The organism is Methanobacterium sp. CWC-01 (assembly GCF_030323845.1).
In the GTDB taxonomy this organism is placed as follows: domain Archaea; phylum Methanobacteriota; class Methanobacteria; order Methanobacteriales; family Methanobacteriaceae; genus Methanobacterium; species Methanobacterium aridiramus.
The window spans coordinates 515826-743551 of sequence record NZ_CP040735.1 but is presented as its reverse complement, the minus strand read 5'-3'; the positions used below and the strand labels follow the sequence as shown (position 1 = coordinate 743551).

Annotated in this window: 271 protein-coding genes and 3 tRNA genes (2 of these 274 cut by a window edge); 118 read left to right on the top strand and 156 right to left on the bottom strand. The window is 42.8% G+C overall.

Going from position 1 to position 227726, the window contains the following annotated elements; all coding sequences use genetic code 11:
• The 20 genes from rpoA2 to FGU46_RS03965 all read left to right on the top strand — a co-directional run.
• Positions 1–761, top strand: partial view of a DNA-directed RNA polymerase subunit A'' gene (rpoA2, locus tag FGU46_RS04055; protein ID WP_286476826.1) — the 3' portion only. The gene continues 427 nt to the left of window position 1, outside the view; the window shows 761 of its 1188 coding nt (coding positions 428–1188); its start codon lies off the left edge, out of view; it ends in the stop codon at positions 759–761.
• A 10-nt stretch (positions 762–771) separates the two neighbouring features.
• The gene (locus tag FGU46_RS04050) at positions 772–1068 is read left to right on the top strand and encodes a 50S ribosomal protein L30e (protein WP_286476822.1); all 297 of its coding nucleotides are present in this window, start codon (positions 772–774) and stop codon (positions 1066–1068) included.
• 5 nt (positions 1069–1073) lie between these two features.
• Entirely contained in the window at positions 1074–1505 is a 432-nt protein-coding gene (locus FGU46_RS04045; RefSeq protein WP_286476817.1) for a NusA-like transcription termination signal-binding factor, read from the top strand.
• A gap of 51 nt (positions 1506–1556) precedes the next feature.
• Entirely contained in the window at positions 1557–1982 is a 426-nt protein-coding gene (locus tag FGU46_RS04040) for a 30S ribosomal protein S12 (protein ID WP_286476816.1), read from the top strand.
• Between the two features lie 14 nt (positions 1983–1996).
• Positions 1997–2560, top strand: a complete 564-nt coding sequence (locus FGU46_RS04035; protein WP_286476808.1) for a 30S ribosomal protein S7 — start codon at positions 1997–1999, stop codon at positions 2558–2560.
• 23 nt (positions 2561–2583) lie between these two features.
• Entirely contained in the window at positions 2584–4776 is a 2193-nt protein-coding gene (locus tag FGU46_RS04030) for an elongation factor EF-2 (protein ID WP_286476805.1), read from the top strand.
• 82 nt (positions 4777–4858) lie between these two features.
• The gene (gene tuf / locus FGU46_RS04025; protein WP_286476795.1) at positions 4859–6100 is read left to right on the top strand and encodes a translation elongation factor EF-1 subunit alpha; all 1242 of its coding nucleotides are present in this window, start codon (positions 4859–4861) and stop codon (positions 6098–6100) included.
• 54 nt (positions 6101–6154) lie between these two features.
• Positions 6155–6463 (top strand): 30S ribosomal protein S10, encoded by a 309-nt coding sequence (gene rpsJ, locus FGU46_RS04020; RefSeq protein ID WP_286476792.1) that lies wholly within the window; start codon positions 6155–6157, stop codon positions 6461–6463.
• Positions 6464–6645: 182 nt separating this feature from the next.
• Positions 6646–6730, top strand: a tRNA-Ser gene (locus tag FGU46_RS04015).
• A 66-nt stretch (positions 6731–6796) separates the two neighbouring features.
• A complete protein-coding gene (locus FGU46_RS04010; protein WP_286476783.1) occupies positions 6797–7375 on the top strand; it encodes a carboxymuconolactone decarboxylase family protein in 579 nt (192 codons plus the stop codon).
• A 366-nt stretch (positions 7376–7741) separates the two neighbouring features.
• A complete protein-coding gene (locus tag FGU46_RS04005) occupies positions 7742–8155 on the top strand; it encodes a hypothetical protein (protein ID WP_286476780.1) in 414 nt (137 codons plus the stop codon).
• Between the two features lie 8 nt (positions 8156–8163).
• Positions 8164–8694 (top strand): hypothetical protein, encoded by a 531-nt coding sequence (locus FGU46_RS04000; protein ID WP_286476772.1) that lies wholly within the window; start codon positions 8164–8166, stop codon positions 8692–8694.
• 13 nt (positions 8695–8707) lie between these two features.
• Positions 8708–9289, top strand: a complete 582-nt coding sequence (locus FGU46_RS03995) for a hypothetical protein (RefSeq protein WP_286476769.1) — start codon at positions 8708–8710, stop codon at positions 9287–9289.
• Positions 9290–10162, top strand: a complete 873-nt coding sequence (locus FGU46_RS03990) for a hypothetical protein (RefSeq protein ID WP_286476765.1) — start codon at positions 9290–9292, stop codon at positions 10160–10162.
• Between the two features lie 51 nt (positions 10163–10213).
• Positions 10214–11680: a helicase HerA domain-containing protein gene (locus FGU46_RS03985; RefSeq protein ID WP_286476761.1), complete on the top strand. Its 1467-nt coding sequence runs from the start codon at positions 10214–10216 to the stop codon at positions 11678–11680.
• Between the two features lie 17 nt (positions 11681–11697).
• Positions 11698–14826 carry an Eco57I restriction-modification methylase domain-containing protein gene (locus tag FGU46_RS03980; RefSeq protein WP_286476756.1) on the top strand — a complete coding sequence of 1043 codons (3129 nt, stop codon included), beginning with the start codon at positions 11698–11700 and terminating at the stop codon, positions 14824–14826.
• 138 nt (positions 14827–14964) lie between these two features.
• Positions 14965–15414 (top strand): hypothetical protein, encoded by a 450-nt coding sequence (locus FGU46_RS03975; RefSeq protein ID WP_286476751.1) that lies wholly within the window; start codon positions 14965–14967, stop codon positions 15412–15414.
• Between the two features lie 79 nt (positions 15415–15493).
• Entirely contained in the window at positions 15494–15706 is a 213-nt protein-coding gene (locus tag FGU46_RS10875; RefSeq protein ID WP_353619896.1) for a zinc ribbon-containing protein, read from the top strand.
• 148 nt (positions 15707–15854) lie between these two features.
• Entirely contained in the window at positions 15855–16370 is a 516-nt protein-coding gene (locus tag FGU46_RS03970; RefSeq protein ID WP_286478530.1) for a Panacea domain-containing protein, read from the top strand.
• Positions 16363–16734, top strand: a complete 372-nt coding sequence (locus tag FGU46_RS03965) for a hypothetical protein (protein WP_286476745.1) — start codon at positions 16363–16365, stop codon at positions 16732–16734. Before FGU46_RS03970 ends, FGU46_RS03965 begins: the two co-directional genes overlap by 8 nt.
• A 284-nt stretch (positions 16735–17018) precedes the next feature.
• Here FGU46_RS03965 and FGU46_RS03960 read toward each other — a convergent pair whose 3' ends face one another.
• Positions 17019–17549: a PsbP-related protein gene (locus FGU46_RS03960; protein WP_286476738.1), complete on the bottom strand. Its 531-nt coding sequence runs from the start codon at positions 17547–17549 to the stop codon at positions 17019–17021.
• Between the two features lie 113 nt (positions 17550–17662).
• Between FGU46_RS03960 and FGU46_RS03955 the strand changes: the two genes are divergently transcribed.
• On the top strand, positions 17663–18481 hold the full coding sequence (locus FGU46_RS03955) for a DUF4013 domain-containing protein (RefSeq protein ID WP_286476733.1): 819 nt from the start codon (positions 17663–17665) through the stop codon (positions 18479–18481).
• Between the two features lie 87 nt (positions 18482–18568).
• Here the strand turns inward: FGU46_RS03955 and FGU46_RS03950 are convergent, their stop codons facing one another.
• From FGU46_RS03950 to FGU46_RS03925, 6 genes are all read right to left on the bottom strand, one after another.
• Complete coding sequence (locus FGU46_RS03950) at positions 18569–18910, bottom strand: hypothetical protein (RefSeq protein ID WP_286476730.1); 342 nt, start codon at positions 18908–18910, stop codon at positions 18569–18571.
• An 87-nt stretch (positions 18911–18997) separates the two neighbouring features.
• Positions 18998–19330, bottom strand: coding sequence for a hypothetical protein (locus FGU46_RS03945; RefSeq protein WP_286476725.1), 333 nt, complete (start codon positions 19328–19330; stop codon positions 18998–19000).
• 18 nt (positions 19331–19348) lie between these two features.
• Positions 19349–19630 carry an ArsR/SmtB family transcription factor gene (locus tag FGU46_RS03940; RefSeq protein ID WP_286476718.1) on the bottom strand — a complete coding sequence of 94 codons (282 nt, stop codon included), beginning with the start codon at positions 19628–19630 and terminating at the stop codon, positions 19349–19351.
• A 268-nt stretch (positions 19631–19898) separates the two neighbouring features.
• Complete coding sequence (locus tag FGU46_RS03935) at positions 19899–20204, bottom strand: hypothetical protein (protein WP_286476706.1); 306 nt, start codon at positions 20202–20204, stop codon at positions 19899–19901.
• Between the two features lie 124 nt (positions 20205–20328).
• Positions 20329–21213, bottom strand: coding sequence for a hypothetical protein (locus FGU46_RS03930; protein ID WP_286476699.1), 885 nt, complete (start codon positions 21211–21213; stop codon positions 20329–20331).
• A 122-nt stretch (positions 21214–21335) separates the two neighbouring features.
• Positions 21336–22163 (bottom strand): hypothetical protein, encoded by an 828-nt coding sequence (locus FGU46_RS03925; RefSeq protein WP_286476697.1) that lies wholly within the window; start codon positions 22161–22163, stop codon positions 21336–21338.
• Between the two features lie 303 nt (positions 22164–22466).
• On the opposite strand from FGU46_RS03925, the gene FGU46_RS03920 reads away from it, so the two are divergent.
• The 3 genes from FGU46_RS03920 to FGU46_RS03910 are packed head-to-tail and all read left to right on the top strand — an operon-like array spanning position 22467 to position 25186.
• The gene (locus FGU46_RS03920; protein ID WP_286476687.1) at positions 22467–23141 is read left to right on the top strand and encodes a TetR/AcrR family transcriptional regulator; all 675 of its coding nucleotides are present in this window, start codon (positions 22467–22469) and stop codon (positions 23139–23141) included.
• Between the two features lie 45 nt (positions 23142–23186).
• On the top strand, positions 23187–23681 hold the full coding sequence (locus FGU46_RS03915) for an L-2-amino-thiazoline-4-carboxylic acid hydrolase (protein ID WP_286476681.1): 495 nt from the start codon (positions 23187–23189) through the stop codon (positions 23679–23681).
• A gap of 41 nt (positions 23682–23722) precedes the next feature.
• Positions 23723–25186 (top strand): phytoene desaturase family protein, encoded by a 1464-nt coding sequence (locus FGU46_RS03910; protein ID WP_286476667.1) that lies wholly within the window; start codon positions 23723–23725, stop codon positions 25184–25186.
• A 76-nt stretch (positions 25187–25262) separates the two neighbouring features.
• On the opposite strand, the gene FGU46_RS03905 is transcribed toward FGU46_RS03910, so the two are convergent.
• The 4 genes from FGU46_RS03905 to mtrA form a co-directional block, all read right to left on the bottom strand.
• Positions 25263–26003, bottom strand: coding sequence for a class I SAM-dependent methyltransferase (locus tag FGU46_RS03905; protein WP_286476666.1), 741 nt, complete (start codon positions 26001–26003; stop codon positions 25263–25265).
• A gap of 9 nt (positions 26004–26012) precedes the next feature.
• On the bottom strand, positions 26013–26459 hold the full coding sequence (locus FGU46_RS03900) for an SRPBCC family protein (RefSeq protein ID WP_286476659.1): 447 nt from the start codon (positions 26457–26459) through the stop codon (positions 26013–26015).
• Between the two features lie 12 nt (positions 26460–26471).
• Positions 26472–27110: an NAD(P)H-dependent oxidoreductase gene (locus tag FGU46_RS03895; RefSeq protein WP_286476654.1), complete on the bottom strand. Its 639-nt coding sequence runs from the start codon at positions 27108–27110 to the stop codon at positions 26472–26474.
• A gap of 211 nt (positions 27111–27321) precedes the next feature.
• Positions 27322–27876: a tetrahydromethanopterin S-methyltransferase subunit A gene (mtrA, locus tag FGU46_RS03890; RefSeq protein ID WP_286478527.1), complete on the bottom strand. Its 555-nt coding sequence runs from the start codon at positions 27874–27876 to the stop codon at positions 27322–27324.
• A gap of 163 nt (positions 27877–28039) precedes the next feature.
• On the opposite strand from mtrA, the gene FGU46_RS03885 reads away from it, so the two are divergent.
• Positions 28040–28681: a TetR/AcrR family transcriptional regulator gene (locus FGU46_RS03885; RefSeq protein ID WP_286476653.1), complete on the top strand. Its 642-nt coding sequence runs from the start codon at positions 28040–28042 to the stop codon at positions 28679–28681.
• Between the two features lie 47 nt (positions 28682–28728).
• Here the strand turns inward: FGU46_RS03885 and FGU46_RS03880 are convergent, their stop codons facing one another.
• Entirely contained in the window at positions 28729–29151 is a 423-nt protein-coding gene (locus FGU46_RS03880; RefSeq protein WP_286476652.1) for a hypothetical protein, read from the bottom strand.
• A gap of 511 nt (positions 29152–29662) precedes the next feature.
• On the opposite strand from FGU46_RS03880, the gene FGU46_RS03875 reads away from it, so the two are divergent.
• The 5 genes from FGU46_RS03875 to FGU46_RS03855 all read left to right on the top strand — a co-directional run bounded on the left by FGU46_RS03875 (position 29663) and on the right by FGU46_RS03855 (position 32738).
• On the top strand, positions 29663–30508 hold the full coding sequence (locus tag FGU46_RS03875; protein WP_286476651.1) for a hypothetical protein: 846 nt from the start codon (positions 29663–29665) through the stop codon (positions 30506–30508).
• Complete coding sequence (locus FGU46_RS03870) at positions 30508–31008, top strand: MarR family winged helix-turn-helix transcriptional regulator (protein WP_286476650.1); 501 nt, start codon at positions 30508–30510, stop codon at positions 31006–31008. Before FGU46_RS03875 ends, FGU46_RS03870 begins: the two co-directional genes overlap by 1 nt.
• A 13-nt stretch (positions 31009–31021) precedes the next feature.
• A complete protein-coding gene (locus FGU46_RS03865; RefSeq protein ID WP_286476649.1) occupies positions 31022–31564 on the top strand; it encodes a flavodoxin domain-containing protein in 543 nt (180 codons plus the stop codon).
• Between the two features lie 97 nt (positions 31565–31661).
• Complete coding sequence (locus tag FGU46_RS03860) at positions 31662–32168, top strand: CDP-alcohol phosphatidyltransferase family protein (RefSeq protein WP_286476647.1); 507 nt, start codon at positions 31662–31664, stop codon at positions 32166–32168.
• A 102-nt stretch (positions 32169–32270) separates the two neighbouring features.
• The gene (locus tag FGU46_RS03855) at positions 32271–32738 is read left to right on the top strand and encodes a hypothetical protein (protein WP_286476646.1); all 468 of its coding nucleotides are present in this window, start codon (positions 32271–32273) and stop codon (positions 32736–32738) included.
• A gap of 15 nt (positions 32739–32753) precedes the next feature.
• Here FGU46_RS03855 and FGU46_RS03850 read toward each other — a convergent pair whose 3' ends face one another.
• Together FGU46_RS03850 and FGU46_RS03845 are read right to left on the bottom strand one after the other, a co-directional pair.
• Positions 32754–34694 (bottom strand): heavy metal translocating P-type ATPase, encoded by a 1941-nt coding sequence (locus FGU46_RS03850; RefSeq protein ID WP_286476645.1) that lies wholly within the window; start codon positions 34692–34694, stop codon positions 32754–32756.
• On the bottom strand, positions 34681–35034 hold the full coding sequence (locus FGU46_RS03845) for an ArsR/SmtB family transcription factor (protein ID WP_286476644.1): 354 nt from the start codon (positions 35032–35034) through the stop codon (positions 34681–34683). The genes FGU46_RS03850 and FGU46_RS03845 overlap by 14 nt, the downstream gene beginning before the upstream one ends.
• Before the next feature lie 98 nt (positions 35035–35132).
• On the opposite strand from FGU46_RS03845, the gene FGU46_RS03840 reads away from it, so the two are divergent.
• Positions 35133–35216: transfer RNA gene (locus FGU46_RS03840), tRNA-Ser, on the top strand.
• Positions 35217–35339: 123 nt separating this feature from the next.
• Positions 35340–35936: a hypothetical protein gene (locus FGU46_RS03835; protein ID WP_286476643.1), complete on the top strand. Its 597-nt coding sequence runs from the start codon at positions 35340–35342 to the stop codon at positions 35934–35936.
• A 78-nt stretch (positions 35937–36014) separates the two neighbouring features.
• Here FGU46_RS03835 and FGU46_RS03830 read toward each other — a convergent pair whose 3' ends face one another.
• The 4 genes from FGU46_RS03830 to FGU46_RS03815 form a co-directional block, all read right to left on the bottom strand.
• The gene (locus FGU46_RS03830; RefSeq protein WP_286476642.1) at positions 36015–36710 is read right to left on the bottom strand and encodes a methyltransferase family protein; all 696 of its coding nucleotides are present in this window, start codon (positions 36708–36710) and stop codon (positions 36015–36017) included.
• A gap of 155 nt (positions 36711–36865) precedes the next feature.
• Positions 36866–37798, bottom strand: coding sequence for a heterodisulfide reductase-related iron-sulfur binding cluster (locus FGU46_RS03825; RefSeq protein ID WP_286476641.1), 933 nt, complete (start codon positions 37796–37798; stop codon positions 36866–36868).
• A gap of 10 nt (positions 37799–37808) precedes the next feature.
• Positions 37809–38285 carry a GbsR/MarR family transcriptional regulator gene (locus FGU46_RS03820; RefSeq protein WP_286476640.1) on the bottom strand — a complete coding sequence of 159 codons (477 nt, stop codon included), beginning with the start codon at positions 38283–38285 and terminating at the stop codon, positions 37809–37811.
• Between the two features lie 17 nt (positions 38286–38302).
• Positions 38303–38881 carry a nitroreductase family protein gene (locus FGU46_RS03815; protein WP_286476639.1) on the bottom strand — a complete coding sequence of 193 codons (579 nt, stop codon included), beginning with the start codon at positions 38879–38881 and terminating at the stop codon, positions 38303–38305.
• 89 nt (positions 38882–38970) lie between these two features.
• Between FGU46_RS03815 and FGU46_RS03810 the strand changes: the two genes are divergently transcribed.
• A complete protein-coding gene (locus FGU46_RS03810) occupies positions 38971–39654 on the top strand; it encodes a class I SAM-dependent methyltransferase (RefSeq protein ID WP_286476638.1) in 684 nt (227 codons plus the stop codon).
• Here FGU46_RS03810 and FGU46_RS03805 read toward each other — a convergent pair.
• Complete coding sequence (locus tag FGU46_RS03805; protein ID WP_286476637.1) at positions 39623–41620, bottom strand: copper-translocating P-type ATPase; 1998 nt, start codon at positions 41618–41620, stop codon at positions 39623–39625. The two genes, FGU46_RS03810 and FGU46_RS03805, sit on opposite strands and share 32 nt — an antisense overlap.
• 225 nt (positions 41621–41845) lie before the next feature.
• Here FGU46_RS03805 and FGU46_RS03800 point away from each other — a divergent pair, with 225 nt between their 5' ends.
• The 7 genes from FGU46_RS03800 (at position 41846) to FGU46_RS03770 (ending at position 48088) form a co-directional block, all read left to right on the top strand.
• Positions 41846–42304 (top strand): GyrI-like domain-containing protein, encoded by a 459-nt coding sequence (locus FGU46_RS03800; RefSeq protein WP_286476636.1) that lies wholly within the window; start codon positions 41846–41848, stop codon positions 42302–42304.
• A 216-nt stretch (positions 42305–42520) separates the two neighbouring features.
• Positions 42521–43999, top strand: a complete 1479-nt coding sequence (locus FGU46_RS03795; protein ID WP_286476633.1) for a TrkH family potassium uptake protein — start codon at positions 42521–42523, stop codon at positions 43997–43999.
• Between the two features lie 43 nt (positions 44000–44042).
• Positions 44043–44501 (top strand): AraC family transcriptional regulator, encoded by a 459-nt coding sequence (locus tag FGU46_RS03790; RefSeq protein ID WP_286476632.1) that lies wholly within the window; start codon positions 44043–44045, stop codon positions 44499–44501.
• Positions 44502–44723: 222 nt separating this feature from the next.
• A complete protein-coding gene (locus FGU46_RS03785; protein ID WP_286476631.1) occupies positions 44724–45215 on the top strand; it encodes a TIGR00288 family NYN domain-containing protein in 492 nt (163 codons plus the stop codon).
• 87 nt (positions 45216–45302) lie between these two features.
• Positions 45303–45995 (top strand): methyltransferase, encoded by a 693-nt coding sequence (locus FGU46_RS03780; RefSeq protein WP_286476630.1) that lies wholly within the window; start codon positions 45303–45305, stop codon positions 45993–45995.
• 13 nt (positions 45996–46008) lie between these two features.
• Entirely contained in the window at positions 46009–47022 is a 1014-nt protein-coding gene (locus FGU46_RS03775; RefSeq protein ID WP_286476629.1) for an SDR family oxidoreductase, read from the top strand.
• 22 nt (positions 47023–47044) lie between these two features.
• Positions 47045–48088 (top strand): DNA-methyltransferase, encoded by a 1044-nt coding sequence (locus FGU46_RS03770; protein WP_286476628.1) that lies wholly within the window; start codon positions 47045–47047, stop codon positions 48086–48088.
• Here the strand turns inward: FGU46_RS03770 and FGU46_RS03765 are convergent.
• From FGU46_RS03765 to eif1A, 9 genes are all read right to left on the bottom strand, one after another.
• Positions 48082–48828 (bottom strand): radical SAM protein, encoded by a 747-nt coding sequence (locus tag FGU46_RS03765; RefSeq protein ID WP_286476627.1) that lies wholly within the window; start codon positions 48826–48828, stop codon positions 48082–48084. The genes FGU46_RS03770 and FGU46_RS03765 overlap by 7 nt on opposite strands.
• A 49-nt stretch (positions 48829–48877) precedes the next feature.
• A complete protein-coding gene (locus FGU46_RS03760; RefSeq protein WP_286476626.1) occupies positions 48878–49624 on the bottom strand; it encodes an MBL fold metallo-hydrolase in 747 nt (248 codons plus the stop codon).
• Between the two features lie 18 nt (positions 49625–49642).
• On the bottom strand, positions 49643–50782 hold the full coding sequence (pscS, locus tag FGU46_RS03755) for an O-phospho-L-seryl-tRNA:Cys-tRNA synthase (protein WP_286476625.1): 1140 nt from the start codon (positions 50780–50782) through the stop codon (positions 49643–49645).
• Between the two features lie 169 nt (positions 50783–50951).
• Positions 50952–51962 carry a phosphorylating glyceraldehyde-3-phosphate dehydrogenase gene (locus FGU46_RS03750; RefSeq protein WP_286476624.1) on the bottom strand — a complete coding sequence of 337 codons (1011 nt, stop codon included), beginning with the start codon at positions 51960–51962 and terminating at the stop codon, positions 50952–50954.
• A 262-nt stretch (positions 51963–52224) separates the two neighbouring features.
• On the bottom strand, positions 52225–53280 hold the full coding sequence (locus tag FGU46_RS03745; RefSeq protein ID WP_286476623.1) for a DNA topoisomerase IV subunit A: 1056 nt from the start codon (positions 53278–53280) through the stop codon (positions 52225–52227).
• A complete protein-coding gene (gene top6B / locus FGU46_RS03740) occupies positions 53273–54838 on the bottom strand; it encodes a DNA topoisomerase VI subunit B (RefSeq protein ID WP_286476622.1) in 1566 nt (521 codons plus the stop codon). The genes FGU46_RS03745 and top6B overlap by 8 nt, the downstream gene beginning before the upstream one ends.
• 70 nt (positions 54839–54908) lie before the next feature.
• On the bottom strand, positions 54909–55481 hold the full coding sequence (locus tag FGU46_RS03735) for a KH domain-containing protein (RefSeq protein ID WP_286476621.1): 573 nt from the start codon (positions 55479–55481) through the stop codon (positions 54909–54911).
• A gap of 50 nt (positions 55482–55531) precedes the next feature.
• Positions 55532–56308 carry a serine protein kinase RIO gene (locus FGU46_RS03730; RefSeq protein ID WP_286476620.1) on the bottom strand — a complete coding sequence of 259 codons (777 nt, stop codon included), beginning with the start codon at positions 56306–56308 and terminating at the stop codon, positions 55532–55534.
• 292 nt (positions 56309–56600) lie between these two features.
• Positions 56601–56933, bottom strand: coding sequence for a translation initiation factor eIF-1A (eif1A, locus tag FGU46_RS03725; RefSeq protein WP_286476619.1), 333 nt, complete (start codon positions 56931–56933; stop codon positions 56601–56603).
• A gap of 295 nt (positions 56934–57228) precedes the next feature.
• Here eif1A and FGU46_RS03720 point away from each other — a divergent pair, with 295 nt between their 5' ends.
• Together FGU46_RS03720 and FGU46_RS03715 are read left to right on the top strand one after the other, a co-directional pair.
• Entirely contained in the window at positions 57229–57390 is a 162-nt protein-coding gene (locus tag FGU46_RS03720) for a hypothetical protein (protein WP_286476618.1), read from the top strand.
• 177 nt (positions 57391–57567) lie between these two features.
• On the top strand, positions 57568–58800 hold the full coding sequence (locus FGU46_RS03715) for a molybdopterin-binding protein (protein WP_286476617.1): 1233 nt from the start codon (positions 57568–57570) through the stop codon (positions 58798–58800).
• A 76-nt stretch (positions 58801–58876) separates the two neighbouring features.
• Here FGU46_RS03715 and FGU46_RS03710 read toward each other — a convergent pair whose 3' ends face one another.
• The gene (locus tag FGU46_RS03710) at positions 58877–59623 is read right to left on the bottom strand and encodes a UPF0280 family protein (protein ID WP_286476616.1); all 747 of its coding nucleotides are present in this window, start codon (positions 59621–59623) and stop codon (positions 58877–58879) included.
• A gap of 221 nt (positions 59624–59844) precedes the next feature.
• Between FGU46_RS03710 and FGU46_RS03705 the strand changes: the two genes are divergently transcribed.
• The 5 genes from FGU46_RS03705 to cgi121 all read left to right on the top strand — a co-directional run bounded on the left by FGU46_RS03705 (position 59845) and on the right by cgi121 (position 64660).
• Entirely contained in the window at positions 59845–60300 is a 456-nt protein-coding gene (locus tag FGU46_RS03705) for a PH domain-containing protein (protein ID WP_286476614.1), read from the top strand.
• 84 nt (positions 60301–60384) lie between these two features.
• On the top strand, positions 60385–61554 hold the full coding sequence (locus tag FGU46_RS03700; protein WP_286476613.1) for a geranylgeranyl reductase family protein: 1170 nt from the start codon (positions 60385–60387) through the stop codon (positions 61552–61554).
• The gene (locus FGU46_RS03695) at positions 61545–62573 is read left to right on the top strand and encodes a TIGR01177 family methyltransferase (RefSeq protein WP_286476612.1); all 1029 of its coding nucleotides are present in this window, start codon (positions 61545–61547) and stop codon (positions 62571–62573) included. Before FGU46_RS03700 ends, FGU46_RS03695 begins: the two co-directional genes overlap by 10 nt.
• A 95-nt stretch (positions 62574–62668) precedes the next feature.
• Entirely contained in the window at positions 62669–64165 is a 1497-nt protein-coding gene (locus FGU46_RS03690; protein ID WP_286476611.1) for a 2-isopropylmalate synthase, read from the top strand.
• Complete coding sequence (gene cgi121, locus FGU46_RS03685) at positions 64166–64660, top strand: KEOPS complex subunit Cgi121 (protein ID WP_286476610.1); 495 nt, start codon at positions 64166–64168, stop codon at positions 64658–64660.
• Here the strand turns inward: cgi121 and FGU46_RS03680 are convergent, their stop codons facing one another.
• The 4 genes from FGU46_RS03680 to guaA all read right to left on the bottom strand — a co-directional run bounded on the left by FGU46_RS03680 (position 64661) and on the right by guaA (position 68425).
• Positions 64661–65671, bottom strand: coding sequence for a DegT/DnrJ/EryC1/StrS family aminotransferase (locus FGU46_RS03680; protein ID WP_286476609.1), 1011 nt, complete (start codon positions 65669–65671; stop codon positions 64661–64663).
• Between the two features lie 70 nt (positions 65672–65741).
• Positions 65742–66902, bottom strand: coding sequence for an Nre family DNA repair protein (locus tag FGU46_RS03675; protein WP_286476608.1), 1161 nt, complete (start codon positions 66900–66902; stop codon positions 65742–65744).
• Positions 66903–66995: 93 nt separating this feature from the next.
• Positions 66996–67454 carry a peptide-methionine (R)-S-oxide reductase MsrB gene (gene msrB / locus FGU46_RS03670; RefSeq protein ID WP_286476607.1) on the bottom strand — a complete coding sequence of 153 codons (459 nt, stop codon included), beginning with the start codon at positions 67452–67454 and terminating at the stop codon, positions 66996–66998.
• Between the two features lie 44 nt (positions 67455–67498).
• Complete coding sequence (gene guaA / locus FGU46_RS03665; RefSeq protein WP_286476606.1) at positions 67499–68425, bottom strand: glutamine-hydrolyzing GMP synthase; 927 nt, start codon at positions 68423–68425, stop codon at positions 67499–67501.
• 623 nt (positions 68426–69048) lie between these two features.
• Here guaA and FGU46_RS03660 point away from each other — a divergent pair.
• Positions 69049–70251, top strand: a complete 1203-nt coding sequence (locus FGU46_RS03660; protein WP_286476605.1) for a hypothetical protein — start codon at positions 69049–69051, stop codon at positions 70249–70251.
• Positions 70252–70256: 5 nt separating this feature from the next.
• On the opposite strand, the gene FGU46_RS03655 is transcribed toward FGU46_RS03660, so the two are convergent.
• Positions 70257–70826, bottom strand: coding sequence for a GMP synthase subunit A (locus FGU46_RS03655; RefSeq protein ID WP_286476604.1), 570 nt, complete (start codon positions 70824–70826; stop codon positions 70257–70259).
• Positions 70827–70919: 93 nt separating this feature from the next.
• Here FGU46_RS03655 and FGU46_RS03650 point away from each other — a divergent pair, with 93 nt between their 5' ends.
• Genes FGU46_RS03650 through FGU46_RS03640 form a run of 3 tightly spaced genes read left to right on the top strand, consistent with a single transcriptional unit; the run spans position 70920 to position 72201 of the window.
• Entirely contained in the window at positions 70920–71066 is a 147-nt protein-coding gene (locus FGU46_RS03650) for a hypothetical protein (RefSeq protein ID WP_286476603.1), read from the top strand.
• Between the two features lie 46 nt (positions 71067–71112).
• Positions 71113–71571 carry a DUF2124 family protein gene (locus tag FGU46_RS03645; protein WP_286476602.1) on the top strand — a complete coding sequence of 153 codons (459 nt, stop codon included), beginning with the start codon at positions 71113–71115 and terminating at the stop codon, positions 71569–71571.
• 9 nt (positions 71572–71580) lie between these two features.
• The gene (locus FGU46_RS03640; protein ID WP_286476601.1) at positions 71581–72201 is read left to right on the top strand and encodes a DUF447 domain-containing protein; all 621 of its coding nucleotides are present in this window, start codon (positions 71581–71583) and stop codon (positions 72199–72201) included.
• A gap of 1 nt (position 72202) precedes the next feature.
• Here the strand turns inward: FGU46_RS03640 and ade are convergent, their stop codons facing one another.
• The 4 genes from ade to FGU46_RS03620 form a co-directional block, all read right to left on the bottom strand.
• Positions 72203–73852, bottom strand: a complete 1650-nt coding sequence (gene ade, locus FGU46_RS03635) for an adenine deaminase (RefSeq protein WP_286476600.1) — start codon at positions 73850–73852, stop codon at positions 72203–72205.
• A gap of 60 nt (positions 73853–73912) precedes the next feature.
• Entirely contained in the window at positions 73913–75139 is a 1227-nt protein-coding gene (locus FGU46_RS03630) for an ornithine cyclodeaminase, nickel-pincer nucleotide-dependent (protein WP_286476599.1), read from the bottom strand.
• Between the two features lie 129 nt (positions 75140–75268).
• Positions 75269–76153: an agmatinase gene (speB, locus tag FGU46_RS03625; RefSeq protein ID WP_286476598.1), complete on the bottom strand. Its 885-nt coding sequence runs from the start codon at positions 76151–76153 to the stop codon at positions 75269–75271.
• Positions 76154–76194: 41 nt separating this feature from the next.
• Positions 76195–76584: a translation initiation factor IF-5A gene (locus FGU46_RS03620; protein ID WP_286476597.1), complete on the bottom strand. Its 390-nt coding sequence runs from the start codon at positions 76582–76584 to the stop codon at positions 76195–76197.
• A 202-nt stretch (positions 76585–76786) separates the two neighbouring features.
• On the opposite strand from FGU46_RS03620, the gene FGU46_RS03615 reads away from it, so the two are divergent.
• The 7 genes from FGU46_RS03615 to FGU46_RS03585 all read left to right on the top strand — a co-directional run bounded on the left by FGU46_RS03615 (position 76787) and on the right by FGU46_RS03585 (position 82876).
• On the top strand, positions 76787–77227 hold the full coding sequence (locus FGU46_RS03615) for a pyruvoyl-dependent arginine decarboxylase (RefSeq protein WP_286476596.1): 441 nt from the start codon (positions 76787–76789) through the stop codon (positions 77225–77227).
• 30 nt (positions 77228–77257) lie between these two features.
• The gene (locus tag FGU46_RS03610) at positions 77258–78097 is read left to right on the top strand and encodes a bifunctional fructose-bisphosphatase/inositol-phosphate phosphatase (RefSeq protein ID WP_286476594.1); all 840 of its coding nucleotides are present in this window, start codon (positions 77258–77260) and stop codon (positions 78095–78097) included.
• Entirely contained in the window at positions 78097–78933 is an 837-nt protein-coding gene (locus tag FGU46_RS03605; protein WP_286476593.1) for an NAD(+) kinase, read from the top strand. Before FGU46_RS03610 ends, FGU46_RS03605 begins: the two co-directional genes overlap by 1 nt.
• The gene (gene cfbE, locus FGU46_RS03600; RefSeq protein WP_286476592.1) at positions 78930–80285 is read left to right on the top strand and encodes a coenzyme F430 synthase; all 1356 of its coding nucleotides are present in this window, start codon (positions 78930–78932) and stop codon (positions 80283–80285) included. Before FGU46_RS03605 ends, cfbE begins: the two co-directional genes overlap by 4 nt.
• Before the next feature lie 157 nt (positions 80286–80442).
• Positions 80443–81315 carry a hydroxymethylbilane synthase gene (gene hemC / locus FGU46_RS03595; RefSeq protein WP_286476591.1) on the top strand — a complete coding sequence of 291 codons (873 nt, stop codon included), beginning with the start codon at positions 80443–80445 and terminating at the stop codon, positions 81313–81315.
• The gene (locus tag FGU46_RS03590) at positions 81312–82265 is read left to right on the top strand and encodes a Gfo/Idh/MocA family protein (protein WP_286476590.1); all 954 of its coding nucleotides are present in this window, start codon (positions 81312–81314) and stop codon (positions 82263–82265) included. The genes hemC and FGU46_RS03590 overlap by 4 nt, the downstream gene beginning before the upstream one ends.
• Before the next feature lie 14 nt (positions 82266–82279).
• On the top strand, positions 82280–82876 hold the full coding sequence (locus tag FGU46_RS03585) for an orotate phosphoribosyltransferase-like protein (protein ID WP_286476589.1): 597 nt from the start codon (positions 82280–82282) through the stop codon (positions 82874–82876).
• 126 nt (positions 82877–83002) lie between these two features.
• Here FGU46_RS03585 and prf1 read toward each other — a convergent pair whose 3' ends face one another.
• Positions 83003–84232, bottom strand: coding sequence for a peptide chain release factor aRF-1 (gene prf1 / locus FGU46_RS03580; protein ID WP_286476588.1), 1230 nt, complete (start codon positions 84230–84232; stop codon positions 83003–83005).
• 141 nt (positions 84233–84373) lie between these two features.
• Here prf1 and pyrH point away from each other — a divergent pair, with 141 nt between their 5' ends.
• Positions 84374–85051 (top strand): UMP kinase, encoded by a 678-nt coding sequence (pyrH, locus tag FGU46_RS03575; protein WP_286476587.1) that lies wholly within the window; start codon positions 84374–84376, stop codon positions 85049–85051.
• Positions 85052–85071: 20 nt separating this feature from the next.
• Positions 85072–85257, top strand: a complete 186-nt coding sequence (locus FGU46_RS03570) for a DUF2116 family Zn-ribbon domain-containing protein (RefSeq protein ID WP_286476586.1) — start codon at positions 85072–85074, stop codon at positions 85255–85257.
• 62 nt (positions 85258–85319) lie between these two features.
• On the opposite strand, the gene FGU46_RS03565 is transcribed toward FGU46_RS03570, so the two are convergent.
• A complete protein-coding gene (locus FGU46_RS03565) occupies positions 85320–85805 on the bottom strand; it encodes a DUF308 domain-containing protein (protein WP_286476585.1) in 486 nt (161 codons plus the stop codon).
• 139 nt (positions 85806–85944) lie between these two features.
• Here FGU46_RS03565 and FGU46_RS03560 point away from each other — a divergent pair, with 139 nt between their 5' ends.
• Together FGU46_RS03560 and FGU46_RS03555 are read left to right on the top strand one after the other, a co-directional pair.
• The gene (locus tag FGU46_RS03560; RefSeq protein WP_286476584.1) at positions 85945–86271 is read left to right on the top strand and encodes a heavy metal-binding domain-containing protein; all 327 of its coding nucleotides are present in this window, start codon (positions 85945–85947) and stop codon (positions 86269–86271) included.
• Positions 86272–86341: 70 nt separating this feature from the next.
• Positions 86342–87148 (top strand): YbjQ family protein, encoded by an 807-nt coding sequence (locus tag FGU46_RS03555; RefSeq protein ID WP_286476583.1) that lies wholly within the window; start codon positions 86342–86344, stop codon positions 87146–87148.
• Positions 87149–87218: 70 nt separating this feature from the next.
• On the opposite strand, the gene FGU46_RS03550 is transcribed toward FGU46_RS03555, so the two are convergent.
• The 6 genes from FGU46_RS03550 to FGU46_RS03525 all read right to left on the bottom strand — a co-directional run bounded on the left by FGU46_RS03550 (position 87219) and on the right by FGU46_RS03525 (position 92747).
• On the bottom strand, positions 87219–88052 hold the full coding sequence (locus FGU46_RS03550) for a potassium channel family protein (RefSeq protein WP_286476582.1): 834 nt from the start codon (positions 88050–88052) through the stop codon (positions 87219–87221).
• Between the two features lie 117 nt (positions 88053–88169).
• On the bottom strand, positions 88170–88649 hold the full coding sequence (locus FGU46_RS03545; protein WP_286476581.1) for a DUF308 domain-containing protein: 480 nt from the start codon (positions 88647–88649) through the stop codon (positions 88170–88172).
• Between the two features lie 119 nt (positions 88650–88768).
• Positions 88769–89980, bottom strand: coding sequence for a cation:proton antiporter (locus FGU46_RS03540; RefSeq protein ID WP_286476580.1), 1212 nt, complete (start codon positions 89978–89980; stop codon positions 88769–88771).
• A gap of 73 nt (positions 89981–90053) precedes the next feature.
• Positions 90054–91595, bottom strand: a complete 1542-nt coding sequence (locus FGU46_RS03535; RefSeq protein ID WP_286476578.1) for an MFS transporter — start codon at positions 91593–91595, stop codon at positions 90054–90056.
• Positions 91596–91667: 72 nt separating this feature from the next.
• Positions 91668–92177 carry a DUF308 domain-containing protein gene (locus FGU46_RS03530; protein ID WP_286476577.1) on the bottom strand — a complete coding sequence of 170 codons (510 nt, stop codon included), beginning with the start codon at positions 92175–92177 and terminating at the stop codon, positions 91668–91670.
• A gap of 51 nt (positions 92178–92228) precedes the next feature.
• On the bottom strand, positions 92229–92747 hold the full coding sequence (locus tag FGU46_RS03525; RefSeq protein WP_286476576.1) for a DUF308 domain-containing protein: 519 nt from the start codon (positions 92745–92747) through the stop codon (positions 92229–92231).
• A gap of 207 nt (positions 92748–92954) precedes the next feature.
• On the opposite strand from FGU46_RS03525, the gene FGU46_RS03520 reads away from it, so the two are divergent.
• Together FGU46_RS03520 and FGU46_RS03515 are read left to right on the top strand one after the other, a co-directional pair.
• Positions 92955–93647 carry an ABC transporter permease gene (locus FGU46_RS03520; RefSeq protein ID WP_286476575.1) on the top strand — a complete coding sequence of 231 codons (693 nt, stop codon included), beginning with the start codon at positions 92955–92957 and terminating at the stop codon, positions 93645–93647.
• Positions 93648–93669: 22 nt separating this feature from the next.
• A complete protein-coding gene (locus FGU46_RS03515; protein ID WP_286476574.1) occupies positions 93670–94290 on the top strand; it encodes an ATP-binding cassette domain-containing protein in 621 nt (206 codons plus the stop codon).
• A gap of 65 nt (positions 94291–94355) precedes the next feature.
• Here the strand turns inward: FGU46_RS03515 and FGU46_RS03510 are convergent, their stop codons facing one another.
• Positions 94356–95351 (bottom strand): AI-2E family transporter, encoded by a 996-nt coding sequence (locus FGU46_RS03510; RefSeq protein WP_286478524.1) that lies wholly within the window; start codon positions 95349–95351, stop codon positions 94356–94358.
• Between FGU46_RS03510 and FGU46_RS03505 the strand changes: the two genes are divergently transcribed.
• From FGU46_RS03505 to FGU46_RS03485, 5 genes are all read left to right on the top strand, one after another.
• On the top strand, positions 95287–95466 hold the full coding sequence (locus FGU46_RS03505; RefSeq protein ID WP_286478573.1) for a hypothetical protein: 180 nt from the start codon (positions 95287–95289) through the stop codon (positions 95464–95466). The genes FGU46_RS03510 and FGU46_RS03505 overlap by 65 nt on opposite strands.
• Positions 95467–95552: 86 nt before the next feature.
• Positions 95553–96257, top strand: a complete 705-nt coding sequence (locus FGU46_RS03500; protein WP_286476573.1) for a hypothetical protein — start codon at positions 95553–95555, stop codon at positions 96255–96257.
• A 21-nt stretch (positions 96258–96278) separates the two neighbouring features.
• The gene (locus tag FGU46_RS03495; protein WP_286476572.1) at positions 96279–96968 is read left to right on the top strand and encodes a GAP family protein; all 690 of its coding nucleotides are present in this window, start codon (positions 96279–96281) and stop codon (positions 96966–96968) included.
• Between the two features lie 127 nt (positions 96969–97095).
• Positions 97096–97959: a metallophosphoesterase gene (locus FGU46_RS03490; protein WP_286476571.1), complete on the top strand. Its 864-nt coding sequence runs from the start codon at positions 97096–97098 to the stop codon at positions 97957–97959.
• Entirely contained in the window at positions 97943–100060 is a 2118-nt protein-coding gene (locus tag FGU46_RS03485; RefSeq protein WP_286476570.1) for a phage holin family protein, read from the top strand. The genes FGU46_RS03490 and FGU46_RS03485 overlap by 17 nt, the downstream gene beginning before the upstream one ends.
• Positions 100061–100118: 58 nt before the next feature.
• On the opposite strand, the gene FGU46_RS03480 is transcribed toward FGU46_RS03485, so the two are convergent.
• The 5 genes from FGU46_RS03480 to FGU46_RS03460 form a co-directional block, all read right to left on the bottom strand.
• On the bottom strand, positions 100119–101054 hold the full coding sequence (locus FGU46_RS03480; protein WP_286478521.1) for a transcription initiation factor IIB: 936 nt from the start codon (positions 101052–101054) through the stop codon (positions 100119–100121).
• 56 nt (positions 101055–101110) lie between these two features.
• Complete coding sequence (locus tag FGU46_RS03475) at positions 101111–101395, bottom strand: H/ACA ribonucleoprotein complex subunit GAR1 (protein ID WP_286476569.1); 285 nt, start codon at positions 101393–101395, stop codon at positions 101111–101113.
• A 94-nt stretch (positions 101396–101489) separates the two neighbouring features.
• Positions 101490–102560 carry a UPF0104 family protein gene (locus FGU46_RS03470; RefSeq protein ID WP_286476568.1) on the bottom strand — a complete coding sequence of 357 codons (1071 nt, stop codon included), beginning with the start codon at positions 102558–102560 and terminating at the stop codon, positions 101490–101492.
• 14 nt (positions 102561–102574) lie between these two features.
• Entirely contained in the window at positions 102575–103240 is a 666-nt protein-coding gene (locus FGU46_RS03465; RefSeq protein ID WP_286476567.1) for an RraA family protein, read from the bottom strand.
• A 5-nt stretch (positions 103241–103245) separates the two neighbouring features.
• Positions 103246–103536, bottom strand: a complete 291-nt coding sequence (locus FGU46_RS03460; protein ID WP_286476566.1) for a DUF211 domain-containing protein — start codon at positions 103534–103536, stop codon at positions 103246–103248.
• Positions 103537–103785: 249 nt separating this feature from the next.
• Here FGU46_RS03460 and FGU46_RS03455 point away from each other — a divergent pair, with 249 nt between their 5' ends.
• Positions 103786–103923, top strand: coding sequence for a hypothetical protein (locus FGU46_RS03455; RefSeq protein ID WP_286476565.1), 138 nt, complete (start codon positions 103786–103788; stop codon positions 103921–103923).
• A gap of 74 nt (positions 103924–103997) precedes the next feature.
• On the top strand, positions 103998–104156 hold the full coding sequence (locus FGU46_RS03450) for a hypothetical protein (RefSeq protein WP_286476564.1): 159 nt from the start codon (positions 103998–104000) through the stop codon (positions 104154–104156).
• Between the two features lie 37 nt (positions 104157–104193).
• Here the strand turns inward: FGU46_RS03450 and FGU46_RS03445 are convergent, their stop codons facing one another.
• The 10 genes from FGU46_RS03445 to FGU46_RS03400 form a co-directional block, all read right to left on the bottom strand.
• Positions 104194–104733 (bottom strand): hypothetical protein, encoded by a 540-nt coding sequence (locus tag FGU46_RS03445; protein WP_286476563.1) that lies wholly within the window; start codon positions 104731–104733, stop codon positions 104194–104196.
• Positions 104734–104755: 22 nt separating this feature from the next.
• The gene (locus tag FGU46_RS03440; protein WP_286476562.1) at positions 104756–105115 is read right to left on the bottom strand and encodes a type II toxin-antitoxin system PemK/MazF family toxin; all 360 of its coding nucleotides are present in this window, start codon (positions 105113–105115) and stop codon (positions 104756–104758) included.
• Positions 105102–105416, bottom strand: a complete 315-nt coding sequence (locus tag FGU46_RS03435; protein ID WP_286476561.1) for a hypothetical protein — start codon at positions 105414–105416, stop codon at positions 105102–105104. Before FGU46_RS03435 ends, FGU46_RS03440 begins: the two co-directional genes overlap by 14 nt.
• A 635-nt stretch (positions 105417–106051) precedes the next feature.
• Positions 106052–106723, bottom strand: coding sequence for a cysteine peptidase family C39 domain-containing protein (locus FGU46_RS03430; RefSeq protein WP_286476560.1), 672 nt, complete (start codon positions 106721–106723; stop codon positions 106052–106054).
• A 404-nt stretch (positions 106724–107127) separates the two neighbouring features.
• The gene (locus FGU46_RS03425) at positions 107128–109092 is read right to left on the bottom strand and encodes a PKD domain-containing protein (RefSeq protein WP_286476559.1); all 1965 of its coding nucleotides are present in this window, start codon (positions 109090–109092) and stop codon (positions 107128–107130) included.
• 23 nt (positions 109093–109115) lie between these two features.
• Positions 109116–109472, bottom strand: a complete 357-nt coding sequence (locus tag FGU46_RS03420; RefSeq protein WP_286476558.1) for a hypothetical protein — start codon at positions 109470–109472, stop codon at positions 109116–109118.
• 86 nt (positions 109473–109558) lie between these two features.
• A complete protein-coding gene (locus FGU46_RS03415) occupies positions 109559–111454 on the bottom strand; it encodes a phage tail protein (protein WP_286476556.1) in 1896 nt (631 codons plus the stop codon).
• A gap of 4 nt (positions 111455–111458) precedes the next feature.
• Complete coding sequence (locus FGU46_RS03410) at positions 111459–113858, bottom strand: distal tail protein Dit (protein WP_286476555.1); 2400 nt, start codon at positions 113856–113858, stop codon at positions 111459–111461.
• Positions 113852–113986: a hypothetical protein gene (locus tag FGU46_RS03405; RefSeq protein WP_286476554.1), complete on the bottom strand. Its 135-nt coding sequence runs from the start codon at positions 113984–113986 to the stop codon at positions 113852–113854. The genes FGU46_RS03410 and FGU46_RS03405 overlap by 7 nt, the downstream gene beginning before the upstream one ends.
• A 58-nt stretch (positions 113987–114044) precedes the next feature.
• Positions 114045–116693, bottom strand: coding sequence for a phage tail tape measure protein (locus tag FGU46_RS03400; RefSeq protein WP_286476553.1), 2649 nt, complete (start codon positions 116691–116693; stop codon positions 114045–114047).
• 63 nt (positions 116694–116756) lie between these two features.
• Here FGU46_RS03400 and FGU46_RS03395 point away from each other — a divergent pair, with 63 nt between their 5' ends.
• The gene (locus tag FGU46_RS03395) at positions 116757–117026 is read left to right on the top strand and encodes a zinc ribbon domain-containing protein (protein ID WP_286476552.1); all 270 of its coding nucleotides are present in this window, start codon (positions 116757–116759) and stop codon (positions 117024–117026) included.
• On the opposite strand, the gene FGU46_RS03390 is transcribed toward FGU46_RS03395, so the two are convergent.
• The 21 genes from FGU46_RS03390 to FGU46_RS03290 form a co-directional block, all read right to left on the bottom strand.
• Positions 117023–117157 (bottom strand): hypothetical protein, encoded by a 135-nt coding sequence (locus FGU46_RS03390; protein WP_286476550.1) that lies wholly within the window; start codon positions 117155–117157, stop codon positions 117023–117025. The two genes, FGU46_RS03395 and FGU46_RS03390, sit on opposite strands and share 4 nt — an antisense overlap.
• Before the next feature lie 80 nt (positions 117158–117237).
• The gene (locus tag FGU46_RS03385; protein ID WP_286476549.1) at positions 117238–117828 is read right to left on the bottom strand and encodes a hypothetical protein; all 591 of its coding nucleotides are present in this window, start codon (positions 117826–117828) and stop codon (positions 117238–117240) included.
• A gap of 49 nt (positions 117829–117877) precedes the next feature.
• Positions 117878–118663 carry a hypothetical protein gene (locus tag FGU46_RS03380; protein WP_286476548.1) on the bottom strand — a complete coding sequence of 262 codons (786 nt, stop codon included), beginning with the start codon at positions 118661–118663 and terminating at the stop codon, positions 117878–117880.
• A gap of 3 nt (positions 118664–118666) precedes the next feature.
• Positions 118667–118855 carry a hypothetical protein gene (locus FGU46_RS03375; protein WP_286476547.1) on the bottom strand — a complete coding sequence of 63 codons (189 nt, stop codon included), beginning with the start codon at positions 118853–118855 and terminating at the stop codon, positions 118667–118669.
• Between the two features lie 85 nt (positions 118856–118940).
• Positions 118941–119435 carry a hypothetical protein gene (locus FGU46_RS03370; RefSeq protein ID WP_286476546.1) on the bottom strand — a complete coding sequence of 165 codons (495 nt, stop codon included), beginning with the start codon at positions 119433–119435 and terminating at the stop codon, positions 118941–118943.
• 6 nt (positions 119436–119441) lie between these two features.
• On the bottom strand, positions 119442–119867 hold the full coding sequence (locus tag FGU46_RS03365; protein WP_286476545.1) for a hypothetical protein: 426 nt from the start codon (positions 119865–119867) through the stop codon (positions 119442–119444).
• Positions 119868–119879: 12 nt separating this feature from the next.
• Entirely contained in the window at positions 119880–120269 is a 390-nt protein-coding gene (locus tag FGU46_RS03360; RefSeq protein WP_286476544.1) for a hypothetical protein, read from the bottom strand.
• Positions 120270–120313: 44 nt separating this feature from the next.
• Positions 120314–121093: a hypothetical protein gene (locus FGU46_RS03355; protein WP_286476543.1), complete on the bottom strand. Its 780-nt coding sequence runs from the start codon at positions 121091–121093 to the stop codon at positions 120314–120316.
• A gap of 15 nt (positions 121094–121108) precedes the next feature.
• The gene (locus FGU46_RS03350) at positions 121109–121333 is read right to left on the bottom strand and encodes a hypothetical protein (protein WP_286476542.1); all 225 of its coding nucleotides are present in this window, start codon (positions 121331–121333) and stop codon (positions 121109–121111) included.
• A 53-nt stretch (positions 121334–121386) separates the two neighbouring features.
• Complete coding sequence (locus FGU46_RS03345; protein ID WP_286476541.1) at positions 121387–122433, bottom strand: SU10 major capsid protein; 1047 nt, start codon at positions 122431–122433, stop codon at positions 121387–121389.
• 39 nt (positions 122434–122472) lie between these two features.
• Positions 122473–123879, bottom strand: coding sequence for a hypothetical protein (locus FGU46_RS03340; protein WP_286476540.1), 1407 nt, complete (start codon positions 123877–123879; stop codon positions 122473–122475).
• A gap of 54 nt (positions 123880–123933) precedes the next feature.
• Positions 123934–125349, bottom strand: a complete 1416-nt coding sequence (locus tag FGU46_RS03335) for a phage portal protein (RefSeq protein ID WP_286476539.1) — start codon at positions 125347–125349, stop codon at positions 123934–123936.
• On the bottom strand, positions 125346–126089 hold the full coding sequence (locus FGU46_RS03330; RefSeq protein ID WP_286476538.1) for a hypothetical protein: 744 nt from the start codon (positions 126087–126089) through the stop codon (positions 125346–125348). Before FGU46_RS03330 ends, FGU46_RS03335 begins: the two co-directional genes overlap by 4 nt.
• Positions 126076–126519, bottom strand: a complete 444-nt coding sequence (locus tag FGU46_RS03325; protein ID WP_286476537.1) for a hypothetical protein — start codon at positions 126517–126519, stop codon at positions 126076–126078. The genes FGU46_RS03330 and FGU46_RS03325 overlap by 14 nt, the downstream gene beginning before the upstream one ends.
• A gap of 9 nt (positions 126520–126528) precedes the next feature.
• The gene (locus tag FGU46_RS03320) at positions 126529–128070 is read right to left on the bottom strand and encodes a terminase large subunit domain-containing protein (RefSeq protein WP_286476536.1); all 1542 of its coding nucleotides are present in this window, start codon (positions 128068–128070) and stop codon (positions 126529–126531) included.
• Complete coding sequence (locus FGU46_RS03315; RefSeq protein ID WP_286476535.1) at positions 127964–128482, bottom strand: hypothetical protein; 519 nt, start codon at positions 128480–128482, stop codon at positions 127964–127966. Before FGU46_RS03315 ends, FGU46_RS03320 begins: the two co-directional genes overlap by 107 nt.
• Before the next feature lie 253 nt (positions 128483–128735).
• Entirely contained in the window at positions 128736–129290 is a 555-nt protein-coding gene (locus FGU46_RS03310; RefSeq protein WP_286476534.1) for a hypothetical protein, read from the bottom strand.
• Positions 129291–129292: 2 nt separating this feature from the next.
• Complete coding sequence (locus FGU46_RS03305; RefSeq protein ID WP_286476533.1) at positions 129293–130246, bottom strand: hypothetical protein; 954 nt, start codon at positions 130244–130246, stop codon at positions 129293–129295.
• Between the two features lie 144 nt (positions 130247–130390).
• Positions 130391–130780, bottom strand: coding sequence for a hypothetical protein (locus tag FGU46_RS03300; protein ID WP_286476532.1), 390 nt, complete (start codon positions 130778–130780; stop codon positions 130391–130393).
• A gap of 19 nt (positions 130781–130799) precedes the next feature.
• Positions 130800–131207 carry a hypothetical protein gene (locus FGU46_RS03295; RefSeq protein WP_286476531.1) on the bottom strand — a complete coding sequence of 136 codons (408 nt, stop codon included), beginning with the start codon at positions 131205–131207 and terminating at the stop codon, positions 130800–130802.
• A 228-nt stretch (positions 131208–131435) separates the two neighbouring features.
• Complete coding sequence (locus FGU46_RS03290; protein ID WP_286476530.1) at positions 131436–131723, bottom strand: hypothetical protein; 288 nt, start codon at positions 131721–131723, stop codon at positions 131436–131438.
• Here FGU46_RS03290 and FGU46_RS03285 point away from each other — a divergent pair.
• Positions 131703–131921 carry a hypothetical protein gene (locus tag FGU46_RS03285; protein WP_286476529.1) on the top strand — a complete coding sequence of 73 codons (219 nt, stop codon included), beginning with the start codon at positions 131703–131705 and terminating at the stop codon, positions 131919–131921. The two genes, FGU46_RS03290 and FGU46_RS03285, sit on opposite strands and share 21 nt — an antisense overlap.
• 60 nt (positions 131922–131981) lie before the next feature.
• On the opposite strand, the gene FGU46_RS03280 is transcribed toward FGU46_RS03285, so the two are convergent.
• From FGU46_RS03280 to FGU46_RS03270, 3 genes are all read right to left on the bottom strand, one after another.
• On the bottom strand, positions 131982–132707 hold the full coding sequence (locus tag FGU46_RS03280) for a hypothetical protein (protein WP_286476528.1): 726 nt from the start codon (positions 132705–132707) through the stop codon (positions 131982–131984).
• A 112-nt stretch (positions 132708–132819) separates the two neighbouring features.
• Positions 132820–133086 carry a hypothetical protein gene (locus FGU46_RS03275; RefSeq protein WP_286476527.1) on the bottom strand — a complete coding sequence of 89 codons (267 nt, stop codon included), beginning with the start codon at positions 133084–133086 and terminating at the stop codon, positions 132820–132822.
• A gap of 15 nt (positions 133087–133101) precedes the next feature.
• Positions 133102–136215 carry an Eco57I restriction-modification methylase domain-containing protein gene (locus FGU46_RS03270; protein ID WP_286478519.1) on the bottom strand — a complete coding sequence of 1038 codons (3114 nt, stop codon included), beginning with the start codon at positions 136213–136215 and terminating at the stop codon, positions 133102–133104.
• Between the two features lie 952 nt (positions 136216–137167).
• Between FGU46_RS03270 and FGU46_RS03265 the strand changes: the two genes are divergently transcribed.
• Positions 137168–137491: a hypothetical protein gene (locus FGU46_RS03265; protein WP_286476526.1), complete on the top strand. Its 324-nt coding sequence runs from the start codon at positions 137168–137170 to the stop codon at positions 137489–137491.
• Positions 137492–137551: 60 nt separating this feature from the next.
• On the opposite strand, the gene FGU46_RS03260 is transcribed toward FGU46_RS03265, so the two are convergent.
• The 21 genes from FGU46_RS03260 to FGU46_RS03160 all read right to left on the bottom strand — a co-directional run bounded on the left by FGU46_RS03260 (position 137552) and on the right by FGU46_RS03160 (position 143916).
• Positions 137552–137686 carry a hypothetical protein gene (locus FGU46_RS03260; protein WP_286476525.1) on the bottom strand — a complete coding sequence of 45 codons (135 nt, stop codon included), beginning with the start codon at positions 137684–137686 and terminating at the stop codon, positions 137552–137554.
• Positions 137679–137939, bottom strand: coding sequence for a hypothetical protein (locus FGU46_RS03255; protein WP_286476524.1), 261 nt, complete (start codon positions 137937–137939; stop codon positions 137679–137681). Before FGU46_RS03255 ends, FGU46_RS03260 begins: the two co-directional genes overlap by 8 nt.
• A complete protein-coding gene (locus tag FGU46_RS03250) occupies positions 137940–138248 on the bottom strand; it encodes a hypothetical protein (RefSeq protein WP_286476523.1) in 309 nt (102 codons plus the stop codon).
• Positions 138248–138544, bottom strand: coding sequence for a hypothetical protein (locus tag FGU46_RS03245; protein WP_286476522.1), 297 nt, complete (start codon positions 138542–138544; stop codon positions 138248–138250). Before FGU46_RS03245 ends, FGU46_RS03250 begins: the two co-directional genes overlap by 1 nt.
• Before the next feature lie 4 nt (positions 138545–138548).
• The gene (locus FGU46_RS03240; protein WP_286476520.1) at positions 138549–138782 is read right to left on the bottom strand and encodes a nicotinamide mononucleotide transporter; all 234 of its coding nucleotides are present in this window, start codon (positions 138780–138782) and stop codon (positions 138549–138551) included.
• Positions 138779–139090: a hypothetical protein gene (locus FGU46_RS03235; RefSeq protein WP_286476503.1), complete on the bottom strand. Its 312-nt coding sequence runs from the start codon at positions 139088–139090 to the stop codon at positions 138779–138781. The genes FGU46_RS03240 and FGU46_RS03235 overlap by 4 nt, the downstream gene beginning before the upstream one ends.
• A complete protein-coding gene (locus FGU46_RS03230) occupies positions 139087–139416 on the bottom strand; it encodes a hypothetical protein (RefSeq protein WP_286476497.1) in 330 nt (109 codons plus the stop codon). Before FGU46_RS03230 ends, FGU46_RS03235 begins: the two co-directional genes overlap by 4 nt.
• Entirely contained in the window at positions 139398–139655 is a 258-nt protein-coding gene (locus tag FGU46_RS03225; protein WP_286476495.1) for a hypothetical protein, read from the bottom strand. Before FGU46_RS03225 ends, FGU46_RS03230 begins: the two co-directional genes overlap by 19 nt.
• Complete coding sequence (locus FGU46_RS03220) at positions 139652–139924, bottom strand: hypothetical protein (RefSeq protein ID WP_286476489.1); 273 nt, start codon at positions 139922–139924, stop codon at positions 139652–139654. The genes FGU46_RS03225 and FGU46_RS03220 overlap by 4 nt, the downstream gene beginning before the upstream one ends.
• Positions 139921–140205 (bottom strand): hypothetical protein, encoded by a 285-nt coding sequence (locus tag FGU46_RS03215; protein ID WP_286476482.1) that lies wholly within the window; start codon positions 140203–140205, stop codon positions 139921–139923. Before FGU46_RS03215 ends, FGU46_RS03220 begins: the two co-directional genes overlap by 4 nt.
• The gene (locus FGU46_RS03210; RefSeq protein WP_286476480.1) at positions 140202–140468 is read right to left on the bottom strand and encodes a hypothetical protein; all 267 of its coding nucleotides are present in this window, start codon (positions 140466–140468) and stop codon (positions 140202–140204) included. The genes FGU46_RS03215 and FGU46_RS03210 overlap by 4 nt, the downstream gene beginning before the upstream one ends.
• Positions 140469–140473: 5 nt before the next feature.
• Complete coding sequence (locus tag FGU46_RS03205; RefSeq protein ID WP_286476477.1) at positions 140474–140785, bottom strand: hypothetical protein; 312 nt, start codon at positions 140783–140785, stop codon at positions 140474–140476.
• A gap of 1 nt (position 140786) precedes the next feature.
• Complete coding sequence (locus FGU46_RS03200; protein WP_286476473.1) at positions 140787–141359, bottom strand: hypothetical protein; 573 nt, start codon at positions 141357–141359, stop codon at positions 140787–140789.
• 31 nt (positions 141360–141390) lie between these two features.
• Positions 141391–141474, bottom strand: a tRNA-Ser gene (locus tag FGU46_RS03195).
• A gap of 17 nt (positions 141475–141491) precedes the next feature.
• Positions 141492–141938 carry a hypothetical protein gene (locus FGU46_RS03190; protein WP_286476468.1) on the bottom strand — a complete coding sequence of 149 codons (447 nt, stop codon included), beginning with the start codon at positions 141936–141938 and terminating at the stop codon, positions 141492–141494.
• A 275-nt stretch (positions 141939–142213) separates the two neighbouring features.
• The gene (locus tag FGU46_RS03185) at positions 142214–142375 is read right to left on the bottom strand and encodes a GcrA family cell cycle regulator (RefSeq protein WP_286476465.1); all 162 of its coding nucleotides are present in this window, start codon (positions 142373–142375) and stop codon (positions 142214–142216) included.
• 360 nt (positions 142376–142735) lie between these two features.
• A complete protein-coding gene (locus tag FGU46_RS03180; RefSeq protein ID WP_286476459.1) occupies positions 142736–142909 on the bottom strand; it encodes a hypothetical protein in 174 nt (57 codons plus the stop codon).
• 103 nt (positions 142910–143012) lie between these two features.
• Entirely contained in the window at positions 143013–143174 is a 162-nt protein-coding gene (locus FGU46_RS03175) for a hypothetical protein (protein WP_286476454.1), read from the bottom strand.
• Positions 143175–143185: 11 nt separating this feature from the next.
• Entirely contained in the window at positions 143186–143419 is a 234-nt protein-coding gene (locus tag FGU46_RS03170; RefSeq protein ID WP_286476452.1) for a hypothetical protein, read from the bottom strand.
• The gene (locus FGU46_RS03165; protein WP_286476447.1) at positions 143412–143762 is read right to left on the bottom strand and encodes a hypothetical protein; all 351 of its coding nucleotides are present in this window, start codon (positions 143760–143762) and stop codon (positions 143412–143414) included. Before FGU46_RS03165 ends, FGU46_RS03170 begins: the two co-directional genes overlap by 8 nt.
• A 1-nt stretch (position 143763) precedes the next feature.
• On the bottom strand, positions 143764–143916 hold the full coding sequence (locus FGU46_RS03160) for a hypothetical protein (RefSeq protein WP_286476441.1): 153 nt from the start codon (positions 143914–143916) through the stop codon (positions 143764–143766).
• 234 nt (positions 143917–144150) lie between these two features.
• Here FGU46_RS03160 and FGU46_RS03155 point away from each other — a divergent pair, with 234 nt between their 5' ends.
• From FGU46_RS03155 to FGU46_RS03130, 6 genes are all read left to right on the top strand, one after another.
• Positions 144151–144321, top strand: a complete 171-nt coding sequence (locus FGU46_RS03155; protein ID WP_286476439.1) for an AbrB/MazE/SpoVT family DNA-binding domain-containing protein — start codon at positions 144151–144153, stop codon at positions 144319–144321.
• A gap of 509 nt (positions 144322–144830) precedes the next feature.
• Positions 144831–145340: a hypothetical protein gene (locus FGU46_RS03150; RefSeq protein WP_286476437.1), complete on the top strand. Its 510-nt coding sequence runs from the start codon at positions 144831–144833 to the stop codon at positions 145338–145340.
• A 40-nt stretch (positions 145341–145380) separates the two neighbouring features.
• Positions 145381–145572, top strand: a complete 192-nt coding sequence (locus FGU46_RS03145) for a hypothetical protein (RefSeq protein ID WP_286476433.1) — start codon at positions 145381–145383, stop codon at positions 145570–145572.
• 382 nt (positions 145573–145954) lie between these two features.
• A complete protein-coding gene (locus FGU46_RS03140) occupies positions 145955–146737 on the top strand; it encodes a TIGR04255 family protein (RefSeq protein WP_286476429.1) in 783 nt (260 codons plus the stop codon).
• Complete coding sequence (locus FGU46_RS03135) at positions 146727–146897, top strand: hypothetical protein (RefSeq protein WP_286476425.1); 171 nt, start codon at positions 146727–146729, stop codon at positions 146895–146897. The genes FGU46_RS03140 and FGU46_RS03135 overlap by 11 nt, the downstream gene beginning before the upstream one ends.
• On the top strand, positions 146881–147459 hold the full coding sequence (locus tag FGU46_RS03130; protein WP_286476422.1) for a hypothetical protein: 579 nt from the start codon (positions 146881–146883) through the stop codon (positions 147457–147459). The genes FGU46_RS03135 and FGU46_RS03130 overlap by 17 nt, the downstream gene beginning before the upstream one ends.
• A gap of 86 nt (positions 147460–147545) precedes the next feature.
• Here FGU46_RS03130 and FGU46_RS03125 read toward each other — a convergent pair whose 3' ends face one another.
• A complete protein-coding gene (locus tag FGU46_RS03125) occupies positions 147546–148727 on the bottom strand; it encodes a tyrosine-type recombinase/integrase (protein WP_286476419.1) in 1182 nt (393 codons plus the stop codon).
• A 371-nt stretch (positions 148728–149098) separates the two neighbouring features.
• Between FGU46_RS03125 and FGU46_RS03120 the strand changes: the two genes are divergently transcribed.
• The 10 genes from FGU46_RS03120 (at position 149099) to FGU46_RS03075 (ending at position 158281) form a co-directional block, all read left to right on the top strand.
• Positions 149099–149500: a toprim domain-containing protein gene (locus FGU46_RS03120; RefSeq protein ID WP_286476416.1), complete on the top strand. Its 402-nt coding sequence runs from the start codon at positions 149099–149101 to the stop codon at positions 149498–149500.
• A 76-nt stretch (positions 149501–149576) separates the two neighbouring features.
• Positions 149577–150725 (top strand): DNA primase DnaG, encoded by a 1149-nt coding sequence (gene dnaG / locus FGU46_RS03115; RefSeq protein WP_286476414.1) that lies wholly within the window; start codon positions 149577–149579, stop codon positions 150723–150725.
• 42 nt (positions 150726–150767) lie between these two features.
• Positions 150768–152276: an ATP-binding protein gene (locus FGU46_RS03110; RefSeq protein WP_286476412.1), complete on the top strand. Its 1509-nt coding sequence runs from the start codon at positions 150768–150770 to the stop codon at positions 152274–152276.
• 30 nt (positions 152277–152306) lie between these two features.
• Positions 152307–153290, top strand: coding sequence for a site-specific tyrosine recombinase/integron integrase (xerA, locus tag FGU46_RS03105; RefSeq protein ID WP_286476409.1), 984 nt, complete (start codon positions 152307–152309; stop codon positions 153288–153290).
• A gap of 236 nt (positions 153291–153526) precedes the next feature.
• The gene (locus FGU46_RS03100; protein WP_286476407.1) at positions 153527–153829 is read left to right on the top strand and encodes a PadR family transcriptional regulator; all 303 of its coding nucleotides are present in this window, start codon (positions 153527–153529) and stop codon (positions 153827–153829) included.
• A gap of 62 nt (positions 153830–153891) precedes the next feature.
• A complete protein-coding gene (locus FGU46_RS03095) occupies positions 153892–154221 on the top strand; it encodes an MFS transporter (protein WP_286476406.1) in 330 nt (109 codons plus the stop codon).
• Positions 154206–155057: an MFS transporter gene (locus tag FGU46_RS03090; protein WP_286476404.1), complete on the top strand. Its 852-nt coding sequence runs from the start codon at positions 154206–154208 to the stop codon at positions 155055–155057. Before FGU46_RS03095 ends, FGU46_RS03090 begins: the two co-directional genes overlap by 16 nt.
• A gap of 101 nt (positions 155058–155158) precedes the next feature.
• The gene (locus tag FGU46_RS03085) at positions 155159–156109 is read left to right on the top strand and encodes a YbgA family protein (protein ID WP_286476402.1); all 951 of its coding nucleotides are present in this window, start codon (positions 155159–155161) and stop codon (positions 156107–156109) included.
• Positions 156110–156134: 25 nt separating this feature from the next.
• The gene (gene phrB / locus FGU46_RS03080; RefSeq protein WP_286476400.1) at positions 156135–157487 is read left to right on the top strand and encodes a deoxyribodipyrimidine photo-lyase; all 1353 of its coding nucleotides are present in this window, start codon (positions 156135–156137) and stop codon (positions 157485–157487) included.
• A gap of 179 nt (positions 157488–157666) precedes the next feature.
• Positions 157667–158281, top strand: a complete 615-nt coding sequence (locus FGU46_RS03075; protein WP_286476397.1) for a biotin transporter BioY — start codon at positions 157667–157669, stop codon at positions 158279–158281.
• A 139-nt stretch (positions 158282–158420) separates the two neighbouring features.
• Here FGU46_RS03075 and FGU46_RS03070 read toward each other — a convergent pair whose 3' ends face one another.
• The 12 genes from FGU46_RS03070 to FGU46_RS03015 all read right to left on the bottom strand — a co-directional run bounded on the left by FGU46_RS03070 (position 158421) and on the right by FGU46_RS03015 (position 169112).
• The gene (locus FGU46_RS03070) at positions 158421–159554 is read right to left on the bottom strand and encodes a tetratricopeptide repeat protein (RefSeq protein ID WP_286478517.1); all 1134 of its coding nucleotides are present in this window, start codon (positions 159552–159554) and stop codon (positions 158421–158423) included.
• Between the two features lie 22 nt (positions 159555–159576).
• Positions 159577–160272, bottom strand: coding sequence for an anaerobic ribonucleoside-triphosphate reductase activating protein (locus FGU46_RS03065; RefSeq protein WP_286476394.1), 696 nt, complete (start codon positions 160270–160272; stop codon positions 159577–159579).
• Positions 160273–160305: 33 nt separating this feature from the next.
• A complete protein-coding gene (gene hisC, locus FGU46_RS03060; protein ID WP_286476392.1) occupies positions 160306–161400 on the bottom strand; it encodes a histidinol-phosphate transaminase in 1095 nt (364 codons plus the stop codon).
• Complete coding sequence (locus FGU46_RS03055) at positions 161397–161882, bottom strand: gamma carbonic anhydrase family protein (protein WP_286476390.1); 486 nt, start codon at positions 161880–161882, stop codon at positions 161397–161399. Before FGU46_RS03055 ends, hisC begins: the two co-directional genes overlap by 4 nt.
• Positions 161883–161895: 13 nt before the next feature.
• A complete protein-coding gene (gene glmU, locus FGU46_RS03050) occupies positions 161896–163179 on the bottom strand; it encodes a bifunctional sugar-1-phosphate nucleotidylyltransferase/acetyltransferase (RefSeq protein ID WP_286476388.1) in 1284 nt (427 codons plus the stop codon).
• Positions 163176–164546 carry a phosphoglucosamine mutase gene (glmM, locus tag FGU46_RS03045; RefSeq protein WP_286476386.1) on the bottom strand — a complete coding sequence of 457 codons (1371 nt, stop codon included), beginning with the start codon at positions 164544–164546 and terminating at the stop codon, positions 163176–163178. Before glmM ends, glmU begins: the two co-directional genes overlap by 4 nt.
• 4 nt (positions 164547–164550) lie before the next feature.
• A complete protein-coding gene (locus FGU46_RS03040; RefSeq protein ID WP_286476385.1) occupies positions 164551–165777 on the bottom strand; it encodes a 2,3-bisphosphoglycerate-independent phosphoglycerate mutase in 1227 nt (408 codons plus the stop codon).
• A 1-nt stretch (position 165778) separates the two neighbouring features.
• Entirely contained in the window at positions 165779–166453 is a 675-nt protein-coding gene (locus FGU46_RS03035; RefSeq protein WP_286476383.1) for a TIGR00297 family protein, read from the bottom strand.
• A gap of 15 nt (positions 166454–166468) precedes the next feature.
• Positions 166469–167053, bottom strand: coding sequence for a 30S ribosomal protein S3ae (locus tag FGU46_RS03030; protein ID WP_286476381.1), 585 nt, complete (start codon positions 167051–167053; stop codon positions 166469–166471).
• Positions 167054–167425: 372 nt separating this feature from the next.
• The gene (locus FGU46_RS03025; protein ID WP_286476380.1) at positions 167426–167749 is read right to left on the bottom strand and encodes a NifB/NifX family molybdenum-iron cluster-binding protein; all 324 of its coding nucleotides are present in this window, start codon (positions 167747–167749) and stop codon (positions 167426–167428) included.
• 9 nt (positions 167750–167758) lie between these two features.
• A complete protein-coding gene (locus tag FGU46_RS03020) occupies positions 167759–168499 on the bottom strand; it encodes a class I SAM-dependent DNA methyltransferase (RefSeq protein ID WP_286476378.1) in 741 nt (246 codons plus the stop codon).
• Positions 168500–168542: 43 nt separating this feature from the next.
• Positions 168543–169112 carry a flavodoxin family protein gene (locus FGU46_RS03015; protein ID WP_286476376.1) on the bottom strand — a complete coding sequence of 190 codons (570 nt, stop codon included), beginning with the start codon at positions 169110–169112 and terminating at the stop codon, positions 168543–168545.
• 156 nt (positions 169113–169268) lie between these two features.
• Here FGU46_RS03015 and FGU46_RS03010 point away from each other — a divergent pair, with 156 nt between their 5' ends.
• The 3 genes from FGU46_RS03010 to FGU46_RS03000 all read left to right on the top strand — a co-directional run bounded on the left by FGU46_RS03010 (position 169269) and on the right by FGU46_RS03000 (position 170657).
• A complete protein-coding gene (locus tag FGU46_RS03010) occupies positions 169269–169613 on the top strand; it encodes a DUF2178 domain-containing protein (protein ID WP_286476374.1) in 345 nt (114 codons plus the stop codon).
• A 97-nt stretch (positions 169614–169710) separates the two neighbouring features.
• Positions 169711–169905: a helix-turn-helix transcriptional regulator gene (locus tag FGU46_RS03005; protein ID WP_286476372.1), complete on the top strand. Its 195-nt coding sequence runs from the start codon at positions 169711–169713 to the stop codon at positions 169903–169905.
• A 65-nt stretch (positions 169906–169970) separates the two neighbouring features.
• The gene (locus FGU46_RS03000) at positions 169971–170657 is read left to right on the top strand and encodes a CPBP family intramembrane glutamic endopeptidase (RefSeq protein WP_286476371.1); all 687 of its coding nucleotides are present in this window, start codon (positions 169971–169973) and stop codon (positions 170655–170657) included.
• Between the two features lie 29 nt (positions 170658–170686).
• Here the strand turns inward: FGU46_RS03000 and FGU46_RS02995 are convergent, their stop codons facing one another.
• The 3 genes from FGU46_RS02995 to FGU46_RS02985 all read right to left on the bottom strand — a co-directional run bounded on the left by FGU46_RS02995 (position 170687) and on the right by FGU46_RS02985 (position 172096).
• On the bottom strand, positions 170687–171382 hold the full coding sequence (locus FGU46_RS02995) for a DUF116 domain-containing protein (protein ID WP_286476370.1): 696 nt from the start codon (positions 171380–171382) through the stop codon (positions 170687–170689).
• Between the two features lie 88 nt (positions 171383–171470).
• Positions 171471–171935, bottom strand: a complete 465-nt coding sequence (locus FGU46_RS02990) for a hypothetical protein (RefSeq protein ID WP_286476369.1) — start codon at positions 171933–171935, stop codon at positions 171471–171473.
• 8 nt (positions 171936–171943) lie between these two features.
• Positions 171944–172096, bottom strand: a complete 153-nt coding sequence (locus FGU46_RS02985; RefSeq protein ID WP_286476368.1) for a hypothetical protein — start codon at positions 172094–172096, stop codon at positions 171944–171946.
• A gap of 172 nt (positions 172097–172268) precedes the next feature.
• On the opposite strand from FGU46_RS02985, the gene FGU46_RS02980 reads away from it, so the two are divergent.
• Positions 172269–174269 (top strand): VWA domain-containing protein, encoded by a 2001-nt coding sequence (locus tag FGU46_RS02980; protein WP_286476365.1) that lies wholly within the window; start codon positions 172269–172271, stop codon positions 174267–174269.
• A gap of 17 nt (positions 174270–174286) precedes the next feature.
• Positions 174287–174850 carry a flavin reductase family protein gene (locus tag FGU46_RS02975; RefSeq protein WP_286476364.1) on the top strand — a complete coding sequence of 188 codons (564 nt, stop codon included), beginning with the start codon at positions 174287–174289 and terminating at the stop codon, positions 174848–174850.
• A gap of 52 nt (positions 174851–174902) precedes the next feature.
• On the opposite strand, the gene FGU46_RS02970 is transcribed toward FGU46_RS02975, so the two are convergent.
• Positions 174903–175310 carry a response regulator gene (locus FGU46_RS02970; RefSeq protein WP_286476362.1) on the bottom strand — a complete coding sequence of 136 codons (408 nt, stop codon included), beginning with the start codon at positions 175308–175310 and terminating at the stop codon, positions 174903–174905.
• Positions 175311–175507: 197 nt separating this feature from the next.
• Here FGU46_RS02970 and FGU46_RS02965 point away from each other — a divergent pair, with 197 nt between their 5' ends.
• From FGU46_RS02965 to FGU46_RS02950, 4 genes are all read left to right on the top strand, one after another.
• Positions 175508–176017: a DUF367 family protein gene (locus FGU46_RS02965; protein ID WP_286476361.1), complete on the top strand. Its 510-nt coding sequence runs from the start codon at positions 175508–175510 to the stop codon at positions 176015–176017.
• Positions 176018–176020: 3 nt separating this feature from the next.
• Positions 176021–176167, top strand: coding sequence for a 50S ribosomal protein L40e (locus tag FGU46_RS02960; RefSeq protein WP_286476360.1), 147 nt, complete (start codon positions 176021–176023; stop codon positions 176165–176167).
• A 79-nt stretch (positions 176168–176246) separates the two neighbouring features.
• Positions 176247–176990, top strand: coding sequence for a phosphoglycerol geranylgeranyltransferase (locus FGU46_RS02955; protein ID WP_286476359.1), 744 nt, complete (start codon positions 176247–176249; stop codon positions 176988–176990).
• Positions 176991–177114: 124 nt separating this feature from the next.
• Positions 177115–177792, top strand: a complete 678-nt coding sequence (locus FGU46_RS02950) for a DUF169 domain-containing protein (protein WP_286476357.1) — start codon at positions 177115–177117, stop codon at positions 177790–177792.
• Positions 177793–177870: 78 nt separating this feature from the next.
• Here the strand turns inward: FGU46_RS02950 and FGU46_RS02945 are convergent, their stop codons facing one another.
• The 3 genes from FGU46_RS02945 to FGU46_RS02935 are packed head-to-tail and all read right to left on the bottom strand — an operon-like array spanning position 177871 to position 180982.
• Positions 177871–178542 (bottom strand): nucleotidyltransferase family protein, encoded by a 672-nt coding sequence (locus FGU46_RS02945; RefSeq protein WP_286476355.1) that lies wholly within the window; start codon positions 178540–178542, stop codon positions 177871–177873.
• Between the two features lie 12 nt (positions 178543–178554).
• On the bottom strand, positions 178555–179742 hold the full coding sequence (locus tag FGU46_RS02940) for a hypothetical protein (protein WP_286476351.1): 1188 nt from the start codon (positions 179740–179742) through the stop codon (positions 178555–178557).
• Between the two features lie 25 nt (positions 179743–179767).
• On the bottom strand, positions 179768–180982 hold the full coding sequence (locus FGU46_RS02935) for a Mur ligase family protein (protein WP_286476349.1): 1215 nt from the start codon (positions 180980–180982) through the stop codon (positions 179768–179770).
• Between the two features lie 426 nt (positions 180983–181408).
• Here FGU46_RS02935 and hypD point away from each other — a divergent pair, with 426 nt between their 5' ends.
• From hypD to FGU46_RS02910, 5 genes are read left to right on the top strand one after another with little or no spacing between them, the layout of a single operon-like run.
• Positions 181409–182458: a hydrogenase formation protein HypD gene (gene hypD, locus FGU46_RS02930; RefSeq protein ID WP_286478515.1), complete on the top strand. Its 1050-nt coding sequence runs from the start codon at positions 181409–181411 to the stop codon at positions 182456–182458.
• A complete protein-coding gene (locus tag FGU46_RS02925) occupies positions 182451–183140 on the top strand; it encodes a phosphoglycolate phosphatase (RefSeq protein WP_286476348.1) in 690 nt (229 codons plus the stop codon). Before hypD ends, FGU46_RS02925 begins: the two co-directional genes overlap by 8 nt.
• Complete coding sequence (locus FGU46_RS02920) at positions 183140–184441, top strand: TldD/PmbA family protein (protein ID WP_286478513.1); 1302 nt, start codon at positions 183140–183142, stop codon at positions 184439–184441. Before FGU46_RS02925 ends, FGU46_RS02920 begins: the two co-directional genes overlap by 1 nt.
• A 21-nt stretch (positions 184442–184462) precedes the next feature.
• Positions 184463–185467 carry a radical SAM protein gene (locus FGU46_RS02915; protein ID WP_286476345.1) on the top strand — a complete coding sequence of 335 codons (1005 nt, stop codon included), beginning with the start codon at positions 184463–184465 and terminating at the stop codon, positions 185465–185467.
• 30 nt (positions 185468–185497) lie between these two features.
• On the top strand, positions 185498–185914 hold the full coding sequence (locus FGU46_RS02910; protein ID WP_286476342.1) for a zinc ribbon domain-containing protein: 417 nt from the start codon (positions 185498–185500) through the stop codon (positions 185912–185914).
• Between the two features lie 54 nt (positions 185915–185968).
• Here the strand turns inward: FGU46_RS02910 and FGU46_RS02905 are convergent, their stop codons facing one another.
• From FGU46_RS02905 to FGU46_RS02860, 10 genes are all read right to left on the bottom strand, one after another.
• Complete coding sequence (locus FGU46_RS02905) at positions 185969–187222, bottom strand: methanogenesis marker 16 metalloprotein (protein ID WP_286476339.1); 1254 nt, start codon at positions 187220–187222, stop codon at positions 185969–185971.
• 264 nt (positions 187223–187486) lie between these two features.
• Positions 187487–190225 (bottom strand): alanine--tRNA ligase, encoded by a 2739-nt coding sequence (gene alaS, locus FGU46_RS02900; RefSeq protein WP_286476337.1) that lies wholly within the window; start codon positions 190223–190225, stop codon positions 187487–187489.
• Between the two features lie 146 nt (positions 190226–190371).
• The gene (gene rpl12p / locus FGU46_RS02895; RefSeq protein WP_286476335.1) at positions 190372–190677 is read right to left on the bottom strand and encodes a 50S ribosomal protein P1; all 306 of its coding nucleotides are present in this window, start codon (positions 190675–190677) and stop codon (positions 190372–190374) included.
• A 34-nt stretch (positions 190678–190711) separates the two neighbouring features.
• Complete coding sequence (locus FGU46_RS02890; protein ID WP_286476333.1) at positions 190712–191716, bottom strand: 50S ribosomal protein L10; 1005 nt, start codon at positions 191714–191716, stop codon at positions 190712–190714.
• Positions 191717–192355 (bottom strand): 50S ribosomal protein L1, encoded by a 639-nt coding sequence (locus tag FGU46_RS02885; protein WP_286476331.1) that lies wholly within the window; start codon positions 192353–192355, stop codon positions 191717–191719.
• Between the two features lie 99 nt (positions 192356–192454).
• Positions 192455–192943, bottom strand: a complete 489-nt coding sequence (locus FGU46_RS02880) for a 50S ribosomal protein L11 (protein ID WP_286476329.1) — start codon at positions 192941–192943, stop codon at positions 192455–192457.
• On the bottom strand, positions 192943–193386 hold the full coding sequence (locus FGU46_RS02875) for a transcription elongation factor Spt5 (RefSeq protein ID WP_286476326.1): 444 nt from the start codon (positions 193384–193386) through the stop codon (positions 192943–192945). The genes FGU46_RS02880 and FGU46_RS02875 overlap by 1 nt, the downstream gene beginning before the upstream one ends.
• 34 nt (positions 193387–193420) lie before the next feature.
• Positions 193421–193603, bottom strand: coding sequence for a protein translocase SEC61 complex subunit gamma (locus tag FGU46_RS02870; protein WP_286476324.1), 183 nt, complete (start codon positions 193601–193603; stop codon positions 193421–193423).
• 229 nt (positions 193604–193832) lie between these two features.
• On the bottom strand, positions 193833–194987 hold the full coding sequence (gene ftsZ, locus FGU46_RS02865) for a cell division protein FtsZ (RefSeq protein ID WP_415926580.1): 1155 nt from the start codon (positions 194985–194987) through the stop codon (positions 193833–193835).
• Positions 194988–195247: 260 nt separating this feature from the next.
• Positions 195248–195811 (bottom strand): pyruvate kinase alpha/beta domain-containing protein, encoded by a 564-nt coding sequence (locus FGU46_RS02860; protein WP_286476322.1) that lies wholly within the window; start codon positions 195809–195811, stop codon positions 195248–195250.
• A 156-nt stretch (positions 195812–195967) separates the two neighbouring features.
• On the opposite strand from FGU46_RS02860, the gene comA reads away from it, so the two are divergent.
• Together comA and FGU46_RS02850 are read left to right on the top strand one after the other, a co-directional pair.
• Entirely contained in the window at positions 195968–196741 is a 774-nt protein-coding gene (gene comA / locus FGU46_RS02855) for a phosphosulfolactate synthase (RefSeq protein ID WP_286476320.1), read from the top strand.
• Positions 196741–197511, top strand: coding sequence for an ATP-binding cassette domain-containing protein (locus tag FGU46_RS02850; protein WP_286476318.1), 771 nt, complete (start codon positions 196741–196743; stop codon positions 197509–197511). The genes comA and FGU46_RS02850 overlap by 1 nt, the downstream gene beginning before the upstream one ends.
• Positions 197512–197623: 112 nt before the next feature.
• Here the strand turns inward: FGU46_RS02850 and FGU46_RS02845 are convergent, their stop codons facing one another.
• Positions 197624–198103: a tetratricopeptide repeat protein gene (locus tag FGU46_RS02845; RefSeq protein WP_286476316.1), complete on the bottom strand. Its 480-nt coding sequence runs from the start codon at positions 198101–198103 to the stop codon at positions 197624–197626.
• Between the two features lie 165 nt (positions 198104–198268).
• Here FGU46_RS02845 and FGU46_RS02840 point away from each other — a divergent pair, with 165 nt between their 5' ends.
• The 7 genes from FGU46_RS02840 to larE all read left to right on the top strand — a co-directional run bounded on the left by FGU46_RS02840 (position 198269) and on the right by larE (position 203779).
• Positions 198269–198970: a GTP-binding protein gene (locus FGU46_RS02840; protein WP_286476314.1), complete on the top strand. Its 702-nt coding sequence runs from the start codon at positions 198269–198271 to the stop codon at positions 198968–198970.
• Between the two features lie 5 nt (positions 198971–198975).
• Complete coding sequence (locus tag FGU46_RS02835) at positions 198976–199659, top strand: (Fe-S)-binding protein (protein WP_286476312.1); 684 nt, start codon at positions 198976–198978, stop codon at positions 199657–199659.
• 29 nt (positions 199660–199688) lie between these two features.
• On the top strand, positions 199689–200546 hold the full coding sequence (locus FGU46_RS02830) for a coenzyme F420-0:L-glutamate ligase (protein WP_286476310.1): 858 nt from the start codon (positions 199689–199691) through the stop codon (positions 200544–200546).
• A gap of 316 nt (positions 200547–200862) precedes the next feature.
• A complete protein-coding gene (gene tfe, locus FGU46_RS02825; RefSeq protein ID WP_286476308.1) occupies positions 200863–201417 on the top strand; it encodes a transcription factor E in 555 nt (184 codons plus the stop codon).
• 45 nt (positions 201418–201462) lie between these two features.
• Positions 201463–201957: a TIGR00295 family protein gene (locus FGU46_RS02820; protein ID WP_286476305.1), complete on the top strand. Its 495-nt coding sequence runs from the start codon at positions 201463–201465 to the stop codon at positions 201955–201957.
• Positions 201958–202037: 80 nt separating this feature from the next.
• Entirely contained in the window at positions 202038–202694 is a 657-nt protein-coding gene (locus FGU46_RS02815) for a TfuA-related McrA-glycine thioamidation protein (protein ID WP_286476303.1), read from the top strand.
• 23 nt (positions 202695–202717) lie between these two features.
• Positions 202718–203779: an ATP-dependent sacrificial sulfur transferase LarE gene (gene larE, locus FGU46_RS02810; RefSeq protein WP_286476301.1), complete on the top strand. Its 1062-nt coding sequence runs from the start codon at positions 202718–202720 to the stop codon at positions 203777–203779.
• A 67-nt stretch (positions 203780–203846) separates the two neighbouring features.
• Here larE and FGU46_RS02805 read toward each other — a convergent pair whose 3' ends face one another.
• The 7 genes from FGU46_RS02805 to rimI form a co-directional block, all read right to left on the bottom strand.
• Positions 203847–204266, bottom strand: coding sequence for a hypothetical protein (locus FGU46_RS02805; RefSeq protein ID WP_286476299.1), 420 nt, complete (start codon positions 204264–204266; stop codon positions 203847–203849).
• Between the two features lies 1 nt (position 204267).
• Complete coding sequence (locus tag FGU46_RS02800; RefSeq protein ID WP_286476297.1) at positions 204268–205104, bottom strand: CBS domain-containing protein; 837 nt, start codon at positions 205102–205104, stop codon at positions 204268–204270.
• Between the two features lie 63 nt (positions 205105–205167).
• Entirely contained in the window at positions 205168–205599 is a 432-nt protein-coding gene (locus tag FGU46_RS02795) for a universal stress protein (RefSeq protein WP_286476295.1), read from the bottom strand.
• A 4-nt stretch (positions 205600–205603) separates the two neighbouring features.
• The gene (locus FGU46_RS02790; RefSeq protein ID WP_286476293.1) at positions 205604–206758 is read right to left on the bottom strand and encodes an amidohydrolase family protein; all 1155 of its coding nucleotides are present in this window, start codon (positions 206756–206758) and stop codon (positions 205604–205606) included.
• An 85-nt stretch (positions 206759–206843) separates the two neighbouring features.
• Complete coding sequence (gene carB, locus FGU46_RS02785) at positions 206844–210032, bottom strand: carbamoyl-phosphate synthase large subunit (protein WP_286476291.1); 3189 nt, start codon at positions 210030–210032, stop codon at positions 206844–206846.
• Positions 210033–210113: 81 nt separating this feature from the next.
• Positions 210114–211196 carry a glutamine-hydrolyzing carbamoyl-phosphate synthase small subunit gene (carA, locus tag FGU46_RS02780; protein ID WP_286476289.1) on the bottom strand — a complete coding sequence of 361 codons (1083 nt, stop codon included), beginning with the start codon at positions 211194–211196 and terminating at the stop codon, positions 210114–210116.
• A 96-nt stretch (positions 211197–211292) separates the two neighbouring features.
• Positions 211293–211745 (bottom strand): ribosomal protein S18-alanine N-acetyltransferase, encoded by a 453-nt coding sequence (gene rimI, locus FGU46_RS02775; protein WP_286476287.1) that lies wholly within the window; start codon positions 211743–211745, stop codon positions 211293–211295.
• Here rimI and FGU46_RS02770 point away from each other — a divergent pair.
• From FGU46_RS02770 to cobK, 3 genes are read left to right on the top strand one after another with little or no spacing between them, the layout of a single operon-like run.
• Complete coding sequence (locus FGU46_RS02770; protein ID WP_286476285.1) at positions 211744–212157, top strand: UPF0146 family protein; 414 nt, start codon at positions 211744–211746, stop codon at positions 212155–212157. The two genes, rimI and FGU46_RS02770, sit on opposite strands and share 2 nt — an antisense overlap.
• On the top strand, positions 212154–214679 hold the full coding sequence (locus tag FGU46_RS02765; protein WP_286476283.1) for a calcium-translocating P-type ATPase, PMCA-type: 2526 nt from the start codon (positions 212154–212156) through the stop codon (positions 214677–214679). The genes FGU46_RS02770 and FGU46_RS02765 overlap by 4 nt, the downstream gene beginning before the upstream one ends.
• The gene (gene cobK / locus FGU46_RS02760) at positions 214676–215467 is read left to right on the top strand and encodes a precorrin-6A reductase (protein WP_286476280.1); all 792 of its coding nucleotides are present in this window, start codon (positions 214676–214678) and stop codon (positions 215465–215467) included. Before FGU46_RS02765 ends, cobK begins: the two co-directional genes overlap by 4 nt.
• A 148-nt stretch (positions 215468–215615) precedes the next feature.
• Here the strand turns inward: cobK and FGU46_RS02755 are convergent, their stop codons facing one another.
• On the bottom strand, positions 215616–216848 hold the full coding sequence (locus FGU46_RS02755; RefSeq protein ID WP_286476278.1) for a proteasome-activating nucleotidase: 1233 nt from the start codon (positions 216846–216848) through the stop codon (positions 215616–215618).
• Between the two features lie 140 nt (positions 216849–216988).
• Here FGU46_RS02755 and FGU46_RS02750 point away from each other — a divergent pair, with 140 nt between their 5' ends.
• A complete protein-coding gene (locus FGU46_RS02750; protein WP_286476276.1) occupies positions 216989–217462 on the top strand; it encodes a multiprotein bridging factor aMBF1 in 474 nt (157 codons plus the stop codon).
• An 84-nt stretch (positions 217463–217546) separates the two neighbouring features.
• Here the strand turns inward: FGU46_RS02750 and FGU46_RS02745 are convergent, their stop codons facing one another.
• From FGU46_RS02745 to nikR, 10 genes are all read right to left on the bottom strand, one after another.
• Positions 217547–217900 (bottom strand): DUF356 domain-containing protein, encoded by a 354-nt coding sequence (locus FGU46_RS02745; RefSeq protein ID WP_286476274.1) that lies wholly within the window; start codon positions 217898–217900, stop codon positions 217547–217549.
• Positions 217901–217904: 4 nt separating this feature from the next.
• Positions 217905–219125 (bottom strand): hypothetical protein, encoded by a 1221-nt coding sequence (locus tag FGU46_RS02740; RefSeq protein ID WP_286478509.1) that lies wholly within the window; start codon positions 219123–219125, stop codon positions 217905–217907.
• A 44-nt stretch (positions 219126–219169) separates the two neighbouring features.
• Positions 219170–219598, bottom strand: a complete 429-nt coding sequence (locus FGU46_RS02735; RefSeq protein WP_286476272.1) for a hypothetical protein — start codon at positions 219596–219598, stop codon at positions 219170–219172.
• Positions 219599–219657: 59 nt separating this feature from the next.
• A complete protein-coding gene (locus FGU46_RS02730) occupies positions 219658–221205 on the bottom strand; it encodes a Mur ligase family protein (protein WP_286476270.1) in 1548 nt (515 codons plus the stop codon).
• Between the two features lie 381 nt (positions 221206–221586).
• Entirely contained in the window at positions 221587–223014 is a 1428-nt protein-coding gene (locus tag FGU46_RS02725) for a Mur ligase family protein (RefSeq protein WP_286476268.1), read from the bottom strand.
• Between the two features lie 9 nt (positions 223015–223023).
• The gene (locus FGU46_RS02720) at positions 223024–224082 is read right to left on the bottom strand and encodes a glycosyltransferase family 4 protein (protein WP_286478506.1); all 1059 of its coding nucleotides are present in this window, start codon (positions 224080–224082) and stop codon (positions 223024–223026) included.
• A 140-nt stretch (positions 224083–224222) separates the two neighbouring features.
• On the bottom strand, positions 224223–225359 hold the full coding sequence (locus FGU46_RS02715) for an ATP-grasp domain-containing protein (protein WP_286476266.1): 1137 nt from the start codon (positions 225357–225359) through the stop codon (positions 224223–224225).
• Positions 225360–225485: 126 nt separating this feature from the next.
• Positions 225486–225905 (bottom strand): hydrogenase maturation peptidase HycI, encoded by a 420-nt coding sequence (hycI, locus tag FGU46_RS02710; protein WP_286478504.1) that lies wholly within the window; start codon positions 225903–225905, stop codon positions 225486–225488.
• Positions 225906–225936: 31 nt separating this feature from the next.
• Positions 225937–226701, bottom strand: coding sequence for a methyltransferase domain-containing protein (locus FGU46_RS02705; protein ID WP_286476264.1), 765 nt, complete (start codon positions 226699–226701; stop codon positions 225937–225939).
• A gap of 107 nt (positions 226702–226808) precedes the next feature.
• Positions 226809–227219, bottom strand: coding sequence for a nickel-responsive transcriptional regulator NikR (nikR, locus tag FGU46_RS02700; protein ID WP_286476262.1), 411 nt, complete (start codon positions 227217–227219; stop codon positions 226809–226811).
• 393 nt (positions 227220–227612) lie between these two features.
• Between nikR and FGU46_RS02695 the strand changes: the two genes are divergently transcribed.
• Positions 227613–227726, top strand: partial view of a CBS domain-containing protein gene (locus FGU46_RS02695; RefSeq protein WP_286476260.1) — the 5' end (the start) only. 288 nt of this gene lie beyond the right edge of the window; only the first 114 of its 402 coding nucleotides appear in the window; its start codon is at positions 227613–227615; the stop codon falls past the right edge of the window.

Here is a 227726-nt window from a genome sequence, read left to right as displayed (position 1 = left end):
CCAATCGTATCGGTAAGATAACCCTGAACGACATTCTGAAGGACTTCAACGTCAACTATGCAAGCATGTCACTTTCCATCGAGATAGATGAGGAGCAAATCACCGAGAAAAGACTGGACTATGATGAGATCATAAAGAAGATAGAAAAAGCTTTTAAAAAGGTGGAGATAAATAAGAACCTGCTGAGTTTTGAACCTACGATTTCTGAAGCTAAACATGCCATCAGAGAGTTACGACTTTTAGCGGATAAGGTCCGTGATTTACAGATAAGTGGTATCAAAAACATAGGAAAAGTCGTAATCAGGAAGGAAGGCCAGGAATGGGTTATACACACTGAAGGTTCAAATTTAGGGGCCGTCCTTAAGATGGAGGGAGTGGATAAGACCCGGACCACCACCAACGACATACACGAGGTGGAGAAGGTCCTGGGAATTGAAGCCGCCCGTAATGCAATTATCCACGAAGCCCAAACCACCATGGAGGAGCAGGGTCTAACCGTGGACGTCCGGCACATCATGCTGGTGGCGGATATGATGACCGCCGACGGAATGGTGAAATCCATTGGCCGTCACGGTATCAGCGGTGAAAAGGCCAGTGTACTGGCCCGGGCATCATTTGAGGAAACTGGAAAACACCTGTTAAGGGCCAGTATCCGGGGTGAGGTGGATCATCTCACCGGAATAATAGAGAACATTATAATCGGTCAGCCAATACCACTGGGAACAGGGTCAGTTGGCGTCATAATGAAACAGAGAGAATAGGAGGCATTCCATGGACGTAGATAGAGGAATTCGAGTAGCAGTAGACACAGGAAGTGTCACCCTGGGGTCAGAAAAGACAATTCAGGCCCTGAAACTTGGAAAAGGAAAACTAGTCATCATAGCTGAAAATTGCCCCCGGGAAATCAGAGAAGACGTGGAGCACTACTCACAGTTATCAGAAATACCGGTTTATACTTATGAGGGCACCAGTGTGGATCTGGGTTCCGTGTGCGGTAAACCCTTCACCGTGGCTACAATGATCATCTCCGATCCCGGAGATTCAACCATACTAGAACTAATGGGGTAGTTTTTGTGACCATCAAATTCACTACAAACGAGATAAGGTACATCGCCCTGTTTGAGAGCATGACCGGGGCCACCGTCAAAGATTGTTTGGTGGATGAAGAAAACGGTAAACTCACCTTCCTGGTCAAAAATGGCGACATGGGACTGGCCATTGGAAAGAGGGGAAGTACCGTTACCAAAGTCCAGAAAACCGTGGATAAAGGTGTGGAAGTTATAGAGCACTCCGATGATCAGGTGGAGTTTCTCAGCAACCTCATGGCTCCCGCCAAACTTCGAAGTATCAGAGTACTTCAAAAGGAGAACGGCGAGAAAATAGCCACTGTCGAGGCTGATTCTCGTAACAAAAGAACTGCTATTGGAAAGGGGGGCCAGAATATAGAACGAGCCCGAATCCTGGCCAAGAGGCAGCACAACATAAGTAACATAGTAATAAAATAGGATATAATCAAGCTAAAACTTTATAAGTTTTTATTTAAGGAGGAATCATATTTGCCAGGACTTTTCGCAGCAAAAAAGCTTAAAAAAAATCGACAACACTTCAGGTGGAAGGACACTTCCTACAAGAGGAAACAGCTACGGCTAGACGTTAAAGCCGATCCATTGGAAGGATCATCCCAGGCCCGGGGTATCGTCATTGAAAAGGTGGGTATAGAGGCTAAACAGCCCAACTCCGCCATCCGAAAGTGTGTGAGGGTGCAACTTATCAAAAACGGTAAACAGATCACGGCCTTTGCTCCGGGAGATGGGGCCATCGGATTCATCGATGAACACGACGAAGTTTTAATCGAAGGAATCGGTGGAGGATCAGGAAGATCCAAGGGAGACATCCCTGGTGTGCGCTGGAAGGTCACCAAAGTTAACAACGTATCCCTGGTGGAGATGGTCCGGGGTAAAATCGAGAAACCAGTGAGATAATTGAGGTAATTTTTATGAGTTTTAAAGTTTTTGACAAATGGGAATTAGCGGAGGTGAAGGTGGAAGACATGGGCCTGGTTAACTACGTCTGTCTGGATGAGATTATGGTCCCCCATACCATGGGGCGTCACGTCCGGAGACAGTTCGCTAAATCCAGAGTCTCCATCGTGGAAAGATTGATGAACAAGATTATGCGGACGGAAAGGAATTCTGGGAAGAAGAACAAGTCCTACAATATTGTTAAGGATTCATTTGACATTATAAGCCAGCGTTCTAAACAGAACCCGGTGCAAGTCTTGGTCAAAGCCGTGGAAAACACCGCACCCCGGGAAGAAACCACCCGTATCAAGTACGGTGGAATCGGATACCAGGTAGCAGTGGACATCGCCCCCCAGAGGAGGGTGGACCTGGCTCTGGCCTTCTTAACCAGAGGAGCATTACAGTCTGCCTTCAAACGGAAAAAATCCGCCGAGGAATGTCTGGCGGAGGAGCTGCTCCTGGCTGCCGAGTACGATACCAGAAGCTTTGCCATACAGAAAAAGGAAGAAAAAGAAAGGGTAGCTCGATCTGCCCATTAATAAGATTTATTTAGGTGATACGTGTGAGCAGACGTACAAAAATGATCAACAAGATCAAGGAACTGATGTACCAACCGGAATACATACGGAACATCGGTATCGTGGCCCACATTGACCACGGAAAAACCACCCTATCCGACAATCTCTTAGCTGGTGCAGGCATGATATCTGCCGAACTGGCTGGTGACCAGCTATACCTGGACTTCGATGAACAGGAACAGGCCCGGGGTATAACCATCGACGCCGCCAACGTGTCCATGGTGCACAAGTACCAGGATGACGAGTACCTCATCAACCTCATTGATACTCCCGGTCACGTGGACTTCGGGGGAGACGTAACCCGTGCCATGCGGGCAGTGGACGGTGCGGTGGTTGTGGTGTGTGCCGTGGAGGGCATCATGCCCCAGACTGAGACCGTGCTGAGGCAGGCTTTAAAGGAAAACGTACGACCAGTACTTTTCATCAACAAGGTGGACCGGCTCATAAACGAGCTTAAACTGGACCCCGAGGAACTGCAGCAACGATTCATAAAGGTCATTGCCAATGCCAACAAACTCATCAAGAACATGGCCCCGGAGGATCTCAAGAAGAAATGGCAAGTCAGAGTCGAAGACGGCAGCGTAGCCTTCGGATCTGCCTACCATAACTGGGCCATCAACGTCAAATTAATGCAGGAAACCGGTATAAACTTCAAGGACATCCTGGAGTACTGTAACAACGATAACCAGAAGGAATTAGCCCAGAAAGCACCTCTATCCGATGTGCTCCTGGGGATGGTGGTGGAGCACCTGCCCAGCCCCGACATAGCCCAGAGGTACCGGGTACCCAACATCTGGGCCGGGGACATCGAGAGTGAGGAGGGTCAGGGAATGGTAAACACTGACCCTGACGGACCTCTGGCAGTGATGGTAACCGACGTGAGTATCGACAAACACGCCGGTGAAATAGCCACTGGACGGGTGTACGGAGGAACCATAGAGAAGGGTAGTGAAATCTTCTTCGTAGGATCCCATGGCAAGGCCCGGACCCAGCAGGTAGGAGTGTACTTCGGACCGGAACGGGTGAACACCGACAAGGTACCTGCCGGGAACATCGTGGCCATAACCGGTGCCCGTAACGCCGTGGCCGGAGAAACTATTTCCAGTGTAGAACGCAAAATCGAGGCCTTCGAAGGCCTGGAACACATCTCCGAACCAGTGGTCACCGTGGCAGTAGAGGCCAAAAACACCAAAGACTTACCCAAACTCATCGAGGTCCTGCGTCAGGTGGGTAAAGAGGACCCCACCGTCAAGATGCAGATCAACGAGGAAACTGGTGAGCACCTGGTGGCCGGTATGGGTGAACTGCACCTGGAGATTATCGCCTACCGTATCAACGAGAAGGGCGTGGAGATCGAGACATCAGAACCCATAGTAGTGTACCGGGAGACAATCGCCGGCACTGCCGGCCCAGTGGAGGGTAAATCACCCAACAAACACAACCGTTTCTACATCGAAATTTCACCCCTGCCCGAATCAGTTTATAAGGCCATTCAGGAAGGAACCATCAAGGAAGGCAAGGTCAAGGGTAAAGAGAACGCTTCCATATTCATGGAAGCCGGCCTGCCTAAGGATGAAGCCCGGAAGGTGTGGGATGTTTACGAGAAGAGCGTATTTATCAACGCCACCCGTGGTATCCAGTACCTGGATGAGATCAAAGAGCTCCTACTGGAAGGATTTGAAAGTGCCATGGATGATGGACCCATAGCCCGGGAGAGGGTGATGGGACTTAAAATCAGACTGGTTGATGCTAAAATCCACGAGGACGCAGTACACCGGGGCCCAGCCCAGGTACTGCCCGCCATCCGTAAGGCCGTTTACGGTGGTATCATGATGGCCCAGCCCGTGCTCCTGGAGCCGGTGCAAAAGGTATTTATCAACGTACCCCAAGATTATATGGGATCATCCACCCGTGAAGTCCAGAACCGTCGAGGCCAGATCATAGACATGGGCCAGGAGGGCGACATGGCCACCCTGGAATCCAAGGTACCCGTGGCTGAGATGTTCGGATTTGCAGGGGACATACGCTCCGCTGCCGAGGGAAGATGCCTGTGGTCCACCGAGAACGCAGGATTTGAAAGACTGCCTAAGGAGCTTCAGAAGACCATAATAAGGGAAATCAGAAACCGAAAAGGTCTATCACCAGAACCTTACGGTCCTGACCACTACCTAGGCTAGTGGAGATCAAGCATAAATATAGGGTTATCTAAAATACCCTAAGATGCTCTTTAAACTAATCTATAATATGGAGGAATAACTTATGGCTAAAGAGAAAGAACACATGAACTTGGCGTTTATCGGACACGTCGACCACGGTAAATCAACCATGGTCGGTCACCTTCTGCTCCAATCCGGAGCCATCGCTGAACAACAGCTATCCGAAGGAGAAGACAAGTTCCGATTCGTTATGGACAAATTGACTGAAGAAAGGGAAAGAGGGGTAACCATCGACCTGGCCCACGCCAGATTTGACACCCCCAAGTATGAATTCACCATTGTGGACTGTCCTGGTCACCGTGACTTTGTAAAAAACATGATCACCGGTGCCAGTCAGGCCGATGCTGCCGTACTAGTGGTAGCTATCGACGACGGTGTAATGCCCCAGACCAAGGAACACGCGTTTCTAGCCCGTACCCTGGGGATCAACCAGCTCATCATCGGTATAAACAAGATGGACCTGGTCAAATACGATGAGGAAAAATTCAACGCCCTCAAAGAGGAAGTATCTGCTCTGATCAAGACCGTGGCCTACAAGCCCAAAGAGATCAACTTCATACCACTCTCCGCCTTTGAAGGAGACAACATAACCAAACCATCCGAAAACACCCCCTGGTACAAGGGACCCAGCCTAGTGCAAGCCTTAGACGAGTTCACTGCACCAGAAAAACCAACCGACCTACCACTACGAGTACCCATCCAGGATGTTTACTCCATCACTGGAGTGGGAACCGTGCCAGTGGGCCGAGTGGAAACCGGTATAATGAAGAAGGGCGAAACCGTCATCTTCGAACCACCAGGTGTTAGCGGAGAAGTAAAATCCATCGAAATGCACCACGAAATGCTGGACCTGGCCGAACCTGGTGACAACGTTGGATTCAACGTCCGTGGAGTGGGTAAAAATGACATCCGCCGTGGAGACGTGGCTGGACACACCAGCAACCCACCAACCGTGGCTAAAGAGTTCACCGCCCAGATCGTAGTACTGCAGCACCCCGGTGTTATCACCGTGGGTTACACCCCTGTATTCCACTGTCACACTGCCCAGGTAGCCTGTACCTTCCTGGAACTCCAGAAGAAACTGGACCCCACCACTGGTCAGGTTAAAGAAGAAAACCCTGACTTCTTGAAAACCGGGGACGCCGCCTTTGTGGTGGTTAAACCTACCAAACCCATGGTCATCGAGAAGATCAGTGAAATACCACACATGGGCCGGTTCGCTATCCGGGACATGGGCCAAACTGTGGCCGCTGGTATGTGCATCGACCTGGTGCCAGCTAAATAAGTATCTACTAAGGAAGGCATCTTGCCTTCCTTTTTCTTTTTATGGAGGAGGAACATGAACAAAGCCAGAATTAAGTTAACCGGCACCGACCCCGAGAAACTGGCCTACGTCTGCGACCAGCTTAAAAGGATTGCAGAGAGGACTGGTGTGGACCTATCCGGACCCATACCCCTACCCACCAAGAAGTTAGTGGTCCCCAGCCGCAAATCCCCAGACGGTGAAGGAAAAGCCACCTGGGAAAAGTGGGAACTAAGGATCCACAAACGCCTAGTGGGTATTGAGGCCGATGAACGGGCCATGCGTCAGGTTATGAAGGTCAACGTGCCTGATAACGTCAGTATCGAAATAGAACTAAGAAGCTAAGGCTGAAACAAACAGCCTCTAAACAAATAACACCATACTCTTTTTTGTTAATGGGAAAGTTATTTCCTAAACCTACCTAGGTTTGATCAAAAAAGAATTATTATTTAGAACTAGATTATCATTAGCCGGGATATCCCAACCTTTTAGAAAAAGGTTGATCAAAAGATCCCTAATAATCACATGCCGGGATAGCCTAGCCAGGTAAGGCGCGGGACTTGAGATCCCGTGGAGCATGGCTCCGCCAGGGTTCAAATCCCTGTCCCGGCGTAACCAATTTGGGAAAAGATTGATTGAAATTATTTATTTTACTTACAAATCTACTGTTTTGATGTAATGTTTGGCAAAAAACTCTACTCGGTTAGGGAATCATACTGGATCTTCTACCAGGGGATTAGAACCATGCGGTACATGTTTCGGGCTAAAAAGCACGGGGAACTTAGCTCCACCTTCATTGAAAGGATCATGCTGGCCGTAACCGAGGTGAATGAATGCGCCATATGTTCCTACGCCCACGCCAAAAGGGCCCTGGAATGCGGGATGGGTAGTGAAGAAATCCAGGATATGCTCTCCGGGATTATAAATAATGTTCCTGCCCCTGAAGTAGCCGGGGTCATGTTCGCCCAGCACTACGCCGACACCCGGGGAAACCCTAGCCTGGAATCATGGGAGCGTATTGTGGAAGTTTATGGTACTTCCCGGGCCATGGGTATCCTGGGGGCTATCCGCACCATCATGATCGGGAACACCTATGGGATTGCATTCAGTTCATTTTTTAACCGGTTCAGGGGTAGGGCGGACCCGAGGAGTAGTCTAGGATATGAGTTGGGGCTGATTTTGAGTGCTGTTGTGATAATTCCTGTGTCTATAGTTCATGCTCTTGTTTCTGGGTTGTTTAATGTTTCGATAGTTTAAAGTAGGCTTGTATGTGGGGTATGACTCACTGGTTCAATCCCAGCCTGTCTTCAACTATTATGAGCTATTTAAATTATTCAGATTTTTGTTTTTTTAAATTTTATTTTTTTATTTTAACAATAATATAAATTGTTATAGTGTTAGGGAAATTTAGATTATTAATCATTATAAAAATAGGGTAATTCTATTAATTTATAGGATCAAATTAAATTCTACAAGTAATGATAAAGAATATTATAGAATTTTAATCAAGAAGCAAGTATAGGATACAACAGTGTTATTTTAGCAGAGAAAATTTCTATTTAAACAAAATATATATAGTATTTAAAGTAATGTTATAGTGTTATAGTGTTATAAAGTGGTAAAATGGATAAAGAAAATAATAATTTTAAAAAGAGAATTAGAGAGGAAATGCTGGCTAATCATTCAAATGCTCTTGAAAGGAATTTTGATTTAGCAAAAAAATTTATTAAAATAACTGAAGAAGGCAAAGTCGAGGTTGCAAATAAAGAAAAGATTGGTGGCAAAGAACAGGTTTTGTTGTATTTAATTGGAAAATTATACGCAAAAGAAGCCCAATTAACAAAAACTGCATGTGTAGTCAATAATGAGTTAACAGAAGAATTAGGAGTTTTAGACACTTCTTTAAGGCCGTGGTTAAAAGGACTTCGCGATAAAAATAAAATAAAGCAATCAAAATTGGATAAATACATATGTCATTCCATACCGATGAATTTGGTTGAAAAAACGCTTAAAGAAATAGATAAAAAAATAAATTAGGAGATTTTATGACGAATAAAGACATTAGAGAAATATTAAATAAATTAGGGGAACACGAAAGGCGAATTAATACTTTGGAACGACAAATTAAATCTTTTAAACAGAGTAACCAAAATAATGAGGAAAAAAATAAATCAAAATTTCCGTTGAATTTCTGTGAACGTGCTAATATAGATGAAAATCAATTAGGACACGTTTTTTATTATGAAGAAGATAATTTGGAATTAGTATGTACTATTGAAGGTAAATCAAATGTTGAAAAGCAGTTTAGAGGAGCTTTAATTATTTTAACGTTTTACTATTTCTGGAAAGGAATAAAAAAAATAAAATCTCAGGACCTACGTAAGATGTTAGAGGAAGCAGGTATAGAGTCTTTAGGAAATTTAAGTACAAATCTAAAGAAAACTGATTATAAAAAGTACATTCGTCCTGATGGAATATCAGGAAGTCCTGAATTTAGTTATAAAATAACTGAACCGTTAGGAATTGAAGAGGGGTTGAAAATAATTAGAGATATTGCTTTAAATATAGGAAACTAATTCGAGGGAAAACATGGATGAAAATTTAGAATTAATAAAAGTTGAAATTGATTCTGCAGAAAAAATGTGTGAGTCCCTAGATGATCCGGATAAGACTATTTTCAAAACAATCTTGAAAAGCTTGAATTACATTATTAATGAGGGGAAGAATGAAAACTTAGAATCATCTGAGGTTGGAGAACAAGTGGAAGATATGGGAGTTTCTAATCGAATTAATTATTTATTGAAAGAAGCTGAGATTGATCTAAATCATATAGAAAAAGTATTTAGGATTGAAGAGGATGATTTTAAAGTTGTTGCTACGATTGAGGGTAAAAATGAAGTTGAAAAACAGATTAAAGCTACTTTGCCTATTCTAACCGTTTATTATTATTGTTTTGGTAAAGAAAAAATTCAATCTCGTGATTTAGCGAGTAAGTTAAGATGGTTGGGTATAAAATCATTAGCAAATCTTAGCAAAAATCTAAAAAGACCGGAATGTAAACCCTTCGTCATTGTTTCTGGAACAGGTAACAATTTAACATATCAAATTTTGAACCAAGGTCTCAAAAAAGGAGTAGAAATTATAAGAGAGCTTTCTTCAGGGAGTGAATAGATGTATAATGAAACTGAAGATGGTATTAAAAAGCTTTCAAAAGCTACCAGATTGGATGAAGATCAACTAAAATATGTTTTTCATTTTGATGGCGATGGATTTACAATAATAGCTCCTATCAAAGGTAATCAAGCCGAAAAACAGTTGAAAGCGACTTTGTGTACTCTGACTGTTAATGATTGTATGTATGGAAAGAATGACATCACATCAGGTGATTTGCGAAGTATCCTTGAAGAGTTGGGTATAGGATCACTAACGAATCTGAGTACCAATTTGAGAAGTCAACGACAATTCATAATTGCCAAAAATAGTAATTATAAATTAACTCATCCTGGAAAAGCAGAAGGCTTGAATATTATACGGGAATTATATGGAAAAAATCGGATTAATGAAGTAAATGGTGATGATTCTATTAGTTTACATCATTTTAAATCAGGTCAACCATATACTAGCAAGAAAGAACTATCAAATAATATATTATCTTCTCTTAAAGGTGAATTAAAATTGGTTGATCCATATTGTGGGGAAAGAACCTTGGATTTATTGAAATCAGCAAAAAATAATCCTATAAAGGTCTTAACTAATATTAAAAACCTCGGAAAAGGCAAAAATCAATTTATCAATGATCTTAAAGACTTTAAAAAAGAAAATCCAACTTTAAATTTAGAAGTTAGGACTTATAGTGGCAAGGATCTTCATGATAGATATATCATTTCTTCTGATTCATTAGTTCTGATAGGCCATAGCATTAAAGATCTTGGAAGTAAAGAATCTTTTGCAATTAAGATAGATAAAAAAATAAATGAAACGGTATATAAAGACTTGAATGATAATTTTGATAAAAGATGGGAAAATTCTACTAATATAGTTTAAAGCATTATTTTATTGATTTAACTGCTACTAATTTTATTTAAAAGTGAAACAATGGTGAAAACTTTAAATATATCGTCTGAAATTAAGTTAGATCTAAAAAAAATCATTGGAAAATCTATATCTGTTTTAGGAATTACAGGATCAGGTAAAACAAACACATCAGCGGTTATTTTAGAGGAAATGTTAAAATATAAGTACCCAATGACTATCGTCGATATTGATGGAGAATATTGGGGGCTTAAAGAGCAATTTGAACTCCTCGTAGTTGGTAAATCAAAAAATGTCGATTTTGAAGTCAATGTTGAACATGCAAGGCAAATTGCTGAAATTTCAATATCTAAAAATATCCCTGTAATCTTAGATATTAGTGGATTTTTATATGAAGACACATATCAATTTCTTCTAAATTATATGGAAGAAATTTGGGATTTAGCAGGCAAATTTAGAAAACCCTATGAAATAGTTCTAGAGGAAGCTCACGAATTCATCCCACAAGGTACGAGGAATGATTTAAAAGAAATATTCACAAGAATTGCTTTAAGAGGAAGAAAAAGGGGTTTAGGAATAATAATATTGAGCCAAAGGTCTGCCAAAGTCGAAAAAGACGTATTAACACAGGCAGAAATGGTTTTTCTTCATAAAGTGATTCACCCGTCCGATATAAAGGTATATAAAGAGATATTGCCTGTTACTGCAAAGGAAGTGTCAATTTTAATATCTAAACTAAAAGTAGGGGATTGTATTTTTTATTTTGAAAATAATTATGATTTAATTCATGTTAGATTAAGAGATACATTTCATGCGGGATTCACTCCGTCATTAAAAACAGTAAAAACTCCTAAATTAAAATTAGTTAGTGATGAGATTCTTAAATCACTACAAAATTTAACGAAAGCTAAAATCAAAGAAAAGTCAGAGATAGATAGACTTAAAACTAAAGTAAATGATTTAGAAGCTAAACTTGCAGAAAGAGATGATCATATCCAGAAATTAGAAAGTGATATTGAAACTTTAGGCAGAATTCGTGTCGAGGTACAGCCAGAAATAGCTCAAATAAGTAAAGCAATGATTAAAGACCTTTTTTCGGATGAGAATAATGATGATAGTAATATGGAATCAATTCACATTACTGGTGATGTAGCTGAAATTGAAGCATATGATGATCTACCGGAAAACGTAAAGAATCATGCTGATAAAATTTTAAATAGAATTGGAAAGCTTTCAAAACCAAAAAAAGAGATGCTAAAATTTTTAATAAATCGACATCCGTTAGATTATACCTATGCTCAAATGGCTGAATGGATTGATTACAGTGAATCAACTTTATATAAAAACCAGCCGAATGAATTGCTTAAAATGAAGATGATAAATCGTGAAAGAAAACATAATGGTTTTCATTATGTGTCTAATCTTGATAATTTTGTAGAAAATGAGTTTAAAATATATTTTAAAGAATCAAAAAGTGAATATCTATGTTTAATTAAAGATTATCTAAAAAAACAATTACTATTTATGTAAAACATATAACCGATTATATGAAGAATGACCTCTTCAACCACTCTCTCCTGAAGAAATACTCCTCTGAGTTTAAACTATCTCCCTCCAAGCACGACCTCATAAAAAATCACCTTCGGAAGCTGGAAGAGGGCCAGTTCAAGTCAGAAACTAAAAATTATCTCTATTTCTATGATATAATCCTCCACAAGATTCTAGGCTACGACCGGGAGGAAAACATCCTCTTCGATGAGAAGGAAGAGGAAGGGAAGGGTAAAAGCGAGTTTGTTTTAAAATCTCCTGAAGGAAAGTTCATGGTGGTGGAGTTAAAGGATCAGACCACTGATCTGGACAAACCCCAGACTCGGAAGAACGATAAGAGAACCCCCGTGGACCAGGCCTTTGATTATGCCCAGCACACCGGTGATATCGAGTGGATAATGGTATCTAATTTCGATGAATTCCGCCTCTATAATTGGCACCAGAAGGGCAAGTACATATCATTTAAAGCCGAGGAACTTTTAGATAAAAGGATGTATGCCTTTTTCATGACCTCTTTTTCACTGAAGGCCTACATCAAGGAGAAATATCCCACCCGTTTAATGGAGAAAACCCTGGTGGTGGAGCGGGAGTTAGAGAAAGAATTTTACAAACTGTACAACGAAACCCGGCTGATGCTCATGCGTGAGTTGGAGGAGTACAACAACTTTGTCCGGGACGGAGCCATCCACTACGCCCAGTTAATCCTCAACCGGTACATGTTCGTATCATTTGCGGAGGACACCGGACTTTTACCGTCGCAGGTGTCTACTGATACTATTATTACCCCTATCCAGAAGGGAAACTTAAGGCATCGGAGTATCTGGCAACGCCTCAACGAGCTATTCCTGGATATCAGCGAAGGGAACGATTATAAGAAGATATCAGCCTACAATGGGGGCTTATTTGAGGAAGACTTGGATTCTATTCAGATCCGGGACACGGTGGATGACCTCAAACTCTTTGAGGACGTCTGGCAGAACTGGAACTTCGAAGAGTACGAGAGGGATATTATCCGCCTAATGGGCCCCAATGCCAATAAAGTAAATCCTATTTATAAGAATCTCCTCACTATCTCTTCTTTTGACTTTTCTTCAGAGCTGGACGTGAATATCCTGGGCCACATCTTCGAGAACAGTATCGGAGATCTGGAGGAACTCAAAGAAGATGTGCGGGGGCGGAGGAAGAAGGAAGGAATCTTCTACACTCCGGAATATATTACTGATTATATCTGTCGGAACACGATAATTCCCTATTTGAGTAAGAGCGGCAATGTTAACACTGTCTCTGATTTGATAGGGGAGTACTGGGGGTCAGCAATTGAAGAATTGGATGAAAAAGTCCAGAATATAAAGATTGTGGACCCTGCCTGCGGGAGCGGGGCTTTCCTGAATAAGGCGGCTGATGTGCTGGTGGAGATTCATCAGGCTATCCATGATGAACTCTATAAAGATAAAAAGGACACTTTAACCCCTTATTTTGATCAAGTGGGTATAAGAAGGGAAATTCTGCTTAACAACATCTATGGGGTGGACTTGAATGAGGAATCGGTGGATATAACTAAACTTTCCCTGTTTTTGAAGGTCTGTAAGAAGGACACCAAGCTACCAGCACTAGATAAGAATATAAAATGTGGCAATAGCTTGATTGATGACCCAGAGTATACGGATAAGTCCTTCAACTGGGAAGGAGAATTCCCGGAGATTTTTAAGGATGGTGGATTTGATGTGGTTATTGGGAATCCGCCTTATGTTCGACAAGAGAGGATTAAGGATATTAAACCTTATTTGAAGAATAATTATGATGTTTATCATGGAATGGCTGATTTATATGCGTATTTCTTTGAAAAAGGACTTAAAATTTTGAAGGATGGAGGATTCTTTTCTTTTGTATGTTCAAATAAATTTACTAGAACTAAAAATGATTCAAATTTGAGAAAATTTATTTTAGACCATAAATTCGTTAAATACAATGATTATACTGGTAAAAATATATTTGAAGATGTAACCACCAATCCTGCAGTGTTTGTTATAGAAAATTCGTTTGATGAAAATAATTATATTAGAATCAATGATGAGTTTGCAATTCATCAGAATCGATTTGATGAAACTATTTGGAGCATACAAAATCCATTAATACTTGATCTAAAGGATAAAATTGAAGAAAGAGGAATAAAACTTGTTGATTTCAATCTGGATATTTACTATGGAATAAAAACAGGTTACGATAAGGCATTTATTATTAATGAAGAGACAAGGAATCACTTGATAAATCAAAATAATAAAAGTATCGAACTTATTAATCCATTAGTAAGGGGCAAAGACCTTAAACGCTATCGAATTGAATATAAGGATTTATATATCATTATAATGTCTATTGGGGTCGATATTGAAGAATATCTGGCAATTAAAAAATATTTGGGCATTTATGAAGATCAATTAAGAAAAAGGCATGATCAAGGTAAAAACTGGTGGGAATTACGGGCTTGTGCTTATTATGAAAATTTTAAAAAGGAAAAGATAATGTGGGGGAATCTTTCAATTGGTCCTAATTTCAGCTACTCGGAAGAAGAAATCTACACTACTGCTCCAGCCAATATCTTAACAGGAAAAAATCTTAAATATTTGCTTACAATTCTCAATTCCAAAATCACTTTTTTCATTTTTAAACTCATTGGGGTCAAAGTTGATTCTGGTTATTCTGAGTGGAAAAAGAATAGAGTTGAACAACTCCCCATCTACCCCGCTACCCCAAAACAACAGCAACCCCTCATCGAAAAAGCCGACCAGATGTTACAACTCAACCGCCAGCTCCAGGATGAAGTTAAAGGCTTCCAGGACTGGCTGCAGCATACCTTCGGCATTGAAAAGCTATCCAAGAAGTTAGAAAAATATTATGAATTGTCTCTGGAGGAGTTCCTGGAAGAGCTCAGGAAGAAGAAGGTGGATGTGAAGGCCCGGAAGAACTATAAGACTCTAAAAGATGAGTTTGAGGAGAGTCTGGCTAAGGTTCAGCCATTGTTCCAGAAGATTGAAGAAATTGATGATGAGATTGACAGGATGGTTTATGCGCTTTATGAGTTGAATGAGGATGATATTGGGATTATCGAGGAATATTTGAAGGGACACTAATGAATTCTAATTTTCGATAAGAGGCCACAATATGGGCTATAATGAATTTAGAAGAAAAATTTTGGAAGTTTTATATAATTATGCGATTGAAATCCTGGAAAACCTGCAAATCCTGCTTATCTTTTTGAGAAATTAGGAATGCGTGATAAAAATATCCTACTATTTAACTTAGATTATCTAAAACGAAAGGGATATATCGAATTTAAAGAGTATTCACAAACCTTTTTTGCCAAAATAGCGAGTAGGGGAGTAGATTTAGTCGAAAATCCTAAAGAACTTAACAAAATACTTCCTATTCCTATTTTATTGACCCAAAACATTGTTCAGAATAGTACTGGAGTTATCATTAACTCTGATAATGCTTCAATTAATATTCAGGATAGTTTTAATAATATATATCAACGAATACCTGTTGAAAATCCTGAAAACAATGAAGAAATAAAAATGAAAGTTGAAAAATTGGAAAAAGAGCTTAAGAAAGATAAAATAAGTAAATCAAAAGTTCAAGAATGCTATAATTGGCTTAAAAGAAATGCTAATTGGACTATACCTACCATAACTCAAATTATTACTGCAACTTTTATTTGAGTGTGGTGTTAGAAAATATTATTCTGCAAATTTTTAAATTAATATTTTTAAAAATTAGTTCTCATCTGCTCTTACTAAAATGCTTTTAGTTATGTGCGATTATTCATTATTAAATTTGATTAAGTGGATAAATTGCAAGGGAGGTGAAACTATGGCATTTAAATGCGGACAAAAGCCGGGTGTAGGGCGTTACGTTTGTTTAGGTTGTGGAGAAGATTTATATCTCGACAATAGCACAGATACACTTCCGCCATGCGCTAAATGTAGTAAATGTGAGTTTAGAAGGGGTTAACAACCCTTATTTTTAAATGATTTTATACCATATTTATTAACTAAAATCTACTAAGTAATATCAAGTCACAATAAAATTTTATAGAAAAAGGTCCAATACTTTATTGTAGGGTTAAATTCTATGGAAGGGGGCATCTTGAGTGCCAGAAATGAAATTTAATAATGATTTTAACAAGGAGAAGTTTAAGCAGGTTTTACATTATCTCATAAACCGTTGTGGTGAGTTGGATAATGTGGGTAAGACTGTATTTTATAAGCTTCTTTACTTTGCTGATTTTGACTATTACGAGTTGCACGAGGAGAAGTTAACTGGTGAAACTTACCGTAAACTCCCCCGGGGTCCGGCTCCAGCTCATTTTGATGAATCCGTATCTGAACTGGAAGATGAAGGTAAAATACGGCCCTTTGATGATGTATTCTATGGTTATCACCAGCACCGTTTCAACTCTCTCACTGAGCCCCAACTAGATTTACTTTCTAGTGAAGAGTTAGAAGTAATCGACCAAGTAATAGGCAAATGTTCTATAATGACAGCCCGAGAAGCAAGTGATTATTCACATGAAGATATGCCCTACTTGGCCACGGATAACATGGAAATCATCGATTACGAACTGGTTTTCTATCGCGACCCCAAGTTCTCAGTAAGGGTATACAGCGATGACTGATTTTGATGAGCTTCCCGAGTTTTCCAGGGAGCTTAAAAAGCTTTCCCGCAAATATCGAAGTCTTCCTGATGATCTAAATTTATTCAAAAAAGTTTTAAAGGCCACGCTCCCCAATCACCCTCCAGGAACGTTTCGAATATCTGGCTTAGCTGAAGAAGTTCAAATACCTATTTATAAAGTAAAAAGTTTTCGCTGTACTTCACTAACGGGTAAAGGAAGTAGGAGCGGAATCCGTGTAATCTATGCATTTATTGAAGATGCTTGTAGTATTGTTTTCATTGAAATTTATCACAAAAACAGAAAAGCGAATGAAGATAAAGCTAGAATTATCCGTAATTTTCAGGAATATGATGATGGCAATTAGGTAGGCAATTAGGTAGGCAATTAGGTAGGCAATTAGGTAGGCAATTAGGTAGGCAATTAGGTGATTAGTGATCTTGGATGCCTCAACTGAAGTTGAATAAAGTTTTCAATACCAGTTTAAAGTAGGTTACGCAGGATAACTGACTTCCATGATTGTTCCCGATTAGGTTCGTGATTAGGTTCGTGATTAGGTTCGTGATTAGGTTCGTGATTGGCTTCATGAATATTCCCGATTAGGTTGCCAATTAGGTTCCCGATTAAGTTCCGAACCAAAATCAGAAACATTCATTCAACTTTAAAACTGTCTATGATGACCTGGAAGTTCTCATTATCAAACTCCTCTGCAGGGGCCTCGAAAAGGAGTTCATAGGTATTGTTGTTTTTGCTGAAGGTTATGATTTCCACTTTATAGCCCCACATGGGTGGCCATATGCTGTACACATCAAAGACCTGCAGGTAAGCGTCCTGGCCATCGATGGTGATGGTCTGGTTGGAAACTTTAGTCCAACCAACAGGATAAATGGTGGCATTTATCTGGGTTTCCATTCCTTCCTCTGATATGCCATAATTGGGGGTTATCTGCACCTGGAATGGTGCTACACTTAAGAATGAAAATTCAGGTTTTGAGGCAGAGATGATGTTGCTGGTGTTTCGTTCGTCGTAGGATATGATCCAGGATGAGGGATAATTAAAACTAATCCCATTAACCGAATAAGTACTGGTGTTATTTTCATGGGCACTGACAACACCAGGAGCTATTAAAATTAGAACTAAGAAGCCTACCATGATTTTCCCGATTTTTTCTATGGATACCATCAAATACACCTGATTGAATCTTCTAATAATCACATAGTTATTTATTTATTAAAACTTTTTCACATATTATAGAATACTTAAATCTATGATGCTTAATTGAGAGGGTGTAGTAGATGGACATAAAGGACATAATTGTTGATTCTATTAAATATCCACTTTCCGACCCGAAAAAGTTTTTTATATTTGCAATTATCCTTTTGTTCACGAGCATAGGGGGTTACGCTCCTTTATTTAATGCGACACAAGATCAAATTAGGATTCTGGTCATAATTGGTTTTTTGGTTGGTTTTTTGGTTAATGGCTACTTCTTCAGAGTCTTAAAATATGCTTTAGACGATCTGGTGGGACTACCTGATTTTAACAACTGGAAAGTTATGTTCACTGACGGAGTGAAGGTATTCCTGGTAGAAATTATTTATTTACTACCCGCCATCCTGCTCACGATCTTTGCCATCTTTTCTTCGGCGGAATATTTGGCATTGACGGGTACAGACGTAGATGCACTCCTCCTGGCTTTGACCCAGTCAAAAATATTGGAAATGATATTATATCTCATCGGAACCTTTACCTTAGTCCCGTTCTTCCTGTATGGGATTCTGTACCTGTTAATAATCACTCCCCTATTTCTGGTGGCAGTGGGTATTATGGCCAATTATGATGGTGAATTCAGGGCCGCATTTGACATTCGGGAAATATTCGAGGATATGGCGGGCATAGGGTGGGGCAAACTAATACTCTGGTATGTAATAACTGGGGTTATCTTTTTAATCCTGTTTATTGTGTTCATAAATGTTTTATACTACATTTTATCGTTAATTCTGTTGGAGGGAATGTTATTAGATACTGTTCTGGGAATCTTCGTTTTCCTTATAAACCCCTATGCATACCTATTTTTGGCCCGATCATTAGCGTTAATTTACATTTCAGAATAAGAATTAGTTTTGGAGTTAAAGCTGGAATTATTTCCCTATCCACTTTCGATTTAAAAAAAATTGAAGGTTAAAGATTAACCTTAAAGTTTAATTAACTCTGATTGGCACGGTTTTTTGACCGTACCGGTGTTGTTCTCCGTCACCGTTACAGTCACCACTACCGGCGTTGGTATTTTTCTGACCGTAGCGGTGTTGTTCTCCGTCACCGTTTCCAGCGTTGTTCTTCTGACCGTACCGGTGTTGTTCTCCGTCACAGTTACAGTCACCAGTAGCTTTGCAGTTGGTCTGGTCACATGTTTTCTGTGCGGTGGTGGTCTGGGTCTGATTTTGCACCTGGCTAGTTGTGGTGTTGTTAGTCTGAGTCAATGCAAAGGCAGGTACCACGCTGATCATCATGACCAGGACACAGAGTATGGCTGCTTTTTTCACGATTTTCACCTCCGATCTTGGGTAAAATAGAATAAGACTGGATTATATAAATGATTTTTCCAAGTTTACACCCAGATCTCTACCAGATTAAACCCGGGTCACCCAGATCAGGACTAAAAAGGCGAAAAATTCTATTATATTCAGAAAGAATATGGGAGTGCCCATCCCTGGGCCCCGGAAGCCCTGGTAGTATAGTAGAAATCCGGTGAAAAGCACGTTCTGCAGGAGCAGTAACAGGGCGAAGGCCAATAGTCCGAAGGTGAATTTGGATTTGAATTCTCGGTAGCTTTGCAGGTACATGACAATTAGAATTAACAATAGGCATATGTTGCCAATCCCCACCAAGATGTCTATACTTAATAGTTGAGAGTTTGCAAGTCCCATTCCGGCTCCTGCTTGATTTCCATGTCCTACCTGCATCTTACCACCTTCAAAAATCTATTTTTTACTTTTACTCAGAATTTCCAGGAATAAGGAGTAATTTTCCTCCAGGCGGTTGGATAAAAAGTACTGGGCTCCATACTTCTCCACCGCGGATTTTACAATTAAATCATGATCCTCCAGGACGTCCACGTGATGTTTAATGGTCTTGTAATCCAGATCAAGTTCTACAGAAAGCTGATTAACATTGTAGGGCCTATCATGGATGGCCTGAATAATCCGGGCCCGGTTAAGCCCACCCCTGCTACCAGCAATCAAATACCACAGAACCCTCTTCATAAACACCACAAAGTAAATGTCTAATACTAATATACAGTTTTTAGTTCCTAAAATCAATTGGCATAATTGACCTAAATATCTAAGAGAATTAGAAAAAGCAGGAGCCCCGCTGATGGTTATCACCCCTGATGAAGCAGCACTGGAGGCCAAGGGATTAAAATTCGCTGGATCCATATAAACGCAGTGGTACTGCCCAAGCCGGACGTGTCCAGGGACTAAAAATAGCCGAAGAAGGAAAAATAACCTACTAATTTTCTGGGAAGATAAATCAGCGATTTTTGGTCTTTATATGTTCATTCCCATGATTAGTAATGGATTTAAAAGAATTTTGTTTCTTTAACCGCCCAGAATTACTGTTATTTTTCTCCTTATCCCGGTTGTTCATCTGGGTATCATTAGTAGTTGAGGCATCGGTTGTGTTCCCGGAATTGGTGTCAGTGACGGTGTTAATGGTATTTTGGGGGATGGCCGGAGATTTACCCACATCGGAAGATAAGGTTGGAATAGATATGGCCGCTACACTCATGCCGATGGCTGCCCAAATAATTACCACAAATAAGGTGATCTTCTTCAAAAAATTTCCCCTATTTATTATCTTTTTTATCAGTAAATAACTTATTTCACTATTTCACAACAAGCCGTGTAAATACTTCTAAAATGCTAAGGGCTGCTTTTCACAGCTAAAAATAAATTGGAAATCATGCTGATTCATTTTCAGAATAAATGAATACAGTATTATCTTTCGATACCCGGTTATCATCCTCAGGATAGTTGGTATATACATGGATGTAATATTCGGTGTTATCCACGGGATTAAAGGTCAATAAATCACTGATAGTAAATGTTCCCAGGGCATAAGCGAAGGTCCCGGACTGCAGAACATCCAGATGGTTCGATGCAGCGTTGGTGCTGATCTCATAGTACCCATCGCCAACTACGTTATCATTCTGGTTGGTTATTTCGGCGGCATATTCCTTGTCTTCCAGGCTAAAGTTATCCACTAAATACTTATTACCAGAAGTGGGGTCTGTTGCATTGGTATCTGTAGTGTTAGTATCTGTTCCGTTGGTATCGGTGCTGTTGGTGTCGGGTATGGTAGTGTTTGTATCAGTAGTGTTGGTGGTGTTGGTGACTGGTATGGTGGTGTTGGTGGTATTTGTTATTATCGTGCTGTTGGTTTTAGTATCAACATCTTTAGGTGGTTCTGTGGTCTTGGGTTCGGTTTTATCAGAACTCGTTACCTTATCTGTGTTATCAGAATTAGTAACAAGAGAATCCAGTTTTACCTGGATTAATGAAACAAATGGTGCGTTACCAGTAAGAGAGTCCAGTTGGACATGTACTAAGGCAACTAATGGTGATAACACATCTAATGATAGGTGTACATCGGTTCCATTTGTTAATGTAGAATTAATAGCGTTCTGTAAAGGTATAATGCTATTTTGATCTTCTAGGGGATTTTTTGTTTCAAAAACAGGTTTTTGGGCTTCAGCTGGATCTGATGAGATGGGAATGTAAATGGCGGCTACGCTCATACCAATAGCTGCCCAAAGTATGAATATAAATAGAGTAATCTTTCTCAATCCGATCCCCGTCGTATCGTTATCTTTTTGATTACTAATAAATGTTGTTTATTCCTTATAAAATTGTTAAGCAAAATTTGATTTCTTTTAAAACGGGTAAAATGAGTTTTTAATAATTAACCTTAAGTATTGGGCTGTCCCTTGGAGTCATCATTCTCGGGATCTGTGTATAAGGTGTCAGCTTTAGACACCCGGTTATCTTCCTCGGGGTAGTTAGTATAAACCAGGATGTGATATTCAGTGTTATCTTCTGGAGTAAAGGCTAGATTACCATTCATTACAACTATTCCGTTGGACTGGGGGAAGGTTCCTGACTGTAAAACATCTTCATGGTTGGCTTTTGTGTCAGTTTTAATCTCATAATACCCATCTCCAGTGACACCATCCTGCTGGTTAGTTATTTCAATGGTGAAGTTTTTGTTGTTCATATTAAAGTTATTGGCCAGATATTTATTCCCAGAATTAGTGGTTTGAGTGAAGCTTCTTCGTATACGGAAACTGAATCGGGGGGTGGTGTCGGTAGTACTGATGACGGTGGTGGGAGTTAGAATAGTGGATATCAGGGCCGGAGGTTTGATGGTGGGGTCTGTATCGGGGATTGTAGGTTCGGGGGGGTTGGTGATAGTAGTGGGGGGAGTGATGATGGGGATTATTATGGCCGGGGGGCTGATGGTTGGAATGTTCACGGTATCCTGCGGACTTGTAAGAGATTTACCAGAATTTGTGCTGGTTGAGGTACCATCATTATCAGATCCAATTTTTCCCTGGAGTAATGAAACAAGGGGTGGTAAGGTATATTCTCCCGTATTCCCTAAGCCATTGCCCGTTGCTGAGTTTAAGGTGTTAGTCAGAAGTTCCTGAGAATCAGAAAGAATAGGTATATAAATAGCGCTTAAACTCACTCCAATTGCAACCCAAAGTATCAGAACCGATAAGCTAATCTTTTTCAAATAAATTCTCCTACGTTTACCACTAAAAGTTTATTTTTATGTCTTGAAATAAATAATTTACTATTATTAACCCCATATTAGCAAGATCATAGTCTTTGCAGTTAATATGGATTGTTATTGTAGTGATAATACTACTAGATAACGCTATAACATCTGTAGTATCTCAGCGATTGAAATTTTTTTTAAAAAATGGTACTCATGGAAAATTATATATAGTTATTAATGAATAATATTCATTAGTGAATAATATTCAGTACAGCAGCAGAAGGTATTTCTCCTTCAAAAAGGCCTGAAATGGATGATATGTATTATTCAGATACCATGATTTCCCGTATGCAACTTAAAAAAGAAAAGAAGAAAAAGACCATACTGGACGCTGCTGAGAAGATAGTGGCCGAAAGGGGGATGGCCGGTATGACCATGGGCCAGGTGGCACTGGAAGCTGACGTGGCCACGGGAACACTGTACCTTTACTTTAAAAATAAGGGCAGTTTACTGGCTGCGGTCAATGCCCGGCTCAACCGGGAAGTGAATCAGTACATGCAGGAAAAAATGTCCATTTACCGGACCGGTTCTGAGAAAGTGAGGGCCATGGGAGATGCCACTGTGGAATATTTCTTCGCAAACCCGCAGAAGTGGAAGGCAGTCACTGAGCTCTATCAAATGAAGGTCCAGGACCCGGAAGATCCTAACGTCCAGGACTTCCTGCAGGTCACCAATGAAATGGTGCAGATAATGGCCCAAGCCTACCAGCAGGGCATACAGGAGGAAACCATCCGGAAAGACCTGGATCCGGTGGCCACTGCCATCTACAACCGGATGGCCTTCGGTAACGCCTTCACCCCCACCACCGAACAGAAAATGCTCCTGGAACTGAATAGAATCACTCCGGAGCGGTATCTGATGGTGGCCAGTGGATTGATCGTTAGATCCACTCATAAAACCCTTCCCGCGGATCAGCAAGTTAAAAAATCATGATGAAATCCTCAATCAGATATCCTAACTAAAAAAGAGGTGATATAAATGGATATAGGGGATATACCTGCCGAAGTGAGATGGAAAATCGCCACCAAGGCATCCAACATGGCTTCTGTGGCGCAAATGCATGCTATCCAGGAAGTGGCAGGTGAAGAAGCAGCAGACCAGATGGAGAGCATGATCATGGGTGAAGGGGGGAAACAAGCCGGCCAACTTGCTGCTCAGTTAGGCTTACCCGCTGGTAATGCCGTTGAAACCAGTGAAGCCTGGGGAATTGTGGGCATGATCCTGATGGGCCCGGAGATCGAAAGCCACGTGGTGGAAGCCGATGAAGACCACATCGTGGATCGGATCACTGGCTGTGCCATGCTTAACGCCCACCAGGAGTTAGGTGTGCCCTTAACAGGGCTAGCAGAACACTGCCAGCAGTACAACGGCAATGCCGTTGAATCCATAAACCCCCAGTACACCCAGCACTTCACCAAAAGGATGTGCGCCGGGGATAAGTACTGTGAGAGCTACGTTGAATTGAAAAAATAAATTCAATTCAACAATCTTTTTTTTGTATGGGTGGGATTAAAATGTCTAAATCCGTAATTATCATCGGAGCAGGAATAGCTGGCCTGGCAGCTGGTTGTTATGCGCAGATGAACGGCTTTAAAACCAAAATATTTGAGATGCATAATAAACCTGGAGGTTTGTGCACAGCATGGAAAAGAAAAGATTACACCTTTGATCTGAGTTTACACTGGATTACTGGAAGCCTTCCTAAGAGTAATGTCTATCCCATGTGGGAAGAGCTGGGTTTGGTGCAGGATCGGCAGTATATTACTCATGAATATTACAATTTAGTGCTTGATGAACAAGGAAACAAATTTTATTCCTACACCAATCCAGATAAGCTCCAGGAAGAAATGCTGCGAATAGCTCCTGAAGATGAAAAACAGATCAAAAATTTTGTAAAGGATGTTAAAAAATTCGGTGCAATGGATTTCCCCTATAATGTGGGATTGCTGAAATTCATAAAAATGTTCCCATCGTTGAGGTTGTGGAGAAAATATTCTATGTCAGTAAAAGAAATGGCAGCAAAATTTAGAAATCCCACTTTAAGAAACCTTTTTGAATTAGCTTTCCAATGGCATGACCAAACCACGGCCTACAGTATGATGGGAATGGCTCAAATGGGTGCAGGAGTCTCCGGATATCCTTTAGGAGGTTCTTACTCCATTGCAAAAGCCCTGGAAAAACGTTACGTGGATTTAGGGGGGAATATCGCTTATAATTCACAGGTCAAGAGTATTATTGTTGAAGATAACCAAGCTGTGGGTATAGAATTGATGGTTGGCACCCATAAATTTGGGGATATAATCTTATCAGCGGCAGATGGCCATACTACCCTATTTGATTGGCTCAATGGCCAGTATACCAATAGCAAAATCACTGAGATCTACCAAAATCTTGAAATCTTTCCCCCTCTTATTTTTATCTCATTGGGTGTGAATCATGATTACTCCCAAGAACCACATTATCTCTTTTTTCCTTTGAAAAAACCTCTAATGATTGCTGGAAAGGAAATTGATCGTTTAGAAGTTAGAAACCACAGCTTTGACCATACTTTAGCACCCAAAGGGAAAACCGCATTCACAGTTGCAGTAGAAACAAATTATGATTACTGGGCTGAACTAAAAGAAAAACCAGATGAATATTCTAATGAAAAGAAAAAGATAGAAGAAGCCATAGTTAATGGTCTATCGGAGTTATATCCCAAAATACGTGATGAAATTGAAGTGATGGATATAGCCACACCCTTAACCTTCATCCGTTTCACTGGTAACTGGAAAGGTTCATATCAGGGCTGGTTATTTACCAAGAAATCTCATGCTGCTCAAATTCCTCAAACTTTACATGGATTATTTAACTTTTACATGGCTGGACAATGGGTTTCACCGGGCGGGGGGCTGATAGGAGCAGCAACATCCGCCAAACACGCAGTGCAAATGATATGTAAAAATGAAAAACAACACTTCAAAACCACGAAACCTTAATAATATAGTAAATCCAGCCCATCTTTTCCCCTTCTGAAGATATATTACGGACTAACTTGTTATAAGGAATATCACATCATTTCCTCCCCACATAAAGCCCATACCCAAAGTAGCGGTCGAATCCACGGGGCATATGTAGAGCCTCCCGGGATAAGCGGTGTACTGATCTCCGGTACTCAGGATCCTTGAAGTACAGACGAAAAAAACGGCCCCAGATCCGGAAAAAATCCATGCTCTGCAGCTCTAAATCTCCCACAACCTGCTGCCGGTAGTTTATGGCACGCACCAAACTGTTGATGTCTTTAAAACCAGCTTCCTCCAAGAGGGATAACCAACTCTCCCTGGAATCGGGATTTATCCCCATAACCCTCCGGTAATAATCTTTAATCTCAGAAGAGGGATTATACATCCAGGTAACCTCATTCAGGCCCAGATAACCCCCACTTTTAAGCACCCGATAATACTCCGGGATGGACCGGGTCTTATTGGTGAATCCAGTCACTGACTCAGATAGCACTACATCGAAGCTATCAGCAGCGAAGTTAAGGTTCTCCGCATCTCCCACTTGAAATTCAATTCCAGGGGCATGTTTTTCACGGGCTCTTTCCACCATATCTTGGGAAAGATCGATACCAGTAACCTGGCACCCGGTAAACTCGTGAATTTTAATGGCCGAAACTCCGTTCCCGGAGCCCACCACCAGCACCTGGTCTGATTTATCAACCTGACAGAGTTCTAAGAGTTTCTTGGTGGCTTCCAGCCCACCCATGTGCTTGGTTATGCCAACTTTAGCCTGGATTTCAAAATACCCGTACATTTACTTGATCTATAATGCTGATACCCGTTCAGCCTCACTTTTCAGGGACTGCAAGCCGGAGTTAATGGAGTCCTCCAGCATCTTCTGCATCCTACCGCTCATCACCCTGCTCAGAGCCCCTTCCCAGGACTCTTCAGTGACCACTACGGTTTTATCCCCGATAGTTTCAATTTTCCATACGTGGATGGCATTTATGCCCATGATTCTCCCGGTCCAGGCCAAAAAATGGGGTGGATCCACCTTTTGTAAAAGGGAGGTTATTTTACCAACTCCAGTTTTCCACTGGAATTGGGTGCCCTCCTTTAATTCCCCCTTGAGGCAGGCCTTCTTAACCTCAGGATTCCAGCTGGGCCAGGATCCAATATCGGCCATAATATTCCACACAGTCTCCGGAGCCGCATCAATTTCTATTTTAGCCTTGGCCACCACAGGAGCATTCTCATTAACCTTAACCATGTCCATCACCCATTAGAGTTCACCTATCCTCTTTTTATACTCCACAAAATGTTTCTCGGCATCCTCTTCACTTAACATGATAGCGCCGAATATCATAAATGGCTTCAAAACTTCAAAACCGGAGAATTTGAGGTTCTCAGTGATTACTGGTAACAAGCTGGCAGGGTCCTTATCAGGCAGGTCCATGTAATAGTTCTCCTCTGCTCCGCCGGTGGTGAAAGATAACATGGCTTTTTTTCCTTTCAACAGTCCCTTATCGTAGATTTTTCCCTGGAACATGTCACTGGAAAAGCCACTGGCAAACACTCGTTCCATCCAGCCTTTTAAAATAGCGGGCATACCCCCATACCAGATGGGGAACTGTAATATTAAGAGATCCGCCCATTCTATTTTTTCCATTTCCGCTTTAATATCCGGAGCAAAGCCATCGGTTTGGGCTGCGTGGAGTTGTTCTGTAATGGGATTAAATCGATCCGGGTTTTGGAGATTTAGAAAATCTTTTCGGTCTAAAGTAGCTTTAAATCCCATGTCATAAAGATCCGATACTTTAACTTCGTGGTTATTCTCTCTTAGAGCCTGGGCTGCCACATCCTTTAAGGATCCATTTAAGGACTTGGGTTCGGGATGGGCTAAAACGATCAACACCTTCATAAATTCACCCCATTACTTATATGGTTAACTTCCATAATGGGTTTTGGGGCTACTAAAAAAATATTATTTAAAAAAATAACATCTAAACGAGAATTTACATTCATTAAAAGATAGTCTTTAGTTGGAGGGGCCCAGGCCGGATTTTTTAGTAAGTCAAGTACCCGGCCGGAGCCTATGTAGCAGTTACTGGGAATCTGTAAGAGATTTTGTTCTAGGTGTTTTCAGTTCTATTGGAATCTTTTTGTTTCACAGGGTCCGTTGGCAACTTTAGTATTAAAGTTTCCTCTTCAAATGCACCGGAATCTTTGACGATGCAGTCATTAATTTTGGATTGGATATCACTGGAGTCTTCTATATCCACCATGTCCACCAACTCCACCTGATCACGGAATCTTTGAATGGCCTCAGGGGGCATGTTTTCGATGAAGGGGATCGCTCCGGTGGCATCGATTATTTTCCCTTTTTCTGGGTCAACACCGTTGGCGTGGAGTGCTTTTATGCTTTGACCGGTAATGTGTCCCTGTACTTCGGATCCACATACCACTAAGAATCGGAGGTTAGGATTAGAAACTATGTTACCTATCACCTTTTCTATCCCTAAGTTTTCAGTGTGTAAAGGGCCGGATATGCCGGCTCCTGCTTTGACAGGCAGATCTTCCATATGCGACCCTAAAGTCACCACTGCCACGGCACTTTCTATATCACCAACTGTGTAATCTCCCACTATCTGTGGCCATCCATCGGCTACTGATTTTTTTTCCACCATCTCTGGCACCTCCACAATTTTTTTAACCATAAGTTAATTTTTAACTATCGGTTAAAAATTAAATTGGAGTTAAGATCATATAAAGTTTTCCATTGAATTTAATAAACTAATTTTTAAGTAAGGCTCACCGATATTATATTAACCATTCATTAGGTGAGTTACCATGTCTACCACTTCCAGAAGGGAACGGGAAAAACAGAAGCGGCGTAACGATATTATTAAGGCTGCAGAGAAGGTTTTCTTTGCCAAGGGGTATGACCGGGTAACCATGGATGAAATTGCCCGTGAAGCAGAAGTAAACAAAGCCCTTCTCTATTATTATTTCAAGAACAAAGAAGCCTTATTTTTTGCAGTGAATCTCTACGGAGTAAAAATATTACATAATATGTATATCAAATGTTCAAATCTTAATATTGGTGGTTATGATAAGGTAAAATCCATGATCCAGGCCCTTTATGATTTTTCCAAGGATCATCCCGATTACTTCCGTATATACTGCTATACTGGAACTGAGAGGTTTCAAATGAGTGATAATGAGGATGCGCAGGAAATTGTTGATTTGAGGACTGGAATGTGGAGAATTATGGTAGAAGCGATAATCGCCGGCATCCAGGATGGGACCATCCGGACGGATCTGGATCCAGTGGAAATATCCATTTATCTCAATACCCTGGCCATAAATGCGTTGAATCTTGAATTCACTTCTCAAATGGTTTTAGAAGCCAGAAAAATTACTCAAGATAAGTTTTGGCAGGATATGTCCTGTTTTCTAGAACCTGCACTCAGACCTAAGATTAAAAAATAGTTTATTTTAAAAAAAATAGATTGAGGGTTGGGGTAACCCTGATTAAATCATTTAGAACACTTTTTAGGCACGTGTTTTATCTTTTTGGCCTTAATTTTTTTAAGGTTTTTCTCAATTACGGTGACTTTCCACTGTAGCTGTTTGGTTTTAAATTGGAAGGTTCTTATTTTCCGGTTGGCTGATGCTGTTGGGTTCTTTTCGTAGTTGGTGATGGTGGTGTTCAGTCTTTTGGCTTGCTTTTCAAACTGAGTCAATGCCCTTAGTAATCCTTTGGCCTTGGTGTCTTTGTAAGTAATTTTCAGACTTTGTATCTTAGCTACCAGGTCAGTAAGCTGACTTTGCATAGTATCCAATTTTGCTTGCTGGTCTGCTGTTAATACTACTGTATTGGTACTTCCAGCAGCAAATATGGGCGTGGTGCTTGCTAACATGGTAAGCACACATAGTGCTGCTAATAGTTCTTTTCTCATTTATACCGCCTCCGTGTCCATAGTTCTTTAAAAAATAGTTGTGAACTATGGACAACACACCTACTAAAATCAGGATCGTATATATAATTTATGATTTAAATCTGCAAATAAAACTTTATATTAGCTCCGTTATTAATTTAAAGCCTTATTAAACGGAATTATAAGGACTCATTCCCTGGTGATTATAGCCCTTAATATTATGGAGTAAGCAAAGGAGTATTATAAAAACAAGACCGGAAAATTTTTATCTAATTTAGTATTATAACCTGATCTTTACTGTAATTAACAAAAGACTGATTAAAAGAATTTTAAATTTCATAAAATATGTATATGCCTGAAATTTAACTATTAAAACCTACTACAAACCCTTAGTTTAAAAAAAATTCATTATAAGGGATCTTTTTGGAATTAGAAAAATTGATGAATTCGCCCCAAGCTTTATATACCACTCCCAGCAATTAGGTAATATATTACCAAAACAAGTAATATATTACCAAATGGATTGATGAACATGAATCGAAAAATAATATACGCAAATTCCATCTTGATAGCCATCTTAGCGGCTGTTACCACTCTATCCGGACTTTTCTGGAAGGGATTATACTCCCAAGAAACGGTTTCTATGGGAGCACAGGCCATGGGTCAGGATCTGGTCACGCTTCTGGTTGCTATACCCCTACTGCTAGTGTCACTGCACCTAGTCAACCGAAAATCGTTAAAAGGCCAGATGATCTGGATGGGGAGCATATTCTACTTCTTATACACCTACGCCTCCCTGTCTTTTTTGGCCACCTACAACCAGCTCTTCCTGGTCTACGTAGCCATATTTAGCCTATCATTATATACCTTCCTCTACGCTCTTTTATCCCTAGATGTAAAGGCCATCAGAAACAGCATAACACCTGGAAAAACAACTACCGCGGCCGGTATTTTCATCATACTAATGGCAGTCATGTTAGCCTTCATGTGGCTGAGCATGATCCTAGGATCACTACTATCAGGGTCTGCCCCAGCAGTTCTGGAAACCTACACCACTCTGGTCATCCAGGCCCTGGATCTGGGTGTGCTGGTACCTGCCGCCATCATAACTGGTGTCCTACTCTTAAAAGACCGGGCCTGGGGATACGTCTTAATGTCCATATTAATCGTGAAAATATCCCTCCTGGGGACGGCCATCCTTTCCATGATCTACTTCATGGCCCAGAATGGGGTGGAAATAGTCTTAGGACAGGCCATCTTCTTTGTGGTGGCTACCTTAGGGGGAATTATAATTGCCGGATGGTTCTATAATAAAATAGATAACCCTGTGAAAGACTCTGGTCCATCACAGAAAATGGCCTTGGTGAGCGGGAAATAATGAAAGACTCGGACCAAATCAAAGAAGAACACCATCTCGGAGCAAGGTTAGACATGGAAAAATACATACTGGTGGTTTTATTCCTGGTGCAACAGCGCTGGGGATACATCATCAGTAAGGAACTGGCTGATGACCAGATCACCACTAAGCAGTGGTTGATGATGATCGTCCTGGCCAACGCCTTCCAGAGCCCTCCCTCCATGCAGGAGGTGGCCGATGCCATGAGCACCACCCACCAGAATGTCAAACAACTGGCCACTCGACTGGAGGCTCGGGGATTTCTGAATATAGAACGTGACCCTACCAATAAACGTATACTGCGTTTAAAGGTCACCGAGGAATGTTCTAAGTTCTGGGAGAAGAGAACCCCCGAAGATATTAAATCCATAAAATCACTATTCCAGGGACTGGAAGATGGTGAAGTAAAAGAGTTATTTGAAATTATGGCTAAACTGGAAAGGACATCCGGAGAATTATACCAAAAAGCCAAAGAAAATTAAAGGAAGGAATGATATGAAAGCATTAATTGTATATGGGACCAGATACGGCACTGCCACGGAAATAGCAGAAGAAATAGGTCGTGTAATAAAAAATGAAGGGATAGAAGTCGATGTTAAGGATGCGCGGAGTCTCAAGAACATCGATCTTTCTTTGTACCAGCTGGTGGTAGTGGGAAGCGGAATAAAAATGGGAAAATGGACCAAAAAATCTCTCAAATTCCTGCAGGAAAACAAAGAAGCATTGGCCACCAGAAAGGTGGCTATATTTGTCACCTGCGGTGCAGCCAACGAGGAAAAGAACCGGGCCGAAGGACAGGAAAAGTATCTGGACCAAGTGGCAGAGAAGAACCTGATAAATGAACCCGTGGCCACCGGACTTTTTGGGAGCAAATTTGATCCCCACGCCAAGCACGGCTTAATGTACAAATTCACCATGAACTTCATTAAAAAAGATTTGGAAAAACAGGGAATCGACACCAGCCAACCCATTGATTACCGGGACTGGGATGAGATACGGGCCTGGGCCCGTGGATTGGCAGATATGATAAAGGAGTGATTGTGGGGCCAACAACAGATTACCGACTTTGTAAATGCACTCCGGTCCTAATAGAATGGGAGGGATTTTCAACCTCCCTTACATATTTTAAGAGGAAATGTCTTCTAAATCCTACCTTCCATCCGCAGTGACCTGCCTCCGGTTTATAGCTACTCCCCTATTTTTTTACTCATTTTCAGGTGGCCAATATATAATTTCTTTGTTAATAATAGTCTTCGCTGGTGTAACAGACATCTTAGATGGTTACCTTGCCCGGAGGATGGATTCCACTTCAACTTTAGGTGCGTATCTGGACGTCACCGCGGATTTTACTCTGATCTTCGTCTCATTTTTGGCTTTTGTTGTAAGGGGCTGGTACGACTCCTGGGTACTGCTGCTGATTAGTACTCTATTTGTAGTTTTTTTAGCATCATCTCGTCTTAAGAAGCCGATTTATGATCCAGTGGGTAAATATTTGGGCTCTTTTCTCATGGGAATGATCTTATTGTCCCTTTTATTCCCCCAACCTTTCTTAAGACAAATTTTACTGATCATACTGGTTTTATTGTCCATAATATCACTTATAAGCCGTTTTATATTCCTTTCAGGCACATACAAGGTTTAAAATGGACAAGATTCTTTTTTGCTTTATAGCATCACCCTAGTGATACTTATATATTAATAAATAATAAATTATTAAAAAAATAAGATAAAGTGGGGTAGAAGTATGACTGAGGATAATAAAAACAATAATCAGAACTCCAAAACCGTGTACACCAGAAATGATTACATTAGAAAGGCGTTAGGGTTATCGGTAATAGTATCTTTTTCACTCTTGAGTATCTGGCTGGGCTTTTCAACAGCCAGTGGTGGAAACGTCTACTGGGGATTAGGAACAGTTGGATTCGGAACTTTCTTTGCCATGCTGGCCGGGACATTTCTAATTACTGATAACTGGGAACTGGCTGATGGAGAGTTTAGAAAAGCCCTCACCATCTCCATTATTTCTGTCTACTTCTTCAGCCTGGCCTTCGCCAACCAGATACAAGCCGAAACAGTGATAAATGCCACTAAAACCACAGCCACAGTAGTTCCAAGCAACATCGTGGGCGGTCTTTTCAACAACCTGTGGGCAGTGGTTCTGTTAATCATCGGCTTCTACTTCGCTGACAAGGTAGTGGCCAGTAAAAAATAGTGTCCAAATAAAGATTCACAGGGATTTTCCACTCCCAATCCGAAGCGCATTTAATATCACCGCCAAACTCAGGCCCATATCCCCAATACCCACCGCCATCCACAGGGTCACAAAGCCTAAAACAGCAAATAGTGCAAATGAACTCTTAACCAGTACAGAAAGGGCCACATTCTGCCTTACCACCCTCATGGTCCTTCGGCTGAGTTTAACCAGGTACTCCAGTTTGGACAGATCATCGTGTAAGAGGGCAATGTCTGCACTTTCCATGGCCACGTCTGAACCTGCAGCACCCATGGCGATCCCAATATTGGCTAAGGCCAGGGCCGGTGCGTCATTGACCCCATCCCCTACCATGGCTACGTGTCCGTAGCGGGAGACCATTTCCTCAATTTTTTTTACCTTATCTTCCGGCAGCAGATCGTGATGGAATTCGTCCAGCCCCAGCTGTGAAGCCACCGCCAGGGCTGTTTTTTCATGGTCTCCGGTGAGCATCACCGTCTTTATACCATTATCCTTTAGGTACTGTACTGTGTTCCGGGAACTATCACGGACCCGGTCCATCAGTCCCAGAATGCCTATTATCTCCTTTTCATTCCCCACCAGAACCGTAGTTTTACCTTCATTCTCCAGTTCTTCTAACATCTCCCTGGGGAAGTCCAGGCCTTTAAAAAGACTTTTTTTCCCTATATAGAACTTCTTATTATTTATTATACCTTCCAAACCGTTCCCTGTTAAAGATTTGAAATCATGAACCGCGTACAAATCCAAATCAGCCTTATGTGCCTTCTGGGTGATGGCCCGTGCTAAGGGGTGCTTGGAATGGGACTCCAGAGACGCCGCAATTTTCAAAACCTCACCGGTACTGTAGCCATTTAGGTCCAGTACCGTGGTGACTTCTAGCTGTCCTTCGGTGAGGGTTCCCGTCTTGTCAAAGACCACAGCCTGAACTTTACCCATTTCTTCCACGTATTCTCCGCCTTTTATGAGCACCCCGTTTCTGGTGGCGGAGGTGATCCCGGAGACCATGGAGACTGGGGTGGATATAGCCAGGGCGCAGGGACAGGACACTACCAGGAGAACCAGGGCGCGATAGAACCACTCATCGAAAGACATTCCCCAAAATAGGGGTGGCACCGTGGCCACCACCACTGCCAGCAGTATAACGGTAGGCGTATAGTAAGTGGCGAATCGGTCTATGAACTTTTCAGTCTTTGATTTCCTGTTTTTAGACTCTTTCACCAACTCGATTATCCTGGCGAGGATGGTTTCGGTATCTTTCCGGGTGACCCTAACCTCCAGGTACCCTTCCGTGTTTATGGTACCGGCAAAAACATCATCATCCACTTTTTTGGTGACTGGAATACTTTCCCCGGTGATGGTGGCCTGATCCACTGCAGACACGCCTTTAACCACCACTCCATCCAGGGGTATCTTATCCCCGGGCCTTACCACCACCTGTTCACCCACCTTCACACTGTGCACGTGCACTTCCAGCTCCCTCCCCTCTTTAAGGACGTGGGCTGTTTGTGGTGCCAGTTTTAAAAGAGATGCTATGGATTTTCGCGCTCGCTGACTGGCGTAGTCCTCCAGAAACTCGGCCACGTAGAACAGGAAAAACACGGCGGCTCCCTCCTCGCCATGGCCTATTAGGAATGCTCCTACAGCGGCAATGGTGATGAGGAGGTTCATGTTGAACTTGAACTTCAACAGACCTTCCAGAGCACCTTTAACAATCCCGTATCCTGAAACCACCACCACCGATAGAAATATGATCTCCGCCGGGAAACTCAATTTAAGAAAGTTCTCCAGGTACACGCCTACGGTGAAGAGGATGGTTGAGACGGAAATTATTAAAAGGGGACGTTGTTTCCAGGATTCTTCCTTTTCTTCAAACACATCTCCTCCACAGCAACTGCAGGTGCTTTCTGCCGGGGATGAGCAGTCATTCCCGGGCATGTTCCACACCCATCTTTAAAAATTGGACTACGTGCTGGTCGGCCAGGGAGTAGTAGGCCATCTTACCTTCCCGACGATATTTAACCATGTTACGATTCCTTAACTGCCTTAACTGGTGGGAAATAGCCGATTCACTCAGCCCCAGTATGTTGGACAGGTCGCAGACACACAACTCTTCTTGGGAAAGGGCGAAGAGCATCTTCACCCGGGTGCGATCTCCTAGAACCTTAAAATCATCTGATACATGGTTGAAAACCTCATCCGGAAGCATTTCCTCCTTCACTTTGCGGACGGTGTCTTCGTGGATGCAGCGCTCCTCACAGACATCATTCATTTTCATATGAATAGATGCTCATATGAGCACATAAAGGTTTTGGATAAATCAACATCCTAAAACTTTAAGAAAGTAGAAGTTTACATAAGATAGATAATCAGTTAGCCGGGATAGTCTAGTCAGGTAAGGCGTAGGATTCGAAATCCTATGAGCGACGCTCACCCTGGGTTCAAATCCCAGTCCCGGCGTTTTAAATTAAAAAATTTTTTTTATAATTAGGGTTTAGTAAAGAATATATCCTGGGGATCGAGATAAGATTTTAAATTATGATCTTCATAATAAGTTATGTATAAACAGAGGGTGCAAAAAAGATGAATAGAAATATTTTGGCCTTAATTATTCTTGTAGTGGCGATAGTTGGACTTTATGGATTGTTTTATGCCGCGGTTGCAACGGTTTTAATGCCGCAGGACTTAGATAGGTTTAAAGCTGATTTAGATACCCTATCACAGACTCCTACAATCAATGAATCAGATATTGCCGAGCTGGAAGATGCAGCGGGGGTTATGGAAAGTTACTCTCCATTGAAGTACTTGTCTCCAGATCAGAGGGCAGCGATGGCGAATGGCATTCGAAATAAAAATAATGTACCCCCTGAATTATTAAATCAAAATTTCACTGAGTATAATAATTACAATAATTATAGGGCAGAAGCATATGCTCTAGTTTTAAAGGAAGATCTTTCTAGGCAGATAAAGAATCTCTCAAATACCTATAGCAATCTTTCGAGTTTAAATGATGAAATAATGTCTATTAGTCAAAAAATGGCCACCGACTTTGAAAATGGAGATAATGACGCCTATGCTGAGGACTTAAGAAACATGGCCAACCATATGAAACAATACAATAATGAAATGGCTTTATTAAAGACCCAGCTTCAAACCATAGTTAATCAGTTGGGTGAATAGAATTACGAGTTAAATCTAAAAAACATACTATCAAGATATCTAGGTAACAAGTCCGTATTCATCCATGAGGCGGTCATTCTACCACAAACCAGGCAGAATCCGATACCTGGTTTTTCTGGTGTACTCCTGATATCCCTCTAATTCAGCCTGAAGCGTTTTATCCTCCAGATAGGTGCGGACCACCAGGAGGACTATGATCAGGAGGCTGTACACCAGGGTCAAACCGGACCCGAATATCAGGGGCATAGCCAGGTGCCATAGTATTCCGGACAGGTAACCAGGGTGCCTTACTATCTGGTAGGGCCCGGAGCCGATAACTTTCTGGCCACGTTCCCTCTGTATCCTGACGGTGGGTTCGAAGAAGGGATTCTGGACCATGGCCCACACAATCAGTACATCGGAGATGATGAACAGAATTATACCTACCACCATATACTCCAGTCCCAGATAGAGCCAGTGGATATGTCCCAAATCCCATCCTGCCACGAAAAACTGACCATAAACGCCCAGGAAGGTGTAAATTAGGAGGATATATTTATCCCATTGTTTAGTGTCCCCACGAAAAGCAGAACCACCACGATAGTGAATTAACTCGTGGTTAAACCGGTAGAGGACTATGAAACTCAAAACGTAATAAATGAAGGTCAGGGCAAAGAATAACCAGGCTCTAGGTATTTCCAGTTGACCGGCAGCGGAAAAAAAGATTATGGCCTGGGCTAGGAGACTTAGAAAGAGCCTTAAAAGGTAGCGTAGAGTGTTCACATAATTGCTCATTTCAATCCCCTAGATATCCTTATTTTAGAAGAATTAATATTTTAAGATCTTCTCTTAAATCTTTTCCACTGCTTCTGAAGCTATTCCAACGAATATGCCTTATTTATGGTTTAAAGCAATTCTTTCCAGTTATGGCCATGTGTTCCTCTTCTTAATTAGTAAGGAACAGCTTCCGGGATTAAATCCAGGTTTTCCGATAGCAACAGGTAGAGGTCTTGGACACCCTGGGGCTTTATGGAGGACAGGTTAAGATAGCAGAAGGGACAGTAGGTGACTAACCTCTTCTTATTTTCCAAAGTTTTCACGGCTTTATTGGCTGCTAACAGCTTGTTGTGGGCTATAACGCCACCTCCAGCTCCGCAGCAGGGACTTACTCCATTGTTGATAGCTCCGGGAAGTATCCTCCGCACCTTATCTGCCTTTTCTCGGGCGTGACAGGGGTCCTGTATGTCAAAACTCTCTCGGAGAAGTTCTGATTCTGGTAGTAAGTCCAGAGCAAGAACTACCTCGGGGTGGAATCCCTCTTTTCCAGCATAATATTTATTAAAGGCATGGTAACAACCGGGGCAGATGGTGATGATCCTTTCCACCCCGGCTGCCTTAAAACGGGCTATATTTTCATTTAATACTTCCCGGCCAAAGTCTTCATCACCTAAATTAAATAAGATGTTACCACAGCAGACTTCATCACCCAGGACACCGTACTCCACACCCTGGCTTTTTAGCAAGTATTCTGCGGCTTTAAGTATTTCCGGGGTCTGGTAGGTGGGTGTGCATCCTTTGAAGAGCAAAGTTTTACACTTGAATTCGTCATCGCCATTTTGTGCCCGGCTGATACCATAAGAATTACCCTGCTCTTTGATATTTTCTCGGATCTGGACCAGGTGATCAACCTCCAGGCCTTTACTCACGGCTATTTTCCGGGCTGTGTGATTCAAACCACCTAATCGGCAGTCATTACACAGATTGCAACTGTAAAGGTCCCTCAAATCATGCTCATTCAAAGCACCACTGATTTTTATCTTTAAATTGCAGTACAGAGAATTTAGTGGTGAGCAATCCTCATCATTCACATACTTAGTTTTCATCTTAAAACCTCTATTTAACTCCTTTCTCCAGGGCCTGGATATACTTCCTGCTTTCCTCTTCAATAAACAGAATTTGCTGGTGGAAATCTTTCAAATCTTCCAATTCATCTTTAAATTCTTCCTGGTTCTCATATTTTGCTATTATTTTTGGTATTTTCTTTAAAGCGGGCATGAGACTCTGTTGGTACCTTTTTTTCTGCAGTTCAGTGTATAAGGTGATGATATCCATGTCCATCAGGACGTAAACCTTACGGGATTTGGGTTTTTTAAACCGTTTAACTAGACCACTTTCCTCCATGGCCTTGAGGGCGGTGCTCAGTGCGGATAAGCTGTAACCAGTTGTATCTGCAAGTTCACCGAGTGATACCTCTTCTACTTCACTCTGTAAGGCCGATAAGAGCCGTGATGAGAAATCATCCATTCCCAGAGCCTTAAAACTGTCGTAAAGTGTTTCTTTAAATTCTTCTTTCGGGGAATCTTGTTTCATAATCGAACCTCCTAATACTACCTGAAATAACTGAAGACCTCCTTATTCCTTAGAGGAGCCGGAGGATTTTCTCTGACCTTGTAGCCCAGTGAAACTCCAAAGTGGACTTCATGGTCCGTGGGAATGTGGAACTTTTCTAAGTTTTCTTGATTCTGGAAGTAGAACTTGGCAAATCCTATCCAGCAGGATCCAATATCCATACTCTCTGCTGCCAGGAGCATGTTCTGCACTGCGGCTGAACAGTCAATCAGGGGAGTAGTGGCTTCTCTCTTCCCGGACACGATTATGGCGGTGGGTGCTCTGTGGAAGATGTTAAAATCTTCTACACCCCCCAGCTGGACCATCCATTCCATACCAGATTCTCTCATTACCTCTTTTGCCCCTTCACTGATTTCATGGATGAGCGCCTTATTTTGAACCACTGTAAAGTGCCAGGGCTGATCGTTACGCCCGGTGGGGGCGTATATGGATGTTTCCAATATATTTTCCAATTCGGTATCCTTAATTTGTTCGGGACGGTACTGACGTACGCTTCTCCGACTTTTCAGGGTGTTTATAACTTCATCCATACTACCACTAACTTTTTTTATTTTCATAATTTTCATATTTTATGAAAGTAAAAAATAGTAAGGTGGAATCCTATATAAACTTTGGGGTTAAGTTAAGGATCACTAAGGGGAGTCCCATGTTCAACAAAGATCGCTTCAGGAGAAAACTTCTTAAATACACCCGGAAAGCCTTTTTCAAGTTACCGGATATGGAAAACCCTAAAATTCTCGATTTGGGTTGTGGTACTGGAATTCCGACCCTTGAACTGGCCAGGATAAGTGAGGGGGAGGTTACGGCCCTGGATAATGATCAAAAAGCTTTAAATGAGTTAAATCAAAAGATCAGTCAGTTAAAAATTGATAAAAGAGTAAAGACAGTTAAAGGATCCTTATTCAAATTAAACTTCCCCAAAGAAAGTTTTGACATCATCTGGGCCGAGGGATCCATCTACGCGGTGGGCTTTGAAAGGGGATTAAGGGATTGGAGGTCTCTAATTAAGGATCAGGGGTTCCTGGTAGTGCATGATGATTACCAGGATCATGTGCATAAGCTCCAACTGATCCGGAAGTGTGGATACCGGCTGCTGGACAGCTTTCGGATCTCCCCTGAGATCTGGTGGTCTGAATATTTCCAGCCAATGGAAAAACAGGTCCAAGAACTGCAAAGCAAGGATATCACAGATCCTGAACTTCAAAAGGCCCTAAAAAAGGAAAAAGATGAAATTAATTGGTTTAAAGCCCATAAATCTTCTTCTGTATTTTATGTGATGCAGAAGATTTCATCTGATTCTACTTTTGAATCCTCAAAAACCGGGAATTAACCGCCACAATGATGGTGCTGACTGACATCAAAACTGCCCCCATGGCGGGGGTTAAGAGGATGCCGTAGGCCGATAAAACGCCTGCAGCCAGGGGTATGGCGAATATGTTGTAACCGGCCCCCCAGGCCAGGTTCTCCACCATCTTCCGGTAGGTGGAGCGGGCCAGCCGTATGATGTACAGGGCGTCCAGGGGATTGTTACGGACCAGGATGATATCTGCGGTTTCAATGGCCACATCAGTCCCGGCACCGATGGCAATTCCCACATCAGCCTGAGCCAGGGCGGGGGCGTCGTTAATACCGTCCCCAGTCATGGCCACCACCAACCCTTCCTTTTGTATTTGTTTGATTTTCTCCGCCTTTTCTCCAGGCAGCACCTCGGCGAAGTACTGATCCAGGTTCAACTCCTTGGCCACCCATTCGGCCACTTCGCTTCGATCTCCGGTGATCATGATGGTACTGATACCCATTTTCTTCAAGCCAGAAACAGCCTCCCGGGACTCCGGCCGGATGAGGTCCGACAATAAAAGAGCACCCTCTACCTGGCCATCTATCACCACGAAGACGGAGGTCTTTTCTGGGGAGAAATTCAGCTTTTCATCATCAAAAGATAGGCCCATCTCCTGCAGGTAGCCCGGGCTGACCACCTCCACCTTCCGGCCATTTATATAGCCCTGCACGCCCTTACCTGGCAGGGCTTTAAAATCTTCCACGGGTAAGTGATTTTCAAGGGCTGCAGCCACTCCCCGGGCAATGGGATGTTCAGAGTAGGCCTCCAGGGAGGCGGCGTAATTTAAAATTTCATCAAGTTCCGCTTCTTTGAATGGGATCACCTCACTGACCCCGAATTTGCCCTGGGTCAGGGTCCCGGTCTTATCGAATACCATGGCATCAAGATTCCTGGCCTTTTCAAAAGCGGTGCGGTTCCGGATGAGAAGTCCGTTACTGGCCGAGAGGGCAGTGGAAACCGCTATAACCAGGGGTATGGCCAGGCCCAGTGCATGGGGGCAGGTGGTTACCATGACTGTAACGGCCCTTTCCAATGAAAAGGCCAAATCCTGGCCTATAAAAATTAACCAGGCCAGTAAGGTTATGAATCCTCCGCTTAAGGCGATGATGGTAAGCCACATGGCGAAACGGTCAGCCAGGTTCTGGGTACGGGATTTGGTGCTCTGGGCCTCCTCCACCAGACTAATCACCTGGGACAGGAAGGAGTCCTTACCTGTCTTCTGGATCTGGACCTGGATGGAGCCATCCCCATTAACGGATCCACCAATCACCTGTCCACCCACTGGTTTGTAAATTGGCTCTGACTCTCCGGTGAGCATGGATTCATCAACACTGGTTTGGCCCTTAACAATTATACCATCCACCGGTATCTTTTCTCCCGGCTTCACCAGAACCATATCACCCGGTTTAAGGTGTTCCAGAGGCATTTCCATGGTCTTTCCGTCGGGCATGATGTGGTGGGCGGTACTGGGAAGGAGTTTCACCAGTTCCTCCAGGGCCCGGGAGGCCCCCAGGACTGATCTCATCTCCAGCCAGTGGCCCAGGAGCATGATATCGATCAGGGTGGCCAGTTCCCAGAAGAATAGCTCTCCTTCCAGTCCAAAAACCACGGCACTGCTGTAAAGGTAGGCGGTGGTGATGGCCACTGCCACCAGGGTCATCATACCGGGAGTAAGTGACTTAAGCTCCGTATAAATTCCCTTAAAGAAGGGGTACCCTCCATAGAAGTATACTACTGAGGATAAACCGAAAAGGAGATAGGTATCCCCGGGGAACATCAGGAGTTCATGGACCCCGAAAATATGCTGGATATGGGGTGATAGAATAACGATGGGGATAGTTAAAACCAGACAAATCCAGAAACGCCTTTTATAATCTGAGATCATATGATGATGGTCATGTGGGCGGTGTTCTTCCATTCCATGTTCCATATCCTGATTTTGATGGGAATGATCCATTAAAATCGCTCCTTTGATAAGTAAAGAGGATCATGGTCGATTATAGATTGAAATGACCCTCCCATTAATCTTCTTCCCCATAATATATTGTTGTTCCACCTATAACTAAAAGAGCATTTTTCTAAGGTAATTACTCATTTTGATGACTTGCAGTTTTCATTGATGATAAATTCTATCAACTAGTTACAACAGAAAATCTATAAGAACTTCATGGGAGGTCTATGTATGAAAATCGAAATAAAAAAAGTTCCCGAGTACCAGGTAGCCTTTATCATGCAGAAGGGCAGCTTTGAGAAGATCCCAGAAGCCCTGGGCAAGGTGGTGGGATGGCTCATGACTAAACAGGTGGAGATCCAGATGCCCATTTATGGCATTTACTACAACAGCCCCATGGAGGTTTCTGAGGAAGAATTAACCTGGGAAGTGGGGGCCGCATTCCTGGGAGAACTGGAGGGAGCGGATGATATCCAGATCAAGAAGGTACCCGAGCACGAAGTGGTCTCCACAGTATTTAAGGGACCATACATTGAAGCCCATTCTATCTATGGCGATCTCTTCGAGCACGCCATGAAAAACGGGTACCACATAGCAGGTCCGCCTCTGGAAAGTTATCTTAACGACCCTAATCTGGTTCCGGAATCAGAACTCCTTACTGAAGTGCAGTTTCCGGTGTTGAAGCAGTAGAATTCTTATTTTCCTATTTTTTTATTCTGGAAACTAATTTTTTTTAACTCATTATCCGCAGTGGCTCACAAATTATATATAGTGCGTTTAGTAATATGTCAAGAATTAGTTTGAAAATTAAACAAATGATCGGTTATTTAAGAATCCAGTAGTAATTATTAAAATTAGTTGTTATTATTGCCATGAAATAAAAAGGGGGAATTCCCAACGCGGCAAATGAACAGGTTAAGCAGGCGTGAACTCAAAACCATCATGCACTACAATGGTGGGGTGTGTCTCTTTCTGGGGATTGCAATGTTAATCCCCCTTATAGTATCTTTAATTTATCAGGAATACCAGTATCTAACTTCTTTCTTCTCATCCGCTATTTTAACCATGTTATTTGGTCTGGTCTGTCTCAAAGGTTTTAAAAAAGAAACCACTGTATCTTTGAAGGTGGCCATGGTGTTTTCCACCATCATCTGGCTATTGGTTTGTGCCCTGAGTGCTCTGCCCTACTATCTGTCAGGGGAGCTTTCCTACATCAACGCTTACTTTGAGGCCATGTCTGGATTCACCACCACCGGATTCAGCATGTACCCTAACTTGGATGCTGTTTCCTACACCATCAACTTCTGGAGGGCTTTCACCCAATGGCTGGGTGGGCTGGGAATCATATTCCTGGTCTTAGCCCTTTTAAGATCCACCGGGGCCGATGTCATGCGCCTCTATTTGGCTGAGGGTCGTGACGAAAGGTTACAGCCCAGTATACGCCACACCACCCGGACTATAATCTATATCTACGGATTCTTTACCATCATCGCCATAATCCTCTTTAAAGTGGCGGGTATGAACATTTTTGACTCTATATTCCATGCTTTCACGGCCTTATCCACCGGTGGTTTTGGTATGCATAACACCAGTCTACTTTTCTACAACAGTCTCTGGATCGAGATAGCGGCCATGATCGTGATGATGATCGGGGCTACCAACTTCGCCCTGCACTACACGGTTTTGAAGGGTAACTGGAAGGAATACTTTAAGGATATCGAAACCAAGGTAGCTTACTCCCTCATAATCATAGCCACCCTTTTAGTAACGGTAATGCTTTACAAAAACCAGGTCTATGGGACTGACCTCTTATTAAACTTTAGATACTCACTCTTCCAGATCGTGTCCGCGGTGACCACCACCGGACTGCAAACCGCCTTCTATCCAGATATCATCACCAAATGGATTGGTCTGGGCATATTCCTCATCACTCTGTTGATGGTCATCGGCGCCGGGTCCTGTTCTACTGGTGGGGGTATTAAATGGCTCCGATTCGGTCTGCTGATAAAGGGGATGCTATGGCAGGTTAAGTCCTTCATTTTCCCTGGAAAGGCGGTTCTATCCAAGAAGATTCATCATGTCACCGAATTAGGAGTAACGGATGACGTTATACGGGTGGCAGGGGCCTTCATATTCACCTACTTTTTGGTCTACGTGGCCAGCATCATCATCTTACTTTTCTACTACAACGATTTCCCCCAAGTAATCTTTGAGGTGGCATCGGCCTTAAGTAATGTGGGGCTTTCCAGTGGGTTGATGACAACACAATCTCCCACACTGGTAAAGATAGTCTTCATATTTGACTTCTGGATAGGGAGACTTGAGATCTGGCCGGTACTTCTCTTGATCTCCATCACCATCCAGAACATCATCAACCGGAGGTAATTTTTTTTACTGATAAGACAATATCATATCAAGAGGCGTTATCATGAAAGTTGAGGAGAAGAGGATTGAAGAGGCAAAAGTAGCCTATATCCCCTATCGGGGGAGTTATGATAAGATTCAAGAACTTATCCAGAAAGTAGGCCAGTGGGTGTCGGAGCATGACCTGGAAATGACTGGTCGGGTGTACGGGACCTACTACAACACCCCCGAAGAGGTGGCTGAGGAGGATCTGCAGTATGAGATCGGAATCTCATTTGCTGGTGACGCTTATCAGGATGCTAATGTGGGAGTTAAAGAAATACCCGCCCACACGGTACTAGCTGCAATGCATCAGGGTCCTTACACCGAGGTTGGGCCAGTTATCCATTCCGTGGTGGAATACGCAGTTGAGAATGGTTATGATATTGTGGGGCCCATCACCGAAATATATCTAAACGACCCCAGCTCCACCCCTGAGGATGAACTCTTAACCGAAGTTCACCTACCGGTTATTAAGAAATAAAATTCTATTCTTATACACCTACCTGTTCCGATTTTCTAAAAAAGGCAGCAGAATCCTTTTTTTAGGAAGCATTATGGATAGATTTGGGTGTAAATTTGGCATAAAGATTTAATAATGTTTATTAATAGATAGATATAACAATCTTAGAGTTCAGGATATCCAAAAATTATTGTTGCTTTATATCATCTTATTTACCTGCGCTTTATTATATGGAGAAAAAAAATGCGTCAAAAATTAAATTCATTCAAAGAATACATTCCCCTGGTCAGAGGAAATTCTGACGGAAAGAATGTAGGACTTCTAGTTGATGGTCCTAACATGCTTCGCAAGGAGTTCGGGGTTAACCTGGACACGGTCCGGGAAATAATAGAAGAATATGGGAGTATACGTGTTGGAAAGGTCTTTTTAAATCAATATGCTTCGGATAAGCTTATTGAAGCCGTGGTTAACCAGGGATTTTCACCCATTGTAGTGGCGGGAGAAACTGACGTCCATCTGGCAGTGGAGGCCTTTGAACTCATACACAACCCCAACATAGATATCATTGCCATTATGACCCGTGATGTAGATTTCTTCCCACTGATCAACATTGCTAAAGAGAACGGTAAAAAAACAATTGTCATCGGTGCAGAACCCGGATTTAGTGTGGCTTTACAAAAATCAGCTGACAGTGCCATTGTTCTCACACATAGCAGGTCTCCTGCTCCGCATTAGTTGCTTTATTGGACAAAATCTTATTAATTTATTTTAAACATGTCTTTCTTTTCTTATTCTAAATCGGATTAACTTGAAGTGATCATCATGAAGAATTCGGATAACAGCACTCCCCATTTAGCCTCAGAGTTCGATTTGGAAGTCATGGTGAGCCTACCCTACTACCACTCATTCCATGATGAAACGGTTAATTTGATAAAGGCCATGGGTATCGAGCCTAAAACCTGGCTGGACACTGGATGTGGTACTGGAGCCCTGGTTAATCGTGCCATAAAGGAATTTCCAGAGACTAAATTCATTTTATGCGACCCCTCGGCGGAGATGTTGCACCAGGCCCAGCAGAAGCTGAAAAGCTATCCATTTGGGGATATCCTATTTTTAAAACCATTACCTACTCAGGATTTTCCTCCAGGACTCTGTACCAGCCCGGATGTAATTACCGCCATACAATCCCACCATTACTTGTCCCCGGACCAGAGGAAAAAGGCTACCCATGCATGTTATAATCTTTTAAGGGATGATGGAGTATACGTTACCTTCGAAAACGTCCGTTCTTTCACCGATGAAGGTACAAAAATTGGGAGGGGATACTGGAAGAACTTCCAGTTAAAAGGTGGCAGGGACTCCGAAGCGGCTGATGCTCATCTGGACCGGTTTGACCGGGAATTTTTCCCCATAACTGTAGAGGAACATCTTAATATCCTTCGAGAAACTGGATTCCGGGTGGTGGAGCTTTTCTGGTTCTCTTACATGCAGGCTGGGTTTTATGCCATAAAATAGGGGGGGTGTATTTATGATCACAGTTACCGGAGCTTCTGGACATATTGGAAATGTGCTGGTAAAGAAACTATTAAAGCAGGGCGAGGAGGTCCGAGTTTTAGTCCTTCCCCATGATGATTTAACTCCCATTAAGGGTTTGGAGGTGGAAATAGTGGAGGGAGATGTATGTGATCTGCCTTCTCTACTTCCTGCATTCAAGGGAACCCGGATGGTCTACCACTTAGCTGGGATAATAACCATTTCTACGGGTAATGAAGATTTCATCTACCAGGTCAACGTGGTTGGTACCAGAAACGTGGTGGATGCCTGTATCCAGTGCGGAGTAACAAGATTGATCTACACCAGTTCGGTGCATGCCTTCCGGGAACCACCACCAGGAGTAGTTATTGATGAGTCCTGCACCTTCTACACCAACTCCCTAAGGGGAGTTTATGACCGTACCAAGGCCCAGGCCTCGATGGAAGTAATTGAAGGGGTTCAAAAAGGATTGAATGCAGTTATTGTGGCCCCCAGCGGAGTGGTAGGTCCCTGTGATTATCGAATTTCCCAGCTGGGACACATGATTCTCAGTTTTGCCCGGGGAGACCTTCCAGGATATGTGGAGGGGGCCTACGACTTTGTGGATGTCCGGGACGTGGCAGAAGGGATGATTCTTGCTGCCCAGAAGGGTAAACCTGGTGAAATTTACATACTCTCCGGGGAAAGGATAACCGTGGATGAGTTGATGCTAAAACTCCAAAAAATAACTGGTAAGAAACCACCGAGATTTAAAGCCCCGTTATGGCTGGCTAAGGCGTTGGGTAGAGTGGCCAATATATACTATGGTATCAGCGGGGCCAAACCCCTTATCACAGAATACTCGGCAGATGTACTGGCCAGTAACTCCATGATAAGTTGTGATAAGGCCAGAAGAGATTTAGGTTATGATCCTCGTCCTCTGGAACATTCTATTGAAGACAGTTTGCAGTGGTTCTATGAAAATGGCCACCTGAATATTGGGAAGAATGAATCATCAGGCTTATATTAACCAAGGGCTAAAATAACATCAAATGAAGACCCTCCACCAGATTTTTTTTAAAAATGCTCAGAATATGAAAGAACTGGCTCCCGGTAGCGTCAACTTGGTGGTCACTTCTCCTCCATATCCCATGATTGAAATGTGGGATGAAATGTTTTCTCAATTAAATGCTGAAATAGGCCATGCATTAAAATGTAATGATGGGCCACAGGCCTATCTTTTGATGAACCAGGAACTCGAAAAAGTGTGGGGGGCGGTGGATCGGGTTCTGGCCCCCAGCGGAATATTGTGCATCAACATGGGTGATGCCACCCGCAAAATTGGGGACCGCTTTCAGTTATACCCGAACCATTCCTACCTCACCCAGAGTTTCCAGGGGCGGGGGTATGATGTCCTGCCCCCCATAATCTGGAGGAAAACCTCGAATAAGCCCACCAAGTTCATGGGATCCGGGATGCTACCTCCAAACGCCTACGTCACTTTAGAACACGAATACATCCTAATATTCCGTAAAGATGGGCTCAGGAAAGTATCCAAAGAAGATGTGCAGAAAAGGAGACAGAGTTCCTACTTCTGGGAGGAACGCAACCAGTGGTTTTCAGATTTATGGAAGGATCTACAGGGAACACCCCAGGACCTTTTCAGTGTTAACCTCAGGAATAGAACAGCGGCATTTCCGTTTGAACTGGCCTACCGTCTAATAAACATGTATTCTATCCAGCAGGATTGGGTGTTTGATCCTTTCCTGGGCACCGGCACCACCACCCTAGCAGCTGCTTGTTCAGCTAGAAATTCTGTTGGATACGAACTGGATCCTAATTTTAGGGAACTAATAGAAGAACGGCTACTGGAAGTTCCCAAGTTTTCAGAAAAAGTCATAAAACAACGTCTAGAAACTCACCAGCAATTCCTAAAAAAACGTGCCAGAGAGGGTAAATCCTGGAAATACTATTCTTCACATTATAAATTTGGAGTAATAACCCGTACCGAGGAGGATATCCACTTCCCCCTTGCCAGGAAAGTTAAGATAGTGGGTGAAAATCTTTATGAGATTGCCTATGGAGTCGGTCAGTGATGGAAGTAAATCTGGAATTCCAGGCCTTCATCATGACCATAATCCATAATTTCCCCTTCCAATTCTTCCCAGTAGGGGGAATCTCCAAAGTAAATATCATGATATGCTTCGGCCAGATGGGGATGTTCAAGTTCTATCCATCTTTTAACTGGTCCCCACACACTGCCCGCCACGTTCAGGTTCTCGAACAGGTAATAATCCACAAAGTTTCTGGTCCTCCTTATTATGGCCTTCCAGTCGGTTAAAAATGGAAATATGGGACTTATGAAAAGGTAGTTCCGAACACCCCTTCGGTGAACCATTCTAAGCGCATCCAATCGTTTTTTAACCGGGTTGGCTCGTCTTTCCAGCTGCCTGCGAAGGTTTTCCTCCAGAGTGGAGAATGAAAAGCCAATCTCCCTTTCAGGAAACTGTTTTATGAGGTCCAAATCTCGCAGGACCAGATCAGATTTGGTGAGGATATTCAAAGAAGGTTCCAGAGGCACTAAATTATCCAGTATTCTGCGGGTGAGTTTGTATTCTCTTTCCTGGGGTAAGTAAGGGTCAGTAACCGATGACAGGAAGATACGTTTTCCCTGGTAGCTACCCCTCTTAGGGACCAGGGTATCAGCATTGACTTTAACATCCAGAAATTCTCCCCATCCTTCCCGGTGGCCGGTAAAACGTTTCATAAAACGGGCATAACAGTAGAGACATCCATGGCTACAACCTACATAGGGATTTATAACGAAATCTGCCACTGGGATCTGGGTCTTGGATAGTATGGAACGCGCTTGTATCTCAGCGATTTTAATACTTGATTCCCCCTGGACCCGGGGGTTTTAAAAAATTATAGAAAATACTACCATGGCCAGGTATAATGTAATCTGCAGTTTTAATTAGCTTATCTAAACTCTCTGAGGCCATCTGTTGGGATATGAAGTCCTCATTGTAATCCCAGTGTTTTTTCGCCCCAAAGAATCCAGATGAAACAGCTGCATCTCCCGCCACGGCCACTTTAACCTCTCCAACGCCCATAACTCTCCCTTTACCTTCCATGTTCACAGTGTATCTCATTTTATCAGTCTGAACTAGTAGAGAGGCATGATCAAAGGTATGACCAGGAGTGTAAATGACTTGGACTCCATCAGCTATGGTTGATCCGTCTTTAACTCCTTTAGCTTCGATGGTTCCTTTACGTGCCAGGTGAATGTTACTAAGGACCTCAGCATTGGAAAAAAGCTCTAGGTTACCGTAATGGTCCTGGTGTCCGTGGGTTATGAAAACCAGGTCTATATCCTCTGGTTTTAGATCGAACCTTTCCAGGGCCTTGGTAAGGTCGTCATGGTTTCTTTTCAGGTTCAGCTCGCTTTCGTCGATTTCATAGTCAAAACCAGTGTCAACCAGAATTTTACAGTCAGATTCAATGTAGGTTACCGTGGATCCGCCCCCCACACCTGAAAGCAGTTTAAGGGCTATCAGGTTGCTCTGGGGTTTTTCAAAGACATCAAGAAGTAGGCTTCCAGTTTTAATGATCTTAATGGACTTGACTGGCATATCTATGCTCCTATTTATTCACTGACCCTGTTTTTTAGCAATTTCCTGGAAACTTTGGGCAATGTACTCCACCTGCTGGGAGGTGAAGCCGTAGACACTGCACTTGAACCACTGGGTCTGTCCCCGTTTAATACCTACTATGTTACGCTTTTTAAGTTCCTCGTAGAGGAAAAATCCTCTTCGGGGATGTTTTTCTGCTATTTGGTGGAACAGTGGAGTTTCGAAGCGCACCAGATCATGTTCTGTGGGCCGAACTCCGATCTGGGTTATATCTCCTATATTTTCCATTTGAGCCACGAATTTACGGGTTTTTTTCACTTCCTGGTTCCATTTTCCAACCCTTTCGATTACGTGGGGGAGTGAGGCCATAAGGGTGGCTAAGGGGGCTCCACGACTGGTGCATCCCAGCATTTCCAGTTCCTTCACAGGATGGCTGGAAGACCTTTGGAGTACTTTTTCCGTCCATTCTTCCTTCATGCCCAGAACACCAATAGGCCCCGAGGCAGCCATACTTTTATGTCCACTACCTACCACGAAGTCGACTTTCAGCTTCTTAGCATCTATGGGCATGCGTCCCATGGAATAAGCACAATTAAGGAGGAGAGGAATTCCATATTCCTCGGCAATCTTCCCTACTGCCCGGGAGTCGGTCAGGTTACCATAATCCCCATCTACGTGGGTCAGAAGAATTAGACTGGGCTCCTCCCCCCTTTCGTGCAGTTCGTCGAGAACTTCCCGGTAACTATGGGGCCGCACCTGGTATTGGGGATGGTCGCTGGGAGGTACCTCCACAAGGTTAAGTTGGTTGCGTTCCGCCGCCAGGTGGGTGGTGTAATGTGCATTACCATCCACCAGGATGGTATCTCCTGGCTGGCAGATGGCATGCATTACGGCAAATTTGCCTTCCCGGGCCCCGTGAACAGTTCTTACTGCGTCCACATTCAAAAACTGGGCCAGATCATCCAGAAAACCAGCCACTGAAGGTTTTTTAACTTCATCCAGCCGACCGGCACAGTAGTCACAGACACTGTAACCATCGGAAAACTCATATAGAGCTTTCCTGGCTTCCAATGGTAAAAACCCTCCTCTTTGCAAGGGGTTTAAGTTTAAATTCTCTCTTTCCATAGTCCTAGTGAGTGAATAATCCTGACATTCCATGTTAACACCTAAAAAAACCTTTCCCGAAAACTTGATTCCGATTTAACTTGTTATGAATATTATTATGTGAGGAGGGGATGTTATTTTTTTCTAAAATTTAATTGAAAAATGGATATGATTGCCTTTTAATGGTCTAAAATAAAAAAATAAGATAATATGGGAATTATTCTCAAATTCCCATAGCCTGGTTGGTTTTTGCGATGGACTTCTGTGCATCTTCCTCCAACTCCAGCATGGCTCTGATACAGTCCACGTTCTCTGGCACCACGTCTGATTCCTGGTGGATGGCCTGCATGTAGAACAGTTCACCTTCAGTTATGTTTATTGATTCCTTCCACACTGCAATCTCGAAAAGGTCGCTGCGAGGTCTTCCCATGTCACGGGCGAATTCCATCACTTCTGCAGTGGATCCGGCCCCTTTATTGGCTTCAAAGAGCATAACTCGGGGGGTGGCTTCCAAAAGGTCTATTACATCATCCACAGCGGGTACCGACTCCAGTTCCACCATGAGGTTGTGCTGGTGCATGAGCGTGGTGGGGACCAGGAGAGCCATGGTGGTTATATTCAGATCATACATAACCGTCTGCACGTCTGGTCCGTGATGACTGGGTACTGTGGGTGGGTTGGGGACAATAGCGTTTATAGGTCCTTTCTTGATCTGTCCGGGGTCAGCACCTCTTCTAACCATGACCGCCCGCACCTTTTTAATTCCACAGAGGTCGTCGATGGGTTTTAAAGTCCGGCAAAGGCCAGTGGTGTTGCAGGAAACTACTCGCACATAATCTGCTCCCCAGGCGTCCTGGAAATTGGCGAAGGAGTTAAAGGAATGGCCAATGGCATCCTGTTTTTCTCCGCCCTGGAAGATGCCCTTCACCCCTTTCTCTTTGTAAACTTCCATGTTTTTGGCACCGATGCCCTCTGGGGTGCAGTCCACCATGAGATCAATCAGATCGTAAAGATCATCTATGGTCCCTGCTACTTTGATTCCTGCTTCTTCAAACTGCCCCTCCCTTTCCGGGGCGCTGATGTACAGGGGATAACCTTTGTCAACTGCCATTTGGGCTTCGAAGTCAGGGGTTCTCTTGGTTACTCCGACGATCTTCATGTCATCCTGGCAGGAAACTGCGTCTGCCACCCTTTTACCTATGGTTCCGTATCCGTTTATACCGATTGATTTCATAATTTCCACATCCGCCTTACTTTTCCCGGGACCTCTGGAAGTTTAGAGGATTTTAGGATAATTATTTAGAAAATAAAACTCCCAGAAAGCCTATTTGACATAAAAACTCTTTATGAATCTTTATGTTCCCAAGTTATAATAAATTTTTGGATTTACCGGTAGGGTGGTGGTAATGGTTCAACCTCTGGCTGCAGGTATTTAAAAAAAGAAATGAAAGAGCCCCTAAAGGAGGTGGGGCTTATACAAGACTTATGCAATTTGTTTATTCCATTTGCTCTAATTTTTCGGGTAAATATGTGTCTACTACATATTCCAATCCATACTTCGAGAAAGACTGTTGTTCTGCCTTTTTACCGATCTTGAGCATCTTCTTAATCTCCATTTGCCAAGCATCATCCTTGTATCGGGGGTCCTTGGAAAGCTCCTTCAGTCTTAAAACGTCAATATCTTTAAGAGGGTCAGTGGGAAGATCGTAGTTGATGATGTCAGAGGCGGTAACCCCCAGGAATTTAGCATTGGGTGTGGCCAGTTGATGGTTAACGTGGGCCAGTTTGGCACTGCCACTGATTATAACCATGGCAATGTGGAATCCCCAGGGGTCTCCGTCGTTACAGATGTAGACTGGCAGATTAAGTTCTTCATTTACTCTTTTAAGGAAACGACGGGTAGCACGAGCGGCCTGGCCCTTTAAACCCACAATTAAGGTGTCGAATTTTTTATAAGCTTCTTCCTGAACCATTCTGTGGAACATACCCATAGTTTCCACAGCAATAACTCGTTTAACGTCGTGATCCACAAATTCTACTTCATCAATGGTGGGGGATATGGTGTAGCCTGATTTACCAGATTTAAGTGCGTTTATCTCCACGTCATCATCCTGGATGATGATGTTTCCATAGACCGAAGCTCCGTCTTCTTCAGGCATAAGACCCAGGTCTTCACGGGTAGTTCCCAGGGTCACTTCCAGGTCTTCACCCACGATGTTGGATTCCTGTTGGTCTCCGAAATCCACTTCCCATCCTTCAGAAACGTAGTACATTTCCCTTAATGTGGCAGTTTTTCCCCTTCGGACCAGATCCTTGCAAAAATTGGCCACGTAAACCATCTGGGCCATTTTACCTATTTGCTTAACGTTACCCAGGGATCTTTTCCCGTATCGATCTCCCAAGACGTAGTAACGTTTTTCCTCGTCATAAACTATGTTAGATGTTCCTCGTGATGGAACTTTGATTGTGGGGACGTTATTTTTGTGAACGTCTTCTAATATTGTCTCACCCAAGCTTTTGAGTTTATTAACAGTGATATCTTTCTTATTCATCTTCAACCACGCCTTCATATTTGGCTCTGCGTGTAACCTTAGCTAGCACGGCGTCATATTCGGGTACATCCTGTTCTGCGAGAACAGCTGCTTCATGAATTATTACTGGAACCAAGCTTTCAAATACCTTGGAACGAAGAGCTTCCTCTTTCGCTGCCCGTTTGGCCCGGATATACTTCTGCATTTTGCGGGCTACCTTCATGGTGGCCTGCCGGACTTCATGGAGAATTTCTGGCTCAGGGGCCACGCTCTGTTTACCGGTGGATAGATAAGGTACATTGGTGGATACTATGTTCACAAAGACAGTTATTGGGGCGTTATCCAGGTCTCTAACGCCGTAACGCTTCCAGTCAACGCTTTTAAGGGCTTCAGTAATTGCACAGCTTCCCTGGTCAAATGATAGGGGTACTCTGTTTGCAAAACGCATGATCTCTGCCTTTCTCTGTTCTCCCACCATTCTTCCTGAATCTCCTCCATAGGAAATCCCGGCCTCCACCACAAATGAAATTCCACCCCGGAAGGTTTTTGGTTTTCGAGTGATGGAAGAAATAAATTCTGGATTTAAGATTTCTCTCATACCCTTTTCGATCTGTTCCTTGCCTATGGGGATCAAACCCGAAGTGGGTGGAGCCATGAAATCCATCCTGGCAAAGGTCTCTACAATGGCCTCTGCCTCCTCCCACTTCATGTCCTTGGGCCTCTTGTTGAGATCAATTCCAGTTATCTCTTCAATTTCATTCACTCTCTTGGTGGACATACGGGACAGATTACTGGTGAGCAAACTGCGAAAACGACGTTTATCCGTATGTTTAGCCATGAATATCAAATCATCAGCAGTAACACCCTTGGGATGGGGTAATACCTCCTTGGGAAGGGGTGGTATACCTTCATCTGCCCGGTCAAAGATGTACTTATGTCCGGTGGGGTCTCGGAAGGTAATTTTGCAGTGAGGGTTGGCGATCATGGTCCTACGGATGTACTCATAGGCACCCTGCTCACTTAAAGAGTAGGAAACATCTTTAAAATGCAATTCAATGCTCACACCGGTAGAATCTACTTCCACGTCCCTTCTGGATAATATCAGGCCCTGATTGGTCTTAACATCCATCTTAAAGACCATTTCAACTCCTTTAAGTTTTTCCCCCTCGTACCATCCAGAAACTACTTTTGCCGGCTTTCCAGTGGTCATCTGAGATAAAAGAACACAACCACTACATCCCAGACCTTGCTGACCTCGGGATTGTATGTTACGGAACTTGGAACCGGCGAACATGGTGCTGAACACCCTGGTGATGTAATTTTCAGGGATACCCGGTCCATTGTCCTTGTGTTTAAGGATGTAGTGATCCTTTTCCAAACGTTTAAGGTCTATTTTTATCTCAGGCAGGATTCCTGCCTCTTCAGCCGCGTCCAGGCTGTTAGTTATCAGTTCATGGAATACGATGGTCAAAGAACGAATTTTCCCTGAAAAACCCAGCATCTGTTTATTTCGTCGGAAAAATTCGGATGCAGTGAGTTCTTTAAACTCTTCAAATAATTCAGCTGCTTCTCTCTCCAAATTAAGCCTCCTTAATAGTGATCATATTATCATAATTAATATTTACTAATTCATACTTGGGGTGGGTTTCTTACAAATCCACTATTTTGTGGGTTTCCCGAAACTCCCTCATCCTTCGGTTCTGTTTCTTTTTCTCCAGAAAAGCGTAAACAGTCTTGTGCCGGGAACCATTCAGAATCATTTCCACCGCCTCATGGGCCACCTGCAGGTGTTCCATATCCCCAATGAGGGAAACGGTTTTTCCGTAAACCGAAACATCCACTTCGGCCATTTCAGTGATTATATCCCTAGTACGCCCTTCTTTACCAATTATTCGACTTTTTTGCCGTGCCACTGCCTTTTTGGACTTTCCTACATAGTCCGGCAGGTTTATAATGTCCAGCATTACCTCATCGTCGACCAGTTTGAGGGCTATTTCCGGATTAAATCCTCTTCCTATGGCTTTAACCATATAACGGGCTTTCCACACAGAAAGAGGATCCTCGTTCTCTTCGCTGGGTGATATGGAAACCGATCCGGCTTCACTATCAATATCCAGGTTAGTGTTTGTTGTTTTTTCAATCAATCCCTTGGTGGTTCCCTTGGTTCCAATTAACACCGCCACACGTTCTTTAGGGATCTTCAAGTATTCGGTAGTGGGCAAATCTAACACCTCAATGAAAATATTTACATTATCCTTTAAGATATACTTTTCTATCCTTTTACATCCATAATTTTACTTTTAATCTCATCTATGGATATATTTATACCTAGTTTCTTAAAATCTCTAATCAAGTTCTCTATATCGCGTTTTAAAAGCTCCAAAGCCAAAGGATGATCCCGGACCACTGCCTGGGAAACATCGATAATGACGGGGTTATCTTCTCTGATGAGAATGTTGAAGCTTGATAAATCACCGTGAACAATTTTTGCATCGTTATAAAGTTTAGCAACAATATCCACAATATCATTGACCATTTTTTTAGGGTTAGCTACTTCTGTTTCTCTCATGAGTGGAGAGGGATTTCCTTGGGAATCACCTATGAATTCCATGACCAGAACATTGTTTTTGGCGATGATGGGGTGTGGAACCGGGATTCCTGCTTCTTCAGCCCTTTTCAGATTCCTGAATTCTTTCATAACCCAGGTTTTAATCATTTGGCGTTTATTGGAAGTGTTAACTTTGAAACGGGGATCCCCCTGTATGTAGTACTGCATTTTCTTAAAATCAGAGGTACTAACCCGATAAATCTTAACCGCCACTAGGTTACCCTGATCATCAACACCTTTGAAAACGTTAGCCTCCTTTCCAGTACTTATGGCACCCTTTAAAAGGTTTATATAACCCTGTTTGGCTAACTTGTAGAGAGTTTCCAGGGTTAGCCGATCGAAGACTTCACTTCCAGTTCTTTTATCCTCAACACTTTTAAGACGCTTAATCTCCCTCATTTTCTGCAGATCATAATCTGCTTTCGAAATTTTTGAATCCATAAATAACGCCTTTTAGGTTTAAAGAATTTTAGTCAAAATCAGGCTGATTCAAGGTGTAAAGGACGTCAGACGATAATAACCACTATTACTAAATAGTCCAACTTAGTATATAAAACTATTTTATCCAATTTGCAGCCTTTAGAGATGAAATCAAGGCTTCAGGAATATATTTTTTTCCCAGCCACAAAATTATTGCCGTTGCTAGTGTAAGGGCATGATATTTGCAGTAAAAGGATTTTGCTGATCTTTAAAAAGCAGAGAATTAAAAAGAAAAAGTAAACCTTTTCTAAAACTAGAGCTTAAGTTTTCCCCGGCGTTCTAGCCAGTTAGCTTCGGTACGAGTATATCTCCACACGACATCGGCCTTTTCATCACTCTGAAAAGCCCAAGGTTTTATCAGAACCACGTCTCCCTCTCTAATCCATATCCTCTTTTTCATTTTACCTGGAATTCGGCATAACCGTATTTTTCCATCGGCACATCTTACTCTTAGCTTTCCGTGCCCCATAATCTGCTCTACCAATCCAGGTATCTCACCTTTACGGGGAGACCGGACTCTCCGAACTTCCTGAGTTTGTTGGCCTTGTCCTCTTCTCAAATACTCTCCTCCAATTCCTATCGACATTAATATCTTGAATTAAATGATCATCTAATATTTCATGGCGATTTTATTGATTATTTAATGATCTTTGCCCTGTTTTAGAATAAACTTTTAATTGCACGATATGATCATTCAATCTTCCTTTTTATATTGTGTTTCGATGTATATAAAAAAAGTGCTGGTTTCATGCATTTCTACTAACCCAACTTATATAAAGCCTATGCTAAAAATATACAAAAAATGACTAGATCTTTATGTTAAGATGCATCACATGATTGACTAAAAACTAAAAAAAAGGATTTTTAATAGTCCTTTTTAGGTGAAAAATGATTTTTGGGTAGTTATAAAAGCATCTAGTTATTTTATAGAAGTCAAACTTATAAGAGTTGATAAAATGGCAAAGGTAAAAGGAACTAAAAAAAGAACAAGAGCAAACCATAAAAAACCTGGAAATAAAAGAGGAAGAGGCGTAAAACACTAAAATATAGTCTATAAGACTACTGTGGACAACATTCATCTTAGAGTTAGACAATTCATTGTAATCCTTACTACCTTTAAGAACAGTGATATGTTTCTATGATGGATTTGTTTTATTCATTTTTTAAATACAAATTTTTTCATAGGCTCATTTTGCCAATATCTATAATGGGGTAATTGAATGGGAAAAGAGTTCCTGAATCTAACAGAGCCAGAAGAGGTTAAAGAGATTCTGGGCGCACTGAAACTGGCCAAGAACGTGGAATATATTAATTTACAGGAATGTTGGGGTCGGGTTCTGGCTGAAGATATTTACTCTTTTATGGATCTGCCCCCATTTGACCGGGTTAGCATGGACGGGTATGCCCTGCAGGCGCAAGACACCTTCGGAGCGTCAGAGGATGAACCCAAAGTATTGAAAATGGTGGGGAGGGTAAGGGCTGGTGATATCCCCCGATATGATGTTCTAAGTGGATGTTGCGTGGAGGTGGGAACTGGTGCTCCTCTTCCTCCCCAAGCAGATGCGGTGGTGATGTTAGAGTACACCGAAATATCCTGTGATGAAGTATATGTCTACCAGGGAGTAGCTCCTGGTGAAAACATCGCCAAGCAGGGTTCTGATATAGAAAAAGACCGCCTGCTTCTTAAAAAAAATACCATTCTTTCTCCGGATAAAATAGGGGTCTTAAGTGCCATGGGCCTGGAAAAAGTCCCGGTGTATTCCCGAATCAAAGTAGGGATCATATCTACCGGTAATGAAATAGTACCCAGTGGTGCAGAACTGCCTTATGGGAAAATTTATGATGTTAATTCTCAAAGCGTGGCCTCTGCTGTTCTATCATGTGGCTGCCTGCCCTTCGATCTGCAGATAGTCCGAGATGATTTTGAGAGCCTTAAAAATGCTATAAATGGACTAGTTGATTCCGATGTAATTATAACCTCTGGTGGAACCTCTGCCGGTGCAGGGGATGTATTAAGGGCAGTGGTTGAGGAGTTGGGTCAAGTTCTAGTCCACGGTATATCCATTAAACCAGGTAAACCAACTCTAATAGGACTTATAGGCACTAATGAAAAGGTTCTAATAGGACTTCCAGGGTATCCTGTGGCCGCCTTGGTCGTTTTTGAGTCGTTAATAGCACCATTTTTAAGAGAAAACTCATGTTTACCCATTGAAGACCCTTCTGTTGTAAAACTAAGATTGTCCCGTCGGTTCCACCCCTCCCGGGGAAGAACTCACCATTTACTGGTTAAAGTAAAGGGGGATGGTGCTATCCCTATTTTAAAGGATTCCGGAGCTATCACCGCCCTGGCCGAGGCTGATGGTTTTATCGAAATTCCAAAAAACACTGAGATACTGGAAGAAGGTACTCTGGTGGATGTTAGAGTGTTTAATAGGAAATTTAACCTTCTTTAAACTTTAAAAAATAATAAATGCCTATTCTTATTTTTTTAATTAAATTATCTTTTTTTGCTTAATTTAATGGAAGGCATTAATATGTCTCAAAAAGATCACTTAAAACCACCTTTTTGGCAGTTTCTACCATCTTCGGTACCTTGCCAATGGTGCCGGCCGATTCACCAACGATAACCACCACTCCCCGGAAATGGTCCCTAAGTTCTTCAGCCCTGGAAAGACAGTTTTGCACAGCATCCCCATCATCCTTCCCAATGGCATAATTACCCATAGAAGTCGCCATTGCATCGGCTACACTGGCCTTAGAGGCAAAAACAGTTACCGAGTCTGATCTTCCAAAGCTAATGGAGTGTCCCACCGTGCCGGAGGAGGTGCAGATCCCCAGGGGGGTTATTTGATGCTTTACTTTGAAACCTAAACGTCCAGATAAAGAAGATTCCCCGGCAAACAAACCAACCGTGACATCCCGGTTGGTCTTTAAAGCCACATCCCCTCCGTTATCGACTATGCTGTATCGTGAACCCTGATCCAGAATATAATTAAGGCAGAACTGGGATATGGTACCAGCCACTGCGGCCATGGGCCCCACATCAGCCAGTTTACTGGCACGAGCCATTTCTTCTATCAGGGGAGGGGCATTCTCAACTTTCAGAGGTTCCAGGCTACTTAAAAATTCGGGATGTTGCTGTATATAACTCTTCAAGCCGTAGCGTTCCTTAATGATAAAATTAGTAAGGTCCACATTCTCCATATCGGTGGTGAGAAGTATGTTGGACTCTTCAACCACTATTCGTCTTTTGATCATTACTAAAATTATGGCCATTGTACATAAAATATTTAGACTCCACTATAGAATAGTAGGGATTAGAACATATTCAAGATATTGTGGTGTAAATGTTTAAAAAAAGAAGAGTAAATTCGCATCCTGGGGAAAGGGTGATTTTCAAGACCAAACCCCGTTTCCTAGTACACTCCACAGGAGTGTTTCTCAAAGTTATAATCATACTTCTGATTCTTTACCTATTTCGATTAATCCTGGCATGGATGAATAACTTTAGAAATAGCCTGGATGCCTTTATTCAACTCCCACTGGTGGAATGGACAACTTATGCCCTGTTCCTTGTTATTCTAATACTAATCTTGGGGGTGGGATACGATTTTCTTCGCTGGCGTCAAAAAAAATACACCCTGACCAACCATAGAATCATTGTTCAAAGTGGAATCATAAAAAGAAGGAAAAGCTTCATCCATTATGATAAGATACAGGATATTGTGGTTTCACAAAGTCTGGTGGACCGGTTATTTTCTGCAGGGGATATGGAGGTGTTTGGAGGGCATGAGGGCACCACACTTATCTTAGAAGACATTCCGAACCCCATTGAAGTTGAAAACGTGATAAACCGGCTTATGGAAGGGGAAGAGTTTGACTTTACCCGGCCAGAAAAACCCAAAGAACCAAGATCCATAATTGAGGAATACGATAAAAAGTTTAAAAGATGAGCCTAAAAAAGAGATAATGATTAGGGATGAATAGCATACCCCTGTTCTTTTGCACTGTTTTATAATAACTGATGGATAAAAGAAATGAAGGACTATGATGTAGCTGTGGTGGGTTCTGGACCGGTAGGTTCAACATTAGCCCGTTATATGGCAGATGAAGGATACAAGGTTGTCATTTTGGAGAAAAAAAGGAATGTGGGAGTTCCACTCCAGTGTGCTGGCCTTCTGGGTAAAAGAATTAAAAAAATAAACATTTTGCCTCAGGAATTCATCATGAATGAAGTATATGGTGCTTATCTGCATTCACCTTCTGAAATTGTCCTTAAAGTTTCCAAAAAACATCCCGAAGCATACGTCATCGACCGAGTAGCCTATGATAAGTACTTATCAGACCGAGCAGTTGATTCTGGAGCCCAACTGTTACTTAAACACCGTGTAGATAATGTGGATATTCACAACGGTGATGTTTTGGTAAGGAATGGTGAAAAAATATCAGCCCAAGTGGTGGTGGGGGCTGATGGCTACAACTCCCGGGTTTCGAAACTGTTCAATCCTGCATCAGAGAATTATGAAGCTGTCCAGTTTCTGATGAGTGTTAAAGATGAAGTTGACACTGATTATGTACATTTGAATGCTGAATCCAAAATAACTCCAGGATTTTCGTGGATTATTCCCATTTCTGAGAGTTTGCTACGGGTGGGCCTGTTTTCTACATTGTCTTATAAGGAGGCCAGCACCCATCTGGAAGCTTACATCAAGAAAAATCCTCAACTAAAAAATTCCGCGTTTATAAAAAAATATCATGGTTGTATTCCAATTTACAATCCAAAAAAGCAGATCGTAAAAAACAGGACACTCCTTTTAGGTGACGCTGCCTCCCAGGTAAAGCCGACCACTGGGGGTGGCCTGACCCTGGGTTTCCTTTGTGCTAAACTGGCCTCAGAGGTAATGATTAAAGCACTGGAAGAAGAAAATATGGAAATTCTGCAGGAATATCAGGTTTTATATGGTAAGAAGTTTGGAAGAGAACTTAAAACTCAGAGAATGGTTCATAAAACATTTAAATCCCTCAGTGATGCTGATCTGGATTTCATGTTCTCCAAACTTAAAGAAGAGGGTGCTGAAGAAATAATATCTGAATACGGAGACATGGACACCCAATCTCCCCTGGTAATGGAGATGCTAAGAAGGGGAATCATATTCTCCATCCTGCCCCAGATGTTATCCAGGAGGATATCTTCTTTATGGAAATAGCTGTTATCCCCTCCCTGGAACATCCCACCCTGCCCCAGGCCGAACTAGAGTCAGTTCTTGCTGCAGAAAACATTAAATACAGATTTAAAAAGGTTAAATGCGGTTTGATGGTTATAGAGATGCCAGATAAACTGTTCCCAAAACTTCCTAATCTGGTAAGGAGGCTTTCATTCACCCATGAAGTTTTTCGGGTGTTGCTGCACACAGTGAATGGTGAATTAGAGGAAAGGGCTTCCTCTTACCCCTGGGAGGATATAGTCCAAGATAATTATGCGGTCAGGGTAAAAAAAGTTGATTCTGGATCAGATTTGAACTCTTTAGATCTGGAAAAAAAACTGGGGGGAATTATTAAGAGGCGTACTGGGGCCGGAGTCAACCTGGAGAGCCCCCATACATTCATCAGAACGGTGTTGAATCATGATGAAGTCTTGGTGGGGGATCGTGTTTCCAGCATATCTAAAAAACACTTCTTTGAACTTAAACCCCATAAAAGACCGTTTTTTTATCCTGGATCCATGCATCCCAAGCTGGCCCGGTGTATGGTGAACTTGACCCGTGTTAAAAGGGGAGAGAGTTTACTGGATCCCTTCTGCGGCACAGGAGGAATCCTAATTGAAGCCGGGATCATCGGAGCCCGGGTGATAGGTAGTGATCTGGATTATAAAATGGTGGAGGGCACTAAAGAGAACCTGATCCACTGTGGGATAACAGATTTCCAGATATTCCGGGCCGATGCCCGTAGCTTACCCCTATCTGAACCAGTTGATGCCGTGGCAACCGATCCCCCCTATGGTATTTCTGCTTCCACCGGAGGTGAGAAGAGCCAGGACCTTTACCAGCAGTCCATGGTGTCCATTGCACAGATCATAAAAGAAGATGGCCGGGTTTGTATAGCCACTCCCCATTACCTGGATATCCAGGAGGTGCTGGAGGGCACAAACTTTGAAGTAATAGAACAGCACCATATAAGAATGCACAAGAGTTTGACTCGGGTAATATCCGTACTTAAACTGGCTTAATTTAGGTCTCTTATTGGTTAAGTGGCTTCGAAGTTGAATGTCTGGTTTTCACGCCATGAAAGATTTAATATTTAACAATTGATGAAGTGATTGTCTTGAAAGTTAAAATATTCGACACCACCCTTCGCGACGGTGAACAAACTCCTGGAGTTTCCCTTACAGCTGATGAAAAGCTCAGAATAGCTCTTAAACTGGAAGAGATGGGGGTGGATGTCATTGAAGCAGGGTCCGCCATAACCTCTCCTGGAGAAAGGGATGGAATAAAAAAGGTGGTGGATGAGGGATTATCCGCCGAGATATGCAGTTTCACCCGGGCAGTTCAAGTTGATATCGATGCTGCTCTGGATTGTGGGGTGGACAGCATTCACCTGGTGGTGCCCACTTCTGATCTGCACTTGGAACATAAACTTCGCAAGACCCGGGAAGAAGTAAAGGTTATGGCCATAGAGTCCACCCAGTACGCAGTTGATCATGGACTTCTGGTTGAATTGTCTGCTGAAGACTCCACCCGAAGTGATATGGAATTCCTTAAGGGGATATTCCAGGAAGGTATCCAGGCCGGCGCTAAACGTATCTGTGCTTGTGACACGGTGGGAATGCTCACCCCCGAGAAATCTTATGACTTTTACCAGCAACTAAGCCAACTGAAGGTGCCACTCTCAGTGCACTGTCACAATGACTTCGGCCTGGCCGTAGCCAACAGTCTCTCTGGTTTAAGGGCCGGAGCCACCCAGGCCCACGTCACCGTCAATGGTATTGGTGAAAGGGCCGGAAACGCATCTTTAGAAGAGGTCGTGGTGGCGCTACACACCCTCTACCAGGTTCCTACCAATGTGGATATCAGCATGCTCTACGATGTATCCCGTATGGTGGCCCGTATCACGGGGGTTTTCCTACAGCCCAACAAGGCCATTGTCGGGGAGAACGCGTTTGCCCATGAATCTGGGATTCACGCCGACGGAGTTATGAAGAAAGCCGCAACTTATGAACCAATAACGCCAGAATTAGTTGGTCATAAACGCCGTTTTGTTATGGGCAAACACGTAGGGTCTCATATAATTAAACAGAAGATAGAAGAAATGGGATTGAGGGTGGATGAGGATCGTTTTAACCAGATTTTCCAGAGGATAAAATCCCTGGGAGACATGGGTAAATGTGTTACCGATGTGGATCTGCAGGCCATAGCTGAGGATGTGATGGGGATAATGGCAGAGAAACCTGTGGAACTGGAAGAACTGACCATAGTATCTGGTAACAAGGTAATACCCACTGCTTCGGTTAAACTTAAGATAGATGACATGGAGACCCTGGAGGCTGGTGTGGGGGTGGGTCCAGTGGACGCTGCCCTGGTGGCCATTAAAAAGAGCATCGCCGATGTTATTGACATTGAACTCGAAGAATACCACGTGGATGCCATAACTGGGGGGACCGACGCCCTTATAGACGTGGTGGTCCGGCTGCGCCATAACCAGCAGGTGGTAACCGCCAGGAGCACTCAACCCGACATTATAAATGCCAGTGTGGAGGCCTATCTTTCTGGCATAAACAAGATCCTCAGTGATAAACGCATTGAGAAAAGGGATTTAGAATAAATGGAATATACTATTCAGATTACAGGGTTTAATGCCCATATAAAGAACTTGCCCGAGGTTTTAGCCCACGTCAGAGATATTGCTGGGAGGGGAACCATTCAACTGTTACAGGCCCAGGGGGTTGCTGGGGAAGAACACCTTTTACATGCCACCCACCAGGCCCTCTTGGCATTCCAGCGGAATGAGAATTTATCCCAGGACCTGGGCCTGGAGATCTGTCTGAGAGCCTCAGCACAAAGACAGATATCAAGGGCCATCAAATTGTTAGGCATAACTGAGGGAAAACAAGCCGTCTGTGCCGTGATGGTGGGCTGCCCGGGGGATGCACTTCCCAAACTGGAGAGTTTACTGGGTCCCCAGGACATCACGGTCCTTAAAGCCGACCCTGAAAGGTTGAAACAGATTTATAAAATCTCTGATCAGGAACTATACGCCCATCGAAATGTGGAGAGGGTGCTAATAGAAAGAACTGCTCTTTTAAACCTTGAAAAGTAATTATTTATCCAAAACATTCAAATCCAGTTCTTTAACCACTTCCACTAATTCTCCCAGGTTCTCCCTGCTCAGACACCTTAGATCAAGATTTTTTATTTCCAAACAAATTGCCTGTTCAGTTAATCTTTCATAGCGGGGGCAGATGGTAATCATTCCTCCACCAATCACTTCGATGTGGTTCCGTAACTGGTGAGCAAATTTTCTGGGATTTGAACTGGGCAAACAAACATTCACTCCCCGTTTATCATGGTGAAACGAGGTTTCAAACTCTTTTTTCAAAAATTTACAGGCGGCTACAGTTTTTGAAAATGATTCACTGGCATTCTGCACTTCCACCATGATAGCGGCACCGGTTAAGGGAGTGGCCCGTAAAGCCCGGGTTATTCGTTTAGAATCACCAACCACCTCCTCGCGGTTGGTAGAAAAAAAACCCCCACTACCTGCGTTAACCATCTTTGGGCTTCCCGTGGATGCCACAATAACGTGGGCCTGTTTTTTATGGGCTAAATTCTTGGTAGGATCTCCCAGGGCTCCGGATGCATCTTCTACCAGTAAAATATCGTTCTTTTCACAGATCTGGTAGATCTCTTTCAGGGGCTGTTCCGCCGTATAGGCGGCAAAACTTGTCAAAAATAACGCTTCCACAAGGTAATGATCTAAAAATTCAATGAGAATCTCAGGATCGATAACTCCCTGATTGGTATCTAATTTCCTGGTTTCCAAGTGCATTAAACTGGCCATTTCCGCAAAACCAGACCAAGCACCCTGATCAGGGATGAGGATGGCCCCATTAAGGGTGCTCATGACTGATAATATGGCGGCGTTACCACTATTGACTATTTTTACCTGTTGGTGTCCCGTTAATTTCCGGATACTATCTTCAACAGACTTCAATTCTTCACGGGGGTTGTGATGGATACTGCACAGATCCCTGGCCACCCGGCACATGGCCTGTGCCGATTCTAGGGATGGCCTTTTGGCCCTTAAAGTGAGTTTATGCTGGTTAATCAATGTTCCACCATTAAAAATATATTTTTACATCATTAAGTCAATTTCACCATGAATATGTATAGGTCATCATTTAAAAGAAAGAATCCAGTGTGGTCTGCCTGGATCTTAATATATCCTGAAGCAAGTCACTTTGCTCTATGAATTTTTCCACAGAAAGTTTAAGCTTGGTATCCACATAGTTCAGGGAACTTTTAATATCCTCAAATTCTAGAAAAGGTTGCTCCATGGCATTTCTTATATTTTCCCTAACATTAAAAACTCCAAGGGGCACATATCCGGAGTAAGCCTCCCTTAGCACAATTACACCCGCCTGTCTTTTTTCACGTGCCAGGGCTTCTAGCACCGCCATTTTACAGGTGTAGTAACATCCTCCCACTCTTGAATACTCTTTCTTACCATTATAATATTCGTAATCAGAGAATATAATCTGTTCTCTTCCTAGGACATGTAAGAAGGCTTCCATCCATTCATACTGCCAGGGAGTGGGTAGAAGGATCACGGCATAGTAGTTGTTAAGGCTGGCAAATTCGTGTACTCTGCATTTATCCACAGTTTCGTGATATTTAACTTCTTTTAAGAGCTGGTCCCCTATGGTACTATCACAGGCAGTAATGGACCATCTGGTCGGTACCAACCGGCGACGTTTCTCAATGCCCATGGTTCCCACTGAAAAGGCCTTCTGGATCTGGGAAAAAGGAATATCATCCTGGTGGAGATTCATAACGGCTTCTCTAGCCAGTAAGTCAGTGTCATAGTAGACCTTCTCCAGTTCCCGGTCCCACCTGACACTCTCGATATCAAATTTCTCAATCAGGGCGCTGGGTCCATGGGGTGGGTGCTGGTCACTAAAAGAAACACCTCGAGGTTTCCCACCAAATTCTGCTTCACTATCAATGGAATTCGAGGATAAAGAAATTTCTTGTAGTTTTTCAACCAGCCCATTCTCCAGGTCTTTAACTCCCACTAACTGTTTTCCACGAACCAGATTCAACCGGTATCCGATTATATCTTCCTGAGTTTTTTGATTGGCAATCCACGATTCTGGGGTGTCCATGATGGTGGTGTCTCCTTCCATAGGGGTGATCATGGGGCCAGCATACACCTTAGGATAGTTCCAACTACCAATAAAAACTGAGGGAGGGGTGGTGCCGTCCAGTTCCTTGCCCACATTCACCGAGGGAATCTGGAACTTGGATGTGAGTTTCTTTAGATAGGACTTTTTACCCATCATGTTATCAAGTAAATAAATGATTAAGGTATAATAAACTGTTTTAGTTAGTAGGTGAGAAGTAATCAACAGTCACGAAAGGTGGCGGATTCTGATTTATGGCCGTTTCACCAGTTTAAGAGAAGCTGAATTCATACAGTAGCGTTTACCAGTGGGTGGTGGTCCATCATCGAATACATGTCCCAGGTGAGCGTCACATCGGGCGCACAGGACCTCGGTACGAACCATGAACAGGCTGCGGTCTTCCACATGCACCATGTTTTCCATGGCTACGGGCTCCCAAAAACTGGGCCACCCGGTACCTGAGTCAAACTTGGTTTTAGAGTCAAATAGGTCGGTATCGCAGCAGACACAACGGTATACTCCGTCTTCATGACAGTCATGATATCTGCCGGTGAAAGCCATTTCTGTACCCTTTTTACGGGCTACTTGGAACTGTTCCGGAGTTAAAATTTCCAACCAATCTTCATCTCCTTTATAAACCTTCTCTACCATCTCTACTTTCCCAGATTCTACAAAGAAGATGGGGACTTTTTCATTTGAAATTAGGTTCATATAGTAATAGTATGGCTACCGCGATACTTTAAATTTATTTCAACCTAAGCTAATTCGATGGTACTGGGGGGCTTATCACTCACTGAAAGAGCTACATGAGTTACTTCAGGTATTTCTGCTGTGATACGTTGTGAAATGGTTTTAACCATCATCCAGGGAAGTTCTGGAACATCAGCAGTCATGGCATCCAGGGACTCCACCATCCTCAGCACCACCAGATATCCATAATCCCGAATATCTCCTTTAACACCGGTAACCTTGGTGTTGGTCAACACCGCAAAGTACTGCCACAAAGTCTTATCCAGACCCTCTTTATGAACTTCTTCTTCCACAATGGCATTGGCTTTACGACAGATATGGATTTTTTCAGGAGTAATCACCCCTGCAATCCGCACTGCCAATCCCGGGCCAGGGTAAGGTTGTCTCTGGGTCATGTGCTCTGGAAGGCCAAGTTCCGAGCCTAAAATTCTTACTTCATCTTTATAAAGCTCCCTTATTGGTTCCAAAACTTCCAGAACTAGGCCGTGGGGTAGGGCCACGTTATGATGGGATTTTATTTTCCCCTCACTCTCGATCCAGTCCGGAGCGATGGTTCCCTGCACCAGAAATTCGGCTCCCACCTCTTCAGCCACCCTTTCAAATACCCTGATGAAGACTTCTCCAATGATCATCCTTTTTTCTTCCGGATCTTCCACTCCATCCAGTTTTCTTAGAAATTCAGCACTGGCATCAACAAATCTGAAGTTAAGTCTGTCCTGAAATGTGGTCTCAACGTATTCTGCTTCACCTTCCCTTAGAAGCCCATGATCAACAAAAACTGCAGTTAAGTTATTTCCAATAGCTTCAGCAGCAATTACTGATGCAACGGAACTGTCAACTCCTCCAGAAAGGGCTATAATGGCCTTTTTATCTTTAACAGTATTTTTGATTTCCATTATGGATTCTTTTATAAAATCAGCCGGATTAAGCATTTTTTTCACCTAGTCTTTTTTAGATTATATGGACTTGAAAATAAACATCAAACAAATAGTAATTTATATGAACTTACCTAAATTTTTTTGATGAAGGTAGATCTAAATTTCGCTTCTGAAATATCAAATTCAAATTTATTCTTTATCTTTATTTTAGTATTATATGTCCTGTTGGGGATCTATCTATTTAGGTACTATCAATATGATTTAATCAGTAAAGCCATTATCATATGTTTCGGGACGGTAGGTATGTTCTTAAATACCGAGGAAGAATATCACCAAGAGAAATAGAGAATTGATAAGGATCAACGATGTTTTCAGTGAATAGAAATTGGTTTAAATCCAACAGATTAGTATACATTCTCATTTTCTACATTATTCTGGCGGTAATCATTCTTCCTAGATTTCAATATCAAATTAATCCCGATGGTATTGTCTATATTTCTGTTGCAAAGACTTATCTGAATGGCAACTGGGCCCAGGCCATTGACACTTATCACAGTCCCCTGATATCTTGGCTGCTAATACCATTCCTATCACTAGACCCCAATCCTGCTGCTGCTCTTTTCTTCACCAAGTTGTTGTCGGTAATAGTGGGATTTTTCACCATCATCGGTTTCTGGTTGTTATCCTCCATATTTGGGCTTGATAAAAACCTTAAAACAGTTTTAACTGTGGGGATGGTTATATTGACTATCTATTTTGCCTTTAATGTGATTACTCCTGATTTACTCCTGGTATGCAACCTGATTTATTATTTATATTTCCTATTAGACCCAAAATATTCTCAAAAGCTATTTAACGGAGCATTTTGTGGTTTATTTGGTGCTCTGGCCTATTTCGCCAAGAGCTACGCTTTACCATTTTTCCTGGTGCATTTTTGCCTGATTAACGCTGTATATTACCTTAATGAGTCCTCAATTCGCAGAAATATAGTTAAAAACTTGCTTTTAGGTATTTTAGTATTTTTTTTAATAAGCGGAGGTTGGATTGGGCTAATCAGTGATAAAGAAAACAAATTAACCTATGGTACAGCTGGAGAATTTAACCAAGATCTGGTGGGACCAAATTCTAAAGGGTGGGTGCTACCCCAGATAGGGGGAGATTTTTCAGAAGTTGAATCCTGGAGCCCCTTTGAATCCTGGGCTAATTTCAAGTATCAAATGCGCATAATCTATGGGAACCTACTCCAGATACTTAATTTTTTACAGTACTTCTCTTATTTTTCCATTTTAATACTGCTATTCTACATCGTACTGTGCATACGTCCTTTTAGGGAATTAATAAAGTCATATATATTATTAATTCCACTTTTAACCATCATAATATTCTGTGGTGGGTACACTCCTATTCTGGTGGAGGAAAGATACTTATGGCTAGTATGGGTCCTTCTTTTGCTCATGGGAGGGTATTTGCTCGATGGATTGTTTCAAACGGAATTCTTTAATAAATACCAAAAAACGATACTGGTACTTATTTTCTCCTTTTCTTTCATCATAGCACCCATAACTTATCTGGATACTTATAAAGATTCCGGGGAAGATATTTACCAGATACAGAAGGCAATAAACCTTCCAATTGCCTACAGCAAATCAGCTTCAAATGGAGGCTTGGATAGATCCCTATACCTATCATATTATTTAGGAACAGATTATGTGGGGCAGGCGGGTTCCAAAGGTAATTATAGTGGTCTTGAAAAACAGCTTACCAGTTCCAAGGTGGACCTATACTTTTTATGGGATGATGAGACAGAGCCAAGTCTTGAAAATTATACAGAAATCAATAAAGGTAAATTGAAGGGTGTTAAAGTTTATTCAAGGATATAGGATCTCTATTCTCTTTTAAAACTTTTACAAACTTCATAAAAATTCTCAAATAACCGGGGCCCCTTCTGGGTATGATAAACTTCCGGATGAAATTGAATACCATATAATGGCCTTGCATGATGCTTCATGGCTTCAATATCACATATGGCTGAGGTGGCCAGCACTTCAAACTCTTCTGGCAATGTACGCACCTCATCCTTGTGTGATGCCCATACCTCCATGGAGGGACCTAAACCCTTGAAAATGTCATTTTCTTTTAATATCTTGATTTCAATCTTGGCGTAGCTTTCAATTCCAGCGGCTCCTACTTCTGCACCGTAGGCCTTGGCCATGATCTGGTGACCCAGACAGATCCCCAGTATGGGATAGTCCAGTTGGGTCACGTATTGGGCGGAGTTACCGGACCTATCCAGGGAGGGACCGCCGCCCAGGATTATACCAGCCGGGTCCTTTTCTTCTATTTTCTCCAGTGCGGTGGAGTTGGGAATGATCTGTGAGGGAATCTTAAGGTAGTGCAAGCTGCGATAAATACGGTGGTTGTACTGTCCATGATTGTTAACCACTAATATCTTCATTTTTCATCTCCTCTAACTTTACAATAAAGGATTCACAATAAAATATTTACTTTTAGGAATATATTTATGGTCCCACTTACTAAAAAAAAGACCATGGAGCTTCAAGACATAGTATTTATTGTGGTGGCACTGCTACTGGCGGTGGTTTTCTTCTACGTCTTTATCTGGTTACTGCCCATTATAATTATTCTGGTGGTGGCCTATGTGATATACATATATCTAAAAAGCTCATCACAATAAAATGTTTTAGATTTTAATTTCTTTTTTAACTATTTGAGATGATAATATGGAACCGAAAGAAGAATTTAAGGGGATAACTGGAAATTTAATGGCGTTCAAAAAGGAAGTAGCTGAAGCCAATAAGGTAACCTTCGCTGGCTTACCCGGGGTGTGCACCCCATTTGCCGAACTCTTTGCCTATGTAATCCGGGATAAAGAATCCGTTTTCATAACCGGGGTCGATGCTAAAACTGCCAAGAAGATGGAAATGACCCCCCAGGGGATTCAATTAACCGACGATACTGATCCTCGCGCCGATGTTCTAGCTATTTTAGGGGGCCTATCCATGCCCAAAGCCAACCTAGAAGTGGAAGACATCGAAAAACTAAAAGATGAAGTGTTGAAAGAGGGGGGCAAAATGATCGGCCTGTGTTACATGAGCATGTTCCAACAAGTGGGTTGGGATGAGAAACTGGACTTTGATTGTATAATAGATGGCCATTTGAGTGGGGAAATCTTAAGATAGGAAATATAAATGTCTGATATTACCTCCATAGGTCTGATGAAAGGCCAGTTATATGAAACCATAGTCAGTACTAGGAATGAGGACGGAACCCCCAACGCAGCTCCAATGGGCCTCATTGTTAAGAATGCCCATGAAGTAGTTTTTTATTTTTATCCAGGTTCACGCACAGCAGAAAATGTAAAACGGGACGGTTTATTCGCGGTGAATATCTCAGAAGATCCATTAACTTTCGTGGAATGTACAATAGGCAGCCCCCCTGGTAGTTCTTTCCAGCAAGATGGTGATTTATTCTACCTAAAATCTTCGGACGCTTACTTCACGGCTAGAGTTATTAAAGAGAAAGTAGGTCCCCGTAAAGATCGTTTAGGTTCTACTGAATTGACCATAATCCTGGCTAGGGTGGAGGCTGTGGTTAAGCTAGTGGAATGTGTACATCCCATTAACCGGGCCATATATGGAATTATTGAGGCTTTAGTTAATCTTACTCGTATGGAGATGGCTGACTTGGAGACAAGACAGGTTTATCTGAACCGAATGTCAGAAATTTCTCGCCTGGTTAATCGGGTTGGTGGCGTAAAGGATAAGGAAGCACTGAAGCGGATAAAACAAAAATATGATGGCTATCGATAGGTTATCTTTTATGCTTTTCTTTTATAACATCCACAAAATCAAATTTATCCAGGTCAAAAAGCCCCTGGTCACTTATTTTTAGCTGAGGTATAACCAGCAGGGCCAGGAAGGACATGGTCATAAAGGGAGAATCCAGACTACAGCCCATACTCCTTACAAAAAGTTTTAACTCCTCCAGGTCACGTGCTACCTTCTCCGTGCTTTGGTTACTCATCAATCCAGCTAGCGGTAAGTTAAGGAATTTATGTGAGTTTTCTGAAGTAGCCACCAGTCCACCGCCCATTTCCCGGATTTTATTAACGGCTTCAGCCATACTGGTACTCTCAGCACCTACCACAATTATATTATGGGAATCATGGGCTACACTGGATGCTATTGCTCCTTTTTCAAGATTAAATCCATTAACAAATCCATTAACCACACGATCATGTCCATAACGTTCTACTACTGCTACTTTGAGGATATCATCTTCTATATGGGGTTGTACGACTCCATCCTGGGATTTTAACCAGGCCTCTGTTTCCAGGGTAAGTAGCTGTCCTTCTACTACCTGGATGACTCTGACCAGGGCCGAATCTGCATCTGAAATTATATCAAATTCACCAGGAACTTTTGGTTTTAATTGGAAGCTACTTTTCAATTGCAATGGTTCAGCCTTAAAGAGGGCCTTACCCTGCTGGGCTACCAGTTTCCCATTTATAAAAACTTCTTTTATATTAAATTCCTCTAGATCATCAACTAGGACCAGATCAGCAGCTCTTCCTGGGGATATTGATCCTCCGTCTAATTGGTAATGCTGGGCCGGGTTAAGGGTTACCATGCGCACCGCTTCCAGGGGGTCCATACCCAGAGAAACTGCCTTTCTTAGAACCAGATCCAGATGTCCCTGTAGAAGGTCCTCGGCATGACGATCATCGGAAACCAGGAAATCTCCGCCCACTTTCCACAGATCTTCCAGGTTCGGGGCTGATGAACCCTCCCGGATCATGATCTTCATTCCCAGTTGCTTCTTCTCCAGGGCCTCTTCCAGGGTGGTGCATTCATGATCAGTGGATATGCCGGCGGAGATATATTTACAAAGATCGGATCCAGTTAAAAGGGGAGCATGACCGTCCACCGGTTTTTTATACTTCAGGGCAGTTTGAATTTTCCTTTTTACCGTGGGATCGTCGGCTATGACTCCGGGGAAGTTCATCATCTCCCCCAGGGCCACCACGTCTTCACGGGCCAGAAGTTCATCAATTTCCACCAGACCAATAACTGCTCCTGATGTTTCAAAGGGAGTGGCTGGCACGCAGGATGGGGCTGAAAAGTAAACTTTAAGAGGTACAGAATTAGAATCATCCATCATGTACTTTATCCCATCTAACCCCATCACATTGGCTATTTCATGGGGATCGGCAATCACTGCCGAGGTACCATGGGGCACCACAGCCTCAGCAAAGCGGGAAGGGCTGACCATGGAACTTTCGATGTGTAGGTGGGCATCTATAAACCCGGGAAGAATGTAATGGTCAAATTCGGCTTTAAGATGCTTGACACAAGTTATGGTTCCGCCCCGAAATTCAACCTCTGCGGGGTAGATGTCCCCGGTGAAGACGTCTAACAGGTTCCCTCTTATCTTATATGATTCTCCTAAACTAGGGGACATGTATTCCCTCTAAATCTGGTGTTTTTAACCTCTCTGACTCCAGGAGTTAATTCATGATATTTAATCTTCCTGGTTGGTCAGTTCCTGGTAAAGCATGGGCAGGAAAGCCCCTACATCGGTTACAATACCCACAACCTGGGCACTGCCCCGATCAGCCAGTTTGGTAACGGTGGCTGGATTTATATCCACACAAATACTCTTCACATGGGAGGGGAGGATGTTTCCGGTGGCTATGGAGTGTAGCATGGTGGAGATCATGATTACCATGTCCACATCCCTTACATACTTCCGCATTTCATCCTGGGCCTCAATAACATCGGTGATCACATCCGGTAATGGGCCATCGTCCCTGATGGAACCAGCCAGTACAAAGGGCACCTCGTTTTTCACACACTCATACATAATCCCTTTGGTAAGGACACCCTGATCCACGGCATCTTTAATAGAACCTGCCTTGTTAATTTCGTTGATGGCATAAATATGATGCCGATGCCCACGGATAACTGATTCTCCACTTTTAATGCACATTCCCAGGGAAGTACCGTAAAGGGCACTTTCAATATCATGGGTGGCCAGGGCGTTTCCGGCAAATATCACATCCACCAAGCCTTCCCGGATCATTCTGGCCAGTACCGGGCCAGAGCCAGTGTGCACAATGGCAGGACCGCCTACCACGGCAATTTTACCATTTTTACCTTTAAGCTCTTTAATTTCAGTAGCTATGCTCTTAATTATGGATTCTAATGGTTTTTCAGAAGACGCTTCGCTGGACATAAACTCGAAAACGCCTTTTTTTCCACGGGGGCGTTCAGGAGGTTCAACTTTAATTCCTTCTCGACCCACAACCACCAAATCACCTTTAAATATGCGTCCGATGGGTTTGCAGAGAGCTTTCCTGTTTTGAGGGTCAACCACTATCATACAATCCATTTCAATCTCATCTACTGGTATCCATTCCCCCTTGTAACGTATAGATGTGGGATGATTGGTGGTGGAATAGAAATCTGCAGGTAAGGTGCGATCCTTAGGTGAAGGTTCCAAATTAACTTCCTGTAACTCCACAACCATAGCACCAATTTCAGTGAGTTCATCCAGTATTTCTCCCAGGTGCGATTCACTGTGGGCTGCTACACGTATCCGGGCATGGCTGATATCCTTCTTTCTTTTACCCACCTTGAATTCCAGTATCTTGAAGTCTCCTCCCAGGTCCATAATCAGATCCAGGGCAATGGGAAGGGTTAAAGAATCGATGATATGGCCAGAAAGGGTAACTTCTCTTGTTTGCATGGTATCCTCCTAATGATATGCGTTTTTTAATGAAACCCATGAAAATAAGCCTGTTTAAAGAGGCATCTTCAATATAGGTTTTTTTAAAACTACAATAAATAAATTCCTAGATTACATCCCGGCAGTTTTTCACTGCAAAAATAAAAAGTCAAGTAAGACTTTAGCGGCGTTTATAGATGTAATATCTCCTACTGAAGATGATGATACCTCCACCACATCCAGACCAATAACATCTTTATCTTTAAGGCTTAAAATAAGTGTTTCCAGTTCCAGTGGATTCAGACCACCCGGAGCCGGCGTCCCTACTCGAGGTGCATAGCAGGGATCCAGAACATCCATGTCCACTGTCACATATAAAGGTCCTTCCAGAGCAGCCAGATGGCCCACCACCTGATCAATGTTCTCTTTCACATCCCGGGCGGTGAACTGTACCAGGTCATTTTCACGGGCAAATTGGACCTCTTCTAGGGAGGAAGATCGTATACCGATCTGTGTAATATTCTGGGGTTCTAATTCAGATATTCTTCGAATTACCGTGGCGTGAGAATACTTTTCCCCGGCATAATCATCACGCAGATCAGTATGGGCATCAAAATGTATAACTGATGCTTCACGTATATCAAGAGCCCGGGTAACAGGATAACTTATGCAATGGTCACCCCCCATGACCAGTGGGACACAACCCTGATCTGCAATTTCTTTAATACTAAACTGCACTTGTTGGCAGGTTTTTTTAAAGTTCCCCGGAACGGTCTGCACGTCCCCCAGATCGTAGAATTCTGCTTCCAGTGACTTGTCCAAATACAAATTATAACCTTCAAAATTATGGGAGGACTCCCTCAAATGCATTGGCCCGAAGCGGGCACCAGGTTGGTAGGTGGCGGTGCTATCAAAAGGAACTCCAAGAAGGTAAAAAACTTTTCCATGGCCTTCGTGGGCTTTAAAAGGGGCCCCACCTTCCTCCATTTCTTTAGAAAAAGCAAATTTAAGGGGTTTTTCTGCATAAAAAAGCATTAAATATCCTCAAAAGTGTAAATAAGGGAAATTTATTAATCTTATTTAACTCTCATTAATTTCTTGTTTCCCATGGCTATTATGTAATCCACTTCCACCCCTTCCAGGAGTTGGTCGCGTAGTTCGTCTGGTATGGGAACTTCGAAGGTATCATAATCTTCCATATCCATTAACTGGATGTCACTGCCCATTATGGCCAGAACTTGGGCGGCACGTTTATCGATGATGGGGATATCGATCTTTGCGTCCACTGGTTTAACCAGAGTCCTTTTCTGATTATCAAAAATACCAACCGCTTCCACACGGGCCTTGGCTGCACCGTGTTTCCCTGGAGATGAAGTCTGAATACTGGTGATTTTGGATGCTTCACCATCTAATATGACGTATTTACCTACTTTAAGAGTTTTAACTTCTACTACCTTCTTACTCATAATATAGCCTCCATGATGCTATCTGATTCATAATCAGAGTTTAATCTTGATTTTTTATTGGTATTTAAAATGTAAGATGTGTTAGTAAACTCAGATGATGAGTTAACCACACCTTTAATTTGGGGGTGAAACTTAATAGAATACCCCACAACATATAGAATTGCCTATGGTTTTTTCCCTATTTAAATTTTAAGTGGTTAAAATGAAAGTTTCCATTACCTCCGGAAGGGCAGAAGGTCCTACTAAACTTAATTCATTTGACAATGCATTACTGGATGCTGAAATTGGCGATGTGAATCTTATAAAGGTTTCTAGCATAGTATCTGGTGGAACCAAGATAGTTAAACTTCCTGAATTGGGCGGGGGGGCTATGGTAAACTGCGTACTGGCCCATGCTTTTTCAGATCAGGAAGGAGACTTAATAACTGCAGTTATTGCGGTGGCTATGTCTGATAATCTGGGATGTGTGGTGGAACATTCTGCGGTTAATAAGGATCCAGAGAAAGTTAAACTAGAAGCAGAGACCATGGTCCGGCACATGATGGAAATACGCGGCTTAGAGATAAAGGAAATCATCATGGAAAAGGTTAGCCATGAAGTAGTGAATATGGGCTCAGCAGTGGCAGCACTCATTTACCTTTAGGTACAAAGTATTGGACGTGGGAGGGTTAATATGAAGGATACTGAAATCAAATTCTGGGAAGAGACCGGCCTGAATATAATCCGACAGGTAGAAGAAGCGGTTGAACCTCTGATTGGAACACGTAAATCTGGCGAAATAGTAAAAATAGGTGCTGATGGAACTCCTACAACCCTAATCGATGTGGTGGCAGAAAAAAAGGTCGTTGATGCTCTAGAAGAACTTGAAAGGCCAGTATTTCTTATAAGTGAGGAGATCGGAGAGGTTAAAATTGGCAAGGATCCTCCAGAAGCCATCCTGGTAGTGGATCCCTTGGATGGTACCAGCAATGCCATTAAAAAAATTCCGGCCTACGGAATATCCATAGCAATAGCCCAATCTTCTGCCAGTTCCCAGGAAACTGCTAACCTTCAAGACGTAGGTATGGGGCTGGTTAAGAACTTCGCCACTGGAGACCTTTATTCTGGATTTAAAGGATATGGGGCCTTCTTAAATGGGGAAAAAATTGGATCATCCCTGATTGATGATGTATCCCGCTCATCAGTGGGAGCATATATTTATCGGGGGGATATGAACCGCCTAGAACCATTATGTAAGACCGTACGGAGGATGAGAACCTTAGGGGCGGTTGCCATTGAGATATCCTACGTGGCGGATGGTACCTACGATGCCTTTGTGGATATGAGGGATAATCTGAGGGTTGTGGACGTGGCTGCTGCTAAAATAATTGTGGAAGAAAGTGGAGGTGTCGTCACCGACCGTCACAGTCGAACCCTGGATGCTCGACTGGGTGTTTTAGAAAAAACTTCACTGATTGCTTCTGGAAATGAAAAGCTTCATGGGGATATTATGGGGATTTTAGGGGGTATTTGATGCGTATTGGAATTGTAGCCCGAGTAGACGTGGATAAAGCGGTGGAACTTGCCAATAAAATCATTAATTTCCTGGAAGAGAAGGAAGTAGAAATTGTTATAGACAAAACTCTGGCACTTAAACTAAACAAGTCCCTGGATATGGCGGTGGAGCTGGAGGGCATGGAGGCCGATATGGTGGTGGCAGTGGGCGGAGATGGCACCATTCTACGAACTCAGAGTTATATCAGCCCTAAAAAAATCCCTCTCATTGGAATAAATATGGGAACTGTAGGTTTTTTAACTGAAATTGACTCTGAAAATGCTTTTCAGGCCCTGGAAGAGATTCTGGCCGGTAACTTCTTCGTGGAAGAAAGGACCCAGCTGCGGGTATGGCACAATGGTGAGTTGCCATCAGCCTTAAACGAGGTGGTGCTCATGACTCGTAAGCCGGCTAAGATGCTGCATATCCAGATAGAGGTAGATGATGAGATTGTGGAGGAATTAAGGGCGGATGGCCTTATAATTGCCACTCCCAGTGGTTCTACAGCCTATTCCATGTCAGCCGGAGGGCCCATTGTGGATCCCCGGGTGGAGGCCTTTATCATAGTGCCAATCTGCCCCTTTAAATTGGGGGCCCGACCCACCGTGGTGGCTAATGAAAGCCAGATCAAGGTAAAACTTCTTAGAGAAGGTAAAAAGGCGGTTGCAGTTATTGATGGTCAGTTTGAGGAGGAAATCAATTATATGGATGAGATTATATTCCGGAAATCTGATCACTGCGCCTACTTCGTTCGTTTCACCAAGAATTTCTACCGAAAGGTCCGGGAAAAACTCACTCAAGGCGGAATAAATTGAAGAAGATCCTAGTGGTGGACCTGACCCACGGAGGCATCATATTAGCCTCAGAACTTTCAAAAAAAACGGATGCCACAATAATGGCTTGGGACCTATATCATACCCTGGAGGAGGGGGCTAAAGATAGTTTAAAGGCTAATGGTATAGAGTTAGTGGATGACAACTTCTTATTAGGCCCCATTGATGATGGCCTGATGGTGGTGGCCCCGGTGCACTGCCAGTTAACTGTCCCAACCGAGCTAACCCACCACCAGGCGGTACGCCTGCTTCTGGAGGATGAAATAAAGGTTCCCATTCTGGAGGTAACGGGGGTTAAAGGTAAAAGCAGTACTGTTGCAATTTTAAAAGAAATATACCGTGATAATAATCCTCTGATATTAAGTAGTCTGGGTGCGGAGGCAGTTGAAGGCGAAAAAATTACCCTGCTCCGGAAAGATATCAGCATTACTCCGGCCAGTATTATCACCACCTGGAAGCTGGCCTTACAAGATCAGTTTCAGCCAGGAATGTGCATTTTCGAAACATCACTGGGGGGCACGGGCCTGGCGGAGGTGGGAGTGCTCACCAACCTGGCCGAGGACTACTACATCGCCGGGAATTCTAAAAGGGCCAGCCAGGCTAAGGAACAAATTTTCCAGAGTAAGATGGTAGTTTGCCATCTGGAAACCTTCCAATCAATTTACTCCTCAAATAATGACTTTCAAAACAAGACCAATACATTTTCCGTGGATGGTGAGGCCAACCTCACCACATCCCAAGTTGCATACGGCATTCAGGAGACTTCCTTCATCATCAAAATAAATAACCTCAAAAAATTATCCGGAGAACTTGTAAATGCCTCCATCCCGGTGAAGACATTCGCTCCTGGACCCCACCATCTAGAAAACGTGTTAGCAGCAGTTTGCGCTGCCTTTACCATGGGGGCTTCTGAAGAGGAGATCAGGACTGGTTTGGAAAGTTTTAAGGGAATCAAAGGCAGGACTTCAATCTTGGAGGCAGAAAACGTAAGGATAGTGCAAGAGGTTAACCCCGGAATTAATCTAACCGCCATAAAAAAGTCGGTGGATATGATGGCCCACTATGGAGATATGGCCCTGGTATTGGGGGGACAGTATGGAGTTACCTGTGAGGAGATTGATGAAAATGCACTGTCAACATTTCTTGATGAATTATCCGAAGATATAACTCTCATTCTCACTGATGAATTAGGAAAAAGTCTTGATAATAAAATTAATAGGGTTAGAATCTACGTAAAAGATTTAGATGATGCTATGGACCTGGCCAGAGAGTTAGGAGTAAATAGTGTTCTTCTTATCTACCGATCACACTTTGCCAATATTGAGAAAAGGTAGGTAGGGAAGAATAAGGACATGTTTGGGCAACATTTATTAAAGATGCATAAAGTATCATCTACTAAGGAAAAATTAAACATAATTTACCTTGTTATCCTTTAGAAAACTTAAAACAGCTTATGATTTCCTGCTATTTAGTGATTTCGGAGATGATTCTTTGAAGGTTGGTACACGGGGAAGTGGTCTAGCCCTGGCCCAGACTAAGGGTATAATCACAGACTTATCTAGGTTCACCAGGGAAAAGATTGAACTAAAGGTCATAAAAACCACTGGTGATAAAATAAAAGATTCACAACTTTATAATATTGATGCCAAGGGAATATTTACCAGGGAATTGGATAAAGCGCTCCTAGAAGAGGAAGTAGATTTTGCGGTGCATAGTTTGAAGGACCTGCCCACGGATCTTAATGAAGACCTAGAGATTGTGGCAGTGCCGAAGAGAGAAACGCCCCATGACGCGTTGATATCACCCTACTCTTGGGATGAAATGCCAGAAAATGCATCCCTGGGTACCAGCAGCCTGCGAAGGGAGGCTTTCTGTAAGTTCCACCAAAAGAAAGTTATTGTTAAACCCATAAGGGGAAATATAGATACCAGGATAAGGAAAGTGGAAAGTGGTCAATACGATGCTACCTTAATGGCAGCGGCTGGTCTGAAAAGACTGGGTCTGGCACACCATATCCAGCAAACATTCCCCATCGATTACCTAACACCAGCAGCGGGTCAGGGAGCCCTGGCCATAGTTTCAAGAAAGGATTCCTCAGTTAAAGAGGTTCTGAAGGGGCTTAATGATTTCACCTCCTTTCAAGAGGTTACCGCTGAAAAGAAGGTGCTCAGGGAACTGGGAGTGGGTTGCCAGTGGCCGCTGGGTGTGTGTGCCCGGGCGGATGGTGACTTAATGGATCTTTATGGAGCTCTTTTAACCAAAGAAGGTGGAGTAATATCCCGCGTAAGCGTGAGGGGTCCTTTAAAGGAAGCAGAAGAAGTGGGTAGGGAAGCTGCCAGAATAATGGGGGATGGATACTCTTGAAAAGGGTCAATGTGGGCGTAATAGGAGTGGGGGCCATGGGCCATAACCACGTAAGGGTGTACTCCCGACTTAAAAACGCTAACCTCATGGCAGTGTCAGATCTGATGAAGGGGACCCTTGCGGAAGTATCTAAGAAATACCAGACTGTTGGATTTGTGGATTATGATAACATACTTAAGATGCCTGAAATAGAAGCAGTCAGCGTCTGCGTACCCACCACTTACCACCATGAGGTGGTAATGGGAGCCATAGAACAGGGAAAGCACGTTCTTGTGGAAAAACCCATTGCCTTTACCCTGGACGAGGCCCGGGACATGATAAGGGCAGCTAAGCGAGAAGGAGTTAAACTGGCAACCGGCCATGTGGAAAGATTTAATCCTGCTGTACTCGAAGCGAAGAAATTAATCAGGGAAGGATTAATAGGAGAAATAGTTTCGGTATCAGCTAAAAGGGTAGGGCCTTTTCCACCCCGTATTAAGGATGTGGGGGTTACCATTGACTTAGCCATCCACGAGGTGGACGTTATGGCTTACCTTCTGGACAGTCCTGCTTCTAAGGTTTATGCCCATGTGGGCAGTCGTTTAGAGAAGTGTGAGTTTGAGGATCATGCCGAGATAATGATGGAGTTTTATAATGGTGCCAGTGGTGTGCTGGAGGTCAACTGGCTCACGCCCTACAAGCAGAGGAAACTGGAGGTCACCGGAACCGATGGCATAATATCCCTGGATTACATAGACCAAGATGTGGAGATCTTTGGTAAGAACGCCCGTAAGGTGAGAGTCCCCCATCATGAACCTCTTATGGAGGAGTTAAGTTCATTTTTAAATTCCGTAATTGATGATGAAAAACCAAAAATAACAGGAGAGGACGGAATGCATGCTCTGAAGGTGGTGTTAGCTGCCATGGAGTCTGCCAAGGGAAAGGTCCCTGTGGATCTGGAAATTGAATAAAAGAGGGGGTAGCTATGAATCAGAAACTTATAAAAAAGGCATATGATCTTAGAAGTAGAGGTTTTACTACGGGAGAGATCGCAGATGAACTAAACGTGTCTAAAGACACGGCGCGCTGGCTCATACTTCAGGGTACCAATAAGAAGACCAAAGAAAAGGAAGAAGCGCCTTTGGATTTTGCCATAAACTGGAAGAGTCTGGGTGGGAGTTCCACCAGAATTGGATATGTTTCCGCTGCCTTAGCTGACATGGCAGCTCAGCATGGGGAAGTAGATGTAATAGTGGGCATCACCGTTAGCGGGATCCCCCTGGCTACCATGATGGCCGATATATTGGAGGCAGATCTGGCTGTCTTCCATCCCATAAAGCACCGTAAAAGGGAGGATGCCGGAGGAGCCATAAGCAGTAACTTTGCCTCGGTGGAGGGGAAAAAGGTGGTTATTGTGGACGACGTCATAACCAGTGGAGGGACCATAGGGGAAGCCATTAAGGTATTGAGAAGTCTTAAATCACAACCTATTGCTGCGGTAGTGCTCATCGATAAGAAGGGAATACCCGAACTGGAAGACGTTCCCGTAGAGTCTCTTATCCGGGTCAGTCGCCTGGGGTAATGGCATAGTTATTTAGGATAAAATGTGAGGGATTATAAGTCTAAAGATGTAATTCATTTTTTGATTTTAAATCTTAATCAACCTTAATTTTTTTAAAAAAAGCGCAGAATACGTCTTTAACTTAGCTTACACCCGATATCTTAATATGGCTCCGATCCCACCAAAGGCACGGTACAACTGCATTCCTTCTTCAGTTTCGGTGGATATTATCTCCACTTCTGAACCTACTTCTTCGGCCATCTCCACAAAGTCATCTATAAGATCCTTTGAGTGTGAAGGTTTCATACTATCACCACAGGACGTGCAGGAGATTGTTTCTTTTTCAGAATCTTTTTTAATGGTTTTTTCTTCCACATGACCACAGGACTGGCACTCGTAGGATGTTCGTTCGGATTTAAGCTCCTCGGACAATAATACCACTTCTACGGCACCCATTTGCAGGTTTTGTCTGACCTGTTTTTCTCCGTAGGAGGCCAGACCATCATCATCTACCAGTTCAGCCAGGAACCTCTGTACTAGCTTCTTCTCCCGCATGATGTCGATTTCGGTGAGCACATCCATGGACTTCTCAATAACCTCCCGGATACCAAACTCCCCAGTGTAGGAGGTGTCCACGGTGGTTATGATCTTCTGCTTGATCTCGTGGTGCAAATAATCCCCGTCCACAAAGTCTTCCTTGGTATGGCCAGGCCCACCTATAATAACTCCCTGCAGGTCTTCCAGTGATAGAAAGGCTTCATTCATATGTTCTCCGATTCTTTTCAAAAATTCATGAGCGGCCAGTTCAATCAGACGATCAAAACGACGCTGTGACTGTCCACCGGCTTTATGTTTACCCGGAACCCCACTGGTCAGGTGCTTAACGATATCAATACGTTTTCCTCGGAGAATGGCTATGGTGGCTTCCTTTCGATCAATCACCGCCAATCCGTAGACGTCCTTTTCGGCTATGATCTCCTGTAATGGTTCCAGGAAGAACTGGGAGTCACAGTGGTAGATATAGGTCTGCACTGGTTCGGGAGGTTCAAAAACATAGGTTTCCATCTTTTCAGTTCCTGGACCACCCTTGGGGATCATACCCACGAATAAAACCAATCCCTTCTCTGGCGGTTTGGGGAACAGTTTCATGCGCTGCATAATGACTTCAATGGCCGATTGAACATTCTTTTTAGTCTGTTTACTCTTTATGTTGGCACTTTGACTGAGCTCTTCACGCATGTGCTTAACCACGTCGCTAATCTGACGATCTGGGGGTATGTAAACCGAGACCAGTTCCGTACCTCTTCCCTTTTTTTGTGATAACTCTTCCAGAGTCCTTTTAACTTCATATAACTCTTTGGTTGATGTATCAGCCACTAAAAATCACTCCTTAATAAAGATTATTTTAAAAGATTAGATTCTTTTTGATTTAAAAACGTTGTTTAATTAATAGGCATCCATAAGATATCCTTTTTAAGGTTTATATTCTACTTCGGTTAAATTATCTTTGGTGATGTGATGCGAATAGTAATTACCCTGGGTGGATCAGTGATCATCAGGGACCATGACCCTCAACTTTTCCAGGATTACGCTGAAGTTTTGAAGAGTATAAATGAAGAACACGATTTATTTGTAGTGGTGGGTGGTGGAAAAACCGCCCGGGATTATATCGGAATAGCCCGGGGCATAGGTGCTTCGGAGGCATTGTGTGATGATGTAGGAATAGATGTGACCCGTTTGAATGCCCGGCTTCTATGCATGGCCCTGTCCACTTTTGCTTATCCACGCATCCCGGAAAACTTCCACCAGGCCCTTGAATTTGCTACTTCAGGCAGGATAGTGGTAATGGGGGGTACTGAACCAGCCCACAGTACCGATGCAGTAGGCAGTATCTTGGCCGAGTTTGTAGGTGCTGATCTTTTAATAAACGCTACATCGGTAGATGGTCTTTATGATAAGGATCCTAAGAAACATTCGGATGCTGAGCTGTTCCAGGAGGTTACTCCATCCCAGATGATGGGCTGTTTAGCCGGTAATGAAGTAAAAGCTGGTACCTACGAGTTCTTAGACCACACTGCCATCCAGATCATAAAAAGATCCGGTATTAAAACTGTCATATTAAATGGTGAAAACCCAGAAAATATAAAAAAGGCCCTTAAGGAAAGAATCGGGACCTTGATTATTCCTGAAGATTAATCTAACGAGGTTTAAAAAAAATGACTGACCAACACAAGCACTGTCCCATGTGTGGGACCCCCATGCCCATGAGTGAAAAGTTCTGTTCACCAAAATGTGAGCAAATTTATAATGTAAATCAGAATAAAGTTAAAAGAACCCGTAGAATTCTCTACGTAGCCTTTGCGGTATTTATTCTAATCTGGCTTTATTTCATGATTACCTAGAAAAAATTAAGGGTAATTCTAACCCCTTCAACTTTTTTAGATATCCAGTTTTCAGCTGGTCTTCATCGGATGTTAAGGATGCCGTATATTAAAAATCCCACTCCAATTATAAGGCCTAAAATAAGCGGTTCGATGGCATAATAACCCACTATGAAGTAGATTATCCCAACTACTATCCCAATAATACCGGCCCACTTTTTATACTTATTTCCAGAGGCTCCCACGAACAATGCCATGCCCCCGGCTATTATAAGGATTATTCCGGTTAAAATGTAAGTCCATATCCCGAAACTGGCGATGTTTTGTAAATTGAGTAAGAATACTATTCCGATCACTACACTAATGGCACCTAAGCCAGTGAAAATTATCCAGAATGGTTTTCCATACTTTCTCTCACCCAGTCCCGTAACTAAAAGCCAGGCACCAGCACCCAGCAAAACCACTCCAGATATTAGGCCCACGGCCAGCACCCCCACTACCGGGGAGATGATTAGTATGATTCCCAGAATAATGGCTATGAAGCCTGCCAGGGTGTTTTTCTTCTCCATTGACGCTTACCCCCAATTAAATTAACATTATTCTCTAGCAAAAAATCAATGCTGTATTTACTTATTCTTTAAAATATAAAATATATTTCTACCCATATGATTCCCTCTAACCATAACCGGAATCCTTGGAGGACAAAACATGCTGATCGTAACCACACCCACCATCGAAGGTAAAAAAATCATAGAATATCATGGTTTAGTAACAGGAGAGTCTCTTTTGGGAGCTAACGTCTACAAGGACCTCTTTTCGGGGGTCAGAGACGTGGTGGGTGGTCGAACATCTGCCTATGAAGAGGAACTTAAAAAGGCCCGTACCGTGGCTCTGGATAGTATGGGGGAAAAAGCTGCTCATAAGGGTGCCAACGCTGTTATCGGAGTTCGACTGGCTTATCAAAACTTGGGAGGAACCATGGGGAACACCATTATGGTCACCGTCTTTGGAACCGCAGTTTCTTACCAGGATTAGTAATTCTTTATTTTTTTATAGATAGCCAACTGCCGAGGTTAAGAATTTGTATGCTTCCGTGAAGAACTTTTTGGTAGAAAAAAAGTGGGCCTTTGGGGCCATATTTATCGGAGTCTTAGTGGGTTTTCTATCTGCCGTTATCTGTGTAAGAGGGAATTTAGTTATTTTCGGGTTTAACATCATGTTCATCGTGTCCCCTCTTATTGCCGGTTATGTGGAGGCTTATGTAGCCCGCAGAAAGTATGGAAAAAGTACCGGAGCCATCAGTGCTCTGTTAATCTTCATAATAATCAACGCCTACTCCTGGCTTTTCCCGAAAGACCCCATAGTTCTTAACCTCTTCACCTTAGGTGGGTTGGCCCTGATGATTCAGGCGGCATTTCCCATACTGATTAACTACATACTTTTTGTGGTCTTTCTGGGAACCCTTACTTGGGTTATTGGATATTTGGGCAATTTCTTATCTAGAATGACAGATAAGATCATCAGAAGATCTCCTGAAGATGAAAGTAATCAAGCTAAAGCTGACCAGGAAACGGTCATCCCTGATTTCTTGGATACATTAGAAGCCCCTATTCTAACCATTCCTTATGTGGGGAAGGGTAAGATCGTCAAACACTTGGGAATGGTTGTTGGTGAAGCGATGGTGGGAGAAAAAGGCGCGAAAGGAATTTCGAAAATAGTTTCCCAGGATAAGCTGGATGAGATGGAGTTAAAAAAGGCCCGTGAAGGGGCTATAGCAAACCTTCTGGAAGAAGCTGAAAAATTAGGTGGAAACACGGTAATTGAAGTTTTAATCGATTACAACTCCGTTGGCGGGCTTTCGGGGAGTGCGACCCTCGTCACGGCCACTGGAACAGCAGTGGTGTATGAATAGGTAGAATAATGGATCTGTATCGTCAAAAAAATTTAAAATTAAACATAAAAGGAATTGATTCATAGATTGATTATTTATCTTCCCTCTTTTCCATTTCATCGAGTTTTTGGTTGATCTCATCCATTTTTTCCATAATTTCATCCATTTTTTTCTCGTTTTTTGCTGCCTTTTTATCCAGATCTTGAGCAGTTGTTCTGAGCTTTTCTGCGGCTTTACGACTCTCAGTACGGAATATATCAATGAAAGAGTAGGCCAGGGTAGCGGTTACCAAACTTACATAGCCCATACCAGTTAAGATTAGAATTACACCTATTATCCGGCCGGCCAGTGTTATGGGAACCACATCCCCGTAACCAGTGGTGGACATGGACACCAGGGCATACCATATGGCTGATTCGTAGTTGGGAACTTCGGGATTTACGCTGGTTTCAATGGCAAAGAAGAGATATGAACCAAGGATAATCACTAAAAACAGTGCGAAGGTAGCATAGTCTAATTTAGTCTTGGACGGATACTTGCGAACACTTCTGGCAGATATGACAAGTACTCTTATTAATGCGTAAATCCTCACGATCCCTATTAATCCTATAATGGGTTTCCAGCCGAATAATTGGAAAAGGTTAAATGAGATAAAGGTTAATGGGATTGCAGACACTATGTAAACCCAATTTGCATGGAGAAATTGCCATTTTGTTTTGTTAGCGTCCCTTTTTCTGATTCTAAAAAATATTAAATCCAGGAGTATGAAAAGTGCAATCATCACATCTAAACTACCAAAGGAATAGATAGTTTCAGCTTTTAGGCCAGCAATGAAACCTACCGTCATTAAACTCATTGATAATAGTTCAATTAATATTAGAACAGCTAAAACTCCTTCTAATATCACCTGATAGTGCCTTTGCATGGATTCCTCCTTAAATCTTATTTCTATGTTATTTCCAGCATATTTATTGTTTTTAGCTAATCTTTTCTAATTAAAAATAAATTGAAAAAAAATAAATGGAGTTTGTTGATTCCCCTCTCATTCTTTCATGAACAGCATTATTATTCCACTAATTAACAGCCATAAACCGATTAAAGCTCCTAATATCACAGGGTCTTTTATCCAGGTCCCCACAATTACATACACTGCACCAATAATTATGGCTATGACTCCATTCCACCTGCTTCCTCCAGATTTTGATAATATGCCAATAATACCGGCTAAGATTAGGAATAACCCCACAATCCAGACAATAAAACCAACTAACCAGCTGAATAATCCTGGATTGAATATGAACCCAATACCCAGAATCAGGGCAATAATTCCCAGAATAATCTCCAGAATTCCTAAACCTGCACTTTCCCCTATTTGAATTATTCCACCTATTAAAAGACCAATACCCAGAATTAACACTAAAAATCCGGTAATAAGGCTTAACGGAATTAATCCTAATAATGGGAAGGCTAATACAACTAGGCCCAAAATAATTAAAACCAATGCGGTTCCTGTTTTTTGCATATCTTTTACCCCCTGTTTTTATCTAACAAACTCCGTTAACTACTTTGGTGGTTATTGGCTTTATTTTTTTCCTCTTAAATCTTAAAAATACAAATATATATTTCAACCTTTTTATGTAGCTATTTTCCTATATTATCATTCTGATTCTGTAAACGTTTTATGTAAAGTTGTGATAAAGGTAAAGCAGTTATACCGTGGAGTATCACACTTAAAAGGACGGTAATAAGAACAGTTAAAACGAAAGTGTTCTTCCCGGGAAATTCTGGAATCATCTCCAGTGCTACTAATGCCAAAACTATTGAAGCTAGACCTCTAGGTCCGAACCAGCCCATGAATAACACAGAATCCAAACTCATTTTAGTTTCAATGAGGGATATGGCCACTGGCAGCATTCTAATCATCGTCAGACTCAAAACTGCATAAAGAAGGATCTGCCAGGTTACAAATGATATTAAGGGAGCAATCAAAGCACCCATAATAAAGAAGACTGCTAAACTTAGAAGCATTCCTTCAGCACTGGCAAAGTCTGTTAAAATATCTCCTGCATCCTCAAAGATATATCCGGTGGCAAAACCACCGACAAAGGCTGCTATAAAACCGCTGCCACCCAATTGGTCTGTTATAAGCCAGCTTAATATGGCTAGTGATAGTAAAGCCAGTCTCTGGTAGGTTTTAGTTATCCAACCTTTTTTCTTAGCCTGAAGAACCATCCAACCACCTATTAATCCAACAGCCAACCCGATTAACACTCCAAACCCTATTTGCTCTAAGGTAGTGATTAAAAAATAGTTAAACGGTTTGAAAGCTTCTTCGGCCAGACCAACCGCTAAAAAAAGGAAAAGAAATGGCACAGCAATTCCATCATTCAATCCACTCTCAATTTCCAGGGTCTCACGGATTTTATAAGGCAATTTCTTATTTTGAACTACAATCTGTCCAAGAGCAGCGTCGGTAGGTGCTAAAACAGCCGCCAGGGCTGCTACTTCCCATAAAACCATATCAGTAAGTAAATAGGCCCCCACTATGATGCCGGCAATGATGGTGAGTATTAGTCCGATGCTTAGCATTCTCAGGGTTAATTTGTTAGTTCGGAAAGTGTTGATATCAATACCTGATGCGTCGCTGAAAAGTACCAGTACCAATGCTACCTCCGCCACTAATAGAAACAATTCCCGGTTTAACTCCTGATTAACCTGAAGGGCAAATATAAAACCTAACAATATACCAGTTAAACTGAAAACCATCTGCGCGGTGATGGGGCTTTGTGATAATCGACGGGAAAACAGGCCAAACAAAAATATCAGGGCGAAAAAGAATATAATGTCCATCATCTGAATCCCAGGTTTGAGATATCTTGAATTTCTATTTTCTCAGATTCTTCAATTGCAATCTAATTGCAACGATTTAAGGATTTATTCTTTTTTTTGAGGGAATGAATAAGCTCGTAACAAACCCTAGTAACAGAATTATGGTTAGCACGTTAAAAGTCTGTTTCATAGCCGAACTTATGGTTGAATTCACTATTTGAGTAACTTCTGGTACCATACTGGGTGGTATATTCTCCGGACTAACAGTCTGCATCTTCTCCACATAATTAAACAGATTTTCTTGTATCTCTTCGGTGGTCATGTTTCCAGATAGGCTGGATGCATCTATGGAAGTGGTGAGCCCACCGAAGATTCCTACTAAAAGCAAGACCCCTATTAGTGCCGTGCCCAGTGAATAACCTAAGTTTTTAAATGAATTAAATAAACCAGCGGCATCGGTTTCCTGATCACCTCGGGCAGCCGACATAGCAAGATTGGTTATCTGGGACAGTAAAAATCCTATTCCAATCCCAAACACTATTGTTCCCGGCACAATGTCCATTGCTTGGGTGTTTAAATTAAATGTTCCGCCCAATATGAATGTCCCTACTGCCGAAACAATGAACCCGATCATTAATATGTATTTGGGCCCTAAAATCGATGAAACTCTCGCTCCCAGTAGAGAAAAGATTAAAATGGTAATTGATGCTGGTAAAAGAGCAAGACCCGTGGTAAATGCATCAGCCTTAGCGACCTGCTGCAGAAATACTGGTATTATGAAAAGAAATCCTGCTAATGGGATCTGCGAAATGATGGAGTTTAGGTTGCCTAATCCAAACAGGCGATTTTTTAAAAGAGATATATCCGTTAATGGTTCTAAACCTTTATTAATTCTTCTCCGCTGCCATAATAAAAATATTCCAAAGAGGATTGAACCAGATATAACTAGTACTGGGACATATCCCCAGTTTTGGGGGCTGCCAAGTAATAAAATGCCTAAAATAATCATAATAAGGGAAACTATAGAGAGTAAAACCCCAACCATATCCAGATCTTTCCACTGGAGTGATGGTTTTGATTCGCTTAAATAGTGTCTGAAAATTATTATGGCCGCAACAAAGATCAGTTCTGAGGCAAATACCAGTCTCCAGGTCAAGTATGTGGTAAAAACTCCACCTACTATGGGTCCAATAGCCGCCCCCATGGCTGCTATGCCTCCCCAAATTCCAAAAGCGGTTACTTTATCTTTACCTTTATAACTAGCTCCCACCAGGGTGGTTGTGGCCGGAAACATCAAGGCCGCTCCGATACCCTCCAAGACCGCCCATCCGATTAAGAGCATGGTGGCGTTGACACTTAGGGTGGCGATGGTGGTTCCTGAAGCGTATATCACCAGACCCACCAGGAAGGTCTTTTTTCTTCCCAGGATATCCTGAAGCTTACTCCCCAATAACATGAACGAAGCAATAATTAGGGCATACAAAGCTATAATGGCCTGGATCATTGATAAACTCGTATTTAATTCTATGACCAGTGTAGAAATCGCCACATTCATGGCTGATGAATCTAATACGATTATGAAAATCGCCATACAGGCTACTATCACTACACCCCATTTGTACTGGTCTTCGTTAGCCATTATTATCCCTCTGTAGGTTAATTATTATGATTTGATCGATTTTCAGCGTTAAAATAGGATTCCTCTTGTAAATTAGTTTTCTTCTTTTTTGTTCATTGCCCCGAAAAGATCAAAAATCTCCATTATTCCGGCTATAATTAGGAAAGCGCCGATAATTGCAGCTAATACCAATGGATTATATGCGTATGTACCCATCACTATAAATAAAACACCCAGAATTATTCCCAAAATTCCGATAGCTTTTCCTTTTGTTCCTTCACCAGATAGAGATGTTAATCCGGATAATGCCACGAATAATCCCACTATATACAGTGCTAAGGAGCTAAAAAATTGAAATGCTTTAATATCTCCAATAAACACTATTCCCAGCATTATTGCAAAGATGGCTATGATCAAGTCAGCTATTCCTGCTGCTAAACTTTTAGCTTTAAAACTCTGGGCTAAAATCCAGATTCCTAAAAATATGATACCCACTCCAGCGATAACACTGAATGTGGAAACGCTGATTAGAGGGAATAAAATGACAATTAAACCTAATATCACTGCTAAGATACCTATAAAAACGTTTTTTGTTTCAGCCATGGAAAATCTCCAAATATTAAATAATATGGGCTTGTTTGATTTTAGGATTATCTATTCTGTTGATTCTGTTTTCATCAATTCTGATGGACTAACGAAGAATAAGGCTATTCCATCAAATATTAGCCATATTCCTATTAACATGGCCAGGTAGTAGGGGTTCCAGGCATAGGAAGCTAATATCATATACAAAATACCTAAAATTATCCCTAATGCGCCGACTCCTTTACCTACAGTTTCTTTACTAAATAGTGACATTATACCTGAAATTATCAGGAAAAATCCTGCAAAGTATAGCCAGAAACTGGCTAAGAAACTAAAAGCAACTACACTTCCGAATAAACCAATTCCAACAACTACGGCGATGATTCCAAGTATCAAAAAGGCTATACTGGCACCTTTACTCTCGCTCCAAGCTCCAAAACTCTTTGCAAGTAGTGAAATTCCTAAAAAGATTATAGCTAACCCGGCCAGTACGCTTGCTGTAAACACGCTGAAAATCGGGAACGCAATAACTAAGATACCTAAAATGATCGCTAAAATACCTAATAAAACGTTATTTCCTTCGGCCATTAATTATCCCTCCATAAATTTTTTCAAACAAGCCCAATATAGTTATTTAAATTAAATATAAATAATTATTTGTTTAAAATGTTCCATTTACATAATATTGATAAAAATTAGCTTATATTTATGATATTATTATGAATATTTAGGTCTTTAATAATAATAAATATCTTGTAGAATAATTGTTAAAAAGAAGTTTATTGGAAGAATTCTATGGTGATCTACCTATTAGCCCTAAAAAATCTGCGTAGAAATCGTATGCGCAATATTTCCACGATTCTAGGCATAACTATGGGGGTGTTGGTTCTCCTTGTTTTAGTAGGATCTGGACTGGGCGTTACCAGTTTTTTAGATAGAATTGAGGGGTTGAGTGCTGGTAATCAATCTTCGGGTGGGAATACTTCAGAAAACAACAGTTTGAACGTTAGTCTGACTCAGTATATCACTTCTAGTTTAGGAATAAACCTGGATCAGTATCCGGCAGCTAATGATGTAGTAAATTTAATTCGAAACGTAATTTTTTTATTAGATGGAATAGCCAGTATTGCTCTAATTATTGGGGTGATAGGAGTTTACACCACTATGTTTTTCAATGAGGTGGAGCGGAGAAGAGAGGTGGGTCTGTTAAAGTTAATGGGATTTTCTGAGAAACAGATTTTACTGACCTTTGCATTGGAAGGTACCATTCTGGGACTGATTTCCTCCTTGGTTGGGGTGATCCTGGGCAGCATAGGGTTGTACCTGTTAACCCAGATCTTAGGTTTCGGTAACCTGGGATTGGTGTTGCCGGGATGGTTGATACTCATGACCATCACTATCACCACCGGCCTTAGTTTCCTTTTGAGTTTATTCCCGGCCTGGTTGGCATCTAAAAATGGTTTTGAGGGGGTATTCAATCCTGTCTAATGAAATTCTGGAATTGAAGGGAGTGAGTAAGTCATATCCCACATCCGGAGATGATGAAATTCTGGTTCTTAACCATATATCTCTGAAATTAAATTCTAAAAGTTTATACTTAGTTTTGGGCCCTCAAGGTTCGGGTAAGTCAACTCTACTACGTATCGCCGGACTTTTAGAGAGTCCAAGTTCAGGGACAGTAATCTTTGCCCATAAGGACTTGACAAACCCCGAACCTGACGAACGGTTAAATTTTATCCGCCGTGAAGTGGGCTTCGTCCCCCCTTATCCGAGCCTTTTGCCTTATTTGACTATTCTGGAAAATTTAATGCTGCCCATGATCCAAAAAAACAAGATCAGGGCGTTGAAAATACTTAAATGTCTGGGTGTTGAAAATGTGGGTTCTTATCCAAACCAGATATCGGTTGAAGAGCAGCAAAGAGCCAGCATAGCCCGGGCCATGATCAACAGCCCCCAGCTTCTGTTAGTTGATGAACCCACCTCTTCATTATCCGAATCTGGCGCCATTAACATTATGGAACTTTTAAAGGATTTGAAAAAGGAATGCACCATTATGGTATTTACCGACAATAAAAAAGTTATTAAATATTCAGATACAATTTTTAAGTTGAATCACGGAGTTTTAGAATAAAGTTTTCATTATTGGTTCATCCTTATTTGATACCACTATTACCTGATGATTCTTCAATAAGATATCTATGCCATATTTCCTTTTATTTTTTCATCTCTATACAAATGATAGAGTACAGAAGCTATTCCCACGATTAATGGCCCGATAAATAGGCCTGGAAGGCCTAAAGTAATGGCACCGAAGAGGAATCCTACTAAGAATACCAGGGGATGTACTTCAGTGTACTTTCCTGCCAGTCGGGGACGGATGTACATGTCCACCACGGTATCAATTAACCAGCCAAATACAATAACTACAATCCCTCGGATGTAGTTTCCAGTGATTATATCCACGATTCCTAGGGCCCCATAAACTACCCAGGGCCCTACCACTGGAACAAACTCAGAGAAAGCAGTGACAATACCAAGAAGCAAAATATAAGGGTATCCAAGGATGTAGTAAAGTAATACAGACAATAGCCCCAGAAGAACGGCACAAACAATATTTACAATCATTATGGACTTCAGAATATCGTCGACTTGTACATACAGCTTTTGGAAGGTTTCTTCTTTGGGTAGCATATCTTTTAAGAATTGTACAAATCTATCTCCATCTTTTGCAAAGTAAAATATGGAAAAGAGCAGTATAATCATATCAGTGAATAAGGAGGGGATGTAGGCAATAGTGGTTATTATCTGCCCGGCCAGCCATACAACAAACTGGCCGATAAGTTTGCCTATTTGAGCTATCAATTCATTGGCCATGTTATCTAAAGATCCTAAATTCTGGGCACGGGCAATTTCTAGGGTGGCATTACCAGAAGTTAAGGTACTATTACTTGCTGAAGGAAGTGCTCCGGCTATATCACTGGCTAGTAATAGAATTTGAACGGCGGTAAAATAAATAAGGATGACTATGGGTGCTGCTAGGAGAATCATGGCCAAAAAGATCGCCAAGGTTTCAAACTTTACGTAAGGCTTGATTTTTAGAGCTAAAGGCCTTACTAAATAAGCAATCATGGCTCCCAGCAAAATCAGGCTTAAAATTGGAATTAGGATTCCAAAGGATAGGAGGGTAAACAAAATTAACAGCAGTATTAAAGGTGAAATTGCCGGTATTTTAAGATTAGAAATCATTTTTAGCTCCTTATTCCTTTATGAGAAGACATTTTGTCTCTTCACGATTAAAGAAATTTAATTATATATTTAAATGTAATAATTTTTATATGTATCTAAAATGTGATATTTTTTAGAATTAATTAATTAGATAGGAGACGAAAAGAAATGAGCTTTTTTAACCCGGATAATGAGGATATAAGTCCTCTACAACGAAATCTACTCAGAATACTGCGAATATTCCTCATTATATCAGGTATTTACATTACCATCTTTGGGGGTGCTAACGGTGCTGAAAGGATTTTTGGGATTCTTATACTCGTAGCTCTGGCAATAATTAACGCCCCGGCCTTCATCACCCGTAATCGTATACGTGTCATTCCTGTAGAAATAGAACTAATACTGTTGACCATGGTGCTATTTGAACTGGTGTGGGGAGATGCCCTGGGATTGTACGTTAAACTTCCTTATTACGATAACTTCATGCACTTCATGCTGCCCCTGTACATGGGTCTTATAGGTATGATGGTGGTTTACACCATGTACTTCTACGGACGTCTAAAAATGTCTTTAGCAGGGATGGCCATTGTGATCGTGGTAGTAACCATAGGATTAGGTGGAATACTAGAAATGGGTGAGTATACCTATGATAAATACCTATCTCAGGGCCCCTTAGGTGATATTACCGGAAACACTCAGATGCAGGGGTCACCCACCCAGAATGCCCATGAAGATACTATGAACGACTTATTCACCGATACTGCTGGGGGTATAGTGGGAGCTTTAATAGGTGTGCTGCTTATTAGGCGGGCTGAGAAGAAAGGAAGCCACTGGAAAGTAGCGGATAAGATAGAAAAGATGGGAGATGAATAAGACCGTCAATCCCAACTTTAAATGTCCGAATTAGTAACTTTATTAGCGGATGTTGTGCCCATTGCCCTGGTGGCGGCCATAAGCCCCACCACTTTTACAGTGGTAATTCTGTTATTGTCCCTGTCCAAGAAACCAAAAACCAGCGGTGTAGGTTTTTTGGCGGGATCTATAATAGTCATGTTGGTGGCGGTTCTATTAGGATTTTTAGCCGCCAAGGGCGCATCATTTGTGACTGGGGGTAATTCCAGCCCCTTACGGGAGTTGATAGATGTTCTTTTAGGTTTTATTTTACTCTTTTTTGCCATGAAAATCTCTTTTCAAAAAGATAATAATCCTATGAAATTAGAAACCCCTCAAGAGGAAAGGTCAAGTGCCTCTGAATTTGGGGGCAGCATGTTATTGGCCATGGGCATGTTTGCCATAAATTTCATCACCACCATTTTGGTGATATATGCAAGCAGTCAAATTGCAATTTCCATCGTGAATTGGCCGGGTAAAACAATCTCTTTAATTCTTCTGGTTATCATTACCCTTTTGTTGGTGGAAATACCCCTATTAATATGCTTTTTAGTACCCAAAAAGGCAAATAAAATTCTTTCGCAGATAAATGCTTGGATCCAAAAACACGGACAGTACTTGACGGCTGGTCTACTTCTAATCCTGGGCTTTTATCTAATTCATAAAGGATCTGGAATTCTAAATTGGATTTAAATATAATTTATTTTGTAAAGTAAATAGTAAGGTCTTTAGGAGCTTATAACTAAAGTTATTTGGATGCTGTCCCAATTAAATATCTCAGTATATAAACCTCTAAAACAAAAATAGAAGTCTAGAAATTATGAAAGAAAAGGAACCTAAAGCCCTGAAATATATGCAAAAAGTCCAGAGGGGAATGACGCGCTGGCGAGAAAAGGTAGTAAAATCAGAATTTAATCATGAGGACTTCCAGGTGGAGGAAGTGGAAGTGATCATACCTTCTATGGACCGTAAATTTGATGGTTATCGCCTGGCAAATATTTCTGATATTCATTTAGGCCAATGGATTACTGCTGAACACCTGGAGGGGGTTGTGAATCTGGTTAACCAGGAAAAACCCGATTCAATAACCATAACTGGAGATTTTGTTTCTTACATTCTGGATGATGTTTCAGAGGATTTAGAGTCTGCCCTGAATTTTTTAAAACCAAAAGATGAGTCTTTCGCGGTTTTGGGAAATCATGACCACTGGTTAGGGGCAGCACAGATACGGAGCATACTCCGGGCCTGTAACATAATAGATGTAAGCAACGATGTGCACACCTTATTCCGGAAAAAAGCTCCCTTGCACATTGCCGGGGTGGATAGTGTGATGCTTGATAAACACCGGCTGGATCTGGTAATGGAAAAACTCCCGGAAGATGGTCCGGCCATCTTACTGGCACATGAACCTGATTTTGCAGATATAAGCTCCACCACCGGACGTTTCAGTCTACAGATATCCGGACACTCCCATGGTGGCCAGTTCCTCATACCCGGCCTGGGTACCTTCATAAGAGGCCCACATTTTATCAAATATCCGGTAGGCAAGTATCAGGTGAAAGATATGGTTCAATACACCAGCCGTGGCCTGGGAACTAACGTGTTCTGGCTGCGGATAAACTGCCCTCCGGAAATTACCATGTTCACTTTAAAATGTCAAGGTGAGGATGGTGGGGGAGTATAACCAGAAATACAAACCACCCCGGTTTTACTGGGTAGGTCGCACTCTCACCATCTGGATAGGTGGATTTTTGGGCTTCATAATCATAGATGCTCTTTCTCTGGGTTTAAAGTTTGACAATTGGCAGACGGCTTTAATGGCTGCTGGTACGGTGGGTCTTTTAAACGCCCTTTTCTGGCCCATATTGTCACGTATTTTACTCCCATTCATGGTATTCACCGTAGGGTTTGGAGCACTCTTGCTTAATGCATTACTTTTGTGGGTGGCTGGCGATATCTTGATGGGGTTTTCAATTGAAGGACTAGCCCTCATATTAACTCCAATTACCATGGCTGCCTGCACTGCTCTTCTTTCAGCTGCTTTAACCATTGATGATGATGCTACCTACTATCGAAGTGTTATAAGAAAAGATGTCAAAAAGGGAGAGAAATCAAAACACAATAAACCCGGCGTTATTTTTTTGGAGATAGATGGCCTGGCCGAGACCATATTGAAGGATGCTCTGAAAAAGGGGAATATGCCTACGTTGAAAAGCTGGTTAGATACGGGGAGCCATATAATCACTCCCTGGGAAACTGACCTCTCCAGCCAGACCGGAGCCAGCCAGGCCGGTATTCTTCACGGGAATAACCAGGATATACCTGCCTTCCGCTGGGTTGAGAAAAATAACAATAACAGGATAATGGTTTCCACCGGGTTGTCTGATGCACCGGAGATAGAAGGACGCATTTCCAATGGCAAAGGTCTTCTCTTCTGCCGGGGCGCTAGTCGCTCCAATCTATTTTCAGGGGATGCAAAAGATGTGGTATTCACCTACAGCCAACTAAAGGACCTTAAAAGGTTCTACAGCAGAGCATGGTACTATGTATATTCTAACCCCTCCAACTTTGCCCGGATTTTGGCCCTGTTCTTATGGGATGTTCTTTTGGACTTCACCTCCCAGATCCTGCACTGGGCTAAGAATATCCAGCCCAGAATCAGGCGTGGTTTCACCTACCCCTTAGTAAGGGCGGGAGCCAACATTTTCTTACGAGAAGTAACCACTGCTATTTTAATAGGAGATATCTTAGAGGGAAAAATAGATGTGGGCTACGTGACCTACTTGGGATATGATGAAATAGCTCACCACTCCGGAACCAGGGATTGGGACTCCTTTTATGCCCTCAGTAAGCTGGATAAACAGTTCCGCCGTTTGGAGCAGGCCAAAAAATATGCTCCCCGCCCCTACTACTTGGTGGTTCAGTCTGACCACGGCCAGACCAATGGATCCACTTTCCGACAACGCTATGGAAAAACATTAGAAGAACTGGTACAGGAGTTAATGCCTCCAGAAACCCGCATCTACAGCGAATTATCCTCCAACGAAGACCACTTTGGTCAAGCCATACAGGGGCCTTTCCAGGATGGAAAACAATATTTAAGGGCTAAAAAGAATTCAGTCACTTACCAGGGTAAATCTATCTTTAACCAAGCTGTTAAGGAGATTGATGAATCCCCGGTGGTTAAAGGAAGGGTCATGGAATATTTAAAACGTCACAAAATGGCCCCTACTCCTTCAAAGGAAGATTTAAAATCAGAAGATGCTCAGGTAATTGTGCTGGCTTCCGGAAATCTGGGTCTTATTTATTTAACCGAACATGAAAAGAGATTGAGTTTTGAACAGATTAAAACCCTCTACCCGGATCTAATACCGGGTTTAGCCCGGCATGAAGGGGTGGGATTTATAATGGTTCAATCTGAGGAAAACGGGCCAATGGCCATTGGTTACAATGGAGTAAATTACCTGAGTGACGGTTCATTAGAAGGAGAAGACCCATTGAAACCATTTGGCAGCACTGCAGCGCAACATCTCATCCGCACTAACACATTCCAGTATACCCCTGACCTTCTGGTTAACAGCACCTACTACGTTGAGACCGGCGAAGTAGCTGCCTTTGAGGAGTTAGTGGGCAGCCATGGGGGTATGGGTGGGGAACAGTCACGACCTTTCATTTTGCATCCATCAAAGTGGGAAATAGGTTCTGAAGAGATAATTGGGGCTGAAAGTCTCCATAAGGTGCTGAAAAAAGAGTTAGAAAGATTAAATATTTTAGATGGACTTTAAAATATGTTCAATAAAATTGTAAAATTAATTTAAGCTAAATAAAATAAGAAAGGAGTGACTATAGTGTCACACCCATGTCTAACTGTTCGGTTAGTTCCTTGTACCGGTTACGGATGGTAACTTCGGTTACCCCGGCGATATCTGCCACATCGCGCTGGGTTTTTCTCTCACCCAGGAGCACCGATGCGATGTACAGGGCTGCTGCGGCCACACCTGTAGGTCCTCTACCGGAGGTCAGACCTTTTTCCATGGCCTTTTCTATAATTTCTATGGCCTTAGATTGGACTTCTCCAGAAAGGTTCAGTTCACTGGCGAATCTGGGAACATAGTCCACTGGGGAGGTGGGTGGTAGTTTTATGTTCAGTTCTCGGGTCAGGAAACGGTAGGTTCTACCAACTTCTTTTTTACTAACCCTGGATACCTCTGCAATCTCATCCAAGGTTCGAGGAACGTTACAGCGACGGCAGGCAGCATATAAGGATGCAGCTACCACGCCCTCGATACTTCTACCTCTGATGAGTTTATTTTCCACAGCGTTACGATATACAACAGAAGCAGCTTCTCGGACGCTTCGGGGTAGCCCCAGTCTGGATGAGTCACGGTCCAGTTCTGATAGGGCAAAGGCCAGGTTACGTTCGGTGGCTCCGGAGATTCTGATTTTTCTCTGCCATTTCCGGAGACGGTACCATTGAGCACGGTTACGGGCAGGGATGTCTCGACCGTAGATGTCTTTGTTTCTCCAGTCGATCATGGTACTTAACCCTTTATCGTGGATGGTGTAGGTAAGGGGTGCTCCTACCCTGGTTCTTTTATCACGTTGTTCATGGTCGAAGGCCCTCCACTCCGGGCCCATGTCCACCAGGTTGTCATCAATTACCAGTCCACAACTACCACAAACGATCTCTCCCCGTTCGTGGTCGTTAATAAGTTTTGTAGATTCACATTCAGGACATTTGGTTTCAGCATTTTCAATTTCAGACATGTCCTGTTTCATCTGTTCTTTTCCCGAAATTTCGGTCTTTAATTCGTCTTTTTCGGGATCCTTTTCCATTACTTCTTGCTTCGTTTTTTTCGCCCCCATTTCTTGCTGGCTTTTTTGGAGTAGCTGGGTATATATAGGGTCTCTCCAACTCTGTTATCAAGATTTTTAGAATTTTTAGCATGAACCTTAACTGAGATATAAGGGTCCTTGGTGGGTCCGAATATGTCGTGCACATGCCCCAATTTTTTTTCTTCTCTAGTAAAAACAGGCAGACCAAAAGCGGGTGTTTGTGCAGATCTTAATATAATTCGACCCCGGTTGGAGATTTGAAGTATGTTTCCTAGCTTCTTCATTCAATTAAACCGAAATGTTTATATACCATTATTTCTGGGAACTACTATATAAATGTTTCGATACTTTTAATAACAAGTGGTCTGGGGTAGCAACTCATGCCTCTGAAGATGAGGGCCTCCGCCCCATGTTTTTTACTTTTTTCCCGTAGTAAAAGGCAGTTAAGGCACCAATAATGGTGGGAAGGATGTAACTGCCCAAACGGTCGATCAGACTGGCCGCCATAACTATATCTGCAGAGATTCCTGCCACGGCAAACAGGCCTATCAGAGTCACTTCTCTTATTCCCCAGGCACCTGGAAGAAGTGGAAGAAGTGAAATGAGAATTCCAATGGTGTAAATAATTATTAAAGGAGATATGGGGGGATAAACTTCTAAAGAAGCGAAACAAACATACATTCGCAACATATCGAGGCCCCACATAAAGAAAGAAAGAATAAATCCAATAATAAAAACCTTCCTGTCTTTAAGGGCGGTTTTAAAACCACTGGAAAAACGACTGATATAGAAAACCAGTTTTTCAGCAACTTCTCCAAAGGTCAGGGGATTTTTGGCCAATCGTACAAAAAATGGATAAACTGACCTGGCCAGGCGGATAACAATTCTCTGGGTGACCTTTCGGTTTAAACCCGCATATATGAGAATTCCAAAGAGTATCAGGGAGAATATTATCATTAATGTCACAATGAATTTGGTAAAAAGTGGTAAGTTCCAACTCAGAACAGAAACCGCCGATATTATGGATATCAATACAAAGGGTAAAAACTCAAACACCCGATCAGCAGTAGAAGATGCGAATCCTATCTCAAAGGGCATCCCCTCCACTTCCCGCAGGAGATAGGCTCGTAAAGGTTCTCCTCCAGCTGCACTGGGAGTAATATTATTCCCAAACAAACTGGCAAAGAGCATAGCTAAAATAGTACTGAATTTAGGGGCTTGGTCCACCACGTCCAGGATGATTTTCCACCTCAGGGTCCAGATAAGTATTATTAAAGCTTCTAAAACGAAACTTATCAAAATATATTCCCAACTGGCCTTTTCAAGGGCGATGATGACGTCATCAATTCCTATCAGGAATGAAATGGTGAATATGAGAAAGAAAGATAGAGCAAATGTAAAAATTATTTTCCATTTGTGTTTACGTATGGATTCAAAAGTGTCACTCATTTAAAACCCCGATTCTAAATATCTAAGATATTAGAAAGAGACTGACCCTGGTTGAGGAGTATTAAAATTTCTTCTTCGGTATCTTTAATTTTCAGCGATTCTTTCAAGGTTTCAAGAAGCATATCCTGGGGAACCACAACCACACCACCATCATCGGCCATTACAAAATCTCCAGGGTACACCGTTAAATCTTCAAGTTGTAGTGGAATGTTTACTTCGCCTTCATTAAGAGGGGCGCCGGCATTGGGAACTATTGCTCGTGAAAAAACGGGATAATTCATAGATCTAACTGCAGAAACATCCCTAACAGCTCCAAAGACTATGGTGCCTTTAATTTTTTTATTCTGAGCTGCTTTGGAAGTTAATTCACCCCATATCGCCTTTTGGTCATTTTCAGATTTTAAAAATAGTATATTGTCTGCATCTGCCAGGTCTATGGCCTTTAAAACGGTTCCCCAATCATTGGAACTGGTGTGAGCAGTCACCACTTCCCCCCAAATACTAAACCCATTTTTTATGGATTTTACTCCCGGAACTACATGGGCTGATCCTGTTAAATTCTTCAGGGCATCAGCCAGGTGGGAAGTAGAAATATCTAACGGTAGAGCCTTAGATATATCTTCTTCAGATGAAAATTCTTCCAATATTGATCTTGGAGAAATTTTCATTTTGCGGGGCATGTTATCTAATCCTGCGGAGTAGTAACTTCTTCTACCATGGTCCGTCCGGCCACTACTTCATCCACACTGTGAATGGATCCACCGTACTCCTCTATGGCACGGGTGATCTCGTCGAAGTCCAGGTCATTACCCTGCATGGTAACCTTGATGTTTTCAGTTTCCTTGTCAATTTCCATCAGGGTAATATTCACCCCTTCCACACCTCTTAATTTACTCAAGAATGTGGCGAAGTGGGGTAAAATCGGGTCATGGGGTTTTAATATGTCTAAAACAATTCTTATCAGGCCTTCTGCCAATTTAATATCCTCCGCAAATTTTATAATCTAAAATTGATGGTCGTGTCTTTATTTTTCTGATGCAGGATATTTAAAGCTATGCAGATTTGTACTTCACAATATCCTCGGGTGAATGATAAGTTTGTGCAGGGTGTCAGATAATAGTTTTGGAAAAGATTGTAGATTAATTTTTTTTTACTTATCATGTGCTCTTGGACAAATCTCAGATAACATGCCACAGGGATCTATATTCCCAGGAGGTAAATTTTTATGAGGTTTAGTGAAGGAACACCCCAAGGACGACACGCCAAGATAACAAGCCCTGAAATGTTCAATGAACACGAAGAAGTTATCGTATTCACCCGGGAGGAATTCAGCCGGGTATATCTGTCTATAATGGACGCATAGACACTATCACTCTGATTGATTTACACCTGGACAGAGATGAAGACTGGAAACTCATCAGCTACTGGCCCAGGATCATGCAAAACGTCCACAGGATAGACCGCAACATCAACGAACTAGTAAAAAAAGAACCCTCACAGTCATATCTTGATGCATACCTCCACACCACAACAAAAGAGAAAAAAGCAGTGGGTGAAAAAGAACCCATCCATATAGGACAGGGTGTTAAAGAATAGAAGTAAATCTATTTTTTTGCTCAAAAAGATGAGTAACTTATTTGTTTAGCAATATCTTCACCATTATTGGAGCTAATGTGGGGATAAGCCACTGATAATTTTGTTGAATCCAATCATATATTGCTTTTATTTTTGGTTTATTAAGAGAATCTTTTTTAAGCTCATTTTCAATGGATTCAACTAATTCAAGAATTGTATCCTTATCAGAAGGATTTTTTTGATTGATTACTTTATAAACTTGGTTGAAACTATGAGAAGCAGTAATTGATACATTGAAACCTTGTATTGCTCCTGGACTATTAGGGGCAATGTTTATAAGATTTTCTGAGTTAAATTGGCCTCCATTTTTAAGTAGATCAACACCTTTACTTGTAATTTTAAGGTCTGGTAACTCCCCCATTCTTGGTGAAGCTTGCACATATTCTCCTTTTCTCAAGGCTTCCACATTCAATTCTAATTCGTAGTCCTTCACATTTATTACCATTTTAAGCAAACCAGGTGGCATAAAATTGCTATGTTCCTTCCTGTAATCATAAAGAGTTTCAAGGATATTTATCCTGATTTCCTCATCATTCATTAAAAAATCCCCCAGGCAAGAATTAAGGATTAAATGGTAAGTCCATTATAATGCAAAGTGCTTCTTCTATTTTATCCATTTGAGGATCTGTTAAGGTTCCTAATCTATTTATAAACCTTTCACTGGCATCAACTGATCTTACTTGAAGAACATTAGCTGCGGAACCATGATCAAGGCCATTTCTGCTATTGGCATTTATCTTAACAAAGAAAGATTTACCCTTGAATTCTTGTTTCCAAGTAGTAATTGGTACAATTATTCTATAAGCAAAGAGATTAAACGCATCAGCACTAACGACAACCGCTGGATGAGGGTCATACATTTCTCTTCCAGCTGAAGGTGTAAGGTTTACGCACCACACCTCTCCCCTATTCCAGGTCATAGAGGTCTTCACCATCAAGCACTGAGAAAACAGTTAACTCCGGGTCTTCTCTAAAAAGAGGGGATATATCTTCAATCTGTCTTTCTAAATTTCGCCGACCGTATTCTACCCTAATTTTGCGCAGCTCTCTGTAAAGAAATTGGATAAATGCATTGTCAACTAGGATATAACTAGCGAAATTTTTGCAGATGTATTTTAATACATTAATAACTTCATTAGGGAGTGATTGTCCATGTTCATCTCCCAATATAGTAATATCATCATTTAGTTGAGCAACGACAATACTCTCATGAAGTATCATTCATTCCACTCCCCTCAGTGTGTGCTGTACCTTTGAATTCTAAAAAAACGCTTGTCTTTGATTGACATAATACCTTATGGATCCCAATATATATAGATTTTGGCATTACCTTTATGAAGTCCATACTCTATCCTTACTCCTAAGCGCAATTGAGTAATGAGCCAAGAGTATGTAGACTTTCTGTTGGAGCAATTGGTTTGTACTTCAGTGTAGTACAGGGTGTATAATTTCTTTTCATTGGGTTAATATTTTCTGGATCAGTTTAAATACTGCAACATGTAATGTATATCATGTCGAGAGGGGTGGCTAATTTTTCTCCACATGACCAGACATCTACTATACCCTACTTTTACTTTGTGGAGAGGTTGTCCATCCCCTTTCCATCCCTAAATTTATTCTCGTTTTAAATAGTTTTCGAAATCCAGGGGAAGGGAAGGATTTAAGGTGATGCTAAATAGATATTTTTCCTTGAGGGGGTGCTCATCCTATCCGATCATTTATACCCTCACACCCCCTCACCTATATCCTTTATTTTCTAAGAATGAAAAAGACCCCCCCACCACGAATATTTAATTCATGATAGGGGATTATGTGTTCTTTCTATGAGGAAAAAAAGAACCAGGAAAAAACAATTTTTAGATTACTGAGACAGCATAGTATTTTAAATCACGGCCATTGGTGGCCTGGTCCATCACCCCAGTGCTGCATTGGTATTGTCCTTTGGTAGGGTCAAGGATAGTATACTTACCACTACTTACACTTTTGATTAGGCAGTAGTGGCCGTAATCATTGATGAATCCGCTGCAATCGGCTGGGCCGGTTTGGTAGTGGCACAACACAGCTTTATACTCCCCGAGTGCAGCTGCTACATTAGCGGGAGCCCGGTTCATAGCCACTACGCGGAACCCCAACTTAGGGGCATTCGCGATGAGATTGGCTGGACTGGTCCCGTTCCGAGTAGTGCCAAGGACCCTGGCGGCCTCTGCCTCGGTGACGGGTTTGAATAACTTCGTTGAGGCCATGGAAAGACTGGTTGGACAACAATTATAGGCGTTGTCCTGAAAGTTCTGAATTGTAGGTTCACTCTTCTCAATGTTCAATGTAGCATAGTTCGGGTACCGACCCTGTTTGAGCCAGAATGTGTATATGTTGAAGAAGAGGCCGTTCACCTGCCGGATGGGAATGTTCACATCCTTATTGGTGTCCATGTCCCTTAGTCTTACAGTGTTGGGTTCCCTATTGTTCTCTTTTATGAAGTTCCTTATACGGGTTTCTGCGTCTGTGATGTTGTTTTTATCAATTCTCAAATTAATCCTCCTCCAAAAAATTTAAAGTAGAATAATAACTATAACAATTTTAATAAGAACAAAAATGGAGTGATTTTGGAATGAAAGTAAAATATATAAAAGAAATATCGGATCCTAACGAATTTCTGATATTGGGTAGATCAGTTTCTGTACGCAGATGACCTTTCAGATATAGATAAAGCTATATTAAAAGCAGACAAAGGAACTTTAAAACATGCTACAACCCAACGTGTGCATTTAATGTCTGAGAATTTAATTAAAAAGATTGATTATTTGTTAGGAGAATCTGAGTAAAAACAAAATTCTTTTTTATTATCTTTTTTTCTATCTCCTCCTCTGTTTATTGTAGTTTGGTTTGATTGCTGGGTTTTTCATGATGATGTGAATTTCCGTCCTTCACTAAATTATTCCCATCCTATTGTCCTCTTCCTTAATTTAGGGATAATGCGAGAGCTGGTTTTAACATTCCTTACAAAAGATAATACTTGAACTTCTGCATTGCTGCTAGTGGTGTAACAAAATGGGAGGGGGATATTGACCTTCCTACCATTATCACTCAGATAAATAACGCTGCTCCCCAAAAGGGAGGGTACCATGTTCAAAAGGCCGGGTTGATTAGTGAATAGGGCTCTTAAACCGGTACCGTCAACATTACATTCATATATGCTGCAAACTTTAGAGTCCCAGTTCCCCACTACAAACACTATTTTATCCCTGTAATGGTCATATACCCCCTCTATAAAGTTAATGTCAGAGGGGATATCAATATCAAGGTCAACATTAGTCCAGGAGCCATTATACCGGAATAAATGGAACTGATCATCCATGTGGGGGGCTAACAATACCATCCCCTCCCCTGCCTTAATCAAACAGCTCTCATTAAATGAATAACTGGCATATTCACCTAAATCCAATTCAGTTGTCCAATTAATCAAGTCAGTGCTCTTCACCACCCTCCAATCACAATAACCTTCCCCATTATCTATCAGGAGATACCATGTGTTACCTAACTTCAGCACATTCTGATGAGACCATAAATTAGGATCCTCCCAGGTTCTAACCCATGTACCGGTGTCAGTGAAGGTAGCTATAGGGATCTTCCAGATACCTGATCCATCAGGATAATCTGAGTTAGCAGTATTCCCAGGATACCCCGGCCTCTCCCCTACAACTATGAACTCCCCATCAGTTCCAAAAGCCATAAACTCATTACAGTCATCAGTGTCAGGGTGATACGCTCTGATCACTTCTCCAGTAGCGGGGTTGATACTCTGAATAACTGCCTTAGCATATCTCCCCCCGGTGGGGGTTCCTACCCCGGGGGTGTCCTCCTGCCCAGAAGTGTAGATCATTCCATTAATCACTCCACCCTGCCAGTTAGCAAGCATAACCCCTGTTTTTAAGGTAGTAGTGACTCCTGTAGATATGTTAGTTTTGAAGACATGCCCCAATTGACTAGTCTGCCATAAACCCCCCCAATAAAGGAAGCCATCCACCACTCCATAAACAGCGATCTCAGGTTCACCAACATTAGTAGCTAAAACCGTCTTACCATAATCCACAACACTTATATAACCTGTTTTAACCTCAGAATCTGACCCTGAGCTGTTAGTTGCTGTTAAAGTAATCGTATAAGTCCCCTCTGCAGTGTATACATGGGAGGGGTTCTGTTCTGTTGAAGTCCCCCCATCTCCAAAATCCCATAACCAGGAGGTAGGGGAGTTTAAAGATTGGTCTGTGAAATTAACAGTTAAAGGAGCCATCCCACTAACACTAGAGGCACTAAATAGAGCGGTGCACTCAGTGTTAACATAATCAACATGCACATTGTCAATATAGCAAGTCTGCCACCCTGAACAGTAAAAAGTGATGAAATTATCCGGTGTCTCAGTAAAAGCCCCTGAATAAATAGTGTTATTGTTATATTTAACAGTTAAAACCTGATTTAAAACACTGATCTCAATAGTGCCATTTAAAGGAGATACTGAATAAGTGCCTAAAACAGTTGAAGCCCCGTTCACCCGGTGAGTCACAACTATCTTCCCTGCCTGTTCCAACTGCCAGTTTATATTGTAACTGTTATCCCCTGCGAGCTGTTTCCAGCATACTAAAAGGCCCCCACTAGTGATATTTGCATAGGCATCAAAAGTTAGGGTGAATCCATCCTCCAGGGGAAGGAATAAGTCAGCATAACCCCCATTAAAGGAGGTTGAAGCCTTCATCTTCAACCGGTCATTTACAGTATCCAGAACCGCTCCATTAGGGGCCCCGGCCCCCCATCCCGGGTTATATAGGTATGATGTATTATTCAGAATCCAATACCGGGAGTCTAAAGCGGCCTCACTAAAATCATCACTGAACTCAGGCATCTAAAATCCACCCCTCCAAGTTTTTATCCTTCCACAAAAGCGTCAAAATCCAGGCCGGTACCGGTCACCGTGATCGTGTCTTCAGTTTCAAACACCCCATAAAAAGACTTCTCAGGGGGGACTGGTATTGATATTGTCCCGATTGTGAATGTTAATGTGTTCGCAGTGTTGTTGTTGTAGATTCCGAAGCCTATATTATCCCCATACGTCTCAGTTAGGGTGTACTCCCCGCCGGTGAGGTCGCTTTCGTCGAATGATTCTTTCACAACAAATGGAACAGGCACCACATAGGGGCCGTGGCTGTTTCCTTGTAGGTCTCTTCGGCCTTGTTTGCCGGTTCCGTTCTTATTTGGGTCATTATATTGGTTTATCATGTTCACTAATTCCTCCTACTGCTTTTATTTTAGTGTAAAATACAGAAAAAATGAAAAATAAATAGATATTAAAATCCTTCATTATTTTTTTTTTAAACTTCAATAAATGGGCTCTTACCCAGCCGTCCTACTTTGAGGTAGTCTCCATAAAAGTCCAGGACATAATTCCCTAATTCTATTGTATCACCCGCTGGAGTCCGTGGATCTTTAATTGTCTTAGTTACTCTGGCGGTGATTATAGTAGCGCGGTCTGGGAGTTGGACAGGGACCGTGTCTCCCACATTGTACTGGGCAGTACTTCCTCCTTGTAGGCGTTGGATGTCCACAACTTCCGCGTCCACAGCTACTACTGGGTGGAGGCACTCTCTGATCTTGTCTACGCAGAGCCAGTAGAGATTGTATTTATTAGTCTCGGTGGACTCAAAAAGGACGGTTCTGGGAGCGCTGCCAGGGGTTCCATCTTTTTTCTGGACTTCCTGATAATTTGCGCTGCTCTCATCCTGGTCCAGGCTACTCACGTAATTAGTGTTCACTAGTTTATTGTATGGTGGATAGACTAGTGGTCCATTCACTTCTACTCCATCACCATCCTTAGTCACCCAGAGTGGTATTTGGGTGGTGGTGGATACTGCCAGGCCCTCCCAGTATCTTCTGGCCTGGTGGAAGGTCATGGTGTTCTCTGTGGTGTCTGTGCTGCTGGGGGCTCCTACTGGTGAGGCTGCTATGGCCACGTCTCCTTCATCTTCTTCTGTGGTGATTTTCCCAGTGTTATATCCTATCTCGATGGATGTGGGGTGTGTTTCTCCGCGTTCCTCCAGGAAGTCCAGGTACCGTATTATACGTTTATTCACTCCATCCCAAGTGTATCTGAATTGGAATTCATAACCAGTCTGGGCTTCTATCTCTCTGAGGAGGGCTAGGATTCCTACCGTGCCCTGATAAGTGAATGTTTCAGTGCCTTCCACGGTGCCTATGGTGAAGTAGTCCCCCAGGAGGCGGGTGAGGAAGGTATTATCTACGGTGATGGTCTGGATGTCTGGAGTGTTACCTGTGAAGCTGAAGTCATCCAGCATCCATTTAGTGGTATAGTTCCCTCCCACTCCCTTCTGGGTTCCAGTGAAACTAACTCCACTATAATTGTAATTTATCATAGTGGTGCTGTCCAGGATGAAAGTAAAGTTACTGCCACTGTCATAGATGTGGAAAGCATGAGTCCCTCCCACTGCCCACCGGGTGCTCCCCCAGTTATAAGTGGCCAGGATGGTGGACACCCCTCCCACTACGCGTCTGAGAAATACGTACATGGTGGGGATGCTGCTCTCATACCTCATCTCCAGGGCCAGGTAGTTGTTACTGTCCTGGTATCTAGCAAAAAATTTGAAATAAGGTTCACTACTTCCCGCGCCATAACTGAGGAGTTTAATGTTGAAGTGGAGCATATAATTTGTTTCATCACTTACCCAGTACATCCTATTATTTAAAGTGTCTGAGCCACTGCCCAGATGGGTCAGGCTATAGGTTCCACTTATGGGACTGGTGTTGGTGACCTCCGCGGTTCCTCCCTGGACAGTCCATATTGGGTACTTAAGGTCACGGTAACCATTATAACTTCCATCCTCGAAGTCATCAGGAAAGTCCGCCATCCCACTAATCCTCACCGGGGGGAGCTGGGATAGTTCTGTGGCGGCTTCCTCTGCTACTACTGTGATGGTGTTATCCTCTGGGTTTATGGTCCGCTTATCTATAATCACATATAAGCAGCTGTCACCATCCCCTGTCACAGGTCTCCATAGTTTATTACCATGGACAAGGAGGGTGGCATAAGGACCCAGAGTCAGGGCCTGAGTATCCAGTAGGGGGTGGGTTATTGTAAGACTCCTTAGGCTTCCCAGTTCATCTACTTCTGAGATCTGGACTACATCTGGGTCCAGGTATCCCAGGAGCTGCTCATCCTGGTCCAGGACCGCTACTGTTAACTGATCATTCATGGATTTAATATCCCTCCCTGTAAGTGACTCCCTGGATTAATCCACCAGTGGAAGAGCTAAAATCATACTCCTTATAGATGACTGGCCAGATACTATCCAGGGATACATACCCAGTGAGGTCATTATCACTACTGTCTATGACTGTCCTTTCTTCACAGTCTATGGTGATGACTGTCCCATTACTGATGGTGTGGTTTATAGTGAGGACTTGGCTTTCTTCTGACTCTGTTAACACCACCGCGGAGCTTCCATCACAGACCATGGTAACCACTGGCCGGGGGTGGTTAAGACCATTATTAGTCCCCACGCTCCCAGTGCTCTGTTCTATGTAGGCTAAGCCATCAGGGATTAGGAAAGTGACTTCACATTTAATAAGGGGATAGTCTAGCTCTACAGCTATCACCCCATCTACTATGGCCAGGTAGATGAGGTCTGGCTCATAATCAAAAACCAGTTCACAGGGGATGGGTATGTGGCTGGTGTTCCGTTCATTACTTAGCCATCCTTTTATATCACGGAGGAGACTGTAGCCTTCCTCCAGGGTCTCCACTTCTATGATGAACTCTTCCTTGATCTCCTTCAATTTTATGTCACTCCCGGTGATGAGTTCTCCATCCCTGCCCGTGAGGTTAAGGGTCTTGAGATCCACCTCTGCCCCCACATCATGACTATTACTGGTGAGGTTGGCCCGGTAGGTGCTGCTATGCTCCCCATTATAGGTTAGCCCGGTCCAGCCCTCTGTCACATCCTCATAATAATAAACAGTGAGGAGTAGGTTACTGAAACTGGGTGTGATCTCTGAGAGGGTGGTGTTATTGAAAGATAAGTCAAAAATTAACTCCTGGCCTATGATGTCACTGGTCAATAGTCCCCACAGGTCACTGTCATCCCCGAATAATATGGAAGCGAACTCCCCGGAGAGGGTGCTGCTCTTAGTGTCCCCAGTAGCTCCTGAACTACTAGCCACAGTTACCACCACCTCCACTCCATCTGTGTCCTCACATACAAGGGATAACTCTAATCCAGTGACCTTAGGATTATCCCCACTTAGGACCGATACGGGGAAGGTGTATCTGTACTCCGCGCTTTCCTCACTAGCAGGTAGGACTACAGGGGTGGGAGTGACTTCACCTAATAAAGCATCCGGATCCGCGAGTAGGTTACCCGCCGCGGTGTAGGTGCTGTCACTGCCCTTTTTAAGTGCGAATCCTGCCCAGTATTCATCATCAACTGTGGAGACACCTTCGTATTGTCCGTATAATTTGAGGGTTAGGTTTTCGGTGTCATCATACACAAAGGACACGGCCACGCGTTGGTAGGTGTCCTGCGTGGTCACCCGGCTACCCAGTAGTTCATCACCGTTCACCACGGCTATCCTGTGGTTATAGATACCAGTATAAACTCCTGCATATCCGGTGTCGTGGAGTTTCATATACGCACTCAGGGTATAGGTTTCACCATCCTCCAAATTAGCCAATGTGATACTATCGTCTATCAGGGCCGTGGCGGTGTGAACATCCCCCACATCACTCGTTAAAATATTGCAGGTGTCCGTAACCGTGGTGCTGAACTCCGTTTCAGTAACCGTCTGCGATTGTAATCCACTGCCAGTGCATTGCACGACTAAAACAAGAAGAGCCTCATAATTCTCATCTAACACAGGAGTCCAAGTATCCGTCTCCGTGTCATAATCACCACTACTAAAATAATCAAGGAGAGTAAAACCCGCGGGTATCGGGACCTCCACGGGTATCGGGACACCCTGGTCGATACTATTCGTAGCCTCCAATGTGATATTGTAACTGATTATATCCCCTTGTAACGCCACATCAGGTAACGTAGACACCAGGGAATAAGTGGGGTTAGTATACTCCACCTTCAAGGCCAGGCAATGGTGCCACGCAGGCTTAACCCCGCCATCGTTATGAGCACCACGCCACCATAACCCCATCGCCCCGCTGTTAAGTTGTTCAGGGGTGAGAGAGGATGCCCCCCACAAGTCACTTGTGGAGCCATAGGTGTCCACTAGGAAGTATCCATCGGTACGGGCCCGGTGTTTGGCTTTATTCGCCAAACCAGTAGTAGCCCCAGTCAATGGATTATATACATATAATTGGGTAATGAAATCACGGATAAAGGCTCCGCTCCGGACTGTCTTCCCAGTAACACCATCTATCCGACTATTCCCTGGGATGGTGAAGCCATAATCCGTACTCCGCAACCCATCACTAAGGACTCCGCTGGTCATGTTCAGGGTCGCATGGGGGAAACTGCCGGTGTTTGTTTCCCCCTCATCTACCCCGGTGCACTCCGCATCCTGTATATAACCGGGGTTACTCCAATATGGTGTGGCATCGTGGTGTGAAACCACCACTGCGGGGTAATAGTAACCGGTGTCTACCATGCTCCCTCCACCTTCAACTTCCTTAGACTATGGCCATCAATGGTCTCCGCGGACTCCACCGTAAGGGTGCAATCCGTGGCGGTGAAGGGGGTGGTGTCCGCGAGGGCCTCTAATTCGAGGGGCATCATATTCCCCCCCTCCAAACTCCAAGTATAAGGGTTAACTGTTATTTCATCACTCATAATTTTATACTCCCTGGCTTCTTCTATTCCTGGATACTCCATTATATAAGCCCCGGCTTATCCTGTCCAGGACCGTCCTGTCAGTCACTGCCCGGCTCACCATATCTGCTATGGCCCGGTCACTATTACCAGAGGGTACATTGATCAGGTCAACTTTATGGGTGACGGTTAATTGCCCCGCGGGGTTCGTTACTTGTGTGATGTTCTCTATATTCGGGGCGCCACTTTGCCAGTTTATCCCTGCCAGTCTCTGGGCGTCTTTTAGCATCTCCACAGGCATCTGGTGGCTTTTAGCTATTATGGCATCCATGGCTCGTTCGAGGTATGATGGGCTGGCTATGCCGAGTCCGGCTTTGAAACCCTCCCATATCTGCGCACCCAGGTTCCGGGCTGCATTATACAATGTACCACCCACGCTACTGAGTTTGTGATAAATCTGGAGTAATATACCATACACCATTTCTGGTAACCCCGTGATGGCTCCGATAAGTCCACTAGTAATACGACTCCCTGCACTCCGGGCCAACCCGGGGGCTTGTGATGCGAAAGAACGGATACGTCCAATAGTGGATAGTAAGAAACCCCACACCCTGCCTGGTAACTGCTGGATAAATGAGGTTAAGTTACGTAGAAACTGGAGTCCGGTCCTGGTGGCGTAGCCAATCATAAAGCCACTGAAGTAGGCCACGTTGTTGAGGGTTTGCATAAGGTACCCCCACACCCGGCCGGGGAGTTGCTGGAACCATTGAACCAGACCTGTGACAAAGCCACGCCCCGCCTGGGCCGCTCCCTGAGCCAATGTTAAACCAATTATGGTGAGTATCTGCCAGATCAACTGGATAATAAGGGGTAGGAGGGTCATGAATGTGGTCGTTATACTATCCATAATAGTGGGACCATTCTCAATAATCCAATCCCGTAAACCATCAATCAAGCTTTTTCCTCCAGCTTCCCCCGCGGCCTGACCCCCTGCTTCGGCGCTTGGTGCCATTTCCTCAAGCATTCCCATGAGGATGGTGTTCAACCAGCCACTTAGACTGGTTAACCCCTCCACAATCCAATGAATAACCTTATTCCCCAATCCGATCAATCCACTGGCAGCGTTTCCTATCCTTGCTGGTAGAGATGCGAAGAAGTTCCAGATGTACTCTCCAACACCTTCAAGAGCATTCCATATTGCACTTCCAAGGTAACTGAAAGCATCACCTATCAAGGATGCAGCAGACCCCCAATCCCCACTAATAAGGGCATCTTTAAGGGCAATGACTTCCTCCCTCCAAGTCTGCCAGATGTAGATACCAGCTGCAATAGTGGCAGTGATAGCAAGTAAGGCCCAACCCACAGGCCCTGATAAAATACCTCCAAGGCCCGCGGCTATCGACCCTGCGCTAGCTAACTCCAAACCAAACATACCAAGTAATGGATTTAACACCATCCCAAGGATCTTAACGAGTGGAGTAAAAGCAAGGAGTAAAGTAGATGCTCCTCCCGCGAATAATAGGACACCTCCAATAACTGACTTAATTGGGGCTGCGATCCCATCAATAGCCCCCGCCACTGCAGATAAAAGCCCAGTTAAAACATCAAGAACCGGGACAACAATCGGGAGTATAAGAGAACCGAATATCCGACTCAAATAATCAAAAGCAGCACTAAGGGCATCCTTAACATGCTCCCAACTCCTTTTATAAGCATCAGCCGCGCCCCCGGCATATTTGAATCCAATAATGGCCTCCATATAACTGGCACGCTCAGCAGCCGTAAGATTAGGAAACAAAGCGGTTAATTCCTGAACACTCTTCCCAGTGGCTTGGAGTACATCATCACTACTAATCCTTAGTTGAGTTAAAACCATAGGGAGCCGTTTACCTTGAAGAACAGCCCGGCTAATCATGTTACTAACCCCGGCGATACTGTTCCCTGTTTCAAAGGCGGCCCCACTAACTCCTGTGAATAATCCAACTAGTTCATCTTCACTTTTAATCCCTGCCAGTCCCATCTGAGTGATATATTCCCTGATGTCCCCTGCTTTTCGGCCCGTGTTATCACGCATCTTATCTATTGCGGATCCCCACTCTTGCTGCATGGCATCCATACTTCCAGCGGTGCCATCCATGGCCACTCCTAATCTTAGCCAGCTATCTTGGAAGTTTCCCGCGGCGTTGATTATACTATCGAACCATTCGACTATGCCTAATCCGATTAATCCACTTATGACAGTTCCTACTATGCCGAAACTTTCCCCCATGTCTTCGGCGGCTCCGGCTGCTTGTTCTGCTCCATCAGCAGTTTGATGTATAGCCGATGGGTCTATATTGGATATGTCCATACCCGCATGAGCCGCCGCCTCCTGTAATGCCTGTAATGCACTATCGGCCTCAGTAGATGAGCTGGTCACTTCATCGAGTGTGGATGGATCTATTTCACTTATTCCACTATTAGCAAAAGCCGCGGCCTCCCCTACTTGTTGGAGGTTTATCTCGGTTTCCGACGCACTACTAGCAATATCCTCTAACCCCTCTACCTCGACGGTGGTTGTGGTGGTGTCAGGTATGTCCTGGATAGTACTGATTAATTCTTGGAGTTGGCTGATAGCCTCATCTATTTCCGCGGAGACCTTGATGCCTAATTCTTTATCGGTTATAATGAACACCTCAAAAAGGGTAAATTTGAATAATAAGAAAATACTAAAAAGATAATAAGGGTGTGAATTATCATGGGAACTTTCATAAAAAAATTAGAAACTAAATGCCCAGAATGTGGGACACAACTTACAGATCCTGAAACTAAATATTGCCCAGAGTGTGGGGCACCTTACCTTCCGGAGCCACAACTTAGTCGTGGCACAGCGATATGGATAATCCTGGCCTTAATATTCGTGTTTCCTATTGGAGTGATAGGAGCATTGGTGGCTTATTATGATTTAAATAAAAAGAAGGAGGCGTGGAGGCAGGAACGATTAATAAACGCAGTCGAGAGAGGTTAATCCCCTCTCATATCACTCTGCAATTTAAGATTAGCTTTCTTCAAAAAGGCAGCTTCCTCCCTTAATTCCTTCTCAGTTTTCTCACCTGGCTTCTCCGGTGGCAAATTCCCCTCCAGGACATCCCAAGTCAAATGAATGCTCTGGTTAAGCACATAATTAAGAGACCATCCTGAATGGTGGGCAACGCTGGTGAAGATTTTTCGGTATTGATTTATTTCTTCTTGGACTGTGGGCCTCTCTTTTTCTTTGGCTTTCCCTTATCAGCCCCAGCCCGCAACAACTTTTCACTTGGCCCTCCAAGTTCAATCATAGTATTAGCTATTAGTTTAAAATCGTCCATACTGGCTTTGATGGTGGGCAGAGAATCAAGATAGTTCTTTAAATTATTATCTATATCAGCTTGGATATATTCAGGTTCATCTTTGTAATAGAACCGTTTCAACCCCCGCTGTGCTAATAGTTCACTGTATTCTTCGATTTGTGCATTTAGTTCATGCACCTTGTCAGCGGCTTCCATCAGTTCATGGATCTCTTCATCACTGAAGTCGTCATCATCCATTTCCTGAAGGTAGGTCATAACGTCTTCATCCTGTAATTCTGCGTTATCCTTCTTTTGGGCGTTTATCTTGTTCTGGATACTCTTAAAGATGGATACTTTTCGTATTAGTTCTGGGAGTTGTGTTTTGCACTGTTGTAATGGTACGGTATAGGTTGTATCGTATCCAGAGTAACTTCCTATCAGTACGGGGTTGCCGTTGATGATTAATTCCTGTTCGGGGTATAGGTTAGGTATTTCTACCATGTTTTCACCTTTCCTCATAGAATACTAAAATAAAAAAGGGGGGGGGTTTTTAGGTTGGGTCTTTAACGATCCACACTGCTTCCCCTGCGCTCATCTCAACTGACAAGGTCAGTTGTTCACCTGCTTTCACGGATGGGAGTTTAGCCGGGACCTTCACGTTCTGGTAGTAGACCCTTCCTATTATCACTTCATCTACTACTATGGCCAGGTAAGCGTAGAGGTTTTCAGGTTGAGTTCTGCGCACCAACCCACTATACCCAACTGGCAGGTCACTGTATCCGTCGTCTCCACTGACCATGGGTCTCCATCCGAATTTCTGTAGGACCTGGAGTGAGTTTTGGCTGATGGTTAGGTCGGCTTTGATTTTGCTTGTGATGGCTCCGTAACTGGTGATCTTGTTTTTGCTGAATATCCGGGGTATCTCAGTGACGTCCTGTTCATCCTCAGGTTCAACATTTCCTACGATGAAGGGTTCGAACTCTTCCACCGCGGTCATGTGAACGCTGTCCGCGCCTTCACTGGTGGGGGCTGTGGTTAGGGTTACAGCTCCATATACTTCGTCCAGGGTATCGGGGTCCGTGATAAGATCCACACTGGTTACTGCTACCACGGTATAGGTGGTGCCTTTCAGGGTTTCTACTACCACGTCCTTAGTTAATGGTAGGATAGACCTGCTGTTTTTGGGGTAGATGGGGTAGTATGGGCTGGGGAGTGCGAATGTTGTGTTGGTTCCGTTTATTGTTCCGGTTAGTTGGATTCGTGTGAATTCTTGTCCCATGAATAAGCCGATACTATCTGCTTCTAGGGCTATTTCGTCATCAATATCAAGATACAATGTTTATTCCTCCTTAACGGTTTTTTTGTTTTGTTTCTGTGGATTCCGGAGCTTGTAGACTTCTTCTTCCACGTCATAATCAGTTATTTGTGCTCCGAAGTTTCGTATGTACCGTTCGGCTGTTTCTACTTCGCCGTTATTGGCGTATTTTTTAACTGTTTTTTCTAATTCTGTTTTAGTCATATCTGGCATGGGTTAACGCCTCCCAAAAAATATTTTTGATATTTAAATAAATTTAAAATGGAAAAAAAGGAAAAAAAATAGAGTTCTTTTTTTTTTATTCGGTTGGTTTAACTCGGGATGCAGTTATGATGAACCGTGTTCCCCCGGCTATGCAGATTTTAGGGTTTTTAGTATTTCCGCTAACGTTAACACTGGTCCATTCCTGGGTTTTACCATGTTTTAATGGTTGTATCCTAACCCCTTTCATATCCAGGAGGGTGGGGTTATCTTCCAGGGCATATTCTATGATGTCGCAGTAATGCAGACACTTTTTTACACTGTCTTCATTTTGGCCTGGTATGAAGGTGGCTATTGCTCCGGTGATGATGGCTTTTCTGCCCTGGTTGTTTATTCCGGTTTTGCTTTCTTTGGATCCGAAAACTATCACTGCTAATGGGCCATTATATAGGCTTAGGTTGCTGGGTTGGCCTATACTAACTGCTCCGTAGATGGCTTCTCCTGTTCCTCCTTCGCCTAATGGGATGGATGGATCAACCAAGTCGGTTAGTTCGTCTTTAAGTGCGTCTATTATGGTGTCGTACTGGTACAAAAATGATCACTCCAATAGGTTGTTAAGCCACTCATCAGCCACATTCTCAGCTGGTCCAAGGCCATCCATAAAAGCGAGTGATGGGTAATCATTAGGTTGTGTCCCTGGATGTTCCCCGATATACCGCCATCCAACTCCACAAATGAATATGCTGCTACCTATCCAGTGAGGGCTGGTGCCCAGGACGTTGAATGGGAAGTGGGCTGCACTGCTATCGATCAACCTAGACAATAAGCCGGTTACAGTCATTTCTGTTCGGCTATATAATTCATGAGTACAACCGATAGGAGTATACTCTTGCAAGTATTCCAGGAATACTTCCCCCACGTTATTGACCAGGTTATCTGCTTCTCCTGGCAACCTTTCCAATAGGCTTTCAAGGAAAGGTGTGACCTCATCCTTGTATTTGGTGATGGTGATCTCATTCGCCATTAGAACCTACTTCTATACGATTAGGATGCTCATTCCTGGACCCACACTGTCTTCTTCTGCTGCTTCGGAGAGGTATTCCTCAATATACCCATTGATCAGGTTATCAGCATCCTCAGTGTATGCCTTGGCTGTGGGGCTGATATTATCATTCCCGGAGTAGTAAGTGTTTAGGATAAAAGCTGCTGCATAGAGGGTGGCTGCCCCTATGATTCGGTCATCATATTCCTCACCTTCTTCGGGTGATTCTGGGGTGGGTACGTCTTTTTCTTGTAATTTGTTATTGACTTTACGATCTCCATGTGTGATTGCAAGGGTGGAGAGGGAGAGGTAATTTATATCTCCCATGGCTTCTTTTACCTCGTTGGTCATGGTTTCTAGGTCATCTCCATTTGCATATGTCATATCCTAACACACCTCCCCCTATATCCCAATTGTATTTTTCATTTCTATGCGGCGGCTGTTATTTCAGCTCCCAGGTAGAACTGGCCCAGTATCAAATAGACAGGGTAGATCTTGTTACCATCACTAGTGTTCCGGGCATAGCCGATGAAACCAGCAGCAGTAGCATCCACAGCCTCCGTGATACCGAAGGCAGTGGCCAGGGCTTCATCTGTTATTCCTGCACTGTCCTTAATGGCCTGTTTCAACCCGGCTTGCCGGTAATCCCCAGACACGTCGACTCCGAAGTCTATAGCACCCTGGCCTCCTTGGACCCGGATCCCGGTTCCTTTGGTTATGGTTCCACTGTCTTCCTCTTCGAGGAGCACATCTAATCCGATTGCATGAGCTACCTCAGCTGATGCGCCTGATACATTTATCTTGGCTAGGGCCGCGGCTACTTCGGCACCAGCGGCCATGTCTCCATAAACGGATACTTTGGCTTCTATTGCCCGGGCTATACCAGCCATTGTACTGGCAGCTGCTACCTTGGTATTCACAAATAAGGTCTCGAAGTAACCCCCGGCGTTGGCAGTTATCTCCGAGGCCAGTTTAAATAATCGTTCATAACCAGATGAATCCGCTACGGGTACGTACATGCTGGTGTCTGCGTTGTTACGGGTGGTTATGAATCCTTTTATCTTGGTGTTGTCAGTGTCACTGTCTCCGATACCGGTCACTCCCACTCCGTTTTGCAGGTTCTGGATGAGGTCCCCGAGGTTTGCTTTCTTAGCAGCGGGGTTCATCCTGTTAAGGCCTTCTTTTATCTTGTTAGTTATAGAAGTCAATCATACACATCCCCATTATTTTTTTGCTTTGCCTAGTTTGCGGACTTGGAAGCCGGCTTTTTGGCCGATGGCTTTCAAGTCAGTTAGGCATTGTTCGGTGTCTTCACCATTGTACTCGTATATTCCTACGGATTCGGTGACTTTACCTTCTTTATTCCTCTTCACGGTTAACTCGACCTCTCCGTATTCTCTGAGTCGTATTATGCTGACGTTCTCTTTGGATTTGATTTCAAATTTCATAATAGAATCAATCCTCCCCATTTCTTAAAAAAAAGGATTATAGCCTAATTTTTTTAGGCTATACCATAGAGTTGGACGTTCTTAGCAGGGGCGGTGTGGTATAACACGGCGACCTGAGTTAACCAGCCATCACTCGCGAAGGGTTTGCTCTTACCCTTAGCCACAAAGCTCGGGGTGACGAAGTCACTGATGAAGACGAATAACTCGTTAATAAAGTTCAGTCTTCGGGCGGCGGCAGTGGCGGGTACATTGGGGTCTGCGATGATTGGCACATCTCCCCTGTTACTGGCGAAGGCAGGGACACGTACACCAGCGGTGACGTCCACTTTATCCACGTTCCGGAGGGTGGCCATCATATCTGCTTTGATCTGGTTCAATACCTCCGCGCCGGTTAAGAGGAAGGTGGGGAATGTCTTAGGAGTCCGGGTCATGGTGGCTTCGGCACTGTTCAGGTCATCGATGGTGATCTCAGCTCCACTCATGTTCACCCTTGTTCCACTGTCCTCAGCGATTTCATCCAGTCCATCGAATTCATAGTTAACGTTAACGTCACCAGCCACTAGGGTTCGGTTGAACTCTTCCCGGAGGGCCATCTGGGCGTACTCCATTAATTGGGCTCGGGCGGTGGCACTGGCTCCTTTGCCGATCATGTCGCTCAGGCTGATTGGTAGGGCCAGGTATTTCATATTCGCAGTTGAGGTGCTGGTGGTTGCTTCTCCACTTCCACTGGTGTCATCGGTTTCCTGCACCCATTCACCTGCGAATCCAGCGGTTAATTTGATGTATTCGATTTCGGTGCTAGTGGCGGGCATCCTGCGGCCTTTGCTTTCCAGGTAGGTAAGGCAGGGTGTCATCCCATATAGTACACCGTTGTCATAGATCTGGGGGTCTAGGATGGTGGGCATGAAGTTGGCGCTGCTCATTTGCTGCTGGAAGGTGTTGACCATCATGTCGGATGTTATGCTTTCCACCAGGTCATCGATACTTTCGGTTCCCTCCTTTTTGAGGGCTTTTTCGTCTAATTTCTTGGTTTTGACCTCTACTTGTCCTCGTAGTTGGTCTACCATGTCTTGTTTGATTTGTTCAACGTTAGTTGCCATAATTAGTCACCTCTATTATTTTTAGCTCCATTTTTCTTTTTAGTTGACCTGGAAGGCTTCCCGTGGTGTTACTCCCTGCACTACTTTTCCAGCTACCACCGCGGGGTAATTAACTGGGTCGCGTAGATTCTGGGCTAAGTTCTCCTCACGTTTGATATGCTCCCCTTCCTCTGTGGTGCTGGTTTGCTTCACCCCGGTTCGGTCTTTCATCAGGCCTTTGAGTTTCTCGTCGATGATCGCCCCGGCGGCTTCGGTAGCGGCCTGGGTTATGGTCTTAACGAGTTCTTCTTCATGGGCTTCTGCTTCCTGTTTGACTCTGGCCTCCTCAGCGGCTTTCTCTTTGGATTCTTTTTCTTTGACCATTTCGGTTATTACTTCAGATTGTTGCTTAACTATTCCAGTTAAGTCTTTAAGGTCATTTTGCAGTTGTTCTAATTCAGTCATGGTATTTTCCTCCATTAATCCGTTATCAGCATCTAATTCCAGGACCAGGAGCAGTAAGTGTTCTGTTGCCTCGTAGATCCTGCTGTCCCAGGGTGCCTCACTGGCCACCTGGATTATTGCACTTTTATACACGGTTCCTTCCATTCCCACAGGGTACCGGACCTCATCCATGTCTCCCCCAGTGGGGTCAACTCCGAGGCACAAATCCCGGAACTGGTCTATGTTTTCTCTCCAGACGTAGGTGCCCCGGTTCCATGGTGTTTCCAGGTCCACTTGTCCTTCATTGATAAGAGCCACGGCATGGTTGAATGCCTCCTCGTTGAGGACGTATCCTGTGCTCTGGTGTAATGGTACCGTGCCATTTTTTGTGGTTTCTTGTTTCAACTTCACACTCTCCATTATGGGTAGGGCTGGGCCGTTGATGATCTGCTGGACGATCTGTCCACAGATCCCGTCAGGGCAGGCCGTATTTGCTACCCGGATTGTTCCGTCGCTGCTTTTCACCGCGGGTATAGGGGTGATGCTCATCTCCATCACTTCACCGTCGAGGACGTCGTGGGTGAATTGACCCGTGTCTTCTTTGGTGATTTTGAAGTCCTCTATTATCCCTCCGACACTGTATCCGAGTTGCACATTGTTCTCTAACCAGTGTTCGACTTTGGCTCGGGGTGCGTCGACGATGGGGTTTTCGTGTGGGGTTAGGAGTTCGGATAAGGGTATGAATTCATCCTCTGCTGATGGCTTGACGTCGGTCACGTTCCCTGCTACTTGGTTGGGGTCGTGGTTGACTAGTAATGGTTTGCCTTGGACGGTTGTCTTCATCTTTTGGATGAATTGGGGGTTCATTCTGTGGCCGGTTCGGCTTCTTTCGAATCGTGTTCCGAGTCCTACGATGGTGGTGGTGTTTTGTCGGTGGTAATCTTTGATGATGGGTATGGTGATGAAGAATGGATGTTTTCCTTCTTTCTGGGCTTCTAGGAGCCATTTAGGTTTGTATTTCACAATATCTGCTCACCTCAAATTCATTTTGATATAAAAAAAATGATAAGGAATGTTTTAGATTTCGTTCATAATTGACCGGACTATAAATGCACCCTCAGCGCCCTCCTCATGGATGAGTTTGTCCACTTGTTTCAGGGTCTGACTCTGATTCACAGGGCTTTGGTCAAGGTTTAACTCAGCTGCGAATCCCTGGCTGCCCACGATGCTAAGTGGTAGGAGATTCGCGGGTATGAGGGGCTGGTCTGCTCTCCAGTCTTCATATCTTTCCAGGCCCCGGCGGGTCCGGACTTCGTTGAGGGTGGTGGATCCGTTCTGTAAGTTGATGGTGTCAACCTCTGATTCACGGTACTCATTCTTCTTGGTCAGATTCTTCAAGGATAGGGTGGTGTTGGTTATCCCTGCCAGGGTGGATAGGCGGTTCTGTAATGGTATGATGAGTTTTCTACTCTCAGTCAAGACCGTGTCGTTGAGTGTTTCATCCTGTCCTTCACTGGTCCCGCCCCCAAGGTTACCTGATTCAATGAGCATGATCTTTGCGGGTGGCACACGGTACACGGCTTTGATAGCATCTATGATCCGGCTTTCCACCTCTGGTGTCATCATGTCCTTGTTGTTACTGGCCAGGCTCTGGAAAGTCACACCATAAGTCACCAGGTGGCCACTCTCCCCATTCTCTTGCATATCCCTAACCTGAGTTTGGATACGCTCCAGTTCTTTCTCAGTATCTGCGTAGTTTACTTTGTCACTGAAGCTCAGCAAACCCTTTAACACGTCCTTGACGAAGTATCTTAGGTTGTGCTCTGTCACCGCTTCATCCAGCATTAATTTCGAGAACAAGGAGACCAGGGGTGATAGGCCTTTATAGTCACTGAAGGGATTGGGCCGGTTAAGTGGTAGGAAATATTCATCAGGGAATACGTAGCCATTACTCCGGACATACCGTATCCTGTCACCCACCTGTTTCGGTTCGACCTTCTGGGGTGGCACCCGGTATATCGCCGCGGGGAAGCCGTAACTATTCGGGACTAATTCCAGGTATGCAGATCCGGTGGCTAATTTATCCCGGACCAGTAACTCAGTTAATGTTTGAGCATCCTGGAAAGGGTTAGGATTATTCATAAGCCAGGAGAGGTAGTCAATTTCCACCTGATCCGGTTCTGTGGGGTCCCGGGGTGTGGCGGTCCACTCCGCGGTGCTTATCGGGTCGGTGATGGCCCGGATGGCACTCTCTATCCAGGGGTTTAGGACAGCTAACTGGTGACAAACTAGGGGTGTTAATTGGAGATACGCAGTTGAGGTGTAGCTCTGCTTATAGTAGGTGAAGAAATCGTTCAGGGTGTCGAAGGAAACACCCTGTAACTGGTTAAGTGCATCCAGGAGTTCCCGGCTCTGGTTAGAGGGTTGGAGAAGATTACGTGCACCACGTGCCACTGCACTGAGTGGCTGGTTAATTGCTTGTTTCAGGTTCATATGATTTCTCCATGGACAAGTCCATTATCAGAAAATAATAAGTGAATAATAACTCCTTTTTCCGTGAAGTCTCCGGTTTCGATTATTATGGGGTCGCCGGGTATGCATTCGCAGCCAAAGTGTGGTGGTTCCGGGTAATCCTCAGGAGTGTACGGTCCATCATCAGCTAACTCTTGACATTCATCACAAGTGTTGGCACCTGCGGGTATCCAGGGAATTAGTATAATCTTCCCAGGGTTTTGTTCCTTCCAGGATCCGTAGGTGTCAAGACGCCCTGCCTTCTCGGCTTCAATATTAGTGAATAAACCAATCTTATCTGTGATCTGCTCAGTGTTCCGGTAGGCTAAGTTCTCTATGGTCCGGGGGTCCTCGAGGAGGCCGTGGCTTCGGAGTTCTTGTCCTAATTGTTTATAGGCTGCCAGTTCTTCCTTGCTGTAAATGTATTGTAGGCTTTCAACCTGGCCCCCTTTTTCGAGGTCGACTTGGAATTTATATAACTCCCTGAATACCTCAGATGCAATGGCACCTGGGAGTAGGACATGGTCATTGAATTCCGGGGAGTCATAGGGGCCGGTGGGTTGGATGCTGGCTATGGTGAGGTAACCGCCTAGTAGTGCAGCAACACCTAAAAGTAGTGTATGATTACTATCAGAGTCCTCCACCGTGGATATGTAGTAACTGTCAAGGTCCTCGATTTCCTCTTCATCCAGGAGAAATTCCTCATCACTATTCTTTTTCATAGTAGCCCATCACCTTCTTCAACCGGACCGCTTGTCGGAGCCTGCCGCGGAGTACCAGGGCACTGTCCTCAAGGTTATCCCTGGCCTGTTTTATCAGGTCCTCCAGGCGTGGTGGATTTGAATGGACGATGGCTGGTGGTGCTCCAAGCTGGGTGAGTCTTTTATTCGCTAATTTCACACTATCCATATACGTAGTGGTGATGTGGTTGGTGATGGTGACAGTGGCGGTTTGGATGTACTTATCCACTTCTTCATCAATTTCCTGTATCATATCATCCGGATCCGTACCCTCTTTAAGGATTTTATTAGTCTTTTTATAGAGCCGCTCCAGGTGTTCCAGGAGCTGTGCCCTGTAGGCCAGGACCCTGGGTGTGGGTGTTTTCTCACCTAAGCTTTTATTCGGCTTGAAGGATGGTTTAATGGTGGGCATGGTTTGTTTTTACCAGATTTGTATTTGTTCAACACGAGGCTTGATCTCTTCACCTATTTTGAATAGTTCACTGAACACTACGCTCATTGAATCTACTCTGTCTTTGAACCTGCCATTAGGGAAGTCCACATGTTCTTTGATAAAATCGTAATTCCAGTCTCCTTCTACCAGGTAGATGTGGAATAGTGCTGCGTGGTCTGCAACATTTTCAGCTCGATCCCCTTTACTACCGTAAACTGATTCCTTGACTGGTTTGAAGTCGACGCCGGTTCCCTTGAATTCTTCAGCATATCTTTCCATCTGGTCTATGGCGGCTTGTCCAGGGTCGTGGACTACGAGGACTTTCACTTTTTCATTTTTATTATCCTCAATGGCTTTGGCTTTGATGAATGTCCTGGCAGCTCCAGGTTTTTCTCTTAGGGTAACACAATCATGGATGACAAGATCATTAGTAGTGGTCCGGCTGCCCATAGTCCCCGCCGTTCGTGCAGCTCCTTGGTTCTCGCTTTGGCCTTTCTTTTTCTTTGTCCCAGCAAGATCCCATCCCCTAACAGTTTTCACCAAGTTTTTAAGTAGAGGATGACCAGGGGGTATGATCTTGAACCAATCCGCGCTGAAGATTTCTCCCTCATCAGGTATTGGTGTTCCCTGGTATTGTGCATCAAATCTACCACGCATCCTCTTTTTCTTTGCCTTTAAGTCATGGATGGGGTGTAACTCGGGGCATAATGCTTCCCCGGGGTGACGGTTTAGGATGTCTTTTTCTTCTGCGATTGCTGGTAAGCGTAGAATAACCCAAGTGTCTTTGTCAAGTACTCCTCCATTTTGCAGGTGTTCGAGAAGTTCTTGGTCCAAGTACAGGTGAGGTTCGTTAATGTTACCGTCCTTGTCATGCAGGATCCGGCCGGACAAGTCCCTTAGATCCCAGCGGGTTTGTGTGATGTTGATTAATCCCTTCTTGGATAGGCGGGTGTCAACGACATCAGTGTACCATTCATAAACATTTAGTTGGATTAGTGGACTTTTAGCTTCTTTCCTGTTTTTATGGGGGTCGTCTACGTTTATGAAATCTCCACGTTGACCGGTTAGGGCTGCGTCGGCTCCGGCTGAATGTGATCCTCCTTCATAGCCATGTAAGTCCCAGTGTTTTTTGGTTTGGCTGTCTGGCTTTAATTTATGGCCCCATATTTGTGGCGCCCATTCTCTGAATACATCCCGGGCTTGTTTATTCCACCAGGCCGCGTAGTCTGATTCATAACTACATTCAATAAAACGGTCATCAGGGTTTTCTCCCAGGTACCATACCGGGAAGTATTTAGAAATTAGTAAACTTTTACCATGCTGAGGTGGCATCCACGTCATGGACCTGTGGACTTGCCGGTTATTCATAAACAGTAAGAGATCATCAAGCAATCTTAAATGGTCAAATAATTTCCAGCGATCATTACTGGTCACCATTGCCAGTGTCGCTGGACTCCACTTGGCCTGCTCGTATTTGTTGTATAAGATCTCTTCCCCTGGCTCTAACTCTGGGGTCAGTGGGTATGCCATTCACATTCACCTCAAACACCATAGCTTCAGGTTCATCCTTAGTGATCTCATGCTTAGCCCTGACCGCCTGGATACCCAGTTTCTTCACATCCAAGGGACTGGCATACTTCCCAACCTGAAGACTAGTTTTTCCCGCCAGGTCAATGATGTCATCAAGGAATTCGATCTCACCCACTTTCTTAGCAACAGCCTTCTTCTTACGCTGCTTACTCTGGGTCTCCTGATACTTCCTGGTGGCTTCCTTGGGGATGTTGAAACGTTCCTTCCGATATGTGCCAATACTCTGTCTTGAGATATAGGCATCGTTGGTTTTCAGCCAGTCTGATATGTAAGAGTCACTCTTCCCTTCAATTATCATCTCTTCAATTTCCTTCCGGAAAGGGCTGTTCTCAACTGCTCCTGGCCTGGCCATTATTATCCAACCTTAACTGTTAAGAAATGTTAAAAAACTGTTAAGTTATGTTAAGAAACCCCCACTGTCAAGAAACGAAAAAGGTCAGTTTACACACTAAAGAGGGTAATACTTTTACACTTGCAATGTACGCCTATTTTTTTAGGATTGGGCTTCGATTATTTGTAAAATGGTTTGGTGTAATAACAAGCTGAAGGTGTCGATGAATTTTTCATCATATGGTCCTCCATCTCCACTGTAATAGCCGGTCAGTTCAAGTATTTGGAGGGAAGCTAGAACTAATGAGTATTTGAGTTCTCTTTAAAACCATTAATAATGTTAAAATAAAGACACCTAATAACCAATAAATAATTAAAGAAAATATTTGTATTAATAATTGAAAGTTATGAAAATTCTCTTTTGCGAAAATATCAAACGTATATCCAATTAATAGATATACTCCTAGTACTATTACAATAATAATTGACCAAAATACCATAAATGATACATTATCTGAAGTACTATTCGTAACACTTAATTTGGCTTCTTTATCTAACAAATGCTCTTTACTTTGAATATTCTGGCCCATATCATAAATCAAAACTAATAAACTAAATAACAAGGGTACGGAGATTGAAAGTATTGTTAACAGGTTACTAGCCATCTTTTCCTCAATTAATAAGTTAATTCCAACAAAAAAAAATCCAATTAGTATAGGAAGACAAAATAATAGAAAGACATCATCCTTATAAAGTTTTTTTGTGTCTTTATTTCTAATAGTATCTAAATGAGCCCTAATTATGTATATCGGTGTGATTCTCTCAAACATGCTCATATAGCCCCTATTTCATTAAACAAATTCTTAGCATATTCCAGTGCAATTTCATGGATATCTTCAAATTTAGGATGACCACTCTCATAGGTTTTAATATCCTTGGTTATGTCCATAAAAGGACGAATACTATTTCCATCAATATAAAACCATCTTTTATATCTACCAATTTTGACCTCGACTCTTGAATTTTCTGCATTGATTTCATCAATAGTTATAAAATCATTTTTATTTTTTTCAATAGGCATTTCTCCTTTAATCAATTTATAAAATACCTGCTTAGCTGACGGTTTTGAGTACTCATCAACTTGTAGTTTGATTTTAACCTTGCCACGAACTTTTTTAAAGTAATGATTAATCCTGTTTTCTTCATATTTAGTATGTGAAGGAATATTTGAAAACTCAAAAGATAGTATCTCACCTTTATCAATATAATTTAAAACAACCTTTTTAGGCAAATAACCAGAATAATCAAGGCTAAAACCTTTTATGTCCTTTATAATAAGCTTTTTTTCTATGAATCGTTTAAATGTATCTTTAATACTTATATTCCCTTTTCTTTCGAATATAGCAATTCCTCGGTCTGAATTATTAGGTAGATAAAAAAGGTAATAAAAAGGTTCTTCAGTGGCTGTATCAACGTCCATCTCATTTATTTCTTTAGTTTTAACATTTTTTGCTTGCCTATATTTGCCAAAAGTACCATAAAATGCTGTACCATAACAAAATCTATCTTCATCGTATACATGTTCAATTCCTAAATCTTTTCTCATTGGTCTATCTGTAAATTCCTTATTGTTATTCAAAAAGTCTACTAAGTCCATAAAAAAATCTTTTACTATTTTTTCACCATAAATTGTAATTTGGGACTCATAATTATCAAATGGTAAATACTTTTTAGTTTGTCTATTTTTTAATTGAATCATGTATGATGCTAGACTTATTTTATCCATGTAAATTCCCCTTTCTAATTTAGATTAGAAAAGAGGATCTTAATAATAATTTTGAAATATATTTTCCTACAGATATTTTACTTTCAAAATCGACAGAAAGAGTCAACATCATACTTAACTTAACAGGATCTCTATGGTCATAGTTTACATTCCGAGGATGAACGTTTTCCAGTTGAATTCTATGAAGAAGGCGAATAACCCGAAGAGCATTATAACCAGTGCCCCGAGGATGAGTTTCTGGTACATTTCGATGTTTTTCATCTTTGCCTCTCCTACTTCCATCCGGGTGTTGAGGCTGATGATTTTCTCGTTTAATGTTTTGTCTTCTTCCTCTGCATCTTGGCCTATTTGGTTCATGCGGGCTTTGGCTTCAGTTATTTGTTTGTCTCTTTCCCCGTTTTTCAGGTCTTTGATTCCCATTTGGTGTTTGATGAGGAACATGTCGTCCCTCATTTCTTTGTGTTCTTCACATGTGGCACTATTGGGTTGGGGGCATTGTGTGGTGGTGTTGGTTTCGAGGCCCAAGTTTTCCATGGTTTGTGGACCTCTCACTCTACTGCGGCTCAATGTATTGGGTTGGTGCATCAACTACTGGTTCGCTTTTTTCTTCCCGTTTATCAGCGACATATTGACTTATTACGGCGAAGATGAAGCTCCCAGCTCCTACGTAAGCTACGGGTATGGCTCCCATGATTGTGTCCTGGAAGATTAACACTATAGGCCAGGCCATGAGTAAAATAGTTGTTAACCGGTCAAAGTATATCCATTTCTTGAATGTCTCAGTGGCTTCCCGGACCCGGGCTTCACTGGTCAGTTGGCTTATCACACCTACAATTAGGACTAATGCTGTGGCATACTCGGGTGGTAGGATGCCTGTTATCGCAGCCAGGAAGTAGGCTATTATCCCGAATACGACTAATCCAACGGTGGTTAGGATGTCTATTTGTCTTTTATCTAACAAAATATAATCAACTCCATTTTTTTTTTATGAGAATAAAAATAGGGGTTATGATGCTGGCGGCCAAGGTGGGAATTACACTATAGGATAAGGTAACAACTCTTCCAGGAGGGAAATACTATGGCCGCCAGGCACATCATAATAAAAATGGGGTTAAAAAAAGTGGGTATGGGGTCCCTCTTGGGAATGTGACCCCATTACAAAGTGGCTCTAAAGTATTTGTGATGAAAATTAGAATATTCCCTGGTGTTCCAGGTCACTTTTCCATTTGGTTTTAACCCGACCACTGTCACTCCAGTGCTGGATGTCCAAGTGGTCCTCCTCGTTGAAGTAAGGGTTACGGAGTAGGTCCTGGAGTAACTCGGAAGTGATGACCATCTTGGCTTCACGGATGAGTTTCTTCTTAGCTTCCTGGAAGGTTTCTCCATGGACTTCTAAACCCAGGATGGGGCAAGTGGCGGTGACATGGCCATTACGCCCATAACTGGTGATGGGTAGTTGGTAGACGTTCCGTATCATAAAAAAATATCCCCCATAATAGGTTTTTTTAGGGGTTTTATAGACACACCCCCTGGTTGTTGGGTTCATCAAATCTTCAAATTAGGGGGGAAAATTCTCTCTGAAATTACCAATATGCTTAGTACCAAAGACCCAAGGATGGAGGGGGGTGCCTATAAAAATGAATTAATACCGCCTCCGAGCGGTGATGAAAAATAAGTTATTGTAAAAAAAACTTCTCCCTTACTATTATATGGTGGCGTCCTGTTGGAAAAAAAATTAGGTCTTCTTTTTATGTTTAAGGGACAGTGGGGGTTTTTTGTATTTTTGGGTTGATAACACTGGGAAAGATAATTTCTCCATTATCCTGATGTACTTGTCATGAGTCAAACCAATATCGTCGATAAAATTCTTCTGAGATTTGGTCAAATACTTCACATCAAAATAAATAATCCTTTTATCCCGTTTCATCGACAATATACAAAGACTGGTGACTATCTGTTGATAACTGGCCTGACGGTGCAACTCCTGTATATCATCCAGGTAATCAATAACCTCATGGACTCGACTCTTCTGGATCCGGGTCATCATGAAGTGGGTGCTGACTACTCCTACAAAGTCACGGTAGGTTTTACGTCTCCACTTCCTCTTATCACCATCAGTGCTGCGATCATATTTCATCATCAACTCCGGGTACCTTGTCAAGCCACCCGTCCTTACCTTGTCAGTGGGGTTACTTCGGCGGCGTCGGTAAGTGTTTACTTCGATCTCTAATTCACGGTCCGTTACACATATCTCGGGCAATTCATCCAGGGTCAGCTGTTCCCGTATGACAGCACCACATTCCTCACATAATATCTCAGCGTGGTAATGGTCAGTCCTGGTCCTGACCACCCTTCTACAATTCGGGCAGGTGCTTATTTTCTTCCTGAACTTCTTCAGATCCACATCCTTGAAAACTTCATTACATTTCTTCTGACACGCCTTTATAGTAACGGCCCCCACCAATTTTTAGAAACACAAAAACCAACTCCCACATAGATAATGAGAATCTAATACTAACTAAATTATTCATAGAATAAAAATATAACCCATACAAAAAAGGAGGAAAAGTAAACTAACTCTTATCAATTTCTTTCTGAATTTCAATTATTCTACATGCCCGTTCTAGTTCCTCATCGGTAAGTTCATAATTCAACGATTTATCCAGCAATGTACAAAGTTCTCTAACTCTTCTATTGTGATTCTGAACCATGTTCCACATGTCATCTTTGTGAATTATGAAAACTTCATCTCCTATTTCAAAACTTTTCAAAAAATTAGGATGACTACTAACATATTCTGACCTAACAATCCCTGCACCAATCCTGAAATCCTTTGACACCCCAAAAACCCCCATTTAATTTTTCAAACTGTCCTCGATAATCTTTATCTCATCATCAGATAAACCATACAACTCATAAACCATCCGGTCAATCTCATCATCAGTAGACTGGATCCTCTGCTGCAAAGGAACAATAGCTGATAAACTCTCCTCAAACTCCTTCTTCAAAGTCTGATAATTCCTCCTGGTTTTCACATCAACCTTCTTCTTCCTTAGTTCCTCGAGGAATGTGTCCAGGTCAAGTTCATAATACTTCTCCAACTTCTTGGATAACTTTTCAACGCCAAAGGTATGCTTCAGCCAATCAAGAAAACCATCTACTTCATCCTGCAGTTGCTTGTTAAGATCAAGCATCACATCCGCCAACTCAACTAAAGATTGCTGCTCTTCAGGAGTAGCAGGGTAGATGGGTAGTTGTTCCACGTATTGCTTTTTATAACGTAATCGTTTACCTTCTATTTGTGGACTGATTTGTTTGAATACCCAGAATAATAAATTAGAATTGAGTAAAGCAGCTAAATATTTTAAATCATAATATTTGGGTTTTTTCATGATAAAACTAGCTGTTTCACAAAATAAATTATCTTCATCTATTGTAAAACGAGGTTTTGGTGCTATTTCGGCCCAAATTATCTTTTCTTTTTCAAATTCAGCATAGTAAGCACAATCTCTTAAATTATACCAATATTTTCCCTGATCTGCTCGATTATTTAATTTTTCTTCGTATTTTTTAAAATATTGGTATAATGATGGGTACTCTGTTTCTAGTTTGATGCCACTCTTAGATAAAATTAAATATAAATTGTTATAATCAATTTTCCATTTCTTTAGGTCTTTTCCACGTACAAAGGGCTTAATTATCTCTGCATTTTTTGGATCATCTAATATTAACCTATTCTTGGTTTTTTCATCAATAACAAAGGCCTTCATATATCCAGTTTTTATTCCATAATAAATTTTGGAATCATCCAAATTCTTAATTTTTATCTTATTTCCATATATTTTATCTTTTAAATTTAGATTAACTGGGTTTTCAAAGCTCCAACTATCAATTCCCAATCGAGACTGAAGAATTTCAAATAAATTATCAACTTGAACCTTATTTTCGTTAGGATTAGTATTTTTTAGAACTACAACACAGGAATGTACAATGGCATCATCGAATACTTTATCAGAGCTGTGATCAAAATAAGATTCAAACTTTGTATCCTTTAAAATAAGTTCACGTAAAAGCTTCCCATAATTAGCTGTCATAAACTTATTTGAGGATATATATGCTAACATTCCCTCGTCTTTGAGCAATAGAAGCCCCTTTTCAAAGAAATATACATAAAGATCAGAAAGACCAGTATAAACTCTGTAATTGTCTTTTAAATATGGTTTAATTTCTTTTATCTTTTCATGTCTGACGTAGGGGGGGTTTCCTATTACTATGTCAAATCCTCCGGCTTGGAAGATTTCGGGGAATTCTGTTTCCCAGTTGAAGGGTTTATCAGTGTACTCTGGGTCGTCTATGATGCTGTTCCCGGTTTTGATGTTTTGGTCTAGGTTGGGTAGTTTGAGGTCTTTTCTGCAGACTTTTAGGAAGAGGGATAGTTTGGTTATTTCTACGGATTCTTCGTTTAGGTCTATTCCGTAGATGTTGTTTAGGAGGATGGTTCGTCTTTCTTGGATGGTGTCGAAGTGTTTGTCAAGGGTTTTATTGTCCTTGTATAGTTCATTATGGATGGCTTCGTGGATTTCCACCAGGATGTCTGCTGCTTTGCTCAGGAATGCTCCGCTGCCACAGGCGGGGTCTACTATTTTGATATCTTTGACCTTTTGATCTAATTCTTCAATATCGGATCCCCAATATTCACCTATCAATTCAGGTACTGTGTTGGGCTTTCCGGTTCGGCTTAGGTAGGGTATGATGGTGTTCCTGCAAATGTAATCAGTGATATAATCCGGAGTGTAGAAAATGCCCTCTTTCTTCCGCCTCCCCTTGGTGTCGGCTTTAAGTTCTTCGATGTCTCCGATGCTGTTCTCGAAGATGTGGCCCAGTATATTCACGTCTAATTCTGATGAGAAGTCAAAGGATGAAATGATTAGTAGGTTGTGGTAGATCGGGTTAACTCGGTCCTTGGCCGAGCCGAGGAGGTGTTCGATGTCTTTTTCATATACCTCGAAGTCCCAGTTCTGATAAGCGTCTTTGAATATATCCTGATCATCAACCTGATCCCGTATTTTCAGGAAGTCTAAGTCCTCCCGGAATAGGCCGCCATTATACTCACTCACCTTCTTGTCAAGGTTTCCTTCATTAATATCCAGGAATAGTTCGTTAAGGCGTTGCCAGATACTCCCACGCCGTATGTTCCCTTTCAGTATAGGTGTGGAGATGGTGTCCGCTGATATCTGTGCTGGTAGGAGTCCAGTGTCCTTTGCGAAGCAGATGAACATGTACCTGTTAAGGATTAACTGGGCATAGTGAATAGCATCTAACCTCCCGAGTTGACTGTTGTGTTTGAGTTCCTGGATGAGCATCAACCTGGTTTCATGGTACAATTTATAGAAATTCTTCTCCAAGTCACGCTCACTCATAAGGGTCTCATGAACTATCCTATCTGCATAACCTTTTTCTATATGACTCCTCCGGGAAAATGCGATCATGAAATAAGAAAATACATCAGGGTCCAGAAGTTCATCAGCGGTGAAGCAGAGATACTTCCCTCGTTCTTCAATGTTATATAATCTGAATTCCTGGAAGTTACTGACCATTATCCAATTAACCGAGGGCGCATCCTGGAGGTAACCCCAGGCCTGCTCCACTGGTGTCCGTTTATCATTAGTACGGTGTTGAGGTTTATCCAGATCCACAGTTTGGTCCTTAAGTTCAATAACCATGAAATCCTCACCCTCATCATTCTTAAGGGAGAATTCAACCTTGCCCCGGCCGAATCTCTTTTCATGGTCAATGTTCTTATCAAGATCATAACCAAAAATCTTTTTCAAAAATTTGTCATAAAAATAGATATAATTACTAACCTCCGACTCAAAATCCCCATCATCTAGTTTCTGGAGGTGAGCCTTGAGGATATCATGTTTAAGGATACTTAACTGCAGTTTTTTATCATCACTAAACTTCCGCATCAAGGATTTATGAAAAAGATTATTCAACATAAAGAGTCACAAATTAATGTTTATATAAACTCAATCTAAATACACCTTTCCTTTTAATTTTTAAAATTGCAAGAAAATATCAACACAAAATTCCTTTATAAAGAAGAAATACGTCGATAGAATAAAATAAATATAATTGATTTATTGGATTCAAAAAGTGGCTTGTTAACCCATTCACTAATTATTTTAAACATTATTTAGACTTCAAAAATAAAAAAAAATAGAATTTTAATTATAATAGAAACTGACCAGAATCAATTAAACCTGATTCAAAGCAATGTATTTATTTCAATTTTACTATTCCAAAATGGATAATTACCTTACATATTTACATGTTTCTATTTGTGAGGATTTAATCTGGTAACGTATGAATGAGAAATTGGAGTAGATGCATAGTTTTTGGGTATATGTAATTGTCATTTTATGGATCAGTCTTAAATACTTGAATAATTAAATAAGGATCTGACAACAATCAAGATAGAAATATAATAGAATAAGAGGAAGTCACATATTGGTTAACTGCTCGGCAAAAGTTAGTTAACCAATATGGAAGACGACAACCCACACCTACAAGAGCGTAAGTATACTAATATATACAAAATTTCAAGTATATAATCTTTTAGCATATTTCGCTTCTTTTCTGTGGGTTGTTTTTTGTCTAAAATCATTCTTAAAATGATTTCTTCCTTTCGTGATTATATATCCAATCTTTTGTTGTGAAATAAACAACTCAAAAGGAGGGAAAAGATGGCTAAAGAAAGAATACATAATCCTAAAACACATAAATACATTAGAATTAGACAAAGAACCACTAAAAACGGCACGAAAGGCCAAATCATGGGATCTTGGCATAGGGACAAATAATACAAAAAATTTAAGGATAGACTTTTCTATCCTTTTTTTTAAATGGAGGCGATACTAAATGATTCAATTAAAAATAGATAAATCTGGCATTGAAAAAAAGTTAAAGGAAATGGAAAAGGGTGCCCAGAAAGTTCAGGGTGAGAACAATGTTCCCTTCAAGGAATTGTTCAATCCATCATTCATGAGAAAAAACACCCAACACAACAGTATCGATGAGATGTTGGATAATAGTGGATTCAAAATTGAAAATAGCAAAGATTTTGAAGCTGTAGATGATAGTGAATGGGATGAATACGTGCGCAAAACTACAAGATTTGAAAATTGGGATGAAATGATGTCCGATGCTTCAAAGTTATGGGTTTTAAAACAAATCGGACTCTGAACACATGTTTTTGAAGGTTGGATTTTCCAACCATCTTTTTTTTAGATCAAAAATTAAGGATCATTCTAAATTTTTTTTGATGTCGAATACTGCCCTTATTTTGATTTCACCTTTACCTTTGCAGATTTGGCAGGGTTCTCCCATATCGTAGCCTGTGGCTTGGCAGAGTGGACATGGCACCGTAGTTTCAGTCATAAAATCCCTCCAAGGTTGTTTGAATTGTCTTATCAGCTCGTTCATCAACATCCAATTCCATAGCCCCACATATCGGGCACATCCAACTACCAATCGGGGCACCACGTATGAACCGGTCACCTCTTTCAGGGTCCCCCACGGGATAGTGGAGTCGTGCCTGGCAGGTTTCACATACCGCCGCGACTGGGTAACACTTAACACAGTTATGGATGTATTCTTTTTCTGGACATTTGCCTGGGTCGCAGCTGTACATCTATAGTGTCTCCAGTGGACACCAATTAGGGAATCCTCGTAGTTGCTCTGCAAATTCAGGCTCACCAAAAAGTGCAATAGGCTTTCTAAAATCCCAATACTGTCCATGAGTTATTCTGCGGACATTTTCTCGGAAACTTTCCTCCGGATTGTATAAACAAACTATCCTCGGATTTCCCCCGGCCCCCATAGGATGGCTGAAAAATGTGTAACCTAAATATGTTTTAAATAGTCCTGGTCTGTATGGTTCTTGGTCATGTTCATTGAATCCACAATCACAGCATCGGTTTATAGGTATTTTTAGTGCCATTATAGTGCCTCCAGTAGGTCTCCGCTGTTCCTGCTCCGGTGGATTAACTGGATGCCATCACTTGTCTCCAGGGCTATGATAAAACACCGACAATCCCCACCTAACAATTCTTTTACGATGGGTAGCAGGGCTTCCAAGTCCGTTGGGGAGTCATCAAGTTTTCTTTGATGATCTTCTTCTGTTTCCCTGATACGGGCCTGGACATGTCTTCGTAGCCGTTCCTGGCCAGATAATTTAGTATTGCATCTATGGAGTTTCCTATTGGTTTCTTCGATGTTGTCAGATATCTTCTCCATTTCATCACCCACTCCATTGTATGAATCCCATTACTGCTAATCCAAAATAAAGAAAAAACATTATCCCAATATTCCAACTTCCCTTAGTATAGGCTTGGTACATGAGTATGGGGTTGCTAATCATCCAGAACATGAATCCATAGACTGATTGGTAGGCGTTTAGGATGGTGCCCAGGAGGCCTAGGAGAGATGCAAGCCAGAAAAGTTTATTCTGTTGTATGTCCTGTAGGATGTTCACTGGTAACCCTCCAGGCGTTCTAATCCGATTAAGATGATGCTGCTCTGTGTAGTTAAGTAGGGGTAGTACTGTTGCAGCTCCTTGAGGGCCTCCAGCCGGGTAGTGGTGTCCGTGTCGTAGGTGAGTGTGCTGGTGGGGACGCGGTCCAGGGTGGTCTCATGTGTGAAGGTTACCCTGGATTTGAACCGGGTCATGGGGGTCTGGCAGGTTACTATCATTCCTTCAGTGAGGTCGGTTGTCTTCCTGATAGTAGTGAACCATCTGCCCTGGAGTTTCGGGTACAACTTCTCGAATTTAACAGTCTTCAAGGCAGCACCTCTTTCACTGGAGTGGTGGCCAGGGATGTTTGTTGGTTCACACCCCTCAACTCTGAAAGTTTAAACACACTTGCCCAGATATGTTTACAAATGAAGCTGCCATTGAGGCCTATTTCACTGTTCCCGTACTGGTGTCGGTACTCATAATCCTGGCAGGGATTACACCGGGCCACACCCTCCTGGAGGTCGAACTCCACCAGGTACATTTGTTTCCCACTTTGGACCTCGAATTGCAGGAGCTCCTCATCCTCATGGACCAACTCTACACTGCCTTTTTGGTAGAGTCGCCAGCCATTACTCATCCGGGTAGTCGCCATAACCGTCCCTCATGCTTATTATCATACTTGAACAAACCACTCCTGCCAATGAGTTGCCCCATACTCCTTTCATTCATCCCCTTGAGGAAAATCTCATCCCCCAGGATATCATACAAATCATGAGTATACAATGGCCCCCGACTCTGGAGATAATACTCCACCCCCTGCAATAACACCCGGCGGGTCTTAATTGCCTGGCCAGGGGTGTACCTCCTCACACTATTATGGGCATAACTCATGGAAGGTCACCCGCCAAGGCGTTAATATCCCCCACCCCCTCAAGTTCGGGGGTTTCACCCGTAGCCAGGATAGATACACCCCGACCCCTTATGAAACCAGGATGGCCACGGCCACGCTCCGTGATAAAGTAGACCATGACAGGTCCCTCCTCACCACGTGGTAGTTTCAAGTTCTCCAAGTAGACACTCGGATACTTCCGCATACCCACCTGGATATCCACCACCTTCCCAATCAGGTCCAGGACTTCCAGGTTATTCCAGGACTTCATCCCAAGGCCTCCAAGACGCCGGTGTCACATAGTTCAATGAAGTCTTTCTTTAAGGATTCTAATTTTTGGATTTTAAAGATGGTTTTATACGCTGATTGTTCCTGTTCCTTGGTATAGTGGGTTAAAAATTCAAATATCCTAATAGAATCTTTAGTTCTTTCGATATCCTGGTCTATTAGTCCGATAATGTAGTCTTTTAGGATGATTTCTTCAGTGTCTTTCTGGCAATTCTTGCAGTCGATACACACCAAGCTTTCATTTATTTCACACATAGGCCTCATGAAACACTCCTCCTGAAGAACCTTTTAACCTTGTCAAGGAAGCCAGTAGTAGCTCCGTTGGGTTTATCTGTTTCATGCCAGTGGAGGTCCCTGCATTTGCGTTCTAGTGCCGTTGTGGTCCGTTCATAAATCCCTGGTTTGAACTTGGATAGTATCTCGAATTGCTTAGCCACCTCACCGTAGTCTTGGCCTTTCTCGACGCGGAGGGTGTAGAGGAGCTCCAGCTCCTCGTCTGTGTAGTTCCGGGCACCCTTAGTCTTCAAACTACTCACTCCTTGTTTTCCACAGCAGTTTTCACAGCCTCTTCCAGGATGGATTTATCATCAAGGAATTGGTCCAGGGTGGAGCCATTACTTCCCCGCCTAATGGAAGTTATCTCCAGTTCAATATCCTCAAGCTTAGCCTCAGCAACAGTCTTCTTTTTCGTAAGCTCCAGCATAATATCAAAAACGTCTTCTTCACTTTGTTCGAGGTATTTTATCCTCAGGGTTAACTCCGCAATTTTCTGCTGTAACTTGTCCTTCTGCTGTTCCAGCTTATTCAGAACACCAACTAACACTTCAAGGGGGGTTCGATACATCCTAACTACCTCCTTCTGCTTTGACCTCACGGGCCAACTGGGCCTTCAACCTGGATAAATCCACAGGCTCCAGGTCAGGGTCACTCTCCGCTATCTGGATTATAGCTTCGGGGGTGTCCTCCTTGTTCTGGTCCTTCAGGAGTTTTCGGTAATGCTCGATGGTATTCACAGCCTCCCGGTCTTCACCTTCCAGTATCGTGGGGCTGTTGGCTTCATCCTCATCCTCACCAGCAGCTCCACTTTCCCGGTCCACATTTGCTGGCCGCCGAAAGACATCGAATAACTTCAATCCCTGATGGGGTGGTATGGGCTTCTTCGCACCCTGATACACAATCCGGACCTCCCAACCCAATGGGACCTGCTCCATCAACGGATCAAGTATAGTCGTCCCGAGGATGTCCCTGGTCTCACCAGTTTCTAATTCAAGGGTGTGGAAGGTGTAATTCCTGGCACCCACATTATCCCTACGCTTGATATAGTATCCTACGATTTCATCACCCTTATTCACGGGTGTCCACCGGTTCATAGCCCGAACCTGCTCCCACTCACGACTCTCTTTTGCTTTGCCTTTCATACAAATTCACCTCGAAATATTCCTTAATGGACGCCAGGACCAGGATTCGAACCTGGGAACACCAGTTGGTGCACGGATTAGCAGTCCGTCCCCATAACCACTAGGGCACCCTGGCAAAATTCTAACCCCCAATTACCCCACTTCGATCAGATCCTCCTCACCAGTTGGAGTTTTATTTTCCCATGAGACTGTTGAAGCCCGTTTAATCCACCCCACGGTCATTAAAAATTTCTCCCACTTCTCAATCGTCCGATCATCCAACACATGGAGTTCTTCTTTGATAAAAGCACGGAGAACCTTCACTCCAATCTGATTATCCATAAAAAACCGTTTCTGAAATGTTGCCAGGAACTTTTTCTGTCTTTGCGAGAAATTTGTGTGTGCAGCAGGTTCGGATGTTTCAACTCCTAACTGTTCACAATACTTCTCAACCCCTTCAATAGCTAAATGGTTTTTAAGCGCGGTTTCTACCTCTATACTTAGGGCAGCGTATAGTCTACCATTTTTATTTAGAACATGGGCTTTAAAATCAGCTAATAATTGTTTGTCATTTATCCGGACGGTTAACCTGTCATTCATGTTAACCCTCCAGTGTGCAAGGAGATGTTGACAGATGTAACCATTGGCAACATCTTACAAGGAGATGTTGACAGATGTGTAACAACATTTTGTATATAAATAATATATATATAAATAAAAGTATTACTATTTATATATATATAATAATTATTCAAAAAAACAATGCCATTTACACCTTCTTTTTGCAGACCAATTTCACGCCCTGGCCTAACACACAAAGAATTTGCAAAATGTTCAAGAATCATACTAAACTCATCCCCAAGTATTATGGCCCCTCACCACTTCCAAGTGTTAGTCAAACCCTCACGGACCAGTTTGTTCTTCACCGCGTTGCTGGTCCGGCCTATACTATCCCCGATTTCCTTGTAGGATAGGCCGTCACGCCTGAGCCTGTGGAGGGTTTCTACATCCTCCCGGCTCCAGTAATTACCCACCATACAACACCACCCACAAGTTAGGGTCACCCATGAATGCTAAGAACAAGATTGCAGCAATCATCAAGGCCCAGGCACTAGCCACCCACAAAGCCACCAATAACCTGGGCCTCCTGATAAACCACTCCAAGGGATGACTCCAGAATGATACTCTCTCCACCCTGGCCTCCAGCCTTGGGTGTGGTGGCCTGTTCACCGCATCCTTAATCGGGACGCTGTAGCCACAGGTGGTGCAGGTGAAACGGTGCTTATACTCCTTCATTGGTCGTCTGCAATCCTCACACAACATTCACATCACCTTCCTTGGTTTCCAGAAAAACCGGTAATAGAGTAGGGTGTAGGCCCGGCTCCAGAAACTACCCTTCAAAGTTCATTCCCCCATGCATCAATGTAGCCACGGAAGAGATGAGTCAAGACCACCGTGGCCTCGAAGGCATCATCCCCCGCCTTCTCCAGGATACTGTCAATTAACTTCGAGATTTTGGCCACATCCACATTCCAACTGTCATCCTCATAGAAGGCCACGGATTCCTTCATTCCCTCACCTCCACTCCAAGGATTTCCAGGTCATCCAATACCTGGCCATCATCATGAGTCTCTAAATATTGATGAAGAACAGTTAACAGGGCCGCCTTGGAAATCATACCAACACCACCTTACTAAAGGGGCAAACTACCCGGCAGGGCTCCTCCGAACACTCCAGGGATTCTGCCTCCATGGGTAACCCACATTCCTGGCGGGTTGCCCTGCAAATACCTTCATTAAACCGTTCTTCCATCCTTGTGTGTTTCTCCCAGTTCATTACCATCATTATCACCTGCCTTTGAGTATTTTAACATGCCAGAGCCTATCCTGCGCGGCCAGGTACACGGAGTCCCCCCCACGAAGCTCTTCCTGGTCCAGTGGAGACGTAACTTCTAACGTCTCTAGGTATCCATTCACCACGTCTCCAGCCACGCAGGCTTTGAATCTGGCAATACATCCATCACGGACCCGGCTCAACACCAGATCCGGTGACCTTGAAAAAAAAGTACGGAAATCAGACATGACTTTCAGCCTCCTCTTCCCTGGGCCTGATGTCATCAACGATTTTAGCCTTTAAGAGGGTGGAGGCCAGGAGGACATCCCGGTACATCAATGTGGAACGCATTTCATCCTCTGCGATAAGTCCAATCTCCCCTGCCAGGGCCAGGGCATAATCCTCAACAGCCCGGCGGTAAGCAAGGAGGGCGGCTTCACTCATCTTATGATTCCGGCGCATCAGGGGTGATTTGCTACCTGTTTGTAGTAGTCGTTTGAGGGGTGCCAGGGCTAACTCGTATTTGCGGCCATCCTCCTTGATACGCTGAGCTTCCCATCCCTCAGGGGTTAAAAAACAAGGACTGGCCATCTCAGACCACCCCCTTGACGGGGCAGGTTCTCCTGATGCCGAGTTTTGCGTCTAGGCCTTGGAGGCTTTCTGCTACACATTTGTCAACAATATCTTGTTCAACCCAGCCAACCTGGCCGGGTTTCTTATCAAACACGACTTTTCGTCCGTTCATCCCATACACCTCGTTTCCCGTTTTAAGTTCCCCTCCGTGTGAATTAGAGGGAAACGAGGGATTTCCAAAAAAAACAAATCCCTCTTGAAACCTATCTTTATAGATTTCTATAAAGAGATTGTATTTTATACTATATAAATCTTTATATTTTTCTTTAGGGTGAAATAGTAATAAATATATGTAGAAACTATACAGATTTATATAAAGCAACCTTTCAAAAGGAGATATATGAAAATGACTTACGAAACAAAAGTAGGATATACTGGGGGATCCAACACAACTGTTATTCCATCGGCTGTTGCAAACCTCCTCAATCTCGTTAAAGGAGATAAAATAGTATGGGATGTAGACGTTAGTGATAAAGGAGCTACTGTTACAATAACCCCTAAAAAAGAAACTGAATAAACTACTTTTTCTAGTTGTTTGTCCGCGTTGGTTCTCCCCGTGTGCCTCGTGGTTTCGTGTTGTTACCTGTTTCTCTTTGTCGTTCATTAAGGTCCTGTGCCATCGTTTGTGGATCACTTCTTGTTCTTGGTGGCCGGGACCGTCTTTGTCATCTATTCTTCTTGGTTGTCTGGTTTTCCATGGTTTTTGATTAGTTCTATGCAGTTTTGGACGTATCTTCGGGCTTCTTCTCGGGTCATTTTCTCCTCTTTTGTGGGTGTTTTCACATTTTTCACTCTCCATATTATTTTCTTCAATTATTCTTAGAATTTAAGTATAAACACTGAGAGCACTTGATAAGTAAAAAAAGGGGTTATTAGATATTGTTAAGTAGAAAACAACATATTTACCTGGACTAATAAGATATACAAGGCTTAGGAAATATGTTCCTATAGGGTTGACAATATTTAAAAAAATAAGTAAAATAAAGAAAAAGATAGGATTATAAAAAAAAGAGGGGTGAAAAGTACGTGTTAGGTAATTATCGTTGTCCAAACTTGGATTGTCCATGGAATGAAGTAGAATCTGAAGAAGGTTTCTGTCCTGAGTGTGGAAGTGAACTAAAAAAAGTAGGGATCCGTGAAGGTGCGAAAATACTAGGTGAAAAAAAGAAACACCCAGATGCCAAAGCAGCTAAAGCCAGAGTTAAGGAAGCTAAGAAGATGGAAAAGGCTAAACTCATGGAAGAAAAAGATAAAATAGAGGCCGAGAAACAGATCCAGAAAAGAGTAATCGACCCTGACCAAACCGACGACCAGATAAAAGACAACATCATGAGTAGCCTAGACGACCTGGCAGGACATGAAGCAGGAACCAAATGGATGCGAATCGGAACATTACTAAGCTTCAACTCCACCGAACAAATGATCGGCGCAGGATTCAAGGCCATCATAGACCAGAACAAAATCCTCATCAGACAAAACGAATTACTCCGCAGGCAGAATGAGACCATCATCCAGGAGCTAAAAAACAGAGAATAATAAACCAAAAACCCCTAAAAGAAAACTGGAGAATTATATTATGAAAGAATATATCAAAATAAACGGCACCGACCTGGACAACTTCCTAAAAAACGTATCCAAAAGTACAGAGAAAGGCTGGGAACCCATATGGGCCACCTTCACAGAAGAAAAAAACGGTGAAGAACAACCATCATATTGGGTGATCGCAGAACGAACCAAACCACAAGAAGGCAGTCTAGCAATAGGTTAATAAACTAATTTTTTTATGTGGGGCAGGATCTACGTACCTGCTCCGAACCAACACCGCTACAACTCCGTTCCAAGCAAGGTATGGGTACATTGATGAATGTTATATTAAGTCCAGGATATTATGGATTATCCTTTTATTTATTGATCATTATATGGAATATGTTTAAGTGGACTTAAACACATAATTAACGTTACATTTGAAAATTATGTAAAATTATGCGTTTAAATTATGGGAAGAAAATTGTTGTAGAAATTCGTAATCAAAATATAATATTATAACGTCTCTTAAGAAGCTTGAAAGAAATGAATTGCACTCCTAACAATTTTTAAACTAATGATTATTTGTATTATTCTATTGATTAACAACAATTATGGGGTATCAAGTGACAACTGAAGAAATCAAGAGAAGAAAATACCAACATAACAATATATCTAATGTAATTTTCGCAGTTAATTTTCCAAAGATTTTAGATCTTAGAAAGCCCACTGCAGAATTTCAGAAAATAATTATTGAAAAATTCCCCATAATGAAAGAAGTGAATTTAGATAACGTACAATTTAATTTACAGCCAAGTGAAGAACCACAAACTGAATATGAAAGGGAAATAGCTTGGGAATTCACAAATAAAGAGAGAAATAGAAAAGTCTTTGTAAGTTCAATTCAAATTATTCTCGAATATTTTAATAATTCATATCGAAACTTTGAAGAATTCGCAGCTGATGTTGAAACTGTATTCGAGGCAGTTATCAATTTATATCCTGTGAAAGTTGCAGAAAGAATTGGGTTAAGATACATAAACCAAATCGAGATCAAAGGAGAAAATAATGTTTTCAATTGGTCAAATTTAATAAATTCCAATTTATATACACTTACTCATGAATTTACATCAAAAGAAGATAAAGTTTTAAGATCTATGCATTTCTTGGAATTAAATGAAAATAATCATAGTCTCAAATTCCAGTTTGGGCTGTTCAATAGTGATTATCCCAGTCCAATAAGACGTAAGGAATTTATATTAGATTATGATTGTTCAACAACACAAAATAGGGACATTACAGACATATTTGATATTCTTAATGAATTTCATGAAATTGAAGTTAAATGGTTTGAAAAAAGTATTGATAAGGGTTTAAGAGAAAGGATGGGTGTTTCGGATGAATCATAAATATTTCAAAAAAATTCCAGGCACAATGACTGAATACCCAAGAGATGAAAAAAAATCTAAAAACGAAAAAAATTGTATTAAAGAATTTAAAATATCCACTGACAAGTACAAAAAGAGGGATATGACTGTAGAGATTATAGAATATGAGATCAAAGATTGAAACTATTTATCGACGGCATGACACTGATAGAGTTTGTCAGGGGGATTTATTTGAAGAATTTGTTTATCCTGAGTGGATTTCCCGTGAAGGTAACAAGATTAAGATAAAAAACAGGAATATTCCCTATTTAATTGTTTTAACTCAAGATTGTGATCTGGAAAGAGATCATGTAAATCATATAACTAATTCAGAGAAACAAGATAAATATTTACAGTCAATTTTAGTTTGCCCCGCATACCAGGCCGATAAATTAAAAAATGGTACTCATTTAGAGAAATTGGGCTACAAAATGGAGTATCAAAATAGTGATAGATGGAAAATTATTATGCAAAATAACAATCACCGATACCATTATTTAGAGGCATTCGAACAAATTCCTGCATTAACAATTGATTTTAAACATTATTATTCTATACCTCGAGATATCATTTATAATGAAATAAAAAATGATGATCATTATTTGGGGACTGTTAACGAATTATTTAGAGAGTCATTGTCTCAAAGGTTCGCATATTATTTAAGCAGGATAGGTTTGCCAGAAATAGTTAAGGATGAAGAATAACTATGTTAGTTATGATTTTATGAATACATTTTGATATTTCAAGAGATTGAGAGTTTTCTGGAATTTTTTGATAGGTGCTTTTTTTGTTATTTTTTTGTTGTCATTGTATCGATAATCTGGTCTAAAATCTCTGGATTCTGTTCAATCACATCAGCTAATGGTTGTAGATTGGTCATGTTGCGTTCCTGGTTTTCTTCGAGTTTCGTGATCTTATTAATGGCCTTTCTGTACTCCTCGGATTCAAAAGTCAAGACACGGCCTTCATCGAGGCTGAGGTAGGGGAGTGCTTTGAGGTATTTTTTCCTGAGTTGTTCGGGTTTGCTTCTCCAGTAGGTTCGGTCTTGGTCGCTGATTCGGTGGCCGGATAGGTATTGGGCTATGATGTATTCGCCGGGTTCGTCGATGACTGTGGTGATGAAGTAGCGTCTGAGGCTGTGACTTCTCCACCATCTGAATGTTCCGGGTGGGTGTTTGAACCCTGCCCGTCGTCCCAGGTTGTTGAAGATGCTGGTTACTGTGGTCCTGGCCAGGGATTCGCCGGTGACTTTAACGTAGAGGGTGTCATCTAGGTCAGTCATGTGGTCTTTGTGTTTATAGTACCGTTCACGGAGGTAGGTTAGGACCCTGGCTACGGTCTCGGGTGGCATGAACGTCGTGTACCTGTAATGCACCTTCTCCCGGGTAATATCTAATTGTAGGAGTAGTTCTTTAACCACTTTTTCGTGGTCTAATATTTCCTTTATTGTCTCGTAGTCTGTGTCTAATTCCTTGTTCACTGCTTCCAGGAATTTCCTGAGTGTTAGTTTGCGCACTTCCTGCTGACTAAAACCACTGAGGGCCATGGTGTATATGATGGCCCGGTCCCTGGGACTGGCCACATCCACCAATCGATGGATCTCCTCCTTCTCGATGAGGCGGCCGAAGTTCTTCTCCAAGGTAATATCTCCCCTGTTCCGTGTTAATTCGGGTGGTGTTACCCGGAGGAAATTGTAGAAACAAGTTACTGCGTTGATGGCAGCGTTCACTGTGTTTCGGCTTTTATCCTCCCCTCGGAGGTGTTTTATAAATCGTACTGCATAATAGTTGTATTGGCGTTCCTCATCCGGGACATTCTCTCTTTTCTCTTGTACAGCTTCTTCACGTAGTTCTGGTAGTGATTTCTGTGTATATTTTGCGTATTGGAGAGCGTACCTCCGGTATGTTTCCCGTGTATTTTTTGCCAGGTTTCTGCTCTCAAACCATAAATCAAACAATGTTTCCTCATCCATCCTGATCCCCTTTTCATCCTAACCCCAAACAGTGTACATAATAGCCATGCACACATGAAGGGTGTTGCCCTAGAGAGGATGTGAGAAGTAAAAAAAATGAATATGTTGCTATAGACTTGACTTATTTAAAGATATGTTATTGTGAGGTTTGAATGATTTAACCTAAATATTACAAATTTTAAATGGCCACATTCGTTTATTATGTACTATTAGAGCACTTAAATCAATTAAATTATGTTTTAGGAGTTAAGATATAGAAGGGGATAGTAAGGATGTGCTTGGCTTACTTCAATTTTATATATTAGATGAATTATATTATTTCATAGATACTTGTTAGCACCTTTAAGGAATTTATCATGAGTTTTAATAGCTTGTCCAAAATCATTGAAGAACTTAAGATTCAGGCAGAAGAGGGGATTCCAGTCCTTGTGGAGGGCAAAAAGGATGAAAAGGCCCTAGAGGAACTGGGTATTCAGGGTAATTTTATTAAGGTTTCAGGTTCCGGTCTTAAGCTCTTCGAAATTGCGGAAATCGCTGCTGAATCATCACCACATGTGATTATTCTCACTGACTTTGACCGAAAGGGTAATGAACTTGCCCGGAGGTTATCTGAAGATATTCAGCGACTTGGTTCGCATCCTAATATCCTTTTCAGGAGGAAACTTTTAGAGATGACTAGTCGCTTTATTAAAGACATTGAAAGCCTACCCCGTCATCTGGACAATCTGGCAATTGAAGAATTCCCTACGGGTGCCCACTGGTATTATCATTAGTATCGTTTAGATACCGTGCTTTGGCATTGATATACATTCATATCAAAAGGTATCTACTCTATCAGGAGGCCCAATTATGGGAAAAGAAGAGATCAGTACAACTAAATATCTTATTCATGCTCAAATAAATGCTAACGGAATTGTTGAAAAACCCGACGTGGTCGGTGCTATTTTTGGACAGACAGAAGGCCTTTTAAGTAATGATCTGGACCTTCGAGAACTGCAGAAAACCGGAAGAATCGGAAGGATTAAGGTAAATATTAATTCTAAGGCGGGAAGATCCAAAGGCGAAATTGTAATACCATCCAGTCTGGATCGGGTGGAAACTGCCATCCTGGCGGCTTCTCTGGAAACTATTAATCGAGTAGGTCCCTGTGAAGCTTATATACAGGTTAATAAGGTGGAAGATGTACGCGCGGTCAAAAGGAGGAAAGTAGTGGACCGGGCCAAAGAACTGTACAAAAATATGATGGAAGAGGTGACCCCTGAAAGCCTCAAAATGATTGAAGAGGTAAAGGAGGCCATGCGCATACATGAAATCACAGAATTCGGAAACGAAAAACTTCCAGCAGGGCCTAATGTAGCTTCATCAGATGCAATACTTGTTGTAGAGGGTCGTGCCGATGTTCTAAATCTTCTCCGTTACGGAGTAAAAAATGCGGTGGCTGTGGAAGGGGTGAGTGTCCCTAAATCCGTGGCGGAACTCACCAAGAAAAAGACGGTCACGGCCTTTTTAGATGGGGATCGTGGCGGTGACTTGATACTTAAAGAACTATTACAGGTAGGTGAACTGGACTACGTTACCAGGGCTCCCCGGGGTTCTGAAGTAGAAGACCTGACCAAAGAGGAGGTCATGGTGGCTCTGCGTGATAAGATTCCTGTGGAACAGATCTATCATGATATGGGAGTAAAAACTGAGAAAGTAGTGGAGAAAAAAACACCAGACAAAATCGGCCTACTCAAAGGGGTCTTGGCGGACCTGGAAGGATCTGGCAATGGTGAGATTTTAGATGATGCTCTTAACATTATCAAAGAGGTAAAAGTAGAGAATCTCTACCAGGAAATCAACAATCTTCACAATGGGGCCTATGCGGTGGTATTTGATGGGGTGGTTAGTCAGAGGCTCATTGACGTGGCCAAAGATAAAGGTCTCAAATACATCGTTGCCGTAAGAATGAGTGAAGTGGTTAAAAAACCAAGTAACATCAAGGTGATTACTAGATAAACAACAACATTGGCTGTGGATGACGTTGGAGGATGATCTTACGTGTACGTCAACATGAAAAAGGAGGATTTAAGAGATATTGAAACAACCCAGGATGTTTTAATCCCTAAAGATCCCCTAGAGAGGGTCATTGGCCATGATGACATCATAGATTTTGTTAAAATCGCGGCCAAACAACGTCGTAACCTACTGCTGGTGGGTCCTCCGGGTATAGGTAAATCACTTATTGCCCAGGCCATATCCTTCCATCTTCTGGACCCACAGGAAGAAATAACTGTGGTTCATAATCCGGAAAGGCCCGAACGGCCTTTTGTGGAGATTAAAAATAAAAAAGAGATGGAAAACCAGAAAAAGGATCTGGAACGGGCAGAGGGAGATATTGTAAACCCCCAGGACGTTCCGGTGATGGTGGCCGAGAGACTGGGGTTCCGTTGTGCCAACTGCGATAGTTACAACAATGCCTATCAAAGTATCTGCCCCCAGTGCGGTGCCGATAAGTATTCTCACATCAATGCCCGACGAAAACATCTGGGGGACCTTCTGGGCATGTTCGAAATGAGTTCCAATCCGGTCAACGTTCCCCAGGAAAGGGTAACCACCACCCGTATGCGAAACGGGCGAGAAGAGGTGGTGATCTATGAGAGGGTGGATGGGGATAAGATAAAGATTTTAGACCAGAAGGCCCTGGAGAAGAGAAGGGCCCTGGTTGAAGAAAAACCCAAAAACGTCATACTCCCCCTTAAACGGAAGATATTCATACAAGCCACGGGAGCCACTGAAACCGAACTTTTAGGTGATGTTAGGCATGATCCCTATGGAGGACATCCTGATCTCGGGACCCAACCCTATGAAAGGGTTGTTCCTGGTGCAGTGCATGAGGCGCATGAGGGTGTTCTTTTTATTGACGAAATCGTGCACATTGCTCCCCTGCAGCGTTACATTTTGAGTGCCATGCAGGACAAGGTTTTTCCCATAGTTGGTCGCAATCCCCAGAGTGCAGGAAGTTCAGTGAAGGTGGAAGACGTTCCCTGCGACTTTATATTTGTGGCCGCTTGTAACATACGTGATATTGGCTATATATTGCCTCCTTTGCGTTCTCGTATACAGGGAGAAGGTTATGAGATCTTAATGCGCACTACCATGCCTGATAACCTGGAAAATCAGGCTAAAATGGCCCAGTTTGTAGCACAGGAGATTAAAATGGATGGTAAAATTCCTCATGCTACTCGGAAGTCTGTGGAACTACTTTTAGATGAGGCTCGAAAACGTGCCAGGGTTATAGATGATAAACGAGATTCATTCACGTTAAGACTCCGTGATCTGGGCGGTGTGGTGCGTATGGCTGGTGATATGGCGGTTATGGATGGTAGTAGATATATTGAACCTAAACACATGAGTTTTGCCATTAAAAGGGCCATATCCATTGAAGATCAGATAATCAATCATTATCAGTCCTTTGAAAAGGCAGCCCTGAAGGATTCCAGCTCCCAGCAGTTAAGTTCCTCAAATCAAAACCACCCCAACGAGAACGTGGATCGTAGTTATCTATAATTAGTAAAGCCACCCATAATATCCATCAACATGAACTCTTACTCCCACCAAACTTGGAAAGTTAACCCGGGAAGTTCAGCGGATATTAGGGGCGAATCTGATACCTATATCTCCACGGGTAACAACATTCTGGATGCCCATGACTTTCCCGAGTTAATCGAAGATTACCTGATGGAACTGGAAATTCGCAACTATTCTCCTAACACCATCCGAACCTACCGTTCCATAATCAACGGTTTTCACCGGTTTCTGCTGGACAAGGCCCGGGAGAATAAAGAAATTTTTATTTTAAAATCCTTCAAACGTTACATTCGTTATCTTAAACGGGATAAGAAAGTTTCCCAGAACTACATATACCTGGTAACTGTGGTTATAAAGAAGTTCTTCGAATTTAGCGATATAGTAGGACTGGAAGAAGTCAAGACCCCCAAAAGATCCAAATCTCTCCCAAAATCTCTGAACGAAGAGGAAGTTAAAAAGCTTATACATGCCATTGATGAGAGTCATGATGATTCATCCCAGAAAAAGGCATTTAAACTTAGAAATAAGCTTATACTGACCCTGTTGTACTCTACAGGCCTTCGTGTTTCGGAGCTGGTAACTCTGGAAACCGACAGTGTAGACCTGGATGAGCGAACCATTCGCATAAGGGGTAAGGGTGAAAAGGATCGTATCGTGCTTTTTGATGAGAATACCCTACTTTTAATGGAAGACTATCTTTCTAAAAGTTCCATGGAAGGAGATTATCTTTTTGTTAATCGATCTGGCAATCATTTAACTCCCCGCTATATTCAGATGATGATCAAAGAATATGCCGAGGCAGCTGGCATCCGCAAGAGAGTAACTCCCCATATTCTTCGCCATTCATTTGCCACCCATCTACTGAAGAATGGGGTGGATATAAGGGCTATTCAGCAACTACTGGGCCATTCAAATCTGAGCACCACTCAGATATATACTAGCGTGGATATGCAGACTCTTAAGACGGTTTACGATCGTGCGAAACTGCTTTAATCCAGCGTTTTTTTATGTGCATAGCTCACTTAACTTGGTCATCTTTAGTATAATAAATAAGTATGGGAAAGTAATACTATTTCATTATTTCCAAGGATGCTGTATTGAATTCGTTCTAATGGCCCTAAGATCACAATGGGGTTTAAAAATTTAAAAATATTTAAAAACTCAAAAATCAATATCCGATATTGTATTTAGTTATTGATTACAGATATCGATTAACGATAGTGATTTTAATGACCGTAAACCGCAAATTCTTTTTGGGATTCATTAGAATCCATATTTTATACCACGCACAGACTGAAAATGTTTATGGGGTGCAGATGATGGGTGAACTTTCGAAACATGGATACAAATTAAGTCCAGGCACATTATATCCCATCTTACACTCCCTGGAACGTGAAGGCTTCTTAAAAAGTCAAAAAAAGAATGTGGAAGGTAAAATACGGAAATATTATACTACAACTCCTGCAGGAAATAAAATTCTACAAGAAGCTCTGGGAAAGTTAAAGGAACTGACCGCGGAAGTTATGGGATAGCTCTCTATAGTCGAATCTTTAAAGCGGAGGGGATTCTTTAAAAGTGAAAACTAGGTAGGTTTATGAAAGAAGCTAAAGAACAGCCGGATTTACTGAAGCAAAAAGCCCTGATATTTATAGTGTTACTGGGAATTGTTAGTCTCCTGGCGGACATGACCTATGAAGGGGCTCGCAGCATCACCGGTCCTTACCTGGCTATCTTAGGTTCCAGTGCCCTGGTCGTGGGATTGGTGGCAGGTTTAGGAGAACTTTTGGGTTACTCGCTACGTCTGATATCCGGTTACCTGACCGATCGTACCCGAAAATACTGGGCCTTGACCATCCTGGGTTACGCCGTGAACCTCCTGGCAGTTCCTCTCCTGGCTCTAGCTGGCAGTTGGCAGCAGTCCTGATGGTGGTGGAGAGGATGGGTAAAGCCCTCAGAACTCCACCAAGGGATGTGATGCTCTCCCATGCTACTTCCAGTGTGGGTCGTGGATGGGGGTTCGGACTTCATGAGGCTTTGGACCAGATTGGAGCCATCACTGGACCACTCCTGGTGGCGTTAATTTTATACTGGGAGGGAAGCTATCAGGCCAGCTTTGCATTTCTATTACTGCCAGCACTATTAGCACTGGCCACCCTTATAATCAGTCGTTTCCTGTATCCCCATCCCCATGAACTTGAAATGGAATTCCCCCACTTGGAAACTAAAGGGTTCCAAAGGGCATACTGGATTTACATGGTTGCCGCAGCCCTTATAGCCATCGGGTTTGCAGATTTTCCCATTTTAGCTTTCCACTTCCAGAAGACGGGTTTATTATCTGCCGCCATGATTCCCGTCTTCTACGCAGTGGCCATGGGAGTGGATGCTGTGGCAGCTTTAACCTTTGGACGCCTATTTGATCGCATGGGAGTGTTCTCACTGGCCGTGGCTACTGGGATCTCATCTTTTTTTGCTCCTCTGGTATTTCTGGGTAAATTCGAGTGGGCATTGTTGGGAATGGTACTTTGGGGAGTGGGAATGGGTGCCCAGGAATCGGTAATGAGAGCTGCTATCCCTGAATTATCACCATTAAAAAGTAGAGGGGTGGCATATGGTCTTTTTAACACCATATTTGGGGTATCATGGTTTGTTGGAAGTTTTTTAATGGGGTTTCTCTATGATCTGAATCCCATCTATCTGGTGTTTATATCCATGGCATCGCAAATAATGGCCATACCCTTATTGATAACCCTGCGAAAATGATTCTTTTCTGGATTGGAATTGTGGACTAATTATTTAAATCCACGTTTCAATAAATTTTAACTAGAAGGATAACAAGAAAGAATCTTGTGGAGTTTTATAAATTGAGAGAGTTTTCCCGCCCATGTTTAGTGGCCAGTAAATGTTTAGAGTTTGATTCCTGTCGTTACGACGGCTCCATGATAAAAAGCAGTATCGTGGATAGGTTAAAAAACTACGTGGAATTCCATCCGGTATGTCCCGAGGTGGAACTAGGTTTGCCTATTCCCCGGGATCCTATACGTCTGGTGGAGAATAAAAAAGAAATCGAGCTGTTACAACCATCTACTGGTATGAATTTAACCAAAAAAATGATTGATTTTGCTGATGGGTTTTTAAGGAAACTTCCCCTGATAGACGGGTTCATTCTAAAAAATAAGTCCCCTTCATGTGGTATCAAGGCAGTCAGAGTTTATCCCCCCGGCGGCAACTCCCGTCCCAGAACCGATGGAGTGGGTGCCTTTGCCAGGGAAGTTTTTCACCGGTTTTATCAACTCCCGGTGGAAGATGAGGGAAGACTCCGAAACTTTCTAATCAGGGAAAGTTTCCTGACTCGCATATTTACCTTGGCCGAATACCGTGACTTACTGGAAAGTGATAATTTTAATGATCTTATAGATTTCCATACCAATAACAAGCTGCTGCTAATGGCACATAATCAGGCTTTATTACGGGAAATGGGGCGTATTGTGGCCCAGGGAAGAGAAAAACCATTCAATGAATTGAAAATGGAGTATGGTCGATATCTTCTCAAGAACCTGTCTGAACCTGCTTCCGCCCCAGCCAACGTAAATGTACTGCAGCATTCACTAGGTTATTTTTCAAAAAAACTTTCTCACGCTGAGAAAAAATTTTTCCTGGATGCATTGAAGGAGTATCGTGAAGGAAAAATGCCCCTATTACTATGTCAGAACCTCATAAAATCCTGGATAATTCGCTTCGATGATGTTTACCTCCGGCAACAAACATTCTTCGATCCATATCCTCCTGAATTACTGGAAATAACGTTTATTTAATTTAATTAGATTTTAGGTTGGTAAAGTGATCCAAAAAGACAGGATTAATATATTATCCGATAAGGCTGTAGATGGTGGTAGTTATGTCCTTTACTGGATGCAATCATCGGCCAGGGCACACTACAATCACGCCCTTGAATATGGAATTAGAAATGCTAACAGACTCAAAAAACCGCTATTAGTCTATTTTGGATTGACTGAAAGTTTTCCAGAGGCCAATCAGCGTCACTATCACTTTCTTCTGGAGGGACTGAGGGAAACCCAACTGGAACTTAAAAAAAAGAACATAAATATGGTGGTTCAGCACCTAGAACCCGGAAAAGGGGCAATAAAACTGGCTGAAGAAGCGTCTTTGGTAGTAACTGATCGGGGATACCTTCCACTGCAACGTCAATGGCGTCAGGAGGTGGCTGAAGAAATAGAATGTCCTTTAATCCAGGTGGAGTCCGATGTGGTGGTTCCCGTAGAAACCGCCTCCCCTAAAGAGGAATACATGGCGGGAACTATTCGACGAAAAATCCAAAAAGAGTGGGAAAACTTTTTAGTGCCCTTAAAAATGGGTAAACCCCAGAAAAGCTCTTTGGATTTTAGATTTGATTCTTTAAACTTGGATGATGTGGACAAAATTCTGGCAAATCTAAAAATTGAAGATGGTGTGGAAGTTGTGGACTGGATCCAGGGAGGCAATCTCCAGGCCAGAAATCATCTGAAGTATTTCATGGAAAATAAACTGGATCACTTCGGTGATCTACGAAATGATCCCACCCAGAATTATCTGTCCAACATGAGTCCTTACCTACATTTTGGTCAAATATCGCCATTATACATAGCATTGCAGGTAATCCAGACCGGTAGCCCCGGAGCAGAGAGCTACCTAGAAGAGCTTGTTATACGCAGGGAACTATCCATGAACTTCGTATTCTATGATTCTGACTACGACAACTTCAACTGCCTACCTGATTGGGCTCAAAAAACGCTTTTAGAACATGCACGGGACCCCCGGGAGTATGAATACACGGTGGAGGAGTTAGAAACGGCTCAAACCCACGATCCCTACTGGAACGCGGCCCAGAAGGAGATGGTGCACCAGGGTAAGATGCACGGGTACATGCGCATGTATTGGGGGAAAAAAATCTTGGAATGGACTAGAAATCCTATGCAGGCCTACCATGTGGCTCTTTATTTAAATAACAAGTACGAACTGGATGGTCGGGACCCTAATGGATATACCGGGGTGGCCTGGTGTTTTGGCAAACATGATCGGGCCTGGAAGGAACGAGAAATATTTGGCAAGGTTCGTTACATGAATGATAGGGGCTTGCGTCGTAAGTTTAGAATAGACCAATATGTAGAGCGAATTGAAAATCTGTTAAGTTAATTACCTCTTTTTTTGTATTTTTGCACCGGGTAACAAAATATATAACTTATCTTTGTCCAATAAATAAAAGGGTCTTAAAGGCTCATTAGCATTTTAAAGATTGGATTAAAATCAGTATAAACCCTTATCCGGGTTTTTTAAAGCCAATTCACACATAAACTAGAAACGAGGAATTAAAAATGGAAATTACGGTTGAAAACTATTTCCGAAAAAGATACTCACTCTATAAATGGCGCTCAGAAACTTCTCTTGTTAACAAAGTTATATTGGCATTCTTCATGGCGTGTGTAACTGGGATCATGGCTCAGTTAGTAATACCTCTACCTTGGACACCGGTACCCATAACTGCTCAGACCTTCGCCGTGTTAATGGCCGGGATTCTCCTGGGCCGATGGTGGGGTGGCATCAGTCAGATCATATATCTCCTTGTGGGGCTACTGGGCGTAAACTGGTTTTCCGGACTTACCGGGGGATACACAGTATTGTTCGGTGCCACCGGAGGATATCTGATTGGATTTATACTGGTGGCACTGTTTTTGGGCTACTTTTCGGATAGGTATGTGGAGTCTCGGAAATTCAGACCCATGCTGGGCCTGATGCTCTTTGCCAATTTTGCCCTTATCTATGTGCCTGGTCTATTGGGGCTTGCATTCTGGATATATCTGGTTAAAGGTAGCTTCCCTGGTATTTTCACCCTACTTTCCATGGGGCTCCTCCCATTTCTCATAGGGGACCTGGTTAAAATTGGGGGAGCGGCAGCTTTGACCAAGATGGTAACCCCTAAAACTAAGTAGGGTCAATAAGTTAAGGACTCGGAGGCTAAATTTTGTAAACCTTTTAAAGACTCTATTTTTCCTATTTTTTTCCTTAGTCTCTTTAAAATATTATTTTTTTGTGAAAAAATATTAAAAATTGAAAATCAAGCAGTATATTTTATAAATTCTCCAGACATTCATCCATTAAGATTCGGGCATCTTCATTGTGGGGATTAATGGCCAGTGCTTTCCTGAAAATTTCCATAGCTTCCTGGAATCTGGAGAGCTCCATGTAGGTAACTCCCAGATTACTGAGGAAAACGTCATTGTCTTTATCCAGCTTCAATGCCTCTTCATAACAGTTTATGGCTTCTTCCAGCCGGCCTAACTCCAAAAGAGCATTGCCTTTACGATTCCATGTGGATGCATCGGGAGTTTCATCTAAACATAGTTCCAGAGCCCGGTCATAGGATTCGATGGCCTCTTCAGTTCTTTCCATCTGGGATAAGATATTACCCCGGGCATTCCATGCTTCTGGATCGCTGGGGTCAAGTTCTAAAACCCGATCGTACCGATCCAGAGCTTCTTCCAATCTCCCTAGGATCTCCAGAATAATGCCTCTCCAGTAAAGTGCCAGAACATTATCGGGGTTTATTCTACAGGCTTCATCGTTTGATTTAAGGGCTTCTTCTGGTTGGTTGTAGTTTAAAAGTGCAATGGCCCGGTTGTTCCATATGTACTCATTATTCGGGTCCAGTTTTAGAGCATCGTCATAGGATTGCACCGCTTCCTGGAACAATCCCAGCCGAGAGAGATTATCCCCTTTACGGTTAAGAAGATAAACATCCTGGGGGTCAAAACGAAGGGCAGAGGTGTAACACATCACGGAGTCCTTGTACTTCCCCAGGTCAAATAGTATGTCGGCCCTTTTGGTAATCATAGCCTTTTCATCAATCTTACGGCCTTCCCACTCTTTTCGGGGCAAACGGCGGAACTTTATCACCTGGAAAAGAGATTCCTCCTGGGTATGGTCGGGGTAAAGTTTCCGGAATTCTACTTCCAGTTCAGATGCATCCTCAAAGCCCTCATCCAGGATTAAATCTTCATTTTTCAGGATTTCACCGAATTTAATGATTTCAACTCCGGTTACTTCTGCTTCAAAAAGTTTTTCACGCTCTTTAGACACCAGATTCCAGTAACAGTGCAGCCGGTCTCCTATGTTCAGGGGTTTTTTCCACAATTTGCGAATGGTGGTAGTTTTATCCCCAGTTAATAGTTCCAAGTGGCGGCTTCCAAAAAGCAATATCGGTATTTAACACCCTCCATTTTTTTAATTAAACCATCTCTTCGCCAAATTCTGCAGTTTTTATCTTTAAATTACTAAAAATGGGTTTTAAATTTTCTGCCATCTTAAAAAGTTCATCACGGGATGGATTTGGGGTTTTGTGTAGTTTTCTGTCCAGGACAGTCCGGTTTCGGAACTGTTGTAAAGTGTAAAGATCACAATCCAGACTTTTGGCTATTTTCTCCATGTCCTCTTGGTTAAGAAGGCCGGGCACGTAGGTGGTGCGGCATTCCAAATATGTGGGGGAATTGGCGCACTCTTCCATGCTCTTTTTTACTTTTGCTCCGATATCTGACCCTATAATTCTCTTGTAATCATCAAAGGGGGCCTTAACATCTAGCGCTACGTAATCAACTAGTTTTAATACCTTGGAAAGTCTTCCTGGAAAGCCACCGTTGGTGTCCAGTTTAGTTAGGAGTCCCAGTCCTTTGGAAAACTCCAGCAGTTGTTTCACTTCTGCACACTGCAGGAGGGGTTCCCCACCAGTTATGACCACTGCGTCTATAAAATCCTTCTGTTTGCGGATTTCACTTTCAATTTCCTCTCGAGGGACCCCTTCTCCTCCACTTATCATCTCCGGATTGTGACAGTAGGGACATCTGAGGTTGCAGCCTCCGGTGAAGATAACCAAAGAAACCTTCCCTGGATACTCCAGTGATGAAATCACGGTACCTCCTAATTCCATTTTAACAACTCCAACAAGCATCAATGGTTAATTCTAAATTATATCTTTTAAGATCTTCAGAAATCTCTGGTCCTCTTTAAGGGTTCCCACACTAACTCTAATCCAGTAATCGTCCAGTCCACGGAATGAACTGCAGTTTCTGACTATAACGCCCTTCTTCATGAGTTCTTCGGTTATCTGGGCTGAATTCATGCCGGTTTTCTTCACATCAACCAGGAGGTAGTTGGCATAGGATTTGAATACCCGCAACATGGAAAATTCTTTCAGACCCTGGTACAGGTACTCTCGACTTTCCACCGAAGCTGCACGGGAGCGTTCTATGTATTCTTTATCCTGCAGTGTGGCCAGGGCAGCCACGTAAGATAATTTGGTAAGGCTGAAAACGGGTTTCACTCTGTACATGTACTGAATAATCTCCTTACTGGCCAGGGCATAGCCGATCCTCATGCCCGCCAATCCCAGGACCTTGGAGAAGGTACGCAGTATGAGGAGATTTTCATAGTCATTGAGGAGTTCCACATTATCGATCCCTGAAAATTCAAAGTAAGCCTCATCAACCACTACCAGGGCTTCAGTATTCTCTAAAACCTTCCGAATGTCTTCCTTCGCAATCAAGCCTCCAGTAGGATTGTTGGGGGTGCACAGGAAGATCAGGCGAGTTTTGGGGCTTATGGCGGCCAACACTGAATCCACATCCAACCGGTTATTATCAACATCCCAGCGAGCAAAGACAGGTATCGCGCCATGTATTTTTAAAGTAAACTCGTAGTACATGTAGGAAGGCAGGGGGACTATGAATTCATCTTTCGGGTCGGTAAATGTTTTTCCCAGAACATCCAGGATTTCGTCCGCTCCATCACCCCCCACCAGCACCTGTTCCGGTTTTACTTTAGAGTAATCTGCTAGTTCCTGGATCAGATCACTTAGATCGGATTCCGGGTAGCGGTTCATGTCTTTAATGGAGGTCTTAACTGCTTCTACAGCCTGGGGTGATGGTCCAATGGGGTTTTCATTAGAGCCCAGCTTTATGATCTCTTCTGGCTTTAAATTGTACTCTGTGGCTATTTCATAAATTGATCTACCCGGTACGTAGGGTTCCAGTTCCTCTACCATCTTTTTTATCTTCATAATAATTCCTCCTGAATAAGAGCCAGCTTGGCATATCTTGAAGCATTTTCCTGGATTTCTTTTTGGTCATGGTCTTCCAACTCTTTGACCACCCGGGCCGGCATGCCCAGTATCAGACTTCCTTGAGGGTACTTTTTACCCTGGGTTACCAGGGCGCCGGCACCAACAATACTGTTTTTTCCTATCTGGCTACCATTTAGAAGGGTGGCATTCATGCCAATCAGGCAGTTATCTCCTACTTTACAGCCGTGTAGCACTGCAGCATGACCTACCGATACATAATCCCCCAGTTCCAATGGATAACCCAGGGAAGAGTGCAGGACACAGTTGTCCTGGATATTTGAATACTTCCCAATGATAATACGTTCCCGATCTCCTCTTAAAACCGCGTTATACCAGGCTGAGGAATGCTCGCCCATATCCACCCGGCCCACCAGATAAACACCGGGCATTATCTTTACTGTAGGATGAATTCGTTTCATAATAAGAAATTAACTAGTTGTCTAAGGTTCTCCTGTCAATGAGGTCATGTTCCTGTAGGGGTATGACCAGGATGTGGGAGGGTATATCCCGATAGATAATGGCTCCTGATCCCACCCGTGCCCCCTGACCCACCATAACTCCAGGGTTAAAGCTGGAGTTAATACCAGTTTTAACGTCATCAGCGAATATAACTCCTAGTTTACGGCGTCCAGAGTTAATTCTATCTTTTTTTACCGTTAATTTCACTTCACCATCGTCAAAGCGCAGATTTGCAATGTTCGTACCTGCCGCCAAATTGCAGTGAGCCCCAATAACAGAATCACCCACGTAGCTAAGATGATTGATGTTGGTGTTATCCATCACGATGGAGTTTTTGATTTCCACTCCATTACCCACACTCACACCATTTCCAATGGAGGAATATTTCCTGATGAAAGAGTTAGGTCCAATATCTGTGTTTTCACCAATAAAAACCGGCCCCATGATGTATGAACCCGAACGCACTATGCTGCCCTTACCCACGATAACAGGGCCGTGGATGGTTGCTCCTTCTTCTATTTTCCCATGGATTTGAGATTCCATATTTTCCAGGAAGTGTTCGTTAATTTCCAGAAGTTCCCAGGGACGGCCAATATCTATCCAACGATCCTGAAAGGTCAGTCCCAGCACTTCCTCACCATCTTGGATCTGAATTTTAATGGAATCAGTAATCTCATACTCTCCTCGAGGGGATTTCGGAGTCTTTTTAATGGCTTCAAATATTTTTGGGGTGAAAAAGTATATGCCAGCATTAATTAGATTGGTGGGGGCTTTTCCTGGAGCTGGTTTTTCTATGATATCCGTTATTTTATCATTTTGAAGCTCCACCACTCCAAAGGAGGATGGATCGTCTACTTCGGTTAAAGTTAGGATGGTGTCACAGTTGGTACGCTGGTACTTTTCAATGAGACTTTTTATGACCTGAGACTGGACTAATATGTCACCATTAAGGATTATAACTTCTTCCTTAACATTGGAAGCCGCAGTGTCAATGGCGTGGGCAGTTCCCAGGCGTTTTTCCTGGGTCACGTACTCTATCTGCACCCCAAACTTCTTCCCATCCTGAAAATATTCCTCCACTACCTCCTGATAATAGCCCACTACCAGGGTTATATTCTTCACCCCGGCATCCCGCAGGGCTTCAAGGTTGTACTGTAGGAGAGGTTTACCTCCGACTGGGAGCATGGTCTTGGGCCGGGTGAGGGTTAAAGGCCGCATCCTGGTTCCTTCTCCAGCGGTGAGTATAATTCCCCTCATTTTGATTCCTCAAAACTTTTTATGGTATCTTCCAGAAGTTTTTTTGATTTATCATGAATTTCACGAGCTCTTTTATCATCCTTACCTTCCAGGGTGATCCTGATAAAAGATTCAGTTCCGGAAGGCCTTACCAAAACCCAGCTATCATCACTAAGGGTCAATCGTACTCCGTCTATAGGGTTAACATCTTTTATATCGCTGAAAAAGTAAGGCAGCTTTTTTTCCATTTCCTGCATTATGGATTTTTTATCATCATCATGACAGTTAACAGTGACCCTGCGGTTGGGGTAAGTAGGTAAGTCATCCAAAAGTTTGGATAAGGGTCCTTTTTCTTGTACCAGTTCTATTACTCGCAGTCCAGAGAGTATTCCATCGGGGCACATGCAAAACTCGGGATGAATCCAGGTACCGGAGGGTTCACCACCAAAATTGGCTTCTAGCTCCGATATCCTCTCAGCCACGTGCACATCACCTACTTTAGTCCTCTCCACCTTACCCTGAACCTCTTTCAAGCAGCGATCAATGGCAGCTGAAGCATCCACAGTGGTTACTACTATGCCGCCTCTCTGGGCACTTACCAGGGCCAGGAGCTTGTCAAAATCGGCCATTCTGCCCTTATCATCCACGGCCACCATTCGGTCGGCGTCTCCGTCGTGAGCGATACCCAGATCTGCCCCGGTAGCTTCAACCACTTGCATCAACTCTACCAAATTTTTCTGGGAAGGTTCCGGATTCCTTCCCGGAAAGAAACCGTCAGGTTGAGAATTAAGGGTTAAAACCTCACATCCGGACTTTCGTAAAATTAGAGGTGACAGATAAGAGGCTGCTCCACTTCCACAGTCAACCACTACCTTCAGACCGGGCTTAATTTTCACCAGAGCCAGTAAACCCTCCACGTAAGTAGAAATAAAGTTACTTATGTCTTCTGATTTACCTATAAAGTCCCAGGAAACTCTTTCAAATAATTCATGGTGCACTATCCTTTCAATGGCCCGTTCTTGTTCCTGTCGGTAGGCCATCCCATTGGGGTTCCATAGTTTTACACCATTATACGGGGATGGGTTGTGGGAGGCGGTTATCATCACCCCTGCCTGGGCTCCTAAACATGTGGTGGCGTAACCCACCACGGGGGTTGGAACCATCCCCAGGTCCAGAACGTCTTTACCACACTGGAGAATACCAGCCTTCACAGCCATGGATAGCATGGGACTGGATGTGCGGGGATCATGTCCCACCACTATTTTACCCTTTCCTGTGAAGGTACCCACGGCCAGACCCACTTTAAGGGCCAGCTCTAGGTTAATTTTTTTACCCAACTTGCCCCGAATTCCAGAGGTCCCAAAGAGTTGTGGAATCTCTTCTTCCATTTAATCAAGCTCCAAATTTCGTTGCTCGGTTGGTTAAATCCATAACCATGTTCATAACATCACTTCCCCTGATGCGGCACATCCCCCCCTTGGCAGCTGCCCTTTCATTGAATTGTTCCACATCATCCACCCTTACTGGTGGACCTGTAATTACCAGCGGTACGGGGTCACCGGCATGGTCCATGATGGAGATGGGAGTAGAGTGATCCGCGGTGAGAATGAATATAACGTCTTCCAGTTGCATAACTTGGCCCACAACACTATCCACTCGTCTAAGGAAGTCTACTTTATCTGTTAAGATGCCGTCATGTCCGGATTCATCGGCCCCATCAATATTAATCAGAATAAAATCATAATCCAGAGCTGCAGTGTCAATTATGCACTTGGCAATGCTGTCCAGGTCAGTATCTACTCCTCCAGTGGCGCCTTCTGCTTCAATAAGGTCCATCCCGGCGATTTTTCCAATACCGAGAATGAGTCCGGTTTCGGCAATACAGGCCGCTTTAAGTCCATATTTTTCCTGGAAGGGCTGCACCTCCGGAACCGCTCCTGCCCCGCGGGGTAATATGATGTTGGCAGGGGATTCTCCGTTTTTTATCCTCTCCAGATTCACCGGATGATCCTTTAGAACTTGGTAGGATGCTTCCACCAGTTCATTCAAAATGCGAGCAGTTTTTTGGGCTTCTTCAGTATCATCTAGAGCCACTACTTCTTTCGGTGGGGTTCCTTCATGTTTGGGGTCGGCATCGGAAACCTGATCTGATAGGCCAGCCCCCCGCAGAACCAGCACCGCCCGGTGTCCGGTGGACTCCTTGAAGATAACTTCCACCCCGTATTCTAGGTGAATGCCGTTGATCTTTTGGGCAATTTCCTTGGTGCCCGCTCTGATCCTTCCCGCCCGGCGGTCGATAATAATCCCATCCTCATTGGCGGTTGAAAAGTTGCAACGGAAGGCAATATCTCCCGGTCTTACTTCAACTCCTACTCCCGCAGCCTCAAAGGGTCCCCGTCCAGTGTAGGCTTGGTAAGGATCGTAGCCAAGTATAGATAGGTGTGAAGTATCACTGCCAGGTCTTATACCTGGCTTTATAGGATCCATTATCCCATTAATTCCCATTTTGGCCATTTTGTCCATGTTAGGCGTTTGAGCTACTTCCAAAGGAGTTTTACCTCCTAATTCTTCCAGAGGCCGGTCGGCCATCCCGTCTATAATCATTACGATTGCCTTCATACTATATCACCAAACCTATGAGATTTCCTAAGAGGGCTCCGGCCACGGTGGCCAAAAGATTAACGTGTTCATTAGTGAGGTAATTCCTCTTTTCCAGCACAGCACCCAGGACACTGTCGAAGAAGCATCCGAAAGTACCGGCGATAACTGCAATGGCCAGGGCCTCAGTCAGATCTGGATAAACACCCAGAATGTAAGCAAAAAATCCAATAATACCCGACCCAATGATTCCGGCGGTGGTTCCCAGGATTGAAATGCCACCATCGGTCCCCGGAGGGACCTTTTTAAAGGTGGTTATGAGGCGAGGGGTTTGTAGGACTCCTACCTCACTGGCCATGGTGTCTGCCGTGGCCGCGGCGATACTGCCAATGAAACCAGCCGGGTTACCAAAGGCAGCCAATACAAAAGGGACGATTCCATTGGAAACCACATTTTTAATGGTTCGAGTCCCCTCGTAGACTCCTATATCTTTTTTATAGGCATGTTGGTACCTGGTTAACAACATCCCCAGGATAAGGAAGACGAAGATTAGAAGCAGCCAGTTGAAACCGGCTGTGAAGATGATGATTATCCCCATGATGACCATGAAGACCGATCCGGCCAGATCCAGGGCGCGGCGGGCATAGATGACCACACCAATAGCTATCAGGAGGATCACATATTCGATGTTAATCATGTCTTCCCTATATTATTATTTTTCGTCAATAACACGGGTTTTGATGGTTTCCACCCGTTTGAGAGGGTAGATCTTTTTTGTTTCGTGGTACACGCTGGAAGCCAGTTTACCTTTGATGATATCTTCCACCAGTTCATTTAATGTTTTATTCGCGGCAGTTTCTTTAACTAATTTTTCCATAGTCTCCCGTATATAGCGTTGCTGGGATGATTTAGCTCTCTTGATGGTAATGGCCAGCATATGCACCTTTAACTTCTTGCCGTCTTTGGTTTCCAGCTTCATTATAGCGTCTATTCGGCTGGTTCCCCTCCGAATCATACTGCGAACATAGTCAGTCGTTACTTGGTGCCCCATAAAGCGGGTATGGGCGGTATCTCCGGCTACATCAGAAATCTGAAATCGTAACTTGACGTACTGTTTGCTGAAGTCTCCGCTAAGCTCCCTCATGGTTGCTTCGACCTTTCTGCTCAGTAATAAATTAGGATCACGGGCGGGGGTGGTACCTATTTCAGATTCCCCGAATTCTTTAGGAGTGGTAATTTTGTACCATTGTTTATCTTTCCATGTATCACGTACTCTTCTTCTTCTTGCTTTAGCCATAATAAATCACCTTTACATGGTATTTAATAAGTGGATAAAAAGAACATTTAAGGAAGTTTCCAATCCTTCCTACTTCTAAAAATCCTCTAATCATACCTCTAATTTTAATCTTTTATAAATCTATCCAACCCCTGGACTAGGCCAGGTTACAGTTAAGGAGGAGGCAAAAAAGGAAAACCTCTCATAGGATATTACTGATGTATCGAATTAAAAATATTAGGTCTATATGGACCTTTTATTAATCTAAAAATAATAGAGAACCCGCCCAGGTATTAAGCTAAGATTGGTAGATTATACTATTTAAAATGTGTGGTGGGATCCCGTAATCTGGGGAATTACATTGGTACCCCCGGGATCATGGAATGGAATCGATTAAATATTGGCCATAAACTCTTCATGTTTAATGAAACGTTCTAATACTTCTTCAACAGTCCCTTCTTCTTCAACCAGCTTCAAACCAGCCTGTTTAATACCGTACTTGGCTTTCATACCAGCCTGGGCCACAATAATAACTTCACAGTCATCCAGTTTACTCAATCCTTCTGCCCACTGGTGTTTTTTCTGGGGGTTGATGTTGGTCTCCCGGTACTCTACCATCTCCGGATCCTTTCCTTCCCACAAGTAGACAAAGAACCCTAGGGCCCTTCCAAAGTGATCTACATTTAATTTATCTGTGGATGCTATTGCTATTCGCATAATTGCCTCCTATTCTTTTATACATACGAACACGGGTCTTTCATCAGAATCAGGGTCCCATATTTCTTCTTGGTATCCATTATAAATATAACATTCAAAACCCATTTCACAGAGGACGTCCTGGACTTTTAAGGTGGGAAACACTCCAATCTGGTGTTGGTCAACTTCAAAATCTACCTTACCCTCTTCTTTTATTAGAAAAACGAAGTTGGCGTTGAAAACTCCGTCCTGCAAACGACTTTGGGATATGCGAGCCAACTGCAGTTCCCCTTCCACCACCGCGTCCACCAGCATACGTCCTTCTTCCCAGTTTTCCAGGCAAAAACCCAGATCAAAGAGTAGAACCCCACCTACATGTAAGTGCTGGTAGAATCTCTGGAAGGTTTCCTCCAGTTCTTCCAGATGGGTATGGTAATTTATGGCTGAGAAGAGACAGATTATCACATCAAATTTCAAGCCCAGGTCGAGTTTTTTCATATCGGACTGTATGAAATTTACTCTGGGAAGCTTTTCCCGGGCTAAATCTAGCATCTCTGGGTTAATATCTACTCCTAGAATTTGAAAGTCATCCTGGAGGAATAGGGCGTGTCCACCAGTTCCGCAGGCTACATCCAGAAGCTCATTTCCCCCTGATTTTTTGTGATGTGACACGGCCTTTTTTATAAAATCAGCTTCACCAGGATAGTCCATCCAATTATAGATGAGATCGTAGTAACCAGCATACTTTCTATAAAGCTCTTGTTCTCCCATGGAATACTCCTTAATTACAGATTATTAATTATTATTGCTTAAACTATTGTTTAATCTTCTTTATCAACTTCCCCACATTCTCAGCGAAGCGACGGACGGTTTTAATACCTTCCTCATCATTGGCGGTTTCTCCGGGGGCATGAGCAAATACCATGTTCCAGTAGGTGCTGCCGGGCACGATCATGTCGTTTATGAAGTAGAACATCAGAAGTTCCTGGATGGTGGCTGTGTGCCCCCCTCTCCGGGCCACGGCTATGGGTCCTCCTACCTTCCAAGATAGGTATTGGTCACTGGCCATGCTGACCATTCCCATCCTCTGCAAAGCGGCCATTAAATCTCCACGAGCAGTTCCAAAGTAGACTGGGCTGCCAACAATGAATCCATCTGCCACACGGACTTTTTCAATGATCTCGTTAAGGCCGTCATCCAGTATGCACTTTTTAATCTTGGCACAGCTTCCACAGGCTTGACAGGAATCAATTTTCCTTTTCCGGAGGGATATAATTTCCACTTCCAGACCTTCAGATTCAAGAATATGGGCGCATTCTTCTAAAACTGCCATGGTATTGCTCTTTTTACGGGGACTGGCACATATCATAATTACCTTACTCATAGCGGTTCCTCCTTAACTCTGTTATTAATATCTACCTCCTAATTTATAAGCAATTTAATTTAAGCCACCCTAAGAGGCACCCCATGTTAATTAAAATAGACTTTTAGTAAACTTTATATAACATAATGTAATGTGTAGTTTACATAAGGTGATTTGATGAACTTGCAAAGATTGGGAATGATTCTAAAGATAACTTCGGGGTTTGTTACCGCTCTATGGGTAGTGGGGCTGGTGATAGGGAATATTTATCTGGTTTTACTGGCCTTCATAATACTTTTAATGGTGATACCAGTTATTTACGTTTATAGGGATAATCTAAAGGAAATCTTCCAGGGTGACCCTACGGTTATTGTGGAAGATGAGCGAACCCAATTAATAAATGAAAAGGCAGCAACCATGACATTAGGAATCTCAGTTGCGGTACTTATCTACGTGGCAGTGGTAGTTATTGCCCTGCGAAATAGTTATCCTCAATATAAACCGTGGGATATGCCTTGTTAGTGTCAGCTGCATTTTCACTGTTTATTTATTTCCTATCGCGGGCCTACTACAATCGGAAATACTAAAATATTACAAATGATTAAAAAGATCAGATACTATGAAAAATAAACTAAAAGTTTTAAGGGCCATGCATGATCTCACCCAGGAGGGACTGGCCCGGGAGCTGGGTGTGACCCGTCAGACCATCATTGCAATTGAGCGAAACAAATATGATCCATCCCTTAGCCTGGCCTTTAAGATGGCCCAGTTCTTCCAGGTTAAAATAGAGGAAATATTCAGTCCCGAAGAGTGATAGCTGATGGGGATATATAAACAATCGTGAAAATATACACGGGAAAAATATACAATCGTGGAAAAATGCATCTATTCCGCCCAGATTCCGATAGAGAAAACTTCTGGAAACTTATTTTCAGGATAATCGTGGCTCTGGTATTGATCCAAATAGCCCGAGCCCTGGTAATGAACAGCTTGTGGTTTGCATTTGGATATACCAATAACCTGACTCTTTTCCATTTATTCAATGGACTAAGCTTAATTATAGTGGGAACTATACTCTTATTATGTTTTAAACCATCTCTAAAGGATCTAGGACTTGATTGGGACGATATTGGTTTAAGAAATAGAATACTCTACCTGTTAGGCAGTATATTTCTCATATTCATGGCTCTAACTCCTTACATCTTGACCGTGGATCCTGAGATGCTGGTTATCGGGGTGGTTTTTGGAATAATAACCCCTTTATTTGAGGAGATGCTATTTCGGGGTTATATATGGGGAAAATTCGATAAAAAATCAGAAAAATCAGAATACAATGGTGTAATAACCGGGATAACTGTAACACTACTTTTTGGTATCTGGCACTTAGGTTATGTGGACGTGTTTCTCATTCATCCTTTGAAAGTTGGAAATCTAACCATACTGCTGCTATCCAAACTAGCCATAGGTCTTGTTTTGGGTCTGTTAGTAGGTTACGCCCGTTTAAAAACCGGAAAAACTTACCTCTCCATTATCCTGCATGGATTATGGAATGTAATGGCGCCTTAATTAATGGCAGCAAAATGGAATGAAATTGATCATAAGGTCTTTTTGGTGTAGGAGTCAGTGGTGCATCCTTTCCTCTTACTAGGTTCCCCAAGTTCTACTCCCATTTTTTCCAGTACAGCCCGGCTATCCACTTTGGTATTGACGCAACCGTCCCTTAAAAGGGGCACACCTTGACAGTGGAATTTGGAGAGTTTATTCATGGCCAGGTTCAAGTCCTGGTAGCAGGCTACACCTAGAACAGCCTTAAACCGGTTTTTTTCCATAATATTTTTTAGGAAAGTTGAGCCCGGGATTATAAACACCTGATAGCCCATCTCCTCCCCTTTATTCTTAAGAACACCAATCACGCAACGATTACAATTCTTACAAACCAAACCCGAGGATTCCAGGGTGGCTTCACATTCAGCATTCCGCAGGCAGTGGGGTAACACTAAAATTTTATCTTGGGGTTTTATCCGATTGAAAATCTTTTCGTTTACTTTATTGCGGACTTCTACCCCGATCTGATCCACAATCTTATCATCCACGCCCACTTTATCGGCAAACTTCTTGAAAAGTCCGTAGAATACGTCAATTGTAAAAAGAAGTAATCTGGGGAATATAAGACGATCTTCCTTTAGTAATTTTCGGCCCAGAATTAGGGTTATAGATAACAGGGCCAGGAGCAAGATACCGGCAATGAAAACTATTTGTCCGAATATCTGATAAAATTCAGCAAATAACATGTTTTTCTCTTGGAATTTACTCTTATATTAAAGTACTTATTAACTAATAAAAATAAACTCATACTCAACTTTGACTAATAATAAAAATTTATAGTTTTATTTTTTTCCAATTAACTTGGGTTCCTTTAATTTCAATCCCATTAGTAGTAGCATTTATTTTTATACCGGATAGGTCATCACAAGCGCAAAGAATGTCCTGTTCCGGGTGTGTGCCGGGTTGAATCTGACAATCCAAGCGCACCATTTCTCCGCAGCTAACCACCAGCGGTAACCTACGTGAGGTGGGATGACCATCAGGCAGAACCACTAGTGGTGCACCCATTTCCCTTAGAAGGTAGATCATGGATTTAATCCCCTTCTCCACAGTGGGACCAGTATCAAAAGCAGAAACAGCAATCAGATCCTCTTCTCCCAAAAAAATAGCAATCTCTTCCAGGTCCGGAGTTCCCATGAATATGCTGCCCTTCCTGGCGAATTTGGCCAGCCCGACAACTCCGGTATTACCACATAAAAATAAAACCTCATCCGGTGCTAAGGGCAACTCTGTTAACATGTTTTTTTTTAGATTTCCTCTACGTTATCGGACTGGCATGAGGGGCAAACCACCCTCCTTCCCATACCTTTAAACTCATTTTCACAATCCAAACAGCGGTATTTTTTGGTTTTGAGTTTTTTCATCTTAATATCGGCCATGGGGCCGCCAACGGTACACATCTTATCACCAGCCTACATTATGTGTGCCCTGTTATTTATGATTTTTTATAAATTTTTTTAAGTGCAGTGGCAGATGTGGAGTTACCACAATATTTATTGGATTGATCCCATAGTATTACCATTAATTAATGACTTAACTTCGGAAAATGAATGACTAACCATTTAAAAAACGGTGAGAATATTGAAAAACCTTATTTTTCCATTTTCAGCTATTGTTGGCCAGGAAAACGTAAAAAAATCACTTATACTTAATGCTATAAATCCATCCATTGGGGGGGTACTCATTAAAGGGGATAAGGGCACCGGTAAGACCACGGCTGTACGTGCCCTGGCAGACCTGTTACCGCCCATCAGGGTGGTTAAGGGATGTCCTTTTAACTGTGACCCTGAGGATAAGGATTCCTTATGCGATTCCTGTAAGTCTGGTGACTATGAGGTGGAAGAGAAGAAAATGAGAGTGGTTGAACTACCTCTGGGAGCAACTGAAGACCGGGTGGTTGGTTCCATAAACCTTGAGAAAGCTCTCCGGGAGGGAATTAAGGCTCTTGAGCCAGGAATATTGGCTGAAGCAAACCGAAATATCCTCTATGTAGATGAAATCAATCTACTGGATGATAACCTGGTGGATGTGCTCTTGGATGCCGCCGCTTATGGCGTTAATGTGGTGGAGCGGGAAGGAATCTCACTGGCCCACCCTTCCAATTTCATACTGGTGGGTACCATGAATCCTGCTGAGGGGGATCTCAGGTTACAACTATCGGACCGGATCGGCCTCCACATCTCGGTACAGAGTCTTCTGGACCTGGAGGATCGGGTGCAGATCATGAATCGTCGTGAAGAATTTGAAAAAGACCCAACTGCATTTCGAAAAGTTTATCAGGAACAACAGGAACATATACAGGCCAGCATCATCCAGGCTCGCCATAATCTGAATAAAGTTATGGTCCCCAGGATTATAATGGAATTAATTGCCAGAATATCCCTGGACATGGGGGTGGATGGGCACCGGGCAGATATAGCTATTCTGAAGACAGCAAAAACCATAGCTGCTTACCGGGGCCAGGAACAGGTTAATTACCGCCACGTGGAAGAGGCCGCCCTCCTGGTGTTGGGGGAAAGAGTTCACAAACAGTCCTGCGATCAGGAACAGATACGGAAGAAGGTGGAAGATGCCCAGTCCCAGATGCAGGATGAAAAAGATAAGGAAAAAGAAGAACAATCCAGTGCAGAAGAGCGAAACATCAGACAGGATCAGAGTCAAGGTGTCAGTGTCTCATCGGAAGAGTCCGAAGGGAAAGCTAAGGGAATGCAGCTGAAAAGTAATGATGAAAGGGAAGAAACCCCGGAAGCAGAAGAAGAGGGGGTTGATATAAAAAAATTGTTAAAGATGAAGGGTAAAAAAAAGAAACGTCTCTATGGACGGAGTGTAGACTCTAAAACAGAAAAAGGGCGCTATATCAAGAGTAGACTCCCCCGTGGGGATTCTCGCGATGTGGCCATAGATGCTACTCTTCGAGCTGCCGCCCTTCACTCGGAAGGTTCCATTAAGGTTAGAAGTGATGACATCCGCCATAAGGTCCGTAAGCACGGAGCCCGAGCATCCATCGCCGTGGTGGTGGACATCAGTGGGTCCATGATCAGCGACCGAAAGGCTAACCGGGTGAAGGGTATCATGGACAGCATTATACAGGACACCAACCGTCATCAGGACAAGATAAGTGTAATCGGATTCAAAGGGAAGGAAGCTGAGGTCATCGTGCCCACCACCAAAAGGGCTTCTTCCTTTCAGGAGCAAATTGATAGGATAACCGTGGGAGGAACAACCCCCCTGGCATCTGGAATGAAAAAAGGCTTGGAAATTCTAAGAAAAGAGAATAAAAAGGGTGAATTTGTACCCTTTATGGTTATACTCACTGATGGTATGCCCAACGTGGGAATTGAAGAGGGACCCATTCCTGATGCTTTGAAGATAGCAGAAAAACTTCAGGAAGATGAAATCTTAACCATAGTCATTAACTTTGAACAAACAGCCCGTTACGGTAGGGATATGAATATGGAACTGGCCATTGCATCCGGGGGCCGCTACTATGATGTGCAGGAGCTTGAAAATCCGGGCGCCGCTGTTAACAAGATTCTAGATTTTGAAAGAAATAATTTATGGCCTAAAGCTTAAATTTTGGAGGAACAATTATGAAAAAAAATTTAGGGCCGGTTAATTGCTTGTATCCAATGCCGGTGACTATTGTTGGTTCCATAACAGATGGAAGGGTTAATTACATGCCAGTGGCCCATGTGGGTATCATGAACCATGATTTACAGAGCTACATAAGTGTAAGTATGGCCAAAATCCACTACACCACTGCCGGTGTTAAACAAAACAAGGTCTTCAGCGTGAACCTGCCTTCCCAGGATTTAGTGGTGCAGACGGACTACTGTGGGCTGGTTTCTGGGCACGATATAGATAAATCAGACGTTTTTGAAACTTTCTACGGGGAACTGGAAACCGCTCCCATGATCGTTGAATGCCCAGTCAACATGGAGTGCCGATTATACCAGCTGGTGGACTTTAAGACTCATGACCTATTAATTGGAGAAATAATATCTGCCCATGCTGATGAATCCATCTTAACCAATGGTACTATAGACATGGATAAATTAAAACCCATGCTATTTGATATGGGCAGAAAAGAGTACTTCAAATTGGGAGAGTCCTTCGCCAAGTGTTGGGGTGTGGGAATGAATTATAAAAAATAATTAAATCAGTTAAAGAAGTTAATTAATTTAAAGAGATTGATAACCAGTAATTTTAATCATTACTCGCCACGAATTTCATCCGGGCAATGGAATGATTTATGGCCGTAACCAGGTCCTGCCCATCATACTCTCCTTTAAATAGATATTCCTGAGCACCGGACCTCAGGGTTTTCAGCGCGATTTCCTCATCAAAGAGGGATGTGAATATTACAATGGGAATCTTGGTGGCCTGTTGGTGAATGGATTGAAAAGTTTCAAAACCAGCACTATCTGGAAGACCCAGATCCAGAAGAATTACATCAAATTCATCATTTTTCAAAATTTTAAGCCCCTCTTGAAGTTTATAACAGTGTTTAAGCACAAAATCAAATTCATGAACCCTTTCCAACATGGCCTTAATGGACTCGGCATGTTGGGGGTCGTCTTCCACTAGAAGTACACTTGGGGGCTTGTATTTCATAAAATCACCAGTATTTAATGAAACTGTATATAATGAAATGTTAGTGGGTAATATAAATCTAAGTAATTGGACAGTTTGGACAACTTTAATAAGTAAAAAATAATAAATATTTTTATAGTATCATCATACTCAATTTCAATACTCAATTTTTTCTTAACCATATGTTTGAGCAAATCACAAGTTTTGAGTAATATTTCATGAAAGTAACTGTATATCACGCTGAACAGTGCGATCCCAAACGTTGCACCACAAGACGCCTGGATAAGAAAGGCTACATAAAAATGGTCACTCACCTTAACCAACTTCCTAAGGGAGCTCTAGTATTAGATCCCTTTGCAACCAAGGCAGTTTCGCCAGAAGACAGGGAAATGGTTTTAAAATATGGTATTGCTGGTTTAGATTGTTCATGGAGGAGAATTGATAAATCTTCACCTATATTTCGCGGTAAGAAGAATCACCGATCCCTCCCATTCCTGGTGGCTGCTAATCCCACCAACTATGGCAAGCCCTGCATACTGTCCACTGCAGAGGCAGTGGCCGCAACCTTTTATATAGTGGGACTGAAAAATAATGCTATCCAGATAATGTCCTCCTTCAAGTGGGGACCTCATTTTCTAGAGCTCAATCGGGAGCTTTTAGAGGCCTATTCCCGGGCCGAATCAAGTAGGGAAGTTGTAAAGATTCAGAATGAATTTATAGGAGGCTAAATTATGGCTAGATTTGAAGAAGCAGAGAACAGGTTATTCAAAATCAAAATATGTCTTAAATGTAACGCTCGAAACCCGCCCACAGCAAAAACCTGCCGCAAATGCGGATATAAAGGCTTGAGATTCAAGGCCAAAGAACCACGGGGTTAATCATACCTCCCTGGCCCATCTGGGCCTTAAATTAATTTATTGTTTATTTTTTTGATGTGAATGTCTTGAAGTGATAAACATGATAGTTGAAGAACATGTCCAAAATTTACTTAAAAAGGGCAAAATACATCTTACTTTACTCGATCCAGATGAACAAACTCCTCAGGAGGCTTTGAAAAAAGCTAAAGAAGCCGTGGCCGCTGGAAGCCACGGGATCATGCTGGGAGGTTCCATAACCAACTCCCAGGATCTGGACGCTACCGCCAAGATAATCAGGGAGAACCTGGACACTCCCATTATACTCTTTCCCGGTAATACCACCGGGGTGAGCAGTTATGCTCATGCCATTTTCTTTATGAGTGTTTTAAACTCCACCAATCCCTACTGGATAATTGGTGCCCAGGCACTTGGTGCCCCACTGGTCAAAAGAACGGGGATACAGACTATCCCCATGGGTTACATAATTGTAGAGCCAGGAGGCACAGCAGGATGGGTGGGAGACGCCAAAGCCATTCCCCGTAACAAGCCGGATATTGCCGTGGCCTATGCACTGGCTGCGGAGTTTCTGGGCATGCGATTTTTATATTTGGAAGCTGGTTCTGGAGTGGACAAACATGTGCCCGCCGAGATGATTGGCGCCGTTAAAAAGTACACCAACCACACTCTGATTGTGGGTGGGGGAATAAGAACCAGAGAGGATGCTCAAATAGTGGCTGCGGCTGGTGCTGACATCATTGTTACCGGCACTGTGGTTGAAGAGTCTTCCAACGTTAAAGATAGGATTAGAAATATTTTGGATGGAATTAATTCAACTAAGATTTGAATTTAAAAATGAATTTTTTTTTTGTTTTTTTTTTTTTTGAATGCCAAATTTATTTTTTTCTCCAACAGATGGTTAATAGAAAATTTTATGGTCATAATCACCCAATACTATTTAGGTGAAAATTATGTGCGAGGCAAATGGATATGATGTTATATCCCAAAAATTAAAGGATAATCTGGGGCTAAAAAAATCTCCTGTTGCGATAAAATTCATTTTAAGGGCAGAAGATCTTCCAGAAGGAGTGCCTAAGATTTCAGAGAATGTGAGGCACTGTCAAATGGTGCAAAAAGCCAGCCAGGGCGAAAGTTTCTATGCTACTGCTGAAGAACAGATGTGTAAAGGTGGAGCAGCAGCTTTAGGACTCATGGAACCTCCGCAGAAGGTTAAAACTGGTGAATTTTATTATGGGCTGGGCAGGTTCTCCAGTATTGGTTCAGCAAAAAAGACCATGGACTCCATCCCCAAAATCGATCCTATAATGTATGCGCTGGTTTATATGCCCTTGGAAGAAGCTAAATTTGACCCTGACGTTATTGTCATTCTTGCTAATCCTGCCCAAGCTCTGAAACTATCCCAAGCCCTAGTATACACCATGGGTGGACGTGTAGAAGCAGATTTTGCAGGCATACAATCAATCTGTGCTGATGCCGTGGCAGGACCTTTCCTTCGCCGAAGACCGAACATCACCCTGGGTTGCAGTGGATCCCGCCAGTATGCTGATATAAAAGAAGATGAAGTTATTGTGGGGTTAACCGGGGAGAATATAGGTTGCGTGATCAACGCCCTGGAAAGCATGGCCTAAAAAAAAATTAAATTGCCTGTTTGATGAGATCTTCGGTCTCATCCTCTTTTAAATTACATTGAATTCCATTCCTTCAATTTATTCTTTCTTCAGGAGTTCTAAAACCTTCAAGTAGTCATCATACCGGTTAATGTTTAAAAGCTCCACTTCATCCTGGTGCGGAACACCATAGAATTTAACACATTCCCTGATCATCTTCCCGAGGATTGGGTTGAGATTATCGGCATCGCGGGGTAGGAAACGCATTAGGATGTTTCTGTGGCAGGCAAAGGGCATACCCAATCCTTTAGCAGACTCTAACTGTCCAACTGACCTCCGGGCCAGGATAGATATGGTGTTTTCGGGTTCAGCTGAGTTAAAAAGAGTGTCCACCAAATTTTTTAAGGTCGAGGTAGTAACTGTGGGCTGGTCGGCGGCCACGCATAAACAGTAATCGGTCACGGCATTTAAAACGCCGTTGAGAAGAGTTTGAGATAATTCCACATCTCGATCCGGGTTGACTATTATCTTGAGCCGTTCATCATCCACATCGTCTAGAACTGGAAGTAATTCCTCCTGGTAATGGCCTAGAACCACCAGACACTCCCCTACACCGACATCTAGAACGTTTCTAACAGTTCTGGTTAAAACTCTCTCGCCATCAATCTCCAGGAGGAGTTTATGTCCATAAGGTATTCCTCGATCTTTTAAATCCTGCCTCATCCTGCGGTTTTTGCCGGCAGCAGTTATTATGGCAGAGATGGGATTCAAAAATTCACTTCCTCATGGTAAAAACTGTATCACTTGAGTGTAGATGCGCATACTGGCTCCACTTCCCTGGGTCCACATGATTATCTGTACCGGGAAGTCACTGGTGTTATTTACGAATATATCAGTAGTTGGGTGGCTTTCTATGGCCACTGAATAGTATCCTCCACTCATACCTCTGGGCAGGGGGAATCCTATCTTCATAACCGCTGATCTTAAGGATCTTCCGGGGGGGCATGCTCCGTGGCTTACATATCCTCCTTTACCATCTCCCGAGGCGTTCTTATCGTACACCCCGTAGAAAGTTATGTCATCTTTTCCACTGGAGGCCGTGTGAGGGGGAATTATGGTCCCATTCCACCCAATGGCAAACTGTTTACCATTCAAAGCCCGGGTGTTATCGTCATATTCGGGATAAGATCCCATGGAATCCACCGCACTGCTTATAACCTGCTGACTGGTGGCACCGTTGTAGGCCATCACCGGGGTTCCACCGGGGTACTGTTTCATGTAGTCCTTTACTCCGGCTCCAAAGTAGGTCACGATCTGGGAAGGAGTAACCGGGTTTCGCCCATCGCTGAAACGGGATATCTGGTAGTCGAGGGTAATGTTGTCTCCTACATCGGACTTATTGTACCATTTCTCGAAATTTTTAAAGCTAACGTAGTCATGCGGGATGGTACTGTTACTCATATCTGATAAAGACACGGTTTTAACGGTATTACCATTCTCCCGGATCTCCAAACCGTTTTTGGTTTTTACTCCAATGGTATAAGGCGTTTTAAAGCCCCATACGAAGGTGTCCGGTGGACTGACCACCAGTTTGTCATCCCTGACGGTAAGATAACCTGGACCTTCAAATCCCTGGGCTGTCCCCTGGGAAGAGATGGTTTCCCCTGTAATTTCTTGAAAGGGGGTTTCTACGGTTCCAGTGGATAGGGCGGTGAAGAATTTTAGATATTTTCCTTCAAAAATGAGATCAATAATATAATCCGGATGGTAAATACTGGAAGTTTTACGTACCTTGGAGTCATCCACCACCTTGGTTCCCGCCAATACGGTGTTTCCTAAATCCGTGGAAGCTATTTCATTAGGTTTTTGGGCGGGAAATTGATCCTCAATCATATTCCCAAGTGGATACATGGCTACCGCCAGTATTATTAATAATAAAATGCCTACAAATGATTTTTTAAGGTTTACCATCTTTCACACCTTTATTTTAAAAAATTTAAAGATCATTCTCCAGTAGCTTTCTTCTTATTCTCATTAAGTTTTCCTGGCCGTTTCCACCCAGGAAAACTGTTAAATTACTTTCCAAGGATTTTTTGGCGAACTCCATCACTTCTTGATTGTTATCAAGTTCTACAATTTGACCGGTATAATTTTCCAGAACCTTTTTTGCTTCAGCCACCGTGTTATCCAATCCAGGAAACAGGGCTATGATTTGGGGCTGGTGTTTTTCTATTTCTTTTAATATCTCAAATCTCCAGGGTTCGTTTCTGCGTGGAGTGCCTACAATGGCCACCTGAAAATCGACTTCACGCATTACAGCTTGAACAGCGTCAACGTTATCAGTTTTCCCGATAACAAGTTTAGAACCGGAGATATCCATTATCTCGGTTCGACCGACCACCCCTTTGAAACTGCCAAGGACTTCATCTACCAACTCACGCCGGATGCCCATTACTTCTGCCACTTTGGCGGAAGCTGCAGCATTCTCCTGGTTGAATTTACCGAAGAGTTTCAACTTCCTTTCATTATCCTTATGGAAGTAGTGGACTTCACTGGAACTTTTTCCGAGTTCCACCAGTAAAGGATCATCCTGGTTAAGTATGGTTTCCTTATCCATGATAAATTCCCTTAATGAATTTAGATAGTTGTTCTGGGATTGATGGATATCCAGGTGATCTTTTCCCTGGTTGGTTACCACCACTAGGTCCAGATCAAAACTGCCCCGACAGAAATTCAGGGTCATATCACACACTTCCACCACCATAACGTCATAATCATTATTTTCTGCTTCTAAGATGATTTCTGTGTAACCATGAAACCCTCCACCAGCGTTACCTCCAACCAGAACTTTATACCCTGCCTTCTGGAGGATACTGGTGATCATGAGGCAGGTGGTGGTTTTACCGTTGGTACCGGTAACTCCTATGGTTAGGGTTGATTTATGATGGGTAAAAACATCTGATAGTAACTTGTCATTATTTTGAAATGATTTGAAACTATTTAAGTTCCATAAGCTGGGACTTATAACCACCGCATCTGCAGATCTTATCTTTTCAAAGTTATGAAACCCCAGATCAATTTCAAGCCCGTCCTGGGGTTCGATAGGGATATCTAAATCTAGATCGGATGCATAGACATCCATGTTACGATCTAAAAGAGATTTTAAAGCAGATCTGCCCTCTACTCCTAAACCAACTACAGCCACCCTCATTTAACCTACCAAAATATAGTGATGAAATTCTAAATCTCTTTAAAATATTTACAGGGAACGTATAGATTATAGTTTTGAAATTACAATATTTAACTGTAACTAGGCAGTGCTTTTACCAGTCACAAATAGTTTTATTGGGCAGTAATCAAGTAATATCAGGGATAAATATGACCCAGCGGCTGATAATCGTGTTTTTTGTTGAAAAATGCCTGGAAGATTTAATTTGTTCTAACTTTTTAGAGCAGTCTGCAAGAAAATAGTACGTCTGTTATAATCTACATTGGCTGGAAGTTTTTTATGTACTTTAGGCATATAAAATTAATTCAAGACACTAAAGTTAGATACACTTTAAAACATTAAACTGAGACAATGAGAACTTCAGAATCTTTCATTCACATGTGACTTTTGAAGATTAAGGTGCCCACTATGAAGAACCTTTCAAGAGAGATCCTAAAACGTATCGAAAAGATTGCCCGCCCCGTGAAGATCATGCACGTGTGCGGATCCCATGAACACACCATAATGCAGCATGGAATTAGAACTTTACTCCCACCGGAAGTGGAAGTGGTGGCTGGTCCAGGCTGTCCAGTATGTTGTGTACCCTCCCGGGAGGTTGATGAATGTCTGGAACTGGCTCGACAGGGGGTAACTATAGCCACCTTCGGTGACATGCTAAGGGTTCCCGGCAGTAAAGGTTCCCTGGCCGAGGCCAAAGCCGAAGGAGCTGACGTACGTGTGGTTTACGGTGTTAGAAATGCAGTGGAAATGTCACAGAAGTTTGATAAGGAGGTGGTGTTCATGTCTGCTGGTTTTGAGACCACGGCCCCTACTACTGCTGCTGAACTGGTAGCGGAACCTCCTGAAAACTTCTCTATACTATCCTGTCACCGGCTAATACCGCCTGCTCTTCAATTTTTGATAGAGTCTGGTGAGGTTAATCTAAATGCTCTCATAGAACCAGGACACGTTTCTACCATCATAGGGACCGGTCCTTACCAGATATTTTCCGAAAAATACGGCATTCCCCAGGTGGTAGCAGGTTTCAACCCCCTTGATGTCCTCATGTCGGTGTACATGATTCTTAAGCAGATAAATGAGGGCAAAGCACTGGTCCAGAACGAGTACCAGCGAGCCGTAAGGGAGGAAGGAAATCTGAAGGCCCAAAAACTTTTAGAAGAGGTCTTCTACATTAAAACCAGGGAATGGAGAGGGTTCCCAGATATACCTAATTCTGTTTATGAAGTTCGGGATGAATTCTCTCAGTATAATGCCCGGCAGAAATTCGATCTCCATGTGGAGCCATCCCAGGAAGTTGCAACGGGATGTCTGTGCGGCCCCATACTTCGGGGAGTGGCCCGTCCTGAGGATTGTGCACTATTTAAGGACAAATGCACACCTACCAATCCTATAGGGGCTTGTATGGTCAGTAAAGAGGGTACGTGTAATATAGCGTACCGTTACGGTTCATTTGTATAGGGAGGATGATCTTATCTCCATTAAAGCCTTGGCCTTGGACGTGGATGGCACCATTACTGACCAGAAACGTAGATTATGCCCTGGGGCCCTGGAGGCCATAAGAAAAGTTGAAGACCGGGGGATTCCCGTCATCATCGTAACCGGAAACATACTCTGTTCCACCAAAACCATATCTATCCTCCTGGGAACCACCGGAGGGTTGGTAGCTGAAAATGGTGGGGTAATTGAGTATGCGGGCGAAATATCGGTACTGGGTAATCTGGAAAAATGTGAAAGGGCCTTCCAACATCTCAGGAAATTATACGACGTTAAAAAGGTGGAGTACTCATCAGCCCGTGTCTCGGAAATAGCCTTGGAGCGCAGCCTACCTGTAAAGAAGGTTAAGGAAGCCCTGAAAAGTTGGGATGTGGAAGTATACGACACCCAATTCGCGTTACATCTAACTGATCCGGCAGTGAATAAGGGATTGTCACTCCTTAAAGTTGCCAAAAACATGGGAATTAATCCTGAGGAGATAATGGCTATTGGGGATAGTGAAAATGACCTGGAATTTTTAGAACAAGCTGGCTGGAAGGTAGCGGTGGCCAATTCTGACCCGGAACTTAAGATTAAAGCTGATTATGTCACCGAAAAGCCCTATGGAGATGGGGTGAATGAAGCAATTAGGAGGTTCTTACTGTGATGGAAGAGTTGGCACACGAAGCTCTAGATAAAGCCCGGAAATTGGTAGATGAAGCTGAAATCTATTTAGAAAAAGAAGAAGGCCTAGATGTTGACATACAGAAGGATAGGGTGGGTTTTGCCAAGAAAGTGTACTCCCTGGGAATGGGTATAAGGGTTATTGTCCAGGGAAGGATGGGCTTTGCCTACACCACCAACCTGGACTTGATGGATGAAACGGTCCAGAAGGCAGCAGACAGTGCCAGGGCCAACCTCCCTGATGAAAACTTCAAATTCGCCTCTCTAAGTAGCTATCCTATTGTAAAAGATCTTTATGATAAGCGGGCTGAATATCTTGATGTAGAAGAAGCGGTTGATTTTGGTAAACTTTTAGTATCCACCGCCCTGGAAGAAGGCTGTCAGCCTACATCCGGTGGTTATGCTGTGGGTTACAGAAATAGTGTATTATTAAATTCTCAGGGAGCTGAGTGTAAAAATTCTTCCACCGTGTTCTCTGGTTTTATATCAGTCAATGCCCGGGATGGGGAAAGGGTCTCCACCGCACATGAATCCCACTCCTCCTGTCAGATGGAGCTGGATCCAGAAAAAATTGCAGGTAAGGCTTGCAGGATAGCCTTGGATTCCAGGGGAGGTGAACCAGTGGAAACTGGAAGCATGATGGTAGTGCTGGATCATCAAGCCGCGGCTGGACTTCTTTCCACCTTCACCCAGGCCATCAACGGGGATAACGTTCAAAGAGGACGTTCCATCTATGCTGGAAAGGAAGGAGAACAGGTGGCTGCAGATGGACTTCATATTTATGATGATGGTACAATTAACGGAGGTCTCTATTCATCCCATGGGGATGGAGAGGGAACACCCACCCAGAGAACCACCCTAATTAAGGATGGAGTTCTCCAGAATTTTATATATGATATTTACACGGCCCAAAAAGGCAATATGGAAAGCACTGGTAATGGAATGAGGACTTCCTATGCTGATATGCCTTCAGTCAGTCTAAGCAACTTACTTGTGGAATTTGAAAACTACCCGGACATAAATGAAGTCCAGGAGGGTTGTTTGGTTACCGATGTGCTGGGAGCACACACTGCCAACCCCATATCCGGTGATTTTTCGGTAGAGGCCATGAATGCTTTTCTAATTAAGGATGGGGAGATTGAAGGGCCGGTGAAGAAGGCTATGCTTTCGGGTAACATATTCGAAATATTAAAGGACGTTAAGGGAATATCCGGAGAGAAAAGACAACTGGGTCCCTTCATTATTCCTCAGTTGTTATGTTCCAACCTTCGGGTGGTAGGATAACCTTTTTAAAAGAGGTTAAATATGATAGATGATGCCCTTAAAACCTATTATGAAGTTAGTCAGGATAAAAGAGCATCAAAATATAAAACCGCCTCCCATACTCCTGCCTCAAATTCAGAAACTCTAAAAAGTTTATGGAAAGAACATCAGAATGTCATAGATCACCTAAAAACTCTGAATACTACTCCTGATGCTTATTCTAATTTCTCTTTTATGGATCTTAAAATCAAAATTGCCGGGATTTTATTCACCGAATGCGTGTTCTGCCCCAGAAGATGCCAGGTTGATCGAAGAGTTAAACCTGGCGTCTGCGGTGTAACAGAACCCCTAGTAACCTCTGAATTCATGCACCTTGGAGAGGAAGCTCTTCTGATTCCTAGTCATACCATTTTTTTTGCTGGTTGTAATTTAAAGTGTGTTTACTGTCAGAACTCGGATATAAGCCAAAATCCTAAATTAGGAATGAAAGTAAGCCCCTCTACCCTGGCTAGGAGAATTGACCTGCGTCGAAGGGAAGGGTCACGGAATGTGAATTTTGTGGGAGGAGATCCCGCCCCCAACTTGCACTACATTTTAAAAACCATGAACTTAACCAGAGAGAATATTCCGTTGGTCTGGAATAGCAACATGTACCTCTCCCAGGAGTCCATGCAGCTGTTGGAAGGTTTTGCAGACTTATACTTGACCGACTTCAAGTACGGAAATGATGAATGTGCCCGGAGGCTTTCCGGTGTTCCCGATTACATGGAGGTGGTGGGAACTAATCATAAGTGGGCTAGACAAGGGGGAGATATGATCATCAGGCATTTGGTTCTACCGGGCCATGTGGAGTGCTGTTCTTTACCCCTGATACAATGGATACACCGAAATTTAGGTGCAGATGTGGTCATAAATATCATGGACCAGTATCAGCCCCATTACCAGGCCTTCCATTATGATGAGTTATCCAGACCAACATCTCCACTAGAAGTTTCTGAAGTGGTGGATTATGCCAGAGACCTGGGCTTTATAAATATCATAAACTAACATATGGTGTAAAAGGAGTCGTAACTAGACATGAAATGCCGTAACTGTGGTGGAGAAATAAGGCCCGAAGATATTTACTGTAATCAATGCGGAATGGAATTATCTGGCAGGGAATATAAACCACGAGGGAAAAAAAGAAGATTATTCCAGGAGAATGGAGATTACAAGCCTCTGCAGAACAAGTTTATGAAGGGAGAATATCAGGAGCAGCAGGCCGATCCATATTACTCGGATGAGGATTATTATCATGAACCGGAAGAGGCCTACGATTATGTGGAATATCCTGATTATGGTGATTACAGGGAGTCTACGGAGATAGAAGAGGGGGAAACTTCTATCTGGGGGACTTTAATTCTGTTCCTGGTCCTGGCTCTGGTGGTGGGATTTGTGGTGGGGCTGCTGATTTTCACCAGCGACGCCCAGAACATTTTATCACTGGGAACTTAAATCAAGAACTTAAATCAAGAACTTAAATCAAGAACTTATCAAGTAAATAGACTATTAAAATCTTAAACTAAATTTTCCCTGAATAATTCGGTTTTTGAGTTCTGCTGCCAGTTCCCGGGCACGTTTAATATCGGACTGGCGACAGGTCACAGGTATCTCAATTACTTCATCATCACAATCCATTTTCACCTGTCCAGTGTTCATGTGAAAGATCTGGTAGGGACAGGCAAAGCTGCACATCCCACACCCGAAGCATCGTTTAAGATTCAAATAGTTTTTTTGGAAGGCCCCAGTGGGGCACCTTTCCTCCACCAGACACTGCTGGCAACGTCGACAGTCCTCCTCCTTGTACACCGGTCTCTCATCAACATCTCTCCACACCGCTCCGTAATCAGTTTCACCTAAAACACTATGTCTCCCTCTGATATCGGTAATAGGGAGTGTAATCTCTTCATTTTTTATGAAGGTTCTTTTTAGTATGGAATCATCCAGGATGGGGATGGCAGTGGCTACACTGTTGTAGACTTCTGGCCCGGCACCGGTGAGATAACCTCCCAGATAGTGGGAATCCATTCCACGCATATCTGCAGTAAGCATCATGTTTGGTTTATGGGGAGTGCTTCTGGTGCCCTGTCCGATAAAAATGCCTTCGGAATTGTTAAGAAGTACATTAGCACCTTTCTTGAGAGTATTCAGTTCCGGATCATTTTGTAGGGGGTTCAGTTCCCCACAACCAGAGAATGAAAGTCCTTTAAATGGTCCTAACATGTCTACAGCATTAAATATCGATGAAATCGGTTGAGATGTGGGATTCACGAAAGCAGTGTAGTTTTTGAAGGCAAACCTGGTTCCCAACAGTTGGGCAGTTCCAAAATCATCCAGAGTGGCTGGAGTTCTAAGAACGTTACCTTCTGATGATTCCACTTCCACTTCTATCTCTTTACCCTTCACAAGATCCTTGAAAAGGAATCCGCCCCCATAATTAGGATCATTCAAGCTGTGTGTGGTTCCATAAATAACAAAATCAACAGATCCCAGCCATTCATTAGGACATGGCCCTGGAAATCCAGGTATACCATTTAATAGAATATGGTTAGCCTTTTTAAACGCTCCTGGCTCGGCCACTGGCAGATGAAAAATAGCCAGGGTTCCAGACATAATACCGCAGGTACCGGTGGTTATTACATCCACATCAGCCGTTGTGACCTCTTCTCCCTCTAAAACCATTTTAGTAACTTCTTCAGCGGTTAAGACGTTTGCTTCTCCACTTTCTATCCTGGCCTCTATTTCTTGGATGGTGCGTTTCATGAAAATTAGCCCCTGGGGTTTTGAATGTTTTCTTTTATTATTCTATTATCTAATGAGGTTAGGGATTATTCATTAAACCCATTATTCATTAAACCCTTCTTATCTCCTGAGTAGTTATGTGAGATTAAACTTCTTCAAATTCTGGAGGGTTAGACATCCTCCTTAACAACCTTTAAGCCCTTCTTCAGGTTTAAGACATTAAAGGCTTCATCCAAAACAGAAAATGACGGTTTGATCCGATAAGAATTGAATTCCTCTGCGGTTTTAGATAAACCCGTTAAGACTCTTTTGGGATAATCTGCTCTTTATGTCATTGTAAACAAATTCTAGGGCTTCATTCATCTTTTCCGGATGACGGCCGGCGCCCTGGGCCAGTTGTGGTTTACCTCCACCACCTCCACCTAACACACCAGCGGCTCCCTTAATGATCTTATTGATCTTAATTCCACGCTTCAAGGCCTTTTCAGATACAGCTCCTACTATCTTACCTTCTGGACTTCCTACTACTGCAATATCCACATCTTCCTTCTCAACCAACTCGGTGACGATTTTGATTAGTTCCGGCATTTCAGCGTCGATGGTATCCCTGATCAAGTTAAGGCCACTGATTTGTTCGGAATTTCCAGCTATTCCCTCTTTTTTAAGGGCAGCCACCTGTCCCTGAAGACGTTTTATATCATTCTTAAAGGCCTTCCACTCGGTGAAGAACCGATCCGCAGTTTTAGGGAGTTGGTCCGGGGTTACCTTAAACACCGTGGCGCTGTCCCGAAGTTGGGTTTCACTCTCCTGCAGGGCTTCCACCGCGGCCCTACCTGCTGAGAACTCTAAACGTTCCACTCCGTCCTGTATACGTTCGGTCCGGTTGATCTTGACCAGACCAATGTCTCCAGTCCGGTTTACATGGGTTCCAGCGCAGGCCTGCACATCGATCTCTGGAATCTGCACCACCCTTATCTTGGAACCAGGAACCACTCCTCCCTGGTATAGTACAAATCCATAGGTCTTTTCCGCTTCGGTACGGTCCATCCAAGTAGTTTTAATTTCCAGGTTATCCATGACCCATTGGTTGGCCAGAAGTTCTATTCGCTGCAGTTCCTCGGTCTTTATGCGTTTGTAGTGTGAAAGGTCGATTCGAGATTTTTTTATTCCTTTCTGGGCCCCAGCCTGCCAGATATGGTCCCCCAGTATCTGCCGGCCAGCAGCCACGACCAGGTGAGTTGCAGTGTGGTTACGGGTGAGGGCCAGACGCCGATCCCAGTCTACTGTGCCTTTAATAATCGTCCCTGGCTTGGGATCAAGTTGGTTTAGACTTTCAGGATGCACATGATGCAGTACCACCGTACCTACCTTTTCAGCGTGTGAAACCTTCAGCTTTTCTCCTTTTATATCCAGGTAACCAATATCAGATGGCTGACCACCTCCCTCTGGATAGAAAAGTGTTTGATCAAGGATTATCCCGTTCTCATGGATGCCCTGAATTTGGGCCTGAAATTTATTCTCCTGCGGTTTATCATAGAATAGTAGTTCCGTATCTGGATAATTCAGCTTCAGGGGAGCTTCCTCTTCAGTAGCTTCCTTGGAGTGCTCCTCAGCTACCAGGGTGTAGAAGTTGTCCGGTATGGTCACCGGGAAGTTTTCCTCAAGGGCCAGTTCTTCCACGGTTTCGGGTGGTATTCCATGGGAGTCATAAAGTTTGATAAGCATCTCAAGGGGCATATCATCTTTTTTCTCTTTTTTCAGATGTTTAATGCTTTTTCTAACCATCTGCTGTCCCTTGCGGATGGTTTTATGGTAACGTTTCTCCTCCAGATCCATAACCCGGAGCACATGCTCCTGGTGGTTCCGAATTTCCGGGTAAGTCTGGGAGAGAAAGTCCATCTGTATCTCCATAACTTCCCGCAGGGACTGTTTCAGTCCCAGCTCCTTCATAAAACGTATGGTCCGGCGCAGTACTAGCCGGGCCAAGTATCCCTCCTTGACGTTGGAAGGTATCACCCCATCGGCCAGCATGAAACCTAAACAGCGGGTGTGATCGGCGATGATGTAGATGGCCTCCATGGGTCGGGTGGACCTGGTCAACTCATCCAGGGATAAATCTAAGCGATCAGCCACCCTCTGCCGAAGGATCTTAAGGTCTGCAATGTCTTCGATGTCCATCATACCGGCAACTTGAGCGTTTTCTGATAATATGCGTTCATCAAATTCCACCCTAGCCATTTCCTTCAACTGGTCTATTACCGGGCCAAAGGAGGCGTCATAGGCGGTGGGTGTGCCCTGGGAAATCCAGGCGAAACGTTCCAATCCGTAACCGGTGTCCACGATTTTTAAGGGGATCTCTTCCCTTTCCCCTCCGGGAAGGGTGCGGTACTGAATGAATACCAGGGTGGCCAGTTCCACTCCTCTTACACAGACTTCGTAACAAGGACCGGCGTTACCCCCTCCTTCCCACCAGGACTCGATGAAGGTGATTTCCTCGGGATTTATGCCCAGATGGGCTATGAAATCGTGACAGTATTTCACAGTCTCATCCTGCCAGTAAATATTGTTTTCAAGAGAATTAAAGGCGTGATGGCCACCCATGGTGAAGCAGGTCATGTGCCGGCCAGTCCGTCCCACGTTGTCCACATCGTTAAGACGAATGGATGGCTGGGCAACTACCAGAGGATTGGCCGGGGGTTCCACCAGGCCACTGGTTACCCAGGGTTGGAAGTTGTAGATGGAGGCACCAACCAGGAAAACATCGTCCCGCCATCTCTTGGCCAGCACCGGATAACGTCGGATGGGTGTGTGTCCCCTTTCTTTAAAAAAACGGGTGAAAATATCCTGAATCGAGAAAAGATCATATTTTTGACTGGTCGCAGGATCCCCAATAAATGAGTACTCATCACAGGGGGCGTCTCCACACGTATCACGGCCTCCAATGGACCAAAAATCGTTACCACAAGTTTTACAAGCTTTCTTGGTGTATCCAAGTTCTTTCAACTGTTGGGACATGATAATCATCGGTGAAATTTTTTAAAAAACTTATAATTATCCCTGGATTTGATCCCTATTAACTAAGTATTTATCCTTTGATTAGGGATGCTAATGAATTAAAATAAAAAAATAAGTAAAAAAGTCAAAGTAAGATACTTTGACGGGAAGTGGATCTATCCGAAGAGAGCGCCGAGACCGGCAGCAGCTTCTTCTTCTTTTTCCTCTTCTTCTTCCTCTTCTTCCTCAGCTTCAGCTTCTTCAGCTTCAGCTGGGGCAGCGGCAGCTACAGGAGCAGCAGCAGCTACGGCAGTTTTCTCCATAGCTTCTTCTATGTCCACATCCTCTAATGCGGCGATCAGGGCTTTAACCCTGGCTTCGTCCACTTCGGACCCGGCTGCTTCTAAAACTTTCTTCACATTATCTTCGTTTATGTCCTGACTTGCAGAGTGTAGTAACATTGCTGCGTATATGTATTCCATGAGATCACCTCAAATTTCTTAAATTTTAGTTTAATCATCCGAAGAGGGCTCCCAGCCCAGCGGCGGCATCCTCTTCTTTTTCCTCTTCCTCTTCCTCTTCCTCTTCTTCCTCTTCTTCTTTATCCTCGGACACTGCTGTTGATGTGGCCTGAGCACTTATCTTCTCTTGAAGTTCATCGTCCAGGGCATCACCATCCTTGGCAGATAACTCGGATGCCAAAGCCAGCATCTGAGCGTAAGCCTTGGCCAGGATAAGATCAGTGGTTTTAGAAGTTAATATATCTGCATTCAGAGCCAAGTTCAGGGACTGGCCGGCAGCCTTGGATATTAACAGAGGCATGGACTCGTCGGTAAACACCACTGCGTTCACGGCTAGGTTTATAGCCTGTGAGTAGACTTTTTGTATATCTGTAATGGTCTTCTCCAAGTCAATGGTTAGAATATCAGAGGTATAAACAGTTTCATCCTCATAAGCGGCCTTGAGGTCGATTCCTACCTCCAGAGGATATATTTCCAGTCTGGTTAGCATACTGGCTACATCCCTGGAGATTTCTTCTCCCTCGGCAACTATGGTTTTATCCTCGGTAATAACTATTTTTCCCTTTTCGATCTTGGCTGGAATTCCTATCTTTTGCAACTCCCCCAGGACCGGTCCAGGTAGGAAAGAAGTATCTCCCTTGGGCACCACAATGTCGGCAGTGGCTATACTTCCTGCTCGGGCAGGAGCTGGGGTTTTACTTTCCTCCAGTATCTTGTATAGCTTGAAGGGGTTCATGTCCGTGAAGATCATGGCTGGTTGTCCGGCCATGAAGTCAGACAGTTCCTTTATATTGTTCTTCTGGGACTGGTCCAGAGCCAGGTTCATCAGGTTTATCCGGGACATCTTAAGCTGGGCATTACCCCGCAGGTTTTCCCTCATCTTTTGCATCTGAGGGGCAGGTATGTCTTCCAGATTAGCTATTCCCACAACCGGATGACTATCGATAAGGTTTTGAAGATCTTTTACTTCTTCCTTTTTCCACTGTGCAACGTGTGCCATTTAGATCACCCTCGCTACTGGGCCCATGGTGGTCTTCACGTACATGGACTTAATCTGGCTACGTCCTTTCTCCAGTTTCTGGTCCAGCACGCCCAGCACAGCTTCAATGTTATCGGCAATATCTTCATCTCCCATCTCTTGAGAGCCTACTAGCGCCTGTACCACTGGCTGATCCTTTATTCTCACCTTTACGGTGCCTTTCAGTTTCTCCATGAGTGGTTCGGGTTTGGCTGAAGCTGGAACCGGTTTGGGCATTTTCTTCCGGGGTCCTAAAACAGGTCCCAGGAACCTACCCACCAGGGGCATCATATCGGCCTGGGCCACGAAGAAATCGTGACGGTTAGCCATCTTTTTTGCCTCTTTACGGTCTTTACCCAGTTCTTCCAAGTCGGCCTTGTTGATCACCAGATCAGCCCCGGCATTTTTGGCCAGAAGGGCCAGTTCACCGTCGGCTATAAAGGCGATCTTAACCGGTTTTCCTCTTCCATTAGGGAGAAACACTTCTTCGTCTATGCGGTTTTCTGGCTTTCTCACGTCTAAATCCTTGATGGTGATTACCACATCAACGGATTGTGTGAAGTTTCTCGGCTTTGCTTCTTCCTTAGCCTTCTTCACCGCTTCTAAGATCTCTTGTTTCATCCAATTCCTCCATGAACTTCTCAGGTGAAAAGTTCAACGTATTCTGATGTGAATGCCATTTTTGGTTTAATTATCTCATTAATGAATCATTTATGAAATTCACGATTTCTGCACCAGTACACTGTCGTAGACTCCTTCATCCACTTCTTTCTGGACTTCACGGGGGTCTTTACCCTCAACGGTAATTCCCATACTCACGCAGGTACCAATGATCTCCTTGGCAGCGTTTTTGTAATTCGGTGACAGGAGGGCATCGAATTTCATCCGGGCAATCTTAAGGGCCTGTTCCATTTTGAGGTCAGCCACCTTTTCCAGCCCGGGATCCTGGGATCCTTTCTCGATTTTCAATTCGTCCATGATCAGTGCGGTGGTTGGGGGTGTTCCCACTTCCACTTGGAATTCCTTGGTAGAGGAATCTACAATGATCTTCACTGGCACTTTCATACCATCAAAGTCTGCTGTTTTTTGATTGATCTGTTCCACCACTTGCATCATGTTGATGCCCAGGGGTCCAATAGCGGGACCTAAGGGTGGTCCTGGAGTGGCTTTTCCGCCGTCTATGAGAATTTCTACGGTTTCACTTGCCATTAGTCTGCCTCCTTCTGTATTAATCTTATTTGATCACCTTTAACTGTAACCGGGATGGGAACTGCTGCTTCAATGAGTTCCAGAACTACATCTTCTTTAGATTCATCTATTCTAACTACTTTGGCCTTTTCTCCTTTAAAAGGCCCAGATATGAGTTCTACAATGCTTCCCTTCTGGATGGAAGATAGTATAGGTTCGGGATTTAAGAAGTTTTTTATCTCCTCGTAGGGTATTTCCCCTTCGATGGAACCCTTCATATGAGGCACCTTGAAGGCCGGGTTTTGCATGTCCAGCTTGGTGGTGGACTCTACCAGAATATATCCCCTGAGACTTTCTGGAACCAGTATGGAACTAACTCCAATCCCGCTGTTTTTGACATTCCTGGCTATTATGCGGGCCACGTTTTTTTCCTGACCCACCAGGGTTCTTATTGCATAGATCAAAATACCACTTACCCAAAAATATTAGTCTGGATCATTATGCCCCTAACAGTTGGGCAATTATGCTGATTATAAAACCTACCACGCCTATGATTATGATTCCGATTCCAGTTATCTTGGAAACATTCAAATACTCATCACGGTCTGGTTTTTTGGATACGTGCAGTACCCTCTGGCACTGTTTTAGAAAACTGACCACAGACTCTTTGTTCAAATTCATAAAAATACCCGTTTCATGCTGATTTCTTATTAAAAGAAAGTATGAAAAATCTAGATAGAACAAAATAAATTATTGTGTGAGGGGTTTATAAACCTTTCCATGTAGGGGGTAGGAAGAAAATGGTCGATGGAACCACCTATAGTGGAACCCCTCAATTTATACAATCAGGGGAGGGTGTTGATGCCTTCTTATGGACTGACAAAGTCCGATGGGAACTAAAAGAGGTTTCTTAAAAAACACCATCGATGAATTCTTCTAGGGAAGATTCAGGGGCCTTTTCTTGTTGCCTTTCGCCCACGCCCACGAATTCTCCTTCACCAGGAACACCAAATATGTGTGGTGATTTAACTCCAGCCACCACTATGGTGGTGCGGATGGTGTTCTGTAAGTCTTCCTGAATCTGAGTACCCCAGATTATGTTGGCATCAGGATCTAGTTCATCAGCCACGATCTGCACTACATTTTCAGCTTCTTGCAGGGTCAGATCTGAGCTTCCAGATATGTTAACTAGGGCTCCTTTGGCATTGGAGATGTCCAGATCTAATAGGGGACTGTTTAATGCTTCGTGAACAGATTCTATGGCCCGGTCACCGGAGTCAGATTCTCCCATTCCAATCATGGCCATTCCGGATCCCTTCATTATGCTGCGGATGTCAGCAAAGTCCAGACTAACCAATCCAGGTTTGGTTATGAGTTCGGTGATTCCCTTAACTGCCCGACCTAGAAGTTCATCAGCCACCATGAATGCCTTGTTAATAGGTAGATTAGGTGCTACTTCCAGGAGTTTATCATTGGGGATCACGATTACAGTATCAGCTGCGTTCTGTAATTTCTCCAGGCCAGTTTCTGCATTTTCTCTTCTACGGAGACCTTCTGCGCTGAAGGGCATGGTTGCCACGGCGATGGTTAGAGCACCAATCTTTTTGGCCAGCTTGGATATAACTGGGGCAGAACCTGTACCAGTTCCCCCGCCCAGACCACAAGTCACGAAAACCATGTCCGCTCCTTCTAGTCTATCTTTGATATCTTGCTCACTTTCCTCCGCACTTTCTTCACCAACATCCGGAATGCCTCCGGCACCTAAACCTCCACAGGTATCTTTACCTATGAGTATCTTATGGTTGGCTGTTGAATAGAAAAGATCCTGGGCATCGGTGTTCAGGGAAATAGTTTTAGCACCTTCGATCCCGATATCAGTAAGTCGAGAAACGGTATTGTTTCCAGCGCCCCCTGCACCAATCACTAAAATTTTGGCCCGGCTACGCTTTATGATGTCTTCCAGTTCTTGGTCAATACTGTTGTCGTATTCACCACGCTTGCTAATGTCTGATCTATTCCTTCTATTTTCAGATTCTTTTATGGTATTGTTTATAAGAGATTTCAATTCCTACCCCCACTTGTAGAGTTGTTATACTTAATTGTGTTATTGTTTTTACTTATATTTAAAAGCAACGGTTTTTTGACCTATTATTTTCCTTCCAGCAAACAATTTTTAACTCTTATGAGTAGATCATCATCAACTTTAACTCTTATGAGTAGATCATCACCATCATAAGACCGTGAAGTCATTGTGTTCTTAACATGTTCACTATTATGGCACTGAAAACTTAGGGGGGCAAGTTAACCTTCAGCACTCCCCAATGATTAGGGTCGGGGCATTGCAATTATTTCTCTAACCCGAAGTTCAAAGAAGTTGCTCATGTGGGCAGACTTCAATACCAGGGCAGAATCAACACCCCTAGCTGTACCTCCAATGGCTATTACTTCTTCATCTGTGGGAATGAGCCCTGCATCAGCTGCCATGATGCTGATCTCAACACAAACCTTCACTCCCTGAGAAAACATCCTTAATGTTTCGGCTATTATTTCAACTGGAGTCACACCACCAAATTTATTGCTTATACCTCTTCCCACGCCCGAGAGAGCATGTGTACCAACGTATACAGGTATGCCCCTTTTTTCAAGTACTTCCTGGTATTCTGGGTTCAGTTCCAATTCATCCCCACCCCTGAATCCAGCATGGTGGGTGATACTTATGATCTTAGCATCAGGAATGGCATTAGCTAATTTCAGACTACTTTCACCACTAACCGAAGCCACAACCATGGTTTTAATACCCAATTCCGCGGCTCGTTTTTTCACCAGTTCTATTAATCTGTCTGTATTTTCTATACCTGGGTTTTCAAAGTATTCTATCTTTTTTTCCATAGAACCACCACTTATTGGTTAATCTTTATTTAAGCTACTATAAATAGGCTAAAAATGGAGTATGAACGGGATTTTGTGTCAGGATCCTTTCCAGATAATTTATATATAATAGGGATGTTTTAGATATCAAAAGCATATAAAAAGTGGTGATAATGATTGCACGCTTTTGATTTTCTCACTCAAGATCGCAAACCCCAACCCGGCACCGGAATTACTATGATGTTGGATAAAGGTCTGGGCCCGAGGGCAGTAAAGGATCTACTGGAAGTTTCTGGTAAATACATAGATCTTGCCAAACTTGGATGGGGAACCTCTGCTCTTCATAGTAGAGAAATTATCATCGAGAAAATTGACTTGTACAAGTCATACAGTGTTAAACCTTATCCTGGCGGTACTCTGTTAGAGGTGGCTTTCATCCAGAATAAACTGGATCAATACTTAATGGAGGCACAGCAACTGGGATTTGAGGCCATTGAGATCTCGGACGGCACCATTGAAATTTCACCCGAAGATCGGGTTGAGATCATCGGCAAAGTTAAGGATTGTGGATTTAAAGCCATATCCGAAGTGGGAAAAAAGGATCCTAGAAAAGACAAGGAAATTGAACTCCACCGGAAGGTGGATATGGTTAACGAAGATATAAATTCCGGCGCCGACTGGGTTATTCTGGAGGCCCGTGAAGGAGGAAAGGGCATCGGTATTTATGATGAGAAAGGAAATGTTAAAGAAGATGAAGTTCAATTCTTCATGGATAAAACCAAACCCGAGATGATAATCTGGGAAGCTCCCCAGAAAAATCAGCAAGTATATTTCATACTGAACATGGGTCCCAACGTGAACCTGGGTAACATAGCCCCAGACGAGATAATCTCACTGGAAACCATGCGTAGAGGTCTCAGAGGAGATACTTTGGGAAAGGTGAATTTGTAATGATTGAGAAGATAACCATCAAGGGCGGCTACGACAAACAGGGGAATCAAGAACCTCTGAAAGAAGTAATCATTAAAAAAGGAGAAATCTTCGGAGTAGTAGGACCTACTGGGAGTGGTAAAAGTTCCCTCATTGGCGATATTGAACAACTAGCCCAGGAAGACACCTTCTCCAAGCGAAAGATCCTGGTTAATGATAAAGAACCTAGTTACGAAGACAGAACCGATCCTCGCAAGAAGATGGTTGCCCAACTGTCTCAGAACATGAACTTCCTGGCAGATATGTCTGTAGGGGACTTTTTAAGTCTACATGCTAAATGCAGGGGAGCCAGCAATACCTGCGTAGATAAAGTAGTGAAACTGGCCAACACCCTCACTGGTGAACCCATAAAAAAAGAACATGAACTCACTATCCTGAGTGGGGGCCAATCAAGAGCGTTGATGGTGGCAGATGTGGCTATAATCAGTAACTCACCTATTGTTCTGATAGATGAGATTGAAAACGCCGGAATAAGGAAACATGATGCTCTGAAAGTTTTGGCTGGTCACGGAAAAATTGTTTTAGTAGTCACCCACGACCCGGTGCTGGCTTTAATGACCGACAAGCGTATTGTGATGAGAAACGGTGGAATGGAAAAGGTGGTAGGTACCACGCCATCTGAGAAGGAGATCTCACGTAAACTCAACAAGATTGATGAATTGATGCTCAGTTTAAGGGAAAAAGTCCGAAATGGAGAGGTCATCGAGGACATTGAAGACATTGAATTTTAATTAGAATCTAATTACCTAATGAATGAAATTCTTACCTGTTATTGAATCCGTATTTATTTCTTTATCAGATTATACGACCTTTCTGGGTAAATTTCCTATGGGCTTCATTAATCTATATTTTTTTTGAAACCAGACTAAGGAGTTCATGTGCTTCTTTAAAATCTGAATCCATTTCAATGACATTCTGAAGTAAATCAATGGCCTTTTTATACTCTTTAAGGGAATACAAACCCTTAGCTTGTAGGTATAAGGCAAATTTGTAGAAGTGGTCCTCCTGAGAATATCTGGCCAGAAATATGTCAAAGGTTTCCACCGATTCCCTGTACTGTTCTAAAATCAAAAGAACGTATCCTCTATTATACCAGGCCATATTATCTAGTGAATTTAGCTGAATTACTTGATCGAAACAATTAAGGGCTTCTTGATACTCTCCAAGCTCTAAAAGGGCCACTCCCTTATTATTCCAGGCCGGGAAATATTTATCATCAATCTCCAAGGCTCTTTCCAAAAATTCTAAAGATTTTTGTACCTGTCCCTGGCCAAGGAATGAGAGGGCCTGATCGTAATACATTTTCACTTCTCTTCGGGCCATGTTCTACATCTCCACTTAAAAATTATTTGGAACCATCCTTAAAATAATATGTTTAAATGAGTAAAATCTTTAACAATAAGAAGAAAAGATATTTCTTGTTCTATTTTACACAATGAATTAAAAAAAATTTGAAATACAAACTCAATTCAACTAGTATGTGATAATATGCGAATGGTAATCGTGGCTGGTACCCCCGGCTCGGGGAAAACAGCTGTGCTCATACATGCCCTGCGTAGTTTAAAGGAACAGGGTTTTAAACCAGCGGTGGTCAAGGTGGATTGTCTGTACACCGATGATGGAAAGAAATTCGACAAGGTAGGTGTGCCTAACCTGGTGGGTCTGTCCATGGACATGTGCCCCGACCACTTCGCCATCTACAACTTGGAAGACATGATTAAATGGGCTCAGGAGAATGAGGCCGACTTTCTAGTTATAGAAACTGCTGGCCTATGCCATCGTTGTGCCCCTTTCACCAGGAACTCCCTGGGTGTGTGTGTAATCGACGCCACCAGCGGTCCCAACACCCCCCTTAAGGTGGGACCATTCTTATCCACCTCGGATATTGCAGTGGTAACCAAGGGGGACATGATTTCCCAGGCGGAAAGGGAGATATTCCGGGAGAGAGTTCTGGAAGTAAATCCTCAGTGTAAAATAATTGATGCCAATGGTTTAAGCGGTCAGGGTTGTGCTGAACTTGCGGAAGAAATGATGAAATCACAGGAAGTTTCCCTGGATGATGAAAATCTTCGTCACTCCGCCCCACTGGCGGTGTGCACCCTATGTGTAGGGGAAACCAAGGTTAACAAGAAATACCATCGAGGTATCCTGCGTCGTATTGATGGATTCCAGAGTTACGAGGGAGAATAGGTCCCATGGCTAAAAAGATAAATGTTAACCAGAGGGATAAGCTGGTTCAACTATTACCAGGCTACAACTGTGGAATCTGCGGTTACGCTCGTTGCGATGAATTCGCAGCCTCTCTTTTAAGAAAACGCTCCCAATTGGAAAAATGCCGATTCATGTTCCAGGAACTTTTTGATGAGAACCGTGAGAGGGCGGAAGCAATACTTAAAGAAGAAAAGATCATAGCTCCTGAGGAGAAGGTCGTAGGGGTTCTGGACGGCTATGAAGCGGATTTCATATTAAAACCGCTCCCTGAGGAACATTCCTGCAGGGAGGTACTTTATCCCTTTACCCGGGAAGAACTTAAGAAAGGTGACATAATCCGCTATCGGCCGCTGGGCTGTCCCATCATTCATTTTGGCGAAATACTGGATGAAAACCATGGACTCATAACCGTACACCTGGTGGGGCCCTGTCACAGGGTCAACCCCCAAGTTGATTTCCCCTATAAGGAAGTGGGCGTCTGTATGGTGGGTGGTTTTGAAGGTATCATCGAAGGAAAACTTCCTGCCGTGGGAGAAACCGTCCGATTTCTCCCATTCCACTGCATGATGCAGAAGGTTCACTCGGGAGTGGTGGTACAACTGGAGGGCCGTAAAGCAGTTATTGAGGGAATAGATCTCAAAGTTTGGGCACCTCCCATTAAAGGATGATTAATTTTAAACTTAGATCCGGTTCAGCCATGAAAACAGCTTTTCAGATCCCCCAAAAATCATATAAGACTATTCCTGTTCGTACCAACTATATCAAACCCAGCCAGTCTTATGATATAATCATCGACGCATTAGAAGATAACGTGGAAAATAATGATTTTTTGGTAATTTCTGAAACACCCATCGCCATATCCCAGGGAAGAATCGTGGATGAATCACAGTTCAAACCGTCCTGGGCAGCTTACCTACTGGCAGATTGGTGGTCTAAGTATCTATGGGGCTACATTCTGGGCCCATTATTCGGTGTAAAAAAAAGGACAGTTAGGAACCTTAAAAGACTCCCCGCAGAGGCTAGATCTCATAAAGAGTTGATTTTAAGATATTACGGATGGAGACATGCCCTTAAACCTGCATCAGAAGCTGGTGTCGATCTGAGTAATGCTCCTGAAACATATGTGTCTTTGCTCCCGGAACAACCTGAGAAAGTAGTGGAGGATATCAGTTCCAAAATATACTCTAGAACTGGTAAAAAAGTTACTGTAATCGTTATAGATACTGATGCAACTTATAGGTTTGCTGGAATTAATTTTACATCCTTACCATATGCTGTATCGCAAATAAAGAGTAATTTGGGTATTTTTGCTTATTTATTGGGGCGGATTGGAACTATTCAGGGGCCCACTCCTTTAGCTGTTTCCAGGGCCATGGGCCTTGAAAAGATTCTGGAAGTAGCTTTAATGGCTGAGGAGTGTCAAAAAGAGAATGAGATAAATATGGAAACGATTTATGACATGACCCGAACCTTTGAGGAGGGCTTTTCGGGTGTAACAGTTGATATGCTGGATTCCATCCCCCACACTCCTGCTGTTATTGTAAGAATCATCTAGAACTTATTAAACCCCTTATATTTACTGCATTAATTCAACAAAATTTAAATAGTAATATGTCAATATATAGGTGTACTACAGGAAGGTGTTTTTTAACCCCCTCAATAGAATAAAGCCTTAAATTTATATAAAATTGTGTTTCTCCTTATGAAGGCAAAATATTTAACTTCAGAAACATGTATTTAGGCCAATTTAATGGCTAGCAGGTTTGACCTGTAAGATTTAGGCGACTATTATAAGGGCTTGAATTTGAAGGGATTCATAATGAGAGTATAGAATACATAAGAGCCCTATCTCGCCTTAGGAGGACTTATAAATGCTCAAGCTCAATGATCTTATAATTCAAGGAATTCTAAACCATCCTGAAGATGAAGGAGTGACCGAAATGCTAAACGACTACACTGTGCAGGAAATTATCACGGGCATCACTGCTGATGAGGAAAACAGCATCCCGATTATTCAGTGTTTATTATCTGGCAAAACCACCGATGAAGAAATTGCAGAAAAAACTGAAATAAGGCTCAACATTGTCCGCAGGATTTTATACAAATTATATGATGCTGGAGCAGCCAGTTATAAGCGTAGTAAAGATCCTGAAACCCAGTGGTACACTTACAACTGGAAATTTGAGGAAGAAAAAATCTCTGAAATCATTAATAAAAAATGTGAAAACTACTCCCGCGAAATTAATGAATCACTGGAGTATGAAGAAGATAATATGTTCTTCATCTGCAGTAACAATTGCCGCTACAACTTTGAAGAGGCCTCTGAGAATAACTTCATCTGTCCGGATTGTGGATCTAAATTGGAATTCCATGACAACTCTAAAATCATCATGGAATTAAAAGAACTGAAGGAAAAAATAAGTTAAAAATTAAATCTACTTTTAAAATCTAAACTGCTTGAGGGCGTCCATTTGATTTTTGACATTTATGAAAAACTTGACTGCCCTGAAGAAGTTATTAAACATTGCCAAGTGGTTGAAAAAAGAGCACTTACTCTGGCCAGAAATTTTTCACTACAGGTAGATATGGATCTTATCAAAAACGGTGCACTACTGCATGATGTGGGCCGATGTCAATCCAACGACATTTATCATGCCATTGTAGGTGCTAAAATACTGGAAAAAATGGAGTTTTCTCCTGAACTAACTCGAATAGTTGAAAGGCATATTGGGGCAGGAATACCCCCCCAGGAAGCCCTGGAGTTAGGTTTACCTCCCAAAGATTACACTCCCCAGACCCTGGAAGAGAAGATCGTGGCCCATGCCGATAACCTGGTTCATAACCAGGAAGAGGTGGGCTTGAAATTTGTTCTTAAGAAATGGAAAAAACGTCTAGGGGCAGAACATCCCTCTTTAAACCGTTTAAAAAGGCTGCATCAGGAAGTGGCTGGTTCTGACTTTCTTTGATCAATAGATCTCTTAATTGGATCAAAAAATTATTTTTCCATTAGATTCAATTCAAATACAGAAGACTTCGGGTGTGAATTTTGGAAAAAAACAGGATCATAATCTTCACCGGCCCTTCTTTAAGTCATGAAGAAGCACAAAAGATCTTAAAGGCAGACTACAGGCCCCCCGTAGGCCGAGGTGATGTCATTAATGCTATCAAAGATCATCCGGTTATAATCGGCATAGTTGATGGAGTCTTTCACCAACAACCAGCAGTAGCCCACCGGGAGATTATAGATGCACTGAAAAGAGGTATCATCGTAGTGGGTGGTGCCAGTATGGGTGCGTTGCGAGCAGCAGAACTGGAGGATATGGGAATGATTGGTGTGGGAATCGTTTTTCAAGCCTATAAAGATGGTATGGTAGAATCGGATGATGATGTGGCGGTGGTCTTTGATCCATCCACCCATGAACAGCTTTCCGAGGCCCTAGTGAGTATGAAGTATAACTTCGATGAAGCTGCCCGGAAAGGCATAATATCCTATGAAGAATCAGATCATCTTTATAAAGTTGCTAAGGCTATTTATTATCCAAAAAGGACTTATAATTCAGTTTTCAGATACTCTGATCTGGAAGATGAAAAAATAACTAAGTTGAAAAGATTTTTAGACCAGGAAGGGCTGGATATAAAAAAACAAGATGCAAAAGCAGTTTTAAATCATATAATAAATCATATTAAAAATAAATCCCATTAAATCTTTTAAAAATTAAGGCCACCATGAGACTTGAAGATAAACTTGACAAATTAAAAAACTACTTCCAAGATGTTAAGGTGATAATTGCCTTTTCCGGAGGTGCCGACAGCACACTTCTGGCTAAAATAGCACAAGAATGTTCGACAGAGGCTTGGGCCGTAACTGTTGATAACGGAGCAATGCCCTCCAGTTTTGTACATAATGCCGTGGAAATTGCCAGGAAAATAGGCATCCACCATCTAGTTCTTGAAGAAGACCTTCTTGAAAATCCTAATTTCGCATCTAACCCTCCTAACCGCTGTTACCTATGTAAAAAAAGCATTCACGGGCGAATTAGCGAAATCCTTAGCGAGAAAGGTTTTGATTTTGTGGCCGACGGTACCAACTTCACGGACCTTTTCGAAGACCGACCAGGTGTGGAGGTTAACTACCGGGGGGACATTAAAATGCCCCTGGTGGAGGTGGGATTGAGTGCTATGGAAGTAAGAGAATTATTAAATGACATGGAAATTTCTTATTCACCATTTACTACCTGTCTGGCTACCAGGATATCTTCTGGAAGTTTTTTAACCATGAATAAATTTAAACGGATTGACTATGCGGAAAAACTCTTAAGGAAGCTTTCAGACACGGAACTTTTAAGGGTCCGTGATGAAGATGGGACCGCCGTTATTGAAATGGATTACTGTGATCTTTTAGATAATCAAACCTTGACCTATGTTGATTCCGAACTTAAAGCAGTCGGTTTTAAAAAAGTTACTTTAGATCTGGCTGGTTCCCACCAGCATAAAAATGATTTGGTTATTCACAAGCCCTGTCAGGGTGATAAAAAGCGGATAATGTTTGAAACTGAACTACCTTACCTAGTGGATCTTGAAAAAAGCTGTGAAGGGTTAAAAGAGTTAGGAATCGTCAAATGTTCACTGGATATGGGGGTGGCCCAGATTAAACTGGATGAAATAAAGGTTACCCTCTTTTCCAAAGGAAAAATCGTGGCTCGCGGTGTTAAAGATAGGGATGGTGCTGAAAACATCCTTCATCAGTTGATGCCTCAAATCCGGCGAAAATTAGAAGATTCGTATTAAAAGATTAGTAATAAGAGTACTGAATGCTTTATTTAAAGAATTAATGTTTATTTTAATCTCTTTTGTTTTAAATCTCTTTTACCACGTTTTCAGAGACTCTGCGTCGGCGACTGGTTAATTTTCTAAAAAAACCCCGATCATCATTGCCATGAAGATTTATTAAATCCCCGTCCACTTCCAATTCCTGCCCATCTGCTTCCACCCGGTTGATCTCCACGGTGATGAGGGAGGCCTCTTCCAGGACATCGTTGGCGTGGTAACTATAATCCAGAATCAGCTTATCATGGGGGAATACTTCGTTAATGCTCCTTTTTATGGTAAGTTCTAGAATCTCAAAAAAAGTTTCCAGCTGGGGAGTTCCCTCCCACCATAAAGTGGCCATGAGGAATTTTATGTTAATTGGATGTATGGATACATCCGGCCCATTTTTAGCCACAACACGAATCTCTTCTGGACCTTCCTTTATCTTTAATATTACAGGGGACATTTCAATCGGTTATGGCCCTGATCAAATCACTGGCACGAATCAGGCCTACTAAATCTCCTTCCACGTCAATAACTGGCATCTGTTCGATTTTCTTCTGACGCAGCTTGTTGGCGCATTCCTTCACGGTGGTTTTAGTGGTGACAATGACCAGATCAGCGGCAGCCACATCTTTAACCTCTTTATCCGAGAATTGAAGATGATTCTTTATGACGTAAAGAACATTCTTACTATCCCATGACCATTTATCCCCCTCAGTACCTACTGAAGTGTTGTGCACGGTCTGTTCAGATACTATTTCACTCTCATTAAGAAAATCAGTTTCAGTTAATATTCCAGAGAGCTTCCCGTCCTTGTTAAGGGCCAGGAGCACCTTCAGGTTATAATATCGCATGATCTCGAAGGCCACATTCAGAGGAGTTCTCTCCCAAGTAGTGGGAATATCCTTTAACATGTACTTTTCAGCCGGTTCCGAGAGATCCATTTTCCATAACGCTTTTTTCACCAGATCAGAAGCCGTAACCAGCCCGACCAGCTCACTATCTTTAACTACCGGGACTCTCCGGATGTTATTTTCAATCATCTTTTGAGCCGCGTCCTTCACATTATCTTCAGGTTGGACTGATATTATGTCACGAGTCATGATTAGGGCGATCTGTTCTTCATCTGGGTTTTGAACCAGATCTGATCGGGTGAGTATACCCAACAGGGTTTTTGTTCCTTTTTTTACTACGGGGAGTCCTGAAACCTTTTTTTCCCTCATTATGTCCAGGGCATGGGAACGATTTCCCGGCACCTGTATGAAGTGAATATCCTCTGACATTATTTCCTTTATTTGCATATTTACACCATCTACAAAATACACCATCTAACAAAATAATCGAAAACTAGATAATTATTCTAATTAGTGAACGGCCAGAACTGGACATTTAGCTGATCTAACCACCTTTTCTGTCACGCTACCCAGTAAGAACCGGTCCAGACCATGTTTTCCAGAAGTTCCCATAACCACTAAGTCAATACCTTCATTTTCGATGGTTTTTAGCACCACATCTGCAGGAGAGCCTTCTTTACTAATGAGGGTTATCTTAATTTCAGGTTCATCTTCCTTGATCATCTCTGAAATTCTATCTAGAGATCTTTTAGCCTCTTCTTTAAGCATTTCCTTAATTCTAACGATAAGATCTTCTGCTGGAAGTCCGACCAGTGAAGATGTTTCTATAACATCAAGAACAATGATTTCGGCACCGCTTTGGCTGGCAATCCATATAGCATGCTCGGCAGCTTTTTCGGCGTGTTTAGAACCATCGGTAGGTAGTAAAATTTTGTTGTACATAGTATCACCTCTGGTATAATATTTTACCATCTGTTATTAGGCCTATTATGTTTTTCGATTGAGTGCGGTTTATGAGGGATAATATCGGGTCACGGGATATCTGTTCCACAATCATCAAATCTGCCAAATTACCTTCTTCCAGGGATCCAAGATTCATACCTGTAGCCTTCCCAACATTTACAGTTGCCATCTTTAAAACCTCTACAGGAGGAAAATACTTTCGGGTAAGCCCCCTGGTTACTTTAAGGGTGTATTCCATTTCCCGGAACATATCCGGAGAGTTTATCATCACGTTATCTGTTCCCAATAGCAGGTTTATTCCCAGGTCCCACATTTCCTTAATAGGGGGTATCCCTGTGGATAGGGCTCCGTTAGACCGGGGGCAACAAACCACTGATACTTCGTGTTCAATTATCTTCTCCAGATCTTGGGTGGTGGCTGAAGTTAGATGTACGAGTAATTTAAAACCAGCTTCTAAGGCTCTTTCTACTTCTGTTTTTCCTGTTTGTTCCTTAGATTGCTGTTGCATTTTCTCATTTTCGCCGGCATGGATGGCTGGAATCTTACCATTTTCAAGGCATTCCTGGGCGATATGTCTAGCAGTTTCATCTTCCACCTCTCCAAAGCCACTTAAGCCAATCCCCTGGCTGATTTTCAATATTTCCTGGATATCGGCAACTATTTCAGAGTTATCTGCATTTTTATCCAGGAAGGATTCCTGCCTTCCCAGAATTATGGCCCTGATTGGAATATCCTCCAGGGCTTCCCTTAAAATTTCAACACCTTCTACTCCTCCCTCTCGAAAGTCTACAAATGTGCTGGTGCCGGTTTGAATCATGTCTTGCAGAGAATCTCTCATGGATTTAATAAGATCTTCCCGGGGTGTTTCTCTTAATATGCGGTGTTTAATTCCATTTGGGGGCTTAACTATTTTATCTAGCGGTTCCCCATCACCTATGTCCCGGGCAACAGAGTCTCCCAGATGGATATGGCTGTTTACGAGTGCTGGTGCTACTATACACCCTTTCGCATTGATAATCTTCCCCCGGGCCCTACCCTCAGAGATCTCAACAATTTCGTTGTCCTGAATGAACAGGTTTTTGGTTACTGGGAGGAGATTTTCGCCATAAAGCAGGGTTCCATTTTGGATGGTAATCATGTGATTAAACATTTCCTCCTAAAATGATTGTAATCAAGAAAAAAGATTGAAGTTTATAGCTACGGGTTTCATCATATCATTTGTTTTACAAGTCTTGGTGGTATTCACCAAGGGACTTAACCCCAATTTTACCATCTTCCACATTTTCAATGGCATTGAGGGCAGCACGGGCTCCTGCCAGAGTGGTAACGTAGGGTATATTCAATTCAATGGCCATTCTACGTATATAATAGCCATCATCTGCTGATTGCTTGCCGGAAGGAGTGTTAATGATCAGGGCCACTTCTCCGTTTACTATGGCGTCCCGGATGTTTGGGGAGCCCTGACTGACTTTACGAATGGTTTCTATGTCTCCCAGATATTCTACTGCCTTAGCTGTACCCCGGGTAGCCATGAGTTCAAAGCCCAGATGCTTTGCCTTCTCTACAATATCCCGGATCCTGTTCTTATCCGAATCCCGGACGCTAATGAAGATTTTGCCTCTCTGTGGAAGTTCCATCCCAGCCGAGAGCAGGGCCTTGTAGTAGGCAACTCCAAAGTTTTCATCAATACCCATACTTTCTCCAGTGGATTTCATCTCTGGTCCCAGAACGGAATCAGCCTCAGGAAGCTTTATAAAGGGGAATATGGATTCCTTTACTGATACATGTTCCACCCGGATCTCGCTCTCCAGTCCAAAGTCCTGCAACTTATGTCCTATCATCAATTTGGCGGCAATTTTTGCCAGAGGGACACCAACTGCTTTACTAACGAATGGAACAGTTCGACTGGCCCGTGGATTGGCTTCCAGTATATAAACCATGGGGTTTTCGTCTTCCCCAATTTTCACTGCGTACTGAATATTTATCAGCCCCACCACTTCTAATTCCAGGGCTAATCTGCGGGTGTAATCCTTGATAGTCTGTAGAACATTGGTTGAAATGCTCTGAGGTGGTATTACGCAGGCAGAATCTCCGGAATGTACTCCGGCCTCTTCAATATGTTCCATGATACCCCCAATAAACACGGTTTCACCATCACAGAGGGCGTCCACATCTATTTCAATAGCATCTTCCAAGAACTTGTCCACCAGTATGGGATGTTCTGGCGAGATTCGTACGGCCTCTTTCATGTATTCCTGGAGTTCCAGATCATCGTAAACGATTTCCATGGCCCTACCGCCCAGTACATATGAAGGGCGTACTAAAACAGGGTACCCGATTCTCTGAGCCACATCCTGAGCATCCTCAAATGAATAGGTTATTCCATAATCTGCCTGGGGTATTTTTAACTGATTAAGAACTCTGGTAAATCTTTCCCGGTCTTCAACCCGGTCTATACTCTCATGGGGTGTTCCTAAAATCTTCACTCCCTGGTTAGCCAGTGGAACCGCCAGGTTGATGCTGGTCTGGCCTCCAAACTGAACAACCACCCCATGTGGCTTCTCTTTCTCAACAATGGCCATCACATCTTCCAGGGTAAGTGGTTCAAAATAAAGTTTGTCGGAAATGTCATAGTCTGTACTCACCGTTTCCGGATTATTGTTGATAATTATAGTCTCAATACCCTCCTCTTTTAAGGCCAGAGCGGAATGAACACAGCAGTAATCAAATTCAATGCCCTGACCAATCCTTATTGGCCCGGCACCAATGATGATAACCTTTTTATTATCAGAAACAGCTACTTCATCTTCAAATTCATAGGTACTATAGTAATAGGGGGTTTCCGCTTCGAATTCTGCAGCACACGTATCCACCATCTTGTAGGATGGAGTTATTCCCATCTCCCTTCGATACTGGCGTATTTCATCCTCATCTATCCCTGCCATCTGGGCTAAGATCCGGTCCGAGAATCCCATACGTTTGGATTCACCCATTATAGTGGGGTCTTTCAGGGATTCTGAACTGACTTTTTCTTCGAAATCTATGATGTTCAATATTTTGTGGAGGAAGAACTTATCGATCCGGGTGATGTGATGAATTTCCTCCACGCTCATCCCCTGTTTGAGGGCGGTGTATACCTGGAATATACGTTCATCAGTGGGGTTCGCCAACTCGTTCCTAGTGAAGGCCACCTCCTCAAATCCGTACCTACCGATGTCCAAGGAACGGATGGCTTTGTGTAAAGATTCTTCAATGGTGCGGCCTATGGACATGACTTCCCCGGTAGACTTCATCTGCACCCCAATCTTTTTACTAATTCCTTTGAATTTATCAAAGGGCCATCTTGGGATTTTAGCCACCACGTAGTCCAGGGTGGGCTCAAATGAGGCAGGGGTTTCCTTGGTTATATCGTTCTGTATCTCGTCCAGGGTCATGCCAATGGCTATTTTGGCTGATATCTTGGCGATGGGATATCCGGTGGCTTTAGATGCCAGGGCACTGCTTCTGCTCACCCGCGGATTTACTTCGATTACCTTATACTCTCCAGTCTCGGGGTGTACTGCGAACTGTATGTTACAGCCCCCCTGAATTTTGAGGGCTCTTATGATCTTGATGGATGCATTACGCAGCTTCTGATTGTCCACGTCACTGAGGGTCTGGGAGGGGGCCAGTACTATACTTTCTCCGGTGTGGATTCCCATGGGGTCAATGTTCTCCATGTTACAGACTATGATGCAGGTGTCGTTTTTGTCCCGCATAACCTCATATTCGAACTCCTTCCAGCCTATTACCGATTCATCAATTAGAACCTGGTTAATGAAACTCATGTCCAGTCCTCGGGCAGCCACTTCCCGCAGTTCTTCCTCATTATGGGCTACTCCTCCACCAGTACCTCCTAGAGTGAAGGCTGGCCGCACAATAACTGGATAACCTATCTCTTCCACGGCTTTTATGGCATCATCCAGTGATTCCACTGCTCTGGCTCTGGGCACGGGTTCGTTTAAATCTTTCATGAAGTTATCGAACAGATCACGGTCCTCCACGTTGCGTATGGTTTCCACAGATGACCCTATGACCTTAATCCCTTCCAGGGCACCAATCTCTTCCAGGCCAGTGGCCACATTGAGGCCAGTCTGACCACCCATGGTGGGAAGTATGGCATCGGGCTTTTCCTTTTCTATTATTTTGGCCACTATCTCGGGGGTGAGGGGTTCCACATAAACCTTATCTGCCATGTCCATATCGGTCTGGATGGTGGCCGGGTTGCTGTTAACCAGTATAGTTTCTATCCCCTCTTCCTGTATGGATTTACAGGCTTGAGAGCCTGAATAGTCAAATTCGGCGGCTTGACCTATTTGGATAGGTCCCGAGCCAATGATAAGCACTTTTTTAATGTCTTTATCCCGTGGCATTTACAATCCTCATTACAATCTTATTAAAAGGTATTTGGGGTCATAACGCTAGATTTCAATAATTCCAATAATCTATTAATATCAATAATCCTTAAGAGTCTCCACAAAATGGTCAAAGAAGCCATCACTGTCATGTGGTCCGGGGCCGGCTTCCGGGTGGTACTGTACACTTTCTATGGGGAGTTCATCATGCCTGATCCCCTCTGGAGTGCCATCATTCAGGTTTAACTGGGTTAAGTTGATGGGAAGGCCGGACAAAGATTCAGGATCCACAGTGAAACCATGATTCTGGGAGGTAATAGCTACTTTGCCTGTTTCCAGGTCCTTAACCGGTTGGTTTATTCCTCGATGCCCGAACTTCATCTTATATATTTTAGCCCCAAAGGCCAGGGAAATTATTTGCTGCCCCAAGCAGATACCAAATATGGGCATTCTTTCTTTAAGATCTTTAACAGTTTGAATTGCCTTTTTAACCCTGGTAGGATCTCCAGGGCCACTGGAAACCAGCATGGCTTGTGGTTGGTAGTCCATGATCTCCTCTGGGCTGCTATGGTATGGTAAAATGGTCACCCCAATCTCTCGCTTTAATAGAGCGTTGATGCTGTTGTTTTTTATCCCGCAATCTAATATTACCACATTGTATGGATAGTCTTCTCCCAAAATGCGAGGCTTATCAACGCAAACCTCATCCACCAGGTCTATCTCTTCTATGCCTGGCTGATTACGGGCCATGTCTAGAAGTTCTTCGTCCTGAATTTCAGTGGTGGCCAGCGCCCCTTTCAGTGTACCAAAACGGCGTAACTTCAGGGTTAATGAGCGGGTATCGACTCCACTGATACCTGGAATCTGATATTCTTTTAAAAAATCTGATAAACTCTTTTCTGATAGGCTGTGTGATGGATGGAGGTTTAAATCACGCACCACATACCCTTCAGCCTTTATACCATCAGACTGGAACCACTCTGATGATATACCATAATTACCCTGCAGCGGATAAGTAGACATTAAGATCTGACCTTTATAAGATGGATCAGTCAAAGATTCCACATATCCAGTCATCCCAGTAGCAAATACAACTTCCCCTGTTTTAATGGTCTCAAAACCGAATGACTTACCTTTAAAAATGGTACCGTCTTCTAGAGCCAGTTTAGCTTCTTTAAGCATGCCATCACCATGTTGTTATCATCCATTAGTCCTGTTATCGTAATCTAATTATTTAATAAGCTATTTTTAGTCAGTTCATTCTAATCATAAATGAATTTATAGTTTGAATTGATCATTGATGGGAATCATTTCCATGACTACGGCGTCTTCCCCATCATCGTAGTAGCTGGGCAGGAATTCCTTTTCTTCAAAGCCTATTTCTTGATAAAACTTTCTTGCCGCCTTGTTACCTATCCTTACTTCCAGTTTTATCTTTTTTAGGTTGTATTTTTTGAAAATATCCAGGGCCGACCATACCAGACTGGATCCCACACCCTTCCGGCGATATTTTTTTTCCACCGCCAGTGATATTATGTGGCCCTCATCTTCAAATCTGATCCAAAATATAATATATCCCACGATCATATTATCTTGCTGGGCCACTAGAAAACCAGCGCCCAGGTTATAAATATCCACCAGAATATGGGACGGGTAAGGATCTTTAAAAGAGGAAAACTCAATTTCCAGAACTTGCTTAACGTCCGGACGCCTGAATTCTCTTATTATCATGACTTTCTCCGTGAGTGATGACATGTGGAGTGATTTTTCCGAATATATAATCCAGCACTACTCTCACGCCAAGCGTATTGTGGAGGTGGGAGTGGGACGTTTTAACCCAGTGGCATTGGACCTCCAAAGACGGCTTAAGGTGAATATTATTATGACCGATATTAAACCTTGCCATCAACACGTAGTCCAGGATGATATTACCCATCCTGACTTAAAAATATATAAGGATGCGGAACTCATTTATTCGATACGACCCCCAGAAGAACTCCATCCCTACCTGCAGAAGGTGGCAGAAGATGTAGGGGCAGATTTGATAATAAAACCCTTTTCCACAGACTCTATAAACACTCCTAAAAATATGAAACTTATCAATTATAAAAAAGCAGTTTTCTTCCAGAGGTGTTCCCTTTGAAATGGCTTAAATTTACTGTAGATGAAACTTTAATGAACTTAAATTCAACCAGGGATGGTTTATCCACTGAGGAGGCTCAGAAACGTACTCTGGAATATGGTAAAAACGAACTGGTTGAAGAAGCAAAGGCAGGTCCAATCAGACTATTTTTGGGCCAATTTATGGATATTCTGATACTCATTCTGATCATAGCCGCAGTGGCAGCTTACTACGTGGGAGACACCCTGGATGCCATAGTAATCCTAATTGTAGTATTAATTAATGCGGTGGTAGGGTTTATACAGGAATATCGTGCTGAAAAGGCCATGGAAAAATTAAAAGGACTTATATCCAGTGAGGCAGTAGTTATCCGGGATGGGAAAGAGGAGAAAATCAGTGCTGGAGATCTCACCCGGGGAGATGTGGTTCTCCTGGAGGAAGGAGACAACGTCCCTGCTGACATGCGGATCATAGAAAGCTACGATCTCCTGGTGGATGAATCGGCCCTTACTGGTGAATCTTTACCCGTGGAAAAACACACCGAAGCCATCTATGACGATGGTCACAGCCCGGCAAATATGGTGTTCATGGAATCTGACATCTCCTCCGGACGTGGAAAGGGAGTAGTGGTAGAGATTGGCATGAACACCGAGATAGGTAAGATCGCGGAGATGATACAGGAAGAAGATGAGGAAACTCCCCTCCAGCAGAAGATTGCACGTCTGGGAAAGATATTGGGGTTACTGGCCGTGGTGGTCTGTATATTTGTATTTGTCCTTGAATATCTACAGGGTTCAGATATAGTCGAAACCTTTATGACTGCAGTTTCTCTGGCCGTGGCAGCTGTACCGGAAGGATTGCCTGCTATTTTAACTCTAACCCTTGCTCTGGGTATGCAGAGGATGGCCCGGAGCAACGCCATTGTCAGAAAACTACTGGCCGTAGAAACTCTGGGATCCTGTAACGTTATATGCACGGATAAGACCGGAACTCTAACCCTAAACCAGATGACGGTCCGAGAAGTTAAGGTCAATGAACCGGAAATGGTTTACACCATTGCTGCCTTGTGTAACAACGCCAGTATTTCCAAAGGAAAGGTTATTGGGGATCCCACTGATGCCGCTCTTCTTTTATATGCTGAAGAGGCAGGGTACAACCGCAGTGAATTGGAACAAAAAAATCCCCGGCTCCTGGAAATTCCCCTAGACAGCACTCGTAAGAGGATGACCACCGTTAACCTGATTGGCAAGGATCGTTACATCCTGGTTAAAGGGGCTCCAGAGGTTTTGCTGCAGAAGTGCTCCCAGATAGAGGGAGAAAGTGGGATCTGTTCCATAACTCCTGTAGACAACACTAAAGTCATGGATGACCTTAAGCACATGACCGGTAATGCCCTACGGGTTCTGGGATTCGCCTACCGGAAGCTGGATCCATCTGAAAATTTATCTCTCAAGGAAACCCTGGAAAGGGACTTAATCTTCGCCGGACTGGTGGGGATGATGGATCCCCCGCGACAGGAAGCAAAGGATGCCATCGCCGTGGCCAATAAGGCCGGTATCAAAGTGGTAATGATCACTGGTGATCACAAGGACACCGCAGTGGCCATTGCTAAGGAAATCGGTATAGTGGACGCAGATAACGTTATAGCCCTAACTGGGGCGGAACTAGATCTGCTCAGTGACCAGGAATTCGAGAACATGGTGGACAAGGTGGGGGTCTATGCCAGAGTCTTCCCAGAACAAAAGGTTCGCATAGTGGAAACTCTTAAGAAGAAGGGCAATGTTGCCTCCATGACTGGAGACGGGGTTAATGATGCTCCTGCACTTAAAAAAGCCGCAATTGGTGTTGCCATGGGGAGCGGGACTGATGTGGCCAAGGAATCTGCCGACATGCTCCTTCAGGATGATAACTTCGCCACCATAGTAAAGGCGGTGCGCGAAGGAAGAACTATATTTGATAACATCCGCCGTTTTGTGCGCTTTCAGCTTTCCACCAACATCGGAGCCATACTTACCATCACTTCTTCCTCCATAATGGGTCTTCCAGTACCCTTCAACCCCATACAGGTATTGTGGATAAATATTATTATGGATGGACCACCAGCCCAGTCTTTAGGGGTGGAACCTCCCGAAAAAGGTGTTATGGAACGTCCTCCTCTGAAAGAAGAGATAATACCCCGGAAAAATCTTATTAAAATAATCGTTGCCGGGGTGGTGATGACCGTCGGAACTCTGGCCCTGTACTACTATTTGCTGAGCAATGGAACCGACCTGATCAAGGCCATGAGCATGGCTTTTACTGTTTTCGTCATGTACCAGATCTTCAACGTGTTCAACTGCCGATCGACACATGGATTTTCCAACAGATTTCTGTTAATAGCAGTAGCATCTTCCTTCTTACTCCAGTTGGGTGTCATATACACCCCTTTCTTGCAGGGTATATTCGAAACAACTGCTCTTTCTGGTGTAGATTGGATAATTGTTCTCCTGATCGCCAGTACCATACTGGTAAGTGATTTCCTGGTTGAGAGGCTTCTAAAATGAGAATAATGGTGATGGCTGGTACCAGTGATTCCACAGTGCTCATAAAGAAGTTGAAAAACCTGAAGAATGACATCTACATCATGGCCACCACGGTCACCAGTTATGGTGCCCAAATTGCCAAATCAGCCGGTGCTAATACAGTGATTAGTAAACCACTCCAAAAGGATGGACTAACTCATATCATAAAGAAACATCACATAGACATCCTGGTCGACTCCACTCACCCCTTTGCAGCAGAGGCGACCCGTAATGCAATCCAGGCCAGTAAAGAAACAGCAATCACCTACCTCAGGCTGGAACGGCCAGCTACTACATTACCCAAAAATTCACTAATTCATCCGGTAGCTTCCTTCCCTGAAGCAGCCCAACTTGCAAAAACAATTAACAATGGCTGTATTATGCATCTGGCAGGAGTCACCACTCTGCACCATCTTACAGAGGTCATAGATGCTGATAGGATAGTGGCAAGGGTTCTTCCCAATCCCTATTCCATAAAAAAATCCTTGGAACTTGGTCTGCCTGGAGAAAACCTAATCGCCATGCAGGGCACCTTCACCGCTGAGTTCAATAAGGCCCTTATGAGGGAATATGGCGCAGAAGTGGTGGTGACTAAAGATAGTGGTGCGGTTGGCGGGACCACATCTAAAATTGAGGCAGCCTTGGAGCTGGAAATCCCAATCATTGTGGTTCTTAGACCAGAGATTTTAGGATTAGAATATGAGAAGGTTTCCAGTAGTGTAGAAGAACTGATAGAACTAGTTTTAAAATCAGGGACACTAGATGAATAATTTGAATAACTTATAAGATGATTGATGAATAATTTGACTAATTATAAGATATTAAAAAGCCTCAGATCGCCCATCATTCATCACGGGTTTCAGAGCTCATAGGGTTCATCACAGGCTTTAAAAATAAAATAGAGTTATACAGATAGGTCTATCCGTACATAACTCCGGCTTCTTTTCGGATTTCTTCGTCCCGTTCCACACCCATAATCTTATCCACGGCATCAAGGAAGTCATTCATGGTTATAATGGGCCTTTCTTCCCGTATGGCAAACATACCTGCTTCAGTGCAGATGGCCTTCACATCAGCACCTGATGCTCCGTCGGTAAGAGCAGATACCAGATCAAGGTCCACATCCTCTTCCATGGTCATGTTTTTGGTGTGTATTTTGAGAATTTCTCGACGACCATCTTCATTGGGTACCGGTACTTCAATGAACCGGTCAAAACGGCCCGGTCTCAGTAAGGCCGGATCCAGAATGTCAGGTCGGTTGGTGGCGGCCACAATACCCACATCTCCTCGTGCCTCGAACCCATCCATCTCTGCTAAAAGCTGCATTAGGGTACGTTGAACTTCTCGATCACCACTAGTGGAACTTTTAAGTCTTTTAGCAGCTATAGCATCAATTTCGTCTATGAATATTATGCTGGGAGATTTTTCCTTGGCCAGTTCGAATACTCCGCGCACTAAACGGGCACCTTCTCCAATGTATTTACGCACAAATTCTGAGGCCACGATCTTTATGAAGGTTGCGTTGGTTTCATGGGCCACGGCCTTGGCCAGTAGAGTTTTCCCGGTTCCTGGGGGCCCGTAAAGAAGCACTCCTTTGGGAGGTTCTATGCCGATTTCTTTGAATAACTCTGGTTTTTTGAGAGGCAGTTCTACGGTTTCCTTAATCTCCACTATCTGCTCTTCCAATCCGCCTATTTGTGTGTAAGATACATCTGGCTTTTCTTCAACTTCCATACCCGTCACAATGGGGTCTTTCTCGGAAGGTAAAACATTGACGATGCTGAAGGTCTGTTGATTTAGAGCCACTCTGGCTCCTGGTTCTAAGTCCTTATCATCCATGAAACGTGAATATCCAATGACAAAATGTGGGCCAGTACTGCTTTTCACCACTACTTTACCCTCATCTAGTACTTCAGTTACGGTGGCAATCACCAGTGGCGGAGATCGGAACCTTTCAATTTCTCCACGGAGGGATTTCAGTTCACGGTCCAACCTCATCTTTTCGTTTTCAATTAGGACCTTGTCTTTTTCTAGTTTCCTAACCTTCCACATGAGGTTCCTTTTTGTCTTGGCATTTTCCTCTTTGAGGATTTTAATCTCTTTTTTAAGGTCTTCTATCTTCTTTAAAATATTATGGGATGTTTTTTCCATCTTAAATGTTCACTCCTCATTGATTTCTGGAAAAAAATAATTTCTAACACTTTATTATATGATGCTTTTTATGGTCTTTAATAATATTTAAATATTGAGGTGTAAAATTATAAATTTAAGTTAAGAATAAAGGGATCGCCATGAGATGTGAGATTTGCGGAAAAAAGATAATCGGACAACCCATAAAAACTAAAATCGAAAGTTCGGTAATGAACACCTGTAAGGAATGTTCCAAGTTTGGCAAAGTCCAAAGAGAACCTCCACGGCCACAGGGTCAATTTAGAAGAACTTCTTCAGGGCCCGGTAGGAAATTCAGGTCAACTAAACCATCATATGAGGTCATTGAGGATTATAACAAGGTCGTCAGAGAATCTCGGGAAAAAAAGGGATGGAGTCGTGAAGAACTTGCGGAGAAGATTTATGAAAAAGTTTCCGTAATAAACCGCATTGAATCTGGTCGTATGATCCCAGATATGAAGCTTTCCAGAAAACTGGAAAAAATTCTGGGTATCACCATTCTGGAAAAAACTGATGAAACTATCGCCGAGGAAGTTAGTTCTAGAAATGTAAGGGGCGCGACTATTGGAGATATCGCTCGGATAAAAAGAAATTAAATTGGAAGTTTTTGAGTGGATTTTCTTCGGTTTATTCAGATATCAGGAAATTTAGGGCAAAGATCCCATTTTTTCCCATAATTTTTAACGTTTTTTGTGGGAGTAGTAACCCTTAAAATAGGGTAAGTTTTTGAATTCAGCTTCTAGGGCATTATATTCAGGATATTCTTCGCTTATCACGATTAGGTGTGCCGGGGGATGAATTTTCCTTATCTGGACAATACTTTGGGTAGTATCACCTTCCACCATCACCAAAACAGACTGGGATGACTTAAACTTTAAATTCTGCTTCATTATTCTTTTTGCAGTTTCATCGGCTATTTTTGGTTGAATAATTCGTGGTGTTCCGTTTATTTTAAGTCTGGCGTGTCTTTCCATATCCGCCAGACTGTTTAGAATTTTATCCTTACTATCTGCTCTTATCATGATTAAGGACATTTCATCACCGTCTTTTTTTCATGAACGAAGTTAGGAGGGTACTTCTGAATAGTACCAGAACTACCAAAATCAATCCCAGGGCGGTTTGCATGTTCCCCACAATGTTAAGGACAGAAGAACTAATGGGCAAATCCCAGGGTGGTGAAGTCCTTTTGTCGGGCAATGCTTTATAATAAACTCCCACGGCACGGGAATTCTCCCGGATGTTAATATCTTTGGCTTCCACGTAGTTTACTCCCACCAGAAGCCCATTGTTAATGTTGGAGTTGATATCTTGGGCGATCTTGGCGGCATTGTAACCATTCTGTTTCACCGAGTACTGAACTATTTCACGGGTGGTTTCACTGATACCTGCAGCGTCGGTTCCATAAATCGAAACACTTATTCCTTCTCCGGTAGATGTAATGGTGTTGACCAGGGCGTCGTAGGCGTAGATGGTTTTTAGATCTGTTCCGTCTAGGGGGCAGGTTTGGTAGTCTTCAGCTCCGGAATAGGCTGAGCTCCATCCACAGGTGGGGCATATCTTACTGTACGGTTCGTTCATGGGAAAACCAGTCTCGTTCAGATCGGATGGGGTGAACATGTCCCCCGTGGTGATGGAAGAAGCCAAGTTAACAGCACCGCCCCCATACTTTTCTCCGGCATCATTAGAGACTTCCTTGAAAACCTCACCCATTATATCTGTGGCTGGATAACCATCACGAATCATTTTACCAATCATAACCGCAGTTTCCTGACGCACCCTTTCAGCTGTTCCATATTGGGGATTTCCGTGGGTGTTCCGTAGGTGGATGATGGCACCTTTCTGCCCAGGGGGCAATACCGCTAGCCCTCCTGATGCGGGGGTCACGGTTATGGTCCCATTGTTGTCCACAGTCACCACATAAACATCGAAGGAACCACCCACAGCTGCCCCAATTGTAGGGCCTCCAGTCATAATCCTAATTCCGGAGAAACTGTTGGCTGCGCTGGCAGCGTCGGCTGCTGTGGCCCCGTTTTCTAAAAGTTCTAATGTCTTCACAATAGCACCTAAACGGGGGGTCTGGTTACCTTCCCCTCCCGATAAAACTGCGAAGTTTTTCTCCTTGGACATGATGAAGGTGGACTGGAACATGTTTTCAGCGAAGGACATACTCCCCGCCGCGGCCCCGTTGGGATCTTTACCCGTGGGGTCGGTGATTATGACCACGTTCATGGTGGCTGCCGATGTATTCACCACCAGGATTAGGGTGATGAAAAGGAGCATAACCCTTTTTAAGACGTTACCATTCATGTCTCTTTCACCTCTACCATGGAAAAGTCCTCAATGACGGTTACAGTCAGTATACCGGTTTGGTTATCCAGCTTAACGTCGGCTGCTTTAATGGGTGTCACGCTGGTACCCGGTATGGTGGAAAGAAGGGCCGCTTGACGGGCATTTTCAAGGGCTTCAGAAATGGGGACCTTACGTTTACTGGTTATTAGAGTATCGCCCTGAATGTAACTACCGGTTCTAAATCCGACACTAGCGATATTGGCCCTTATAGAATCAGTGGGCACGATATCATTTCCTTTAATTATGACCCCGGATATGGGTATTCCCTGGTCCGTTTCGGTTGAGGAGGCGTAAGCCATATAAGTCATCAGCCGACCTGATAATATCAGTAGGAAGGCCAGAAATAAAATTATTAAAGTATCTCTTCTTACTTTAATGAACATGATGTTCACCGTTGATTTTCAATCTTTCCTCTTTTTTTATTCTCAATAAAGTTCTTGTTTTATTTTCGTGATAAATAAGTATTTATTTCATCTTTATATTTGATGGCTGCTTCTCCGATACAGACGATAGCATCAACATTGCAACCGGTGGCCTTTTTCAACCCTTCCAGAACCTGTTCACAAGTTGCTCCCAGGGTTCCTTCCCTGAATTCAACTGGTTCAATATCGGTAGTAATTATTTCCTCTCGAGAGATATACTTTTCCGCTGCTTTACGAGAAAAGAAGGAAGCAGGGATTATAAAATCTGCCAAATATAGTGCTTTTTCTAATATTTCAAGGTCACCAGATTCTTGGGATTCGGAAGAGACCGTGATGATCACTGCCACTTTGGGATAGATCTTTTTAAGTTCCTGTAGAACGGTTTCCACTCCAGAGGGATTATGAGCATAGTCCACAATGAAATCAGTGTTTGGTAATGATTTTACGTATTCCAGACGTCCAGGTACGCCTTTAAAGGTTTCCAGGCCTTTTTTAATATCATCTAATGGTATTTTTAAAAATTCTAGGGCTACTACTATGCTTCCCATGGCATTGTATACATTGTGTAATCCCATTATCCCCATTTTTATTGTATGAGTTCCATGGGGTGTGTGTAAGAGGAAACTGTGGGGAGTAATGTTGTTGGCACGGTAATCTGGTCGGGGACGTTCCAAGCCACATTCACAGCGATAGTAACCAACCCCGGATATGGTCTCTCCCAGTAGCAGTTCTTCTCCACACCAGCATTTTTTAGTGGAAATACGGGAAGGATGATCTTCCACTCCAATGGTTATAACCTTACCCTGGTAGTCTACCTCTTTTAGAAGGCCCCATATGGTGGGGTCGTCGCAGTTAATGACTGCCATTCCTTCCTGGAGTTCTTCCAGGAGTTCCCCTTTTATACGTGCGTATCTTAAAAAGTCTGCATCCTGGCTAAGATGGTCCGGATTTATGTTGGTCAGGACTCCACAGGAGGGTTTACATTTTTCCACTGTGAATCTAAGATCACCAGGGGTGCCTTCGGTTCCAGTTTCCAGTACTGCAATATCGCCATCCAAACGAGCCTGTAAGGGTGGAATGTAGTCTATGTTGCCCTGAAGGCTCTTAAAACCGTGCTCTGTAGTTTTTAGTCCGGCAACCCTTGCTATGTGTTTTAATAGATGGGTGGTGGTGGTTTTGCCATTGGTCCCGGTAATACATATAACCGGTTTTTCTGGTTTTATCCCATTAATGATATCATTAATTTCAAGGATCTTCCCAGAACTTTCCAACTTTCGAAAGGTATCTGAGTCCTTGGGAAGGCTGGGTGGAGGTATAAGGTAGTCAGATTTTTCGAAAAACTCTTCAGGGTGCCCAGATAGGTAAAGGGGAATGTTATAATCTTTTAAAGTATATAGGTACTGGCATTTCTCAGAAGACTCAAGATCACTTCCCAAAACTTCCCATCCATGATCCATAAGGACCCTGGCCGCCAGGTTCCCGACTATTCCACATACTCCCAGAACTCCAAAAACATTTTCCTGATTCTTAAATGAGTTTCTAAAGGGTTTTTCACTGGTTCTATCCATATCTTTGACAACTCTCCTAATCCATGTCTACTAATCCATTCTGTTATCTTCAAGCTCATTATATCAATATTAGGCCACGCTGGGTTAAAATAACCGATTAAATTATATATTCCATATTAACCCTAAAAAATTTAAACTTCATAAATACGTAATTTGTATCATAATATGTGATTTGTACTTAATTGAGACCTTCTCTGGTGACTTGGCTCATGATAAATGTTTGTTGTAATTTTATATGGAGGGTCCTGGTTTATAAGTGGTTATATCATTTATAAACATTTATTATGGAAACTTATAGAAAATCAGGGATGATAAGGTTGTAATAGGATAATGTTGTAATAGAAGATAAAATTTTTAGGACATCCAATCATGGTTTTTTTTCTACTTCATTATGCCTTGCTCTTTAAATTTCTCTAGAACATCAGAAGCAGGGTCCATACCCTGGGCACCTATTAATAATATGGTATCATCTGAACTGGACATTTCCACGGCTTCAAAGAGGGCAGTGCTTAACTGGGGATGATGAGTGTATTGGATACCTTCCTTTTTCAGTACCTCTATAAATACCTTTTTCTCCTCCTCCTGTACCCAGTTTGCCTGGTCCACCACTTCCTGGCTACTGGTTAAAATAAGGGTGTAGTTCAGACCTTTAAGAGATTGGGCAATTGCCATAGCATTAATCTCATTTATATCATTCCCACGAGATCCTCTAATCGAACATACTATGTAAAACTGGTGTTTGGATAGTTCAGCCGCACTTTTTATGGTGGCTTTAATACCCTCCGGGTTGTGGGCGAAATCATCTATTATGAGTGGTCTCCTATTTAAAATGGTAAACCTTCTTTTAAGGGCCTGATAAGACTTAACTCCATTTTTTATGAATTTATTTTTAATATTTAAAGCTTTACAAGCAGCAATGGCTGCCATGGTGTTCTGGAGGAAGTGGGGACTATGAAATGGCAGTTCTTCTGGTTTTAATAATATATCTCCATCCAAAAATATTCCCTCATCCTTATTCTCTACCCTACCACCATTTCCAAAAGTTACAATCTCCGCTTCGGAAGGCACCATATCCTTCATCTTCATAAGCAGGGGGTCATCTGCATTTAAAACCACAGCATTCCCCTTGAAATTCCGCAGAGCACCTGAAATTTCCCGGTAAGCATCTTCAATGGAGTTCACCAGGTTGATATGGTCCATGGACACGTTGGTGAATACCAGAACCTGGGGTTGAATGGCCTGTGTCATTAAAAAGGCGTGATCAGTCATGATCCTGTCTTCCCATCCCTGCACTTCTGAAACCTCCAAAACCAGAGTCTCCAGATCCTTACTTTCGCCGATCTGTTTTGCTACCATGGGGTCAATAAGGGTGTTAAACTCAGATAGGGAATCGGTATTAGTGTGGCTTTTAAATCCTGCTACTTGGAGTATGTTATGTATCATGTGACTCGTGGTGGACTTTCCATTAGTCCCGGTAATTACCACCCGCAGGGTTTCAGGTGCAAAAGTCTTTATGGCCCAGCGGAGAGCAAATGCATTGGCATACTCGATCTTTTCGGTAATAATAAGGCACATATCAAGCTCTTTTGCCTTATAAATGGCGTCTCCACGGGCTTCTTGGGTCACTATGCATGCCACGCCTTTACTAGCAGCTATATCAACTCCAGAAACATCTATCCAGTGTCTGATTACCACATCACCCTCTTTGGCATCTTTAAGAATGTTAAAAATCCCTTTAATAGGACGATCCCTGCCTATAAGTTTTCCCTGAACCTGAAAGGCCAGATAGGTGGTGTTTAATTTTTTCATAAATTCAACCTAACTTATGAATTGGTGAGTGGTGATGGCCACGATGCAGATCAGGAAGGTAATGCCCCAGTAAATGGCTATTATCTTCTTTTCAGAGAGACCTTTATAGTGTAAAGTGTGATGTAGAGGTTCCACGGGAAGTTTTATGACATGGACACGGTGCAGAAGACTTACTATCACGGAAATGATGGGTATGGCCAGGGCCAACACTGCGAAGTATATCACATCTCCCAGAAAACCGGCAGTAATATATCCCGCCCCCAATGCAAAGGATCCAGTATCTCCCATGAAGATACTGGCCGGGTAACGGTTAAAAACCAGGAAACCGAGGGAAATCCCGGTCAGAGCCACGAAGGGTAGAGCTCCGGATAAATTTCCATTATTAAATGTGATTATGGCGCATGAAGCCGATGCGATGGCTAAGATTCCTGCGGCCAAACCGTCCATGCCATCAATGAGATTTACAGAATTGATGGAACCGATGACTCCAAAGATAACCACTGGTATAATTAGTATTCCCAACTCAAAACCTAAAACTCCGCTGCTCACCGCTCCAGTAGCAACCAGGAACAATGATATCACGATTTGGGCTATTATTTTGTCACGTTCAGTGACTTCACTTTTTATGGGAACTTCTCCGATGACTTCAACTTTTTCCTCATTAAGGAGTGTTTTAAGATCACCTTTAGCTTTTTCAGTGGTTACTCTGGCTTCTTCTTTAGGTTTAAGAGTTAATCGGCCAATTTCAACGGGCTGATGGCTGATGTTACGAACTACCTTCTGCAGTTCCTTGACCTTCAGACCCAAAAGATCGTCCAGAAGTCCCACCACACCGGAGCCCATCATGATTATGACGGTTAAAACCAGATTTCTCTGGGTGAAATAAACGGCTGCAGCTAACAGTATGCCAAGGAGCATGGCTAAACCCCCCATGGTGGGGGTTCCAGCTTTATGACGATGTTCAGTGACTATGGGGCTGTCGGTTATATCTGCATCCCTTAAAATCTTTCTTACAAAGAAGGTAAACAACAATGTGGCCAGGAAGGTTAAAATGAATAATAAGGTCATTGTTTGTAACTCGTTCAATCTACCACCAGGATCGTGTTAATCAGATCGTATTATAAATATTCAATAATCACATTCACCATGATACTTAAAATTTTCTCTTCAGATTCTGTTCACTTTTTGTATATATGTTAATATTAAAGTTAATATAATGGTTCCTCGATTAATGATGGTAATTTCAGTGATTGGGCAATTTTTAAAACCGATTTTTTGGTTTCACCCCTGATAGTGATTCGCTGATGATGGGGGGGGCCGTGAATTATCCAACCATGGGACTCCTCGAAGCTTCTGTAAAGGTAACTGTTGCGTTTAGTGGAGAAATCACCCACCGGCACTTCCATTGCAAAATAATCCTTAATATTTTTCTGCACTTGTTCAGATTTCCACTTTCCGGTGGCCATGTCTACCATCTCCTGGAGGGGGTTAATATTACATGAAGCGGCGGTTAGGTAGCGGGTACCACTGGGACGGGTGTTGATCTCCAGAACCAGATTTTTTTCCCCGTCAAATATGAGATCTAAATCAGCGGAACCTTCTACGCCCATTAATCTGCAAATTTTAAGGGCTAATTCACGGATCATCTCATTGTTCGTGGAATTATCAATGCCATCAATTTCTAGGGGCGATTTTTTAACTTTGAAAAGGGGATGTTTACCATCTGGACTGGTTTTTCCCTTATAAACGGGTACCAATGGAATGTGATCCCCCTTCCAACCCAGCACTTCCACTGAGATTTCAATCCCATCTACGAAATCTTCAGCCAGGGCGTTCCCGAATTTCTCCAAGTATTCAATCATTTCGTGGTGATTATTAACGACTTCAATCCCCACACCACCCTGTCCGTGTCCCTGTTTAAGAACCATTGGGAAATTGAAATGAGATTCAGAGAGATCCATATTAATCAACTGGAACGGGGGGGTGGGAAGGTTATTCTCTAGGAGGAATTTTTTAGTTTTATATTTGTTTTGAGCTATAGAAGAAGCTTTTAATGGTGAGGTGACTACTGGAATCCCATAATTTTCTTCCAAATCCTTTTTTAAACTTGATAGAGATAATAAAGGCCCGTCAACCCCTATTAATGGAACAACACCATCCACATCTTCTTTAATGGCTACTGTCTTGGGTCCTTCCATTCCTCGAGGAACTAGGTGGAGGACATCTGCCAAATCTTGGTTGGGAGCATCAGGGTTAGATTCAGTTAATACTGAAGTTATACCATGTTTTTCGGTGTATAATGCTACGTCCTCAAAGAGACGAGCGCCAATGAACATTAATTTCATTTAGATCACTAAAATTCGGATTCAAACATTAAATAGGTCCAGATATTGTATAGGATATCTGGAGTAACTGGTATTTAAATGGGGTTCCTAGACGAATTTGAAAACGATTAAAGATTGGCTTGAAAATTAAGGTAAAAGAATGGTTTTTAGTATATCCAAAACATGAATTGCACTTTTTTTTACTTCCCTGGTCATCTCTTGACCTAGCTCCATACTCTGGGGTTGAATTCCAATGAGGGCTATCTTAGCGCCGGTACCAATCTCCAGATAGTTTATCAGGAAAGAAATAGGCATGGAGTGAGTTGAAATACTATAATTAGGTATTTCCTCTTTATGAACTATTCTTACGAATCCAGGGGCTTTTTTCATATCTACTGCGTCCAGAAGAAGAATGTGGCTTGGATTTTCTTTCTTTATAGCACCGGTAAAGTTTTCTGGAACTACCCCCCCATCTATGGTTACTATCTTTGGGCTCAGGTTGTGTAAATTTCTGGCCATGAATGTTCCCAAAGCATCATCGCCCTTCAAGTCATTGCCAATTCCCAGTATTATTAATTTCTTATATCCTGCTATAAATTCAGTTAATTCTTGCTTTAATGGTATCTAATCCACCCCCCATGATGTATTTAAGATTTAAACATATTTCCTGGTTTTTTTCAACAGTCAAGGAATTGGAAGGCACTAGTAAAGGTGGATTAAGCATGGGTGTGGGGCCACAGATTATATCTGAGGTAAGTAAAGTGAACGTGGTGATTCTTATTCCATTTACCTTTCCAGGGGAGTTTATGTTAAGCTTTAAACTTAGATCTACTTTTTCATCAATTTCTCTCGTCAAATCCAAATGATCATATATTTTAAGGGGCCCCATGACTTCAAAATATTCCCCTAACTCTTCCTGATAACATAAATGGTCAGCACGTAAATTAATTGGTTCTACACCGTTTAAAACTGCGCAGGGTATTATATTTCCATCTTCTCGGAGAAATGACCGGGCATGTTTGATTACGGGTATCAACTCTTCATCGATTAGACCGGTATCTAGCATCTCACAGATTATGAGATCTGCATTTTCTGGAAACTCTATGCGGCTGGCGTCTCCCACCATCACCGAAACATTATTAAAATGAGAAAGTGTATTTAAAGCTGTTTGAGCTGATATTTCATTTTTTTCCACGGCATAAACATGGTTCGCCAGTGGAGCTGCTTTGGCAGCAAGAACACCTGAACCAGTGCCTAGATCGTAGACTATTCCCCTGGCTTTATTGGTGATTGCTTCAAAAAAAACTGCTAGACGTTCTTTGTCAGATAGAAGGTTCTCATGATATGAAGTAATTTTCATCATTTATACTGGCATTAATCTATTTAATAAAAATTCTGATAATAAAAATAAGTCTAAATTAAAAGATTTGGGGTCGGAATTAATAATGGGAGATATTAAATAAAATATGTTTACATATTCTCCCCGCTGGATGTACTGGTCAGTTTGACGTGTTCCACGCCCTTTAATCTCATTATCTTTTCGGTTAGTTCCCTTATGTAGTTGACATCTCCTTTAACCACAATAACTTCTAAACAGTACTTTTCCGTCATGTGTACATGCATCACCGCATTAATGAATTTTCGGAAGTCATGTTGGATATCGGTGAGGTCTTCCATCACTCCAGTGTAGTGGTGATCGTAGATTACGGCCAGAATTCCTATCCGATCACCGTCCATCTCATTCATCCACTGGTAACGGACAATGTAGTCTTTAAGAGCGTCTCTTATACCTTTTGATCTTGATTGGTATCCTCGGTCTTTCAAAACTTCGTCAAATTCGTTTAAAAGTTTCTTGGGTAAGGACATACTTATTCGCATCATGACAATTCCCTCGTATTATCTTATTATAATATTATACTATTTAAATGTTTGTCTTCTTAGCAATATTGTTCATCACAGACAATATGCATGTCTTGAGGGGCACTGGTTTATGATCATAAAAAAAATTAACACCAGCATTGCTATATTACTGGTAATGATATTGTTACTATTTAAAACTTTGCGTGCCTTGAAAACATTGCTTGATATAAACAATGTTGCTTCAATAAAAATTATATCAAGAAGAACCAATTCTATCTTATTATTAAAAATAACTAGATTAATCAGGTTTAATTCAAATCCTTCAATTAATATTCCTCAATTAAAAATCGATACTATTAATCTTGTGTTTTGACAACTTATGAATAACCGGAATTAATTGTGTGGTGATATAATATGAAAGTTAGGGAGGCCATGAATCAAGGGGTGATATCCATCAGCGCCCGTACCAGTCCGTTAGAAGCCTTTGAAAAGATGTACAAGGAAGGGGTGCGTAGGTTATTCGTGGTG

Bases quoted from the DNA above. Each gene is read 5' to 3' on its own strand.
- FGU46_RS04050 (WP_286476822.1), top strand. From the start codon at position 772: ATGGACGTAGATAGAGGAATTCGAGTAGCAGTAGACACAGGAAGTGTC.
- FGU46_RS04035 (WP_286476808.1), top strand. From the start codon at position 1,997: ATGAGTTTTAAAGTTTTTGACAAATGGGAATTAGCGGAGGTGAAGGTG.
- tuf (WP_286476795.1), top strand. From the start codon at position 4,859: ATGGCTAAAGAGAAAGAACACATGAACTTGGCGTTTATCGGACACGTC.
- rpsJ (WP_286476792.1), top strand. From the start codon at position 6,155: ATGAACAAAGCCAGAATTAAGTTAACCGGCACCGACCCCGAGAAACTG.
- FGU46_RS04010 (WP_286476783.1), top strand. From the start codon at position 6,797: ATGTTTGGCAAAAAACTCTACTCGGTTAGGGAATCATACTGGATCTTC.
- FGU46_RS04005 (WP_286476780.1), top strand. From the start codon at position 7,742: ATGGATAAAGAAAATAATAATTTTAAAAAGAGAATTAGAGAGGAAATG.
- FGU46_RS04000 (WP_286476772.1), top strand. From the start codon at position 8,164: ATGACGAATAAAGACATTAGAGAAATATTAAATAAATTAGGGGAACAC.
- FGU46_RS03995 (WP_286476769.1), top strand. From the start codon at position 8,708: ATGGATGAAAATTTAGAATTAATAAAAGTTGAAATTGATTCTGCAGAA.
- FGU46_RS03990 (WP_286476765.1), top strand. From the start codon at position 9,290: ATGTATAATGAAACTGAAGATGGTATTAAAAAGCTTTCAAAAGCTACC.
- FGU46_RS03985 (WP_286476761.1), top strand. From the start codon at position 10,214: ATGGTGAAAACTTTAAATATATCGTCTGAAATTAAGTTAGATCTAAAA.
- FGU46_RS03980 (WP_286476756.1), top strand. From the start codon at position 11,698: ATGAAGAATGACCTCTTCAACCACTCTCTCCTGAAGAAATACTCCTCT.
- FGU46_RS03975 (WP_286476751.1), top strand. From the start codon at position 14,965: ATGCGTGATAAAAATATCCTACTATTTAACTTAGATTATCTAAAACGA.
- FGU46_RS10875 (WP_353619896.1), top strand. From the start codon at position 15,494: ATGCTTTTAGTTATGTGCGATTATTCATTATTAAATTTGATTAAGTGG.
- FGU46_RS03970 (WP_286478530.1), top strand. From the start codon at position 15,855: ATGAAATTTAATAATGATTTTAACAAGGAGAAGTTTAAGCAGGTTTTA.
- FGU46_RS03965 (WP_286476745.1), top strand. From the start codon at position 16,363: ATGACTGATTTTGATGAGCTTCCCGAGTTTTCCAGGGAGCTTAAAAAG.
- FGU46_RS03960 (WP_286476738.1), bottom strand. From the start codon at position 17,549: ATGGTATCCATAGAAAAAATCGGGAAAATCATGGTAGGCTTCTTAGTT.
- FGU46_RS03955 (WP_286476733.1), top strand. From the start codon at position 17,663: ATGGACATAAAGGACATAATTGTTGATTCTATTAAATATCCACTTTCC.
- FGU46_RS03945 (WP_286476725.1), bottom strand. From the start codon at position 19,330: ATGCAGGTAGGACATGGAAATCAAGCAGGAGCCGGAATGGGACTTGCA.
- FGU46_RS03940 (WP_286476718.1), bottom strand. From the start codon at position 19,630: ATGAAGAGGGTTCTGTGGTATTTGATTGCTGGTAGCAGGGGTGGGCTT.
- FGU46_RS03920 (WP_286476687.1), top strand. From the start codon at position 22,467: ATGTATTATTCAGATACCATGATTTCCCGTATGCAACTTAAAAAAGAA.
- FGU46_RS03915 (WP_286476681.1), top strand. From the start codon at position 23,187: ATGGATATAGGGGATATACCTGCCGAAGTGAGATGGAAAATCGCCACC.
- FGU46_RS03910 (WP_286476667.1), top strand. From the start codon at position 23,723: ATGTCTAAATCCGTAATTATCATCGGAGCAGGAATAGCTGGCCTGGCA.
- FGU46_RS03905 (WP_286476666.1), bottom strand. From the start codon at position 26,003: ATGTACGGGTATTTTGAAATCCAGGCTAAAGTTGGCATAACCAAGCAC.
- FGU46_RS03900 (WP_286476659.1), bottom strand. From the start codon at position 26,459: ATGGTTAAGGTTAATGAGAATGCTCCTGTGGTGGCCAAGGCTAAAATA.
- FGU46_RS03895 (WP_286476654.1), bottom strand. From the start codon at position 27,110: ATGAAGGTGTTGATCGTTTTAGCCCATCCCGAACCCAAGTCCTTAAAT.
- mtrA (WP_286478527.1), bottom strand. From the start codon at position 27,876: ATGGTGGAAAAAAAATCAGTAGCCGATGGATGGCCACAGATAGTGGGA.
- FGU46_RS03885 (WP_286476653.1), top strand. From the start codon at position 28,040: ATGTCTACCACTTCCAGAAGGGAACGGGAAAAACAGAAGCGGCGTAAC.
- FGU46_RS03880 (WP_286476652.1), bottom strand. From the start codon at position 29,151: ATGAGAAAAGAACTATTAGCAGCACTATGTGTGCTTACCATGTTAGCA.
- FGU46_RS03875 (WP_286476651.1), top strand. From the start codon at position 29,663: ATGAATCGAAAAATAATATACGCAAATTCCATCTTGATAGCCATCTTA.
- FGU46_RS03870 (WP_286476650.1), top strand. From the start codon at position 30,508: ATGAAAGACTCGGACCAAATCAAAGAAGAACACCATCTCGGAGCAAGG.
- FGU46_RS03865 (WP_286476649.1), top strand. From the start codon at position 31,022: ATGAAAGCATTAATTGTATATGGGACCAGATACGGCACTGCCACGGAA.
- FGU46_RS03860 (WP_286476647.1), top strand. From the start codon at position 31,662: ATGTCTTCTAAATCCTACCTTCCATCCGCAGTGACCTGCCTCCGGTTT.
- FGU46_RS03855 (WP_286476646.1), top strand. From the start codon at position 32,271: ATGACTGAGGATAATAAAAACAATAATCAGAACTCCAAAACCGTGTAC.
- FGU46_RS03850 (WP_286476645.1), bottom strand. From the start codon at position 34,694: ATGCCCGGGAATGACTGCTCATCCCCGGCAGAAAGCACCTGCAGTTGC.
- FGU46_RS03845 (WP_286476644.1), bottom strand. From the start codon at position 35,034: ATGAAAATGAATGATGTCTGTGAGGAGCGCTGCATCCACGAAGACACC.
- FGU46_RS03835 (WP_286476643.1), top strand. From the start codon at position 35,340: ATGAATAGAAATATTTTGGCCTTAATTATTCTTGTAGTGGCGATAGTT.
- FGU46_RS03830 (WP_286476642.1), bottom strand. From the start codon at position 36,710: ATGAGCAATTATGTGAACACTCTACGCTACCTTTTAAGGCTCTTTCTA.
- FGU46_RS03825 (WP_286476641.1), bottom strand. From the start codon at position 37,798: ATGAAAACTAAGTATGTGAATGATGAGGATTGCTCACCACTAAATTCT.
- FGU46_RS03820 (WP_286476640.1), bottom strand. From the start codon at position 38,285: ATGAAACAAGATTCCCCGAAAGAAGAATTTAAAGAAACACTTTACGAC.
- FGU46_RS03815 (WP_286476639.1), bottom strand. From the start codon at position 38,881: ATGAAAATAAAAAAAGTTAGTGGTAGTATGGATGAAGTTATAAACACC.
- FGU46_RS03810 (WP_286476638.1), top strand. From the start codon at position 38,971: ATGTTCAACAAAGATCGCTTCAGGAGAAAACTTCTTAAATACACCCGG.
- FGU46_RS03805 (WP_286476637.1), bottom strand. From the start codon at position 41,620: ATGGATCATTCCCATCAAAATCAGGATATGGAACATGGAATGGAAGAA.
- FGU46_RS03800 (WP_286476636.1), top strand. From the start codon at position 41,846: ATGAAAATCGAAATAAAAAAAGTTCCCGAGTACCAGGTAGCCTTTATC.
- FGU46_RS03795 (WP_286476633.1), top strand. From the start codon at position 42,521: ATGAACAGGTTAAGCAGGCGTGAACTCAAAACCATCATGCACTACAAT.
- FGU46_RS03790 (WP_286476632.1), top strand. From the start codon at position 44,043: ATGAAAGTTGAGGAGAAGAGGATTGAAGAGGCAAAAGTAGCCTATATC.
- FGU46_RS03785 (WP_286476631.1), top strand. From the start codon at position 44,724: ATGCGTCAAAAATTAAATTCATTCAAAGAATACATTCCCCTGGTCAGA.
- FGU46_RS03780 (WP_286476630.1), top strand. From the start codon at position 45,303: ATGAAGAATTCGGATAACAGCACTCCCCATTTAGCCTCAGAGTTCGAT.
- FGU46_RS03775 (WP_286476629.1), top strand. From the start codon at position 46,009: ATGATCACAGTTACCGGAGCTTCTGGACATATTGGAAATGTGCTGGTA.
- FGU46_RS03770 (WP_286476628.1), top strand. From the start codon at position 47,045: ATGAAGACCCTCCACCAGATTTTTTTTAAAAATGCTCAGAATATGAAA.
- FGU46_RS03760 (WP_286476626.1), bottom strand. From the start codon at position 49,624: ATGCCAGTCAAGTCCATTAAGATCATTAAAACTGGAAGCCTACTTCTT.
- pscS (WP_286476625.1), bottom strand. From the start codon at position 50,782: ATGGAATGTCAGGATTATTCACTCACTAGGACTATGGAAAGAGAGAAT.
- FGU46_RS03750 (WP_286476624.1), bottom strand. From the start codon at position 51,962: ATGAAATCAATCGGTATAAACGGATACGGAACCATAGGTAAAAGGGTG.
- FGU46_RS03745 (WP_286476623.1), bottom strand. From the start codon at position 53,280: ATGAATAAGAAAGATATCACTGTTAATAAACTCAAAAGCTTGGGTGAG.
- FGU46_RS03730 (WP_286476620.1), bottom strand. From the start codon at position 56,308: ATGGATTCAAAAATTTCGAAAGCAGATTATGATCTGCAGAAAATGAGG.
- eif1A (WP_286476619.1), bottom strand. From the start codon at position 56,933: ATGTCGATAGGAATTGGAGGAGAGTATTTGAGAAGAGGACAAGGCCAA.
- FGU46_RS03715 (WP_286476617.1), top strand. From the start codon at position 57,568: ATGGGAAAAGAGTTCCTGAATCTAACAGAGCCAGAAGAGGTTAAAGAG.
- FGU46_RS03710 (WP_286476616.1), bottom strand. From the start codon at position 59,623: ATGGCCATAATTTTAGTAATGATCAAAAGACGAATAGTGGTTGAAGAG.
- FGU46_RS03705 (WP_286476614.1), top strand. From the start codon at position 59,845: ATGAATAACTTTAGAAATAGCCTGGATGCCTTTATTCAACTCCCACTG.
- FGU46_RS03700 (WP_286476613.1), top strand. From the start codon at position 60,385: ATGAAGGACTATGATGTAGCTGTGGTGGGTTCTGGACCGGTAGGTTCA.
- FGU46_RS03695 (WP_286476612.1), top strand. From the start codon at position 61,545: ATGGAAATAGCTGTTATCCCCTCCCTGGAACATCCCACCCTGCCCCAG.
- cgi121 (WP_286476610.1), top strand. From the start codon at position 64,166: ATGGAATATACTATTCAGATTACAGGGTTTAATGCCCATATAAAGAAC.
- FGU46_RS03675 (WP_286476608.1), bottom strand. From the start codon at position 66,902: ATGATGGGTAAAAAGTCCTATCTAAAGAAACTCACATCCAAGTTCCAG.
- msrB (WP_286476607.1), bottom strand. From the start codon at position 67,454: ATGAACCTAATTTCAAATGAAAAAGTCCCCATCTTCTTTGTAGAATCT.
- guaA (WP_286476606.1), bottom strand. From the start codon at position 68,425: ATGCTTAATCCGGCTGATTTTATAAAAGAATCCATAATGGAAATCAAA.
- FGU46_RS03655 (WP_286476604.1), bottom strand. From the start codon at position 70,826: ATGAAGATATTAGTGGTTAACAATCATGGACAGTACAACCACCGTATT.
- FGU46_RS03650 (WP_286476603.1), top strand. From the start codon at position 70,920: ATGGAGCTTCAAGACATAGTATTTATTGTGGTGGCACTGCTACTGGCG.
- FGU46_RS03645 (WP_286476602.1), top strand. From the start codon at position 71,113: ATGGAACCGAAAGAAGAATTTAAGGGGATAACTGGAAATTTAATGGCG.
- FGU46_RS03640 (WP_286476601.1), top strand. From the start codon at position 71,581: ATGTCTGATATTACCTCCATAGGTCTGATGAAAGGCCAGTTATATGAA.
- ade (WP_286476600.1), bottom strand. From the start codon at position 73,852: ATGTCCCCTAGTTTAGGAGAATCATATAAGATAAGAGGGAACCTGTTA.
- FGU46_RS03630 (WP_286476599.1), bottom strand. From the start codon at position 75,139: ATGCAAACAAGAGAAGTTACCCTTTCTGGCCATATCATCGATTCTTTA.
- speB (WP_286476598.1), bottom strand. From the start codon at position 76,153: ATGCTTTTTTATGCAGAAAAACCCCTTAAATTTGCTTTTTCTAAAGAA.
- FGU46_RS03620 (WP_286476597.1), bottom strand. From the start codon at position 76,584: ATGAGTAAGAAGGTAGTAGAAGTTAAAACTCTTAAAGTAGGTAAATAC.
- FGU46_RS03615 (WP_286476596.1), top strand. From the start codon at position 76,787: ATGAAAGTTTCCATTACCTCCGGAAGGGCAGAAGGTCCTACTAAACTT.
- FGU46_RS03610 (WP_286476594.1), top strand. From the start codon at position 77,258: ATGAAGGATACTGAAATCAAATTCTGGGAAGAGACCGGCCTGAATATA.
- FGU46_RS03605 (WP_286476593.1), top strand. From the start codon at position 78,097: ATGCGTATTGGAATTGTAGCCCGAGTAGACGTGGATAAAGCGGTGGAA.
- FGU46_RS03585 (WP_286476589.1), top strand. From the start codon at position 82,280: ATGAATCAGAAACTTATAAAAAAGGCATATGATCTTAGAAGTAGAGGT.
- pyrH (WP_286476587.1), top strand. From the start codon at position 84,374: ATGCGAATAGTAATTACCCTGGGTGGATCAGTGATCATCAGGGACCAT.
- FGU46_RS03570 (WP_286476586.1), top strand. From the start codon at position 85,072: ATGACTGACCAACACAAGCACTGTCCCATGTGTGGGACCCCCATGCCC.
- FGU46_RS03565 (WP_286476585.1), bottom strand. From the start codon at position 85,805: ATGGAGAAGAAAAACACCCTGGCAGGCTTCATAGCCATTATTCTGGGA.
- FGU46_RS03560 (WP_286476584.1), top strand. From the start codon at position 85,945: ATGCTGATCGTAACCACACCCACCATCGAAGGTAAAAAAATCATAGAA.
- FGU46_RS03550 (WP_286476582.1), bottom strand. From the start codon at position 88,052: ATGCAAAGGCACTATCAGGTGATATTAGAAGGAGTTTTAGCTGTTCTA.
- FGU46_RS03545 (WP_286476581.1), bottom strand. From the start codon at position 88,649: ATGCAAAAAACAGGAACCGCATTGGTTTTAATTATTTTGGGCCTAGTT.
- FGU46_RS03540 (WP_286476580.1), bottom strand. From the start codon at position 89,980: ATGATGGACATTATATTCTTTTTCGCCCTGATATTTTTGTTTGGCCTG.
- FGU46_RS03535 (WP_286476578.1), bottom strand. From the start codon at position 91,595: ATGGCTAACGAAGACCAGTACAAATGGGGTGTAGTGATAGTAGCCTGT.
- FGU46_RS03530 (WP_286476577.1), bottom strand. From the start codon at position 92,177: ATGGCTGAAACAAAAAACGTTTTTATAGGTATCTTAGCAGTGATATTA.
- FGU46_RS03525 (WP_286476576.1), bottom strand. From the start codon at position 92,747: ATGGCCGAAGGAAATAACGTTTTATTAGGTATTTTAGCGATCATTTTA.
- FGU46_RS03520 (WP_286476575.1), top strand. From the start codon at position 92,955: ATGGTGATCTACCTATTAGCCCTAAAAAATCTGCGTAGAAATCGTATG.
- FGU46_RS03505 (WP_286478573.1), top strand. From the start codon at position 95,287: ATGGCTCCCAGCAAAATCAGGCTTAAAATTGGAATTAGGATTCCAAAG.
- FGU46_RS03500 (WP_286476573.1), top strand. From the start codon at position 95,553: ATGAGCTTTTTTAACCCGGATAATGAGGATATAAGTCCTCTACAACGA.
- FGU46_RS03495 (WP_286476572.1), top strand. From the start codon at position 96,279: ATGTCCGAATTAGTAACTTTATTAGCGGATGTTGTGCCCATTGCCCTG.
- FGU46_RS03490 (WP_286476571.1), top strand. From the start codon at position 97,096: ATGAAAGAAAAGGAACCTAAAGCCCTGAAATATATGCAAAAAGTCCAG.
- FGU46_RS03485 (WP_286476570.1), top strand. From the start codon at position 97,943: ATGGTGGGGGAGTATAACCAGAAATACAAACCACCCCGGTTTTACTGG.
- FGU46_RS03480 (WP_286478521.1), bottom strand. From the start codon at position 101,054: ATGAAACAGGACATGTCTGAAATTGAAAATGCTGAAACCAAATGTCCT.
- FGU46_RS03475 (WP_286476569.1), bottom strand. From the start codon at position 101,395: ATGAAGAAGCTAGGAAACATACTTCAAATCTCCAACCGGGGTCGAATT.
- FGU46_RS03470 (WP_286476568.1), bottom strand. From the start codon at position 102,560: ATGAGTGACACTTTTGAATCCATACGTAAACACAAATGGAAAATAATT.
- FGU46_RS03465 (WP_286476567.1), bottom strand. From the start codon at position 103,240: ATGCCCCGCAAAATGAAAATTTCTCCAAGATCAATATTGGAAGAATTT.
- FGU46_RS03455 (WP_286476565.1), top strand. From the start codon at position 103,786: ATGAGGTTTAGTGAAGGAACACCCCAAGGACGACACGCCAAGATAACA.
- FGU46_RS03450 (WP_286476564.1), top strand. From the start codon at position 103,998: ATGCAAAACGTCCACAGGATAGACCGCAACATCAACGAACTAGTAAAA.
- FGU46_RS03445 (WP_286476563.1), bottom strand. From the start codon at position 104,733: ATGAATGATGAGGAAATCAGGATAAATATCCTTGAAACTCTTTATGAT.
- FGU46_RS03440 (WP_286476562.1), bottom strand. From the start codon at position 105,115: ATGACCTGGAATAGGGGAGAGGTGTGGTGCGTAAACCTTACACCTTCA.
- FGU46_RS03435 (WP_286476561.1), bottom strand. From the start codon at position 105,416: ATGATACTTCATGAGAGTATTGTCGTTGCTCAACTAAATGATGATATT.
- FGU46_RS03425 (WP_286476559.1), bottom strand. From the start codon at position 109,092: ATGCCTGAGTTCAGTGATGATTTTAGTGAGGCCGCTTTAGACTCCCGG.
- FGU46_RS03415 (WP_286476556.1), bottom strand. From the start codon at position 111,454: ATGAATGATCAGTTAACAGTAGCGGTCCTGGACCAGGATGAGCAGCTC.
- FGU46_RS03410 (WP_286476555.1), bottom strand. From the start codon at position 113,858: ATGGTAGACACCGGTTACTATTACCCCGCAGTGGTGGTTTCACACCAC.
- FGU46_RS03405 (WP_286476554.1), bottom strand. From the start codon at position 113,986: ATGATGCCCCTCGAATTAGAGGCCCTCGCGGACACCACCCCCTTCACC.
- FGU46_RS03395 (WP_286476552.1), top strand. From the start codon at position 116,757: ATGGGAACTTTCATAAAAAAATTAGAAACTAAATGCCCAGAATGTGGG.
- FGU46_RS03385 (WP_286476549.1), bottom strand. From the start codon at position 117,828: ATGGTAGAAATACCTAACCTATACCCCGAACAGGAATTAATCATCAAC.
- FGU46_RS03375 (WP_286476547.1), bottom strand. From the start codon at position 118,855: ATGCCAGATATGACTAAAACAGAATTAGAAAAAACAGTTAAAAAATAC.
- FGU46_RS03365 (WP_286476545.1), bottom strand. From the start codon at position 119,867: ATGGCGAATGAGATCACCATCACCAAATACAAGGATGAGGTCACACCT.
- FGU46_RS03360 (WP_286476544.1), bottom strand. From the start codon at position 120,269: ATGACATATGCAAATGGAGATGACCTAGAAACCATGACCAACGAGGTA.
- FGU46_RS03350 (WP_286476542.1), bottom strand. From the start codon at position 121,333: ATGAAATTTGAAATCAAATCCAAAGAGAACGTCAGCATAATACGACTC.
- FGU46_RS03345 (WP_286476541.1), bottom strand. From the start codon at position 122,433: ATGGCAACTAACGTTGAACAAATCAAACAAGACATGGTAGACCAACTA.
- FGU46_RS03335 (WP_286476539.1), bottom strand. From the start codon at position 125,349: ATGAACCTGAAACAAGCAATTAACCAGCCACTCAGTGCAGTGGCACGT.
- FGU46_RS03330 (WP_286476538.1), bottom strand. From the start codon at position 126,089: ATGAAAAAGAATAGTGATGAGGAATTTCTCCTGGATGAAGAGGAAATC.
- FGU46_RS03325 (WP_286476537.1), bottom strand. From the start codon at position 126,519: ATGCCCACCATTAAACCATCCTTCAAGCCGAATAAAAGCTTAGGTGAG.
- FGU46_RS03320 (WP_286476536.1), bottom strand. From the start codon at position 128,070: ATGGCATACCCACTGACCCCAGAGTTAGAGCCAGGGGAAGAGATCTTA.
- FGU46_RS03315 (WP_286476535.1), bottom strand. From the start codon at position 128,482: ATGGCCAGGCCAGGAGCAGTTGAGAACAGCCCTTTCCGGAAGGAAATT.
- FGU46_RS03310 (WP_286476534.1), bottom strand. From the start codon at position 129,290: ATGTTTGAGAGAATCACACCGATATACATAATTAGGGCTCATTTAGAT.
- FGU46_RS03305 (WP_286476533.1), bottom strand. From the start codon at position 130,246: ATGGATAAAATAAGTCTAGCATCATACATGATTCAATTAAAAAATAGA.
- FGU46_RS03300 (WP_286476532.1), bottom strand. From the start codon at position 130,780: ATGGAAAACTTGGGCCTCGAAACCAACACCACCACACAATGCCCCCAA.
- FGU46_RS03290 (WP_286476530.1), bottom strand. From the start codon at position 131,723: ATGATACGGAACGTCTACCAACTACCCATCACCAGTTATGGGCGTAAT.
- FGU46_RS03270 (WP_286478519.1), bottom strand. From the start codon at position 136,215: ATGCGGAAGTTTAGTGATGATAAAAAACTGCAGTTAAGTATCCTTAAA.
- FGU46_RS03265 (WP_286476526.1), top strand. From the start codon at position 137,168: ATGATTCAATTAAAAATAGATAAATCTGGCATTGAAAAAAAGTTAAAG.
- FGU46_RS03260 (WP_286476525.1), bottom strand. From the start codon at position 137,686: ATGACTGAAACTACGGTGCCATGTCCACTCTGCCAAGCCACAGGCTAC.
- FGU46_RS03255 (WP_286476524.1), bottom strand. From the start codon at position 137,939: ATGTACAGCTGCGACCCAGGCAAATGTCCAGAAAAAGAATACATCCAT.
- FGU46_RS03250 (WP_286476523.1), bottom strand. From the start codon at position 138,248: ATGGCACTAAAAATACCTATAAACCGATGCTGTGATTGTGGATTCAAT.
- FGU46_RS03245 (WP_286476522.1), bottom strand. From the start codon at position 138,544: ATGGAGAAGATATCTGACAACATCGAAGAAACCAATAGGAAACTCCAT.
- FGU46_RS03230 (WP_286476497.1), bottom strand. From the start codon at position 139,416: ATGGCGACTACCCGGATGAGTAATGGCTGGCGACTCTACCAAAAAGGC.
- FGU46_RS03225 (WP_286476495.1), bottom strand. From the start codon at position 139,655: ATGAGTTATGCCCATAATAGTGTGAGGAGGTACACCCCTGGCCAGGCA.
- FGU46_RS03220 (WP_286476489.1), bottom strand. From the start codon at position 139,924: ATGAAGTCCTGGAATAACCTGGAAGTCCTGGACCTGATTGGGAAGGTG.
- FGU46_RS03215 (WP_286476482.1), bottom strand. From the start codon at position 140,205: ATGAGGCCTATGTGTGAAATAAATGAAAGCTTGGTGTGTATCGACTGC.
- FGU46_RS03205 (WP_286476477.1), bottom strand. From the start codon at position 140,785: ATGTATCGAACCCCCCTTGAAGTGTTAGTTGGTGTTCTGAATAAGCTG.
- FGU46_RS03200 (WP_286476473.1), bottom strand. From the start codon at position 141,359: ATGAAAGGCAAAGCAAAAGAGAGTCGTGAGTGGGAGCAGGTTCGGGCT.
- FGU46_RS03190 (WP_286476468.1), bottom strand. From the start codon at position 141,938: ATGAATGACAGGTTAACCGTCCGGATAAATGACAAACAATTATTAGCT.
- FGU46_RS03185 (WP_286476465.1), bottom strand. From the start codon at position 142,375: ATGGTGGGTAATTACTGGAGCCGGGAGGATGTAGAAACCCTCCACAGG.
- FGU46_RS03180 (WP_286476459.1), bottom strand. From the start codon at position 142,909: ATGAAGGAATCCGTGGCCTTCTATGAGGATGACAGTTGGAATGTGGAT.
- FGU46_RS03175 (WP_286476454.1), bottom strand. From the start codon at position 143,174: ATGAACTGGGAGAAACACACAAGGATGGAAGAACGGTTTAATGAAGGT.
- FGU46_RS03170 (WP_286476452.1), bottom strand. From the start codon at position 143,419: ATGTCTGATTTCCGTACTTTTTTTTCAAGGTCACCGGATCTGGTGTTG.
- FGU46_RS03165 (WP_286476447.1), bottom strand. From the start codon at position 143,762: ATGGCCAGTCCTTGTTTTTTAACCCCTGAGGGATGGGAAGCTCAGCGT.
- FGU46_RS03160 (WP_286476441.1), bottom strand. From the start codon at position 143,916: ATGAACGGACGAAAAGTCGTGTTTGATAAGAAACCCGGCCAGGTTGGC.
- FGU46_RS03155 (WP_286476439.1), top strand. From the start codon at position 144,151: ATGACTTACGAAACAAAAGTAGGATATACTGGGGGATCCAACACAACT.
- FGU46_RS03145 (WP_286476433.1), top strand. From the start codon at position 145,381: ATGAAAGAATATATCAAAATAAACGGCACCGACCTGGACAACTTCCTA.
- FGU46_RS03135 (WP_286476425.1), top strand. From the start codon at position 146,727: ATGAATCATAAATATTTCAAAAAAATTCCAGGCACAATGACTGAATAC.
- FGU46_RS03130 (WP_286476422.1), top strand. From the start codon at position 146,881: ATGAGATCAAAGATTGAAACTATTTATCGACGGCATGACACTGATAGA.
- FGU46_RS03125 (WP_286476419.1), bottom strand. From the start codon at position 148,727: ATGGATGAGGAAACATTGTTTGATTTATGGTTTGAGAGCAGAAACCTG.
- dnaG (WP_286476414.1), top strand. From the start codon at position 149,577: ATGGGAAAAGAAGAGATCAGTACAACTAAATATCTTATTCATGCTCAA.
- xerA (WP_286476409.1), top strand. From the start codon at position 152,307: ATGAACTCTTACTCCCACCAAACTTGGAAAGTTAACCCGGGAAGTTCA.
- FGU46_RS03100 (WP_286476407.1), top strand. From the start codon at position 153,527: ATGACCGTAAACCGCAAATTCTTTTTGGGATTCATTAGAATCCATATT.
- FGU46_RS03095 (WP_286476406.1), top strand. From the start codon at position 153,892: ATGAAAGAAGCTAAAGAACAGCCGGATTTACTGAAGCAAAAAGCCCTG.
- FGU46_RS03075 (WP_286476397.1), top strand. From the start codon at position 157,667: ATGGAAATTACGGTTGAAAACTATTTCCGAAAAAGATACTCACTCTAT.
- FGU46_RS03065 (WP_286476394.1), bottom strand. From the start codon at position 160,272: ATGGAATTAGGAGGTACCGTGATTTCATCACTGGAGTATCCAGGGAAG.
- hisC (WP_286476392.1), bottom strand. From the start codon at position 161,400: ATGAAGATAAAAAAGATGGTAGAGGAACTGGAACCCTACGTACCGGGT.
- FGU46_RS03055 (WP_286476390.1), bottom strand. From the start codon at position 161,882: ATGAAACGAATTCATCCTACAGTAAAGATAATGCCCGGTGTTTATCTG.
- glmU (WP_286476388.1), bottom strand. From the start codon at position 163,179: ATGAGGGGAATTATACTCACCGCTGGAGAAGGAACCAGGATGCGGCCT.
- glmM (WP_286476386.1), bottom strand. From the start codon at position 164,546: ATGGAAGAAGAGATTCCACAACTCTTTGGGACCTCTGGAATTCGGGGC.
- FGU46_RS03040 (WP_286476385.1), bottom strand. From the start codon at position 165,777: ATGAAGGCAATCGTAATGATTATAGACGGGATGGCCGACCGGCCTCTG.
- FGU46_RS03035 (WP_286476383.1), bottom strand. From the start codon at position 166,453: ATGATTAACATCGAATATGTGATCCTCCTGATAGCTATTGGTGTGGTC.
- FGU46_RS03030 (WP_286476381.1), bottom strand. From the start codon at position 167,053: ATGGCTAAAGCAAGAAGAAGAAGAGTACGTGATACATGGAAAGATAAA.
- FGU46_RS03025 (WP_286476380.1), bottom strand. From the start codon at position 167,749: ATGCGAATAGCAATAGCATCCACAGATAAATTAAATGTAGATCACTTT.
- FGU46_RS03020 (WP_286476378.1), bottom strand. From the start codon at position 168,499: ATGGGAGAACAAGAGCTTTATAGAAAGTATGCTGGTTACTACGATCTC.
- FGU46_RS03015 (WP_286476376.1), bottom strand. From the start codon at position 169,112: ATGAGTAAGGTAATTATGATATGTGCCAGTCCCCGTAAAAAGAGCAAT.
- FGU46_RS03010 (WP_286476374.1), top strand. From the start codon at position 169,269: ATGAACTTGCAAAGATTGGGAATGATTCTAAAGATAACTTCGGGGTTT.
- FGU46_RS03005 (WP_286476372.1), top strand. From the start codon at position 169,711: ATGAAAAATAAACTAAAAGTTTTAAGGGCCATGCATGATCTCACCCAG.
- FGU46_RS03000 (WP_286476371.1), top strand. From the start codon at position 169,971: ATGCATCTATTCCGCCCAGATTCCGATAGAGAAAACTTCTGGAAACTT.
- FGU46_RS02995 (WP_286476370.1), bottom strand. From the start codon at position 171,382: ATGTTATTTGCTGAATTTTATCAGATATTCGGACAAATAGTTTTCATT.
- FGU46_RS02990 (WP_286476369.1), bottom strand. From the start codon at position 171,935: ATGTTAACAGAGTTGCCCTTAGCACCGGATGAGGTTTTATTTTTATGT.
- FGU46_RS02985 (WP_286476368.1), bottom strand. From the start codon at position 172,096: ATGTGTACCGTTGGCGGCCCCATGGCCGATATTAAGATGAAAAAACTC.
- FGU46_RS02975 (WP_286476364.1), top strand. From the start codon at position 174,287: ATGAAAAAAAATTTAGGGCCGGTTAATTGCTTGTATCCAATGCCGGTG.
- FGU46_RS02970 (WP_286476362.1), bottom strand. From the start codon at position 175,310: ATGAAATACAAGCCCCCAAGTGTACTTCTAGTGGAAGACGACCCCCAA.
- FGU46_RS02965 (WP_286476361.1), top strand. From the start codon at position 175,508: ATGAAAGTAACTGTATATCACGCTGAACAGTGCGATCCCAAACGTTGC.
- FGU46_RS02960 (WP_286476360.1), top strand. From the start codon at position 176,021: ATGGCTAGATTTGAAGAAGCAGAGAACAGGTTATTCAAAATCAAAATA.
- FGU46_RS02955 (WP_286476359.1), top strand. From the start codon at position 176,247: ATGATAGTTGAAGAACATGTCCAAAATTTACTTAAAAAGGGCAAAATA.
- FGU46_RS02950 (WP_286476357.1), top strand. From the start codon at position 177,115: ATGTGCGAGGCAAATGGATATGATGTTATATCCCAAAAATTAAAGGAT.
- FGU46_RS02940 (WP_286476351.1), bottom strand. From the start codon at position 179,742: ATGGTAAACCTTAAAAAATCATTTGTAGGCATTTTATTATTAATAATA.
- FGU46_RS02935 (WP_286476349.1), bottom strand. From the start codon at position 180,982: ATGAGGGTGGCTGTAGTTGGTTTAGGAGTAGAGGGCAGATCTGCTTTA.
- hypD (WP_286478515.1), top strand. From the start codon at position 181,409: ATGAAGAACCTTTCAAGAGAGATCCTAAAACGTATCGAAAAGATTGCC.
- FGU46_RS02920 (WP_286478513.1), top strand. From the start codon at position 183,140: ATGGAAGAGTTGGCACACGAAGCTCTAGATAAAGCCCGGAAATTGGTA.
- FGU46_RS02915 (WP_286476345.1), top strand. From the start codon at position 184,463: ATGATAGATGATGCCCTTAAAACCTATTATGAAGTTAGTCAGGATAAA.
- FGU46_RS02910 (WP_286476342.1), top strand. From the start codon at position 185,498: ATGAAATGCCGTAACTGTGGTGGAGAAATAAGGCCCGAAGATATTTAC.
- FGU46_RS02905 (WP_286476339.1), bottom strand. From the start codon at position 187,222: ATGAAACGCACCATCCAAGAAATAGAGGCCAGGATAGAAAGTGGAGAA.
- alaS (WP_286476337.1), bottom strand. From the start codon at position 190,225: ATGATTATCATGTCCCAACAGTTGAAAGAACTTGGATACACCAAGAAA.
- rpl12p (WP_286476335.1), bottom strand. From the start codon at position 190,677: ATGGAATACATATACGCAGCAATGTTACTACACTCTGCAAGTCAGGAC.
- FGU46_RS02890 (WP_286476333.1), bottom strand. From the start codon at position 191,716: ATGGCACACGTTGCACAGTGGAAAAAGGAAGAAGTAAAAGATCTTCAA.
- FGU46_RS02885 (WP_286476331.1), bottom strand. From the start codon at position 192,355: ATGAAACAAGAGATCTTAGAAGCGGTGAAGAAGGCTAAGGAAGAAGCA.
- FGU46_RS02880 (WP_286476329.1), bottom strand. From the start codon at position 192,943: ATGGCAAGTGAAACCGTAGAAATTCTCATAGACGGCGGAAAAGCCACT.
- FGU46_RS02870 (WP_286476324.1), bottom strand. From the start codon at position 193,603: ATGAATTTGAACAAAGAGTCTGTGGTCAGTTTTCTAAAACAGTGCCAG.
- FGU46_RS02860 (WP_286476322.1), bottom strand. From the start codon at position 195,811: ATGGAAAAAAAGATAGAATACTTTGAAAACCCAGGTATAGAAAATACA.
- FGU46_RS02850 (WP_286476318.1), top strand. From the start codon at position 196,741: ATGATTGAGAAGATAACCATCAAGGGCGGCTACGACAAACAGGGGAAT.
- FGU46_RS02845 (WP_286476316.1), bottom strand. From the start codon at position 198,103: ATGGCCCGAAGAGAAGTGAAAATGTATTACGATCAGGCCCTCTCATTC.
- FGU46_RS02840 (WP_286476314.1), top strand. From the start codon at position 198,269: ATGCGAATGGTAATCGTGGCTGGTACCCCCGGCTCGGGGAAAACAGCT.
- FGU46_RS02835 (WP_286476312.1), top strand. From the start codon at position 198,976: ATGGCTAAAAAGATAAATGTTAACCAGAGGGATAAGCTGGTTCAACTA.
- FGU46_RS02830 (WP_286476310.1), top strand. From the start codon at position 199,689: ATGAAAACAGCTTTTCAGATCCCCCAAAAATCATATAAGACTATTCCT.
- tfe (WP_286476308.1), top strand. From the start codon at position 200,863: ATGCTCAAGCTCAATGATCTTATAATTCAAGGAATTCTAAACCATCCT.
- larE (WP_286476301.1), top strand. From the start codon at position 202,718: ATGAGACTTGAAGATAAACTTGACAAATTAAAAAACTACTTCCAAGAT.
- FGU46_RS02805 (WP_286476299.1), bottom strand. From the start codon at position 204,266: ATGTCCCCTGTAATATTAAAGATAAAGGAAGGTCCAGAAGAGATTCGT.
- FGU46_RS02800 (WP_286476297.1), bottom strand. From the start codon at position 205,104: ATGCAAATAAAGGAAATAATGTCAGAGGATATTCACTTCATACAGGTG.
- FGU46_RS02795 (WP_286476295.1), bottom strand. From the start codon at position 205,599: ATGTACAACAAAATTTTACTACCTACCGATGGTTCTAAACACGCCGAA.
- FGU46_RS02790 (WP_286476293.1), bottom strand. From the start codon at position 206,758: ATGATTACCATCCAAAATGGAACCCTGCTTTATGGCGAAAATCTCCTC.
- carB (WP_286476291.1), bottom strand. From the start codon at position 210,032: ATGCCACGGGATAAAGACATTAAAAAAGTGCTTATCATTGGCTCGGGA.
- carA (WP_286476289.1), bottom strand. From the start codon at position 211,196: ATGCTTAAAGAAGCTAAACTGGCTCTAGAAGACGGTACCATTTTTAAA.
- FGU46_RS02770 (WP_286476285.1), top strand. From the start codon at position 211,744: ATGACTTTCTCCGTGAGTGATGACATGTGGAGTGATTTTTCCGAATAT.
- rimI (WP_286476287.1), bottom strand. From the start codon at position 211,745: ATGATAATAAGAGAATTCAGGCGTCCGGACGTTAAGCAAGTTCTGGAA.
- cobK (WP_286476280.1), top strand. From the start codon at position 214,676: ATGAGAATAATGGTGATGGCTGGTACCAGTGATTCCACAGTGCTCATA.
- FGU46_RS02755 (WP_286476278.1), bottom strand. From the start codon at position 216,848: ATGGAAAAAACATCCCATAATATTTTAAAGAAGATAGAAGACCTTAAA.
- FGU46_RS02750 (WP_286476276.1), top strand. From the start codon at position 216,989: ATGAGATGTGAGATTTGCGGAAAAAAGATAATCGGACAACCCATAAAA.
- FGU46_RS02745 (WP_286476274.1), bottom strand. From the start codon at position 217,900: ATGTCCTTAATCATGATAAGAGCAGATAGTAAGGATAAAATTCTAAAC.
- FGU46_RS02735 (WP_286476272.1), bottom strand. From the start codon at position 219,598: ATGTTCATTAAAGTAAGAAGAGATACTTTAATAATTTTATTTCTGGCC.
- FGU46_RS02730 (WP_286476270.1), bottom strand. From the start codon at position 221,205: ATGGATAGAACCAGTGAAAAACCCTTTAGAAACTCATTTAAGAATCAG.
- FGU46_RS02725 (WP_286476268.1), bottom strand. From the start codon at position 223,014: ATGAAAAAATTAAACACCACCTATCTGGCCTTTCAGGTTCAGGGAAAA.
- FGU46_RS02720 (WP_286478506.1), bottom strand. From the start codon at position 224,082: ATGACCTTATTATTCATTTTAACCTTCCTGGCCACATTGTTGTTTACC.
- FGU46_RS02715 (WP_286476266.1), bottom strand. From the start codon at position 225,359: ATGAAATTAATGTTCATTGGCGCTCGTCTCTTTGAGGACGTAGCATTA.
- FGU46_RS02705 (WP_286476264.1), bottom strand. From the start codon at position 226,701: ATGATGAAAATTACTTCATATCATGAGAACCTTCTATCTGACAAAGAA.
- nikR (WP_286476262.1), bottom strand. From the start codon at position 227,219: ATGATGCGAATAAGTATGTCCTTACCCAAGAAACTTTTAAACGAATTT.